General features: G+C 64.1%; 181 protein-coding genes and 1 tRNA gene (1 of these 182 only partly in view). 102 read left to right on the top strand and 80 right to left on the bottom strand.

What is annotated here, in order from left to right; all coding sequences use genetic code 11:
* Positions 1–237 precede the first annotated feature (237 nt).
* Entirely contained in the window at positions 238–1,176 is a 939-nt protein-coding gene (locus LB532_RS05040; protein ID WP_140643771.1) for an alpha/beta hydrolase, read from the top strand.
* A 129-nt stretch (positions 1,177–1,305) separates the two neighbouring features.
* Here LB532_RS05040 and LB532_RS05035 read toward each other — a convergent pair whose 3' ends face one another.
* From LB532_RS05035 to LB532_RS05015, 5 genes are all read right to left on the bottom strand, one after another.
* Entirely contained in the window at positions 1,306–2,964 is a 1,659-nt protein-coding gene (locus LB532_RS05035) for an FAD-binding dehydrogenase (protein ID WP_140643773.1), read from the bottom strand.
* A 59-nt stretch (positions 2,965–3,023) separates the two neighbouring features.
* Positions 3,024–4,010 carry a Gfo/Idh/MocA family protein gene (locus LB532_RS05030; RefSeq protein ID WP_224556408.1) on the bottom strand — a complete coding sequence of 329 codons (987 nt, stop codon included), beginning with the start codon at positions 4,008–4,010 and terminating at the stop codon, positions 3,024–3,026.
* Between the two features lie 131 nt (positions 4,011–4,141).
* Positions 4,142–4,717, bottom strand: coding sequence for a YceI family protein (locus LB532_RS05025; RefSeq protein ID WP_140643777.1), 576 nt, complete (start codon positions 4,715–4,717; stop codon positions 4,142–4,144).
* Positions 4,718–4,785: 68 nt separating this feature from the next.
* Complete coding sequence (locus LB532_RS05020; protein WP_140643779.1) at positions 4,786–5,358, bottom strand: cytochrome b; 573 nt, start codon at positions 5,356–5,358, stop codon at positions 4,786–4,788.
* A 59-nt stretch (positions 5,359–5,417) separates the two neighbouring features.
* A complete protein-coding gene (locus tag LB532_RS05015; protein ID WP_224556406.1) occupies positions 5,418–6,308 on the bottom strand; it encodes a LysR family transcriptional regulator in 891 nt (296 codons plus the stop codon).
* Positions 6,309–6,404: 96 nt separating this feature from the next.
* Between LB532_RS05015 and LB532_RS05010 the strand changes: the two genes are divergently transcribed.
* On the top strand, positions 6,405–7,400 hold the full coding sequence (locus LB532_RS05010) for an aldo/keto reductase (protein WP_140643783.1): 996 nt from the start codon (positions 6,405–6,407) through the stop codon (positions 7,398–7,400).
* A gap of 251 nt (positions 7,401–7,651) precedes the next feature.
* Here LB532_RS05010 and LB532_RS05005 read toward each other — a convergent pair whose 3' ends face one another.
* The 7 genes from LB532_RS05005 to infC form a co-directional block, all read right to left on the bottom strand.
* On the bottom strand, positions 7,652–8,254 hold the full coding sequence (locus LB532_RS05005; RefSeq protein WP_140643785.1) for a nucleotidyltransferase family protein: 603 nt from the start codon (positions 8,252–8,254) through the stop codon (positions 7,652–7,654).
* A 48-nt stretch (positions 8,255–8,302) separates the two neighbouring features.
* Positions 8,303–10,711 carry a phenylalanine--tRNA ligase subunit beta gene (pheT, locus tag LB532_RS05000; protein WP_140643786.1) on the bottom strand — a complete coding sequence of 803 codons (2,409 nt, stop codon included), beginning with the start codon at positions 10,709–10,711 and terminating at the stop codon, positions 8,303–8,305.
* A gap of 46 nt (positions 10,712–10,757) precedes the next feature.
* Positions 10,758–11,810, bottom strand: a complete 1,053-nt coding sequence (pheS, locus tag LB532_RS04995) for a phenylalanine--tRNA ligase subunit alpha (RefSeq protein ID WP_224556426.1) — start codon at positions 11,808–11,810, stop codon at positions 10,758–10,760.
* Positions 11,811–12,000: 190 nt separating this feature from the next.
* A complete protein-coding gene (gene rplT / locus LB532_RS04990; protein ID WP_006201247.1) occupies positions 12,001–12,402 on the bottom strand; it encodes a 50S ribosomal protein L20 in 402 nt (133 codons plus the stop codon).
* A gap of 91 nt (positions 12,403–12,493) precedes the next feature.
* Entirely contained in the window at positions 12,494–12,697 is a 204-nt protein-coding gene (rpmI, locus tag LB532_RS04985) for a 50S ribosomal protein L35 (RefSeq protein ID WP_006201248.1), read from the bottom strand.
* 189 nt (positions 12,698–12,886) lie between these two features.
* Positions 12,887–13,513 carry a methyltransferase family protein gene (locus LB532_RS04980; protein ID WP_140643790.1) on the bottom strand — a complete coding sequence of 209 codons (627 nt, stop codon included), beginning with the start codon at positions 13,511–13,513 and terminating at the stop codon, positions 12,887–12,889.
* Between the two features lie 142 nt (positions 13,514–13,655).
* Positions 13,656–14,192: a translation initiation factor IF-3 gene (gene infC, locus LB532_RS04975; protein ID WP_140491142.1), complete on the bottom strand. Its 537-nt coding sequence runs from the start codon at positions 14,190–14,192 to the stop codon at positions 13,656–13,658.
* Between the two features lie 218 nt (positions 14,193–14,410).
* Here infC and LB532_RS04970 point away from each other — a divergent pair, with 218 nt between their 5' ends.
* The 4 genes from LB532_RS04970 to LB532_RS04955 all read left to right on the top strand — a co-directional run bounded on the left by LB532_RS04970 (position 14,411) and on the right by LB532_RS04955 (position 17,875).
* A complete protein-coding gene (locus LB532_RS04970) occupies positions 14,411–15,175 on the top strand; it encodes an alpha/beta hydrolase (protein WP_140643792.1) in 765 nt (254 codons plus the stop codon).
* Positions 15,176–15,177: 2 nt separating this feature from the next.
* Complete coding sequence (locus LB532_RS04965) at positions 15,178–16,320, top strand: benzoate/H(+) symporter BenE family transporter (protein ID WP_140643794.1); 1,143 nt, start codon at positions 15,178–15,180, stop codon at positions 16,318–16,320.
* Between the two features lie 117 nt (positions 16,321–16,437).
* Positions 16,438–16,920, top strand: a complete 483-nt coding sequence (locus LB532_RS04960) for a DUF2852 domain-containing protein (protein WP_140550410.1) — start codon at positions 16,438–16,440, stop codon at positions 16,918–16,920.
* Positions 16,921–17,122: 202 nt separating this feature from the next.
* A complete protein-coding gene (locus LB532_RS04955; RefSeq protein ID WP_140643796.1) occupies positions 17,123–17,875 on the top strand; it encodes a M48 family metallopeptidase in 753 nt (250 codons plus the stop codon).
* Between the two features lie 104 nt (positions 17,876–17,979).
* Here LB532_RS04955 and LB532_RS04950 read toward each other — a convergent pair whose 3' ends face one another.
* Entirely contained in the window at positions 17,980–18,198 is a 219-nt protein-coding gene (locus LB532_RS04950; RefSeq protein ID WP_140643798.1) for a hypothetical protein, read from the bottom strand.
* 111 nt (positions 18,199–18,309) lie between these two features.
* Between LB532_RS04950 and LB532_RS04945 the strand changes: the two genes are divergently transcribed.
* The 5 genes from LB532_RS04945 (at position 18,310) to LB532_RS04925 (ending at position 23,705) form a co-directional block, all read left to right on the top strand.
* Positions 18,310–18,969: a phosphoribosylanthranilate isomerase gene (locus tag LB532_RS04945; protein WP_140643799.1), complete on the top strand. Its 660-nt coding sequence runs from the start codon at positions 18,310–18,312 to the stop codon at positions 18,967–18,969.
* A gap of 88 nt (positions 18,970–19,057) precedes the next feature.
* Positions 19,058–20,308: a tryptophan synthase subunit beta gene (gene trpB / locus LB532_RS04940; RefSeq protein ID WP_140643801.1), complete on the top strand. Its 1,251-nt coding sequence runs from the start codon at positions 19,058–19,060 to the stop codon at positions 20,306–20,308.
* Positions 20,309–20,369: 61 nt separating this feature from the next.
* Complete coding sequence (trpA, locus tag LB532_RS04935; RefSeq protein ID WP_140643803.1) at positions 20,370–21,209, top strand: tryptophan synthase subunit alpha; 840 nt, start codon at positions 20,370–20,372, stop codon at positions 21,207–21,209.
* A gap of 181 nt (positions 21,210–21,390) precedes the next feature.
* The gene (accD, locus tag LB532_RS04930; RefSeq protein WP_140643805.1) at positions 21,391–22,317 is read left to right on the top strand and encodes an acetyl-CoA carboxylase, carboxyltransferase subunit beta; all 927 of its coding nucleotides are present in this window, start codon (positions 21,391–21,393) and stop codon (positions 22,315–22,317) included.
* Between the two features lie 62 nt (positions 22,318–22,379).
* Positions 22,380–23,705, top strand: coding sequence for a bifunctional folylpolyglutamate synthase/dihydrofolate synthase (locus tag LB532_RS04925; RefSeq protein ID WP_140550417.1), 1,326 nt, complete (start codon positions 22,380–22,382; stop codon positions 23,703–23,705).
* Positions 23,706–23,736: 31 nt separating this feature from the next.
* Here the strand turns inward: LB532_RS04925 and LB532_RS04920 are convergent, their stop codons facing one another.
* From LB532_RS04920 to LB532_RS04860, 13 genes are all read right to left on the bottom strand, one after another.
* Positions 23,737–24,018, bottom strand: coding sequence for a cupin domain-containing protein (locus tag LB532_RS04920; protein WP_140643807.1), 282 nt, complete (start codon positions 24,016–24,018; stop codon positions 23,737–23,739).
* A gap of 134 nt (positions 24,019–24,152) precedes the next feature.
* Positions 24,153–24,512, bottom strand: a complete 360-nt coding sequence (trxA, locus tag LB532_RS04915) for a thioredoxin (RefSeq protein ID WP_411908871.1) — start codon at positions 24,510–24,512, stop codon at positions 24,153–24,155.
* Positions 24,513–24,550: 38 nt separating this feature from the next.
* Positions 24,551–28,069, bottom strand: coding sequence for a double-strand break repair helicase AddA (gene addA, locus LB532_RS04910; RefSeq protein WP_140643809.1), 3,519 nt, complete (start codon positions 28,067–28,069; stop codon positions 24,551–24,553).
* Entirely contained in the window at positions 28,066–31,200 is a 3,135-nt protein-coding gene (gene addB / locus LB532_RS04905) for a double-strand break repair protein AddB (protein WP_140643811.1), read from the bottom strand. Before addB ends, addA begins: the two co-directional genes overlap by 4 nt.
* Positions 31,197–31,931, bottom strand: coding sequence for a nucleotidyltransferase family protein (locus tag LB532_RS04900; RefSeq protein WP_281407147.1), 735 nt, complete (start codon positions 31,929–31,931; stop codon positions 31,197–31,199). Before LB532_RS04900 ends, addB begins: the two co-directional genes overlap by 4 nt.
* Entirely contained in the window at positions 31,928–33,439 is a 1,512-nt protein-coding gene (tsaE, locus tag LB532_RS04895) for a tRNA (adenosine(37)-N6)-threonylcarbamoyltransferase complex ATPase subunit type 1 TsaE (protein ID WP_140643813.1), read from the bottom strand. Before tsaE ends, LB532_RS04900 begins: the two co-directional genes overlap by 4 nt.
* 8 nt (positions 33,440–33,447) lie before the next feature.
* Entirely contained in the window at positions 33,448–36,003 is a 2,556-nt protein-coding gene (locus LB532_RS04890; RefSeq protein WP_140643815.1) for a sensor histidine kinase, read from the bottom strand.
* 187 nt (positions 36,004–36,190) lie between these two features.
* Positions 36,191–37,591 carry an adenosylhomocysteinase gene (ahcY, locus tag LB532_RS04885; protein ID WP_140643817.1) on the bottom strand — a complete coding sequence of 467 codons (1,401 nt, stop codon included), beginning with the start codon at positions 37,589–37,591 and terminating at the stop codon, positions 36,191–36,193.
* 173 nt (positions 37,592–37,764) lie between these two features.
* Complete coding sequence (locus LB532_RS04880; RefSeq protein WP_140643819.1) at positions 37,765–38,076, bottom strand: HPr family phosphocarrier protein; 312 nt, start codon at positions 38,074–38,076, stop codon at positions 37,765–37,767.
* Positions 38,073–38,474, bottom strand: coding sequence for a PTS sugar transporter subunit IIA (locus tag LB532_RS04875; protein ID WP_010912939.1), 402 nt, complete (start codon positions 38,472–38,474; stop codon positions 38,073–38,075). Before LB532_RS04875 ends, LB532_RS04880 begins: the two co-directional genes overlap by 4 nt.
* A gap of 164 nt (positions 38,475–38,638) precedes the next feature.
* The gene (locus LB532_RS04870; protein ID WP_140643822.1) at positions 38,639–39,085 is read right to left on the bottom strand and encodes an HPr kinase/phosphorylase; all 447 of its coding nucleotides are present in this window, start codon (positions 39,083–39,085) and stop codon (positions 38,639–38,641) included.
* Positions 39,086–39,282: 197 nt separating this feature from the next.
* Positions 39,283–41,067, bottom strand: a complete 1,785-nt coding sequence (locus LB532_RS04865) for a sensor histidine kinase (RefSeq protein ID WP_140643823.1) — start codon at positions 41,065–41,067, stop codon at positions 39,283–39,285.
* Positions 41,068–41,210: 143 nt separating this feature from the next.
* Positions 41,211–41,912, bottom strand: coding sequence for a response regulator transcription factor (locus tag LB532_RS04860; RefSeq protein WP_010912942.1), 702 nt, complete (start codon positions 41,910–41,912; stop codon positions 41,211–41,213).
* A gap of 343 nt (positions 41,913–42,255) precedes the next feature.
* Between LB532_RS04860 and LB532_RS04855 the strand changes: the two genes are divergently transcribed.
* The 5 genes from LB532_RS04855 (at position 42,256) to LB532_RS04835 (ending at position 46,968) form a co-directional block, all read left to right on the top strand.
* A complete protein-coding gene (locus LB532_RS04855; protein WP_140643825.1) occupies positions 42,256–43,866 on the top strand; it encodes a phosphoenolpyruvate carboxykinase in 1,611 nt (536 codons plus the stop codon).
* A gap of 84 nt (positions 43,867–43,950) precedes the next feature.
* On the top strand, positions 43,951–44,388 hold the full coding sequence (arfB, locus tag LB532_RS04850) for an alternative ribosome rescue aminoacyl-tRNA hydrolase ArfB (protein WP_140643827.1): 438 nt from the start codon (positions 43,951–43,953) through the stop codon (positions 44,386–44,388).
* Between the two features lie 89 nt (positions 44,389–44,477).
* Complete coding sequence (gene lysM, locus LB532_RS04845; protein WP_140550429.1) at positions 44,478–44,951, top strand: peptidoglycan-binding protein LysM; 474 nt, start codon at positions 44,478–44,480, stop codon at positions 44,949–44,951.
* Positions 44,952–45,055: 104 nt separating this feature from the next.
* Positions 45,056–45,694 (top strand): alpha-ketoglutarate-dependent dioxygenase AlkB family protein, encoded by a 639-nt coding sequence (locus LB532_RS04840; protein WP_140643829.1) that lies wholly within the window; start codon positions 45,056–45,058, stop codon positions 45,692–45,694.
* Positions 45,695–45,747: 53 nt separating this feature from the next.
* Positions 45,748–46,968 carry a glycosyltransferase family 87 protein gene (locus LB532_RS04835; protein ID WP_181169579.1) on the top strand — a complete coding sequence of 407 codons (1,221 nt, stop codon included), beginning with the start codon at positions 45,748–45,750 and terminating at the stop codon, positions 46,966–46,968.
* A 114-nt stretch (positions 46,969–47,082) separates the two neighbouring features.
* Here LB532_RS04835 and LB532_RS04830 read toward each other — a convergent pair whose 3' ends face one another.
* The 11 genes from LB532_RS04830 to hisB all read right to left on the bottom strand — a co-directional run bounded on the left by LB532_RS04830 (position 47,083) and on the right by hisB (position 53,845).
* A complete protein-coding gene (locus LB532_RS04830) occupies positions 47,083–47,769 on the bottom strand; it encodes a class I SAM-dependent methyltransferase (RefSeq protein ID WP_140643833.1) in 687 nt (228 codons plus the stop codon).
* On the bottom strand, positions 47,769–48,020 hold the full coding sequence (locus tag LB532_RS04825; RefSeq protein WP_140643834.1) for a hypothetical protein: 252 nt from the start codon (positions 48,018–48,020) through the stop codon (positions 47,769–47,771). Before LB532_RS04825 ends, LB532_RS04830 begins: the two co-directional genes overlap by 1 nt.
* Positions 48,021–48,094: 74 nt before the next feature.
* The gene (coaA, locus tag LB532_RS04820) at positions 48,095–49,054 is read right to left on the bottom strand and encodes a type I pantothenate kinase (protein WP_140643836.1); all 960 of its coding nucleotides are present in this window, start codon (positions 49,052–49,054) and stop codon (positions 48,095–48,097) included.
* A gap of 23 nt (positions 49,055–49,077) precedes the next feature.
* A complete protein-coding gene (locus LB532_RS04815; RefSeq protein ID WP_140643838.1) occupies positions 49,078–49,401 on the bottom strand; it encodes a phosphoribosyl-ATP diphosphatase in 324 nt (107 codons plus the stop codon).
* Between the two features lie 33 nt (positions 49,402–49,434).
* The gene (gene hisF, locus LB532_RS04810) at positions 49,435–50,226 is read right to left on the bottom strand and encodes an imidazole glycerol phosphate synthase subunit HisF (protein ID WP_140643840.1); all 792 of its coding nucleotides are present in this window, start codon (positions 50,224–50,226) and stop codon (positions 49,435–49,437) included.
* A 1-nt stretch (position 50,227) separates the two neighbouring features.
* Complete coding sequence (locus tag LB532_RS04805; protein ID WP_224556404.1) at positions 50,228–51,064, bottom strand: arginase family protein; 837 nt, start codon at positions 51,062–51,064, stop codon at positions 50,228–50,230.
* Positions 51,061–51,810: a 1-(5-phosphoribosyl)-5-[(5-phosphoribosylamino)methylideneamino]imidazole-4-carboxamide isomerase gene (gene hisA, locus LB532_RS04800; protein WP_140643844.1), complete on the bottom strand. Its 750-nt coding sequence runs from the start codon at positions 51,808–51,810 to the stop codon at positions 51,061–51,063. Before hisA ends, LB532_RS04805 begins: the two co-directional genes overlap by 4 nt.
* Before the next feature lie 5 nt (positions 51,811–51,815).
* A complete protein-coding gene (locus tag LB532_RS04795; protein WP_140643845.1) occupies positions 51,816–52,106 on the bottom strand; it encodes a DUF1330 domain-containing protein in 291 nt (96 codons plus the stop codon).
* A gap of 6 nt (positions 52,107–52,112) precedes the next feature.
* Positions 52,113–52,763: an imidazole glycerol phosphate synthase subunit HisH gene (gene hisH, locus LB532_RS04790; protein ID WP_140643846.1), complete on the bottom strand. Its 651-nt coding sequence runs from the start codon at positions 52,761–52,763 to the stop codon at positions 52,113–52,115.
* 1 nt (position 52,764) lies between these two features.
* On the bottom strand, positions 52,765–53,241 hold the full coding sequence (locus LB532_RS04785; protein ID WP_140643848.1) for a DUF2628 domain-containing protein: 477 nt from the start codon (positions 53,239–53,241) through the stop codon (positions 52,765–52,767).
* Between the two features lie 4 nt (positions 53,242–53,245).
* The gene (gene hisB, locus LB532_RS04780) at positions 53,246–53,845 is read right to left on the bottom strand and encodes an imidazoleglycerol-phosphate dehydratase HisB (RefSeq protein WP_140643850.1); all 600 of its coding nucleotides are present in this window, start codon (positions 53,843–53,845) and stop codon (positions 53,246–53,248) included.
* A 213-nt stretch (positions 53,846–54,058) separates the two neighbouring features.
* Here hisB and hslV point away from each other — a divergent pair, with 213 nt between their 5' ends.
* The 5 genes from hslV to LB532_RS04755 all read left to right on the top strand — a co-directional run bounded on the left by hslV (position 54,059) and on the right by LB532_RS04755 (position 58,254).
* On the top strand, positions 54,059–54,610 hold the full coding sequence (hslV, locus tag LB532_RS04775) for an ATP-dependent protease subunit HslV (RefSeq protein ID WP_140531019.1): 552 nt from the start codon (positions 54,059–54,061) through the stop codon (positions 54,608–54,610).
* 70 nt (positions 54,611–54,680) lie between these two features.
* Positions 54,681–55,211 carry a GNAT family N-acetyltransferase gene (locus LB532_RS04770; protein WP_181169581.1) on the top strand — a complete coding sequence of 177 codons (531 nt, stop codon included), beginning with the start codon at positions 54,681–54,683 and terminating at the stop codon, positions 55,209–55,211.
* 6 nt (positions 55,212–55,217) lie between these two features.
* Positions 55,218–55,817 (top strand): DUF2585 domain-containing protein, encoded by a 600-nt coding sequence (locus LB532_RS04765; protein WP_224556403.1) that lies wholly within the window; start codon positions 55,218–55,220, stop codon positions 55,815–55,817.
* A gap of 4 nt (positions 55,818–55,821) precedes the next feature.
* Positions 55,822–57,132: an ATP-dependent protease ATPase subunit HslU gene (gene hslU, locus LB532_RS04760; RefSeq protein WP_140550442.1), complete on the top strand. Its 1,311-nt coding sequence runs from the start codon at positions 55,822–55,824 to the stop codon at positions 57,130–57,132.
* 162 nt (positions 57,133–57,294) lie between these two features.
* Positions 57,295–58,254, top strand: a complete 960-nt coding sequence (locus tag LB532_RS04755; protein ID WP_140643854.1) for a DUF1402 family protein — start codon at positions 57,295–57,297, stop codon at positions 58,252–58,254.
* 60 nt (positions 58,255–58,314) lie between these two features.
* Here LB532_RS04755 and LB532_RS04750 read toward each other — a convergent pair whose 3' ends face one another.
* From LB532_RS04750 to LB532_RS04740, 3 genes are read right to left on the bottom strand one after another with little or no spacing between them, the layout of a single operon-like run.
* Positions 58,315–59,544: an NAD(P)/FAD-dependent oxidoreductase gene (locus LB532_RS04750; RefSeq protein ID WP_140643856.1), complete on the bottom strand. Its 1,230-nt coding sequence runs from the start codon at positions 59,542–59,544 to the stop codon at positions 58,315–58,317.
* A 5-nt stretch (positions 59,545–59,549) separates the two neighbouring features.
* Positions 59,550–59,864: a MocE family 2Fe-2S type ferredoxin gene (locus LB532_RS04745; RefSeq protein ID WP_140643858.1), complete on the bottom strand. Its 315-nt coding sequence runs from the start codon at positions 59,862–59,864 to the stop codon at positions 59,550–59,552.
* Positions 59,865–59,909: 45 nt separating this feature from the next.
* Complete coding sequence (locus tag LB532_RS04740; RefSeq protein WP_140643859.1) at positions 59,910–61,007, bottom strand: fatty acid desaturase family protein; 1,098 nt, start codon at positions 61,005–61,007, stop codon at positions 59,910–59,912.
* A 166-nt stretch (positions 61,008–61,173) separates the two neighbouring features.
* On the opposite strand from LB532_RS04740, the gene LB532_RS04735 reads away from it, so the two are divergent.
* The 10 genes from LB532_RS04735 to LB532_RS04695 all read left to right on the top strand — a co-directional run bounded on the left by LB532_RS04735 (position 61,174) and on the right by LB532_RS04695 (position 69,756).
* Complete coding sequence (locus LB532_RS04735; RefSeq protein WP_224556402.1) at positions 61,174–62,205, top strand: LacI family DNA-binding transcriptional regulator; 1,032 nt, start codon at positions 61,174–61,176, stop codon at positions 62,203–62,205.
* A gap of 391 nt (positions 62,206–62,596) precedes the next feature.
* Positions 62,597–63,538: a sugar ABC transporter substrate-binding protein gene (locus LB532_RS04730; RefSeq protein ID WP_140643862.1), complete on the top strand. Its 942-nt coding sequence runs from the start codon at positions 62,597–62,599 to the stop codon at positions 63,536–63,538.
* A gap of 105 nt (positions 63,539–63,643) precedes the next feature.
* A complete protein-coding gene (locus tag LB532_RS04725) occupies positions 63,644–64,720 on the top strand; it encodes an ABC transporter permease (RefSeq protein WP_140643864.1) in 1,077 nt (358 codons plus the stop codon).
* A 2-nt stretch (positions 64,721–64,722) separates the two neighbouring features.
* Positions 64,723–65,490, top strand: a complete 768-nt coding sequence (locus LB532_RS04720; RefSeq protein WP_140643865.1) for an ATP-binding cassette domain-containing protein — start codon at positions 64,723–64,725, stop codon at positions 65,488–65,490.
* A gap of 118 nt (positions 65,491–65,608) precedes the next feature.
* Positions 65,609–66,613, top strand: a complete 1,005-nt coding sequence (iolG, locus tag LB532_RS04715; RefSeq protein ID WP_140643867.1) for an inositol 2-dehydrogenase — start codon at positions 65,609–65,611, stop codon at positions 66,611–66,613.
* Between the two features lie 17 nt (positions 66,614–66,630).
* Entirely contained in the window at positions 66,631–67,425 is a 795-nt protein-coding gene (locus LB532_RS04710; RefSeq protein WP_140643869.1) for an SDR family oxidoreductase, read from the top strand.
* 55 nt (positions 67,426–67,480) lie between these two features.
* Positions 67,481–67,606 (top strand): hypothetical protein, encoded by a 126-nt coding sequence (locus LB532_RS30025; RefSeq protein ID WP_263492087.1) that lies wholly within the window; start codon positions 67,481–67,483, stop codon positions 67,604–67,606.
* A gap of 87 nt (positions 67,607–67,693) precedes the next feature.
* Positions 67,694–68,785 (top strand): 3-deoxy-7-phosphoheptulonate synthase, encoded by a 1,092-nt coding sequence (locus tag LB532_RS04705; RefSeq protein WP_140643871.1) that lies wholly within the window; start codon positions 67,694–67,696, stop codon positions 68,783–68,785.
* Between the two features lie 118 nt (positions 68,786–68,903).
* Positions 68,904–69,269, top strand: a complete 366-nt coding sequence (locus LB532_RS04700; protein ID WP_140643879.1) for an ArsR/SmtB family transcription factor — start codon at positions 68,904–68,906, stop codon at positions 69,267–69,269.
* A complete protein-coding gene (locus LB532_RS04695) occupies positions 69,247–69,756 on the top strand; it encodes an SRPBCC family protein (RefSeq protein WP_140643881.1) in 510 nt (169 codons plus the stop codon). The genes LB532_RS04700 and LB532_RS04695 overlap by 23 nt, the downstream gene beginning before the upstream one ends.
* Positions 69,757–69,799: 43 nt before the next feature.
* Here LB532_RS04695 and LB532_RS04690 read toward each other — a convergent pair whose 3' ends face one another.
* Entirely contained in the window at positions 69,800–70,435 is a 636-nt protein-coding gene (locus LB532_RS04690) for a LysE family translocator (protein ID WP_140643883.1), read from the bottom strand.
* Between the two features lie 129 nt (positions 70,436–70,564).
* Here LB532_RS04690 and LB532_RS04685 point away from each other — a divergent pair, with 129 nt between their 5' ends.
* On the top strand, positions 70,565–71,263 hold the full coding sequence (locus LB532_RS04685) for a helix-turn-helix transcriptional regulator (RefSeq protein WP_140643884.1): 699 nt from the start codon (positions 70,565–70,567) through the stop codon (positions 71,261–71,263).
* Between the two features lie 20 nt (positions 71,264–71,283).
* Here the strand turns inward: LB532_RS04685 and LB532_RS04680 are convergent, their stop codons facing one another.
* Positions 71,284–72,393 (bottom strand): Gfo/Idh/MocA family protein, encoded by a 1,110-nt coding sequence (locus LB532_RS04680; RefSeq protein WP_140643886.1) that lies wholly within the window; start codon positions 72,391–72,393, stop codon positions 71,284–71,286.
* Between the two features lie 154 nt (positions 72,394–72,547).
* Here LB532_RS04680 and LB532_RS04675 point away from each other — a divergent pair, with 154 nt between their 5' ends.
* The 9 genes from LB532_RS04675 (at position 72,548) to phnN (ending at position 82,465) form a co-directional block, all read left to right on the top strand.
* Positions 72,548–73,393 (top strand): MurR/RpiR family transcriptional regulator, encoded by an 846-nt coding sequence (locus LB532_RS04675; protein WP_181169592.1) that lies wholly within the window; start codon positions 72,548–72,550, stop codon positions 73,391–73,393.
* Positions 73,394–73,534: 141 nt separating this feature from the next.
* The gene (locus LB532_RS04670) at positions 73,535–75,469 is read left to right on the top strand and encodes a bifunctional 5-dehydro-2-deoxygluconokinase/5-dehydro-2-deoxyphosphogluconate aldolase (protein WP_140643889.1); all 1,935 of its coding nucleotides are present in this window, start codon (positions 73,535–73,537) and stop codon (positions 75,467–75,469) included.
* Positions 75,470–75,503: 34 nt separating this feature from the next.
* Positions 75,504–77,354: a 3D-(3,5/4)-trihydroxycyclohexane-1,2-dione acylhydrolase (decyclizing) gene (iolD, locus tag LB532_RS04665; protein ID WP_140643891.1), complete on the top strand. Its 1,851-nt coding sequence runs from the start codon at positions 75,504–75,506 to the stop codon at positions 77,352–77,354.
* Positions 77,355–77,521: 167 nt separating this feature from the next.
* Positions 77,522–78,439: a myo-inosose-2 dehydratase gene (gene iolE, locus LB532_RS04660; RefSeq protein WP_140643893.1), complete on the top strand. Its 918-nt coding sequence runs from the start codon at positions 77,522–77,524 to the stop codon at positions 78,437–78,439.
* A gap of 64 nt (positions 78,440–78,503) precedes the next feature.
* Entirely contained in the window at positions 78,504–78,752 is a 249-nt protein-coding gene (locus LB532_RS04655; RefSeq protein ID WP_140643895.1) for a DUF3329 domain-containing protein, read from the top strand.
* A gap of 229 nt (positions 78,753–78,981) precedes the next feature.
* Positions 78,982–79,794, top strand: coding sequence for a 5-deoxy-glucuronate isomerase (gene iolB, locus LB532_RS04650; protein ID WP_140643897.1), 813 nt, complete (start codon positions 78,982–78,984; stop codon positions 79,792–79,794).
* A 150-nt stretch (positions 79,795–79,944) separates the two neighbouring features.
* On the top strand, positions 79,945–80,652 hold the full coding sequence (locus tag LB532_RS04645; protein ID WP_140643899.1) for a DUF1045 domain-containing protein: 708 nt from the start codon (positions 79,945–79,947) through the stop codon (positions 80,650–80,652).
* A 44-nt stretch (positions 80,653–80,696) separates the two neighbouring features.
* The gene (locus LB532_RS04640; protein WP_140643901.1) at positions 80,697–81,836 is read left to right on the top strand and encodes an alpha-D-ribose 1-methylphosphonate 5-triphosphate diphosphatase; all 1,140 of its coding nucleotides are present in this window, start codon (positions 80,697–80,699) and stop codon (positions 81,834–81,836) included.
* A complete protein-coding gene (gene phnN, locus LB532_RS04635) occupies positions 81,833–82,465 on the top strand; it encodes a phosphonate metabolism protein/1,5-bisphosphokinase (PRPP-forming) PhnN (protein WP_181169583.1) in 633 nt (210 codons plus the stop codon). The genes LB532_RS04640 and phnN overlap by 4 nt, the downstream gene beginning before the upstream one ends.
* 36 nt (positions 82,466–82,501) lie before the next feature.
* Here phnN and LB532_RS04630 read toward each other — a convergent pair whose 3' ends face one another.
* The 4 genes from LB532_RS04630 to LB532_RS04615 all read right to left on the bottom strand — a co-directional run bounded on the left by LB532_RS04630 (position 82,502) and on the right by LB532_RS04615 (position 86,912).
* Positions 82,502–83,020 carry a DUF2231 domain-containing protein gene (locus tag LB532_RS04630; RefSeq protein ID WP_140643903.1) on the bottom strand — a complete coding sequence of 173 codons (519 nt, stop codon included), beginning with the start codon at positions 83,018–83,020 and terminating at the stop codon, positions 82,502–82,504.
* A gap of 228 nt (positions 83,021–83,248) precedes the next feature.
* Positions 83,249–84,244, bottom strand: a complete 996-nt coding sequence (locus LB532_RS04625; RefSeq protein WP_140517717.1) for an ABC transporter permease — start codon at positions 84,242–84,244, stop codon at positions 83,249–83,251.
* A 51-nt stretch (positions 84,245–84,295) separates the two neighbouring features.
* Positions 84,296–85,834: a sugar ABC transporter ATP-binding protein gene (locus LB532_RS04620; protein WP_140643931.1), complete on the bottom strand. Its 1,539-nt coding sequence runs from the start codon at positions 85,832–85,834 to the stop codon at positions 84,296–84,298.
* Between the two features lie 115 nt (positions 85,835–85,949).
* Positions 85,950–86,912 carry a sugar-binding protein gene (locus tag LB532_RS04615; protein ID WP_140643905.1) on the bottom strand — a complete coding sequence of 321 codons (963 nt, stop codon included), beginning with the start codon at positions 86,910–86,912 and terminating at the stop codon, positions 85,950–85,952.
* A gap of 549 nt (positions 86,913–87,461) precedes the next feature.
* Here LB532_RS04615 and LB532_RS04610 point away from each other — a divergent pair.
* The 5 genes from LB532_RS04610 (at position 87,462) to LB532_RS04590 (ending at position 92,673) form a co-directional block, all read left to right on the top strand.
* Positions 87,462–88,556, top strand: a complete 1,095-nt coding sequence (locus LB532_RS04610) for a LacI family DNA-binding transcriptional regulator (protein ID WP_181169585.1) — start codon at positions 87,462–87,464, stop codon at positions 88,554–88,556.
* 360 nt (positions 88,557–88,916) lie between these two features.
* Complete coding sequence (locus LB532_RS04605; RefSeq protein ID WP_224556401.1) at positions 88,917–90,518, top strand: flavin monoamine oxidase family protein; 1,602 nt, start codon at positions 88,917–88,919, stop codon at positions 90,516–90,518.
* Positions 90,519–90,567: 49 nt separating this feature from the next.
* Positions 90,568–90,981 carry a c-type cytochrome gene (locus tag LB532_RS04600; protein ID WP_181169587.1) on the top strand — a complete coding sequence of 138 codons (414 nt, stop codon included), beginning with the start codon at positions 90,568–90,570 and terminating at the stop codon, positions 90,979–90,981.
* 90 nt (positions 90,982–91,071) lie between these two features.
* Positions 91,072–91,584 (top strand): RidA family protein, encoded by a 513-nt coding sequence (locus LB532_RS04595; RefSeq protein WP_140643907.1) that lies wholly within the window; start codon positions 91,072–91,074, stop codon positions 91,582–91,584.
* Positions 91,585–91,872: 288 nt separating this feature from the next.
* Positions 91,873–92,673: a class I SAM-dependent methyltransferase gene (locus tag LB532_RS04590; RefSeq protein ID WP_224556400.1), complete on the top strand. Its 801-nt coding sequence runs from the start codon at positions 91,873–91,875 to the stop codon at positions 92,671–92,673.
* Positions 92,674–92,690: 17 nt separating this feature from the next.
* Here LB532_RS04590 and LB532_RS04585 read toward each other — a convergent pair whose 3' ends face one another.
* Entirely contained in the window at positions 92,691–94,229 is a 1,539-nt protein-coding gene (locus tag LB532_RS04585; RefSeq protein ID WP_140643910.1) for a winged helix-turn-helix domain-containing tetratricopeptide repeat protein, read from the bottom strand.
* A gap of 127 nt (positions 94,230–94,356) precedes the next feature.
* Here LB532_RS04585 and LB532_RS04580 point away from each other — a divergent pair, with 127 nt between their 5' ends.
* Positions 94,357–94,818 (top strand): cupin domain-containing protein, encoded by a 462-nt coding sequence (locus tag LB532_RS04580; RefSeq protein WP_140643912.1) that lies wholly within the window; start codon positions 94,357–94,359, stop codon positions 94,816–94,818.
* Between the two features lie 305 nt (positions 94,819–95,123).
* On the opposite strand, the gene LB532_RS04575 is transcribed toward LB532_RS04580, so the two are convergent.
* Positions 95,124–95,615, bottom strand: a complete 492-nt coding sequence (locus LB532_RS04575; protein WP_140643914.1) for a hypothetical protein — start codon at positions 95,613–95,615, stop codon at positions 95,124–95,126.
* Positions 95,616–95,952: 337 nt separating this feature from the next.
* On the opposite strand from LB532_RS04575, the gene LB532_RS30305 reads away from it, so the two are divergent.
* Positions 95,953–96,045, top strand: a complete 93-nt coding sequence (locus LB532_RS30305; RefSeq protein WP_224556424.1) for an excalibur calcium-binding domain-containing protein — start codon at positions 95,953–95,955, stop codon at positions 96,043–96,045.
* 12 nt (positions 96,046–96,057) lie between these two features.
* On the opposite strand, the gene LB532_RS04565 is transcribed toward LB532_RS30305, so the two are convergent.
* The gene (locus LB532_RS04565) at positions 96,058–96,558 is read right to left on the bottom strand and encodes a hypothetical protein (RefSeq protein ID WP_140643917.1); all 501 of its coding nucleotides are present in this window, start codon (positions 96,556–96,558) and stop codon (positions 96,058–96,060) included.
* Between LB532_RS04565 and LB532_RS04560 the strand changes: the two genes are divergently transcribed.
* Positions 96,552–97,688 carry a helix-turn-helix domain-containing protein gene (locus LB532_RS04560; RefSeq protein WP_140643919.1) on the top strand — a complete coding sequence of 379 codons (1,137 nt, stop codon included), beginning with the start codon at positions 96,552–96,554 and terminating at the stop codon, positions 97,686–97,688. The two genes, LB532_RS04565 and LB532_RS04560, sit on opposite strands and share 7 nt — an antisense overlap.
* Positions 97,689–97,691: 3 nt before the next feature.
* Entirely contained in the window at positions 97,692–98,135 is a 444-nt protein-coding gene (locus tag LB532_RS04555) for a hypothetical protein (RefSeq protein WP_140643921.1), read from the top strand.
* A 134-nt stretch (positions 98,136–98,269) separates the two neighbouring features.
* Here LB532_RS04555 and LB532_RS04550 read toward each other — a convergent pair.
* From LB532_RS04550 to LB532_RS04540, 3 genes are all read right to left on the bottom strand, one after another.
* Positions 98,270–98,346, bottom strand: a tRNA-Arg gene (locus LB532_RS04550).
* A 251-nt stretch (positions 98,347–98,597) separates the two neighbouring features.
* The gene (locus tag LB532_RS04545; protein WP_224556399.1) at positions 98,598–99,521 is read right to left on the bottom strand and encodes a DUF1003 domain-containing protein; all 924 of its coding nucleotides are present in this window, start codon (positions 99,519–99,521) and stop codon (positions 98,598–98,600) included.
* Between the two features lie 674 nt (positions 99,522–100,195).
* On the bottom strand, positions 100,196–101,089 hold the full coding sequence (locus LB532_RS04540; protein WP_140639243.1) for a D-alanyl-D-alanine carboxypeptidase family protein: 894 nt from the start codon (positions 101,087–101,089) through the stop codon (positions 100,196–100,198).
* 222 nt (positions 101,090–101,311) lie between these two features.
* Here LB532_RS04540 and LB532_RS04535 point away from each other — a divergent pair, with 222 nt between their 5' ends.
* The 3 genes from LB532_RS04535 (at position 101,312) to LB532_RS04525 (ending at position 103,561) form a co-directional block, all read left to right on the top strand.
* Positions 101,312–102,415, top strand: coding sequence for a hypothetical protein (locus LB532_RS04535; RefSeq protein WP_140639244.1), 1,104 nt, complete (start codon positions 101,312–101,314; stop codon positions 102,413–102,415).
* 127 nt (positions 102,416–102,542) lie between these two features.
* Positions 102,543–103,154, top strand: a complete 612-nt coding sequence (locus LB532_RS04530; protein ID WP_224556396.1) for a nucleoside triphosphate hydrolase — start codon at positions 102,543–102,545, stop codon at positions 103,152–103,154.
* A 95-nt stretch (positions 103,155–103,249) separates the two neighbouring features.
* Positions 103,250–103,561, top strand: coding sequence for a hypothetical protein (locus LB532_RS04525; RefSeq protein ID WP_140639246.1), 312 nt, complete (start codon positions 103,250–103,252; stop codon positions 103,559–103,561).
* A 42-nt stretch (positions 103,562–103,603) separates the two neighbouring features.
* On the opposite strand, the gene LB532_RS04520 is transcribed toward LB532_RS04525, so the two are convergent.
* From LB532_RS04520 to LB532_RS04510, 3 genes are all read right to left on the bottom strand, one after another.
* Entirely contained in the window at positions 103,604–104,308 is a 705-nt protein-coding gene (locus LB532_RS04520) for a glutathione S-transferase family protein (protein WP_140639247.1), read from the bottom strand.
* Between the two features lie 188 nt (positions 104,309–104,496).
* Positions 104,497–105,705: a beta-ketoacyl-[acyl-carrier-protein] synthase family protein gene (locus LB532_RS04515; protein WP_140639248.1), complete on the bottom strand. Its 1,209-nt coding sequence runs from the start codon at positions 105,703–105,705 to the stop codon at positions 104,497–104,499.
* Positions 105,706–105,709: 4 nt separating this feature from the next.
* A complete protein-coding gene (locus LB532_RS04510) occupies positions 105,710–105,964 on the bottom strand; it encodes an acyl carrier protein (RefSeq protein WP_140491308.1) in 255 nt (84 codons plus the stop codon).
* 202 nt (positions 105,965–106,166) lie between these two features.
* Between LB532_RS04510 and LB532_RS04505 the strand changes: the two genes are divergently transcribed.
* From LB532_RS04505 to LB532_RS04485, 5 genes are read left to right on the top strand one after another with little or no spacing between them, the layout of a single operon-like run.
* Positions 106,167–107,009, top strand: coding sequence for an urease accessory protein UreD (locus LB532_RS04505; protein ID WP_140639249.1), 843 nt, complete (start codon positions 106,167–106,169; stop codon positions 107,007–107,009).
* A gap of 28 nt (positions 107,010–107,037) precedes the next feature.
* Entirely contained in the window at positions 107,038–107,340 is a 303-nt protein-coding gene (locus LB532_RS04500; RefSeq protein ID WP_140639250.1) for an urease subunit gamma, read from the top strand.
* Positions 107,341–107,350: 10 nt separating this feature from the next.
* Positions 107,351–107,605, top strand: a complete 255-nt coding sequence (locus LB532_RS04495; protein ID WP_140639251.1) for a DUF1272 domain-containing protein — start codon at positions 107,351–107,353, stop codon at positions 107,603–107,605.
* A 31-nt stretch (positions 107,606–107,636) separates the two neighbouring features.
* A complete protein-coding gene (locus LB532_RS04490; protein ID WP_140639252.1) occupies positions 107,637–108,224 on the top strand; it encodes a HupE/UreJ family protein in 588 nt (195 codons plus the stop codon).
* A 5-nt stretch (positions 108,225–108,229) separates the two neighbouring features.
* The gene (locus tag LB532_RS04485; RefSeq protein WP_140639253.1) at positions 108,230–108,535 is read left to right on the top strand and encodes an urease subunit beta; all 306 of its coding nucleotides are present in this window, start codon (positions 108,230–108,232) and stop codon (positions 108,533–108,535) included.
* Between the two features lie 80 nt (positions 108,536–108,615).
* Here LB532_RS04485 and LB532_RS04480 read toward each other — a convergent pair whose 3' ends face one another.
* Together LB532_RS04480 and LB532_RS04475 are read right to left on the bottom strand one after the other, a co-directional pair.
* Entirely contained in the window at positions 108,616–109,104 is a 489-nt protein-coding gene (locus tag LB532_RS04480; RefSeq protein ID WP_140639254.1) for a hypothetical protein, read from the bottom strand.
* Between the two features lie 132 nt (positions 109,105–109,236).
* Positions 109,237–109,614 (bottom strand): hypothetical protein, encoded by a 378-nt coding sequence (locus LB532_RS04475; RefSeq protein WP_140639255.1) that lies wholly within the window; start codon positions 109,612–109,614, stop codon positions 109,237–109,239.
* Between the two features lie 167 nt (positions 109,615–109,781).
* On the opposite strand from LB532_RS04475, the gene ureC reads away from it, so the two are divergent.
* From ureC to LB532_RS04430, 9 genes are all read left to right on the top strand, one after another.
* Entirely contained in the window at positions 109,782–111,494 is a 1,713-nt protein-coding gene (ureC, locus tag LB532_RS04470; RefSeq protein WP_140639256.1) for an urease subunit alpha, read from the top strand.
* A 127-nt stretch (positions 111,495–111,621) separates the two neighbouring features.
* On the top strand, positions 111,622–112,110 hold the full coding sequence (locus LB532_RS04465; RefSeq protein WP_140639257.1) for a DUF29 domain-containing protein: 489 nt from the start codon (positions 111,622–111,624) through the stop codon (positions 112,108–112,110).
* A gap of 50 nt (positions 112,111–112,160) precedes the next feature.
* A complete protein-coding gene (locus tag LB532_RS04460) occupies positions 112,161–112,754 on the top strand; it encodes a hypothetical protein (RefSeq protein WP_140639258.1) in 594 nt (197 codons plus the stop codon).
* A gap of 44 nt (positions 112,755–112,798) precedes the next feature.
* Positions 112,799–113,404 (top strand): glutathione S-transferase family protein, encoded by a 606-nt coding sequence (locus LB532_RS04455; protein WP_140639259.1) that lies wholly within the window; start codon positions 112,799–112,801, stop codon positions 113,402–113,404.
* Positions 113,401–113,982: an urease accessory protein UreE gene (locus LB532_RS04450; RefSeq protein WP_140639260.1), complete on the top strand. Its 582-nt coding sequence runs from the start codon at positions 113,401–113,403 to the stop codon at positions 113,980–113,982. Before LB532_RS04455 ends, LB532_RS04450 begins: the two co-directional genes overlap by 4 nt.
* Complete coding sequence (locus LB532_RS04445; protein WP_140639261.1) at positions 113,975–114,646, top strand: urease accessory protein UreF; 672 nt, start codon at positions 113,975–113,977, stop codon at positions 114,644–114,646. The genes LB532_RS04450 and LB532_RS04445 overlap by 8 nt, the downstream gene beginning before the upstream one ends.
* On the top strand, positions 114,643–115,083 hold the full coding sequence (locus tag LB532_RS04440) for a DUF3995 domain-containing protein (protein WP_140639262.1): 441 nt from the start codon (positions 114,643–114,645) through the stop codon (positions 115,081–115,083). The genes LB532_RS04445 and LB532_RS04440 overlap by 4 nt, the downstream gene beginning before the upstream one ends.
* Positions 115,080–115,721, top strand: a complete 642-nt coding sequence (gene ureG, locus LB532_RS04435) for an urease accessory protein UreG (protein WP_140639263.1) — start codon at positions 115,080–115,082, stop codon at positions 115,719–115,721. The genes LB532_RS04440 and ureG overlap by 4 nt, the downstream gene beginning before the upstream one ends.
* Positions 115,722–115,798: 77 nt before the next feature.
* Complete coding sequence (locus LB532_RS04430; RefSeq protein ID WP_140639264.1) at positions 115,799–116,566, top strand: class II aldolase and adducin N-terminal domain-containing protein; 768 nt, start codon at positions 115,799–115,801, stop codon at positions 116,564–116,566.
* A 3-nt stretch (positions 116,567–116,569) separates the two neighbouring features.
* On the opposite strand, the gene LB532_RS04425 is transcribed toward LB532_RS04430, so the two are convergent.
* A complete protein-coding gene (locus LB532_RS04425; protein ID WP_140639265.1) occupies positions 116,570–117,202 on the bottom strand; it encodes an HAD family hydrolase in 633 nt (210 codons plus the stop codon).
* A gap of 256 nt (positions 117,203–117,458) precedes the next feature.
* On the opposite strand from LB532_RS04425, the gene LB532_RS04420 reads away from it, so the two are divergent.
* On the top strand, positions 117,459–118,418 hold the full coding sequence (locus LB532_RS04420) for a sugar-binding transcriptional regulator (RefSeq protein WP_140639266.1): 960 nt from the start codon (positions 117,459–117,461) through the stop codon (positions 118,416–118,418).
* Positions 118,419–118,470: 52 nt separating this feature from the next.
* Here LB532_RS04420 and LB532_RS04415 read toward each other — a convergent pair whose 3' ends face one another.
* Entirely contained in the window at positions 118,471–118,656 is a 186-nt protein-coding gene (locus LB532_RS04415) for a hypothetical protein (protein WP_140639567.1), read from the bottom strand.
* A 110-nt stretch (positions 118,657–118,766) separates the two neighbouring features.
* Between LB532_RS04415 and gcvA the strand changes: the two genes are divergently transcribed.
* The 9 genes from gcvA (at position 118,767) to LB532_RS04370 (ending at position 128,786) form a co-directional block, all read left to right on the top strand.
* Complete coding sequence (gcvA, locus tag LB532_RS04410) at positions 118,767–119,672, top strand: transcriptional regulator GcvA (RefSeq protein ID WP_140639267.1); 906 nt, start codon at positions 118,767–118,769, stop codon at positions 119,670–119,672.
* A 211-nt stretch (positions 119,673–119,883) separates the two neighbouring features.
* Positions 119,884–121,194: an ABC transporter substrate-binding protein gene (locus LB532_RS04405; protein ID WP_140491344.1), complete on the top strand. Its 1,311-nt coding sequence runs from the start codon at positions 119,884–119,886 to the stop codon at positions 121,192–121,194.
* A 124-nt stretch (positions 121,195–121,318) separates the two neighbouring features.
* Positions 121,319–122,191, top strand: coding sequence for a carbohydrate ABC transporter permease (locus LB532_RS04400; RefSeq protein WP_140491346.1), 873 nt, complete (start codon positions 121,319–121,321; stop codon positions 122,189–122,191).
* A gap of 10 nt (positions 122,192–122,201) precedes the next feature.
* Positions 122,202–123,026: a carbohydrate ABC transporter permease gene (locus tag LB532_RS04395; RefSeq protein ID WP_140491348.1), complete on the top strand. Its 825-nt coding sequence runs from the start codon at positions 122,202–122,204 to the stop codon at positions 123,024–123,026.
* Positions 123,027–123,090: 64 nt separating this feature from the next.
* Complete coding sequence (locus tag LB532_RS04390; protein WP_140639268.1) at positions 123,091–124,095, top strand: ABC transporter ATP-binding protein; 1,005 nt, start codon at positions 123,091–123,093, stop codon at positions 124,093–124,095.
* On the top strand, positions 124,092–124,862 hold the full coding sequence (locus LB532_RS04385) for an L-iditol 2-dehydrogenase (protein WP_140639269.1): 771 nt from the start codon (positions 124,092–124,094) through the stop codon (positions 124,860–124,862). Before LB532_RS04390 ends, LB532_RS04385 begins: the two co-directional genes overlap by 4 nt.
* A gap of 163 nt (positions 124,863–125,025) precedes the next feature.
* Positions 125,026–126,504 (top strand): mannitol dehydrogenase family protein, encoded by a 1,479-nt coding sequence (locus tag LB532_RS04380; RefSeq protein WP_140639270.1) that lies wholly within the window; start codon positions 125,026–125,028, stop codon positions 126,502–126,504.
* Positions 126,505–126,519: 15 nt separating this feature from the next.
* Positions 126,520–127,203 (top strand): HAD-IA family hydrolase, encoded by a 684-nt coding sequence (locus tag LB532_RS04375; RefSeq protein ID WP_140639271.1) that lies wholly within the window; start codon positions 126,520–126,522, stop codon positions 127,201–127,203.
* Entirely contained in the window at positions 127,200–128,786 is a 1,587-nt protein-coding gene (locus tag LB532_RS04370) for an FGGY-family carbohydrate kinase (RefSeq protein WP_140639272.1), read from the top strand. Before LB532_RS04375 ends, LB532_RS04370 begins: the two co-directional genes overlap by 4 nt.
* 15 nt (positions 128,787–128,801) lie before the next feature.
* On the opposite strand, the gene LB532_RS04365 is transcribed toward LB532_RS04370, so the two are convergent.
* The 6 genes from LB532_RS04365 to LB532_RS04340 all read right to left on the bottom strand — a co-directional run bounded on the left by LB532_RS04365 (position 128,802) and on the right by LB532_RS04340 (position 135,231).
* Complete coding sequence (locus tag LB532_RS04365; RefSeq protein ID WP_140639273.1) at positions 128,802–129,890, bottom strand: ABC transporter ATP-binding protein; 1,089 nt, start codon at positions 129,888–129,890, stop codon at positions 128,802–128,804.
* Between the two features lie 2 nt (positions 129,891–129,892).
* A complete protein-coding gene (locus LB532_RS04360; protein ID WP_224556393.1) occupies positions 129,893–130,939 on the bottom strand; it encodes an NAD(P)-dependent alcohol dehydrogenase in 1,047 nt (348 codons plus the stop codon).
* A gap of 15 nt (positions 130,940–130,954) precedes the next feature.
* Complete coding sequence (locus LB532_RS04355; protein ID WP_140639275.1) at positions 130,955–131,767, bottom strand: carbohydrate ABC transporter permease; 813 nt, start codon at positions 131,765–131,767, stop codon at positions 130,955–130,957.
* An 11-nt stretch (positions 131,768–131,778) separates the two neighbouring features.
* Positions 131,779–132,645 (bottom strand): carbohydrate ABC transporter permease, encoded by an 867-nt coding sequence (locus LB532_RS04350; protein WP_140639276.1) that lies wholly within the window; start codon positions 132,643–132,645, stop codon positions 131,779–131,781.
* Between the two features lie 154 nt (positions 132,646–132,799).
* Positions 132,800–134,071: an ABC transporter substrate-binding protein gene (locus tag LB532_RS04345; protein WP_140639277.1), complete on the bottom strand. Its 1,272-nt coding sequence runs from the start codon at positions 134,069–134,071 to the stop codon at positions 132,800–132,802.
* A gap of 242 nt (positions 134,072–134,313) precedes the next feature.
* On the bottom strand, positions 134,314–135,231 hold the full coding sequence (locus LB532_RS04340) for an AraC family transcriptional regulator (protein ID WP_140639278.1): 918 nt from the start codon (positions 135,229–135,231) through the stop codon (positions 134,314–134,316).
* Between the two features lie 243 nt (positions 135,232–135,474).
* Here LB532_RS04340 and LB532_RS04335 point away from each other — a divergent pair, with 243 nt between their 5' ends.
* Complete coding sequence (locus tag LB532_RS04335; protein WP_140639279.1) at positions 135,475–136,878, top strand: MATE family efflux transporter; 1,404 nt, start codon at positions 135,475–135,477, stop codon at positions 136,876–136,878.
* A gap of 47 nt (positions 136,879–136,925) precedes the next feature.
* Here the strand turns inward: LB532_RS04335 and speB are convergent, their stop codons facing one another.
* Positions 136,926–137,981 carry an agmatinase gene (speB, locus tag LB532_RS04330; protein ID WP_140639280.1) on the bottom strand — a complete coding sequence of 352 codons (1,056 nt, stop codon included), beginning with the start codon at positions 137,979–137,981 and terminating at the stop codon, positions 136,926–136,928.
* Positions 137,982–138,173: 192 nt separating this feature from the next.
* Here speB and pncB point away from each other — a divergent pair, with 192 nt between their 5' ends.
* From pncB to LB532_RS04295, 7 genes are all read left to right on the top strand, one after another.
* Positions 138,174–139,478, top strand: a complete 1,305-nt coding sequence (gene pncB, locus LB532_RS04325; RefSeq protein WP_140639281.1) for a nicotinate phosphoribosyltransferase — start codon at positions 138,174–138,176, stop codon at positions 139,476–139,478.
* A 185-nt stretch (positions 139,479–139,663) separates the two neighbouring features.
* Positions 139,664–141,100 (top strand): hypothetical protein, encoded by a 1,437-nt coding sequence (locus LB532_RS04320; RefSeq protein WP_140639282.1) that lies wholly within the window; start codon positions 139,664–139,666, stop codon positions 141,098–141,100.
* Between the two features lie 156 nt (positions 141,101–141,256).
* A complete protein-coding gene (locus LB532_RS04315) occupies positions 141,257–142,561 on the top strand; it encodes an ABC transporter substrate-binding protein (RefSeq protein ID WP_140639283.1) in 1,305 nt (434 codons plus the stop codon).
* 97 nt (positions 142,562–142,658) lie between these two features.
* Positions 142,659–143,540 carry a branched-chain amino acid ABC transporter permease gene (locus tag LB532_RS04310; protein WP_140639284.1) on the top strand — a complete coding sequence of 294 codons (882 nt, stop codon included), beginning with the start codon at positions 142,659–142,661 and terminating at the stop codon, positions 143,538–143,540.
* Positions 143,537–144,499 carry a branched-chain amino acid ABC transporter permease gene (locus LB532_RS04305; protein WP_140639285.1) on the top strand — a complete coding sequence of 321 codons (963 nt, stop codon included), beginning with the start codon at positions 143,537–143,539 and terminating at the stop codon, positions 144,497–144,499. The genes LB532_RS04310 and LB532_RS04305 overlap by 4 nt, the downstream gene beginning before the upstream one ends.
* The gene (locus LB532_RS04300) at positions 144,496–145,221 is read left to right on the top strand and encodes an ABC transporter ATP-binding protein (RefSeq protein WP_140639286.1); all 726 of its coding nucleotides are present in this window, start codon (positions 144,496–144,498) and stop codon (positions 145,219–145,221) included. The genes LB532_RS04305 and LB532_RS04300 overlap by 4 nt, the downstream gene beginning before the upstream one ends.
* Complete coding sequence (locus LB532_RS04295) at positions 145,218–145,940, top strand: ABC transporter ATP-binding protein (protein ID WP_140639287.1); 723 nt, start codon at positions 145,218–145,220, stop codon at positions 145,938–145,940. The genes LB532_RS04300 and LB532_RS04295 overlap by 4 nt, the downstream gene beginning before the upstream one ends.
* Before the next feature lie 48 nt (positions 145,941–145,988).
* Here the strand turns inward: LB532_RS04295 and LB532_RS04290 are convergent, their stop codons facing one another.
* Both LB532_RS04290 and pncA read right to left on the bottom strand, forming a co-directional pair.
* Positions 145,989–147,371, bottom strand: coding sequence for a sodium:proton antiporter (locus LB532_RS04290; RefSeq protein WP_140639568.1), 1,383 nt, complete (start codon positions 147,369–147,371; stop codon positions 145,989–145,991).
* Positions 147,372–147,450: 79 nt separating this feature from the next.
* The gene (gene pncA, locus LB532_RS04285; RefSeq protein WP_140639288.1) at positions 147,451–148,065 is read right to left on the bottom strand and encodes a bifunctional nicotinamidase/pyrazinamidase; all 615 of its coding nucleotides are present in this window, start codon (positions 148,063–148,065) and stop codon (positions 147,451–147,453) included.
* Positions 148,066–148,396: 331 nt separating this feature from the next.
* Here pncA and LB532_RS04280 point away from each other — a divergent pair, with 331 nt between their 5' ends.
* The 6 genes from LB532_RS04280 to LB532_RS04255 are packed head-to-tail and all read left to right on the top strand — an operon-like array spanning position 148,397 to position 155,695.
* The gene (locus tag LB532_RS04280; RefSeq protein ID WP_140639289.1) at positions 148,397–149,257 is read left to right on the top strand and encodes an FAD binding domain-containing protein; all 861 of its coding nucleotides are present in this window, start codon (positions 148,397–148,399) and stop codon (positions 149,255–149,257) included.
* Complete coding sequence (locus LB532_RS04275) at positions 149,254–152,238, top strand: molybdopterin-dependent oxidoreductase (RefSeq protein WP_224556391.1); 2,985 nt, start codon at positions 149,254–149,256, stop codon at positions 152,236–152,238. The genes LB532_RS04280 and LB532_RS04275 overlap by 4 nt, the downstream gene beginning before the upstream one ends.
* Entirely contained in the window at positions 152,235–153,776 is a 1,542-nt protein-coding gene (locus tag LB532_RS04270; protein WP_140639290.1) for a 6-hydroxynicotinate reductase, read from the top strand. The genes LB532_RS04275 and LB532_RS04270 overlap by 4 nt, the downstream gene beginning before the upstream one ends.
* Before the next feature lie 2 nt (positions 153,777–153,778).
* The gene (locus tag LB532_RS04265) at positions 153,779–154,660 is read left to right on the top strand and encodes a UPF0280 family protein (protein ID WP_140639291.1); all 882 of its coding nucleotides are present in this window, start codon (positions 153,779–153,781) and stop codon (positions 154,658–154,660) included.
* Positions 154,653–155,237 carry an amino acid synthesis family protein gene (locus LB532_RS04260; RefSeq protein ID WP_140639292.1) on the top strand — a complete coding sequence of 195 codons (585 nt, stop codon included), beginning with the start codon at positions 154,653–154,655 and terminating at the stop codon, positions 155,235–155,237. The genes LB532_RS04265 and LB532_RS04260 overlap by 8 nt, the downstream gene beginning before the upstream one ends.
* Positions 155,234–155,695 carry a MarR family winged helix-turn-helix transcriptional regulator gene (locus tag LB532_RS04255; protein WP_140639293.1) on the top strand — a complete coding sequence of 154 codons (462 nt, stop codon included), beginning with the start codon at positions 155,234–155,236 and terminating at the stop codon, positions 155,693–155,695. The genes LB532_RS04260 and LB532_RS04255 overlap by 4 nt, the downstream gene beginning before the upstream one ends.
* Positions 155,696–155,943: 248 nt before the next feature.
* Here LB532_RS04255 and LB532_RS04250 read toward each other — a convergent pair whose 3' ends face one another.
* Genes LB532_RS04250 through LB532_RS04240 form a run of 3 tightly spaced genes read right to left on the bottom strand, consistent with a single transcriptional unit; the run spans position 155,944 to position 159,802 of the window.
* Complete coding sequence (locus tag LB532_RS04250) at positions 155,944–156,912, bottom strand: substrate-binding domain-containing protein (RefSeq protein ID WP_140551609.1); 969 nt, start codon at positions 156,910–156,912, stop codon at positions 155,944–155,946.
* A complete protein-coding gene (locus LB532_RS04245; protein ID WP_140551610.1) occupies positions 156,909–158,219 on the bottom strand; it encodes an ABC transporter permease in 1,311 nt (436 codons plus the stop codon). Before LB532_RS04245 ends, LB532_RS04250 begins: the two co-directional genes overlap by 4 nt.
* The gene (locus LB532_RS04240) at positions 158,216–159,802 is read right to left on the bottom strand and encodes a sugar ABC transporter ATP-binding protein (RefSeq protein WP_140639570.1); all 1,587 of its coding nucleotides are present in this window, start codon (positions 159,800–159,802) and stop codon (positions 158,216–158,218) included. The genes LB532_RS04245 and LB532_RS04240 overlap by 4 nt, the downstream gene beginning before the upstream one ends.
* Before the next feature lie 219 nt (positions 159,803–160,021).
* Here LB532_RS04240 and LB532_RS04235 point away from each other — a divergent pair, with 219 nt between their 5' ends.
* A complete protein-coding gene (locus LB532_RS04235) occupies positions 160,022–161,041 on the top strand; it encodes a LacI family DNA-binding transcriptional regulator (RefSeq protein WP_140639294.1) in 1,020 nt (339 codons plus the stop codon).
* Positions 161,042–161,089: 48 nt separating this feature from the next.
* On the opposite strand, the gene LB532_RS04230 is transcribed toward LB532_RS04235, so the two are convergent.
* From LB532_RS04230 to LB532_RS04220, 3 genes are all read right to left on the bottom strand, one after another.
* Positions 161,090–162,091 (bottom strand): LLM class flavin-dependent oxidoreductase, encoded by a 1,002-nt coding sequence (locus LB532_RS04230; protein ID WP_140639295.1) that lies wholly within the window; start codon positions 162,089–162,091, stop codon positions 161,090–161,092.
* Position 162,092: 1 nt separating this feature from the next.
* Positions 162,093–162,239 (bottom strand): hypothetical protein, encoded by a 147-nt coding sequence (locus LB532_RS04225; protein ID WP_181169337.1) that lies wholly within the window; start codon positions 162,237–162,239, stop codon positions 162,093–162,095.
* A 122-nt stretch (positions 162,240–162,361) separates the two neighbouring features.
* Entirely contained in the window at positions 162,362–163,531 is a 1,170-nt protein-coding gene (locus LB532_RS04220; RefSeq protein WP_140639296.1) for an AI-2E family transporter, read from the bottom strand.
* 252 nt (positions 163,532–163,783) lie between these two features.
* Between LB532_RS04220 and LB532_RS04215 the strand changes: the two genes are divergently transcribed.
* Positions 163,784–164,350: a carboxymuconolactone decarboxylase family protein gene (locus tag LB532_RS04215; RefSeq protein WP_140639297.1), complete on the top strand. Its 567-nt coding sequence runs from the start codon at positions 163,784–163,786 to the stop codon at positions 164,348–164,350.
* A gap of 89 nt (positions 164,351–164,439) precedes the next feature.
* The gene (locus LB532_RS04210) at positions 164,440–165,300 is read left to right on the top strand and encodes a helix-turn-helix domain-containing protein (RefSeq protein ID WP_140639298.1); all 861 of its coding nucleotides are present in this window, start codon (positions 164,440–164,442) and stop codon (positions 165,298–165,300) included.
* A 46-nt stretch (positions 165,301–165,346) separates the two neighbouring features.
* Here the strand turns inward: LB532_RS04210 and LB532_RS04205 are convergent, their stop codons facing one another.
* The gene (locus LB532_RS04205) at positions 165,347–166,405 is read right to left on the bottom strand and encodes an LLM class flavin-dependent oxidoreductase (protein ID WP_140639299.1); all 1,059 of its coding nucleotides are present in this window, start codon (positions 166,403–166,405) and stop codon (positions 165,347–165,349) included.
* Between the two features lie 219 nt (positions 166,406–166,624).
* Between LB532_RS04205 and LB532_RS04200 the strand changes: the two genes are divergently transcribed.
* Positions 166,625–167,053 (top strand): DUF6481 family protein, encoded by a 429-nt coding sequence (locus LB532_RS04200; protein ID WP_140639300.1) that lies wholly within the window; start codon positions 166,625–166,627, stop codon positions 167,051–167,053.
* Between the two features lie 243 nt (positions 167,054–167,296).
* Here the strand turns inward: LB532_RS04200 and sugE are convergent, their stop codons facing one another.
* A complete protein-coding gene (sugE, locus tag LB532_RS04195; RefSeq protein WP_140491423.1) occupies positions 167,297–167,611 on the bottom strand; it encodes a quaternary ammonium compound efflux SMR transporter SugE in 315 nt (104 codons plus the stop codon).
* Positions 167,612–167,856: 245 nt separating this feature from the next.
* A complete protein-coding gene (locus LB532_RS30020) occupies positions 167,857–167,982 on the bottom strand; it encodes a hypothetical protein (RefSeq protein WP_140491427.1) in 126 nt (41 codons plus the stop codon).
* A 277-nt stretch (positions 167,983–168,259) separates the two neighbouring features.
* Between LB532_RS30020 and LB532_RS04190 the strand changes: the two genes are divergently transcribed.
* On the top strand, positions 168,260–169,213 hold the full coding sequence (locus tag LB532_RS04190; protein ID WP_140639301.1) for a cation diffusion facilitator family transporter: 954 nt from the start codon (positions 168,260–168,262) through the stop codon (positions 169,211–169,213).
* Between the two features lie 262 nt (positions 169,214–169,475).
* The gene (locus LB532_RS04185; protein ID WP_140639302.1) at positions 169,476–169,880 is read left to right on the top strand and encodes a GFA family protein; all 405 of its coding nucleotides are present in this window, start codon (positions 169,476–169,478) and stop codon (positions 169,878–169,880) included.
* A 20-nt stretch (positions 169,881–169,900) separates the two neighbouring features.
* Here the strand turns inward: LB532_RS04185 and LB532_RS04180 are convergent, their stop codons facing one another.
* The gene (locus LB532_RS04180; protein WP_140639303.1) at positions 169,901–171,187 is read right to left on the bottom strand and encodes a DNA recombination protein RmuC; all 1,287 of its coding nucleotides are present in this window, start codon (positions 171,185–171,187) and stop codon (positions 169,901–169,903) included.
* Positions 171,188–171,290: 103 nt separating this feature from the next.
* On the opposite strand from LB532_RS04180, the gene def reads away from it, so the two are divergent.
* Genes def through truA form a run of 4 tightly spaced genes read left to right on the top strand, consistent with a single transcriptional unit; the run spans position 171,291 to position 174,033 of the window.
* Positions 171,291–171,821 (top strand): peptide deformylase, encoded by a 531-nt coding sequence (gene def, locus LB532_RS04175; RefSeq protein WP_140639304.1) that lies wholly within the window; start codon positions 171,291–171,293, stop codon positions 171,819–171,821.
* A gap of 6 nt (positions 171,822–171,827) precedes the next feature.
* Complete coding sequence (gene fmt / locus LB532_RS04170) at positions 171,828–172,763, top strand: methionyl-tRNA formyltransferase (RefSeq protein ID WP_140639305.1); 936 nt, start codon at positions 171,828–171,830, stop codon at positions 172,761–172,763.
* Positions 172,760–173,266, top strand: coding sequence for a GNAT family N-acetyltransferase (locus LB532_RS04165; RefSeq protein ID WP_140639306.1), 507 nt, complete (start codon positions 172,760–172,762; stop codon positions 173,264–173,266). Before fmt ends, LB532_RS04165 begins: the two co-directional genes overlap by 4 nt.
* Positions 173,267–173,283: 17 nt before the next feature.
* Complete coding sequence (truA, locus tag LB532_RS04160; protein WP_140639307.1) at positions 173,284–174,033, top strand: tRNA pseudouridine(38-40) synthase TruA; 750 nt, start codon at positions 173,284–173,286, stop codon at positions 174,031–174,033.
* Here truA and LB532_RS04155 read toward each other — a convergent pair.
* Together LB532_RS04155 and dapE are read right to left on the bottom strand one after the other, a co-directional pair.
* Entirely contained in the window at positions 174,021–174,650 is a 630-nt protein-coding gene (locus LB532_RS04155; protein ID WP_140514320.1) for a transporter, read from the bottom strand. The genes truA and LB532_RS04155 overlap by 13 nt on opposite strands.
* Before the next feature lie 5 nt (positions 174,651–174,655).
* Positions 174,656–175,849 carry a succinyl-diaminopimelate desuccinylase gene (gene dapE / locus LB532_RS04150; protein WP_140639308.1) on the bottom strand — a complete coding sequence of 398 codons (1,194 nt, stop codon included), beginning with the start codon at positions 175,847–175,849 and terminating at the stop codon, positions 174,656–174,658.
* A 129-nt stretch (positions 175,850–175,978) separates the two neighbouring features.
* Between dapE and LB532_RS04145 the strand changes: the two genes are divergently transcribed.
* Positions 175,979–176,082: the 5' end (the start) of a 2-dehydropantoate 2-reductase gene (locus tag LB532_RS04145; RefSeq protein ID WP_140639309.1), read on the top strand. Its footprint extends 934 nt past the window's final position; only the first 104 of its 1,038 coding nucleotides appear in the window; its start codon is at positions 175,979–175,981; its stop codon lies off the right edge, out of view.

Below are 176,082 nucleotides of genomic sequence, written 5' to 3'. Positions count from 1 at the left end.
GAAAAGCCTCCAAAGCAACAAAAATGGCCGCCCTCAATCCTCACAACAAGCCGCCCGCAATATTGCGCAACAGGCCCTCAAGGGGGGAGATTGGCAGCTTCAGGCTCGGCGCTTTTCCGGCGACGTAGAAGATTGGCGAAAGCCTTCGCGACATCCGATCTCCCCCCTTGAGGGGGAGATGGCCGGCAGGCCAGAGAGGGGCGCCCAGACTCGACGTTGGCAATTGGCCCAGTCAAGATGACCGATTACAAAATCCTCATCGATGCCGAGACCCGGGCTTTCATCGAGCGGACCAATTCCTATTACCCGCCGGATACGATCGACTACACGATTGCCGAGCAGCGCGAGATCTATGGCCGCATGTGCCGGGAGTTCTTTGCCGGCTATCCCGAGGGAGTGACAGCGGAAACCACCGCTATTGCGGGGCAGGCGTGCAATATCCCGATCCGCATCTACAGAAGCACCCCGCAGGCAGCGGCGGCGGTGCTCTATTGCCACGGCGGTGGTTTCATCCTTGGCGGGCTCGACAGCCATGACGACGTCTGCGCCGAGCTTTGCGGCCGCACCGGTTACGAAGTGGTCTCGGTCGACTACCGGCTGGCGCCGGAGCATCTGCATCCGGCCGCTTTCGACGATGCGATGAACGCCTTCGAGTGGGCGGCAGCTTCCTATGCGCAACCCGTCCTGCTGTGCGGCGACAGCGCTGGCGGCAATCTGTGCGCTGCGGTCAGCCATGCGACGCGCGGTCACGCGAAGAGGCCGATCGGCCAGGTGCTGATCTATCCCGGGCTCGGCGGCGACCGTTCGCGCGGTTCCTATGTGAGGCACGCCGAAGCGCCGATGCTGACCACGCGCGACCTGGAATTCTACACGCACATCCGTACCGGCGGCGTGGACCAGACCGGCGACATCACCTTGTATCCGCTCGCCGACGCCGATTTCGCCAACCTGCCGCCAACGGTGCTGATCACCGCCGAGTGCGACCCGCTGTCGTCGGACGGCGAGGCCTATCGCGACCGGATCGTTGCGGCCGGCGGGCGGGCCACTTGGTTCGAGGAGAAAGGGCTGGTGCACGGCTATCTCAGGGCGAGGCACACGGTCGGCCGCGCCCGCGCCAGCTTTACCCGCATCGTCGAGGCGGTGTCGGCGCTCGGCAAAAGCGAGTGGATCTGGTGAGAGCTCCTCGCATGGGAATTGACAGAAGATGACCAAGCCAGCGAGTGCCGGAAATCCGTTTGGCCGGCCAGTCTGATCGCGCGGCTTGTCCACAACGCAATCCTGCCCCGAAATGCGGCTGTCCGGAGCTCAAGCCACCGAACGCGCCGCCGCCCGGCCGGCGCTGCGGCCGGAGAAGATGCAGCCTCCCAGGAACGTGCCTTCCAGCGCCGCGTAGCCATGCACGCCACCGCCGCCGAAACCGGCGGCTTCGCCGGCCGCATAGAGGCCCTGAACCGGCTCGGCATCGCTCCCCAGCACGCGGCTTTCGAGGTCGGTCTGCAGGCCGCCCAGCGTCTTGCGGGTCAGGATGTTGAGGCGGACCGCGATCAGCGGGCCGTTGGCGGGATCGAGCATCTTGTGCGGCCTGGCCGTGCGGATCAGCCGGTCGCCGAGATAGGCCCGCGCCCCGCGCAGCGCGGTGATCTGCATGTCCTTGGAGAAGGGATTGTCGAGCTGCCGGTCGCGGGCGCGGATCTCGCGCTCGACCATCGCGACGTCCAGCAGCGGTTCGCCGCCGGCCAGCTTGTTCATGCGCGCCACCAGATCGGGCAGTTCGGCCTCGATGATGAAATCCTCGCCCTTTTCCATGAACGCCTTGACCGGGCCCGGAATCCCTGATGTGGCGCGGCCTAGCACCTGGCGCCAGCTCTTGCCGGTCAGGTCGGGATTCTGCTCGGAGCCCGACAACGCGAATTCCTTCTGGATGATCTTTTTGGTCAGGATGAACCAGGAATAATCGAAGCCGGTGCTCATGATATGGCTGAGCGTGCCCAGCGTGTCGAATCCGGGGTAAAGCGGCACCGGCAGGCGCTTGCCGCGCGCATCGAGCCACAGTGAGGACGGACCGGGCAGGATACGGATGGCATGGTCGGTCCAGATCGGCGCCCAGTTCCTGATGCCCTCGACATAGTGCCACATGCGATCGCGGTTGATGACGCTGCCGCCGGCCTGTTCCGTGATCGCCAGCATGCGGCCGTCGACATGGTCGGGCACGCCTGTGATCATGCGCTTCGGTGCCGCACCCAGCCGTTTTGGCCAGTTTTCCCGGACCAGCTGATGGTTGCCGCCAATGCCGCCGGAAGCGACGACCACCGCCTGCGCTCGGAATTCGAAATCACCTGATATCTCACGCGAGCTTTTGTGGCCGCGTTCCACGGTGCTCGGCTCGAGGATGTCACCTCGCACCCCGGTCACGGCGTTGCCGGTCCGCGTCAGTTCGTTGACCCGATGACGGAATTTGAAGCAGATCAATCCGCGCTTCTCGGCCTCGCGCACGCGCAGCACGAAGGGCTCGAGCACGCCGGGACCGGTGCCCCAGGTGATGTGGAAGCGCGGCACGGAATTGCCATGGCCAATGGCATTGCCGCCGCCGCGCTCGGCCCAGCCAACCACGGGAAAGAATTTCATGCCGCGCTCCAACAGCCAGGAGCGCTTCTCGCCGGCAGCGAAGCCGACATAGGCTTCCGCCCATTGGCGCGGCCAGTGATCCTCCGGCCGGTCGAAAGCGGCGCTGCCCAGCCAGTCCTCGAGCGCCAGCTCGTGCGAATCGCGGATGCGCATGCGCCGCTGCTCGGGCGAATCGACGAGGAACAGGCCGCCGAACGACCAGAAGGCCTGGCCCCCAAGCGACTGTTCCGGCTCCTGGTCGACGATGACGACCTTCTTGCCGGCCTCGGCCAGCTCCGCGGCGGCAACCAGCCCGGCAAGGCCGGCGCCGACAATGATCACATCCGCCTCGTCAACCAATTCCCCTCCCCTTAGCTGGCTAATGTATGGATCCCGAACCGGATTTATATAAATGCTGGTCAGACCGCCTCCCAGCCGTCCTTGCCCCCGGCGCGGAAGATGGCGTCGATGACCTTCTGGTTGAGCACGGATTCCTCCAGCGTGAAGACCCGCTCCTTGCTGCCCTGGGCCGCGCGCGCGAAGGTCTCGACCTCCAGCCGGTACTGCTGCGTGCCGGGAAATCGGAACACCTGCGCCTCGGTGTGGTTCTGATTGTGCAGCTCGATGCGATGGTGATCGTAGAGCCCGGCATTGAAGGGCGAGAACACCTCGATGAACCCGTTCTCGCCATGGAACACCATCACCTGGCGCGCGGCCATCTGGGTCGAGAGATAGAAGGACAATTCAAAGTCGCCGAAATCGGCGCGGATCGAGGAATAGATGTCGGTGCCGAATTTTTTGTCGCGCTCGATCGTCGCCTGTACGCGCAACGGCTCCTTGCCGGTGGAAAAGCGCGTCGACACCGTCGGGTAGACGCCGATGTCGGGCAGCGCGCCGCCGCCGAGATCGAGCTGGTTTCGCATGTTGTTGGGATCGACATTGTAATAGGAAAACGCGCCCTGGACGTGGCGCAGCCGGCCGATGGCGCCGCTGGCGATGAGGTCGCGCACCTTGATCCATTGCGGGTGGTAAACGACCATGAAGGCTTCGCAGACCAGCACCTTCTTCTGGTCGCGCAGCTTGATTAGCGGCGGGATGTCCTTGGCGTCGAGCGCCAACGGCTTTTCGACCAGCACATGTTTTCCCGCCTGGATGGCCTTGGCAGTCCATTCGACATGCTGCGATGTCGGCAGCGGGATATAGACGCCGTCGATCTCGTTCGAGGCGAGCAACTCCTCATAGGAACCGAAAGCATGCGGCGCGCCGAAGCGGTCGGCGAGCGCACGAGCCTTCGAGTGATCGCGGCTGGCGATGGCCGACAGCACGCCATTCTCCGCCTCCACGATCGCCGGCAAAAGCTGCTCGCGGCCGATCTTGGCCGTCGACAATACACCCCATCGGAACATCAGGCTTCTCCATGTCGATTATGTCGATGGAGGTGTGCCCTAATTCGGGGAAAAAGCCAATCTGCGCCGTCATCGTCTGCGTTGCGTCGCTTCGTTTCTTGCTTCGCCCCGGCATAACCAACTTGCCAAGGCTAACTCCTCTTTCCCGTCAGCGTCATGTCGAAGTCGACAACATTGGAATAGAGGGGCGTGCCGACATCCATGCCATAGCGCGACCGCAGCACCTTGCCGGTGACGTGGAATTTGATGGTGCCGCCCTTGAGGCCGTCGAGCTCGGCGGTGAACTTTTCCGCAAACGTCTTGCCCCGCGCCGTCAGCCGGCCGGTGACAAGCGCCGTTGCATCGCCGGTGCGGGTCACGCTGGTCGAGCGGAACTGGATTTCGGGGCTGTTGGCCGCATCGAACACCGCGTCGGAGCGCAGGAAGGCGTCGATGCGGCGCTGGCCGGTGCCGACGCTTTCGGGAAAGATGGTGAGGTCGACCTTCGAGCGCCCGACATCGCTGTTGTCGATGCGGATCGTTCCCTTGAAGCGGGCGAAGGAGCCATCGAACCCGCCGCCGCCGGCCTTGCTGATGGTGAAGCGGATCGAGGAGGCAGCCTGGCTGATCGTATAGCTGCCGGCGGCATCGCCAAGGACAACTGCTGCCCAGGCGGGCACGGCAAGGCAAGTGGCAAGGACCGCCGATCCGAGGACGCGCGCATACATGAGACTATTTCCTTTTTTTGGAGGCAACGCTCTTCGCGCCTCCCTTACAAACGAGGCCACAACCCGTTCTATTCCCGGCCTGAGGAAGGCGTGACCATGCGCGCGAGCACATCGTCCTTCAGCCGGAAATGATGGCGCAATGCCGCTGCGACATGCAGCGCCACGAGTGCGGCGGCGGCATAGGCGAGATACCAGTGCGCAGCCGCCCAGAAATTTTCGGCGGCATCGGATTCGGCAAGCGGCAGGTTGGGCATCACGAACAGGTTGAACGGCATGCTGGGGATCTCCAGCGTCGAGACCGAGACCAGCGCCCAGCCGGACAGAGGCAGAGCAAGCTGGAAAGCGTAGAGCGCCAGATGAGCGAGCGGAGCCGCCCGGCGCTCCAAGGATCCGACCGAGGAGGGCAAGGCCGGCACCGCATTGCCAAGCCGCCAGGCGATGCGCAGGATGACAAGACCGAGCAGCAGGAAGCCCAGCGATTTGTGCAGCTGGATGAGCTCGAAAGCCGTGCGTTGGCTGCTGATGCGGACCATCACGAAACCAAGTGCAAACTGGCCGATGAAGACCAGGCCGATCAGCCAGTGAAGCAGGATTGCCGCCCAGCCGTAGCGGGTCGGGGTATTTATGATCGAAGCTCGCATGGAAGGCGAACGAATGCCGCGTCGGCTTTCTTCCACCCTCCTACAAGGGAGAGGGGAGCCTATCCGCTCACCTTGAAGAAATCGACAAAAGCCCTGAGCGCCGGCCGCATCTGGCGGCGGCTCGGATAGTAGACGAAGAAACCGTCGAAGGATGGACACCAATCCTCCAGCACGCGGATCAGCCTGCCGTCGGCGAGCGGCGCGCGCACATAATCCTCGAAGACGAAGGCAAGCCCGGCGCTGTCGACCGCTGCTTGCGCGATGAGATGGTCCTCGTCGAGGATCAACGGTCCCTCGACCGCCAACTCGATCTCCTCTCCACCCTTAGCGAATTTCCAGCGGTAGAGGATGCCGCTGGAGAAGCGGAAGCGGATGCAGCGATGGTCGGACAGGTCACGCGGATGGCGCGGCCTGGGCATGGTGTCGAAATAGGAGGGAGCGCCGACCACGGCGCTGCGGATATCGGGCCCGATGCGCACCGCGATCATGTCGCGTTGCAGGCTTTCGCCAAGCCGCACGCCGGCATCGAAACCGCCTTCCACCACGTCGGTGAAGCGGTCCTCGATGACGATCTCCAGCACGATATCGGGATAGGCTGATGCAAAGGCGCCGACCCGTGGCGTCAGCACCAGGTGTGCTGCCGTGCGCGGCACGCTGAGCCGCAGATTGCCGGCCGGCCGGTCGCGCGCCTCGACCGCCGTCTCCAGTGCCAGGTCGATCTCCGACAGCGCCGGCCGCAATCGTTCCAGCAACCGCGCGCCCTCTTCGGTCGGGGCAACGCTGCGGGTGCTGCGTGCCAACAGCCGCACGCCAAGCCGTGCCTCAAGGCTGGACACGGCATGGCTGACCGCCGACGGCGCGATCGCCAGTTCCCTGGCCGCGCCACGAAAGCTGCCGCATTGCGCAACAGTTGCCAGCACCGCAAGTTGTGAAAGATGTGCTCGGTTCATTGATCTATTTTCTAGAACGGCCCGTGCGCAGATGAGCCGATTATCGAACATCAGGCAAGGCGCTATCTCCTGAGCATCGCAACAAGGAGACGCGTGATGAAAACCCGCAAACTCGGTACTGAACTGGAAGTTTTCCCGGTCGGCCTCGGCTGCATGGGCATGAGCTTTGGCTATGGCGGCCAGCCGGAAGCCGAGGCGATCGCCACCTTGCACCGCGCCGTCGAGATCGGCGTCAATTTCTTCGACACGGCGGAGGTCTACGGGCCCTACGAAAACGAGATCCTGCTCGGCAAGGCGCTGAAGCCGGTGCGCGAGAAGGTGACGATCGCCACCAAATTCGGCTTCAAGATCCTGGAGGAAGGCACCGGCACCGATCGCATGGCGGGCGTCGACAGCCGCCCCGAACACGTCAAGGCCGTCGCAGAGGCGTCGCTGAAGCGGCTGGGCACCGACGTGATCGATCTCTATTACCAGCACCGGGTCGACCCGAACGTGCCGATCGAAGATACGGTCGGCACCATGGCCGAGCTGGTGCGCGAGGGCAAGGTGCGCGCGCTCGGCCTTTCGGAAGCGAGTGCCGCCACAATCCGCCGGGCGCATGCCGTGCATCCGATCGCGGCCGTCCAGAGCGAATATTCGCTGTGGAGCCGTGACCCGGAAGACGATGTGTTCGCCGTCTGCCGCGAACTCGGCATCGGCTTTGTTCCCTACAGCCCGCTCGGCCGTGGCCTTTTGACCGGCACGATCGCCAAGCCGGAAACGCTTGATGACGACGACTGGCGCCGTGGCCTGCCGCGCTTCCAGGCCGACGCCATGGAAGCCAATGCCAAGGTCATCGCCACGCTGGAGAAGATGGCGGCTGAAAAAGGCGTGACCTCGGCGCAGCTGGCGCTGGCCTGGGTGTTGCACCAGGGCGATTTCATCGTGCCGATCCCCGGCGCGCGAAAGATCCGTCATCTCGAGCAGAACACGGCGGCGGCAGGGATCGAGCTGAGTGCCGCCGAGGTACAGACCATCGGCGATGCGCTATCGCCCGACAAGGTTGTCGGCAAGCGCTACACCGAGGAGTTGCTGGCGCTGGTGAATGGGTGATTGGCAATCCCAAGAGAACCGAAAAGGGGTGCTCCGGCCCCCTTTTCAATGCGGCGCGGCACAAGAGATTGCCAGACGCCCGCATGAAACACCCCCTCTGGCCTGCCGGCCATCTCCCAGGGAGATCGGCTCTCATCCGCTTTCGCCAATTGCAGACGACGTAAGGTAGACAAGGCAGCGAAGCTGCCGATCTCTCCCCTTGCGGGGCAGATGGCCGGCAGGCCAGAGGGGGTGCCTCGCGCCGACATTTCCTACCATGGCACGACCGAAATCTCGGGCCAGTTCTCCCGCGCCCGCTGGCCCTTCGCCTCATGCGTTCGCCGATTGTCCATCACCCGGTTCGGCGTGATGCGGAACGAGAAGACGTCGTCGAGACCGAACGGCGCCACAAGTTCCAGTTGACCATCCGCGTCGTATCGCACCCCGACCGCATGCGTCTTCGACGCAAAGAACCGGACCGACTCGCTCGAACTCGTGTAGCGCGGACAGGGCCGCCCGAACTTCTGCGGGTACCACAAATGCACCCGCGCCTGGTTGCGCACCTCGACCGGCAGGGGCAGCCCCTGGAAATGCTTCGCCGCCCGGCGGATGACGGCGTCCTCGGCCTCGTAGGACAGGTCGCTGTCGTCGAAATAGAACAGGTCGACATCCTTGATGCCATAACCCGACGACTTCCCCGTCAGATGGTTCCAGACCGAGTTGTAGAGCACGCCGGAGACCACCAGCCAGTCCGGAAGGTCGAGCGTGCGGGCACATACCAGCGCCTGGCGCACGAGCGCATCCGACAGCAGGATGTCAAGAAACGCAGCGCGTTGTGCTTCGAACGGGAGCCCGGAATAGCGCAGATGGTCCATCGCCCTTTGGAGGGCGATTCGCCACTCTCCCGCAATCCCGGAAAGAGGCTATGCCCTGAGCACGCCTCCGGTCTGCTTGCCGACATTCTCGACGATGCGCTTGGCCAACGCCTCGAAATCCTCGTCGGTCAGCGTCTTCTCGACCGGCTGGATCGACACTTCGATGGCGATGGACTTCTTGCCCTCGCCCAGTGACGCACCGTCGAAAACATCAAAGACCGAGACGCCGGTGACCAGCTTCTTGTCCGCGGCGAGCGCCGCGCGTACCAGCGTGCCGGCCTCGACCGCCTTGTCGACGACGAAGGCGAAGTCGCGCTTCACCGCCTGGAAGGCGGAGAGATCCAGCCTGGGCTTGGTTTTCGTCGGCTTTGCCTTGGGTTCGGGCACGGCATCGACATACACTTCGAAGCCGCAGAGCGGGCCGGAGACGTCGAGGCCTTCCAGCGTTTTGGGATGAAATTCACCGAACGTGCCGAGCACCGTCTTCGGTCCGAGCTTGATCGTTCCGGAACGACCAGGATGGTACCAGGACGGGCCGCCGGCCTCAATCTGCAGCCGCTCGACCGGCGCGCCGCAGGCTTCCAGTGCGGCGATGGCATCAGCCTTGGCGTCGAACACGCCGACCGAACCGGAATTGCCAGCCCAGTTGCGGCCGGAACCGTCGAGCTTGGCGGTGCCGCGCCGCACGCCGGCGGCGACGCGCCGTTGCTGGTCGGCGCCGTCGCCCTCATAGGTGCCGGAGACCTCGAACAACGCCACCTCGCCAATGCCCTTGTCGGCATTGCGCTGGGCGGCTGCGATCAGGCCGGGCAGCAGCGAGGGCCGCATGTCGGACATGTCGGCCGCGATCGGGTTGGCGAGCTTGAGCGAAGCCTGCCCGCCGCCGAACAGTTCGGCGTGCCTGGCGGGGATGAACGACCAAGTGACCGCCTCCATCATGCCGCGCACGGCCAGCGCCCGCTTGGCCGCGCGGGTGCGGATCTGCAGCGTCGTCAGGATCTTGCCGTTGACCGCGTCATGCGCACCGAGTGGCTGCGAAGCGATGTTGTCGACGCCATGGATGCGCATTACCTCCTCGACCAGGTCGGCCTTGCCGTCGACATCGGGGCGCCAGGACGGCACGGCGATATTGACGACATCGCCCGAACCCTCAGGCTTGAAGCCGAGGCGCGTGAGAATATCGAGGCTTTCCGCCGTCGGCACTTCTATGCCGGTCAGCCGCTTCACTTCGGACAGCGGGAAGGAGACGATCTTGGGCTGATGGCCGACATAGCCGGCCACCTCGATTTCCGTCGGCGTGCCGCCGCAGAAATCGAGCACCAGCCGGGTCGCGAGCTCAACGCCCGGCACCATGAATTCGGGGTCGACCCCGCGCTCGAAACGATAGCGGGCATCGGTGATGATGCCGAGCGCGCGCCCGGTGCGGGCCGTGGTGATCGGGTCCCAGAGTGCGGATTCGATCAGCACGTCGGTCGTGTTCTCGTCGCAGCCGGAACGCTCGCCGCCCATGATGCCGGCGATCGATTCCACGCCATTGTCGTCGGCGATGACGCACATCTCCGGCGTCAACGTGTATTCGCGGCCGTCGAGCGCCAGTACCTTTTCGCCCTCCCTGGCGCGGCGCACGACGAGATTCCCGGCGACCTTGCCGGCATCGAAGACATGCAGCGGCCTGCCACGATCGAAGGTGACGTAGTTGGTGATATCGACCAGCGCGCTGATGGGCCTCAACCCAATGGCGATCAGCCGCTGCTGGAGCCATTTCGGCGAGGGACCGTTCTTGACGCCGCTGACCAGATTGAGCGCGAAGCCGGGGCAGAGTTCCGGCGCTTCGATCGTCACCTTGACCGGGCACAAGTCGTTGCCGACATGCGGCATGATAGCGCCGCCGACAAGGCGGCCGAGACCGCTCGCTGCCAGGTCCCTGGCGATGCCGTAAACGCTGGTGGCATCAGGTCGGTTGGGCGTCAGATTAATCTCGATGACCGGATCGTCGAGATGCGCGTAAGCGGCGAAGCTGGTGCCGACCGGCGCATCTTCGGGCAGGTCGATGATGCCGTCGTGCTCGTCGGAAAGTTCCAGCTCGCGCTCGGAACACATCATGCCGTGGCTTTCGACACCCCTGATCTTGCCGACCGTCAGCGTCACGTCGATGCCGGGCACATAGGTGCCGGGCGCGGCGAAGGCGCCGATCATGCCCGCGCGCGCATTGGGTGCGCCGCAGACGACCTGCACGGGCGGCTTGCCGTCGCCGGTATCGACGGTCAGCACCCGCAGCCGGTCGGCATCGGGATGCTGCACCGCCGTCAGCACCCTGGCGATGACGAAGGGCTTCAGGCTCGCCTTGTCGTCGACATGCTCGACTTCGAGGCCGATCGAGGTCAGCCGCTCGACGATCTCGCCGAGCGTGGCATCGGTCTCGAGATGGTCCTTGAGCCAGGAAAGTGTGAATTTCATGATGCTGTTCCGTAATGTATCGCAGCAGGAATCGTCGTCTTGGCCGTCACGCGCTCAGGCCCCCGAACAAAGTCGGCATGTCGAGCGGCCGGAAACCGTAATGCGACAGCCAGCGCACATCGGCATCGAAGAAGGCGCGCAGGTCCGGCATGCCGTATTTCAGCATGGCGATGCGGTCGATGCCCATGCCCCAGGCAAAGCCCTGATATTCATCGGGATCGAGCCCGCCAGCGCGCAGAACGTTGGGGTGCACCATGCCGCAGCCAAGGATCTCCATCCAGTCGGAGCCTTCGCCGAAGCGCACCTCGCCTGGCCGCGAGCGGTCGCACTGGATATCGACCTCGAGGCTTGGCTCGGTGAACGGGAAGAAGGACGGCCGGAAGCGCATCTTGACCGACGGCACTTCGAAGAAGGCCTTGCAGAACTCCTCCAGCACCCACTTCATGTTGGCGACGTTGGCCGATTTGTCGATCACCAGCCCTTCGACCTGATGGAACATCGGCGAGTGGGTGGCGTCGGAATCCTGCCGGTAGGTCTTGCCCGGAATGACGATGCGGATCGGCGGCTTCTGCTTCTCCATGGTGCGGATCTGCACCGGCGAGGTGTGGGTACGCAACAGCTTGCGCTCGCCCTTCTCGTCCGGCTGGAAGAAGAAGGTGTCGTGCATCTCGCGCGCCGGGTGGCCTTCCGGGAAATTCAGCGCGGTGAAGTTGTAATAGTCGGTCTCGATATCCGGCCCTTCGGCGATGGCGAAGCCGAGATCGCCGAAGATCGCCGCGATTTCGTCGATGACCTGGCTGATCGGATGAATGCGGCCGCGCTCGGCCGGCGACTGCCGCACCGGCAGCGTCACATCGACCTTCTCCGCGGCGAGGCGGGCAGTGATGGCAACATCCCTGAGTTCCGCCTTGCGCGCGGTGAGCGCATCGGTGACGCGGTTCTTGAGGCCGTTGATGGCGGGGCCTTTGACCTGGCGCTCCTCGGCGCTCATCGAGCCGAGCGTCTTCAGCATTTCCGAGATCGACCCCTTCTTGCCAAGGGCTGCCACGCGCACGGCTTCTATCGACGCTTCGTCAGACGCCGATGCGATGTCGGCCATCAGGGAATTTTCGAGCGTATCCAGGCCAGTAGTTGCGTCGTTCACGGTCAAACTCGCTACGTTGGAAGTCGGCTTTAAAGTGAAAGTCACTTTAAAAGTGAAATTTCAGGCAGAGACAAAAGAACCCGCGCCAGCCGTGCCAGCGCGGGTTCCCCAAATCAGAATTTCGAATGCTTGGGAAGCGCTGGTCTTAGGCGACAGCGCTTTCAAAAGCATTCGGGGTGGTGTTCTTGAGGTACTCAAGAGCAACCTTGGCCTTGGCAACGAGCGCGGCGAAAGCCTGCGGCTCGTGGATGGCCATATCCGACAGGATCTTGCGATCGATCTCGATGCCAGCCTTGTTGAGGCCGTCGATGAAGCGGCCATAGGTCAGGCCGTGCTCGTGCGTCGCGGCGTTGATGCGCTGGATCCACAGCGCGCGGAAGGAGCGCTTGCGGTTCTTGCGGTCGCGATAGGCGTATTGCAGCGACTTTTCCACCGCCTGCTTGGCGATGCGGATGGTGTTCTTGCGGCGGCCGTAGAAGCCTTTCGCGGCTTTCAGGACCTTCTTGTGCTTGGCGTGCGAGGTGACGCCTCTTTTTACGCGTGCCATGTCATGATCTCCTTAAAAGCAATTCCAGGAAAAGTGCCTTGCGGTTTTCCGTTCGGAATTGCGTAAAACAAATTCGTGTTCGGCCGAATGCTCAGAGGCCGTTCGGCAGAAAATTCTTGATGACCTTCTTGCCATCCGGTTCAGCCAGAACCATCGTGCCGCGGGCATTTCGAATGAACTTGTTGGAACGCTTGATCATGCCGTGACGCTTGCCGGCCGCAGCCGACAGGACTTTACCCGTACCGGTGATCTTGAACCGCTTCTTGGCGGCCGATTTGGTCTTCATCTTGGGCATTTTGCTACTCCGTATTGTGGCGCACCATCGCGCTTCTTGTTCGCTTCGGGCCGACCAAAGCCCGAAAAGCAAATGAAACCGCCACGGCATGCCCTGCCGGGCGGTTTTCTAGAACGGCGGTGCTATACGTCAAAGATGGCCGGCGCGCAACACCTCAGGCCGTGCGGGTCGTGCGACGCTCTGTCCCCCTCAGGGAAGCGTGAACCACACCGGCAGCAGGCCCGACTGCTGGGCGCCGTCGATCAGTTCGAAGGCCGGCAGCGCCACCAGGAACACCAGCCCGTCGAGCAGCGTGTTCAACAAAAGGCGCGGCTTGAAGCTGCCGGTCTCGCCTTCATCGTAAAGCGAGAGGTTGGGGAAGAAGCGTGGCACTTTCGCCAGATAGGCCTGGTAGGGCGCGCCGAGCGCTTGCCGCAGGAATTTCTCCTCGCGCAGGATGACGATGTGAAAGGCGCCGGCGCACAGGACCGCGAAAAGGACAATCCCGGTAAACGAGCCGATCTGCGCGCCGACGCCGGCGGCAGCCACGGTCGAGAACACATAGAGCGGGTTGCGGGTGATCGAATAGGGTCCGCCAGTCACCACTTTGGACGACTTGTGCCCGCCTATGTAAAGCGTCGCCCACAGGCGCCCGACGATGCCGAGGAAAATCAGCAGCACGCCGAACATCTCGATGGTTTCATGCACGGGCGTATCGGGCGGAAAGGTCGATTGACCGAACAGCAGCGCCGCAAACAACACGAGGACGAGCACGGCAAGCACCAGCCGGCGCGTGCGCTGGTAGCTACCCAGCCCGTATTTGAGTTTTTTGTCCAAGGGGAGGAATCCGATCGTCGAAGAGCTTAGCCGGCGACCGCAGCTATGGCCGAGAAATAGGCGTCCCGCCGATCGCCGGGACGCCCTGTAGCACAATTCAGGCGGAATTGGAGCGCGTCGGCCGCGCTAACCTTATCGTGATCTAGCGCGGCGCCAGCACCATCATCATCTGGCGGCCTTCGAGCTTCGGCTCCGCTTCGACCTTGGCGATGGTAGCCACTTCCTCACGCACCTTGTTCAGAAGCTGCATGCCGAGCTCCATATGCGCCATCTCGCGGCCACGGAAGCGCAATGTCAGCTTGACCTTGTCGCCTTCCTCGAAGAAGCGGCGCACCGCCTTCATCTTGGTCTCGTAGTCGTGGCTGTCGATGTTCGGGCGCATCTTGATCTCCTTGATCTCGATGACCTTCTGGTTCTTGCGCGCCTCGGCCGCCTTCTTCTGGTTGGCGTATTTCAACTTGCCGAGATCGAGGATTTTTACGACGGGCGGCTGCGCGTTGGGCGATATCTCGACGAGATCGAGCCCTGCCTCTTCGGCGAGCAGCAATGCGTCGTTGATGGAAACATCGCCACGGTTCTGGCCTTCGGCGTCGATAAGCTGGACCCGGGGAACCCGGATGTCACGATTGGAGCGCGGCCCATCCTTGGTCGGCGCCGCTGCTTTGAAAGGTCTGCGAATGGTCGTGGTCTCCTTGGCCGTTTCGTTCTGGATTTGCAGGTCTTGATATGTGGACGCGCCAATGTGGGGAGCGCGCGGGCGGAGTCAATAGCACAGCATTGACAGAAAATCACCTGATCGCTGCCTGCACCAAACAAAGAAAGATGGCGAGCACTTTTCGCCACGCCACTGGCTGTGTCACAAGACCCTGCGCCGAACGACGGCGCGAGGAAAAAGCCATGACTGCCCCTGTCTTTCTGGATATCGACGGATCGAGCATCGCGGTGCGCCATATTGCGGGCGCGACGCCTGGCGTCGTCTGGCTCGGCGGCTACAAGTCGGACATGCTGGGCACGAAGGCTGAAACGCTTTCGGACTGGGCGGCAAAAGAAGGCCGCGCCTTCCTGCGTCACGACTATTCCGGACACGGCGAATCCGGCGGCGCCTTTGCCGACGGCACGATCTCGAAATGGCTTTCGCAAAGCCTGGCCGTGTTCCGGCATTTCACCAGCGGCAGCCAGATCCTGGTCGGCTCGTCGATGGGCGCCTGGATCGCCCTGCGCATGGTGCAGGAATTGCGCAAGGCAGGCGACGCAAGCGTCGTCGGTCTGGTGCTTCTAGCACCGGCGCCGGATTTTACCGCAGAACTGGTCGAACCGGTGCTGACCAAAGCGCAGAAGCGCGACCTTGCCAAAAAAGGCTTCTTCGAGGAGCCGTCGGACTACTCCACCGAGCCCTACATCTACACGCGCGCGCTGATCGAGGATGGGCGCGACAACCTGGTCATGACAGGCCCGCTCGACACACACTGCCCCGTACACGTCTTGCAGGGCCTGGCCGACCGGGACGTGCCGTCGAGCCATGCGCTGAAGCTGGTCAGCCTGCTGCCGGCCGACGATGTCACGCTGTCGCTGATCCCCGACGGCGACCACCGGCTGTCGCGGCCGCAGGATCTCGACATGCTGGTGCGGGCGGTCGGCGACATGGCTGCGCAGGGCAAGTGACGATGCGCCTTTCCATCCCGATCTCGGCCTTCGTCGCGGCCATCGTCGGCTTCGGCGGCACGCTGGCCATCGTCATTGCCGCCGCCCACGCGGTCGAGGCGACGCAAATTCAGACCGCGAGCTGGGTGACCACGATCTGCCTGGCCATGGCGGTCGAAAGCCTCTGGCTGTCCTGGCGAACGAAAATGCCCGTCATCACCGCCTGGTCGACGCCGGGCCTGGCGCTGATGGCGGCGTCGAGCGGCTTTTCGATCGGCGAGGCCGTCGCCGCCTTCATCGTTACCGGCATTCTTTTGGTCGCCACCGGGCTGTTCCGGCCGCTGACGAAACTGATCTCGGGGATACCACCCTCGGTCGCTTCAGGAATGCTGGCCGGCATTGTCGTTACCTTCGCCCTTAATGCAGTCAAGACTGTTCCCATCGACCCTTGGCTGATCCTGCCGTTGATCGTCGCCTTCTTCGTCATCCGCCTGTTCAATCCGGCGCTGTCGGTGCTGGCAGTGCTGGTCGGCGGCGGTCTCGCCGCGTTTCTCACCGGCCGCGTCGGCGGCTTGCCCACTCCTGAACTGTCGACGCTCACTGTGATTGCGCCTGTGTTCACCGCCAAGGCGATAATCGGCCTGGCAGTGCCGCTCTACCTGGTCACCATGGCTTCGCAGAACCTGTCGGGCCTCGCCGTGCTGCGCGCCGCCGGCTACCATCCGGAACCCGGTCCGCTGATCGGCATCACCGGCCTGTTTTCGCTGCTTTCGGCGCCGTTCGGCGGCTCGACCACCAATCTGGCGGCGATTTCGGCGGCTATCTGCACCGGGCCCGACGTTCATCCAGACCCCACCGAGCGCTGGAAGACCGGGCCGTTCTATGCGTTTGCCTACCTGATCTTCGCGATTTTCGGCGCTTCTCTGGTGGCGATCTTCGCGGTCCTGCCGCAGAGCCTGATCGTGCTGGTGGCGGGCCTCGCGCTGATGGCCTCGCTGGCCAACGCGCTGGCGATCGCGCTCAAGGACGAAAGCGAGCGCATGGCCGCCACCGTCACTTTTGTCGTCACCGCCTCCGGGCTGACCTTGTTCGGCGTCGGCGCCGCATTCTGGGGACTGATTGCCGGGCTGGTCGTGCTTTTCCTCGATATGCTCAAAAAGCGATAATCATTTCAGCAGCTTGTCCGGTTTTAGCCGACATTGTCTTGAATCGCCGTTTTTGCCTTCCCATTTCGATTCCACGCAGCCGGTCCTGGCTGTCTCCAACCGAAGGAATGGGAGAAAATGAACACATCTGCATTGATCCGCCCGGCCTGGACGCCGGCAACCATCGCGTTGATGGTGATCGGCTTCATGGTGTTCTGGCCGCTCGGCTTCGCCATGCTCGCCTACATCATCTGGGGCGACCGGCTCGAGGGCTTCAAGCGTGACGTCAACCGCGCGACCGACGGCATCTTCGCCGGCTGCCGCCGCGGTTCCGACAAAGCCGCGCGCTGGGGCCACGGCTCCGCCCGCACCGGCAACGTCGCGTTCGACGACTGGCGCGAAAAGGAGCTTGAGCGCCTGGCGGAGGAACGCCGCAAGCTCGACGAGATGCTGACCGAGTTCGACGACTACGCCCGCGAATTGCGTCGCGCCAAGGATCAGGACGAGTTCGATCGCTTCATGGCCAACCGCAACAAGTCGACCGCGCCGGCGAAATCCGACCCAAGCACCGGCACGGCCCCCACCAAGCGCGGCAAGGGCTCGAACCTGCTTGACGACTAAAGCCCGGCGCATGCCTCCGAAAACCGGAACCGATTTTCGGCAAGGGTCACGCGCCACTTTTAAGTGCTACACTGTCGCTTGTGCGTCCCACAGGACGCGTGGCGCGGTCGGGCAGACCTGATTGTAAAAAAACGGCGCCGCGCGAGCGGCGCCGTTGCTTTTTTGTTCTATTCGTTTTTCTCGAATCGCGTATCGTCCGGCCATGACCCTCGGATTCTTCCGCAATCTGACGAAGCCCAAGCCTGTCGTGGAGCGCGAATATTGCGTCGCCGGCCGCACGCTGCCGCTCAAGATCGTCGAGAGCGACAGGGCTCGCCGTCTGACGCTGCGCATCGATTCCGGCGGCCAGGGTCTGCGTATCACTGTGCCGCCAGGCCTGCGCCGCGGCGAGGTGGAGCGGTTCCTCGACCGTCATCAGGACTGGCTGGAGCAGCGGCTGGCCAAGGTGCCGACGCGGCCGCAGGTACGGCCGGGCATCAAGATACCCATACGCGGCGTGCCGCACCGCATCGTGCATGAGCCGTCAAGGCGCGGCACCGTCACTGTGTCGCGCGACGAACGCGGCCCGCTGCTGATCGTGCACGGCGAGCGCATCCACCTGCCGCGCCGCATCGCCGATTTTTTGAAGCGCGAGGCCAAGAAGGAGATCGAGAAGCTGGTGGCCAGGCACACCGAAGCGCTTGGCAAGCGCGCCAAGGCGATCCGCTATAAGGATACGTCCAGCCGCTGGGGCTCGTGCACTTCCGAAGGCAATTTGTCCTTTTCCTGGCGCATCATGATGGCGCCGCCACCCGTCATCAACTACCTCGTCGCGCATGAAGTGGCGCATCTGAAAGAGATGAACCACGGACCGAAATTCTGGAAATTGTGCGAAAAGCTCTGTCCCGACACCGACCGCTGCAAGGACTGGCTGAAGCGCAATGGCGGCGCCCTGCAGGCGATCGTTTTCGAGTAGCGCAATCGCGAAGCGTCGCACGGTGCCTGAGGATAAGCTGTTGCGTAGTGATCCTTCACACCTCCTGTCGCGCCAGCGTTTACGTTCTTACTGGCCGCACGAACTCAATCGTCATTCGCAGCGTTCAGCTCGTCAGGCCGCAGCCCCTCTTCGCTATGATGCGGCCACGGTAAAAAATTCCGATCGAAGGCGTCGGTGTCGAAATAATCGAGCGCCCGATGCGCCTCGGCGCCGTTGAAGGCGGCCTTGTCCATCAGATGCGCGATCACTTCGCGCGCCTGCGCGATCTTCTGCCTGAGTTCGGCAACGGTTCTGTCAGTCATGATGTTCTCCCGCCTCGCATGCTTCCGATGAATAGGTAGCGTCTTTGGCCCCGCCGGCAAACAATATGCTTTTTCTCGACTCTGCCTCGATTTCATGCCAATTCCCGCGCCATGGCACTCGACATCAAGATCTGCGGCTTGAAGACCGACCAGGCAATGGCCGCGGCGCTGGCCGGCGGCGCCAGCCATGTCGGCTTCATTTTCTTTGCTAAGAGCCCGCGTTACGTCGAACCGGCTGAAGCCGGGCGGCTGCGCGAAGCCGCCCGCGGCAAGGCTTTGGCGGTTGCCGTTACCGTCGACGCCAATGATGCCTTCCTGGGCGAGATCATCGACCGCATGCGCCCGGACATGCTGCAGCTCCATGGTTCGGAAACGCCTGAGCGCGTGGCCGAATTGAAAGCCCGCTATGGCCTGCCGGTCATTAAGGCGCTGCCGCTCAGCGAAGCCGCCGATCTCGAGCGCATCAAACCGTTTGTCGGGGTCGCGGACCGGTTCCTGTTCGATGCCAAGCCGCCGAAGGGCTCCGAGCTGCCGGGCGGCAATGGCGTTGCGTTCGACTGGCGCATCCTGGCCGGCCTTGACGCCGGGCTCGATTACATGCTTTCCGGTGGGCTCAACGCCGCCAATATCGGCGATGCCCTTCGGCTTGCCAGCCCGCCCGGAATTGATATTTCCTCCGGCGTGGAAAGCGCACCGGGCGTCAAGGATCCGGCGCTGATCGAGCAGTTTTTCCGGGCCGTCAAGGCAGCGCGAGACGACCGCGCCGCCTGACCGGCTCAAACCCGAGCATGTCCCGAAAAGTGGAAAACGGTTTTCGACAGGACATGCTTAAGAAAATCGAGATGCCAGGAGATCGGCGATGAACAAGCCGGCGACACTCAATTCCTTCCGCACTGGACCCGACGAACAGGGCATGTTCGGCATTTTCGGCGGTCGGTTCGTCGCCGAAACGCTGATGCCGCTGATCCTCGACCTCGAACGGCACTGGAACGAGGTCAAGAACGATCCGGATTTCAGAGCCGAGCTCACCGATCTTTCGACCCATTATGCGGGGCGGCCCTCGAAACTCTATTTCGCCGAAGGCCTGACGAAACATCTTCGTGAAGTTTCCTCGGCGAAGGGCCTCGGGGGCGGCGCAAAGGTTTATTTCAAGCGCGAGGACCTGAACCACACCGGTTCGCACAAGATCAACAATTGCCTCGGCCAGATCCTGCTGGCCAAGCGCATGGGCAAGACGCGCATCATCGCCGAGACAGGCGCCGGCCAGCACGGCGTGGCGTCTGCCACCGTCGCTGCCCGTTTCGGCTTTCCCTGCGTCGTCTATATGGGCGCCACCGACGTTGCCCGCCAAAGCCCCAATGTGTTCCGCATGAAGCTGCTCGGCGCCGAAGTGCGGCCGGTGACCGCTGGCCACGGCACGCTGAAGGACGCCATGAACGAAGCCCTTCGTGATTGGGTGACCAATGTCGAGGATACTTATTACCTGATCGGTACTGCCGCCGGCCCGCACCCCTATCCGGAGCTGGTGCGCGACTTCCAGTCGGTGATCGGTTCGGAGGCGCGCGCGCAGATTCTCGAACAGGAAGGCCGGCTGCCCGACACCATCATCGCCGCCGTCGGCGGCGGCTCCAACGCCATCGGCCTGTTCCATCCGTTCCTCGACGACAAGGATGTCCGCATCATCGGCATCGAGGCTGGCGGGCGTGGCCTCGACGGCATCGAGCACTGCGCCTCGATGAACGCCGGCGCGCCGGGCGTGCTGCATGGCAACCGCACCTATCTCCTGCAAAATGCCGACGGCCAGATCATGGACGGCCATTCGATCTCGGCCGGCCTGGACTATCCCGGCGTCGGGCCGGAGCATTCCTGGCTGCGCGATTCTGGCCGCGTCGAATATGTGCCGATCCTCGACGACGAGGCGCTGGAAGCCTTCAAGCTGACGACGCGCGTCGAAGGCATCATCCCGGCGCTCGAATCGGCGCACGCCATCGCGCATGCGGTGAAGATCGTGCCCGCCATGGACAAGGACCAGATCGTCATCGTCAACCTGTCCGGCCGCGGCGACAAGGACGTGCATACGGTAGCCTCGATGCTGGGCATGGAGATCTAGGCCCTTTGGACAGTTCGATTTGGGAGTTGATTATGAGCAAAATTCGTCCAAAGGGCCAGACATGACCACCCGCATCGACCGCCGCATGGCGAAGCTGAAGACAGAAGGCCGCCCGGCGCTCGTCACCTACTTCATGGGCGGCGACCCGGACTATCAGACCTCGCTGTCGATCATGAAAGCGCTGCCAACGGCCGGCGCGGACATTATCGAACTCGGCATGCCGTTCTCCGATCCGATGGCCGATGGCCCGGCGATCCAGGCCGCGGGCTTGCGGGCGCTGAAAGGCGGCCAGACGCTGGTCAAGACGCTGAAGATGGCGGCTGACTTCCGCACCGGCGACAATGAGACGCCGATCGTTCTGATGGGCTATTACAACCCGATCTACATCTACGGCGTCGACCGCTTTCTCACGGACGCATTGGCCAGCGGCATCGACGGGCTGATCGTCGTCGACCTGCCGCCGGAGATGGACGAGGAGTTGTGCATCCCGGCGCTGAAAGCCGGCATCAACTTCATCCGGCTGGCAACGCCGACCACCGACGACAAGCGCCTGCCCAAGGTGCTGCAGAACACGTCCGGCTTCGTCTATTACGTGTCCATGACCGGTATCACCGGTTCCGCGCTGGCCGACACCGGCAAAGTGGCTGCGGCGGTCAAGCGCATCAAGGGCCATACCGATCTGCCGGTCTGCGTCGGCTTCGGCGTCAAGACCGCCGAACAGGCGCGCGTCATCGGCGCCAATGCCGACGGTGTCGTCGTCGGCACCGCGATCGTCAATGCGGTCGCCAATGTGCTGGGGCCGAAGGGTGAAAAGACCGCCGACCCGGCCGAGGCCGTCGCCACGCTTGTCAGCGGCCTCGCGCAGGGCGTGCGCTCGGCCCGCCTTGCTGCCGCCGAATAGTTTTCCTACCTCAGGTCTTGTGCACGTCGCCATCCCGGGCGGCATGCGCTGGATCGGTTTGCCTTTTCACGGAAACGCCGAGCCGCTCTATCTTTTTGTTTTACCGCAATTCCGGACGGAAAACCGGTTCACACTTTTCCTGGAATTGCTCTAACTCTTCGTCAGGACAGGAGCCGAAGCGATGAACTGGATCACCAACTACGTTCGCCCGAAGATCAATTCGATGCTCGGCCGGCGCACCGACATGCCCGAGAACCTGTGGATCAAGGATCCCGAGACCGGGGAGATGGTGTTCCACAAGGATCTGGAATCCAACCAGTTCGTCATCCCGTCTTCGGGCCATCACATGAAGATCTCGGCCAAGGAGCGGCTGAAATACTTCCTCGACGACGGCAAATACGAGCAGCTCGAAAATCCCAAGGTCATGCTGGACCCGCTGAAGTTCCGCGACGAGAAGCGCTACACCGACCGCTTGAAGGACGCCAAGGCCAAGACCGGCCTGGAAGATGCCATCGTCAACGCGCTGGGCACAGTAGAAGGCCTGCCGGTGGTGGTGACGGTGCAGGATTTCGCCTTCATGGGCGGTTCGCTCGGCATGGCCGCGGGCGACGCCATCGTTCATGCCTTCGAGGTGGCCGTGCAGCGCAAGCGGCCGCTGATCCTGTTTGCCGCTTCCGGCGGCGCGCGCATGCAGGAAGGCATCCTGTCGCTCATGCAATTGCCGCGCACCACGGTCGGCGTCGACCGGCTGAAGGAAGCCGGCCTTCCCTACATCGTCGTGCTGACCAATCCGACCACCGGCGGCGTCACTGCCTCCTACGCCATGCTGGGCGACGTGCACATCGCCGAACCAGGCGCGCTGATCGGCTTCGCCGGACCGCGCGTCATCGAGCAGACCATCCGGGAAAAACTGCCGGACGGCTTCCAGCGCTCCGAATATCTGATGGAGCACGGCATGGTCGACATGGTGGTGTCGCGACTGGAGATGCGCCAGACCATCGCGCGGCTCTTGAAGATGCTGCTCAAGATGCCGGAAGAGCACAAGCCCCTGGAACCGGAAATCCTGCCGCCGGCGGTGGTCGCGACGGAAGCACGGCCGCAGGCCTGACGCGACACTCTTTGCCGCGAACCGCGATTGCGCGCGATCCATCGCGCGCTTAGGACTCTTCCATGACCACGCTTGCCGCCGACCGTGAAATCGAAGCGCTGATGGCGCTTCACCCGAAAGGCTTCGACCTTTCGCTCGACCGCATTTCACGGCTGCTGGAGCGGCTGGGCAATCCTCAGGACTTGCTGCCGCCGGTGATCCATATCGCCGGCACCAACGGCAAGGGCTCCTGCGCCGCCTTCTCGCGGGCGCTTCTGGAAGCGTCCGGCCGGCTCGTGCACGTGCACACCTCGCCGCATCTGGTCAGTTGGCACGAGCGCTACCGGCTGGCGGCCGATGGCGGCGGCAGGCTGGTCGAGGACGATATCTTCGCCGAGGCTATCGCCCGCGTCGCCAAGGCCAATGGCGGCGAGAAGATCACCGTTTTCGAGATCCTCACCGCCGTCACCTTCATCCTGTTTTCGGAGCATCCGGCCGATGCCGCCATCATCGAGGTCGGTCTCGGCGGCCGCTTCGACGCCACCAATGTCATCGCCAGGCCGGCTGTCTCGGTGATCATGCCGGTGTCGATGGACCACGAAGCCTATCTCGGCGACCGCGTCGAACTGATCGCCGCCGAGAAGGCCGGCATAATCAAGCGCGGCTGCCCGGTGGTCATCGGGGCGCAGGAAACCGAGGCGGCGCAGCAGGTGCTGATCGAAACCGCCGAGCGGCTCGGCTGTCCGACCCTGGTTTATGGACAGGATTTCCTCGCCTTCGAGGAGAACGGCCGCATGGTCTATCAGGACGATGACGGCTTGATGGATCTGCCGCCGCCGCGGCTGCCCGGGCGCCACCAGTTCGCCAATGCGGCCGCCGCGATCGCCGCCGTCAAGGCAGCCGGCTTCGAGATCAGCCACCGTGCCGCCGAGAAGGCGATGACCACTGTCGCCTGGCCGGGGCGGATGCAGAAGCTGTCGCAAGGCAGGCTGACGGAACTGGCGCCCAAGGGCGCCGACATCTGGCTCGACGGCGGCCACAATCCGGGCGCCGGCGTGGTCGTCGCCGAGGCGCTCGCCGAACAGGAAGAGAAGAACCCCAGGCCGCTTTTTCTCATCTCCGGTATGATCAACACCAAGGACCAGAGCGGCTATTTCCGCGCCTTCAATGGCCTCGCCCGGCACGTCTATACGGTGCCGGTGAGCCTGAGCGACGCCAGCGTGCCGAACGACGAACTGGCGGCCCGCGCCACCGAGGCCGGGTTGACGGCCGAGCCGGTGAGTTCCGTCGCCAGCGCGCTGATGTTGCTGCGTGACACCTGGGACGGTCCGCCGCCGCGCATCCTGATCGGCGGCTCGCTCTATCTGGCCGGCGCGGTATTGGCGGAGAACGGCACGCCGCCGACGTGACGCATCCAGTACCTGCGCCCGGAAAGACCGATCATTTCAGCTCGATCTCAATGAAAGCATATTCGCCGTCATTGGCGCTGATGACGTCGTGCTCGACGCCTTCCCTGCGGAAATAGGGCGCGCCTTTCTTCATTTCGGCGAAGGATTCCCCGTCCTTGGTCAGAAGCTTCACCTTGCCGTCCATCAACGGCACGACCACATAGTCATGGCCATGGCGATGCCAGCCGGTGTTGTCGCCCGGCTGAAAGCGGTATTCCGTGACGATGACGCGCTCATTGTCGATGAAGACGGTGGCCTTGGCGGATCTGGTCATTTTTTCTCTCCCTGCTTCTGCTGCCAGCAGAAAACATGGAGGCTCCGCACGTCAGGGCCAGAGCGGGCGACCGATGACGCCAACAAAAAGCCCGGCGCGATTGGCCGGGCTTGATGTCAGGAATTTCGAATGGATCAGGCGAGATTGCCGTTGATCCAGTGCGACAGCGCGGTCTTGGGCGCGGCGCCAACCTTCACATCGGCTCTTTCGCCGCCCTTGAAGATCATCAGCGTCGGGATCGAGCGCACGCCGAATTCCGCTGCGAGTTCGGGATTCTCGTCGATGTTGAGCTTGGCGATCTTCACCTTGCTGCCGAGTTCATTGGCGATGTCTTCCAGCGCCGGCGCGATCATCTTGCAGGGACCGCACCATTCCGCCCAGAAATCCACCACGACCGGCTCCTTGGCGTCGAGCACAGCGGTCTGGAAATTGTTCTTGTCAACCTTGACGGTAGCCATGCGGAAGTCCTTTCGAAATTTTTCGTCCCACCAAATGTGGTGGTTGCCGCGCCCTTCTTCAAGCAGTTCTTGTGTCACGCTCGCGTGAGTCGGGCAAGTGCGTCATCCATGGCCCGAGCCGGCAGCTCGATCAGCCGTGGCGCCTCCGTGAACAGCAAGGCCGCTGTGACTTCGCGGCCGGGATAGAGCGGCCGCAGCAAGGCGCGATAGAGCGCGAGCTGCAGCAGATAGGCGGGCGGAACCTCGCCCAGCGAGGCGGGTGCCGGACGGTTGGTCTTGTAGTCGACGATGGATACGCGGTCCGGCGTCACCGCCAACCTGTCGATCTTGCCGGAAATCGAGCGTTTCGTGCCCTTGACGTCGAGGCTGCCCATGACCGCCACTTCGGCGCGCGAAGAAGGTGCGAAAAGCGGCGCGAAGCGCTGGTCGGCAAGGATCGCCATCACCGAGGCGACGGCCTTTTCGCGCTCTCCACCCGGCCATTGCGCGCCGGCGCGGGCGAGATAAATTTCGGCCGCGCCCTGGCGTTCGTCTTGCGCCACGCCGGGCAGCATCTGCAGCAGCTTGTGCAGCGCCAGGCCTCGCATGACGGCGAAGCCGGGTTCGGCGTTGCCATCCAGCACCGGCGAGCCGGTGTCGATGACGCTTTCCTTTCCCTCGTCGATCAGGGCCGAGGCTCCGGATGGCGACAGCGGGCGCGGCAGGTCCTCGTATGGCGGCAGCGGCCTGAACAAGATTTCGGGCGGCGGCCCGAAGTCCCGCGTCTGCCTGGCCTCGCTTTCGGCGACCGGCGCAAAGGGCGGCAGCCCGGTCACCTGGAAGCGATGCACTGAAACGCCGCCGGCCGGGTGCGGATACTCGGCGCTCTCCGGCGCCCCGACCAGGGCTCGGCTGACAAGCGAATGCCAGGTGCCGGCGTTCGGCGCGCGCTTGCCGTGATAGCCGCAGACGATCAGCCTGTCCTCGGCCCGGGTCATGCCGACATAGAGCAGCCGCCGGTACTCGTCATCGGCGAGATCGCGCGCCCTGGCCGCAGCAGTCTTCGAAATGCCATTGGCGACGTCGTTGGCCGAGCGCCAGAGAAAGCCCTTGCCGCTCCAGTTCAGCCCCGAACCCTCGAACGGCATCAGGCGCGGCAGATGCTGATCGCTGAACGGAGCCGAACCGCCATCGACCAGGAAGACGACAGGCGCTTCGAGCCCCTTGGCTGCATGCACGGTCATGACTCGGACCTCGTCGCGGGTCTGGTCCATCTCGCGCTTGATTTCTGGGCCGGCGCTCTCCAGCGTCGACAGGAAGGCTTCCAGCCCGGGCAAGCCGGTCCGCTCCTCGGCAAGGCAGAAACTCAGGAATTCGTCGAGAATGTCGCCGGCTTCCGGCCCGAGCCGCGCAACCATCTTGCGGCGCACGCCACCGCGTCCCAGCAGGCCGGCATAGAATTCGAACACCGGCTTGAAGACGGCCTCGTTGGCCCAGATGTCGAGTTGAGCGGCGACCGCCGCGAGCGCTTCGCTTTGGCTGGCATGCTGGCGCAGGGACGCGGCCAGCGACAGACCGGACGGTCTTTGCGCGGCCAGTGTCAAAAGCGTCTCTTCCGACAGATCGAAGATCGGACTCCGCAGCACGGCGGCGAGCGACAGATCGTCCTGCGGCTGGATCAGGAAATGGCCGAGCGCGATCAGGTCCTTGACCGCGATGTGGCCGGGCAGGCTCAAGCGGTCCGCGCCGGCGACCGGAATGTCGCGACGCTTCAAGGCACGCGTCAGCGCATGGACGAAGCGATCGCGCTTGCGCACCAGCACCAGCACGTCGCCCGGGCGCAGCCTCTTGCCGCGGCCTTCGATGACCTCGCCATTGCCGATCCAGCCGGCAATGGTGGCGGCGACGTTTTCGGCAACCCGAACCGCCGGCGCGCGGGCATGGTCGACTGCCTGCGTCCAGTCGTCCGGCTCGTCGACGACATCGGCGCCGATGGATGGCCAGACCTCGACATAGCCCGGCGCATCGGTGCGTATCGCCTTGTGGCTCAGCGGGTCGGGGTCATGGCTGATGCCTCGCCGCACGACCGGATCGGCGAAGACACGGTCGACGGCGGCCAGAACATCGTCGGTCGAGCGGAACGACCAGGTGAGCTTCAGATCGGCGAAGGGCGCATCGGCGTCGCGCACCTTGCTTGCAAACAGGAGCCTGCTGTCGGCGAAGGAATCCGGCGCCGCGCCCTGGAAGGAATAGATCGACTGTTTTTCGTCGCCGACAGCGAAGATCGTCCGATGTGCGGTGTCGCGGGCGCCGATGCCGGCGAAGAACTCCTCGGCCAGCCGCTTCACCACCTCCCATTGGTCGGGGCTGGTGTCCTGCGCCTCGTCGAGCAGGATGTGGTCGATGCCCTGGTCGAGCTTGTACTGCACCCACGGGCCGGCATCGGGCCTGGCCAGGAGACTGACGGTGCGGGTGATCAGGTCGTTGAAGTCGAGGAACCCGCGGCCACGCTTCAACTGCTCGTAGCGGGCGATCAGCCAGTCGGCCAGCGTCAGCGCGGCGCGCGTGCCCTCCAGCATCCGGAACAGGGCGAGCCGGTCGACCGTCTCGACGATTGCGGCGGTCGCCGAGAGATAGCGCTCTGCCAAGTCCGGCAGCCGGTCGAGCAGCGCCTTTTTGAAGGCCTTGGCTGGATCGTAGACGTCGCCGTCGGCCTTCAGGAAAGCCCGCGAAAGCAGTTGCAGGCGCCGCACGGGGTCGGTTTCCGCGAAAGCCAGGCGCGCCTGAGGCAAGATGTTGTTGAGCACCGTCCTGGCGTCGGCGGTTACCGCCGCCTGGGCGAAGCCGGCAAAATAATCCGGCAGGAAGCCGGGCAGAGGCCAGAGTGAGGCCGCTATGCCTTCGGCGGTCTGGCCGGGGCGGAATTGGAATTCGTCGAACAGCGTCTGGAAGTTCGGGCCGCCTTGATCGATTTCACCGATGAAGGCGCCCAGTTCGTCGCGCTTGCGGACGATCTCGGCGAGCAGGGCGTCGAGCCCTGCCTCGCCACCGCGCTCGAGCACGGCGGCGAAGGCATCGGCGAGGTCGGGCCGATCCGCCGCGCTACCCGAAATCATCTCACGGCGCGCGGCGGCGAACAACGAGGCCTCCATCTGCGGGTCGAGCATCTCGAAATGCGCGGGGATGTTGGCTTCCAGCGGGAACTGGTGCAGCACCGATTCGCAGAAGGCATGGATGGTCTGGATCTTCAGCCCGCCGGGCGTTTCCAGCGCCTCGGCAAACAGGCGGCGGGCGCGGCGCATGGTTTCGCGGTCGGGCCGGCGGCCATCGAGCGCCTCCACCCTCACCGCCAGTTCGGCATCGCCGAGCGCGGTCCATTCCGACAGGGTCGAGAACACCCGGTTCGACATGTTGGCGGCGGCGGCACGCGTATAGGTCAGGCACAGTATCTTCGACGGGTCGGTGCCGCGCAGCAGGAGCCGGATGACTCGCTGGGCCAGCACATGGGTCTTGCCGGACCCGGCATTGGCCGACACCCAGGCGGAATTCCTCGGATCGGAGGCGCTGGCCTGCCTGGAGGCGGTCTCGCCGGGGATGGGATAGGCCTTCTTCATGCCTCCCCTCCCTCCTCATCCGCATCGCCGCCCGCCGACCATTCGAGCACGCGGGCGAGATGGTCGTAGTCGCCGTCGGTCTCGCCTTCGCGGAACGGCAGTGCCCGCGACAGGTAGCCGGCCGCCGGATCGGCATAGTGGATGAGCAATTTCTCCAGCCGCGCCCAGGCCTCCTCGGCGAGGTCCGTGGCGGTGCGCGGCTGCCGGTTGTATTCGAGAATCGATTCCTCGAAAACCTCGCCATTCGGCTTCAGCCTGACGAAGGCCAATTGCGAGGGCTCGCGCGCGCCGAGTTCCTGGAAAGCGCCGCGCCTGAGCAACGCGCCCTCCAGCGCCAGTTGCGGCGACAGCAGCGTGTGCGCCTGCGCCTTGGAAGGCGAAGAGCCGGTCTTGTAGTCCAATATGTCGGCCATGCCGCCATGGAGAAGATCGACCCGGTCGGCATAGCCCGACAGGGTGATCCCGGATTGGCCGACCATGGTCTTGCCCGCTCGCGCTTCGGCGTGGCGCCGGGCCACGGCCTCAGCGCGACCGCGTTCCCATTCGATGATGCTGGCGGCGAGCTTTTCGAAACGCGGCCACCAGACCGCCTCTACATCAGCGGGAAGTGCTGCCTCGGCAAAGCAGGTCCGGCCGGCGGCGAGCAGGCCGGCCAGCGCATCGGGAGCACGCGGATCGGCCACGCTGCCCGAGAACAGATGCAGGATGGCGTGGAACAGCGTGCCGCGCTCGGCCGCACCCGGGTCGCGGATGACCGGGTCGAGCGGCAGCAGGCCGAGGATGCGCCTGGCATAGATGGCGTAGGGATCGCGACGCAGCGTCTCGATCTCGGTGACCGAGAAATGGGTTGGACGCAGCGCGACCGGCGGCTTCGGCTGCGGGCGCGGCGCGAAGTCCCGCCGCGGGCTGGTATCGAGCGCGCGCGCCCAGGCGATGAGTTCCTCGCCACGTTCGGCAAGCCTGGCTGCCTGGTCCTTCCCGATATAAGTGAGAATACGCTGCAGCCAGCGCGAGGGCACGGCGGGCGCGTCGCCGGCGCGTGCGGAGCGCGACAGCACCACCTTCGCCGCCCCCATGGCCATCTGGAAATCATGTGCGGCAAGCCCAATGCGCCGTTCGGGCGGCTCCAGGTCGATGCCGGTCTTCATCAGCCGCGACATGAAGCGGTCGCTTTCGGGTTTGCGCGGCCACACGCCTTCGTTCATGCCGCCGATGACCAGCGTGTCGACATTCTGCAACCGGGCTTCCAGCGCCCCCCAGATGGCAATGTTCCTGTCTGTGCCTTGCGCCGGCTTGACCGTCTCGGGCGCGATCAGCGCCGCCATGACGTCTGGCCATTCGTCGGCGGCAAACGACAGCGGCACCGACGCCGCGACCAGTCTACGCAACAGGTCGGCCAGTTTCTCGCCGGCATCGCCAGCATAGAGTGCGCCAAGCCCGCCATCGGCCGCACGGCCGAGATTTTCCAGCACCACGACGCTGGCCCCGACGAGCGCCACAAGACCGGCGTCGGCCCGACCGCGAAAGGCGGCAAGCGGCGCCACGGCTTCCACCAGCCGCCGCAGAAGATCGCGCGCGTCCTCGATAGCGCGCACGGTCAGCCGGGCAAACCAGAAAGGCCGCCTGCTGTCGCCGCCGAGGTCAACCAGGCGGGCTTCGAACAGGTCCGGCAGCGACGCGATGTCGGGGCGGCCGGTGCCGCCGCGCAGCGCCACCAGCTCGATCAGTTCCGCCGCATGGCGAACGCTCGTCCGGTCCAGGCCAAGGGCAAGCAGGGGATGCTTGAGCAGCGACAACAGGCCGACCGGGTCACCGGGACGGAACACCGCCTGCAACGCCAGCCCGAGCAGGCCGGCGGCGGGCGTGTTGGAAAGCGGCACACCGCCTGAATCGTCGGCGACGACGCCGAAGCGCCCGAGTTCGACCGAGACGCGGCGCGCCAGCGCACGGTCACCGGTAACGAGGGCCGCTCTTTGGCCGGGCTGCTCGACCGCGCGCTTGAGCGCGACGGCGATCGCCACGGCCTCATCGCGTTCGCTGGCCGCTTCCAGCAGGCTCACGCCGGCGAAGGCCTGCTCGATGTCGAAGACGGAAAAGCCGCTGCGCGTCTCGGCCCACAATTCGGTGGTCTCGGCCGGCCGCAGCGCTTCGCCGACGAGGGCGGCGCGAAGCGCGAGTTCATGTCCGGCCGCGCCGATCTCCTCGACATCGCCCCGCAGCACACCCATGGTGCCGATCAGCTTGGCGAGGCCGTATTGCGGATGGCCGAGCACGGCCGGACGTGCGCCCGGCGCCGTGATGGCCTGGAAGGACGGCTCATCCATCGTCCGGTCGAGGCCTGGCAGCACGATGGCGCCGCCCGCCAAACGGGCGATGGCGGCCAGCAGCTCTGCCGTGGCGGGGATGGAGCCGGTGGAACCGGCGGCGATAACCGGCCCGGCGGGCGGATTGCGCCGCAACCGCGCCGCTTCCAGCCGGATCAGGGCGCTGCGATGCGCGGCCGGGTTGGAGAGGTTCCGTTCCCCAAGGAATTTCGGCCAAGCGTCGGTGACGATGCCAAGGAAATCGAGCGTGACCTGCCACCATCCCGCGAGATTGCCGCTCACCAGATCGGCGAGCCGCGTCCAGTCCGTGCCTTCCGTCTCGATCTCATCCATAAGCCGGGCGAGGTCGCGCGCCAGCCAGATCGCATCGGCGGCGGAGGCCGGAATGACGATCTCCTCGTCGAAAAGCGCCGCCACATGCGCCGGCAGCCGGCGTTTCCAGGCACGCACCAGCGGCGCCAGCAGCAACAGGCGTTCGGTTGCCGCGATCGGCGGCGCGAGGTCGATGGCGGCCGACGCTTCCGTCTCGAACGCGGCCTCGTCCTCATCGAACTCGCCGAGCGGTCGGATGACCGGCAGAATCGCCGAACCGCCGCCGCCTCTCGCCGCAAGACTGTCGACGAAGACGCCACGCAAGGCGCGCGCGGCGCGGCGCGTCGGCACATAGATGATGACATCGGCCAATGCGAGCGGGTCGCCATCGAAGCGGAAGCCCGGAACAAGACGCCCGGCCAGCAGCGCCTCGGCAAGCGTCGGCAGAAACGGCGCACCGGTGGGAATGGAGAAAACGCGGCCCGGGCCGCTCATTGCGACTCGGCTAGCGCGTCGGCGACCGCCGCTTCCGCGCTCGCAATGGCGTCGGGGGTGCCGACGGTGATCCAATGGCCGTGCATTGGCATGCCGAACAGCCGGCCGGCGGCGATCGCCTTGTCGAAGTAGGCGTTAAGCGAATGAGGTTCCGGCAAGGCACCCTTGAAGATGCGCGGATGGGCGATCGCCGCGCCGGCATAGATCAGGCCCGCCGGATCGCCCTTGGAACGCCGCAGGGTGCCGTCCGGCGCCACCAGGAAGTCGGTGCTGCCGCAGTGTCCGGTCGCCTGATGGAGATCCGCCAGCATCAGCAGAATATCCATTTTCGCCGCGTCCCATGCAAGGGCGAGGCGATTGAGATTGAGCGTCCCGTGGTCGATCCAGAAAGTGTCGGCGTTGAGGATGAAGAACGGCTGTTCACCGAGCTCCGGCAGCGCCTTGACGATGCCGCCGGCGGAATCGAGCAACCGCTCGCTCTCGTCCGAAATGACGATCCGTGGCGCATGGCGCGCGCCGAGATGGGCGACGATCTGTTCGGGAAGATAGTGCACGTTGACGACCGCCCTATCGATGCCGGCCGCGACAAGGCTGTCGAGACCCCAGTCGAGCAGCGTCTTGCCAGCGATCCTGACCAGCGGCTTGGGGATCGTGTCGGTGATCGGCCGCATGCGCTTGCCGAGCCCTGCGGCAAGCACGATCGCAGTTTTGGGCTCGCCGTCCTGTATCACGGCGTTTGCTCCTCCAGCAGACCGTGGGCGGTATAGAACTCGCGAAGGCCGGCCAGGGCAGGATGAGACAGCGCCCGGCGCAGATAGTCGCGGATACGCGGCAGGTGCTTCAGATAATAGGGCTTGCCGTCGCGTTTTTCGAGCCGGACGAAAATGCCGAGGATCTTGGAATTGCGCTGCGCCGCCATGATCGCATAGGCCTCGAGGAACGCCGCCTCGTCAAATGGGCCGGCCGCGTGGCGGGCGGCGACATAGGCATCGAGCGTACGTTTCTCGATGCCTGGCGGGATGGTGACGCGCGCGTCCATGGCCAGAGAGGCGACGTCGTAAGCGGCGGGGCCGATCAGCGCGTCCTGGATATCGACGATGCCGAGCCGGTCATGGCCGGAGCGCTCAGCGCGCCAGATGATGTTCGGCGAATGAAAGTCACGCAGCATCAGCGTGTATTGGCTGTCAGCGAGCCGGTCGAGAACCGCGTTCCACTCCTTGTGGTAGCCGACGCGCAAGGCATCGCCCGCCGGAGCGCCCGTCAGCATCGGCACATACCAATCGACCAGCAGGTCCGCCTCGATCAGCATGGCGTCGCGATCGAAGGGCGGCACATCGTGAAACACGCCGGGCGCGGCCTCCATCCGGTGGGGCCAGGTCTTGCCATGCATCATGGCGAGCAGTTCGGCCGCCGCTTCATAACGCCCGGCGACCGGCCTGCCATGCCCGTCCAGAAACCCTTCGGAGCCCAGATGTTCGAGCAGCAGGAATCCCTGGTCGAGATCCTGCGCATGGATTTTGGGGACGCTGACCCCGGCGGCGAGCAGCGCGCGGTCGATGGCCGCGAAGGCGGACACCGACTGGGCGGTGTGGGCGATGACCCCATAGGGCTTGCCGTCGCGCACCGGCGGGCCCAGCACCAGCCGCGGCGAGTTCATCAGCACCCTCGGGGCATGGCCTGGAAGCGAGACAATTTCGTAGGAGCGGGCAGAGGCATCGCCGGTGAAATGGCGGCGGCTGGCCTCGCCCCATCCAGCGCTTTCGAGGAAATCGCGCATGGCGAGCGACCGAGCCACCCGATCGTAGGCAGCGCCCTGCCCGGACAGTCTCGCCAATCGGCCATCGCCATGCTGGACCAATTCGATCATCACGGCGGTCCCCGGCAAATAACCCTCAGCCCGTTCCGGCCATTCGACGAGGGCGGCGCCTTGCGCCAACGCCTCGTCGAAGCCCAGTTCATCGAGCTCCGCTGCCGAGGACAGGCGGTAGAGGTCGAAATGATGGACCGGGATGCGCGTGTCGTAGCTTTGCACCAGGGTAAAGGTCGGGCTCGGCACGTCGAGGCCGGCATCGTCGGCCAAGGCCCTGATCAGCGCCCGCGCCAGCGTCGATTTGCCGGCGCCGAGGTCGCCCTTCAGCGCCAGGACATCGCCAGCGCGCAACGCCAGCGCCAGATCCTCACCCAGCCGCGCCGTCTGTGTTTCGTCGGCGAGTAAACGCTCGAGCATCAATGCGGCCATCGAGTGCGCTACTCGGCCGCGGCGCGGATGCCCGGCATGTCGGGAAAGGTGCAGATGACGGTCGTGCCCTTGTCCTTGCCGGTTTCGATGCGGACGCTGCCGCCATGCAGCTCGACGAAGCTCTTGACGATCGAGAGGCCGAGCCCGGCGCCGCGCCGGCGGCCGCCATTGGCGCGCGGCTCGAAGCGGCGGAACACCGAATCAAGCACGTCGGGCGGCATGCCGGGTCCATCGTCGTGGACCGAGAATTCCACACCGTCCGCCAACTGACGGCAGGCGAGCCGTATGGCGCTGGCCTCCGGCGCGTAGTTGGCGGCATTGCTGAGCAGGTTATAGAGGATCTGGCGGATGCGGATTTCGTCGCCGTGGAAGGTCTTCGGCGCCGCCGCGGCATCGACCTCGAGCCTGATTGAATGCTCTTCCAGCCGGTCGGCAACCAGCTCGGCGGCGGCGGCGATGGTGCGGTCGACATGGACCTCGGAAATGTCGAGCTGCATGATGCCGGCATCGACCGTGGCTAAGTCGAGTATATCGTTGACGATGGTCAAAAGCACCGAAGACGACGAGCCGACATGCTCGACATATTCGCGCTGCTTCTGCGTCAGCGGACCGGTGGCCGGCAGCGACAGCAGTTCGGTGAATCCGATGATGTTGGTCAGCGGCGAGCGCAGTTCGTAGGACACGTGCTGGACGAATTCGTTCTTGAGCTGGTCGGATTTCTCCAGCGCCTCGTTCTTGTCCTTGAGCGCGCGTTCGACACGGACGCTGTCGGTGACGTCGACGAAGGTCATCATCACCTGCCCGTTGGGCAGGGGGATCACGGCGTAGCGCAGCACGGTGCCGCTGTTGAGCTCGGTCTGCCCGTGGCGGTCGCGGCGCTCGTCGTCGAAGCCGGTGATGGCTGCGACGAAGCCGCCCCACGGACTGTCGATCGCTTGCCGGTCGCAAAGCTCACGGATTGCGGAAACATGGACATTGGGCCTGGCGGTTTCGGCGTCCAGGCCCCACAAAGTAGCAAATGCCGGGTTCGACAGGCGCAGCCTGCCGTCGGGGCCGAACACCGCCACGCCTTCGGCGAGGTTGTCGAGTGTCTCGCCCTGGACCCGCACCGCGGTGCGGTAGCGGCTTTCGAGGTCCATCTTCTCGGTCAGGTTCTCGAACACCCAGGTGACGCCGCCCTTGGGCTGCGGGTTGGCGACGACGCGGATGGTCTTGCCGTCGGGCAGGTGCCACCAATGCTCCTGCGATTCCACCGCGCGGTAGGCGCCGAGCAGGCCTTCCTTCCAGCGGCGCCACTCGGGCTGCTCGGCGATCTTGCCCTCGCTGCGCAGCCGATCCAGCAGCAAAGCGTTATCGGGCGCGCTGTGCAGGAAGCCTGCATCGAGGCCCCAGAGCTTCTGGAAAGCCTGGTTGAAGAAGCGCAGCTTCTCGTCGGTGTCGAAGATCGCGACCGCCGTGTTGAGCTGGTCGAGGGTGTCGGCGTGGCTGCGCACGGTGCGCTCATATTCGCTGCGGATGGTTTCGATTGCGCTGGTGTCGCAGGCAAGTCCCGCCGAACCGTCGACGCCGGCGAAATCGGTCACCGCGAAAACGCGGCGGTCGCCTTCGATCACCGTGGAAAGCGTCTGTTCGAAGACAGGATGGGACTTGTGCTGGGCAGCGATCGCTTCGCGCGCCTGGCCGCCGAGGAATTCCTTGGCGTCGCGGACAGCCATCTCCGCGCTTTCGGCCTCGACCGCTTCGGCATAGGCCCGGTTCACCCATCTCAGGCGGCCGTCCTCGCCGCGCAGCCATGCCGGCATCTTCAGCGCCTCGAGCAGGCCGATCATCGTATCGTGGTCGGCGGCCAGCCGCTGGTTCTCGATCTTCAGCCGGGCCTGGCTGCGTTGCGTCTCGGAAAGGGAAACGAACCGCACAAGCACATGCGCCGCACTCTTGCGGCCATGCACTTCCAGCGGAGCGCCGGTCTGCGTTTCGATGACGAGGTCGAAGGACACGGCCTTTTCGCGCAGCCCCGCGACGGCGTGCTCGAGTGCCGCCGCCGAGCGCGGCATCAGCCAACGGCCGAAGGCAAGGAAGGCGGCCCGCTCCTCGGGCGCGCCGCTTTCGACCGGCAGCGTGCCGATGATCTCGGGTTTCTTGTTCTCCGAGGCCCAGACGACGACACGCTGGTCGCGCAGGTTGAGCAGCGCCTCCGAACGGCGCAGCGCCGCGTTGATGTCCGCGATGCGGCTCCTGAGCTCGACATTTTCGGCCGAGGTACGCGCTCTCTCCCGGATCAGAACGATGGCCGACAGGAATGCCGCTCCCATCACTCCGACAAAGACGGCAAGCTGCACGACCTCGACCGTGCTCACCGATAGGCTGGCGGCCTCCGCACCAGCAGCCCGGGCGTGGGCCACCGTGCCTGCCAAAGGCCAGCCAAGTGCGGAGCCGGCAAGGAACAGCCCGGCGCGCGCGCGCAATGAAAGGCGCTCGCCTCGCGTGGCGGTGCCGGTAATCCTCGAATCGTCATGGCCGCCGGAAACGGCCCGTCCCGCGTGAAGCGGGTTATCCCCCGGCATGTCTTGGTCCTCTTCGCCGCCTGAATGCAAGACCGCCCTGATGCGTACGCCGGTCCTCGTCCCCGGACCGCGAATCACAACAATAGCGCCTGCTGGAATCGGCGTGAAGAATCATTCGGCGCAAAAATAAAGCCGGGCGAAAAGTCAATCGCCCGGCGTCAATATCTGGTAGTAAATTCAGCTTTGGTTAATAGCGGTAGTGTTCCGGCTTGAACGGACCTTGCGGGGTCACGCCGATATAGGCTGCCTGTTCGCCCGACAGTTCGGTCAGGCGGGCGCCGAGCTTGTCGAGATGCAGGCGCGCGACCTTCTCGTCGAGATGCTTGGGCAGCACATAGACCTGGTTCTGGTACTGCTCGCCCTTGGTGAACAGCTCGATCTGCGCCAGCACCTGGTTGGTGAAGGACGCCGACATGACGAAGCTCGGATGGCCTGTGGCGTTGCCGAGGTTGAGCAGGCGGCCTTCCGACAGCAAGATCATGCGCTTGCCATCGGGGAAGGTGATCATGTCGACCTGAGGCTTGACGTTGGTCCATTTCAGGTTGCGCAGCGATGCCACCTGGATCTCGTTGTCGAAGTGACCGATGTTGCCGACGATCACCATGTCCTTCATCGAACGCATGTGGTCGAGGGTAACGACATCCTTGTTGCCGGTCGTGGTGATGACGATGTCGGCGGTGGGTGCCGCATCTTCGAGCGTGACGACCTCGAAGCCGTCCATCGCCGCCTGCAGGGCGCAGATCGGATCGACCTCGGTGACCTTGACGCGGGCGCCAGCGCCCTTCAGCGAGGCGGACGAGCCCTTGCCAACGTCGCCATAGCCGCAGACGACGGCGACCTTGCCGGCCATCATGGTGTCGGTGCCGCGGCGGATGCCGTCGACCAGCGATTCCTTGCAGCCATATTTATTGTCGAATTTCGACTTCGTGACCGAGTCGTTGACATTGATGGCCGGGAAAGGCAGCAAGCCCTTCTTCTGTAGCTGGTAGAGCCTGTTGACGCCGGTGGTCGTCTCTTCGGTGACGCCCCGGATCGCTTCCTTCTGCTTGGTGAAGAAGCCAGGCGAAGCCTTCATGCGCTTCTTGACCTGGGCATAGAAATATTCCTCCTCCTCGCTATGCGGATTGGACAGCACGTCCTCGCCGGCCTCGGCGCGCGCGCCGATCAGGATGTACATGGTGGCGTCGCCGCCATCATCGAGGATCATGTTGGAGGTGCCGCCATCGGCCCACTGGAAAATCCTGTTGGTGTAGTCCCAGTACTGCTCCAGCGTCTCGCCTTTGACGGCGAAGACCGGGATGCCGGCGTCGGCGATGGCCGCGGCCGCATGGTCCTGGGTCGAGAAGATGTTGCAGGAAGCCCAGCGTATATCGGCCCCGAGCGCCTTCAGCGTCTCGATCAGCACCGCGGTCTGGATGGTCATGTGCAGCGAGCCGGTGATACGCGCGCCCTTGAGCGGCTTCTTGGAGCCGAATTCCTCGCGGCAGGCCATCAGGCCCGGCATTTCGGTTTCGGCGATCTCGATTTCCTTGCGGCCCCAGCCGGCAAGTGAGATGTCGGCGACCACATAGTCCTTGCTACCCGTCATGGCAGTGCTCCGATGCGAATTGTTACGCTATTGAATTGGTTGCGGATGCGCCCGCGCCGGCAGGCGCGTCGAAGGGCGCGAATTGCCCGCCTGACTAGCAGATCGGCGTCAACACGACAATGGGATATAAAGAAATCTTTATCCCTGCATGTCTTTCGTATGGAGGTAAGGGATCAGCATTCCTCGCCGAAGCGGGATGCCACCAGCTGTTCCAGCGCATTCATGACCTCAAGCGCTTCGGGACCGCTGGCGGTGACACGAATCGAATAGCCCGGACTTGCCGCCAGCATCATCAGGCCCATGATCGAGGTGCCGCCGACCTTGACGCCGTCCTTCTCGACATGGACCGACGCGTTGTAGCCGCTGGCGAGCTGCACGAACTTGGCCGAGGCGCGCGCGTGCAGGCCGCGCTGGTTGACGATCGGAAATTCCCTAGTGATCGGATCTTCGGCGGTCTGGTCCTTTTCCGACGACATCGTGCTCATTTGCTGCTCAGGAGCTGGCTGGCGACATTGATGTATTTGCGCCCCGCCGCCTGCGCCTCGTCGAGGGCCGCCGCCATGTTGTCGCCCTTGCGGATCGAGGAGAGTTTGATCAGCATCGGCAAGTTCATGCCGGCGATGACTTCGGTGCGGCCGGACTCCATCACGGAAATGGCAAGGTTCGAAGGCGTGCCGCCGAACATGTCGGTCAGCACGATGACGCCCGCCCCGGTGTCGACACGGGCAACGGCGTCGACGATGTCGCGCCGGCGCTGCTCCATATCGTCGTCAGCCCCGATCGCCACGGTTTCGAAATTGTCTTGTGGCCCGACGACATGTTCCACGGCATGTCGGAACTCGGTGGCCAGTTGACCGTGCGTTACAAGCACGAGTCCGATCATTCTTTGGTGGCTCCCGTCATCGCCGCTTCACAGGCGTATTTTATGCTCGCCAGCCATTCCAGGCGGCGGGAGCGCTATCTTGTCGACGCGCGGCTCGTTGACAAGCCCAAAATTGCGCCGGCCCATGCCATTTTGACGCATTGCAGCAAAAAACCGCGGGCACATCATAGAAAAGGCGCGATCGACAGCCGCGCCATCACGGCGGGCAAGGCAGCGGCAATGTTGCGCTCCGCAAGGTCGATGCGCGGCACTGGGCAGCCCGCGACCGGCTCGCTGATTCCCTCTTGAAAGCGAGCCATTTCTGTCTTCGCCACCAGCCGCACATGCAGGTCGATCACGCCGCCCGACTCGAATGGCAGCGGGCGCGGCATGAACCCTGGCACCTCGGCGAGACCGGCGATGGTCGCTGGCACGCGGCAGACCAGCCGCCCGGCGTGGGCCGAGGCAAGCAGCCTGTCGTCGCCGATCAGCCGCGAGAACAGGCCGCGCGCCTGGCAATGGTCCAGGAGTGTCAGCGCAAGCGTCGTCTTGCCGGCGCCGGATGGCCCGGTGATAAGGACGCCGCGATCGCCGATCAGGATCGCGGTTCCGTGGATGTTTTCAGGCTGCATGACCGGACCGGGTCATGCCCCCGTTAGCCCCGGGCTTGTCCCGAGGATCTGCCGGCCTTTCGATTGTTTTCACACCACGGTCTCGTTGCGCGGCAGATCCTCGGGACAAGCCCGAGGATGACGACCGTAAAGCTGCGATATCCGGCATCATGCTTTTTAGCACGATTTGATCCGAAAATCGGTTCCCACTTTCGGGATCATGCTTCGGCCGGCAGCGTAACGACGAAGCGGGCGCCCTTGATCTCGCCTGGCTTGGTGCCGGGGATGTTCTCGGCGGTCAGCGTGCCGCCATGGGCCTCGACGATCTGCCTGGATATCGACAGGCCAAGACCCGAATTTTGGCCGAACGCCTCGCCGGCGGGCCGGTCGGTGTAGAAGCGCTCGAAGATGCGGTCGATGTTGTCGGCGCGGATGCCGGGACCATTGTCGTCGATGGTGAGGATGTTGAACTTGCCGGTGCGCGCCAGCGACAGGATGATGTGGCCGCGCTCCTCTGGCACGAAGGAGCGGGCGTTCTCGATCAGGTTGGTGATGACCTGGCCGATGCGCAGGTCGTGGCCGACGACGAAATAGCCCTTGACGCCCTGCGGCAGCTTGGCGATCCTGAGCTCGATCTCGACCGCCTTCTTGTTGCGCGTCGTTTCACGCGAGACGGCGACGAGATCGGTTATGAACTTCTTCAGGTCCACGGTCCCCGCGTCATCCCGCGCCAGCTCGGCGTCGAGACGGGAGGCGTCCGAAATGTCGGTGATGAGGCGGTCCAGCCGCCTGACGTCGTGCTGGATGATCTCCATCAGCCGGCTGCGCGAATTGTCGTTCTTGGCGAGCGGCAAGGTTTCCACCGCGCTGCGCAGCGAGGTCAGCGGGTTCTTCAATTCATGGGAAACATCGGCGGCGAAGCTCTCGATCGCCTCGATGCGGGCATAGAGCGCGTTGGTCATGTCGCGCACGGCGATCGACAGATTGCCGATCTCGTCCTGCCGGTCGGAGAAATCAGGGATTTCCTCGCGGCTCTTGACGCCGCGCCGTACCCGCACGGCCGCTGCAGACAGCCGGCGCAGCGGATTGGCGATGGTGGAGGCCAGAAGCATCGACAGGATGGCGGTGACGAGCGCCGCGATGCCGAAGACGCGCAGGATCGCCTTGCGTTCGGCGGCGACGATCTTGTCGATGTCGCCGCCTTCGGTCGACAGCATCAACACGCCGAGAACGGCGCGGAAGCGCTGGATCGGCACCGCGACGGAAACGATCTGCTCGCCCTGTTCGCTGATCCGGACGATGGTCGACGGGCTGCCGGTCAGCGCCTTGACCACTTCCGGGAAGGCGGCGCCATTGCCGCCCGGCTGCTCGTGATAGACCGGCAGATCGGTGTTGCGGAAGAAGTCGAAGATGAACTTCTGGATGCGTTCGACAAGGTCGGGCTCTTCCTCGTCGACCGGCGGCAGATCGTAGCGAAGGATCTGGCCGCGCGAATAGAGATGGCGCGAATCGAGCAGCAAATTGGCGTCGCGGTCGTAGATGCGGGCGCGGGTGCGGGTCGGCGAGATCAGCCGGCGCAGCACCGGAGCGACGCGTTCAGGATTGATCGGGAAATCCAGATTGTCGAGCTGGTCCGAGCCCGGCCCCAGGCTTTCGCCGGCCTGCAGCTCAAGCAGCTTTTCCGGATCGATGCTGATCGAATCCGTCTCGACCGTCGCCGAGGCGGCGATCGCGCCGGCGATGATCTCGCCCTGGGTCATCAGGCTTTCGACGCGGGCGTCGATCAGCCCGTCGCGGAAGGTGTTGAGATAGAGAATGCCGGTGACCAGGACTGCGAGGCCGGCGAGATTGAGGAAGAGGATACGCCGCGTCAGGCTGGAAAAGATGTGATGGCCGAGGAAGCGGCGCATGGGTACGGTGAGCTTCGACAGGAACGCGGGCATGATCCGCGCCGGCCGCCTTGCAACGCCCGCCGATCTGCTCCGCTGTGCTTCCACTGCCATCGAACAGCAGTTCCCTGCTTAGTAATTAGTGAGTAGCGGGTAGCGAATAGAGAAATGGTTGGCTGAGATCGCGGCGATGCACGGATGGCCGCTCGCACCATTCAAAACTGACTACCGACTGTTCTCTATTGTCTACTGCCTATTCACGCCTCGCGGAACCGGTATCCGACTCCGTAAAGGGTTTCGATCATCTCAAAGTCGTCGTCGACGGCCTTGAACTTCTTGCGCAGCCGCTTGATGTGGCTGTCGATGGTACGGTCGTCAACATAGACCTGCTCATCATAAGCCGAATCCATCAGCGCATCACGACTTTTTACGACGCCGGGGCGCTGCGCCAGCGAATGCAAGATCAGGAATTCGGTGACGGTGAGCGTCACCGGTTCGCCCTTCCAGGTGCAGGTGTGGCGTTCCTGGTCCATGACGAGCTGGCCGCGCTCGAGCGAGCGCGCCTGCTGGCTGGGCGCTTTTGCCGCGGCCTCACGGGCGCTGGCACGGCGCAACACCGCGCGCACCCGCTCGACCAGCAGACGCTGCGAGAAGGGTTTGCGGATGAAGTCGTCGGCGCCCATCTTGAGGCCGAACAACTCATCGATCTCATCGTCCTTGGAGGTCAGGAAGATGACCGGCAGGTCGGACTTCTGGCGCATCCGGCGCAAGAGTTCCATGCCGTCCATGCGCGGCATCTTGATGTCGAGGATGGCGAGATTCGGCGGGCGCGCCGCCAGGCCTTCCAGCGCCGACGCACCATCCGTGTAGGTTTCGACGCGATAGCCTTCCGATTCGAGGGCGATCGACACCGAGGTCAGAATGTTGCGGTCGTCATCGACAAGCGCGATTGTTGCCATTTCAAGCGGCTCCCTCATGAGCTGTCCCTTCTTTCGTAGAGAAGGGGCTTTTGCAGGACAAATTAGGTACAAAATGTGGCATAGGCCTTCACCGCTGTCACGCGCGGCATGCCGGCGGCCACGATCGCACCTCGACATGGATTGGACGAACGAGCATCGCCAATCCTTTGGGCAACCACGAAACTTTTTGCATATATAAACGATTTAAACAACTTTCAAAATATTTAAATCGATTAATGATTTGATATCATTCGGCTTTTCTGGTTCTGACCATCTAAGCTCGCGGAGTGGGCGTGCCGGAAACGCGCCGGCAAAGATGCGGCAAATCGGAGAAGGGTCACCCATGTCGGAAGTCGGCAAACGCAATCCTGCCTGCGCGATCGATCGTATCGGTCTCAGAACCTCTGGCCTGGTGCGCTACAATTTCGGTGCGGCCGCCCTCTACGAGGAATCGATCAGGCGGGGCGAAGCCCGGCTGACCGCGCACGGCGCGCTGGTCGCCGAAACAGGCCAGCACACCGGCCGTTCGCCCAAGGACAAGTTCGTCGTCCGCGACGGCGCCACCGAGCCTGAAGTCTGGTGGGACAACAACAAGGCGATCTCGCCGGAGCAGTTCGAGACGCTGCTCGAAGAGTTCCGGGCGCACGCCGCGGACAAGGATCTTTACGTGCAGGACCTGATCGGCGGCGCAGACCATGAGCTGAAGCTGCCCACCAGGGTCATCACCGAGTTTGCCTGGCATTCGCTGTTCATCCGCAACCTGCTGATCCGTCCGGAAGCCGCGGAGCTCGACCATTTCGCGCCCGAGATGACGATCATCGACCTGCCCTCCTTCCGCGCCGACCCCGCCCGCCACGGCACCCGCACCGAAACCGTGATCGCCGTCGACCTCACCCGCAAGATCGTGCTGATCGGCGGCACCTCCTATGCCGGCGAGATGAAGAAATCGGTGTTCACGATGCTGAACTACCTGCTGCCGGCCAAGGGCGTGATGCCGATGCACTGCTCGGCCAATGAGGGCCCTGGCGGCGACGCCGCGATTTTCTTCGGGCTGTCGGGCACCGGCAAGACGACGCTGTCGGCCGATCCGTCGCGCACGCTGATCGGCGACGACGAGCACGGCTGGGGGCCGCACGGCATCTTCAATTTCGAAGGCGGCTGCTATGCCAAGACCATCAAGCTGTCGGCGGAAGCGGAGCCCGAGATCTTCGCCACCACGCAGCGCTTCGGCACAGTGCTGGAGAATGTCGTTCTCGACACCCATGGCGTGCCGGATTTCGACGACGGCCGGCTCACCGAGAACACGCGTTGTGCCTACCCGCTCGACTTCATACCGAATGCCAGCAAGACGGGGCGCGCCGGCCACCCCCGGAACATCATCATGCTGACTGCCGACGCTTTCGGCGTGATGCCGCCGATCGCGCGGCTGACCCCGGCGCAGGCGATGTATCATTTCCTGTCCGGCTACACGGCCAAGGTGGCCGGAACCGAGAAGGGCGTGACCGAGCCCGAAGCGACGTTCTCGACCTGCTTCGGCGCGCCGTTCATGCCGCGCCATCCCTCGGAATACGGCAATCTGCTGCGCGAGCTGATCGCGCAGCACGGTGCCGATTGCTGGCTGGTCAACACCGGCTGGACCGGCGGCGCCTACGGCACAGGCAGGCGGATGCCGATCAAGGCGACGCGCGCGCTGCTTGCCGCGGCACTCGACGGCTCTCTGAAGACAACCGGTTTCCGTACCGACGCCAATTTCGGCTTCGAGGTGCCGGTGGCGGTGCCAGGCGTCGACGGCGCCATCCTCGACCCGCGATCGACCTGGGCCGACAAATCGGCCTATGACCGGCAAGCGGCAAGGCTGGTCGGCATGTTCGCGGTCAATTTCGAGAAGTTCGAAAGCCATGTCGACGCCTCCGTCCTCGGCGCGGCGCCGCACATGCAGGAAGCGGCGGAATAATCGCCCGCCACGCTCAGCCATCCTCGCAAGGCCCGGTCCCGATCGGGCCTTTTCTTTTTTCGTCCGCCGCGCCATGACTGCGGCATGACGAGCGACGATACAATCATCATTGCCGGCGATGCCGTGATCCATCCGGGCGACCTGCACGAGGATTTCATCCGCTCGTCCGGCCCCGGCGGGCAGAACGTCAACAAGGTGGCGACGGCGGTGCAGCTCCGCTTCGATGCACGCAACGCGCCCGGCCTGTCTGAACGCGTGCGCGAACGCACGATCAGGCTTGCCGGCCAGCGCGCCACCAAGGACGGCGTCATCGTCATCGAGGCCGGACGCTTCCGCACGCAGGAACAGAACCGGGCAGACGCACGGGCGCGGCTGGCGGCGCTTGTCGCCAAGGCGGCCGAGCCACCACCGCCGCCGCGCAAGAAGACGAGGCCGTCGAAAGGCGCGGTCGAACGGCGGCTGAAGAGCAAGGCCGGACGCGGCACCATCAAGAAACTGCGCGGCCGGGTAGAGAACGATTAAGCAACACACCAGGCGCGTGTATAAAACGGCTTCCCATTTCGGATCGTAGATGCAAGGGTCCGCCATTGCCACAGCAAGGGAGACCAAAGATGGGCATGTTCGATTTCGTCAAGAGCGTCGGCAAAAAGCTCGGCATAGGCGGTGACGAGGAAGCGGCGCCCAACGCCGATACGCTGAAGAAAGAGCTCGATTCGCACAAGCTCGGCACCGATGGCGTGCAGGTCGTCGTCCAGGGCGACACGGCGGTGCTGAAGGGCGTGGTCAAGGACCAGTCGGTTTTCGAAAAGGCGGTCATCGCCGTCGGCAACACGCTCGGCGTCTCCAAGGTGCAGGCGGACGAGTTGCAGGTGGCACCGGCTTCCGGTTCGGCGGCGGCCGCGGCCAAGGAACCGACCTTCTACACCGTCCAGAAGGGCGACAATCTCTGGAAGATCGCCGAAAAGAGCTATGGCAAGGGCAAGGGTGCCAAGAACACGGTCATCTTCGAGGCCAACAAGCCGATGCTGACCCATCCCGACAAGATCTATCCGGGACAGGTCCTTCGCATCCCAGACCTCACCTGATCAAGGGAAACGCGAATCTGTCGGGGACCGGCGGCTTTCGGGTCGCCGTTTTCGTTTTCAGATGGCATGCTCGAACCGACGAAACGGAGCTAGCGACCGACCTCATGCTCGTTCTGCCCAAGGGCGTCCGCCACATGCCGGCCTATCTGTCCCGCGACGTGCAGGAGGCGCTGGTGGAGGATGTGAGAGGCATCGTCCAGCAGGCGCCGCTATTCGTGCCGGCCATGCCGCGCACCGGCAAGGAAATGAGCGTGCGCATGACCAATTGCGGTCCGCTCGGCTGGGTCACCGACAAGGAACGCGGCTACCGCTACCAGCCGACGCACCCGGTGACAGGGACGCCGTGGCCGCCGATCCCGGATGTGCTGATGCGGCTGTGGCGAGAGGTCTCGGCCTACCCGCATCCGCCGCAGGCATGCCTGGTCAATTTCTACGCGCCGGATGCGAAGATGGGCCTGCATCAGGACCGCGACGAGGAGGATTTCTCAGCACCCGTCGTGTCGGTCTCGCTGGGCGACGACTGTCTGTTCAGGATCGGCCAGACGACGCGCGAGGGGGCGACCCGGTCGTTCAAGCTGAAGAGCGGCGACGTCGTCGTGCTCGGCGGCGAAGGACGCCTCTGCTTCCACGGCGTCGACCGCATCTATCCCTCGACCTCGGCGCTGCTGAAAAATGGCGGCAGGATCAATCTGACGCTGCGGCGGGTGACGAAGGCCGGAGAGCCAAGCATAAGCCGATCTTAACGCCCGGGCGCTATCAAGGCCGGCAAGATCGTGGGTCCGCAGAAATGATCGCAATGGCACCGGCCAATGAGACTGCCCACAGCCGATCCGATCTGCGTTTCGCCGCGCTTGTGGTGTGCACCGGAATCCTGATCGGGCTGCGCTACCATCTTGCCTTGTGGACGTTCGACGCCCACGGCTTTTCCGAGCTTAGCGATAGACTGCCCTATTGGGACTTTACCAATCTGTGGGCCGGCAGCCGCATGGCGCTCGACGGTCATGTGGCATTCCTGTTCGATGTCGATAGCTATCGCGCGGCCCTGCGGCGGATGTTCTCGCCCGATCTTCCCAACCAGGAATGGAGTTATCCGCCAAGCATCCTGGTATTCGGCGCACCGCTCGCCCTGCTGCCCATTTTCCCGGCGTATTTCGTCTGGACGTTCGGCACAATTGTTTGCCTGTGGTTGGCGGTGCGGCCATTGAAGCTGGGGGCGGCTGCCGAGTTGGCCATCCTTGTGTGCCCGGCCGTCTTCATCAACGCGATCTTCGGCCAGAACGGTGCCCTGACAACCGCCTTGCTCATCGGCGGACTGGTCGCGACGCCGAAACGGCCGATCCTGGCCGGATTTTTGTTCGGCCTGCTCACAGTCAAGCCGCATCTCGGCATACTGGTCCCGTTCTGCCTGCTGGCGAGCGGCAACTGGCGCGCCATTGCCGCTGCCGCCGTATCATCGGCCGCGCTGTTCGTTGTGACCGGCGCTTGGCTCGGCTTCGACATCTGGCGGTTGTTCTGGACCGAAACCCGCCCGCTGATGGCAGCGATCCTGGAGGCGCCCTATCCTCAGCCCTACCAGTCCAACGCTGCGACGATGTTCTTCCTGGCGCGCGCATGCGGTTCGGGACTCGCGGCGGCTTACGCAATGCAGGCCGTCGCGACAATCGCCGCCGTCGCCGCCGCCATCTGGATTTGGCTGCCCTGGCGCCGGATCGAGCATCGCGAACGGGTCGTGCTGACCCCCGTACTGGCGACGCTGGCGACGCCCTACGGCTACAGCTACGACACGATCGGCCTGGCGGTTGCCGTTGCCTATCTGTTCTCAACGCGCAGCACCATGCCGCGGATTTTTCTGGCTCTGGTCTGGCTCTACCCGGCCGTCGCCCATCTGATAAACAATGCGGGGCTGGGCATCGGCGTACTAGTGCCGCTGTGCTTGTCGGCATGGATGCTAGCCGACATAAGGCGCCACGAGCGCTATGCCCTTGGTTCGGGCGCGCCGGACAGTGACATACTGTAAAGCCGCGGCTTGCCTAATCGCGCGCGGCCATATCGGCGAGGATGAGGACGGTCACAGATCGGTTCCGATGCAGGAAGCGCGTTGGCCGTTGCCAGCCGCAGCCCTGCCCTGATGTCAAACACGGCCACTGCACACATATTGCGCTCCCAGCGGCAGCTGGGAAAGCCAGCCTTCAATCTTGCGCGCGACGGAATTCGCGAAAGGAAACATCAGAAAATGGCCGCCTTCGATATCTATGAGGCCGGCTGCCTGCAGCAGGCGCCCGGCCTTGCGCTGGCTGATCAGGACGGCGTCTTCGTCGAACGGACAGCGAAGCACGGCCAGTCGCGTTAGCGGATTATAGGGATTGTGCTCGATCACGCAGACGACGCCACCGCGCCGGACGACGCGTCGCATCTCGGCAAAGAAGCCCGGCCACTGTTCGGGAGGCACATGATGGGCAACGCAAACCGCGAAGGCGAGATCGAACGCGCCGTCCGCGTAAGGCAGGCTGGGGCCGGGGTAGGCTGCGTATGTGACCGAGGGGTTTTCCTCACGTGCCCGCGCAATGGATTCGGTCGAGATATCGCAGCCATGGAGCTCGGGAAAGAGCGGCTTCACATAGGGATGTAAAGCTCCGACGCCGCAGCCGACGTCGAGCGCCCGAACGGGGCCTTTGCCGATGCCACGCTCGGCGATCAGTCGGGCAAGCGGCGCCACTTTGGCCTGCAGGAAGAAATCGTGTTTCAGCCCTGAGAAGCTGATCGAGTCGTCGACCGTCCTGTTGTATGTGGCGCGATATTGGTCGAACAGTTCGGCCATCAGCCAAACCTTCGATCGCGCGTCATCTGCAAGGTCGCCTTGGTGTTTCGGCTCTCGGCTTCCGCTTTCAAGGCATCCTCGAAGCCGGTCAGGCGATCGACGACGTAGAGCGGCCTCCGCTTGATCTCCGAGTGGATGCCCCCAACGATGCGCGGGGCAAGCAGCGGAAGGACCGCTTCCTCATTGAAGATCGGAATAACAAGGGAATAAACCAGGGCCTCTCGACCCGCGGTAGTGCTCGCGTTGATCACCGGTTGCTCCCGACACCCGCTGGAATCGCCACGAAAGCTAGCTCGGATAGCCTAAAGCGCCGTTAACCGCGTCGTCACAGCTTCCTGAGCGCCACTTCCTCGACAAGGTGGTCGGCGCCTTTGCGCAGGATCAAGTCGGCGCGGGCGCGTGTCGGCAGGATGTTCTCGCGCAGGTTCTTCAGGTTGATGTTGGTCCACAACCCTTGCGCGATTGCGCGGGCAGAATCCTCTGAAAGCTGCGAATAGCGGTGGAAGAAGGAGTCCGGATTGCGGAAGGCGGTCTCGCGCAGCCGCATGAAGCGGGAAATGTACCAGTCGTGGATCAGCTTCTCGTCGGCATCGATATAGATGGCGAAGTCGAAGAAGTCGGACAGGAAGGGTACGATCTTGCCGTCCTGCGGCAGCTTGCCGGGCTGGAGCACATTGATGCCCTCGAAGATCAGGATGTCGGGCCGGTCGATGGTGACGAACTCGCCGGGGATGACGTCATAGGTCAGGTGCGAATAGACCGGAGCGCGGACATCGGGCAGCGCCGACTTGATGCCCGACAGGAAGCGCAGCAGCGCGCCGACGTCGTAGCTGTCGGGAAAGCCCTTGCGCTCCATCAGGTTTTCGCGGCGCAGCACCTCGTTGGGCAGCAAAAAGCCGTCGGTGGTGATAAGATCGACCTTGGGGCTCGACGGCCAGCGCGCGAGCAGCTCCTTCAGCACGCGCGCCGTGGTCGATTTGCCGACCGCGACCGAACCGGCGATGCCGATGATGAATGGCGTCTTGACCACATCCGAGGCGTTGAAGAAAGCCTGGCGCTGGCGGAACAGCAACTGGCTGGCCTCGACATGCGCCGACAGAAGCCGCGACAGCGACAGATAGATGCGCTTGACCTCTTCGAGATCGATTGGATCGTTCAGCGACCGCAGACGGCGGAATTCATCCTCGCTCAGCGTCAGTGGCGTGTCGGCGCGGAATTGCGACCATTGCTCGGCCGAGAAAAAGCGAAAGGGGGAATATTTCTCGGTCGGTGCGAGCTGATCCATCGAGATTCCTGCCCTCCTCGCGGTCAGCGCTTGGACCGTGACGCCTTCTCGGCGATGCCCGAACGCCCGGTGCGGCTTTCGAGCTCCCTAAGCACGTCGTTCAACGGCACACCCGAAATGCCGAGAACGACGAGCCAATGATATATAAGATCGGCACTTTCCGAAACGAGGGCCCGCTTGTCGCCCTTGACCGCGGCAATCACCGTCTCGACCGCCTCTTCGCCGAGCTTTTGCGCCGCCTTGTCGATGCCGCGCGCGTAAAGCTTGGCGGTCCACGAGTCCGGATCGCCGGAATGGGCGCGTTCGCTGATGATTGTCTCCAGGTCGGAGAGTGAAAACCCAGTCATGGCGCCTTGGCCCTATTTCTTAGCCGCAAGCCTCTAGGGCCGATCACCCGAGGAGTCCAGCCGCATCGGCAGGCCGGCTTGCGCCATATGGGCCTTGGCCTCGGCGATCGTATAGGTGCCGAAATGGAAGATGGAAGCCGCCAGCACCGCGCCCGCATGGCCGTCGCGAATGCCTTCCACCATGTGATCGAGCGTGCCGACGCCGCCCGAAGCGATCACCGGCGCGCGCACCGCGTCCGACACCGCGCGGGTCAGCGCGATGTCGTAACCGGCCTTGGTGCCGTCGCGGTCCATCGAGGTCAGCAGGATCTCCCCGGCACCGCGATCGACCATTTTGCGGGCGAATTCGACCGCATCCATGCCGGTCTTCTCCCGTCCGCCGTGGGTGAAGATCTCCCAGCGGTCGTCCTCGCCGGTGCCCGACACTTTCTTGGCGTCGATGGCGACGACGATGCACTGGTTGCCGAATTTGTCGGCGGCTTCCGCAACGAAATCCGGGTTCTTGACCGCTGCCGTGTTGATCGACACCTTGTCGGCGCCGGCCAGGAGCAACTTCCTGATGTCGGCGACCTGGCGCACGCCGCCGCCGACGGTGAGCGGCATGAAGCATTGCTCGGCGGTGCGGGCGATGACATCGAAGATGGTCTCGCGATTGTCCGATGACGCGGTGATGTCGAGGAAGCAAAGCTCGTCGGCGCCAGCCGCGTCATAGGCCTTGGCAGCCTCCACCGGATCGCCGGCATCGACGAGATCGACGAAGTTGACCCCCTTGACGACGCGGCCGCCCTTGACGTCGAGACAGGGGATGACGCGAGCCTTCAGCATGTCAACGGCCCTCGATCGTGGTCAGGAGATCGTTCAGCAATTCGCCGACCAGCGGCGGCACATTGGCCTGCGCATCGAAGGCCGGATCGTAAGCGGAAATGGTGATGCCCGATATGGGAACGGAAAGCGCCATCGCGCAGACCGCCTGGCGCAACTGTTCCGGGCCAGGGCCGCCCGGCGTGACATAGCGGTTGGCTTGCAGCGCCTCGGGATCGTGCACATCAAGATCAAGATGCATGTGCATCCGTTGAGCGCCCGCAGCCTTCAGTTTCTCGGTCGCCTCTGCCGCTCCGGGACATTCCGTGCGGATCACCGGCAATGTGTCGAGCAGCTGTTTTTCGGCCGGATCGAGATCGCGCGCGTTAATCAGCACGCAGCGCGACGGATCGATCGGCTGGAAACCGGGGACGGCCGCCGCCATCGGGCGCCAGCACAGGCCGAGGACAGTGGCCAGCGCCATGCCGTCGAGAAACCCGTATATGGATGTGTCGGGTGTGTTGAGATCGCCGTGCTGGTCGGCCCAGATGATCGCGTCGGCGCCTTCGCCGGCGACCGCGCCGGCTGATGTCAGGCAGTTTCCGGCCAGCACGATAGGAAAGCGTCCCCTGTCGCGGGCAATGCGGACCTCGCCCGAAACGGCATTGCAGACCGCGAAACCGGTGGCGATCTCACGCTCCTGGACATCGCCGACCTTGCCGATGTCCTCGACCGCGACATCGTGGCCGGCCATGGTCAGGGCTTCGACCAGTCCGCCCGCAATCAGCGCGTCCGGCCCCTGGCCCATGCCGCCATGATAATGGCCGCTGTCATAGGAGGCCAGAATTATCGAGACTTTCAAGATCGCATCTCCACCGGGGGCGCGCCTTTCAGGATCGCCAATGCCTCGGCCGGATCGATACGGCCGTCGTAAAGCGCACGGCCGGAGATCGCGCCTTCGAGCTTTTGTGCATCGGGCATGGTCATGCGCACGATGTCGGCGATCGAAGCCAGCCCGCCCGAGGCGATGACCGGGATCGAGACGGCATCCGCGAGGTTTATGGTGGCGTCCCAGTTGATACCGGTCAGCACGCCGTCGCGGTCGATGTCAGTGTAGATGATGGCGGCGACGCCGGCGCCCTCGAACTTTCTCGCCAGTTCGATGACGCCGAGGCTGGACGCCTCGGCCCAGCCCTCGACCGCCACCTTGCCGCCCTTGGCATCGATGCCGACCGCGATCTTTCCCGGAAAGGTCTTGCAGGCCTGCCTGACCAGGTCGGGGTCGCGCACGGCCACGGTGCCCAGGATGACACGGGCAAGCCCGCGGTCGAGCCAATCCTCGATCTGTTCGAGCGTGCGGATGCCGCCGCCGAGCTGCACCGGGTTCTTCGTCGCCTTGAGGATGGCGCCGACCGCGGCGCTGTTGACGCTCTGACCCTGGAAGGCGCCGTTGAGGTCGACGACATGCAGCCATTCGAAGCCCTGTTCTTCAAATGCCTTTGCCTGGGCGGCCGGGTCGTCGTTGTAGATGGTCGCGGTCGCCATGTCGCCGTGCTTGAGGCGCACGCACTGGCCGTCCTTGAGGTCGATTGCAGGAAACAGGATCATGTTTCTCAAGCGCCTTCGACAATGACGAAATGGCCTGATGAGGCGGCAAGCCGGAATTTCGAGGCCTGCTGATATTCCGGCGAATGATAGCATTCCACCGCCTTGGCGTAGGATTCGAACTCGACCAGGACGTGGCGGTTGCCGGTCGGCCCTTCAGGGCTCTCGTGGCGCCCGGCCCGCACGACGAATTTCGCGCCGTACTTGGCGAAGGCAACGGCATTCGCCTCGATATACCGCTTGTACAGATCGGGATCGCGAACATCGATCATCGCCATCCAATAGCCCTTCTTGCTCATGGCTCCTCAAGGCCTCCAGCGCAGGAAATTGGTGATCAGGGCGAGGCCCAGCGCCTGGCTCTTCTCTGGGTGGAACTGCGTGCCGACGAGATTGTCGCGGGCGACGGTCGCCGTCACCCGGCCGCCATAGTCGGCGACCGCCAGCACCTCGTCGGGCTTGCGCGCATCAAGATGATAGGAATGGACGAAATAGGCGTGCAGGCCGGTTGGCCCGGTTGGAACGCCGGAGAACAGCGGATGCTTGCGCATCAGCTCGATCGTGTTCCAGCCGATCTGCGGGATCTTCAGTGCCGGATCGGCCGGCGTGATCTCCTTTACGTCACCTGATATCCAGCCAAAGCCATCGGTGATTGTCTTTTCGAGGCCGCGCTGCGACATCAGCTGCATGCCGACGCAGATGCCGAGGAATGGACGTCCCTTACGAATAGCGACTTCCTCGACAGCTTCCCACATGCCGGGGACGGCACGCAGGCCGGCCGCGCAGTCGGCATAGGCGCCGACGCCAGGCAGCACGATACGGTCGGCCGTGCGCACCCGCTCGGCGTCGGCTGTCAGGTCGATGCCGGCGGCGATGCCCGCCTCGCGCGCCGCGCGCTCGAAGGCCTTGGTGGCCGAGCGCAGATTGCCCGAGCCATAGTCGATGATCGCAACGCGCATGTCAGGGCCTTCCCGGAATGTGGGTCAGCCCAAGCGCCATGCCGGGCTGCGACGGCCGCGCCAGGGCGGCGTCCGGCACCATGCGCGGCACGGGCTCGGCTTCATCCGCATGCCGCTCGGCCTCCAGGGCAAAGCGCGCATCGGCATCATCGAGCCAACCGGCTTCGACCACCCCCCATTCGCGCCAGCCGCGGCGGCGGAGCGCCGCGATGCGCAGCGCCTGCCCTTCCAGGCCGACATAGAACGAGACCAGCAGGGACAGCAGCGAGCCGGCCCACCCAAGACCGAGCCTTTCGCCAAGCACCGAAAGCACCGCCATGACAATGAAGGTGAGTGCCGCTTCGATCCACAGCCGATGCCAGGCGAACCACAGCGGCGGCACCAGCAGGCCGAGCCAAGTGAAGCCGTCGCGCATAAGGGCCGTCGCATCGGCCTTTTCGCCAAGGCCGGGCGGTTCCATCACGACATAGCTGGCCATGACGCTATCCCTTCAAAGATCCCTTGGTGGAGGGAACAGCGTCCGGCTGGCGCGGATCGCGTTCCAGCGCCGCCCGCAGCGCACGCGCCACCGCCTTGAAACAAGTTTCGGCGATGTGGTGGTTGTTGGCGCCATAGTGATTGGTGACATGCAGCGTGATGCCGGCGTTTTGCGCCAGCGCCTGGAAGAACTCGCGCACGAGTTCGGTGTCGAAGGTGCCGATCTTGGGCGAGGAAAACGAAACGTTCCACACCAGGAAGGGACGGCCGGAGACATCGATCGCCGCGCGCGTCAGCGTCTCGTCCATGGCAAGATCGATCGAGGCATAGCGCATGATGCCGCGCCGCTCGCCCAGCGCCTTGGCCAGCGCCTGGCCGAGCGCGATGCCGGTGTCCTCGACCGTGTGGTGGTCGTCTATGTGCAGGTCGCCCTTGGCCCGAACGGTCATGTCGATCAGCGAATGGCGCGAAAGCTGGTCGAGCATATGGTCGAAGAAGCCGACGCCGGTCACGATGTCCGATTTGCCGGAGCCGTCGACATGGACCGACACGGCAATGTCGGTTTCCCTGGTCTTGCGGCTGATTTCGGCGGAACGGGGCGGCATGACCTTGTCCTTGTCCGTGAGTTTAAGCGCTTCAGGCGTTCGCCTGCTTGAAAACGAAAGCCTTCTAGCAGCATGATCCGGCGATTGCCAGTTGCCATCCAGGCCGGTATCGAGCGTTTGCAATCACCGCCCCCATGCATACATATGGGCCGATCAAAGTCACTCGTACCGCGCCAATCGCCTTTTTAGGGATGACGCGAATCGGAGCAGCAAATGTCCAATGAACTGACCATGCACGCCACGACCATCGTGACGGTGCGCAAGGGCAACAAGGTGGTGATCGCCGGCGACGGCCAGGTCAGCCTTGGCCAGACCATCATGAAGGGCAACGCCAGGAAAGTGCGCCGCATCGGCAAGGGCGGCAACGTGATCGCCGGTTTCGCCGGTGCGACCGCCGACGCCTTCACGCTTCTGGAGCGGCTCGAAGCCAAGCTCGAACAATATCCCGACCAGTTGACGCGCGCCTGCGTGGAACTCGCCAAGGACTGGCGCACCGACCGCTATCTGCGCCGGCTGGAAGCGATGATGCTGGTGGCCGACAAGTCGGTCTCGCTGGCGCTGACCGGCACCGGCGACGTGCTCGAGCCCGAGCATGGCGTCATGGCCATCGGTTCAGGCGGCAACTATGCGCTGGCTGCGGCCCGCGCCCTGATGGACACAGACAAGGACGCCGAGGAGATCGCGCGAAAGGCGATGCAGATCGCCTCCGACATCTGCGTCTACACCAACAACAATTTCGTCGTCGAAACGCTCGATGCCGGCTGACCGGCCGGCCATGATCCCGAACCGAAGGGCCGCACAAGCGAAAAGCGGGAACCGGTCTTCGGAAGAAATCATGACCAAACAAGATGATAGCTATGATTTTCGGCCGGTGACCACGAAAGACCTGCCGATGATCGCCGGCTGGCTCGCCGAACCTCATGTCGCTGAGTGGTGGGACGATCCAGAGACGGAAATCGCCGAGATTCGCGATCACATCGATTCGATTTCGGTCGAACCGCTGATCGTGGAACTCGACGGCAAGCCGATCGCCTATCTGCAGAGTTACGATCCGCATCTGGAGGACGACCATCCCTATGCCGACCAGCCGTTCGGGACGCTCGGCATCGACCTGTCGATCGGCCGACCGGAGCTGGTCGGCATCGGCCATGGCTCGGCGATCGTGCGCCAGTTCGTCGAGCAGTTGTTCGAGGAGGGCGTGCCGCGTGTCATCATCGATCCCGACCCATCCAATGGCCGCGCCATCCGCGCCTATGAAAAGGCGGGATTTCGGGCAATCGATCGCCGGCAATCCAGATATGGCGATGTCGTGCTGATGGCTGTCGACGCAACCGACACGCAACATGGCGACGCGCAAGAGAGGTAATGGGGCATGGACGCATCGGGTCACGACAGGCTGGTCTCGGCCTATGAAGACAGCTGGCGCATGGGACTGCTGCTCGTCCTTGGCCTGCTCATCTTCCAGGCCGGAGCCCTCTACGGCATGGGGCACCCGCCGATCTGTACTTGTGGCTATGTGAAGCTCTGGCACGGCGTGGTGAACAGTTCCGAGAATTCCCAGCATATATCGGACTGGTACACGTTCTCGCACATCATCCACGGCTTCCTGTTCTATGCGCTGGCCAGGTTCCTGTTTCCGCGTTCGCCGGTCGGCTTGCGGCTGGCTTTCGCCGTCTTCATCGAGGGCGGCTGGGAGCTGATCGAGAACAGCCCGTTCATCATAGAGCGCTACCGCGCCGGCACCATCTCGCTCGACTATTACGGCGACAGCATCATCAATTCGGTGTCGGACACACTGGCCATGGTGCTGGGATTTGTGATGGCGCGAAGGCTACCTATATGGGTGATCGTCAGCCTCGCCATCCTCTTCGAACTGGGCACCGGCTACCTTATCCGGGACAATCTGACACTCAACGTGATCATGCTGCTGCATCCGTTCGAGGCCATCAAGCAGTGGCAAAGTGGAATTTAGTGATATGAGCACATTTTCTCCCCGCGAAATCGTTTCGGAACTCGACCGTTTCATCATCGGCCAGAAGGACGCCAAGCGCGCCGTGGCAATCGCCTTGCGCAACCGCTGGCGCCGCCAGCAGTTGGAAGGGCAGATGCGCGAAGAAGTGATGCCGAAGAACATCCTGATGATCGGGCCGACCGGCGTCGGCAAGACCGAAATCTCGCGCCGCCTGGCGCGGCTGGCCGGCGCGCCCTTCGTCAAGGTCGAGGCAACCAAATTTACCGAGGTCGGCTATGTCGGCCGCGATGTCGAGCAGATCGTGCGCGACCTCGTCGAGGTCGCCATCGGCCTGGTGCGCGAGAAGATGCGTGAGGACGTCAAGGCGCGCGCCCATGTCAACGCCGAGGAACGCGTGCTGGAGGCGCTGGTCGGCAAGACTGCCTCCCCTGCCACGCGCGATTCCTTCCGCAAGAAGCTGCGCGAGGGCGAACTCGACGACAAGGAGATCGAGATCGAAGTAGCCGATACCGGCAATGGCGGCATGCCCGGCTTCGAGATTCCCGGCATGCCGGGCGCCAATATCGGCGTGCTCAACATCAACGACATGCTGTCGAAGGCGATGGGCGGCAAGAAGACCAAATTGCGCAAGACGACGGTGAAGGAATCCTACGACCTGCTGGTCAACGACGAGTCCGACAAGCTGCTCGACCAGGACGAGGTGGTGCGCCGGGCGCTGGACGCTGCGGAAAATGACGGCATCGTCTTCCTCGACGAGATCGACAAGATCGCGGCCCGGTCGGATATTTCGGGCGGGCCTTCGCGTGAGGGCGTGCAGCGTGACCTGCTGCCGCTGGTCGAAGGCACGACGGTGGCGACCAAATATGGGCCGTTGAAGACGGATCACATCCTGTTCATCGCATCGGGTGCGTTCCACGTCTCGAAGCCGTCCGACCTGTTGCCGGAGCTGCAGGGCCGCCTGCCGATCCGCGTCGAATTGCGCGCCCTGGAAAAGGAGGACTTCGTCCGCATCCTGACCGAGACGGAAGCGAGCCTCATCAAGCAGTATATCGCGCTGATGAAGACCGAGGGCGTCGACCTGACCTTCACCGACGACGCCATCGATTCGCTCGCCGGCATCGCCGTCGATCTCAACGCCAGCGTCGAGAACATCGGCGCAAGGCGGTTGCAGACGGTAATGGAGCGCGTGCTGGACGATATCTCCTACGACGCGCCGGACCGCAACGGCACTGCGGTGACCATCGACGCCGCCTATGTGGAGAAACATGTCGGCGACCTGTCGAGGAACACCGATCTATCGCGCTTCATTCTTTGAGCGGGCGCGCGCCGGATCGTTCCGGCGCCTGTCGGGCGAATGGATCATGTGTGGCCGGATGGTATCATTCGGCCACCTTTCGTTCTGCCGAGCGCAGGGCCGCTCTCGACTCGACCAAGAGCTTTACCTAGTTTGCGCGGCAATTCTCTAGGCGGCGGGCGCATGAAAAAACTGATCCTGGTCATTCTCGGCTTGACGCTGGCGGCAACGATGTTCGGCGCCGACGCGGCGACCATCGTGCCGCCGGGAAACCGCAATGCCGAGCAACCCGGGATTCCGGGAGCCTCGAGCCGACGCACGCAGGCCACCAACACCACGTTCCAGGCGAAGTACCGCAAGGTCTATGCGCTGCTGCAGAACGACGCCGACCTGCGCGGCAAGATCAAGAAGGCGGCAAGCGTCTACGGCATCGATCCAATGCACATTGTCGGCGCCATCGTCGGCGAGCACACCTACAATGTCGACGCCTACGACCGGCTGCAGACCTACTACGTCAAGGCGATCTCCTATCTCTCCAGCAAGCTGTCCTTCGCCTATGATGGCGAGGACATCACGGATTTCGTGCAGCGGCCGGAATTCAGGAAATGCACTGGGCTGTCCGACAGTTACGATTTGTGGGAATGCCGCGAGCAGGTGTGGAACCGTTCATTTCGCGGCAAGACCGTCGGCGGCGAGGATTTCCCCAACGACCGCTTCGGCGCCACTTTCTTCCAGCCCTACTATGCCGGCCAGACCTTTGGTCTCGGCCAGCTCAATCCGCTGACCGCGCTCCAGATGAGCGACCTCGTGCACAAGGTTTCCGGCCTGCCGAAGCTCGACGTCGGCGATCCCAATGCGGTCTACAAGACCATCATGGATCCCGACCTCACGCTGCCCTACGTTGCCGCGACGATCCGGAAATCGATTGACGCCTACAAGAGCATCGCCGGCTTCGACATTTCGGGCAATCCGGGCCTGACCGCCACGCTCTACAATGTCGGCAATCCCGAGCAACGCGCCTATGCGCTGAAGGCGGAGAACGACAAGCGCAGCGCCGCCGGAGAGCCGGTGAAGCTGCCGGAAGAGAATTATTACGGCTGGCTGGTCAATGACAAACTGCCGGAGCTGAAGGCGCTTTTCTAGGGGCGGACCCGGCGCGCTGACGTTAATTTGCCAAAGCGGCGCCCCCGATAAAAGCGGAGCTCAGGCCGCCAGCAGCGACTTCAATTTGACGGCCTGCGAACCGAGCGCTTCCGGCGCCGGCCTCGCCCGTTTGCCGATCAGCATCTCCGCCAGCCTGATGTCGCGGGCGACGGCATTGCCGGGACCGATGCCGCTGGCGGCTACCAGCCTGCCGTCCTCGGCAAGGTGAAAGAGGATGAAGGCGTCCTCGCCGAGATCGCGGCGCACCGTGCTGCGGCCTTCATCGGAAAGCCCCGCGATCTGCAGGGACAGGCCATACTGATCCGACCAGAACCACGGCACCTCCGCATGTGCTTCGCCGGCGCCCAGCATGTTCTTTGCCGCCAGCGCGCCCTGCTCCTGCGCATTGCGCCAGGCCTCCAGCCGCACGCGACGGCCGCCATAGACGGCAAGCGGGAACGAACAGCAGTCGCCGGCAGCGAAGATGTCGGGGTCGGTGCTGCGCAGCTCGGCGTCGACTGATATGCCGTTGTCGATGGCCAGTCCCGCTTCGGCGGCCAGTCCGGTCACCGGCACGGCACCGATGCCGATGATGGCGAGATCGGCGACGATTTCGCGCCCTCCGGCAAGCGCGATGCGCACTTGCCTGCCGTCGTCGGCGATCGAGGCAATGCCTTCGCCGCACGTTATGTCGACGCCTTCGATGACGTGGGCATCATGGACGACCTTGGCGATCTCGGCCGGTACGCCGCGCATCAGGATACGCGGCTGCGCCTCGATGACGGTGACCGCAGCACCGAGCTTGCGGGCCGCCGCGGCGAGTTCGAGGCCGATGAAGCCGCCGCCGATGACGGCAATGCGGTTACCCGCCTTGAGGTGGGCGCGGATGGCCAGCGCATCGGCGAAGGTGCGGAGATAGACGCAGCGCCCGTCAAGGCCAGGCATCGACAGTTTGCGGGGCGTCGAGCCGGTCGCCAGCAGCAGCTTGTCGTAGGGCAGGACCGAACCGTCCGACAGGCGCACAGTATGCGCGGCGCGATCGATCGCTGAAGCCTGAATGGAGTGGATATGCCGGATCGACTTTTCGGCCAGGATCTCTTCGGTTGCGATCGCCCTGATCTCGGGCGCGCCGCCGGCCATTGCGTCCTTGGACAGAGGCGGCCGTTCATAGGGCAGATGCGGCTCGTCGCCGACCAGAGTCACCGCTCCCTCATAGCCGAGATCGCGCAATGCAAGCGCCGCGCGGCCGCCGCATTCGCCAGCGCCGATGATGACCATTCCGCGAGTCATGCCGGTTATCCGATCTGAACAAGGATGCTGCCGGCGTCGACCTTGACCGGATAGGTCCTGAGGTTGACGCAGGCCGGCGCGCCCTTGGCCTGGCCTGTCTTGTAGTTGAAGCGGCCATTGTGCTTGGGGCATTCGATGATGTCGTCCATGACAAGCCCGTCGGCGAGATGCACCTTTTCGTGCGTACACAGGCCGTCCGTGGCGAAATACTCGTTATCGGGGCTGCGATAGATGGCGTAGCTGCGGCCGCCGTGATCGAACCGCATCACATCTTCTTCGTCGATGTCTCCCACGGCACAGGCCTCGACCCAGTCGCTCATTCATTTCTCCCGCAAAATTTCCCGATGGCGCCTCACGGGCGGGTGTCACTCCGCCGCGGCGTTGAAGGCAGCATTGTCGTTGTGCAGATCCTCGCGATACGGCCTGGCCGTCGGCGGCAGCTCGCGCTTGAGGAAATAATCCTCGTTGCGCAACTGGCGCCAGAAGACAGGCAGCATCTCGCGATAGCCGGCCAGGATCGACGGCGTCGGCGCCGGCAAATCGTGCTTGATCAGTTCATGCAGCTTCGGCAGCGCATGGTAGGGCACCATCGGGAACATATGATGCTCGACGTGGTAGTTCATGTTCCAGTAGATGAAACGGCTGATCGGGTTCATGTAGACGGTGCGGCTGTTCAGCCGATGGTCGGTGACGTTGTCGGCAAGACCGCCATGCTGCAGCAGGCCGACCATGACGTGGTGCCAGGCGCCATAGAGCCTGGGCAGGCCGACCAGCATCAAGGGCAGGAACGAGCCGGTATAGAGCGCCAGCGCGATGGTTGCGGCATAGATCGCGGTCCAGATGCGGGCGATGCGGATCGCCTTTGCCTGTTCCTGCTCGGGAATAAAGGTCTTTTCGGCCGCGCTGATGTTGCCGGCGGCGTTGCGCAGCATGTCTGACATCGCATGCCAGGCGTCGCGCACGCCGACAAAGCCGAGGATGGCGCGCACCAGATCCGGCGGCCGCATGACCGAGATTTCCGGATCGCGGCCGACGATGATGGTGTCGGTGTGATGGCGCGTGTGGCTCCAGCGCCAGGTCACCGGGTTGCGCATGATCATGAAGCAGGCGATCTGATAGACCCAATCATTCATCCACTGCGTGCGGAAGGCCGTACCATGGCCGCATTCGTGCCAGCGGGAATCGGTCGACGAGCCGTAGAGCACGCCATAGGCGAAGAAGAACGGCACGCACCACCAGGTGCCCCAGAACCAGGCACCGCCGGCGCCGCTGACGATGAGCGCGGCGATCCAGATCGCCGTGTCGCGGAGCGCGGGCGTGTCGGAGCGCTGCATCAGCTCCTTCATCTGCTTGCGGGGAATGTCGGTGTGATACCATTCGGCCGCCGACAGGCCGGTCTCAACGGCCAGCCTGGCGTCGCGGCCGATCAGGCTGTAGTCACGCCGAGACGGCGCAGCATGCATGGTTGCCTCCCTCAGCAAGGGCGTCCGCCACGCGAATGCCCGACATTTCCTAGCTTGGAGGCTGAAAATAAGGCTAGCTCATGATAGACTCAACATCATAAAGATAGTTTCTATCATTTCCTATCATCAAGATGTAGGAAAGGTGCGCAGTCAAATGAGGACAGACATGGCGAAACGGCCGACCATATCAGATCTGGCGCGCATCTCCGGCGTCAGCGTCGCCACGGTGGACCGGGTGCTCAACAGCCGCCTGCCTGTGCGCGAGGAAACGGCACGCCGCGTCTATAACGCCGCGACCGAGATCGGCTATCACGCCGCAGGCCTGATCAAGCAGCGCATGCGCCAGGAATTGCCCGAGTATCGGCTGGCTTTCCTGCTGCTTCGGGGCAATGACGTTTTCTATGGCGATTTCGCGCGGGAACTCGAACTCGCGGTCGCACAATCGCAGCGCTTCCGCGGCGTCGCAGCCATCGATTTCGCCACTTCCCTGGCCCCCGATGAGATCGCCGCCCAGATGCGCAGGCTGGCGGCGAAATCGCGGGCGATCGCCGTGGTCGGCCCTGACCATCCGACGCTGACGGCGGTCGTGGAGGCGCTAAAGGCCAGGGGGCAGCCGGTCTTCTCCCTGCTGTCCGACTTCGCCGCCGGCATCCGCGAGGGCTATGTCGGCCTCGACAACCGCAAGGTCGGCCGCACCGCCGCCTGGATGATCTCGAAGGCCGCGAGGAAGCCCGGCAAGGTCGCCCTTTTTGTCGGCAGCCACCGCTTCCACGGCCATGAGCTGCGTGAGATCGGTTTCCGCTCCTTCTTTCGCGAGCATGCGCCGGACTTCAACGTGCTGGAGACGCTGGTCAATCTGGAGGCCAACCAGGTGACCCATGACGCGATGATCGATCTTCTGGCGCGATATCCGGATCTTGTCGGCTGCTACGTCGCCGGCGGCGGCATGGAAGGCGCCGTCTCGGCGCTGCGGACAGCGAAACCCGCAAGCATGCCGGTGGTCGTCTGCAACGAGATATCAGCCGAATCGCGCGCCGCGCTTGCCGACAACATCCTGACGATGGTGATCTCGACGCCCCTTGCCGCGCTCTGTCGCGAGCTCGTCGATCGGATGGCGCATGCCATCGAAACCGGTGCGGCCGATGCGCCGGGCCAGACATTCCTCCCCTTCGACATCTATTTGCCGGAAAACATCTGAAGCTTTCAGGAATGCGCGCAGCGGTTTTCCGTCCAGGTCGCGTCAGGACGGAAGGTGGGGCGTTTCCATGAAACGATAAAACCCTCGGCCAGCCCGGTCTGCCGCAAACCGGCCGCCTGAAATGATAGAATCCATCAGAGACAGCCGAAAATCACACGCCCGAATTCGGAATTTCCCTTGACGCCCCGATTCGAAATGGAATAAATATTTCACTGGCTGTGCATTTTGGTTCTTTCGTTCCGACAACGCCTGGTTCGAGCAGGCAGTTCGGCGTTCCAGCCAGTGGTGAACCGTGTTGGAACGAAATGATATCAGGGAGAGATTCCCCGGGGAGATCGGGGATTCCGGATAGATCGGTGCAACCGGACACCCAAAGTGGAGGAGAGATACAATGAAGAAAATGATTTTGGGCGTCGCCTTCGCGGCGCTGATGAGTTCGTCCGCCATGGCCGCCAAGATCGGCGTGTCGATGGCCAAGTTCGACGACAATTTCCTGACCGTGCTGCGCAACGGCATGATCGAGCAGGCCAAGGGCATGAGCGGCGTGGAGCTGCAGGTCGAGGACGCACAGAACGACGTCGCCAAACAGCTCGACCAGATCAAGAACTTCGCCGCATCGGGCGTCGACGCCATTATCGTCAACCCGGTCGACACCTCGGCCACGCAGGCGATGTCGGATGCCGCGGCCGCCGCCAAGATCCCGCTGGTCTATGTCAACCGCGAACCGGTCAATGTCGACACGTTGCCTGACAACCAGGCCTTCGTCGCTTCGAACGAGGCCGATTCCGGCACGCTCGAAACCAAGGAGGTCTGCCGCCTGTTCAAGGAAGCCGGCAAGACGGAAGCCAATGTCTATGTGATCATGGGCGAGCTTTCCAACCAGGCAGCCGTGCAGCGCACCAAGGACATCGAGGAGGTGATCGCGACGCCGGATTGCAGCTTCATCAAGATCATCGACAAGCAGACGTCGAACTGGAACCGCGACGAGGCCCAGAACCTGATGACCAACTGGCTGTCGACCGGCAAGCCGTTCGACGGCGTCATCGCCAACAACGACGAAAGCGCCATCGGCGCCATCCAGGCGATGAAGGCCGCCAATGTCGACATGAAGACGGTTGTCGTCGGCGGCGTCGACGCCACGCAGGACGCGCTTGCGGCCATGCAGGCAGGCGACCTCGACGCCACCGTGTTCCAGGACGCGGCCGGCCAGGGCGCCGGCGCGCTCGACGCGGCATTGAAACTGTCCAAGGGCGAGAAGGTCGAACACAAGGTCTACGTGCCCTTCCAACTGGTGACGCCGGCCAACATCGACAAGTTCCTGAAGAAGAACTGAGCGGCGGAACGGTTCACCCGGGCGGCGCTCAAAAGACCGGGCGCCGCTCGACCTCTCAGCGCTTTCAGGCGCCAGGAGCGACCGCGGCTGACGGAGGATAGACGATTGGCACAGACATCTCATGGCGTCGGCGGAGTCGGCTATGATGCTAAGAAGCGCACATGGCCGGCGGAATTCAACGTCTTCCTGGCGCTCGTGATCCTCGTCGTCATTTTCGAACTGATCGGCCGCATCTTTCTCGGCGACAGCTTCCTGTTCAACACACGCAGCAATGTCGGCGGCCTCTTCAACGAGGCGCGGCTACAGATCATCATCCTGCAAGTGTCGATCGTCGGCATCATCGCCATCGGGGTGACGCAGGTGATCATATCGGGCGGTATCGACCTGTCCTCGGGTTCGATCGTCGGCGCCACCGCCATGATCGCCATGAGCTTCGCCCAGGTGGCGACCGTCAACGGCAATCCCAATCCCAAGGCGATGTTCCTGGCGCAGGGCTGGACCGACTTACCGGTGATCGTGCCGCTGCTGGTCGCCATCGGCTGCGGCCTGCTCGCCGGCCTAGTCAACGGCGCCCTGATCGCCTACACGCGCATTCCGCCCTTCATCGCCACGCTCGGCATGATGGTGACCGCGCGCGGCATCGCCAAATGGTGGTCCAAGGGGCAGCCCATCTCCTTCCCGACCGAGAGCTTCGCCGCCATCGGCAAGGGCCTGATGCCCGTCATCATCTTTCTGTCGCTGGCCGTGCTGTTCCAGCTGATCATGACCTACACACGATATGGCAAGCATTGCTATGCGATCGGCTCCAACGAGGACGCCGCGCGCATGTCCGGCATCAAGATCGCCAACCACAAGATCCTGGTCTATGTCATCGCCGGCATACTCGCATCGCTCGCCGCAGTGGTGCTCTCTTCCAAGAACCTCACCGCCCAGGCCGGCATGGGCGTGATGTACGAACTCGACGCCATCGCCATGGCGGTCATCGGCGGCGTATCGCTGTCGGGCGGCCGCGGCTCGATCATCGGCACGGTGATCGGCGCGCTGATCTTCGGCGTCATCATCTCCGGCTTCACCTTCCTGCGCCTCGACGCCTACTACCAGGAGATGGTCAAGGGCGTGATCATCGTCGGCGCCGTCGTTCTCGACCAGTGGCGCCAGCGCCTGCGGGCATTGAGGGCTTGACCATGTCAGACATCGTGCTGAAGACCGAAAACCTGACCAAGCGCTATGGCGGCGTGCATGCGCTGGACGGCGCGAACTTCGAGCTGCGCAAGGGCGAACACGTCGCCATCATGGGCGACAACGGTGCGGGCAAGTCGACCTTCGTGCGCCAGATCACCGCCGTCGAGCAACCGACCAGCGGCCAGATCTGGTTCGACGGCAAGCAAGTCAATTTTTCGGGTCCTATCGAGGCCCGCGAGGCCGGCATCGAGACCGTGTTCCAGAACCTGGCGCTGGCCGACGACCTCGACGTCCCGTCGAACCTGTTCCTTGGCCGCGAAAAAGTGCTGGTCAATCTGGGACCGTTTTCGATCCTGGACCGCCGGGGGATGCGCAAGGCGACCGAAGCCGCGCTGGTGCGCACGGCGGTGAAAATCCCCAACCTGTCGAACACCATCCGCCACATGTCGGGCGGCCAGCGGCAGTGCGTGGCGATCGCCAGGACCGCGACCTTCGCCTCCAAGCTGATCATCATGGACGAGCCGACGGCAGCACTCGGCGTGCAGGAGACCGCGCAGGTCGAGAACATCATCCGCACGCTGAAGGACAATGGCGAGCCGCTGATCCTGATCAGCCACAATATGCGCCAGGTGTTCGACCTTTGCGACCGCATCGTCGTGTTCCGGCGCGGCCGCATCGTCGCCAATCTGCGCAAGGAGAACACCGACGGAAACGATATTGTTTCCTACATCACCGGCGCCAAGACCGGAGAGGCCGAACTCGCGGCCTAGGCCGGGCGCGGAGGCGGCGGTCATCGCCTCCCTGTCGATCTTGTCTTGACCGGAAAAACACCTGCGCGCATGACCGGCGCCCCGCCAACCTTCGAACCATTCCCCAGAGGAAACTTCCATGACTCTCCGCTTCGCCCTCCTCGGTGCCGGCCGCATCGGCAAGGTCCATGCCCGCGCCGTCGGCTCCAATCCGCAGGCCAAACTGGTGGCCGTTGCCGACGCATTCGAGAAGGCGGCGAGCGAGCTCGCCACGGCCTACGGTGCCGAGGTGCGGACAATCGATGCCATCGAGAAATCCGGGGATATCGACGCGGTCGTCATCTGCACGCCGACCGATACCCATGCCGACCTGATCGAGCGCTTCGCCAGGGCCGGCAAGGCGATCTTCTGCGAGAAACCGATCGACCTCGACGTCAAGCGCGTCGAGCAGTGCCTGGCCGTGGTCGAGAAGGCCAAGGCGACGCTGATGGTTGGCTTCAACAGGCGCTTCGACCCGCATTTCGCCGCGGTGCGCAAGGCAATCGATGACGGCGCCATCGGCGCGGTCGAGATGGTGACCATCACGTCTCGCGATCCGGGCGCACCGCCGATCGACTACATCGCGCGCTCCGGCGGCATTTTTCGCGACATGACCATCCACGACTTCGACATGGCGCGCTTCCTGCTCGGCGAAGAGCCGGTGGCGGTCAGCGCGCATGCCTCGGTGCTGGTCGACAAGAAGATCGGCGAGGCCGGCGATTTCGACTCGGTCAGCGTCATCCTCGAAACCGCGTCGGGCAAGCAGGCCGTCATCTCCAATTCCCGCCGCGCCACCTATGGCTACGACCAGCGCATCGAGGTGCATGGCTCGAAAGGCATGGTGGCGGCCGAGAACCAGCGGCCGGTGTCGATCGAACTCGCCAATGAGAAGGGCTATACGCGCCCGCCGCTGCACGACTTCTTCATGACCCGCTATCTCGATGCCTATGCCATCGAGATTGCTTCCTTCATCGCCGCCGCGACGTCGGGCAAGAAGGCAGCACCGAGCGGGACGGACGGGCTCATCGCACTTCGGCTGGCGGATGCGGCGCTGAAATCGGCGACATCAGGCCAGACCGTTCGCCTCGACAAAATAACGACTTAAAGCACAGGAGCAGAGCGATGAGCGCATCAGCCGGTCGCAATTCACAAACGCGCGCCATCGTCACCGGCGGCGCACAAGGCATAGGCTTCGCGGTCGCCGAAGCATTGGCGGAAGAAGGCTGCCGGGCGCTGGCGCTGATCGGCCGCTCGCAGGAAAAGGGCGACAAGGCAGTCGCCACCCTCAAGAAGTCGGGCGTCGACGCGATCTTCATCAGCGCCGATGTCTCCAAGGTGGCCGACTGCAAGCGCGCCGTCGCCACCGCGCTTTCGCATTTCGGCACCATCAATGCGCTGGTCAACGCCGCCGCCACCTCGGCGCGCGGCTCGCTGGTGGAGACCAGCGAGGAGCTCTTCGACACCATCTTCGACACCAATGTGCGAGGACCCTTCTTCCTGATGCAGGGCGTGGTGGCGCATCTGCTTGAGAAAAAGGCCCCCGGATCGATCGTCAACGTGCTGTCGATGTCGGCGCATACCGGCCAGTCGTTCCTGACGCCCTATTCGACCAGCAAGGGCGCTCTGATGACGCTGACCAAGAATGTCGCCAACGCCTACCGCTTCAACCGCATCCGCTGCAACGCCGTGCTGCCCGGCTGGATGGACACCGAGGGCGAGGACATCGTGCAGAAGAAGTGGCATGACGCACCCGACGACTGGCTTGAGAAGGCCGAGGCCGCACAGCCGATGGGGCAGCTGGTGAAGCCGGACCAGCTTGCCCGGCTGATCAGCTACATGGTCAGCCCGCAATCCGGCGTGATGACCGGCTCGCTGGTCGACTACGACCAGAGCATCGCTGGGGCGTCGCCGGAATAGCGGCATAACATCGCCGAAAGGCCCACCGCGTCGCGGGGGTTCGGCATATCCTGAAATGGCTCTCATCAGGGTACGTGACAAACGCCGCCGCTTCGACTATATGAGCCGCATGATCCACCTGACCGCCACCTATTGGTACTTTAGCAGCTCGCTGGCGGCGGGAGGATTGCGCTCGATCTGAAGATTGCAGCAAACAGTCCGACAAGCCGCCAGACCTGGCGGCTTTTTTGTTTTCAGCCGGCAGGTCTCCCAACCAGGAGCAGAAGCCGTGTTGACCACCACAGACGACCTTCGGGTCAAGGAACTGAGACTGCTGAGCACGCCGGAAGAGGTGATGCGCGAGATACCGCGCTCACTCACGGCGACGCGCACCGTTGCCGCCTCGCGCAACGCCATCCACTCCATCCTGACCGGGGCCGACGACCGACTTGTCGTCATCGTCGGCCCTTGTTCCATCCACGATCCGGTCGCGGCCGTTGACTATGCCAGCCGTCTGGCGGCGCTGCGCGAGGCTCTGTCCGACCGGCTCGAGATCGTGATGCGGGTCTATTTCGAAAAGCCGCGCACGACGGTCGGCTGGAAAGGCCTGATCAACGACCCCGACCTCGACGGCAGCTTCAACATCGACAAGGGGCTGCGTATGGCGCGCAACGTGCTTTCCGCCGTCAACAATCTCGGCCTGCCGGCGGCGACCGAATTCCTCGACATGACGACGCCGCAATACATCGCCGACCTCGTCGCCTGGGGCGCCATCGGCGCGCGGACCACCGAAAGCCAGATCCATCGCGAGTTGGCCTCGGGCCTGTCCTGCCCGGTCGGCTTCAAGAACGGCACCGACGGCAATCTCAGGATCGCTGCCGAGGCGGTGAAGTCGGCCGCGCAGCCGCATCATTTCATGGCGGTGACCAAGGGCGGACGCAGTGCGATCGCGGCAACGACCGGAAACGAGGATTGCCATGTCATCCTGCGCGGCGGCGTCCAGCCCAATTACGATGCGGCAAGCGTCGAAGCCGCATCGGTCGAACTCGCCCGCATCGGTATCGCGCCCCGCCTGATGATCGATGTCAGCCATGCCAACTCAGCCAAGAAGCCGGAGAACCAGCCCAAGGTCGCGGCTGACGTGGCAGGACAGGTCGCGGCGGGCGACGAGCGCATCATCGGCGTCATGATCGAGAGCAACCTCGTCGCCGGCCGGCAGGACGTCGTGCCGGGCAAGCCGCTCGTCTACGGCCAGAGCATCACCGACGGCTGCATCGACTGGGCGGCCACGGAGACGGTGCTGCACGGCCTTGCCGGCGCCGTGGAATGGCGCCGGTCGGCGCGCCGCGCCTCGATGGAGAGCCGGCAGGGCGCCGCCTGATCCGGTTGGACCATAGGGGCGGCGTTTCCGGTTTCAGCCCGGGACCACGCCGCTCTTAGACCCCGCAGCCCTCCACCTCCTTGCATGCCACCGATCCGCATGTTACATACTGAACCATATGGTTCAGTATTCTCCGGCCCGCCTGGACGCCTCGTTCGCCGCGCTTTCGGACGCCACCCGACGCGGGGTTCTGGAGCAACTCGGCCGTGCGGATGCTTCGATCACGGACCTGGCCCAGAAATTCCACATGACCCTCACGGGCATGAAGAAGCATGTCGGCGTCCTGGAGGAGGCGGGGCTCGTCACCACGCAGAAGGTCGGGCGCGTGCGGACCTGCAAGCTCGGCCTGCGCCGCCTGGAGGAAGAGGCGGCATGGATCGAGAGATACCGCCAGCTCTGGGCCGCACGCTTCGACGAGCTGGACAAGGTTATCGAGGAAATGAAACGAAAGGAGGAAGCCGATGGACGAAACAAGAGCGAATGAGCCCACCCCCATGCAGAACCGCACGACGGTGGAACGGACGTCGGACCGGGAGCTGGTCGTTACGCGAAGCTTCGACGCGCCGGCGCGCATCGTGTTCGAGGCGTGGACCAAGCCCGAGCTGTTCAAGCAGTGGTGGGTGCCGAAGTCGATGGGCATGTTCCTGCGTTCGTGCGAGATGAATGTTCGTGTGGGAGGCGGGTACCGTTTGGTGTTCGGGCATGATGACTCGCAGCCCGCCGAGTTCTTCGGCAGGTATCTCGAAGTGACACCGCCCTCGCGCCTCGTCTGGACCAATGACGAAGGGGGTGACGGCGGACCCGTCACCACGGTGACCTTCGAGGAAAAAGGCGGCAAGACGCTGCTGGTCATGCGCGAGCTCTATCCCTCGAAGGAAGCCCTCGACGCCGGCGCCGGGGCGGCGGATGCGATGTCCGAGCAATTCGAGCAGCTGGACGAGCTTCTCGCCACGCTGAAGGGCGCCGCCTGATCCGGCCGGCGCCAGAAGGGCGGCGGTTCGGTCTAGCCCGACATTACGCCGCCCTCAGTCCTTCCCATGCGGTGAACACGGAAATCGCGAAGAGCAGCAGCCCGGCCGCCCGGCCGGCAAGAATGGTCGCCCGTGGATTGGCGATCAGAAGCTTGCGGCTGCGACCGGCCGATATTGCGAGCCCGCCATAGATCGCGGCCTGCGTCAGCACGGTCAGCAGGCCCATCACCGTCGCCTGCATCCAGATCGGGCCGTAGTCCGGTTTCAGGAACTGCGGATAGACGGCGAGCACGAAGAGATAGGCCTTCGGGTTGATCAGGCAGGTCACAAGACCTTGGCGAAACGCCTTCCATGCCGAGCGGCTGCCGGCGGGCCCGTCGCGACCGACAGTGATGGAGCTGCGCATAAGCGTGATGCCGATGAAGGCCATGTAGGCGGCGCCTGCAATCAGCAGCGGCTTGAACAGGATCGGCAAGAAATGCATCAGCAGGCCGACGCCGATCGCGCCATTCAGCGTGTGCACCATGCCGCCAACCATGATGCCGCCGGTCGCGGCAAGGCCCCTGTCGCGCCCGCCGGTCAGCGCATTGGCCAGCACGAACAGCATGTCCATGCCTGGAACGGCGATGATGCCGAACAGCAGGATAAAGAACAGCCAGAGATTTTCAGCATAGCCCATGTCAGTTGCCTGTTGCCCCACTCGGCCCAGCCGCAGCGGAACCTGTTGATTTTCAATCCGATAGACGGTCCTATAGGCCGACCCAACTGACGATGATGTGTCAGTTGTGATCGGCACCGGGGTGAGAAAATGCGCAAGGCGTCGCGCCTGTTCGAGATCATCCAGATCCTGCGGCTGGCGCGGCAGCCGGTGACGGCGGCAATGATTGCCGCGCAGCTGGAGGTGACGATACGCTCGATCTATCGCGATATCGCAGCGCTTCAGGCCATGCGCGTGCCGATCGAGGGCGGGAGGGGCATCGGCTATATCCTGCGCCCCGGCTTCGACTTGCCACCGCTGATGTTTTCGATCGAGGAGATGGAGGCGATCGTGCTGTCACTGGCGCTGCTGGAGCGAACGGGCGACGATGAGCTCAAGCAGGCGGCCAAGCGCGTCGGCGCCAAGATCGCCGGCGCCGTACCGCCGCCTTTGCGCCAGACGCTCGACGCCAATGCGCTGCATGCGTGGGGATTCGCCGCGCCCTCTGCAGGTGCGATCGACCTGGCGCTGGTGCGCCGCGCCATACGCGACGAGGAGAAGCTCGACCTCTCCTATCGCGACGAGCTTGGCCGCGCTTCCGAGCGCCTCATCCGCCCGATCGCGCTGATCTATTATGCCGAGACCGCCAACATCGTCGCCTGGTGCGAGCTACGCCAGGCGATCCGCAATTTCCGCAGCGACCGCATCGAGGATTGCCTGCCGACCGGACTGCGCTTCAAGGGCGAAGGCGACCGGTTGCGGCAGATCTGGGTGAACGGGTGGGAGGTCAATGCAGCGGCCGCCGGCTAAACCGACCAGCGCAGCGAACTCTACCTTACCTCCACCCAGCGCTTTTCCTCGAACGATCGCGCCATCGCATGAACGGTGCGCTCGATCTCCAGACCTTCGTCGAATTCAATGAGCCGCGCCGGTCTGCCGGCGAGCCGGGTCAGCAGTTCATGGCATTCGATGATCTTGAGATCGTTGAAGCCGAGGCTATGCCCGGGCGCGGGCACGAACAGGTCGTAGGGCTTGTGCTGCGGCGCCACCAGGATGGTGCGATACCCCTGTTCGGTGGAGCGATCCGATGTGAGGTAGAGTTGGAACTCGTTCATCCGCTCCTGGTCGAACAGGATCGAGCCCTTCGAGCCGAAGATCTGGACGGCGATGCGGCCCTTGCGGCCCCAGGCCGAACGGTTGACCTGCAAAGTGCCGGCAACGCCGTTCTCCAGATGCATCAACACGCTCGCGATATCATAGGTCTCGACCGCGCGGCGGCCGCCGGCGGCCAGCTTGCGATCCGCATAGGGCTTGGCCATGTCGCAGATGACGCTGGCGACGCGGCCGAACAGGGCCGACACCAGCGACAGCGGATGCACGGCGAAATCATCGAGCGCGCCATAGCCGGAAGATGCCTCGTGCTTCCAGAAGAACAGCGCCTCGGGATCGGCCATGAAATCCTCGTCCATCTCGATGCGCAGATGGTTGACCTCGCCGATGATCTTCTCGTCGAGCAGCGCGCCGATATGGCGGATGGCCGGGCTCTGGATGTAATTGTAGCCGAGCGCCGCGACCTTGCCGGATCTCATCGCCGCGGCCGCCATTGCCTCGGCTTCGGCGAAGCTCGGCGCCATCGGCTTTTCGCACCACAAATGCTTGCCGGCCTCGAGGATGGCGATCGCCATTTCCGGATGGAACTGGTTGGGCGTGGTCAGCGAGACGACGTCCACTTCGGGGTCGTTGACTACGGCGCGCCAGTCGCCGGACGCCCTGGCGAAACCGAACTCACCGGCCTTGCGCCTGGCGAGATCCTCATTGACCTCGCCGAGATGGACAAGCCGTGGCTTGGTGACGTCCGGAAAGACGGCGCCGACGGCGCTCCACGCGATGGCGTGGCACTTGCCCATGAACCCCGTGCCGATGAGACCGACGCCGACCATTTCCGTTCCTCCACTGCCACAAGCGTTGCGTGGATGAATTAGTCCATTTTTGTTCGGAATGGAATGTCTGCCTCATTTTTTATGGTGTTCTTGCGCAGCCTCGCTATGATGGGGCAGAGAGGACGCTTCACCGATGAGCTTGGACGGGCCGACGATGGACGAACGGGTACCTCGCGACTTCGAGACGCTGCGCGCCACGATCCTCGATCGGCGCGATAGCCTGCCCAAGCGCATCGCCCAGATCGCCGCCTATGCGCTCGACAATCCCGACGACATCGCCTTCGGCACCGCCGCCAGCATCGCCGCCTCGGCCGGCGTGCAGCCTTCGACGCTGATCCGCTTTGCCCAGCAGCTCGGTTTCGACGGCTTCACCAGCCTGCAGCAAGTGTTTCGCGAACGGCTGCGCGAGCGCAACTCCTCCTATGACGAACGATTGCAGGCGCTGCGCGCCAAGGCCGAGGGCGGCGCCGGCCACCGGGCGATCTTCGACGGCTTCGTCGCCGCCGCCAGCACCTCGCTCAACGACATTTCGCGCACGCTCGACGACGCCCATCTGGAACAAGCGATTTCCCTGCTGGCCAAGGCGCAGACTATCTATGTGCTGGCCAAGCGGCGCTCCTATCCGGTGGCGTCCTACATCGCCTATGCGCTGGGCAAGCTGAAGATCCGCAACCAGCTGATCGAATCGGCCGCCGGCCTGAACGCCGAGATGGTCAGCTTTGCGACGCCCGCGGATGCCGTCGTCGCCATTTCCTTCTCGCCTTATGCGCCGGCCACGATCGAGGAGGCGCGCACGATTTCGGAACAGGGCGTGCCGATCATCGCCATCACCGACAGCTCGTTCTCACCGCTTGCGCAGTTCGCCAGCGTCTGGTTCGAGGTTGCCGAGGCGGATTTCGCCGGCTTCCGCTCGCTGTCGGCGACGATGGCGCTGGCCATGGCGCTGACGGTCGGCGTCGGCGAGAAGCGGCGCAACACCGGCAAAGTGCGCAAGGCCTGAGTGGAAGACAAAAAGGCAATTTTAGATCAGGGAATACTCATTCCATATTGACTATGGATTGGAATTATTATTTCATATTTTTGGCGCCACGCTGCCGCTCGCGCGTGTAACCCAACACAACAAGCCCGACGGGAGGTTCCAATGAGCGAAGCCGTGGACGCGAAATACGCTGCGCTCGACGTCATCACCATCGGTCGCGCTTCCGTCGATCTTTACGGCCAGCAAATCGGTTCGCGGCTGGAGGACATCACCTCCTTCGCCAAGTCGGTCGGCGGCTGCCCGGCCAATATCTCGGTCGGCACGGCGCGGCTCGGCCTGCGTTCGGCGCTGCTGACGCGGGTCGGTGACGAGCAGATGGGCCGCTTCATCCGTGAACAATTGAAGCGCGAAGGCGTCAACACCGACGGGCTGAAGACCGACAAGGAGCGGTTGACCGCGCTGGTGCTGCTTTCGGTCGAGAGCGAAGGCGTTTCGCCAATGATCTTCTACCGCTCGGATTGCGCCGACATGGCGCTGGCCGAGGAGGACATCGACGAGGCGTTTATTTCCTCGGCTCGCGCGGTCGTCGTCACCGGCACGCATTTTTCCCGCCCCAACAGCGATGCCGCCCAGCGCAAAGCGATCCGCATCATGAAGGCCAAGGGCGGCAAGGTCGTGTTCGACATCGACTACCGGCCGAACCTCTGGGGCCTGGCCGGCCACGCCGAGGGTTTTGAGCGCTACGTCAAGTCCGACCGCGTCTCGGCGCAGTTGAAGACGGTGCTGCCCGATTGCGACCTCGTCGTGGGTACCGAGGAAGAGATCATGATCGCCTCGGGCGCCGACGATTGCCTGAGCGCGCTGAAGACGATCCGTTCGCTCTCCCCGGCCACCATCGTCTTGAAGCGCGGCGCCATGGGCTGCATCGTCTATGACGGGCCTGTCAGCGACGATCTCGAGGACGGCGTCGTCGGCAAGGGTTTTCCGATCGAGATCTACAACGTGCTTGGCGCCGGCGATGCCTTCATGTCGGGCTTCCTGCGCGGCTGGCTCGGCGGCGAAGGCCTTGCCACGGCGGCGACCTGGGCCAATGCCTGCGGCGCCTTCGCCGTGTCGCGGCTGTTGTGCGCTCCGGAATATCCGACCTTCGAGGAATTGCAGTTCTTCCTCGAGCACGGCAGCAGGCATCTGGCCTTGCGCAAGGACGAGGCGATCAATCACATCCATTGGGCGACGACGCGCCGGCGCGACATCCCCTCCCTGATGGCGTTCGCCTGCGACCACCGGGTGCAGCTCGAGGACGTCGTGGCCAAGGCCGGCGCCGATGTCTCGCGCATCGAGGATTTCAAGGTGCTGGCGGTCAGGGCGGCGGCGAAGGTCGCCGCCGGCCGCGACGGCTACGGCATGCTGATCGATGAAAAGCATGGCCGCGAGGCGATGTTCGAATTCGCCAGGCATTCCTTTGCCTGGCTCGGGCGGCCGGTGGAGCTGCCGGGCTCGCGGCCGCTGCGTTTCGAGTTCTCGCAGGACATCGGCTCGCAGCTCACCGAATGGCCTGTCGACCACTGCATCAAATGCCTGTGCTTCTATCATCCCGACGATCCGCCGGACCTGAAGGAGGAACAGCAGCAGGAATTACGCGCTCTGTTCGAGGCCGCGCGGAAAGTGGGGAGGGAACTTCTCATCGAGATCATCGCCGGCAAGCACGGCAAGCTCGACGACACGACCATCCCGCGTGCGCTGGAAGAACTCTATGCGCTCGGTATCAAGCCGGATTGGTGGAAGCTCGAACCGCAGGCATCCGCAGGCGCCTGGACGAAGATTGAGGCCGTGATCCTGAAGAACGATCCCTGGTGCCGCGGCGTCGTGCTGCTCGGCCTGGAGGCCCCGCAGGACGAATTGGAGGCCGCCTTCGCAGCGACGGCCAAGGCGCCTATCGTCAAGGGTTTCGCGGTCGGCCGCACCATCTTCATCAACGCCGCCGAACAATGGCTTTCCGGCAGGATGTCGGACGACGAAGCGATTGCCGACATGGCATCGCGCTTCGAGCAGCTGACCGAGGCATGGCTTGCGGCGCGCGGCCGTAAAGCAGCATAAGAAGGCACGGGCACAGGGACTGCGGAGGAAACCAATGAGCAAGACAATCCGCCTGACGATGGCGCAGGCGCTGACCCGTTTCCTGAGCAAACAGATGACCGAAATCGATGGCGCAGAGGTACCGATCTTCGGCGGCGTCTGGGCGATCTTCGGCCACGGCAACGTCGCCGGCATCGGCGAGGCGCTCTACCAGGTGCGCGACGAACTGCCGACTTTCCGCGCCCACAACGAACAGGCGATGGCGCATGCGGCGATCGCCTATGGCAAGGCCAATTTCCGCCGCCGCTTCATGGCCGCCACCTCCTCGATCGGGCCTGGCGCACTCAACATGGTGACGGCGGCGGCACTTGCGCATGTAAACAGGTTGCCTGTCCTGTTTCTGCCGGGTGACGTCTTCGCCAACCGCGTTCCCGATCCGGTGCTGCAGCAGGCCGAGGATTTTTCCGACGGCACGGCGACGGTCAATGACTGCTTCCGTCCGGTGTCGCGCTATTTCGACCGCATCACGCGGCCGGAGCAGATCATCCCGGCGCTCAACCGCGCCTTGGCCGTGCTGACCGACCCGGCCGAATGCGGGCCTGTGACCTTGTCGCTCTGCCAGGACGTGCAGGCCGAGGCCTATGACTATCCCGAGAGCTTCTTTGCCGAACGGGTCTGGCGCCAGCGCCGGCCGCGCCCGGATCGGGCTGAATTGGCGGCCGCAGTCGCGGCGCTCAAGGGCGCCAGCAAGCCGCTGGTGATCGCCGGCGGCGGCGTGCTCTATTCGCAGGCCTCGGACAAACTGGCGAAATTCGTCGAAGGCGCCGGCATTCCGGTCTGCGAGACGCAAGGCGGAAAATCCTCGCTGCCGGACGATCATCCGCTCAACATGGCGGCGGTCGGCGTCACCGGCACATCGGCCGCCAACCGGCTGGCGGAAGAGGCCGATGTCGTGCTCGCCGTCGGCACGCGCCTGCAGGACTTCACCACCGGCTCCTGGGCGCTGTTCAAGAATTCGGGCAAGACCATCATCGGCTTGAATGTGCAGCCTTTCGATGCCGGCAAGCATCGGGCATCGCCGCTGGTCGCCGACGCGGCCGAAGGCTTGGCTGAACTCGGTGCCGCGCTGAAGGGCTGGAAAGCGCCATCCGCCTGGACCGACAATGCGGCAACCGGCAAGAAAGAATGGCAGGCCGAAGCCGCCAAGGTGACGGCGTCGACCAATGCCGCCTACCCTTCCGACGCGCAGGTGATCGGCGCCGTGCAACGCGCCATGGGCTCCGGCGTGACGCTGCTCAATGCCGCCGGCGGGCTGCCGGGCGAATTGCACAAGCTCTGGCAGGCCGGCGCGCCCGGCTCCTACCACGCCGAATACGGCTTCTCGACCATGGGCTACGAGATCGCCGGCGGGCTCGGCACCAAGATGGCCAAGCCCGGGGAAGAGGTCGTCGTCATGATCGGCGACGGCTCCTACCTGATGCTCAATTCCGAGATCGCTACCTCGGTGATGCTCGGCCTGAAGCTGACCATCGTGCTGCTCGACAACCGGGGGTTCGGCTGCATCAACCGGCTGCAGATGGCGACCGGCGGCGCCAACTTCAACAATCTCCTGAAGGATGCGCGCCACGAGGTGCTGCCCGACGTCGATTTTGCCGCGCACGCCGCGAGCATGGGGGCCATCGCCGAGAAAGTGCCGTCCATCGCGGGATTGGAGAATGCGCTGGAACGATCGAAAAAGAACGACCGCACCACCGTGCTGGTCATCGACACCGATCCGCTGGTTTCCACCGATGCCGGCGGCCATTGGTGGGACGTGGCGGTGCCGGAAGTCTCCGAGCGCAGCCAAGTGAACGCGGCGCGCAAGGTCTATGATGAAAAACGGCGGATGCAGAGCGTCGGCGATTGATCTCGGCGCTGCCCCTCACCCCAACGCTGTCCCCGTGAAGAACGGGAGAGGGGTCGCCAACGTCGCAGCTTCTCCCTTCTCCCCGTCTTACGGGCAGAAGGTGCCGGCAAGCGGATGAGGGGCGGCGCTGACGAAACAAAATGAACCGTTCTAACCGGAGTGACGACTTGAAAGCCAAACTGGGCATGTCCCCCATCGCGTGGTGGAACGACGATCTTGCGGAACTCAGCGACGACGTGTCGTTGGAGGAGTGCCTGCGCCAGTCGCGCTCGGCCGGCTTCACCGGCATGGAGATGGGCCGGCGCTTTCCCAACGACCCTAAGGTGATGCTGCCGATCCTGAAGGCGGCCGACGTCACGCTGTGCGGTGGCTGGTTCTCGGGCACGCTGGTCGATGAGGAGATGAGCAAGAACAAGGATCGCATCCAGCCGATGATCGATCTGTTCAAGGCGGTGAACGCGCCTTGCATCGTCTATGGCGAGGTCGGCCGCTCGATCCAGGGCGACCGCTCGAAGCCGCTCGCCACCAAGCCGAAACTCTCGGGCGACGAGATGAAGGCTTATGCCAGGCGCCTGACCGAATTCGGCGAATGGTGCGCCGAGCAAGGCATGCCGCTTTCCTATCATCACCACATGGCGGCGGTGGTTGAGACCGAGCCGGAGCTCGACGCCTTCATGCGCCATTCCGGAGCGGGCATTCCGCTGCTGCTCGATGCGGGCCATCTGGCGTTTGCCGGCGGCGATGTGCTGCGCGCCATCGACAATCACCACAAGCGCATCAGCCATGTGCATGTGAAGGACGTGCGCATGGGCGTGATCGAGAATCTCGACCGCACGAAGCAGTCCTTCCTCGATGCGGTGGCGCTTGGCGCCTTCACCGTGCCGGGCGACGGCTCGCTGGATTTCGGCGCCATCGTGCAGCGTTTCGCCGATCATGGCTATGAAGGCTGGTTCGTGGTCGAGGCCGAGCAGGACCCGAAGAAGAACCCGCCGCTCAAGATGGCGCAGGTTGGCTACAAGGAGCTGATGCGCGTAATGACGGCCGCCGGCTACACGGTCGAGACACAGGGCTTCCCGAATGCCTGAGGACTGGATTCACCGTCACGCGCGGTCTATCTGAAGACAGGTTTTGCTGAGCTTCGATGGCACGATGAAAGATTATGAACACCCGTTCTTCCGGCCGCTCTGGCGGCGCGTCGCCGTCGTCGCCGTCTGCCTGATCTGGTCGGTGATCGAATTCGCTTCCGGCACGCCGTTCTGGGGCGTCATTGCGCTCGGCTTCGCCGGCTATGCCGTCTGGCAGTTTTTCTATCTCTACAAGCCGGCCGAGGAGAGCAAGGCAACGCCTGACGGACCGAAGACTAGCGAACCCAAGGCCGGCCCTGAACCAAAGGAATGATTGGAGACGATCCTGTGGATCGGAGACTGCGTGCGTGGCGGATTGCATACGTTGGCTATTGGCCGAAACGCCTGGTCGAGGTCACGGAATGGATCCTAGGGTCTTCGCGACGGAGCTTTGCTCCTGCTTCGCCCTAGGATGACGAATTTGGGGGTGGCCGACCTTCGACATTCGCGATGGCCCCTTCATACGACCGGCTTGGCCAACCAATAGAATAGGAGAGCTCCCAATGTCGAAACTGCTCGTCAAGGCCGGGAAGGGCCACGGCCGCGTCGCGCATGTCACCCCGCAAAGCGCAGGCTGGACCTATGTCGGGTTCGACCTGCACCGGCTGGAATCAGGGCAAACGGCTTCGGGGACAACGGACGATCGCGAAATCTGCCTGGTGTTCGTCACCGGCAAGGGCACGGTCACGGCCGGCGGCAAAGATCTCGGCCTGCTCGGACAGCGCATGTCGCCCTTCGAAGGCAAGCCATGGTCGGTTTATGTGCCGCAGGGATCGGAGTGGTCGGTGACGGCTGATACCGGACTGGAACTCGCGGTGTGCTCGGCGCCCGGCCTCGGCGGCGGCCTGCCGGTTCGCGTCATCGGACCCGATGATCTCGGCCAGGAGGTACGCGGCAAGGGCACCAATACGCGCTACGTCACCAACATCCTGCCCGAGGGCAAACCGGCCGATTCGCTGCTGGTGGTCGAGGTCATCACGCCCGGCGGCCATACGTCGAGCTATCCGCCGCACAAGCACGACCAGGACAATCTGCCTAAGGAATCCTATCTCGAGGAAACCTATTATCACCGCCTCAACCCGACGCAGGGCTTTGCCTTCCAGCGGGTCTATACCGACGCCGAAAAGGACGGCTCCCGCAAGCTGGACGAGGCGATGGCGATCGAGGACGGCGACGTCGTGCTGGTGCCCAAGGGCTATCACCCCTGCGCGGCTTGCCACGGCTATGACCTCTACTACCTCAACGTCATGGCCGGCCCGAAGCGGACGTGGAAATTCCACAATGCGCCCGAGCACGAATGGCTGATGAAGGCCTGACCGTTCCGGGTCTCGGCTGAAATTGTTGGTCCAGCTTGGAAAAATCGTCGGCTAAGGACCCGCGGGGTCGATTTGCCTTCGAAAACCCTTCAAAGCTTCGTCAATCCGTCATGGAAATCACCTATGGCAACGGGCTGACGAGGATTTTCGATGCGCTACGCCATCTATTTCACCCCCCGGCAGGACGAGAAGCTGGCGCGGATCGCCGCCAATTGGCTGGGCCGTGACCCGTTCGGCGCCGCGACGCGACCGGTCGAGGCGGTGGGCGATTTGTCGGCGGCGGAAGTCGCCTTTCACACCGCATCGGCACGGCGCTATGGTTTTCATGCGACGCTGAAAGCCCCTTTCCGGTTAGCGGCCAATGAAACAGAAACCTCGTTGCGCGCAGCGCTCGACGCCTTTGCCGCGGCGATGCCGGTTGTGACGATCCCGCGTCTCGTCGTCAGCCAGATCGACGGTTTCTTCGCGCTGGTGCCGGAGGCGCCATTGCCTCCGCTCAATCGCTTCGCCGATGATGTGGTGCGCGATTTCGACCGCTTTCGCGCGCCGTTGACGGAGGCCGAGATCGAGCGGCGCAGCCCGGACTCGCTGAAGCCGGGCGAATTCCGCAATCTCTGCCAATGGGGCTATCCTTACGTTTTCGAGAGCTTCCGCTTCCATATGACGCTGTCCGGCAGGGCCGGGCCACAGGAAAGCCCTCGTCTTCGCCTGGCAATCGAGGGCCTGTTCGCCGAGGTGCTGCGCCAGCCGGTGCCTGTGGACGGGTTGACGTTGTTCATCGAGCCCGAACCCGGCGCCCCGTTCATGGTGCTTTCCCAGCACGCGCTCGGGCGCCGTCCGGCCAGAAAAACCGCCTGAAGCAACAAGCCGTAAAGGCCAGAAGAAACCAAGGACTGCCTGAAATGACCGCCGAGACCATTCTGAGCAACGCCCGCATCGTTCTTGCCGACGAGATCATCGACGGCTCGCTCCTGATGCGTGACGGTCTGATCGCCGACATATCCGCCGGCGCCGTCCGCGCCGGCGAGGACATGGCTGGCGATTTCATCATTCCGGGGCTGGTCGAGCTTCACACTGATCATCTCGAAGGCCATTATGCGCCGCGGCCGAAGGTGCGGTGGAACCCGATTGCCGCCGTGCTCGCCCATGACGCGCAAGTGGCGACCGCGGGCATCACCACCGTGCTGGATGCCTTGCGTGTCGGCATGGACGAGGATGCCGATCTCAACGCCGTCGACATCCGCAAGCTCGCCGATGCGATCGAAGACAGCGTGCGGATGGATCGATTGCGGGCCGATCATTTCATCCACCTGCGCTGCGAGGTCTCGGCGCCGGATTGCCTCAGGGCCTTCGCCAATTTCGAGACGGACGAACGGGTGAAGCTCGCTTCGCTGATGGACCATGCGCCGGGTCAGCGCCAGTTCGTGAACCTCGAAACCTACGCCTACTACTACCAACGCAAGCTGAAGCTGACCGATCACGATTTCCAGAAATTCTGCGAGAAGCGGATGGGCGAATCGGCACGGAATTCGGGACCGAACCGCGTCTTCATCGCCGCCGCCTGCCACGAGCGCGGCATCGTGCTTGCGAGCCATGACGATGCGACGACGGGCCATGTCGACGAAGCCATCGAGCAAGGCGTGCGCGTTGCCGAATTCCCAACCACCGAGGAGGCCGCCAGAGCCTCGAAGGATGCCGGGCTCGGCGTGCTGATGGGCGCACCCAACGTCATGCGCGGTGCCTCGCATTCTGGCAACGTCTCGGCGCGCATGCTGGCCAGCGACGGGCTGCTCGACATATTGTCGTCCGACTACATCCCCTTCAGCCTGATCCAGTCCGCCTTCTTTCTCGGCGACGTCGTCGATAGCATTTCCCTGCCGCAGGCGGTGGCGATGGTGTCCAAGAACCCGGCCGAGGCCGTCGGTCTTTCCGATCGCGGCGTCATCGAAGAAGGCCGCCGGGCCGACCTGGTGCGCGTGCGCCTCGACGACCACGTTCCGGTGGTGCGCACGGTCTGGCGGCAAGGGCGACGGGTCGCATGATGGTGTCGGCGTTGATCGAGCGTGAACTGTCGGCCGAGGCGTTTCCGATACGCGACGGCGTCTTTGTTGCCGTGGTGGGCCCGAGCGGCGCCGGCAAGGACACGATCATCGGCCATGCCAAGGCGCTCTTCGCCGAGGAGACGCGGCTGGAATTCGTGCGCCGCGTCATCACCAGACCGAGCGACACGGCAAGCGAGGATCACGACACGCTCGCCGATGCCGCCTTCATCGAGGCCGAAGCCGACGGCGCCTTCGCCGTTTCCTGGGAAGCGCACGGCCTGCGCTACGGCCTGCCGGCCGAGGTCGATTGGGCAGTGGCCAACGGCCATGTCGCCGTCGCCAATGTATCGCGCGCGACCATCCCTGCCTTGCGGGAACGCTATGCCAACCTTGCCATCGTCGAGATCACCGCTTCCCCCGATGTGCTGGCCGAGCGGCTGGCGATGCGTGGCCGCGAGTCGCGCGGCGAGGTGCTCGCACGCCTGGCGCGCAGCGCTACCGTGACCTTGTCAGGTCCCGATGTCACCACGATCGACAACAGCGGTTCGCGCGAGGCGGCAGGCGAGCGCTTCGCGCAGGTGCTGCGCAAGGCGATGGCATTCTCCGATATGTCGGGACTGATTGCCTGAGGTGTTGATCTTCAGATGGTGCCGGCCTGACCTGAATTATGCCGCGTGCCGGTCGTGATCGGCACGACGCGTGCTGGCCGACGACGTTGCCGACGGTTGTGTCGGCGCGTCCAGAACCGCGACGTGATGGCGGTACACCATCTCCCAGCCTTTCCAGCCGGTAAACAGCAGGATGCAGACAACGATCAATGAAAGCAGCACTCCCCATGGGCGAACTGCCGCTTCGGCGCCTTGGCTGTAGCGAAGATAGAAATTGACCAGCGCCAGAACGACGGCGGTCAAATTGCCGACCATGTGATACCAGGCGTCCGTCAGGGCGCGGATGCGCGGCTCGCTCAGGAAATCGATGAAGCCGGCAATCGCCGCCAGGAGAGCCATGACAATGGCCGCCCCAATCAGCCATATCGACGCGCGTGCCCAGAAGGCGTCGGCAGTGCCCCAGAACATCAAGTCGGTGACAAACGCGCCGACAAGGAACGCAACAGGAAAGGGAATGAGCATCGGATGGATGGGATGACCTCCCACCTTGGCGGTGCTTAGCGGATTCGCGGCCATGACAACGCCTCCGAATAGAAAAGCTTTAAACAACGCCCAAATACGGGTTTCGTTCCACTCCGGATGGAAGCTCGCAAGACCGCTTTCCGGGCGCCGCCCGGTTTTGCAGCCAAGTCACTTGGGGCCGCAGAGATGCGGCCGACAATAGTCGAGCGGAATTGCGGGTCGGGCGAAATGGCGCGGCGTTATCTTTCGACGGCCATGGCGGACGGCGGCTTTTTGCCCTGATTATTCCGCCGCTGCCCCGGCGATGCTCTTGCGGCTGGCGTCGACCATGCGCCGCCGCGCGCGGAACACGCCCCATTGCTGGTCGATCAGCACGCCGATGAGGATGACACCGCCCATCACCGCGAAATTGAGCGAGGACGGGATGCCGAGCAGATTGACGAGGTTCTGCAGCTCCTGCAGCAGCACGGTGCCGAGGATGACGCCGATCAGCGAGCCCTCGCCGCCGCGCAGCGAGAAGCCGCCGAGCACGGCCGCGGCAATGGCGTAGAGCTCGTAGAACTGGCCGTGGCTGGCCGGCGAGATGGAGCGCGTGTACATGGCGAAATAGATCGCCGACAGCGCAGTCAGCACGCCGCAAATGACATAGGCGGCCATGACGACGCGCCCGGTGCGGATGCCGGAATATTTCGCCGCTTCCTCGTTCTTGCCGATGGCGTAGAGATAGCGGCCGAACACCGAGCGGTGCAGCACCACCCACATGACGATGGCGATGACGATCAGCGCGAAGAAGGAATTCGGCACGCCCCAGGAGCGGCCGGCGGTCAAGAATTCGAGCTCCGGGAAATTCTGGCCGAAGGCGAAGCCGGCGGTGCCGTCGGCGGTGTAGAAGCGGGCGACGCCGCGATAGATCAAAAGGCCGCACAAGGTCACCACGAAGGGCTGCAATTTGAGCCGCGTGATCAGCCAGCCATGCGCCAGGCCGATGATGGCGCCGAGCACCAGGATGAGTACGAAAGCCAGCGGCCATTCCATGCCGCGCACGGCGATGAAGTCGATGAACAGCGTGCCCAAGAGCGCCACCAGCGAGCCGACCGACAATTCGATGCCGCCGGTGATGATGACGAAAGCCTGGCCGATCGACAGGATGCCGAACAGTCCGATCAGGTTCGAGGTGTTGGCGAGGTTGATCGGCAGCAGGAAGCGCGGGTTGATGATGGCAACGATGGCGCCGACCACCAGGATCAGGATCAGCAGGCCGAGATCTTTCTTGCTCATCGTCTTCTCCCCAATGCCGGCCCGAGCGGCCATCCCGCCGCAGCGGCAGAATTATTTCGGCTGCTTGCCCACCGCCAGCAGCAGCACGTTTTCCTGGCTGAACTGGTCCTTGTCGAGAATGCCCGAGATCTGGCCCTCATGCATGACGGCGATGCGGTCGGACACGCCGATCACCTCCTCCATGTCGCTGGAGATCATCAGCACGGCGACGCCGGCGTCGGCGAGCGCGCGCATCAGCGCGTAGATCTCCGCCTTGGCGCCGATGTCGATGCCGCGCGTCGGCTCGTCGAGGATCATCACCTTGGGGTTCATCGCCAGCCATTTGGCCAGCACGACCTTCTGCTGGTTGCCGCCCGACAGCGTGCCGGTGCGCGTCTGCACCGAAGGCGCCTTGATGCCGAGATCTTTTTTCTGCTTCTCGGCGGTAGCCGTTTCGGCGCTGGCCGACACCAAGGAGCGCTTGGCATGCGCCGGCAGGTTGGGCAGCGAAATGTTCTGGGCGATCGACAGGTCGAGCAGGATGCCGGTCAGCTTGCGGTCCTCCGGCACCAGGAAGATGCCGTGCGCGACGGCATCGGCCGCCGAGCCCAGGGCGAGCGGCTTGCCGGCGAGCTCGAGCGCGCCGCCAAGGCTGCTTTCGATGCCGAAGAATACCCGCGCCAGCTCGGTGCGGCCGGAACCGACGAGGCCGGCAAGGCCGAGGATTTCACCGCGCCTGACGTCGAGATCAACCGGCCGGCCGGGATAGGTCGGGGTGCGGATGGCCTTGGCCGACAGGGCGACGGCGCCGGGGGCGCGGGCCGCCTCGGAAGCCTTCTCGCGCTCCTTCAGCATGCGGCCGATCATCAGCTTGACCATCTGGTCGTGGTTGATGTCGCGCTTGGGCAAGGTGCCGGCCAGCATGCCGTCGCGCAGGACGACGACGCGGTCGGCGACGCGCTCGACCTCGTGCAGGCGATGCGAAATGAAGATGACGCTGATGCCGTCCGCCTTCAACGCCTTGATTACGTCGAGCAATTTGTCGGTCTCGGCGATCGGCAGGCTCGATGTCGGTTCGTCGAGGATGACCAGCCTTGCCTTGATCGACAGCGCCTTTGCGATCTCGACCATCTGTTGCTGGGCGAGCGACAGTTCGGCGACAGGCGTGTCGGCGGAGAAATTGGCGCCGACGCGCTTCAACAGCGGCGCCACCATGGCGCGCAGCCTGGCGCGGTCGACGAGCTTGAGCGGCCCGGCGCGCAGCGGTTCGCGGCCGAAGAAGATGTTGGCTGCGACATCGAGGTTCTCGAAGAGGTTGAGTTCCTGGTGGACGAAGGCGATGCCGGAGCCAAGGCTGCCCTCGACGCTCAGGCCGTCATGGGCGGTGCCGTCGACAGTGACGGTGCCGCTGTCGGGCCGCGTCACGCCGCCGAGGATCTTCATCAAGGTGGATTTGCCGGCGCCGTTTTCGCCGACGAGGCCGATGACCTCGCCCGGCCTGACCTCCATCGAGAAGCCGTCGAGCGCGACGACGCCCGGATAGGTCTTGCGCACGTTCTCGAGGCTGAGGAACGGGGTAGTCGCGGCGATGGATGTGTCGGAATAATTCATCATGCCTGACAGCGTTGGCGGCCGACCTCTTGGCAGACTGACTGGCCTCGAAGGCTTCGTCAATGCGAGAGCAGCCGGCCCAAGCGACGTTGAGCCGGCTGAACTGCCTTCGGTCTTAATTTCCAGCCATCGCCTTCAGATTGGCGGCGTAGGCGTCAACGTCATCCTTGCCGATGATCTTGGTCGGGATGATGATGAGGCCGTTGGCCGGGATGCCCGACTTGTCGCCCTTGAGATAGGACGCCATCAGCTTCATGCCCTGATAGGCCCATTCGAAGGGCTGCTGCACGACGGTGGCGGCAATGGTGCCTTCCTTGACGCCGCCCAGCGTAATCGGATCGTCGTCGAATCCGACGACGGTGATCGAGCCGAGCTTGCCGGCATCGCGCAGCGCTTCATAGATGCGCGGCGTGTTGTAGGAGTAGAAGCCGACCATGCAGGTGACGTCGGGGCTGGCGACCAGCGCGTCCTCGACGTTCTTCTTGGCGCGGGCCTGATCGATGTCGTCGCCGCGCACGTCGACGAGCTCGATCTTGGTGCCGGCGAGGCCATCCTTCATGCCCTGGATGCGCTCCTTGGCATTGTCGGCGCCGAGCAGGCCGACGAAGCCGAGGCACTTGCCGCCGTCCGGCATCGCCTTCTTGGCGATTTCGGCCGCCTGCTTGCCGGCATCGACATTGGACGAGCCGATATAGGCGACGCGCTTGGTCTGCGGAGCGTCACTGTCGGTGGTGAACAGCGCCGTTTCCGAGGCGATCTTGTTCAGCCCGTCGGTCGAGGTCTTGGGATCGACGGCCGAAACCATGATGCCCTTGACGCCGGCCGTCACCAGATCGTCCATCAGCCGCTGCTGGATGGCGACCGAGGACTGCTCGGGATATTTCAGCTCGAGATTGTAGTCGGGCAGTTCGCCCTGCGCCTTCTTGACGCCGGCTTCGGCCGCCTTCCAGAAATCGGAAGCGCCGTTGACCACGAAGGCCAGCGTCGGCTTGTCGTCGGCGCGCGCGATCGTGCTCGCCGTCAGGCCGAGCAGCAGCGCCGCGGTGGCCACGGATGCATTGCGTATCAAGGATTTCATGTTCAACCTCCCGTTTTGGCCGGTCGTCGGACCGGCCGATCCTGCACTTGTCTGATTTGCCGTTCGCGGCTTGGACGCCCTCCTCCTCAAGGGTTCCCGGCACTGAAGATGGCGTCGTTCCAGCCACGGCGACGGACTTTAGAGACTCATCCCCCGTTCGTAAATAGTCCGATTTGTCTGACATATCACATGTCCGCGACAAGGCTTCGCGGGGTACTATCCGCTTGCCATCGGGCCATTCGCATGCACCGCGCCCCAGGGAAATCGAACGCGACGGACCGACGTTACAGCGCATTTTCATATTAGTAAACGGTATTAGTTGCGGACGATGGCGACCGCGCCGGCGGCGCCGCCGTTGGGCTTGCCGAGAACGCAATGGCTTGGCGCAAAAGGGATAATCGGCTCATATGCTGTGATTTAGGCTACCTGAGCCGCCTAGCCAGTAGACCGGCCGCCCGCTAATAGATATAAGTCACGCGATATTTCTATAAACCGGCGCGGCCTTGATGGTTGCCGGGCAGGCCGGACAGGCCGGGGAACACGAACAGCATGAGCGAGACCACTGATATCGCAACGGCAAGGCGCCGCAAGGCGCCGGTGAAGCCCAAGGGCCGGGTCACCATGACCGACATTGCGCGCGCCGCCGGCTGCTCGCAGGCGACTGTTTCCTTCGTGCTCAACAATTCGCCTGGCATAAAACTGTCGCGGCAGACCCGCGAGCGGGTGATCGAGGCGGCGCGCGCGCTGGGCTACAGTGCGCCGGCCTTTTCGGCGCTGAAGGCACCGGCCAGCGCCTTCGACGGGCTGGACGGGGTGATCGGCTTCGCGGTCGACCAGCTCGCCACCAGCCCGGAAGCCGTCGTCGCCATCGAGGGCGCGCGCCAGGCCTCGTGGAACGCCGGCAACGTGCTTCTGGTGGCGCAGACCATGGGCGACGCCGTGATGGAGCCGCGCGCCATAGAGGCGCTGACCAGGCGGGGCATTTCGGCACTGATCTACATGACCATCTTCACCCGCGAGATAACGGCGCCCGACTTCCTCTACAGCCCCGACATCCCGGTGATCCTGCTCAACTGCTACACGTCGGATTATGCCTTCCCCGCCGTGGTGCCCTCCGAGATCGCCGGCGGCCAGAGCTCCACCCGGCACCTGATCAGCCACGGCCACCGCCGCATCGCCACCATCACCGGCGAGCCCTGGATGCAGGCGGCACAGGACCGCCTGAAAGGTTACCGCCGCGCGCTTGCCACCGCCGACATCCCCTTCGATCCCGAACTGGTGGTCGAGGGCGACTGGTCGGCAAGTGCCGGCTATGCCGCGACCGTCAAGCTCCTGGCGCTGAAGGACCGCCCGACCGCCATCTTCTGCCAGAACGACCGCACCGCGATCGGCTGCTACGAAGCGCTGAAGGAAGCCGGCCTGCACATCCCGCAGGACATCTCCGTCGTCGGCTACGACGACGAGGAGATCGCCCGCCATCTGTTCCCGCCGCTGACCACCTCGATCCTGCCGCATATGGCGATGGGCCAATGGGCGATCGAACAGCTCGAAGCGCCAGCGACGGTGGGACGGGGGCGCTATCCCATCACCAAGCTGGAATGTCCGCTGGTGGAGAGGGAGAGTGTAAGGGCCGTGGCAGGCTGACCGACAGGCCGACAAGGCAAGCATTTGGGCGATGAAAACCGGCGCCGCGAGCGCCGCCTGGCCACGGACTTTCCCGCCGGACTTTCCCGCTGCCGGGGCCAGCCAGGCATGCCCTTTCAATTGGCACAGCAAGCGGTCGGGCCGCCGGCCCCGAGGCCGCGAAGGCGTGAAAAATGCCGGCCAGCGACGCCGCGAGAGCCCTATTGCGCCAAGGTTCGAGGACATTTGTTCCAAGCGCGGCGTGTTGGTTGAACGGACTGGATTGCAGGCATAGCCTTGCGTCGTCCACCGGGGCTCGCCTCGAGCTTGCGGGGGCAACAGGCGGCGGATCGCGGCGTGCCGCTGATCGAGGAGACGAACATGCAGCTCGAACAATCCCTTGCCGGCATGCGCCGGCGCGACCTTCTCAAAATGATCGGCATCACGGCGGGCAGCGCCGCAATGTACCAGGCCATGACCAGCATGGGGCTGGCGGCAGAGTCCGATTACAAGGGACCGATCAAGCTCGAAGGCGACCCGAAGGGCGCTTCGGTGCTCGTCCTGGGCGCCGGCCTGGCCGGCATGCTGGCGGCGCTGGAACTGCGCCAGGCCGGCTACAAGGTGAAGATCCTTGAATACAATGCCCGCGCCGGCGGCCGCAACTGGACGATACGCGGCGGCGACACCGTTACCGAACTCGGCGGCTACACGCAGAAATGCGAGTTCGACGAGGGGCTCTACCTCAATCCCGGCCCTTGGCGCATCCCCTACCATCACAACGGGCTGCTGGCCTATTGCCGGAGGCTCGGGGTGACGCTGGAGCCGTTCCAGCAGACCAACCACAACGCCCTGCTGCACTCGACGGAGGCCTTCGGCGGCAAGCCCAAGCGTGTGCGCGAGATCGAGACGGACTTCAAGGGCCACACTTCGGAGCTGCTGGCCAAGGTGGCCAGGAAGGGCCAGCTGGAAGGGCTCGTCTCCAAGGAGGACCAGGAGGTGCTGCTCGAGGCGCTGCAGTCCTGGGGGGCGCTGGACAAGGACTACAGCTACAAATCCAGCCTCACGACCGCCGAATTCCGCGGCTACGAGAAGGAGCCGGGCGGCGGCATCGGCGCCGAGCCGGCGGCGGGTCAGGTCATCGGCGCGTCCGACGTGCTGAATTCGCGCCTGTGGGGCAGCCTCGCCAACTTCTCGCTCTACGAATTCCAGACCACCATGTTCCAGCCGGTCGGCGGCATGGGCAGGATTGGCGAAGCCTTTGCCAAGCAGGTCGGCGACCTCATCACCTACAATGCCAAGGTCACCAAGATCGCCCAGAACGACAAGGGCGTGACGGTGACCTATGAAGACGCGAGAAACCCCGGCACCGCTCAGGAAGCCAGCGCCGACTGGTGCGTGTGCACCATTCCGCTCACCATCCTCAGCCAGATCGAAATCCAGGTCGGCGGCGCCATGCAGGCGGCGATCGGGGCGGTGCCCTATGCGTCCTCGGTCAAGGTCGGCCTGCAGATGAAGCGCCGTTTCTGGGAGGAGGACGAATCGATCTTCGGCGGAGTCAGCTATACCAACCTGCCGATCTCGCAGATCTCCTACCCCAGCACCGGCTTCAACGCCGGCGGCAAGGGCGTGCTGCTCGGCTGCTACACATGGAACGGACCGAACTCCTACGAATTCACCGCCATGACCCCGCAGGAGCGCGTGCAGAAGGCGGTGGAATACGGCGCGCAGCTCCACCCGCAATACAAGCAGGAGTTCGAGACCGGCGTTTCCTGGGCATGGCACCGCTCGCCCTTCACGCTTGGCTGCGCGGGCGACTGGACTGAAGAGGCGCGCAAGGAGCACTACGACAATCTGTGCCAGATCGACGGCCGCATCGTGCTGGCCGGCGAGCATGCCTCCTACATTCCCGCCTGGCAGGAGGGCGCGATCCTGTCCTCGCTCAACGCCATCACCCGCCTGCACCAGCGCGTCATGCAGGGATGAGGCCATGCCGATCCCTTCGTTCACCCCGTATCCCGCGAGGCATCCCATCATGAGCAGCTCCTTCAAAAGATCCAGCGGTCTCATCGCCGCCATGGCCGTCGCCATGGCGTTCGCGGCCCCCGGCGCGTTCGCCGATTCGGCCGGCGTCACATTCAGCCAGGGCGATAATTTCACCGAAAAGGATGGCGCGGCGCTCTATGCCAATGTCTGCGCCGCCTGCCACCTGGACAGGGGGCAAGGCGCGGTCGGCGCCGGCCACTATCCGGCGCTGGCCAAGAACAAGAACCTGGAGACCGGCGGCTATCCCGTAAGCCTCGTCCTGCACGGGCAAAACGGCATGCCGCCGGTGGGGCAGATGATGAGCGACGACCAGGTCGCGGCCGTGGTCAACTATGTCAGGACGCATTTCGGCAACGACTACAAGGATGCCGTGACGGCGCAGGACGTGAAGGATGTCCGCTGATTGGCGGATGTCGACCGCACATGCGGCAACGCAAACCGCGCGGCGGGCATTCCGGCGCTCGCCGCCCTCCCGAACAGAAGGAAACGGGTCATGAAACCATCGATCGGGAAATCATGGATCGGGGCCACCGTGCTGGCGGCGGGAATGCTGGCCGCCGGCGCGGCCTTGGCCGACGACGTCGTTCGCCACAAGGTTCCGAATTCGGATTTTCCGATCCTGCGCGCCGTCGAGGTGCCGGCCGGCAAGACCACGGTCTATCTCAGCGGCGCCGTGCCGTCGGTCATCGACGAGAAGGCCGACAAGGCGACGGTCGCGGCCTATGGCGACACCGAGGCCCAGACCGGCTCGGTGCTGAAGTCGATCGACAAGACGCTGGCCGATCTCGGCCTGAAGATGGGCGACGTCGTCAAGATGCAAGTCTTCCTGGTCGGCGATCCCGCCAAGGGCGGCAAGATGGATTTTGCCGGCTTCATGAAAGGCTACACCAAGTTTTTCGGCACCAAGGACCAGCCGAACCTGCCGACGCGTTCGGTGGTGCAGGTCGCGGGCCTTGCCGGCCCCGGCTTCCTGGTCGAAATCGAAGTGACCGCCGTGCGGCCCTGAAGCCGGGCGTTCGGCCACCCCGTTGCGCCAGGACGCTAAATGGGCTGGCGAGGCGCGGATCTGGCGGGCCGGGAACCGGCGCGGTCGAAGCGACCTCGCCCGCCCAGGCACCCACCGAAAGGCGGAGCTGGGCGATGTTGACCCGCCAGTGAGGGCTAAACCGCGTGGAGCCCACGCCCAAGCACTAGCCATTCGTCGAAGGCAGGTTGCGCGACCGCGGACGGAAAACCGCCTCACACTTTTCCGGGAATTAGCCTAGCCTCGCCCCTTCGGCGCAGGGAGAGCGAGATGACCTCAAGTTTCACCGTTCATGACGCATCCGGATATGAGCAGCTCATGGGTCGCTGGAGCCGCAAGCTCGCGCCCAAATTCATCGACTTCGCCGGGCTCGGCACCGGCGAAAAGATCCTCGATGTCGGCTGCGGCACCGGCAGCCTGACCTTCGAGCTGGCGAAATCCGCCGACCTCTCGGCGATCGCGGCGATCGATTTTTCGCCTGTCTTCGTCGAGGCGGCGAAGGCGCGCAACAGCGATCCGCGCATCGAGATCCAGCAGGGCGACGCCACCGCTCTGCCGTTCGCCGACAATGCGTTCGACCGCGCGCTGGCGCTGCTCGTGCTCCACTTCGTGCCGGAGGCCGGCAAGGCAGTGGCCGAAATGCGCCGCGTGGTGCGGCCGGGCGGCGTGGTCGCGGCCGTCGTGTGGGACCATCTCGGCGGCATGCCCGGCATGCGCATGATGATCGACACGGCGGCCGCGCTCAGCGAAGGCGGACGCCAGATGCGCAGCCGCTATTGCTTCCAGCCGATGATGCAGCCCGGCGAAATGAAGCGGACTTTTATCGAGCAGGACCTGGCCGAAGTCACCGAAACCGAGCTGATGATCCGCATGGACTACCGGGATTTCGACGACTACTGGGCGCCGATCGGCGCCGGCGAAGGGCCGCTCGGTAAATACATGATGACGCTCGACCCAGCCGAGCGGACGCGCATCGAGGGTGCCGTCCGCGATGCCTACGAGGCCGGCCGGCCGGATGGAGCGCGGTCGTTCGCGAGTGTGGCCTGGGCTTGCAGGGGCGTGGTGCGGTAAAGGGGCCGAGAGCCGCGCTATTGCGGCAGACCGGCGGCCTGCAGCGCATCGCCGAGGCAGTGCGCGAGCGCCGGGGCGCAGTTCACGGCCGCGAACTGCCGACCGTAGCGAAACGTCGGGTGCAGCTCACGCACCCGCGCCGCTGCCGCCGCCGCCTCATCCAGCCGGCCGAGCTTGGCCAAAGCGGCGGCCAACTGCACATAGGTGATGCTGTGGGCGGGGTTGGCCTGAACGGACCTGTATGCGGCACGGCAGGCCTCGTCATAGCGGCCGCGCAGCAGATGGCTCATCGCCTGGGCATCGAAGGCGGCGAAAGCCCATGGATCGAAGGGGCTGAGCCGCATCCCGCGCTCGCTCCACTCGATGGCCTGCTCCGCTTCGCCGCTCCAGCCGAGGATGACGCTCCCCAGAATATAGGTCAGGGCGGATGACGGGCTGACGGCAAGCGCGGCTTCCAGGGCGGTGAAGGCGGCCTTGCGGTCATGTCCATCCATGCCGATCGAAAACCCCGCAAGGGTTAGCGCCGACGCGTCGTCCTGTCCGTGCAGGATGGCCAGGCGGGCGTGGCGTATCGAAGCCTCGCGATTGGCTTCCTGCAGGCCGGCGCGAAGGAAGAAGCAATGGTGGCACATGGCGGCGTTGCCGTGGGCAAGCGCATAGGTCGGCTCGAGTTCGATGGCGCGTTCGAGCAGCACAAGCGCCTGCGTCACCCGCTCGGGCATGCCGGAATCCACGTCCGGCTGGGCGCGCAGCACGAGGTCGTAGGCATCGAGACTGTCGGGGCGCTTGCGTCTCACCCTCTCGATTTCGACACGCCGCAGGCTGGGCGCGATCGCGCCGACAGCCGCCAGCGCGATCTCATCCTGGAGCGCGAAAATATCGGCGGAGGCGCGGTCGAAGCGCTCGGCCCATATGTGGGCGCCGGTCGAGGTGTCGATCATCTGGCCGGTCACGCGCACGCTGCCGCCGGCCCTGCGCACGCTGCCTTCGAGCACATAGCGGACGCCGAGCTCGCGGCCGACCTGCTTCACGTCCACCGCGCGCCCCTTATAGGTGAAGGAGGAGTTGCGCGCGATGACGAACAGCCAGTTGATGCGCGCCAGGCCGGTGATGATGTCGTCGACGATGCCGTCGGCGAAATAGTCCTGCTCCGGATCACCGCTGAGGTTCGAGAACGGCAGAACCGCGATCGAAGGCTTGCCGGGCCATGTCAGCGTTGCCGCCTCGGGGCCCAGACCACCGATCGCGACTTCGGGCCCGACATAACGATAGCCGTGCCGCGGCAGCGTCTCGATCCAGCTTCCGCCGCCGGCCGTGCTCTCCAGCATGCGCCTGGCCGCCGCGATCTGCACCGTCAGGTTGCTGTCCTCGATCGCTTGGCCCGGCCATGCGGCGTCGATCAGCGCCTGCTTGGGAACCGGCTTGCCCGTGCGTTCCACAAGCAGCGCCAGCAGCGCGACGGCCCGTTGGCCGAGCGGCGTCGGCTGGTCGCCGTGGAACAGGATCCCGGCTTCGCCGTCGATGCGAAAGGGGCCAAAGGCGAGGCTTGTTGCCATTCCCGAAGGAGATACCGTTTGCAATCTTTTCGCAATGATTTCGCAACGGCTTCACGACTGGCCGGCCGGGTAGAGGCATTCTGCGCCGGTGGCTGCGGGAAAACGCAGCGAACCGATGGAGGATCAAATGAGCGCCGCCCCTGTCATCCGCATGCCCGACGAGAACAAAGGGGTCATGCTGCGTGGCCAGCCGATGGCGTTCCTCGTCACCGGCGAGGATACCAGGCACACGAGCATGTTCGACTGGACCATACCGGCCGGCTTCGCCACCGGCCTGCATGTCCATCGCGTGCAGGAAGAAACCTTCTATGTGCTTGACGGCGAATGTGTCTGGCACGTCGGCGCGCAGGTGATCCGGGCGACGCCTGGCACCTTCCTGTTCATTCCGCCCGGCGTGCAGCACAACATCACCAATGTCGGCGAAAAACCGGCCCGCGTGCTGATGACCGTCTCGCCGCCCGGCCATGAGCACTATTTCGAAGAGCTTGCGAGGCTCGCCGCAAAGGGCTCCCCGGATCCAAAGGCGCTCGCCGAGCTCCGGAACCGCTACGACACCGACCAGATTTCTACCCTGACGGCAAGTGCTTAGGCGTAGGTGGTAGAGCGTAATTGGTCTGCTTTGCGGCGCGAGCGCGACCTCCTCAACACTTAATCCCGACAGAGACCAAGCAGCGAAGATCAACTTCACCAAAGTCATTGCTTTCGATTAGGGCACGCCGTTAAAGATGGCGGATGAACCGGGAGCATCAGATATCGTATTGAAAGACGGTGCGTTGAACGGCCTTCTTGCTCCATAAAATAAGCCGAAAAGCTCCGACGGCAACGCCGAAGCATTCAAACATGCGTACTATGCGAACATGAAAGACCTTGGCGCACGGCCCAACGCCCCAACGGCTAGTAAGCTGAAGGGTTTTCACCAACAGCGAAATGGACCATTTGGTTCGGTCCGTCCCAACGCAGGTCGCAAAACTGAAGGAATCTTCTTCCCAAAATTATGTGGTATGGGTAGCCCAAACCTCTCAAATCTCGGCCTATTACCCACATATCGAGCGCTCGTCCCGTCTCGATTATGAAAATCGAACCACGGTGCGCCTTGGACCCGGCTTCATTGTTGACGGTCATCGCCTCTCCGCCTTGGGCGATGGGACAAGAATATTTTTCAATCAGGCTTTGGTCGACGTAGACGCCGTCCGCACCGGTATCGATCAAAGCCCACACGCGGTCCAGATCAACGTTCTTGGTCTCGCCGTTAGAAACGCGACTATCAAAGAAGAAGCCAACCAAAACACAAGGGTGGCTATAGATGAACTCAAAGGCCGGTGTTGTTTTCCCGTTCCTCACAGCGGTGTCGACGTTCACTAGATGTCGAACCCGCAGATCAATCACTATCTCCTCCCACTAACCCGTCGACATCAAAGCACCGCGTCTGAAGCGAGTCGAGTCCCTGGCCGGCAACGGTCGACGCAATTGCCCAGGTTGGTCGGTAGGGTCGCGATGGTGCTTGCGTAGCCGGGTGGATGGTCGAGCCCGGCCAGGCACTCGAATGGCCCTGCTGCAGCCATGGCGCCTACGCAGGACGGCAGCCGAATGATGCGCCAAGGCCGGTCTGTAGACAGCGCACGGCGGGATGCCATCGAGCAAGCCGCTCGGCCTCATCAGCTGACGGCTAGTCGCTCAGAGCGGCTACTCGTACGAACCCGTCGGACATGTTCGCTAATTGGTCGTGCGACAAGGCGCGCTGTATCTCGAAAACTGCCCATGGGGCGGCAAGCTCGACCGCGACGGTGACGGGATGGCGTGCGAGACGCTTTGCTAGAGCAGCCAAGAGTTATGCGAGTGCATCTTGTTTAAGCAAGTTGATCTTTTCCCAGACGTCTTTATAGACAAAATGGGCTCTGGCGTACAGGATCAGAATAGCCAACGGGAGGGGAATGAAATGCACAATAGTCGTAAAGAGAGCAAGCGGCTCGCCCATGCAAGATTGGTCTACTGCAGCGTAGAACGACCAAAATAGGGCCGCAACCCCGAACAAGAATGTGACCGCCGCACAACATGCTACCCAAGTGGCCAGGCTGTCATCATTGATGACGATCTCTCGCTTTGCCGATTCTAAGCGTGCCCGAAGGCTGCTGGCTGATGAGGGGTCTCTCACCTTTCTTGATCCGATTAACGTTTCGATTGCCGCGATCTGGCGTGCAAGCGGTCCTCGGGGGACTATAGCTAGCTCCTTAAAAATCGACAGTGCCAAATTTAGTCCGAACGCTAGTTGAAGCAGTCCGGAAAACTCATTGAGACGAAAACACTCTGCTGCGAGCGACTGAGATGCCATTGAAACTTACTCCCCGACCTTCGGCAGTGAAAAGCATCCGCCGAGCGCGACAACTGTCAATTGAAGCGGTGGCGATTGAGGCGAATATCCGATCTGATTTGTTGACTGAAATAGAAACGACTCCGACGGATGTAAGCAAGCGGGTGGCGTTCTCACTTGCCTCCGCTCTGGCGGTGCCAGTCCAGTTCTTGTTTGCCAAAGACGTAGAAATCGACGCGAACATGCCCGATTTCCGCACGGTCAATAATAGGCCAGCGGTTCTGACAACGGCAGGACTAGCGCGAATCGCGCGTGCTCGTTCAATCGCCGCTTACTTGGCGGACGGAGCGTTCGAAGACTGCACCAGGTTTGCCAACACACATAGCATCACCATCAATCAGCAGTCGACCGCGCAAAAACTATTAAAGTCGGTCTATGTCCCTGTCCAGCGTCCCGACGGATCGGTGGATCCGACACTAACGTTCAGAGAGACGCGCGTAGCGCTTGAGCGGAAAGGCATCATCGTGCTCTGCGATAGAGTAGCAGACCCGTTCCGTGGGTTTTGTTATTCCCCCATCGGTGACTTTCCTATCGTCTTCGTGAACACAACTGGACAGCGCCCCGCTACCAAGCTGTTCACACTGATGCATGAAGTCGTACATGTGCTCCTTGGCAAAACGGGAGTTTCAGACCCCGCCATTCTCAACAACCAGGTTGAAAGATTCTGCAACTCGGTGACTGCGTCGGTCATGATGCCCGCGGAGGAATTTTCACAAGCCTACAAAGGCATCGCGGGAAGGGGTGCCAGGGCGATTGTCGATATTCTTTCCAGACGATTTGGCGCCAGTAAGCAGGCGAGCGCCTTACGCGTCTCTGATCTGGAATTGAGCAAAGGCTTTTACGCGACATGGTCTGCGACGCTGCCGTCCAAAATCCCCATGATCGAAGAAGAAGACGAAGGTGAGGAGTCCAGCGGGGGCGGTGGGATCAGCTCGCAGATTGCTAGATTCGGATATCTTTTGCCTAACATGCTCACTGCCGCCGTCGACAGGAAGGCAATTTCTCAATTCGACGCGTACCGGCTCACCAATTTAAAGCCAAGCACGATCAAGCAGATCGCCGCCATCGGTGTTAACCGGCTGGGGCCATAACGGATGGTCTACAGCGGCATCAATTTTGTGATGGATCTAGAGGCATGCCTTTATTTTGTCGAAGCTGGCGGAAATCTGAAAGCCGCTCTGTTCGAACGAGCCAAGGTCGAACGCATTGCAGTGCCCAAGGAGGTTTTCGATCAGGTTCGCATTTTCGACAGAAGCTTGGCCGACGAGATATTGGAGTCCGACATCGAAATTGTCGAACTCGATTCCGATGTCTACGTTGCCGCTGGCGCGCTCAATGAAATCTTTATGACCTCAGGGCATCGATTGGACGCGGCCGCCAACGAAAAGGTCCCCGTCATAGCCCTCGTCCATTGTGCGCAAAATGGCGCTAAGCCGCCATGCCATTTGGTATCTGGCGACAACGGAATCCACTCCTCGTCAATGAGAAGCCTTTGTGCCGCCCTGAAGGTCCCCTTCATGGAAGTCACTAGCTTCTAGCGGCTTTGGCGTTGTTGTGTGGGAAATCGGGACCAAGTGGCAGGTCCGCTTGAGAATCCTTCGGGCCGAAAGTGTTACCCATGTGTCCGGTATAAACCGTAAACTATGTGTCCGGAACGGACCCCCGATTTCATTGGCGCACCCGACAGGATTCGAACCTGTGACCTCTGCCTTCGGAGGGCAGCGCTCTATCCAGCTGAGCTACGGGTGCTTCCCGGGATCCGGAAAACGAACCGGGTGAACCGGCAAGTCACGGCTTCTTAGCGGAAGCGGGCGCGGGCTTCAACGGGCAATTGGCGATTGGGCGGCGTCGCGTGGTGGGGGTGGGTTGGTCCTTTCACGGGTGCGGGGCTTGTCGGATATGGCGCGCTCCTCTCCGTCTCGGCTTCGTCGAGCCTTGCCGGGGCGAGCCACGGGTCTCGCCCATGCTTCGGACCCCACTTTGTGGGGCGAGGAAGCCCCTCACCCGCCCACCTCACTCTTCACCGCCCGCCTCCTCACCCCTCTTGCCGCGCGCTTGGCCTTCTTCGCCCCCGTCAACTCGTGCATGGCGTCGAGCTGCATCTGCTGCATCTCGGCCAGGCGCGTCCATTGGCGCGAGATGAGGTAGTCGAGCTTTTCGTGCAAATGGCGCACTTCGAGCTCGGCCTTGAGGTTGACGCGGTAGTCGTTGAAGGAGCGCAGGCGGTCTTTCACCTCCTGGCGCTTCTGGCTCATCATGATGATGGGCGCCTGGATGGCGGCAATGCAGGAGAGCAGCAGGTTGAGCAGGATGAAGGGGTAGGGATCGAAGGCGCGGTTCAAGCCCTCGAACAGGTTGATGGCGATCCACACCAGGAGCACGCCGGCGAACGAGATCAGGAACCACCAGCTGCCGCCGAAGGCCGCCATGTTGTCGGAGACGCGGTCGGCAAACGAGCGGTGCTCCTCGAACTCCTCTTCCGAGTTTTCCGAAATCGTGTCCTGCCTGGCGATCGATTCCACCACCTGGCGGTCGAGCTCGGAAAATTCGCCGTGCTCCTGCTGGAGCAGCTCCTCCATGTAGCGCATGCGGTAGCGGCCGAGCTCCTCGCGGCTGATGCGGGCGCCATGCGGCAGGTCCGGATGGTCGGAGCGGATGCGGTCGGCCAGGCTCGGGCGCAAATCGTCGATGCGCACCAGGTCGCGCTTGCGGAATTTGCGGCCGGAGATCGCCGACGGTATTTTCTTGGGCTTGGCCCGCGAGGCGCCGGGCAAGGCCGGCTCGGAGTCGGGCACCTCGGGCGTGTCGAAATGCTCGTCCGAAACGCCGTGCAGGTCCTCCCCGGTGGTCGGCGCCTCAAAATATTCGCCGCCGCTGTCATTGTCCGCCGCCTGCTGCTCGGATGCCTTGGGAACGGTGCTCATGATGCGGGCTCCTGCCGTGGTGGAAGACGATAGACCGATGCGGCGATGCTTAGCCAGCATCGCGGCGGATTTGAGCAGCCCTATGCCATGCCTTGCGGACGATTGCGTGACAGGAAGGGGCAGCGGGCTGCCTTTCGGGGCTCGCCTGGTAGAGAGATATTCGAGGTTCGCGGCGGGTCTATGAAAGTGCCATCAAGGCCTGAGCAAACCATAACGGGCGCGAAGCTCCGTCGCGGACCCTCCATCCCATGACGTTGGACGCAGTGGAGCAGAATTGCGAACCGTTGCGGCGCCTGCCAGTCGCGGCATGGATCCCTTGGGCTGCGGAGCAGCTCCAGGGGTCTGCGCCGCGTCGCTACGCTCCTTGCTCCGCCCGTGGATGACGAAGTGATTGGCTGGCGCCTGGGCGACGGCAACAAAAACCCGCCTTGCGGCGGGCGGCTGGCGCAAATCAGCACCATAGCGAGAACAGTAGCATAGTGGCCCTCACCCTGTCAAGAAAAAATTCCTATCGAATAGACGGGGCAGCTTGCGGGCAATCGTTTCGCGTTCCGGCGCTGACGCCCGCCTTCGAGCGCTGGCCGTATAGTGACGGGGAGAAAGGAGCGCCGCGACGCCGACGCCATCCTCGCAACGCTGGTGATTGGCGAAAGCGGCGACGACAGCTCGCCCGCTCACTGCTGTTCGGCGTACATCACCCTGGTCGGGGCGTCGGCTATCGCCGGCGACAGGCTGCGCTGGATCAGCGCCTCGACATGGTCGTTGCGCTGGCGGGCGCTGTCGGCGCCCATCACCACCACGATCAGCTGGCGGCCGTCGGCTTCGTAGGAGGTGACGATGTTGAAGCCGGAAGCCCTGATATAGCCGGTCTTGATCCCGTTCACGCCGCGCACGCGGCCGAGCATGTCGTTGTGGCCGCGCACCAGCCGGCCGCGGAACATGAAGTCGCTCTCGGAAAAATAGTGGAAATGCTGGGGGAAGCGCTGGTGCAGCGCCATGCCGAGCACCGCCATGTCGCGCGCGCTGGTGACCTGGCCGCCGTCGGGCAGGCCCGAGGCGTTGCGGAAAACGGTGCTGGTCATGCCGAGCTGGCGCGCCTTCGACGTCATCATGGCGGCGAACCGCTCCTCCGAGCCGCCGAGATATTCGCCCACCGCCACCGCCACGTCATTGGCCGACTTGACGACGATGGCGCGGATGGCCGAATCGACGTCGATCGTTTCCCCGCGCCGGAAGCGCAGCTTGGTCGGCGGCTGCGAGGCGGCATGATCGGAGACCGGGATCTGCGTTTCCTTGGAGACGCGGCCGCTCTCCATCGCCTCGAACAGGAGGTAGAGCGTCATCATCTTGGTCAGCGAGGCCGGATAGCGCGGCGCCCTCGAATTGACCTCGAACAGCTGCTTGCCGCTTCCGGCGTCGACGACGATGGCCGCGTATTTCTGCGGCGGCGCCGGCACGGCCAGCACAGAGTCCGGCGGTGTCGTGGTCGAGCAGCCCGCAGCCATCAGCAACAGGCCAAGGGCGACGAAAAGTCTCTGGACGAGCGGAAGGCGACGCTGGTGGGACAAGGGCAAGTCTGTTCGGGTCAGGCTGTTGCTGAGATGCGGCGAAGCTAACGTAACCCGCCAGCCGCGTCCATTTGGTTAATGGCGGTAGCCCCAGCTTTGTCACGCGCCGCAAGACCTGGATTCCACGCCGGGAGGCGACACTGATGCAAAATGCCGGACGCGGTGCTTGCGCATCCGGTGGCGAACGTTTCTTGTTGCGCTTTCGGATTCGATGAGAACGCCATGGATACGGTCACCCTCAAGGCACGCGGCATTTCGGTTTCGCTCGACACCACGGTCGGCCATATCGCCGACATGGTGGTCGAGGATGGCGGGCGCCGGCTGCGGCCGCTGCACCGCGCACCGTGGGTCGGCGCGCCACGCGAGACGCTGCCGGCCGACTTGCCCGAGGGCACGGTGCGGCTGTCCGGCGATTTCCTGTGCGCGCCGTTTTCGCGCAGCGACGTCGAGGAAGCGCCGCTGCATGGCTGGCCGGCCAACAGCGCCTGGGACGTCACCCGGAGCAGCGCCATTGACGGCGGCTGGCGAGCCGTTTTCCGGCTGCGCCGCAAGGTCATGGGCGCGACCGTCGACAAGATCCTGACGCTGCGCGACGGCCATGCCTTCCTCTATCAGGAACATGTGTTTTCCGGCGGCCACGGCGCGATCTCCGTTGCCCATCATCCGATGACGGCGATGACGGATGGCGGCCGGCTGGCCTTTTCGCCAAAACGCTTCGCGGCCTCGCCCGCCGATCCGCTGGAGCCCGATCACACGCGCGGCCGCTTCCTGCTCGCCTATCCCGGACGCACCAGCGATCTCGGCCATTTTCCCGCCGCCGGCGGCGGCACGCTCGACCTGACGGATTACCGCATGGACGACCGGCGCGAGGATTTCGTCACGCTGGTCGAGGCCGATCATGGCGGGCCAGGCTGGACGGCCCTGGCGCGCCGGGCCGAGGACGATTTGGTCCTGGTGCTGAAGAATCCGGCGGAACTGCCGGTCACCATGCTGTGGTTCAGCAATGGCGGCCGCGACTACGCGCCGTGGAGCGGCCGGCATCTGGGCGTGCTCGGCATAGAGGACGGGCGCACCGCGATAGGCCACGCCGCCTCGATCGGCGACAACTGGCTGACGCGCGAAGGCGTGGCGACGGCGTTCGCGCTCGGCGAAGGCCGCAGCGTCTCCTTCCGCCATGTCATCGGCGCCCTGCCGCTGGCGGGCGGCGAGCCGCCGCAAGAGGTCACCACGGCGGACGGCCGCATGCGGCTCTTGGGCGGAAGCTCGGCGCGGGAGGTGCTCTTCGACAGCGATTTCCTGCGCATCGGGCAGGCTGCGGCTGGCTGAGTGGATGCTTCGAACGCCCCGCTTTGACATTCGACCGCCGTTCCTTACCCAAAATGCCGGTTTGAAATTTCCGCCGAGTGCCGCCAGAATAGCGGTCGCGCCAACCATCAGGGCACGCGAGGCTGCCATGTCCGAAATCGCCCATCTCGCCGCCACCATCTTCAAGCGCGCCGGCAAGGCAAAGCGCTTCATCGTCGCCATTGCCGGACCGCCGGGGGCCGGCAAGTCGACATTGTCGGCGAGCCTGCACGATCTCTTGCCGGAAGGCGCCGTTGAGGTCGTGCCGATGGACGGCTTCCACTATGACGACATCGTTCTCAACCAGCGCGGGCTACGCGCGCGAAAGGGGGCGCCGGAGACGTTCGACTTCGGCGGCTTCGAGACGCTTCTGAAGCGCATCCGGGCGGGAGAGCCCGACATCGCCATCCCGGTGTTCGACCGCACCATGGAACTGTCGCGCGCCGCGGCGGCGATCATCGGCGCGGGGACCAAATTCATTCTGGTCGAGGGCAATTATCTGCTGCTTGACGAGGAGCCGTGGTCGCGGCTGGCGCCGCTGTTCGATTTCTCGATCTTCGTCGAGGTGCCGCGCAACGAACTCGAGCGCCGGCTGATGGAGCGCTGGCACGAACATGGCCGCTCCGAGGAGGATGCGCGCGCCTGGATCGCCTCCAACGACATGCCCAACATCGAACGCGTGCTGGCGCGGCGCCGGGCGGCCGACCTGGTGATTGGTTAACCTGCTTAATTGTCGATATTTGTAGGCGGGAACCTTAAGGGGTTTCGCACCGTTATGACCGGGAACCCGATTGTCCGGCGTAAGGGGATTTTGCAATGGCAACCAAGGCAAGAAAACCGGCGGCCGCCAAGACCAGGGCGGCGAAGACGACGCAGGCGAAAGCCGGCGCTGGTCCGGCGATCGCCGAACGTTCGAAGGACGCCAAGCCCAGCTTCGGCAAGGCCGCACCTCGGAAGGTCGCGGCCGCAAAGCCGGCCAGCGCGCGGAAGCCGGCGCCAGACAAATCCGGCGCCGTTCGCACGGCGGCGAGCGTTGCAGCCGGCGCGGTGGTGGCGACAGCGCGCGGCGCCGCGTCGCTGGCGGCTTCCGTGATGGGCAAAGGCGGCTCGAAAGCCAAGGCGAAATAGCCGAGCCTACGACATTTCCGCCGCCCAGGGCGGCTGGCAGCTTCAGGTCTTTGCCGGAATGGTCAGGCCCTTCTGCACTGCCGGCCGCGTCAGGCTGCGCTCCAGCCATGCCGCCAGGCTGACGAAATCATCGAAGCCAACGAGGTCGCGCGCTTCATAGAAGCCGATCAGGTTGCGCACCCAGCCGATGAGCGAGATGTCGGCGATGGTGTAGTCATTGTCCATGATCCATTTGCGGCCCTTCAGCCTGCCGTCGAGAACGCCGAGCAGGCGGCGCGATTCATCGCGGTAGCGCTCCAGCGGCCGCTTGTCGGCGATCTCACGGCCGGCGAATTTGTGGAAAAAGCCGACCTGGCCGAAGATCGGGCCGACGGCCGCCATCTGGAAGAACACCCACTGGATCGTCTCGTAGCGCCGCGCCGCGTCCGCCGGGACGAGCAGGCCGGTCTTGTCGGCGAGGTAGAGCAGGATGGCGCCGGACTCGAACAGGCCGATCGGCTTGCCGTCGGGACCGTTCGGATCGATGATCGCCGGTATCTTGCCGTTGGGATTGAGCGACAGGAATTCCGGCGTCCAGCTTTCGTTCTTGCCGATGTCCACATAATGCGGCTCGTAGGCCAGGCCGATCTCTTCCAGCGCGATCGATATCTTCACCCCGTTCGGGGTCGTCGCCGAATAGAGCTGGATCCGGTCCGGATGCCTGGCCGGCCAGCGGGCGGTGATTGGAAAGGCGGACAGGTCGGCCATCGAGAACTCCTGGGATTCGCACCGAGCGGCGCGGGCTTGGCGGGTCTGCAAGGAATTAGGCGCACGCCCCGGCATGATCAATGCGGCGTCAGGCGTTTGGCCGTGCACGCACAGTCAACAAATCGAATGATGCCGGCAATCGGGAGCCGGCGGATCGAGGCCTGCCGGGCGGAGCATGATCGCCGGGATCAGATCGCCTTGAAGGCCAGCACCGCATTGGTGCCGCCGAAGGCGAAGCCGTTGCTGATGGCGGCGCGCACCTTGCGCTCGCGCGCGACGTTCGGCGTCACGTCGAGATCGCAATCGGGGTCGGCCTCGCGGAAATTCGCCGTCGGCGGCACCACGCCCTCGCGGATCGCCATGACGCAGGCGATCATCTCCAGCCCACCCGAGGCGCCAAGGCAATGGGCATGCATCGACTTGGTCGAGGAGACGGAAAGCGCGCGCGCGTGCTCGCCGAAGACGCGCTTGATCGCGGCGGTCTCGATCTGGTCATTGGCCTTGGTGCCGGTGCCGTGCGCATTGAGGTAGTCGATGTCCTCGGGATTGAGCCCGGCGTCCGCCAGGCAGAAACGCATCGCCGCTTCCGGCCCCTCTATGGTCGGCGCAACGATATCGGAGGCATCGGCCGAGAGGCCGGCGCCGACGATTTCGGCGAGGATGTTTGCGCCGCGCGCCACCGCATGGTCGTGGCTTTCCAGAACCGCCATGCCGGCGCCTTCGCCGAGCACCAGGCCCTGGCGATCGGCCGAAAACGGCCGGCAGGTGTCGGGCGACAGCACGCGCAGCGCTTCCCAGCCCTTCAGCACGCCCCAGACCAGCGGCGCCTCGGTGCCGCCGGCGATCATGACGTCGGCGCGGCCGAGCCGGATCTGGTCGACCGCCGATGCGATGGCGTGGTTGGCCGACGAGCAGGCCGAAGTGACGCCGAACACCGGTCCACGCAGGCCGAGATGCATGCTGACCTGGCCGGCGGCGGCACCCGGCATGACCTTCGGCACCGTGAAGATGCCGGCGCGATTCTTGCCCTCGATCAGGATGGCGCGGTAGTTCTCCTCGACCGTCTCGAAGCCGCAGACGCCGATGCCGATAACGGCGCCCATGCGGTAAGTATTGTCCGCATGGGGGGCCAAGCCGGACTGCTGTAAGGCTTCGCGGGCGGCAATCACCGCCAACAGGCTAAAACGGTCCATCGACACCAGCTGCTTGCGCTCGATGCCATGGTCGGGCAGCGCCTTGATCTCGCAGCCGATCTTGACCTTCAAATCGTGCAGGAACGGGTTGTCGATGGGACCGATCGCCGAGCGCCCGGCCCGCATCTCGGTCCATATGGCCCGCACATCGGTGCCCAGACCACACAGCCCGCCGATGCCGGTAATGACGACGCGCTTGTGCATCCGGTCAGGCTTTTTTCGCGATCAGCGCGCGAACGGCCTCGACCATATCGCCAACATTCTTCAGGTTGCTCCAGGCATCGACCGTGTTCATCTCGATCTCGATGCCATACTGCTCCTCGAGATCGAAGATGATCTCGGTCAGTTCCAGCGAATGGATGCCGAGCGCCGTCAATTCGGTGCTGGTGGTGATCTCCTCGCCGCCCGGCTCGGCATGAGCCTTGATCTTTTCGATGATTTCGGTCGCCAGTTGGTCAGCCATTCGGTCTCTTCCCCACTTTGTCGTTTCCCGACGCCAACTGAACAGCGCCTTTTTGTCCTCGATATCAGGCCGCGACCGTCGCCTTAGACCCCCGCCAGGCGTCGCATGAGCGTACCAAGGTGGCTCCCTCTATAGAAACGGAAACGTCATCAAGCAACAAGCTATATATCGACAAAACCGCCGCGGTGCTTAACCTGACGGCGTGGATACGATCGTACATACCGGATTTTCGGCCCCGCCGGCGCAGCGGGCGGCCGGACTTGCGCAGCTCGTCTGCGCCAGTCAGGACGGCCGCACACGGCTGCGCCGCCTCTATCAGGACGGTTCCGCCAAGATAAGGATGCCGGCCGTTTCCGGCGGCCCGCTGGAAGCCGTGCTGATCAACACCGCGGGCGGGCTGACCGGAGGCGACCGCCTCGGCTGGGAGATCGACGTCGGCGCGCATGCCAGCGCCACGATAACGACCCAGGCCTGCGAAAAAATCTATCGCGCCGCGTCCGACCGGGCCGAAGTCAGCGTCCGGCTAAGGGTCGGCGAAAACGGCCGCATCGCCTGGCTGCCGCAGGAAACCATCGTTTTCGACCGATCGGCCTTTGCCCGCACGCTCGACCTCGACCTTGCCGCCGGCGCCGAGGCGCTGGTGCTGGAAGCGACGGTCTTCGGCCGGACGGCAATGGGCGAACGCGCGGTCCAGGGCTGCTTTCATGACCGCTGGCGCGTCCGCCAGGGCGGGGCTCTCATCCATGCCGAGGATTTCCGCATCGGGCCCGACATCGCCGCGACCCTGGCGCGCCCGCCGATCGCCGGCGGCGCCGGCGCGATGGCGACGGTGCTGCTGATCTCGCCGCGGGCGGAAGCGCTTCTCGATCCGGTTCGGGAGATCATCGGCGGCCAGGGCGGCGCCAGCGCCTGGAGCGTGCAGGAATCTGGCAAGCTTCTTGCGAGGCTTTATGCCGGCGACGGTTACCGGCTGCGCCAGCATCTGGTTCCGCTCGTCGGCTTGCTCAACGGAAAGGCGGGACTGCCCAAAATATGGTCACTGTGATCGTGTCCGCATCATTTCAGGGAAACGCATGAACCTGACGCCGAGGGAAAAGGACAAACTGCTGATCGCCATGGCTGCGATCGTGGCGCGGAGGCGGCTGGAGCGCGGGGTCAAGCTCAATCATCCGGAGGCGATCGCGCTGATCACCGACTTCGTCGTCGAAGGCGCCCGCGACGGCCGTCCGGTTGCCGAGCTGATGGAAGCCGGCGCCCACGTCGTCAGCCGCGCCCAGGTGATGGAAGGCATCGCCGAGATGATCCATGACGTGCAGGTGGAGGCGACGTTCCCGGACGGCACCAAGCTGGTGACCGTGCATGAGCCGATACGGTGAGGAGACAAACATGCTTGAGCTGCGCCCGAACTGCGAATGCTGCGACAAGGACCTGCCGCCGGAGGCGACGGATGCGCTGATCTGCACCTTCGAATGCACCTTCTGCGCCGATTGCGTGGAAGACGTGCTCGGCGGCACCTGCCCCAATTGCGGCGGCAATTTTTCGGCGCGGCCGATCCGTCCGCCGGCAATGCTGAAGAAATATCCTGCGTCGACCAAGCGCGTCCTCAAAGCCGAGGGCTGCGGTCCGGCCAAGGCCGCGTGATCTTTGCGCTCACAAACGAAAGGCAAGTAGAATGATCCCCGCCAAACGCCTGTGCCTCTCTGCGATCCTGCTCATGGCTGCCGCCAAGCCCGCCTATGCCCATGTCGGGGCCGGCACGACCTCCTCCTTCGCGGCCGGCTTCATGCATCCGCTCTCCGGCCTCGATCATATGACGGTGATGGTCGCGGTCGGCCTGTGGGCGGCACAGAAAGGCGGCAAGGCCATGTGGGCCTGGCCGGCCGCGTTCGTGGGGGTCATGCTGGCCGGCGGCGCGCTCGGCATGCTGCATGTGCCGCTGCCCTTCGTCGAGCCGGGCATACTGGCGTCGGTGGTGGCGCTCGGATTGTTCGTGGCGCTGGCCGTCGATCTTCCCGTCATGGCCGGCGTCGCCATCATCGGCACGTTCGCGCTGGTTCATGGCCACGCCCATGGCACCGAAGTGCCGGAAAATGCCGCAGGGCTTGAATACATGGCCGGCTTTGCCGTCGCCACGGCGCTGCTGCACGCCGCCGGCATCGCCGCAAGGCCTGGCCTCGGCAGGCGATTTCGCGGGCTCGTGCGGACCGCGGGTGCCGCCTGCACGGCGATCGGGCTCGGCCTCGTTTTCGGCGCCGTGTGACGACGATGATACCCGGTGAAATCATTCCCGCCGACGGCGACATCGACCTGAACAAAGGCTTGCCGACGGCTACGCTCAAAGTGGCCAATAGCGGCGACCGGCCAATCCAGGTCGGCAGCCACTATCATTTCTTCGAGACCAATGAGGGTTTGAAATTCGACCGCGAACGGGCGCGCGGCATGCGCCTCGACATCGCCGCCGGCACCGCCATGCGCTTCGAGCCCGGACAGGAGCGCGACGTCACGCTGGTGCCGCTGGGCGGCAAGCGCGAGGTCTATGGCTTTCAGCAGAAGGTGATGGGCAGGCTGTGAGGCCGCTGGCGTCTCATGCGCGGCGTGCAAAGACCGCAAAGGGCTTTCGGGCGAGCATGAAAGCGAGCTGTCCCCTCGGCTCAATCGGACGGCTTGGCCGCCGCATAGATAACGATCTTTCCGGGGTCGTCGAATTCCACGGCGAGAACGTCCTGCGCAAGCACGCGTCGCGAGTCGATGGCGTTGAACAGCAGCGCGTTGGCCTCGATCTCCTTGCGCAGCTCCGCAATGTCGTCCTGATGCTGCTTGACCTTGGTCTCGATTGCCGGCGGCGGACCGCCTTCGGTGCGCGCGGCATCGGTCAGGAAGACGATATCGACCTTGTCGAGCTTGGATGTCTTGCGCACCGTGCCGATGTTTTCCCGCGTCCGGTCGATCGCCCTGGCGACTTTACCCGCTTCGGCATCGCTCCTGGTTTCTTCCTGCTTGACGTCCGAGCCGATGATCCGGTTGACGGTCTCGGGGCTTTCGAGCCCTTGTGCGTGAAGGGAGGCTCCGGGGCTGCCTGCCACCAGCAATGCCATGGAGGCGAAGGCATGGAGCCGTCTCTTGCCGGGGTTGATCGCCATCGCTCGCTCCTGGACGGGTTCATTTCGCGGCGCCGTTCAGCGCCGGTGAAACGAAACGGCTCCTGCCCGGCCAAAGTTCCCTTCCAGATAGCGCGGGCGGACCGGACGACGGCCCGCCGCGCAGGCGCGCCGTCAGCTCGCCTTCTTGGTGATCAGGGTCAGGGCGCCGTTGGGCTCCATACTGGCCGCGACCACTTGCGCCGAGGTCATACCCTTGGCCTGAAGGGCGGATTTGACCTTTGGCGTGGCATCGATCGAGCTGCGCAGCTTCTGCAGGCCAGCATCGCCGCGCTGGGCGATCACCTGGTTGACCTGCGTCTGGGTGTCCTTCGGCAGTTCGGTGATGTCGACGATGTTGACGCTCTGGATCGTCGGCGCGGCCTGCTGCCCGCCGGGGGCGGGCGCGGCCGGCGCTGCTGGAGCGGGCTGTTGCGCGGGCTGCTGCTGGGCACTGGCGGCACCCGCCAGCATCAGGGTGGCGGCAGCGGCGAGAACTATCGTTTTGCGCATGGATTTTCCTTCCATCGATTTGGCAAACGGTCGTTTTGGGGTGACCTGCCAACCTCATCCGCCAAATGGGATCAGAAGGTGTCGGCCAGCGGGTCATTGCGTGACCATTGGATGGCGGCAATGTGCAGCCCGGTTTCACCAGCACCGCAATTCGGGAGCAATCACTGATGGCCAGAATAACCCGCGCCGCCTATGCGCAGATGTACGGCCCGACAGTCGGCGACAGGGTGCGGCTTGCCGACACCGAACTCTTCGTCGAGGTCGAGAGGGATTTCACCATTCATGGCGAGGAGGTGAAATTCGGCGGCGGCAAGGTCATCCGCGACGGCATGGGCCAGAGCCAGGTCTCCCGCGCTGGAGGTGCGGTCGACACCGTCATCACCAATGCGCTGGTGATCGACGCCAACGCCGGCATCTTCAAGGCCGATATCGGCCTCAGGGGCGGCCGCATCGCTGCAATCGGCAAGGCCGGCAACCCGGACACGCAGGATGGCGTCACCATCATCATCGGTCCCGGCACCGAGATCATCGCCGGCGAAGGCAAGATCCTTACCGCGGGCGGCTTCGACGCGCATATCCATTTCATCTGCCCGCAGCAGATCGAGGAAGCGCTGATGTCGGGCATCACCACGATGCTCGGCGGCGGCACCGGCCCGGCACATGGCACGCTCGCCACCACCTGCACGCCCGGGCCATGGCACATGGCGCGCATGATCCAGTCCTTCGACGCGTTCCCGATGAATATCGGCCTGTCGGGCAAGGGCAACGCCTCCCTGCCCGCGGCGCTCGAGGAGATGGTGCTGGGCGGCGCCTGCTCGCTGAAGCTGCACGAGGACTGGGGCACCACGCCGGCCGCGATCGACTGCTGCCTGTCGGTCGCCGACGACCATGACGTCCAGGTGATGATCCACACCGATACGCTCAATGAATCCGGCTTCGTCGAGAACACGGTGGCGGCGATCAAGGGCCGCACCATCCACGCCTTCCACACCGAAGGGGCCGGCGGCGGCCATGCGCCCGATATCATCAAGGTCTGCGGCCTGCCCAACGTCATCCCGTCCTCGACCAACCCGACGCGGCCCTACACGGTCAACACGCTGGCCGAGCATCTCGACATGCTGATGGTCTGCCATCATCTGTCGCCGTCGATCCCGGAAGACATCGCCTTCGCCGAAAGCCGCATCCGCAAGGAGACCATCGCGGCGGAAGACATTTTGCACGACATCGGCGCCTTCTCGATCATCTCCTCGGACTCACAAGCGATGGGCCGCGTCGGCGAGGTGGCGATCCGGACCTGGCAGACCGCCGACAAGATGAAGCGCCAGCGCGGTTCGCTGCCGCAGGAAACCGGCGACAACGACAATTTCCGCGTCCGCCGCTACATCGCGAAATACACGATCAACCCGGCCATCGCGCACGGACTGTCGAAGGAGATCGGTTCGGTCGCCGTCGGCAAACGCGCCGACCTGGTGCTGTGGAACCCGGCCTTCTTCGGCGTCAAGCCTGATATGGTGCTGATCGGGGGCATGATCGCGGCGGCGCCGATGGGCGACCCCAACGCCTCGATCCCGACGCCGCAGCCGATGCACTACCGGCCGATGTTCGGCGCCTATGGCAAGGCGCGGACCAACTCGTCGGTAACCTTCGTCTCGAAGGCGGCACTGGAGTCCGGTCTGCACGGCCGGCTCGGCGTCGACAAGCAGTTCGTCGCCGTCGAAAACACGCGCGGCGGCATCGGCAAGCACTCCATGGTGCTCAACGACGCCACGCCGCATGTCGAGGTCGACCCCGAGACCTACGAGGTGCGTGCCGATGGCGAATTGCTGACCTGCAAGCCGGCGACGGTGCTGCCGATGGCGCAGCGGTATTTTCTGTTTTGACAAGATCGCCGCGAGCCATTGCCCTCGTTAAATGCGGCGGTGAGTGGGTTGTGCCGGGCTGCCCGAATGGGCCCACTCGTTCTCCGCGGACTTGGAAATTGTGCACTTTGGGAGCAATATCTCCTCAATGAACAAGATATTTCGCAAACAGCAATTGACGCCCTACGAGGCCGACTATGCTCAGTGGTGCGCCGAGCAGGGCGCGTTGCTGCGCGAAGGTCGTCTTTCCGACCTCGATCGAGAGAATGTTGCCGAGGAGATCGAGAGCTTGGGGCGGAGCGACAAAAGGGAAATTGCGAGCAGGCTTGGCACTTTGGTCCTTCACTTGCTGAAATGGGAGTTTCAGCCCGAGCAGCGCAAAACGGGCTGGTTGCTGACAATTCGGGAGCAACGGCTTCGGATTGGGGGCCTGCTTGATGAAAGTCCGAGCCTCAAAAAATATCCTGCGCAGGTGCTCGATCGAGAGTTCAAGATAGCAAGATTAAAGGCATTGGACGAAACAGGCCTGAGAGACCGGGATTTCCCTGTCCATTGCCCCTATGGGATCAAGGAAATCTTGGACGATGACTATTTCCCAGGATCACCGTGGTCTTCAGACAACCTTATGCGCGAATAGACTGATAGTGGTGTGTTGACGGACGTTCCATCACCTGGCGAGCATTCCGCATGGCCACCGAAATAGCTTCGCCCCACGACATCTTCCCGCATATCCGCATTGTCATGGGCATGGTGATCGGGCTCGGCGTCGCGCGCCTGCTGTCGGGGGTGGCGCGCATCGTCCAGCATCCCGGTCAATACCGGCTCTATGCGGTGCATCTGGCCTGGGTCGCTTCGGTGCTGTTGATGCTGGTGCATTTCTGGTGGTGGGAGTTCGGCCTCTACGCCATCGAAACATGGACGTTCGGCAAGTACCTGTTCATCATCTTCTACGCCATCACCCTGTTCCTGCTCTGCGCGCTGCTGTTTCCGGATTCGATGCTCGACTACACCAGCTATGAGGATTTCTTCTATTCGCGCCGCGCCTGGTTCTTCGGCCTGCTGGCCGCGACCTACCTGCTCGACGTGATCGACACGCTGCTGAAGGGGCCGGAGCATTTCGCCCGCTTCGGCAGCGAGTATCTGTTCCGCACGCCAGTCTTCGTCGCGTTGTGCATCGTCGCGATCCTGGTGCGCGACCGCCGGTTCCACATCGCCTTCGTCGCGGCGGCGCTGATCTATCAGATATCGTTCATCCTGCGGCTCTTCGACACGATCGTATGACGGCCGCGGATGCTCTAGGCTGACCGGGAAAGGCAGGGTCAACCATGTACAAGGCCGTCGGATCGCGTGGATCCCGGGTCAGCCGTGTTCTGTGGATGCTCGAAGAACTCGGGCAGGCCTATGAATTCGTCGAAATTCCCCTGCGCTCGCCCGAAGCCTATGCGCTCAATCCCTCGGGCAAGGTGCCGATCCTGATCGACGGCGAGCTGACGCTGACGGATTCGGCGGCGATCTGCGTCTATCTGGCCGATAAGCACGCGGATAAGGGCATGGGCGCCAGTCCCGGCCTCGCCGGCCGCGCCGAAATGGATTCCTGGATGCATTTCGCCCAGTCCGAGCTGGAAGCGCCATTGTGGAACAAATTGCGCCACCGTTTCCTGGTGCCCAGGGAGGTCCGGGTCGATGTCGGCCCCGCGGCCGCTTACGATTTCGCCTCCGAGGTCAAGGCGCTGGACCGCCGGCTGGGCGACAAGCCGTTCGCGCTCGGCGACCGGTTCTCGGCTGTCGACGTGCTGCTCGGCGACATGGGCGGCTGGGCCAGAGCCGGCCGCTTTCCAATAGAATCCGAACGCGTCAACGCCTATTTCGACCGCGTGCTTTCACGCCCTGCCCGTGCCCGGGCGCAAGCCAATGGCGGAGCCATGAAATGAAGCTCAACCTGAACACCGACTTCACCAAGTTCCCGCGCTCCACCTCGGTGCTGACCTCCGGCAATGCCGGCGCCACGGCGCCATCCGGTCGTGCCGTTCTTGCCCATGACGAGCGGCATCTGCGCCGCCGGGCGATCGAATTGTCCGACGGCAGCAAGGTGCTGGTCGACCTGCCGGAGCCCGTCGCGCTCAATGACGGCGACCGGCTGGTGCTGGAAGACGGCCGCCACGTCGAGATCATCGCGGCGCCGGAGGAGGTCTATGATATCCGCGCCCGCGACGCCGTGCATCTGGCCGAGCTTGCCTGGCATATCGGCAACCGCCATCTCGCGGCGGCGATAGAGGCGGAGCGCATCCTCATCCTGCGCGATCATGTCATCAAGGCGATGCTGGAGGGGCTCGGGGCCACGGTGAGCGAGATTTCCGAACCGTTCAAACCGGTGCGCGGCGCCTATTCCGGCGGGCATGACCACGGCCATGCGCACGGCCGCAGCCACGCCGAAGCGCATTCGCACAGCCATTCGCATTCGCACGACCACCACGATCATCACGATCATCACGATGATCATCATGACTGACCAGCCATCCGGCATCGCCCTGCTGCGGCTGATGGCGTGGCTGTCGCCGGCCTTCCCGGTCGGCGGCTTTTCCTACAGCCATGGGCTTGAGCGCGCCGTGCACGATGGGCTGGTGACCGATGCGGCGAGCCTCGCCGCATGGCTTGAAACGCTGGTCGAGATGGGCTCCGCCTGGAACGACGCCGTACTGTTCGCGGAGAGCTGGCGCAACGCCCGCGACAGCGGCGATCTGGCCGAAGTCGCCGCACTGGCCGAGGCGTTGGCCGGGTCGCGCGAACGCCATGCCGAGACAATTTTGCAAGGTGCGGCTTTCCTCAAAGCGGCCGCCGCCTGGCCCACTCCCGCGCTGGAGCGCGTGCCGGCGGAGTGTGCCTATTGCGTCGCCGTCGGCGCTGTTGCCGGCGGCAATGGTATCGCGCTTCAGGACGCGCTGTGCGCCTTCCTGCATGCCTTCTTCTCCAACCTCGTCCAGGCCGCGATCCGGCTGGGTGTCGTCGGACAAAGCGGCGCGACCAGTTTGCTCGCCGGATTCGAGCCGCTGGCCCTGGCGACCGCCGCCCGCGCATCCCGCTCGACGCTGGACGATCTCGGCGGCTGTGCCTTCGTCTCCGATGTCATGGCGATGACGCACGAAACCCAGTATTCGCGATTGTTCCGCTCATGATCGTCCTTGCCTTCGTCCTCTCATTCGTCCTGCTGGTGATCACCGCGTTGCACGTCTATTGGGGCATTGGCGGGATATGGCCGGGCAAGGATGCGGCGTCCTGCGCGCATGCAGTCGTCGGCTTTCGCGGCGTCGACGAGATGCCGGCGCCGTTCGCCTGCCTTGCCGTCGCCGCCTGCCTGGCGCTGGCGACGCTCTGGCCGATGGCTCTGGAGGGCGTGTTTGCCTCGCCCTTTCCCAGAGAAGGCCTCGCCGCCACCGCGCTGCTGATCGGGCTGGTGTTTCTCGGACGCGGCATTGCCGGCTTCACGCCCTGGTGGCGCCGGCTGGCACCGGAACAGCCTTTCGCCCGGCTCGACATCAGCCTTTATTCGCCGCTGTGCCTGCTGATCGGGCTCGGCTTCGCAGTCCTCGCCATCACGGAGTTCCCGACATGACACAGGCCAACGGTCCCCTTCGCATCGGCATTGGCGGCCCCGTCGGTTCGGGCAAGACCACGCTAACCGAAAAGCTCTGCAAGGCGCTGCGCGAGGAATTCTCCATCGCCGTCGTCACCAACGACATCTATACAAGGGAAGACGCCATGATGCTGGCGCGGCTGCAGGCGCTGCCGGAGGAGCGCATCGTGGGTGTCGAGACGGGCGGCTGCCCGCACACCGCCATCCGCGAGGACGCCTCGATCAATCTGCAGGCGATCGCGGAGCTCAACCGCAAATTCCCCGATCTCGACATCATCTTCATCGAATCCGGCGGCGACAATCTTGCCGCCACCTTTTCGCCGGATCTCGCCGACCTCACGCTCTATGTCATCTCCGTCTGCCAGGGCGAGGAGATCCCGCGGAAAGGCGGTCCGGCGATCACCCGTTCCGATTTCCTGATCATCAACAAGAGCGACCTGGCGCCCTATGTGAACGTCAATCTCGACGTGATGGAGAGCGACGCCGCCCGCATGCGCGGCAAGCGGCCGTTCGGCTTCACCGACCTGTCGCGCGGCAAGGGGTTGCGGGAGGTGATCGATTTCATCGTCGAGCATGGCGGCTTGAGGCTCGGGACCGCCGCAAGCACAGCGGCGTGAGCCGGCTGCACCAACCGAAACCGGTTGCGGGCACAAGCAGGGCACGGCATTGTTCCTAAAACCCGGAGGATTTTTCGATGAGCATCGCCCGCCTGCAAAAGGAACACCTGACCAACCTGCCCTTCTACGAAGAGCGCGTCGATCTTGCCTGCGCTTTCCGCTGGACGGCGCGGCTCAACATGCATGAGGCGGTGGCCAACCATTTTTCGCTGGCGGTCAACGAGGACGGCACAAAATTCCTGATGAACCCCAATCAGGTGCATTTCTCGCGTATCAAGGCGAGCGACCTTTTGATGATCGACGCCAACGATCCCGAGACGCTGTCCGGCCCGAATGCGCCCGACCCGACCGCGTGGGGCCTGCACGGCGCCATCCACCGCAACGTCCGCCACGCGCGCTGCGTCATGCATGTGCATTCCATCCACGCCACCGTGCTGGCCTCGCTTGCCGATTCGAGGCTGCCGCCGGTCGACCAGAATTCGGCGATGTTCTTCAACCGCCACGTGGTCGACGCCCACTATGGCGGGCTGGCCTTCGAGGAAGAGGGCGAGCGCTGCTCGCAGCTTCTGACCGACCCCAAGGTCAAGGTAATGGTGATGGGCAATCACGGCGTGCTGGTCATCGGCGACACGGTGGCCGATGCCTTCAATCGCATGTTCTATTTCGAACGCGCCGCCGAGACCTACATCAAGGCGCTGTGGACAGGGCGGCCGCTGCGCACGCTGTCCGACGCCATCGCCGAGAAGACGGCGAGCGAGATGGACGACTATCCCGGCCAGGCCGAGCGGCATCTGAGCGAGTTGAAGGCGATCCTCGACGAGCAGGAGCCGGTCTATCGGAATTGAGTTTTAGAGCCCCAGTTCCGCCCGCAATTCCCCGGCGCTGTTGATGACCCGCGCTCCGGGCGGTCCTTCCATCGGTTTTTCCGGCCAGAAGATCGTCTTCATGCCAGCCGCCAGCCCTGCCATGGCGCCCGGCCAGCTGTCGTCGATCGCCACCGCGTTCGCGGGATCGACATCGGCCAGATAGGCGGCGCGCAGGAACGGCTCGGCGTTCGGCTTGCCTTCGCGCACGTCGTTGCGGCTGATCGTCTTCATGCCGGGATAGGTCAGGCCGACCATGCCCAGATTGGCGTCGACGATCATGCGGTCGGAATTCGAGACCACGGCCTGCTGCACGCCAAGCGTGCGCAATTCGTTGAAGATCTCTATCGCACCGGGGCGTGGCTTCAATGTTGTGACAAGCGGCAGATAATGCTCGTACTTGTGAACGATCCACTCGTCGAAGGGCAGGTCAAGGCCGAACTCGTCGCGCATCATCAGGTAGACCGGCCAGGCAGCGACCCCGAGAACGCGCTCATGCAGGTCGGCCGGGGGCGTGAGGCCGACATTGCGCATCGCCGCCACCAGGGCTGCCTCGTGCAGCGGTTCGCTGTCGACCAGCGTGCCGTCCATGTCCCAGAAAACCGCTTTCGGTGTCATGCAACGCTCCTTTTGGCGTTCCCTTAAAGGGTTTACCCCGCGAGATAAACCATCCGGACGGCAGAACGTGCCACCTGTCGGAACGGAAATCCTCCTTTTGCCTGCCGTGGAATCCCAAGGCCGACGATGATCCGGCCGATCCCCCCGCCCGCAAGCGCAAGCAATTGCCCTGGCGATTGACAATTGCGCAGCGCGCGGTTCCCTGCGAAAGTAGGCGCGGACCGCTTCCATGACCAGCGGTTTCGGGAGGCAGGACGTGAACAACCGGCAGGAGGGCGGCAGCAACAGGTTGGACGATGCCGCCCGCGCGGGCTGGCTTTATTACGTTGCCGGCAACACGCAGGACCAGATCGCCGCCACGCTCGGCATCTCGCGGCAGACTGCGCAGCGGCTGGTGTCGCTGGCAGTGTCGGAAGGCCTGATCAAGGTGCGCGTCGACCATCCGATCGCCAACTGCCTCGACCTCGCCGCCCGCCTGAAGTCGCGCTTCGCGCTCGATCTGGTGGAGGTGGTGCCGAGCGACCCGACCTCCTCGTCGACGACGATCGGCATCGCCGAAGCCGCCGCTGCGGAAATCGAGAGGCGGCTGAGATCGCCGGCCCCGATCGTGCTGGCGATCGGCACCGGCCGTACGCTGAAGGCTGCGATCGAGCAATTGCCGCCGATGGAGTGCCCACAGCACAAGGTGGTGTCGCTGACCGGCAATATCTCGCCCGACGGTTCGGCCGCTTTCTACAACGTCATCTTCACCATGGCCGACAGGGTCAAGGCACGGTCCTTCCCGATGCCGTTGCCGGTCATCGCGTCCTCGCCGCAGGAACGCGAGATGCTGCTCAGCCAGCCGATGATCCAGCCGACGCTGGCGCTGGCCGCGGAGGCCGACGTCACCTTCGTCGGCATCGGCGACCTCGGCCCGAAGGCGCCGCTCTATGAGGACGGCTTCATTTCCGACACCGAGCTGAAGGCATTGCAGAAAGCGGGCGGCGTCGCCGAAATCGTCGGCTGGGTGTTCGATCGCGACGGCCGCATGGTCGAGGGCATCACCAACGACCGGGTGTCGTCGGCGGCCCTGCCGTCACGGGAGAAGTCGCTGGTCATCGCGCTCGCCATGGGTGAACGCAAGCTGCCGGGCATCCTGGCGGCCGTGAACCGCCGGCTGGTCAACGGCCTCATCACCGACGAACGAACCGCCGCCGCCCTGCTGGCCGGCATCTGACCGGCTTGCGGCATGTGGCCGTGCCGACCGCGTTGCGATAAAGCCAACAAGGCTATCCGTGCCGGCCCAACGGATCGTTGCCGTCGAGGAAACCGAGGTCGCGCTGCAGATGCGGCGACAGATCCCTAATGTCGAGATGCGCGCGTTTTCTGGTCGCGAACCAGCCGAATCCGTCCGCAAGCCATGAAATCCAGCGGTGATCCGGAGCGGGAGTGCATTTCTGCTGCGTCATGGTCATGATCGTCAACCTTCGCTATCCTGAACCCGCATGACGGGTTGAGGATGAATGTCGGTCTTGCCGGCCACCTTTGCCAATCGAACGTCGATAACGACCCATAAGGAGGCTTTATGCCGGATCTCGGCTCGCGACAGGTTGCGCAGCTCCCGCCGCTGCAGGCGATCCGGGTGTTCGAAGCGGTGGCGCGGCATCTTTCCTTCACAAAGGCGGCCGAGGAACTGGCGATGACGCAAGCAGCGGTCAGCTATCAGATCAAGGTGCTGGAGGAGCGGGTCGGCGCGCCGCTTTTCCTGCGCCGGCCGCGACAGATCGAACTCACCGAAGCTGGGCAGCGCCTGGCGCCGGCCGTCAGCGAGGCCTTTGCCATTCTCGGCCAGGCCTATGCGGCGGCGCGCGGCGGGGCCGACGGTCTGCTGTGCGTCACCACGGTGCTGACCTTTGCCTCCAACTGGCTGGCACATCATCTGGGTTCGTTCCAGATCGCGCATCCCTCGCTTGCCGTGCGGCTCGATACGTCGAGCCGCCTGACGGATTTCGCCCGCGAGGATGTCGACCTTGCAATCCGTTCGGGCGGCGGCAAATGGCCGGGGCTGGAAGCCTACAAGCTGCTCGACGCCGATTTCACGCCGATGCTCAGCCCCAAGCTCGCCGCGAGCATCGGCGGCGTCAAGGAACCGGCCGACTTGTTGCGGCTGCCGATCCTCGATCCCGGAGACATCTGGTGGACGCAATGGTTCGAGGCCGCAGGCGTGCAAAGTCACGACCTTGCCAAGCGCCCCGGCAGCAGCATGGGCGCGCAGGCTTATGAGGCCAATGCGGCAATCGCAGGTCATGGCGTGGCGATCCTGACCAGGGCCCTGTTCAAGGCGGAACTCGCCGACGGCCGGCTGATCCAGCCCTTCGACCTGGTCGGCGACGATGGCCACGCCTATTGGTTGGTCTATCCGGAGGCGCGCCGCAACGTGCCGAAGATCCGCGCTTTCCGCGACTGGATCCTGGCCGAGATCGCCTGCTGACCGGCTAACTCCAGGATCAAAACCGCGCTCTATCCAGATCGCCGGTGTCGCCCGGTCCGCGCCTGAGGGGCGGCCCTTTGCACGTGCCATGTCGGCGCTCCTCCATCGAGTGTGCACTGCACCATCGAATCTGGCTTGACATAATTCATTCTTAATGAGTAATTGCTCACAGCCAAGGCAAATGCTCATCTTGGTCCATGGGAGGAATTTGATGAAACTTCGTACGCTCATCCTGGGCTTGTGCTCGGCCAGCGCGCTCGCGTTCGCGGCACATGCCGAATCCATCACCATCGCCACCGTCAACAATGGCGATATGGTCCGCATGCAGAAGCTGACCGACGACTTCACCAAGGCGAACCCCGACATCCAGCTCAACTGGGTGACGCTGGAAGAGAACGTGCTGCGCGAGCGCGTCACCACCGACATCGCCACCAAGGGCGGCCAGTATGACGTGATGACCATCGGCACCTACGAGGTCCCGATCTGGGCCAAGCAGAGCTGGTTGTTGCCGCTCGACAAGCTCGGCGACGACTACGACGCCAAGGATATCATTCCGGCGATCGCCGGCGGCCTCTCGGTCGACGGCAAGCTCTATGCCGCGCCTTTCTACGGCGAAAGCTCCTTCGTCATGTACCGCAAGGACCTGATGGAGAAGGCGGGGCTGAAGATGCCCGACGCGCCGACCTGGGACTTCATCAAGCAGGCCGCCGACAAGATGACCGACCGCGCCAACGGCGTGAACGGCGTGTGCCTGCGCGGCAAAGCCGGCTGGGGCGAGAACATGGCCTTCCTGACCGCCATGTCGAACTCCTTCGGCGCGCGCTGGTTCGACGAGAACTGGAAGCCGCAGTTCGACCAGCCCGAATGGAAAAACACGCTGCAATTCTATGTCGACCTGATGAAGGCCGACGGGCCGGAGGGCGCGTCCTCCAACGGCTTCAACGAGAATTTGGCGCTGTTCCAGCAGGGCAAGTGCGGCATGTGGATCGACGCTACCGTCGCCGCCTCCTTCGTCTCCGATCCCAAGGCCTCGCAGGTCGCCGACAAGGTCGGTTACGCGCTGGCGCCTGACAATGGGCTGGGCAAGCGCGGCAACTGGCTGTGGGCGTGGTCGCTGGCCATTCCTGCCGGCACGCAGAAGGCCGATGCCGCCGAGAAGTTCGTGTCATGGGCAACCAGCAAGCACTACGCCGAGCTGGTCGCCTCGAAGGAAGGCTGGGCCAACGTTCCGCCGGGAACGCGCTCCTCGCTCTACGCCAATCCAGAGTACCAGAAGGCGGCTCCGTTCGCCAAGATGACGCTGGACTCCATCAATGCCGCAGACCCGACGCACCCGACCGTCAAGCCGGTGCCCTATGTCGGCGTGCAGTTCGTCGCCATCCCCGAATTCCAGGGCCTCGGCACCACCGTCGGCCAGCTGTTCTCGGCAGCCCTTGCCGGCCAGTCGAGCGTCGACGACGCGCTGAAGCAGGCCCAGGACGCCGCAACCGCGGCGATGACCGAGGGCGGCTACATCCAGTAAGGCTCCTCCCGGTGCCTAAGGCCGGTCGCCGACCATGGCCGGCAACGGCCGCCCGAAACCCAGTTCGGGCGGCCAGTTCCGACAGCTCGAGAAAATTCCGTCCGATCCTTGAAGGGTGACCGTCATGGCTACTCAGCAGACCCGTTCGCTTGCCCGTTTCATGATGGCGCCATCCGTCGTCCTGCTGCTCGTCTGGATGGTCGTTCCGCTGGCGCTCACGCTCTGGTTCTCCTTCCAGCAGTACAATCCGCTCAATCCGATCCGCGACGGCTTCGTCGGCTTCTCCAATTACGCGCTGTTCTATTCCAACCCGGCCTTCCTGCAATCGATCCTCAACACGCTGCTGATCGTCGTCAGCGTGCTTGTGATCACCGTGGTCGGCGGCATCCTGCTGGCGCTTTTGATCGACCAGCCGATGTGGGGCCAGGGCATCGTGCGCATCCTCGTCATCTCGCCGTTCTTCGTCATGCCGCCGGTGGCGGCACTGGTCTGGAAGAACATGATCATGCATCCGCAATACGGCGTCTTCGCCGACATAGCGCGGTTCTTCGGCCTCCAGCCCATAGACTGGTTCGGACAATATCCGCTGACCGCCATCATCATCATCGTCGCCTGGCAGTGGCTGCCTTTCGCGACGCTCATTCTTTTGACTTCGCTTCAGTCGCTGGACGGCGAGCAGAAGGAAGCCGCCGAGATGGACGGCGCCGGCTTCATCAGCCGCTTCATCTACCTGACGCTGCCGCACATGTCGCGGGCGATTACCGTCGTCATCCTGATCCAGACGATCTTCCTGCTTTCGGTCTATGCCGAGATCCTCGTCACCACCAATGGCGGTCCGGGATACGCCTCCACCAACCTGCCCTTCCTGGTCTACCAGAAGGCGCTGCTCGAATTCAAAATCGGCCAGGCCTCGGCCGGCGGCATCATCGCCGTCATTCTCGCCAACATCGTCGCCTTCTTCGCCATGCGCGCCGTCGGCAAGAACCTTGACAGATAAGGAGGAAAAGATGGCACGCGCAGTCACAACCCGGCACAAGACGATCGCGACGGCTGCCGCCTGGATCGTCGCCTTGCTGATCTTCTTCCCGATCCTCTACACCATCATCACCTCGTTCAAGTCGGAACAGGAGGCGATCCAGGGCTTCAACCTGATCCCGTCCGGGACCTTCGAGAGCTATTCCGAGGTCCAGGCGCAGAACGGCTATTTCAAGTTCTTCCTGAACTCGGTGCTGCTCTCGGTCGGCTCGACCATCCTGGCCCTGCTGGTCGCCATTCCGGCGGCCTGGTCGATGGCGTTCTCGCCGACCAAGCGGACCAAGGACATTTTGATGTGGATGCTATCCACCAAGATGATGCCGGCCGTGGCCGTGCTGTTTCCGATCTACCTGATCTTCCGCGACACCGGCCTGCTCGACAGCCGCATCGGCCTGATGGTGATGCTGATGCTGATCAACCTGCCGATCGTGGTGTGGATGCTCTACACCTATTTCCGCGAAATCCCCGGCGAGATCCTGGAAGCGGCGCGCATGGACGGCGCCTCGCTGTGGAACGAGATCATCTATGTGCTCACACCCATGGCGGTGCCGGGCATTGCCTCGACCATGCTGCTCAACATCATCCTGGCCTGGAACGAAGCGTTCTGGACGATCCGGCTGACCACGACGGAAGCAGCACCCTTGACCGCCTTCATCAGCTCCTTCTCCAGCCCGCAAGGCCTGTTCTGGGCGAAGCTCTCGGCCGCCTCGACGCTGGCGATCGCGCCGATCCTGATCATGGGCTGGTTCAGCCAGAAGCAACTGGTGCGCGGCCTGACCTTCGGTGCGGTGAAGTAGGGGCGGCGCCCGTGAAGTAGCAGCGTGCGCCAGGCGGCGGACGGAAATCCACCGGGAGGAAAGCATGGGAAATATCACGCTCAAGAACGTCTCCAAGTCCTTCGGCTCGACTTCGATCATTCCTAACATCGATCTCGTCATCGAGGACGGCGAGTTCGTCGTCTTCGTCGGCCCGTCGGGTTGCGGCAAGTCCACGCTGCTCAGACTGATCGCCGGCCTGGAGGACACCAGCGGCGGCACCATCAACATTGACGGCCGCGACGTCACCGGCGAGGCGCCGGCCAAGCGCAAGCTCGCCATGGTGTTCCAGTCTTACGCGCTCTACCCGCACATGACGGTGGCCAAGAACATCGCCTTCCCGCTGAAGATGGCGGGCGAGGACCAGGCGACCATCGACAAGAAGGTGAAGGACGCCGCGCGCGTGCTTAACCTCACCAACTATCTCGAGCGCCGCCCCGGCCAGCTTTCCGGTGGCCAGCGCCAGCGCGTCGCCATCGGCCGCGCCATCGTGCGCCAGCCTTCAGCCTTCCTGTTCGATGAACCCTTATCCAACCTCGACGCGGCACTGCGCGGCACGATGCGGCTGGAGATCAGCGAACTGCACCACCAGCTCAAGACGACGATGATCTACGTCACCCACGACCAGGTCGAGGCGATGACCATGGCCGATAAGATCGTCGTGCTGAATGCTGGGAATGTCGAGCAGGTCGGCTCGCCGATGGAGCTTTACAAGACGCCGAAAAACCTGTTCGTCGCCGGCTTCATCGGCTCCCCGAAAATGAACCTGATCGAAGGCGCGCCGGCGGCGAAGTACGGCGCCAGGACCATCGGCATCCGGCCCGAGCACATGGCGATCTCGACCACGGCGGGCGACTGGAAGGCGACGGTCGGCGTCGCCGAACACCTGGGATCCGACACCTTCCTGCATGTCCAGGCCGACGGTGTCGGCCCGCTGACGGTGCGCGCCGACGGCGAACTCAGCGTCCACCATGGCGACAGCATTTACCTCACGCCCGACAAGGCCAAGCTGCATCGCTTCGGCCCCGACGGCAAGGCATTGGCGCCGTGAGGCTGAAAGGCAAATCGGCGCTGATCACCGGGTCGGCGCGCGGCATCGGCAAGGCCTTCGCCGAAGCCTATGCCCGTGAAGGCGCCGTGGTGGCGATTGCCGACATCGATCTCGAAGCCGCCGAGAAGACGGCCGCGGGGATCGGCGGCACGGCCTATGCCGTGAAGCTCGACGTCACGGACCAGGCCTCCATCGACGCCGCGGTGAAGGCGGTGGAAACCAGGACCGGCGGCCTGGACATACTGATCAACAACGCCGCGATCTTCGACCTGGCGCCGATCGTGGAGATATCGAGAGCCAGCTACGAGAAACTGTTCTCCGTCAACGTCGCCGGCACGCTGTTCATGCTGCAGGCAGCCGCCCGCTCGATGGTCGCGCGGGGAAAGGGCGGCAGGATCATCAACATGGCGAGCCAGGCCGGGCGGCGCGGCGAGCCGCTGGTCGCGGTCTACTGCGCCAGCAAGGCGGCGGTCATCTCGCTGACCCAGTCGGCCGGGCTCGACCTGATCAAGCACGGCATCAACGTCAATGGCATCGCGCCCGGCGTCGTCGACAGCGACATGTGGGACCAGGTCGACGCGCTGTTCGCCAAATACGAGAACCGGCCGAAGGGCGAAAAGAAGAGGCTGGTCGGCGAAGGCGTGCCCTATGGCCGCATGGGCAGACCGGAAGACCTCGCCGGCATGGCCGTGTTCCTGGCCAGCGATGAAGCCGAATACATCGTCGCCCAGACCTACAATGTCGATGGCGGCCAGTGGATGAGTTGACGTGGATGAGTTGAGGGGGGAGGCGCTTTTCTCTTTTCCTCCGGAGAAGACGCCGCGGGGCGGGTGAGGGGCAGCATACTGAACGCCAGGTGTTGCCCCTCATCCCCGCTCTTCCGAAGGAGGCGAAACAGTCGGGCCGCAGATCGGCCGAAGGGTAATGCAGATGACAGTGAAACTCTCTTCCTCGAACCTCGCCAGGCTTCCGCCGAAGGTCGCCGTTCCGAACTATGACCGGTCGGCGCTGAAGGCCGGCATCGTGCATTTCGGAGTCGGTAATTTCCACCGCTCGCACCAGGCCGTCTATCTCGACGAGCTGTTCAATTCGGGCGTCGGCCACGACTGGGCGCTGGTCGGCGCCGGCGTATTCGAGGGCGAGAAGATCGGCCGCGGCAAATTGGAAGAGCAGGACTGGCTGACGACGGTGGTCGAGCAGGATGAGGGGCATATGAGCGCCCGCGTCACCGGCGCCATGATCGACTTCCTGACGCCGGGCGATGCCGCCGCCATCATCGAACGGCTGGCCGATCCGGCGATCAAGATCGTGTCGCTGACCATCACCGAAGGCGGCTATTTCATCGATCCTGCCTCCGGCGTGTTCAACCCCACGCATCCCGACATCGTCGCGGATGCGCAAGCCGGTGCCGTGCCGAAGACCGTGTTCGGCATCATCCTCGCCGGGCTGGTGCGGCGGCGTGCCGACGGCATCGTGCCGTTCACGGTCATGTCCTGCGACAACATCCCCCATAACGGCCATGTCACCTCCGACGGCGTCATCGGGCTTGCCCGGCTGATCGACGAGGACCTGGCGAACTGGGTCAGCGACAAGGTCGCCTTTCCCAACGCCATGGTCGACCGCATCACGCCGGCCACCTCCGATCGCGAGCGCACGATCCTGGCCAAGGAGTTCGGCGTGGAGGACAATTGGCCGGTGTTCTGCGAACCGTTCCGGCAATGGGTGCTGGAAGACCATTTCACCGCCGGCCGCCCGCCGCTGGAGAATGTCGGCGTGCAGTTCGTCAGCGATGTTGCCCCTTACGAGCTGATGAAGATCCGCATCCTCAATGGCGGCCATGCAGCCATCGCCTATCCGGCCGGGCTGATGGACATCCATTTCGTCCACGAGGCGATGCAGGAGCCGCTGGTGCGCGGCTTCCTCGACAAGCTCGAGCACGACGAGATCATCCCCACCGTGCCGCCGGTGCCGGACACGGTGCTGGAGGAATATTACCAACTCATCGAGCACCGCTTCTCCAACCCCAAGATCGGCGACACGGTGCGCCGGCTTTGCCTCGACGGCTCCAACCGCCAGCCGAAATTCATCATCCCGACCATCGCCGACCGCTTGAAGGCGGGAAAGGGTGTCGCCGGCCTGGCGCTGGAATCGGCGCTGTGGTGCCGCTACTGCTTCGGCACGACGGATAGCGGCGCCGTCATCGAGCCGAATGATCCGAGCTGGGAACGTTTGCAGGCGACCGCGAAGGCGGCCAAGGATGCGCCCGCGGCGTGGCTTGCCATGGAGGATATCTATGGCGATGTCGGCCGTGCCGCACCGTTCGTCGAGGCCTTCGCGCACGCATTGAACGTGCTGTGGACGGATGGCGCGCGCGCCACGCTGACACGCTATCTCGCAGGCAGGCTCTGAGAGCCGTTCGATACCATGGCGCCTGACCTGGTCATCTTCGACTGCGACGGCGTGCTGGTGGACAGCGAGGCGCTGTCGGTCTCAGCGCTGCTGGGCATGATCGCGCTTGCCGGCGGCAGCATCGGCGAGGACAAGGCCTACGAGCATTTCCTCGGCAAGAGCATGAAAAGCGTGCGCGAGATCCTCGACCGCGACTTTGGCCTTGATATCACCGATCAGCACCTGACCACGATGCGTGTCGAATTGATGCGCAAGTTTCGCGAAGAGCTGAAGCCGATCCCCGGCGTCAAGGACATGCTGCTGAAGCTCGGGCTGCCGTTCTGTGTCGCGTCCTCGGGCACGCTCGACCGTATCCGCTATGCGCTCGACGTCACGGGATTGCTTGGGCTGATGGAGCCGCATCTGTTCAGCGCCGGCATGGTGGCAAGGGGAAAGCCGGCGCCGGACCTGTTCCTTCATGCCGCCGCCTCGATGCGGGCGCATCCGCGCAAATGCCTTGTGATCGAGGACAGCCCCGCCGGCGTCGCGGCGGCGCGCGCCGCGGGCATGCGCGTCTTTGCTTTCACCGGCGGCTCGCATGCCGGCAACCCGGCGCTGAAAGCGCGGCTTGCGTCGAGTGAGCCGGACTTTATATTCGCTGACATGCTGCAATTGCCCGATCTGATTGCAGGCCTGGGAGCGAGAGACAGAGCATCTTGACGAAACAGTTCGTTTGCGCGGTCGATGTCGGCACCGGGAGCGCCCGCGCGGGTATTCTCGACACCAGTGGCACCTTGCTCGGCCGCGCCGAGCACCCGATCGCCATGCACCAGCCGAAGGCCGATCACGCCGAGCATGATTCGCGTGATATCTGGTCAGCCGTGTGCGCCGCGGTGCGTGCGGCCCGCGAAAAATCCGGTGTTGCCGCCGAGGACATTGCCGGCATTTCCTTCGATGCCACCTGCTCGCTGGTCGTGCGCGACAGGCAAGGCGGCCAGCTCAGCGTTTCGGTGACCGGAGAGGAGCGCTGGGACACCATCGTCTGGCTCGATCACCGCGCCATCGCCGAGGCCGACGAATGCACGGCAAGCGGCCATGAGGTGCTCAACTATATCGGCGGCGTCATGTCGCCGGAAATGGCAACGCCGAAGCTGATGTGGCTGAAGCGAAACCTGCCGAAGACCTGGAATGAAGCCGGCTATCTATTCGACCTCACCGACTTCCTGACCTGGCAGGCGACGGGGTCGCTGGCCCGCTCGCAGTGCACGCTGACCGCCAAATGGACCTATCTGGCACACCGGGAACCCGCATGGCAGCGCGATTTCTTCGAACTCGTCGGCCTCGATGACCTCTTCGAGCACGGCAATCTGCCCGAAAGGGCAAGTCCGGTCGGCGCTTGCATCGGCTCTTTGAGCGCGCAAGCAGCGGCGGGCCTTGGCCTGACGGAGACATGCCGGGTCGGCGCCGGGGTGATCGACGCCTATGCCGGCGCGCTTGGCGTGCTCGGCGGCTTTGCCGGCGACGAGCGGAATATCGGCCGTCACCTGGCGCTGATCGCCGGCACGTCCTCCTGCGTCATGGCGATGTCGCCCGATCCGCAGCCTTTCGCCGGCGTCTGGGGCCCCTATTACGGCGCCGCACTTCCGAAGCTGTGGCTGTCGGAAGGCGGCCAGTCTGCCACCGGCGCCCTGCTCGACCACATTATCCGCTGGCACGGCGCCGGCGGCGAGCCGAACGCCGCCATGCATGCCAGGATTGCAAGCCGCGTTGCCGAGCTGCGCGCCGCGGAGGGCGATGCGCTTGCCGGCCGGCTGCACGTGCTGCCGGATTTCCACGGCAACCGCTCGCCGCTCGCCGACCCGCACGCGGTCGGCGTCATCAGCGGTCTGACGCTGGATTCCTCCTTCGACAGCCTGTGCCGACTTTACTGGCGCGCCGCCGTCGGCATCGCGCTCGGCGTGCGCCATGTGCTGGAAGCGCTGAACGAGAATGGCTATCTGATCGACACGCTGCATGTCACCGGCGGCCACACCAAAAACCCGCTCTTGATGGAACTCTATGCCGACGCCACCGGCTGCACGGTGGTCGAGCCGCTGGCGGACGAGGCGGTGCTGCTTGGCACCGGCATGGTGGCGGCGACCGCGGCCGGGCTTTTCCCCGACCTCAACGCAGCCTGTCTTGCCATGCAGCAGGGCGGCAGGACGCGCGCCGCCAACCCGGCCGCCGGCGCCCGCTTCGATCGCGACTACCGGATCTTCCTGGAGATGCACCGGCAGCGCCAAGCGCTCGACGCGATACGGTAGAACTGGGAATGCGCTTTACCGTGTCAACAAGGATAGGCCGGACTTGGCATCGAACAGGTGCATATCCGATTCGTCGAACGTATAGCGGACATCGCTGCGGATAGTAGGGCAGGCGCGGCTGGGAACGAGTGCGCTGATCTCCTTGCCGCCAAGAGCGAATGTCACCAGTGCATCGTTGCCATGAAACTCGATGAGATCGGCCGTTCCTGCCAGGAGGTTTCCGGCGCTGTCGGGGTTCGCGGGCTTGAGATCCGGAGGCCTGATCCCAAGCACCGCCTGCTCGCCATGTTGGAGCTTGAAGCGCGAGCCGTTGACGGTGAAGACAGTTCCGCCATTGGTCAGCGTCCAGCCATTTCCTTTCCGGGCCACCGTCACGTCGATGAAATTCATGTTCGGCGTGCCAATAAAACCGGCCACGAACATGTTGCCGGGCCGCCGGTAGATTTCCGCCGGCGAGCCGACCTGCTCGATGACGCCATCCTTGAGCAGCACGATGCGGTCGGCGAGCGTCATCGCTTCGAGCTGGTCATGGGTGACGTAGACGGTGGTGGTCTTCAGCGACTGGTGCAGCCGCGCGATCTCGACGCGCATGTGGTTGCGCAGCTTGGCGTCAAGATTGGACAGCGGCTCATCGAACAGGAACACTTTCGGCGTCTTGATCATGGCGCGCGCGATCGCCACGCGCTGCTGCTGGCCGCCGGAAAGCTCGGCTGGCTTGCGGCCGAGATAGGGTTCCAGCCCGAGCGTCCTTGACACCGCTTCGACCCGCTTCTGGATCTCGGCCGCAGGCACTTTCTGGCGCCGCAGCCCGAAGGCGATGTTGTCGAAGATCGTCATATGCGGGTAAAGGGCATAGTTCTGGAACACCATGGCGATGCCGCGATCGCCCGGATCGAGATCGTTGACCACCTTGCCGCCGATCGAGACCTCGCCGCCGCTGATTTCCTCCAGCCCCGCCAGCATGCGCAGCAAGGTCGACTTGCCACAGCCGGACGGGCCGAGGAACACGACGAACTCGTGCTCCTCGATCGAGAGGTTGAGGTCGCGGATGACCGTCGTGGCGCCATAGGCCTTGTCGACATGGAAACAGGTGATCGCGGACATGGTCAGCCCTTTTCGCCGCTGAGCAGGATCTGCAGCTTGACGTCCTGCGGGTGCGCTGCCGCCGCCCGCTCGAAAGCCTCGATGCTGTCGGAGAAATCATAGGTGCCAGTGATCAGCGGCTTGAGATCGACCTTGCCGGAGGCGATCAACTGCAGGGCGCGGTCGAAAATGTTGGCATAGCGGAACACGGTTTCGATGCGCACTTCCTTCGATATGGCCGCTGGCACGTTGAGCGCCACAGGCTCCACCGTCAGCCCGACGAGGACCACCGCGCCGCCGGGGCGCACGACGTCGAACAGATCAGCGAAGGCCTTGGGGCTGCCGCTGGCCTCGAAGACGATGTCCGCCCCCCAGCCGTCGGTGGCCGCGCGCACGGCATCGACCAGCGGCTGCTCGCCGATGTTGACCGGAACGACGCCGGGATAGCGCCCGGCAATTTCGAGCTTGGGCGCGGAGAAGTCGGAAATCAGCACTTTCGAGCAACCACCGGCCAGCGCGGCCAGCGCGATCATGATGCCGATCGGGCCACAGCCGACGACACCCGCCACGTCACCCGGAACGATTCGCGCGCGCGCCGCCGCCTGCATGCCGATGGCGAAAGGTTCGACCATCGCGCCTTCGGCGAAGGAGACATTGTCGGGCAGCCTGTAGGTGAACGCCGCCGGATGCACGGCTTGCGGCGCCAGAATGCCATGCACCGGCGGCGTCGCCCAGAAGGTGACGTCCGGGTCGACATTGTAGATGCCGAGCTTGGTCGCCCGCGACGACAGGTTCGGCACGCCCGGTTCCATGCAGACGCGATCGCCGACCTTCAGCGTCCGGACATTGGCGCCGATCTCGACGATCGTTCCGGACGCTTCGTGGCCGAGCACCATCGGCGCGCGCACGACATAGCTGCCGATGGCGCCATGGGTGTAATAATGCACGTCGCTGCCGCAGACGCCGACCGTATGGATGGCGATCCTGACGTCGTCCGGGCCGACGTCGAGCGGCAACGCGATCTCGCGCAGGGCCAGCTCGCCCTTTTTCTCAAGCACCAGTGCCCGCATCGTGTCGTCCTCGCTTCAAGTCTTTTTTTGCCGGAAAACGGAATTCAGGAAGCCGCTGAGCACGCCGAGAAACAACAGCGGCGGCAGCGACAGAAGCACGACCGAGGCGTTCAGGATTCCCCACGGCACGTTCATGCCTTGCTGGGAGAGTTCCGAGGCGACGATCGGCAAGGTCTTGGCGTTGGAGCTCGACAGCATCAGCGCTATCAGGAACTCGTTCCAGACCAGCACGAAACTGAAAGCCACCGCGCCGATCAGCGAGCGCGCCGCGACCGGCAGCGCGATCCGCCAGAACACCGAATAGGCGCCGTAGCCGTCGACGAAGGCGGCTTCCTCGACCTCCTTCGGCACGGCCTGGAAGGCCGGGATGGCGAGCCACATGATCACCGAGATGGTGAGCAGGCAATAGGTGACGATCAGCGCGGCAAGCGTGTCGTAAAGCCCGAGCTGCAGCCAGATCACCATCAGCGGAATGGCGACCGCCACCGGCGGCAGGAAGCGCAGCGACAAAACGAAGAACTGGATGTCGCCCGCCCAGCGGTTCGGGTAACGCGCCACGGCGTAAGCCGCCGGCAGGCCGAGCACCACGCCGATCAGCACCGCGCAGCCGCAGGCGACGACCGAATTGTAGAGGCCGGTCATGACGCTGTCGCGGCCGACGATATAGCTGATGTTGGCCAGCGTCGGCGTGAACACCAGGCGCGGGACGCAGGTGATGATGTCGACATTGTTCTTCAGCGAGTTGAGCGCCGTCCACAGCAACGGAAACACGGCCATGAAGCCTGCAAACGCCAGCACGGTCTTGCCGATCAGGCGGCCGGGTCTCATGCGATATGGCCTCATGCCTGCACCCGCTTCCACAGCATGGTGAAGGTGATGACCGTGGCGATCATCATCAGCACAGCCATCGCCGAGGCGTAGGAGACCTTGCCGGACTCGATGAAGCCTTGCGAGAAGGCGTACATGTCGAGCGTCTCGGTCGCCACGCCCGGCCCGCCGCGGGTCATCACATAGATCAGGTCGAAGGAGCGCAGCGATTCGATCATCTTGACGAACATCAGGCTGACCAGCGGCGCCTTCAGCATCGGCAAGGTCACATAGGCGTGGATCTGCCAGCGTTTGGCATGGTCGAGCCGTGCGGCCTCGATCGGCTGCGGCGGCAGCGTTTCCAGGAGCTTCAACACGATGACGGCGAAGAACAGGCCCCACTGCCAGACATCGACCGATGCGACGGCGAACAACGCCGTCGCCGGCTTCGACAGCGGATCGAAGATCAGCCCGCCGGTGAGCAGCCGGTAAGGATAGGTGGCGATGCCGTAGAGCGGATGATAGGCGAACTTCCAGACGAAGGCCGCCGACACGCGTGGCAGCAGGACCGGGATGATGAACAGCAGGCAGTAGATGTTGCGCAGGCGCGGCGACGCGACCTCGAACATCAGGACGCCCAGTCCGATGGCGACCGCCATTGTCGCGATGACCGTGACGAATTCCCATTTCACCGACACCCAGACGGCGTTGAGAAAGCGGCGGTCGACGAACAGGTCGGCGAAATTCGAGAACCAGACATAGGAATAGGCTGTCGAGCTGAGTTCACGGTTCTGCAGGGCGATGACGACCGCGTAGAGCGTCGGCACCATCGACAGCACCAGAAGGATGGCGAGTGTCGGCACGACGAAGGTGACCGGCAGGGATGAGCGTCGCGGCATCTGTCTAACCTCTGCTGCGTCTCGGACGATTGGGCATGACTGGCCTTTCGGGCGAAGACTGGCTCAAACCGAAATGATGAACCAAGACCTGCGGCGCACAGGTTCCGGCGCTCCACCGAATGCCGTGGACCGCGCGCCGCAGGGGGAGGATGGCTTATTTCTTCACCAGCTCGTTGGCATAGGCCTCGAGTTCGTTGAGGCCGCCCTTGATGTCGGTGCGGGTGCCGGTGACCAGTTCCTCGAGGATGATGCCCCAGCGGTCGCCGAGATCGGGCCAGCGCGGGTCCTGCCAGAAATTGACCGCCGTGACCTTGCCGGTTTCGGCCAGTGCCTGGCCGAGATCGGCGCCGTAAATATCGGCGAATTCCTTGCTGGCCAGGATGCTGGTGCGGTTCAGCTCGCCGAACTGGTGGGCGTCGAGCCGGCGCTTCTCGTTTTCCTTCGATGTTGCCCAGGCGATGAACAGGCCGGCGCATTTCTTCGACGCGTCGTCGGCATTGGCCTTCGCCGCGATGGCGAGGCCATGGCCGTAACCGCCGCCGGGCAGTGGCGACGGCGGCGGCAGGAAGCCGATGTTGCCGACGACCTGCGAGGTCTTCGGGTCGACCGCCATGCCCGACAGCGGCGTGGATTCAACCAGGATCGCGACCTGGCCCGACAGGAAGGCGCCGGTCGATTCATCCCAGCTGCCGGTCTGCGTGCCGGGCGCCGAATCCTTGAACAGTTTCAGGTAGGTCTCGGTCGCCTTGACCGCGGCATCCGAATTGAAGACCGGCTTGTCGCCGTCGAACCACTGGCCGCCATAGGCCTTGAAGAACGGCATCCAGCGCCAGACATTGGCGCCCGAACCGCGCGCGCCACGCAGCGCGATGCCATACATGCCCTTGTCCGGGTTGGTCAGCTTCGGCACGTCGGCGATCAGCTCGTCGAGCGTCTTCGGCGGCTGGATGCCGGCGGCCTCCAGCACGTCCTTGCGATAGACCATCAGGTCGCCGCCGCCGGTCAGCGGCGCGAACCAGACCTTGCCGTCATAGGTGGCGACCTTCTGGCGGCCGGGGTCGAAGTCGGCATAGTCGTAGTCGGCCGGATAATAGTCGGCCAGCGGCACGATCCATTTCGAGGAAGCGAACAGCGCGACATTGGCTTCGTCGACATAGTAGACGTTGTAGTTGCCGACCGTGGACGCGTCGGCGCGCGATTTTGCCCGGCGGTCGTTCTCGTTGAGGTAATCGATCTGGAAGCCGGCGCCGGCAAGCTTCTCGAACTCGGCCTTGGAGTCCTCCAGAAGCGTCAGGCCGTCACGTGGCTGCGCCAGCACCTTGACCGGCGCCGAGCAGACCGGCGCCTGCGCCAAAGCGGTGGTGGAAACGGTAGCGGAAAGCATGAAAGCTGCACCAAGGCTGGCAGCGAGCCGAATTGGTTTCATTATTTTCTCCTCCAGGAACACGTCGCAGGAAGCGGACGTCCTCGGGTTGCGCGATCCTCACCATCGCCCGAGCGACTTGCCACCCATCGCCAAAATGCGGAGTTGCGGCGGCTCGCGCTAGAAGCCCCGTTGCAGAAGACCTGTACTTTTATGCATTGTGCGGCGCAAAAACCGGCATCCGGTTGCGGCCAATCTCACATGAGTATCGATCGGACTCGGGGACGGTGGTTTTTAGGGCGTGCTTACGCGCGCATCGCCAGCCGCTGCCGCGACAGCTTGCGATAGGATGACGGCGTCATCTTGTGCTTGCGCATGAAGGCGCGGTTGAAATTGGAGATGTTCATGTAGCCGACCTGGAAACAGATGTCGGTGATCGGAATATCGGTATCGGCCAGCAGCTTGCAGGCCTGCCACAGCCTCAGCTTGGCAAGGTGGTCACTGAAGGAATTGCCGGTGTTCTTCTGGAAGAAGCGCGAGAATGTGCTCTCGGTCATTCCCGCGAGCGCCGCCACATCAGGCAGCTTCAGATCTTCGGCGAAATGCTGAAACAGATAGGTCAGCGTACGCTGGATGATGTCGAGCGAGGCGGCATCCAGAACAGGAGAGAAATCCGGCGAAGACAACAGCTCGTATTCGTCGGTCCTGGCGAGGAGATCGACGAGGTTCAGGAACAGGCAGAACCTGGTTAGCCCGCTGACCTCCCCCATCCGTTCCATCAGCTCGGCGCCTTCCAATGCCGTGCGGCCATGAAAAACCATGCCGCGCAGCGACCGCTCCAGGAACGGTTCCAATTCGCGCAGTTCGGGCAACAGGCCAGCCGACCCGCGCAGCCTCTCGGCATCGAACTGGAGGACGATGTCGCGGCCTTCGATCAGCTCGCCCGGCTGCACCGCCGTCACCCAATCATGCGGCAGCCCGCCGCCGACGATGGTGAGATAACCCGGTCCGAATTCGCCGATGTGGTCGCCGACCAGCACGACGCCGGAGGATTTTCGCAAGAGGTGGATTTCGTACTCCGGATGGAAATTCCAGACATTGCGCTCCCAGGGATAGTCGTCCAGCCGCCACAGGAAACTGTCGCTCGCCTCGGTGACGATATGTTCGAAGGCCGGCGCTGTGCGCGGGATAGCGGCCGTGTTCTTCCTGCGCCTGAACGGCATCCGATCCTCCCGGCAATGCGCCGGCATTCCAATCTCACCGCATTCCTAGCAGCAGCCGATAGCCAAGTGAACGCGAGCCGGCGATTGCGGTTTGCCTCTGGCTCAATCGCTCGCCATCCCTCCTCCCTTGCCATCATGTCGCATTTCGTTCAAAAGGCGACGCAAACGACGCCATTTTGCGCCGTTTGCCGTGCGGCTTCCGGGCCTGGTCCCGACGCGCCGTGTTCTGAAAGAGCGGAAACAATGTCTGCGATCGAAGCCGGCGCTCGCGCGCCGGAAAATCTTTGGCGTCAGGAAATCAGGGCGACGCTGGCGCTCGCCTGGCCGATGGTGCTGACCAATCTCGGCCAGACCGCCATGACGGCCACCGACGTCATGATGATGGGCAGACTGGGGGCGGACACGCTGGCCAGCGGCGCGCTTGGCGCCAATCTCTATTTCATGCCGCTGATCTTCGGCCTCGGCCTGATGCTGGCGACCTCGCCGATGATGGCGACCGAGCTCGGCCGCCGCCGTCATTCGGTGCGCGACCTGCGCCGCACCGTGCGCCAGGGCCTGTGGCTGGCGATCCTCATCTGCATCCCGATCTGGATCTTTCTCTGGCACGGCGAGAGCGTGCTGCTCGCCATGGGCCAGGAGCCCGCTCTGGCGCACAGCGCCGGCATCTACCTGCGCTGGCTGGAATGGGCGGTGCTGCCCTTCTACGGCTATATCGTGCTGCGTTCCTTCATATCGGCGCTGGAGCGGCCGGGCTGGGCATTGATAATCGTCTTTGTCGCCGTCGCCTGCAACGCGCTCTTCAACTGGGTGTTCATGTTCGGCAATCTCGGCGTCCCGGCCATGGGCATATCAGGCTCGGGCCTTGCCACCTCGCTGTCCTCAACGCTGATGTTCGTCGGCATGGCCGCCGTGGTGATGTGGGAGAAGAAATTCAGGCGCTATCATCTGTTCGGCCGCTTCTGGCGGTCCGACTGGCCGCGCTTCAAGGGCCTGCTACGGCTTGGCCTGCCGATCGCCGGCATCCTTGCTTTCGAGGTGACGATCTTCAATGCCGCGGCGCTGCTGATGGGGCTGATCGACGCGGATTCGCTTGCCGCGCACGCCATCGCCATCCAGATCGCCTCGATCTCCTTCATGGTGCCGCTCGGCCTCAACCAGGCGGTGACGGTGCGCGTCGGACTTGCGCATGGCGCCGGCAATCGCGAAGGCGTCTCGCGCGCCGGCTGGACCGCCTTCGTCATCGGCGTCTCGTTCATGGCCCTGATGGGCCTGGTAATGATCCTGTGGCCGCATCTCTTGATCAGCGCCTTCATCGATCTGACCAATCCGGCCAATGCCAGAGTGATCACGCTTGCCGTATCGTTCCTGGTCTTCGCGGCCCTGTTCCAGGTCTTCGACGGCGCGCAAGCGGTTGCCGCCGGCATGCTGCGCGGCCTGCACGACACCAAGGTGCCGATGATCTATGCCGCCATCGGCTATTGGGGCGTCGGCCTGCCGCTCGGCGTGCTGCTCGCCTTCCCGTTCGGCTTCCACGGCATCGGCATCTGGATCGGGCTGTCCAGCGGACTGGCGGTGGTGGCGGCACTGCTTCTGGCGCGCTGGCTGCGGCGCGACCGCCTGGCGCCGCCTTTGGTGTTCGGGCATTGATGAGAGGGCCGCCGGGGTGTCCGGCGGCCTTTCCGTCATTGTCGGCGTCAGCTGCTTTCGAGCGCCGGGCTGAACACCATCAGGCTCAGGATCTCGAACAGTACCTGCGCGCCGGCATGCGCGGTGTTGGTGGTGGCGTCATATTGCGGCGCCACCTCGACAACGTCGCCGCCGACGATATTGAGGCCTTTGAGGCCGCGCAGGAGTTCGAGAACTTCCCGCGTGGTCAGCCCGCCGACTTCGGGCGTGCCGGTGCCCGGCGCGAAGGCCGGATCGATGCTGTCGATGTCGAACGAGACATAGGTCGGCCCGTCGCCAACAATCTTGCGCGCCTTCTCGATGATCGCCGGGATACCGAGACCGGTGATCTCCTCTGCATGAACCACCGTCATGCCGGACTCGTAAGTGAACTCCCACAGATATTCGGCTGAGCCGCGTATGCCGATCTGGATGGTGCGCGTCGGATCGAGCACGCCGTCCAGCACCGCGTTGCGGAACGGGCCGCCGTGGTGGAACTTGGTCATGTCGAACAGGCCGCTGGTGTCGCAATGGGCGTCGATGTGAATAAGGCCGACCGGCGCCTTCTTGCCGACCGCCTTGAGAATCGGGTGCGTGATCGAATGGTCGCCGCCGACCGAGAGCGGCATGACGCCGGCGTCGACGATCTGGTTGATGCGCCGCTCGATATCCTCATGGCTGGTCTCCAGCCGGTAGCGGCTCCGGAACGGCACGTCGCCAATGTCGGCGACCCTCAGCTCATGCGTCGGGGCGCATTCCAGCACGTGATTGTAGGGGCCGATGCGCTCAATTGCCCGCAATGCTCGCGGCCCAAAGCGCGAGCCCGGCCGGTTGGTGACGCCGAGATCCATCGGCACGCCTGTCATCGCCACCTGCAAATCGCCGAAATCCGGGTTGTCGGCCGATATTTCACGATAGGGCGCGGCGAGGAAGGTGGGGATACCGGAATAGGGCGCAAGCCGCGTGCCCGACTTGGAGAAGATCTTGTCGGCGACCTTGCGGAACTTCGGGTCGAACATCTCGCCGCCATGGCTCTCGCCATATTTGCGGCGCAACGCGTCGAGCTTGCCGCTGTCATAACCCATGTCGGTTCCTCCTATCTGTCTCTCCGGAGTGTCCGGTAGCGCCTTGGAAAAATCAATTGCGTTCGGATGGGTTGGCTGCCGCAGGCCTTTCTTTTTGTCGGGCCAGCCTGAAAGCGGCAGCGCTTTTGCCAATTCGATGCTATGAGGCCTGTCGCGATCATGGGCGGCAGGCAGCGAAGGCGGTAACGAGACATGGCCAGGACCGATATTGCGCGGCGCGTCTACAACCATACCTGGAAGCTCGACCCGATCGTGCGCAGCCTGCTCGACACGGATTTCTACAAGCTTCTGATGCTGCAGATGATCTGGGGCATGTATCCCAAGGTCGACGCCACCTTTTCGCTGATCAACCGCACCACTTCGGTGCGGCTGGCCGAGGAGATCGACGAAGGCGAGTTGCGCGAACAGCTCGACCACGCCCGCACCTTGCGCTTCTCCAAGAAGGAGATGATCTGGCTGGGCGGCAACAATTTCTATGGCCGCAAGCAGATATTCGAGCCGGAATTCCTGGCCTGGCTGGAGAATTTCCGGCTGCCCGACTACGAGCTTTCCAGGCGCGGCGGGCAGTATGAACTCTCCTTCAGCGGCCCGTGGATGTACACCACGCTTTGGGAGATTCCCGCACTCGCCATCATCAACGAATTGCGCTCGCGCGCCGCCTTGCGGTCGTTCGGGCCTTTCACGCTCGACGTGCTCTACGCCCGCGCCAAAGCCAAGATGTGGGCCAAGACCGAACGGCTGAAGGCGCTGCCCGGCATCCGTATTTCCGACTTCGGCACGCGCCGGCGCCATTCCTTCCTGTGGCAGCGCTGGTGCGTGGAAGCGCTGAAGGAAGGCATCGGCGAGGCTTTCACCGGCACCTCCAACGTGCTGCTGGCCATGGACAACGACCTCGAGGCGCTGGGCACCAACGCGCATGAACTGCCGATGGTCTTCGGAGCGCTGGCCAATTCGGAAAAGGAATTGAAACAGGCGCCCTACAAGGTGCTGCAGGATTGGCAGCGCTACTATGGCGGCAATTTGCTGATCGTGCTGCCCGACGCCTTCGGCACGGCTTCCTTCCTGCGCGACGCGCCGGACTGGGTGGCCGACTGGACCGGCTTTCGCCCCGACAGCGCGCCACCGATCGAGGGCGGCGAGAAGATCCTGTCCTGGTGGCGCGAGAAGGGCAAGGACCCCAGGCAGAAGCTGCTGATCTTCTCCGACGGGCTCGAGGTCGAAACCATCGAGGAGACCTACCGCCACTTCAAGGGCAAGGTGCGCATGTCCTTCGGCTGGGGCACAAACCTCACCAATGATTTCGAAGGCTGCGCGCCGACGCAAACCGACAGCCTCGACGCCATATCGCTGGTCTGCAAGGTCACCGAGGCCAACGGAAAGCCGGCGGTCAAGCTGTCCGACAATCCGGCCAAGGCGACGGGCGACCCCAGAGAAATCGAGCGCTATTTGCGCATCTTCGGCGAAAAGGACCGGGTGGAGCAGTTGGTCAAGGTGTGAGGTTGAGGGCTCGCAGCGGAGTGGAAAACCTGGATAGGTTGAGTTCCGTCGCGCCCCCCTCTGTCCTGCCGGACATCTCCCCCACGAGGGGGGAGATTGGCTGTTATCCAAACCTTCGCCGATCTCAAACATCGAATGAAAAGCGCCGATCGAGCGAACTGCCGATCTCCCCCCAAGTGGGGGAGATGTCCGGCAGGACAGAGGAGGGCGCCGTAGAGTGCTTCCGTCTGTCGGTACTCATCCTGTTTGCCGCATTGTGGTTCCTCTCACCCAATCCCGCCTTCGCCCACGCCTCCGACCGCGGGCATGTCCTGCTTCTGCCCACCGGCTATTATTTCGTCGGCGGCGCCTTCGCCGTCGCCATCAGTTTCCTCATCCTTGCATTGCTGCCGCCCGAAGTGCCGGACCGCTTCTGGCGCCGCCGCCTGCCGTTTTTCAGCTTCACCGACAGCGCCCGCGTCGCCGTCAGCCTGATATCGTTTGCCGGCTTTGCAATCGTACTCACCGCCGGCTTTCTCGGCAGCCGCGATCCGCTCTCCAACCCGCTGCCTCTGGTGATCTGGACACTGCTGTGGGCCGGCGGCACGCTGCTGCAAGGCCTGTTTGGCGATCTCTGGTCGTGGCTCAATCCGTGGTATGGGCCATGGCGCCTCGTCTCGCGCCTAACCACTCGAGGCGACGAAGAGGTGCGCCTTCCCCGCTGGCTCGGCTGCTGGCCGGCAGTCATCCTGTTCCTGGCCTTTGCCTGGTTCGAACTCATCGATCCGGCGCCCGACGACCCCGCACGGCTTGCCTTCGCCGCCGGCCTTTATTGGCTATTCACCTTCATCGCGATGTTGCTGTTCGGCTACCGGAACTGGAGCCGGAGTGGCGAATTCTTGACTATCTTCTTCTCCATGGTGGCGCGCTTCGCGCCGGTCGAGCGTGATGAGAAAGGCAGGCTCGGCCTGTGCTGGCCGGGCGCCAAGCTGCTGAGCGCCGCGCCTTTGCCGGCAAGCGGCGTGGCCTTCCTGCTGCTCGCCCTGTCCTCCGTTTCCTATGACGGCCTGTCGAAGACCTTCTTCTGGCTGGGCCTGTTCGGTATCAATCCGCTGGAATTCCCCGGCCGCACGGCGGTGACCGGGAGCGGCAGTTTCGGCCTCGTCCTGACATTCGTGCTGCTTGCGACGGTCTTCCTGCTTGCCGTGGTCGTCGGCCAGAAGCTCGCCGGCGGCGGCCATAGGCTTGGCGAGACGGCGGGACTGTTGGTCTGGTCGATCGTGCCGATCGCGCTTGCCTACCATGTCGCGCATTACCTGACGGCGCTGCTGGTCGACGGCCAATATGCGCTTGCAGCGCTGTCCGATCCATTCGCGCTCGGCTGGAACCTTTTCGGCACCGCCGACATGCAGATCGAGGCCGGCATCGTCGCCGGCGCGGGCTCGGCATGGTGGCTGTGGAACGTCCAGGCCGGCGCCATCATAACAGGTCACCTGCTTGCCGTGCTCGTCGCCCACGGCTTCGCCGCGCGGCTGCACCCGGTTGCCTTCCGCGCCGCGCTCAGCCAGTTTCCGCTCACCTTGCTGATGATCGCCTACACCGTCTTCGGCCTCTGGCTGCTCGCCACACCGACCGTTGGCTAGTCGCGGCGGAAATAAACCGGGATCCGCCCGGGGAAACGGCATTGCCGTGTCCGGGCTTTGGTGATTTAGTTTGTACACATGCAATTTCGGCCATCCGCAGGGGGCGGCCTGCTACGTTCCAGCCATTGGTCAAAACTCAAAAACAGGGGAACTGCCGTGACTGACAAGAATGGGTTTTTCGATCTTTCCAAGGCCGGCCTCACCCGCCGCACCGCGCTGAAGGGTCTCGCCGCCGGCGCCGGCCTGGCGGTCGCGCCCGGTTTCGTCCGCTACTCCCAGGCGCAAAGCTCCGCCCCGGTCAAGATCGGCTTCCAGTCGCACCGAACCGGCATCGGCGCCGCCTATGGCCGCTGGTACGAGAAGACCACGGCCGCAGCGGTCAAGGCGATCAACGCGGCCGGCGGCATCAATGGCCGGCCGGTAGAGGTCATCATCGAGGATGACGGCACCGATCCCGGCCGCGGCGCCGAGGTGGTCGGCAAGTTCGCCACCCAGCACAAGACCGACATCGTCTTCGGCACCTTGTTCTCGCATGTCGTCATCGGCTCGGCACCCGCCGCCGGTGAAGCCAAGATGCCCTATTTCGTCGTCAGCGAAGGCCACCATGTCGCCTCGACCAAGCTCAACCGTTATGTCTTCCAGCCCGGCATCACCGACGTGAAGAGCCAGATCCAGTCGATGGCACCGTGGATCGCGGCCAATGCCGGCAAGAGGGTGACGCAGATCTTCCCCGATTTCGCTTTCGGCTACGACCACCGCGACTACCTCCCGCCGGCGCTGAAGGCGCAAGGCGCAGAGGTCATCGCGCAAATCGCCATTCCACCGACGGAGAGCTCCTTCACCAAATACTTCCCGCAGATTCCGGCCGAGACCGAGGTGATCTACCACGTCATGGTCGGCCCGGCTGTGCTCACCTTCGTCAAGGAGCTCGGCGAGTTCTACGGCTCCAACCGGCCGCAGCTGTTCGGCTTCATCGATTCGCTCGAAGCAGTCGACATCAACAGCCCCGGGCTCGAATTCCTGGACGGCAGTCATTTCTGGGAAGGCTCGCCGCGTTATGCCCAGGCGGACGATTCCGAGGCGCAGAAGGCCTATCGCGCCGCCGTCGGCATCGACGACAATGGCGCGGCCGTCGGCGACCCCAAGGATGTCTCCACCGCCGCGCACATGTTCGGCTGCTGGGAGACGCTCTACGTCGTCAAGAAGGCGATGGAAGACGCCGGCTACAAGGGCCCGGAAGACCGCGTCAAGCTGGTCGAGGCGACCGAGGCGCTCACCGAATTCGCCGAAGGCCCGGAGCATCCGCAGGGGCCAAAAACCTTCAACGGCAAGATCCACCAGTGCTTCGGCATCCAGAACATCTCCAAGGTCGAAGGCGGCAAGCTCAAGGTGGTGCACAAGACCAAGATCGAGGACGGGCTTTACGAGGCCGAGGGGGATTATACGACGCAGGCGCTCTAGGTTGGCTTCTCCAGCGAGCGTGAGTGCGATGCGTACCCCCCTCTGCCCGGTAGGGCAGAGGGGGGTACGCCTCGCGCCTACCTTGGGTATTTAGCCCATGCACTTCGGCCCCCACCTCCTGCTTGCCGCCCTAGAAGGCCTCGTTACATCAGCCGTGCTGGCGCTGACCGCGCTCGGCCTGTCGCTGGTGTTCGGCGTCATGCGCGTCGTCAATGTCGCGCATGGCGAATTCTTCATGCTTGGAGCCGTGCTCGCCTGGGCGATCACCACGGCGATATCGGGCCATCCGGCGCTCGGGTTCCTGGCGGCGCTGGTGATCGCGCCGCTGATCGTCGGCGCCATTGCGCTGGTGGCCGAGCGGCTGGTGCTACGCCGGCTGAACTACAATCCGGAAGCCACCATCGTCGCCACCATCGGCATGCTCTACATCATCCAGCAGCTGGCGCTGACCTTCTATGGTCCGGAAGCGCGCCCGGTGGAGCCGCCCTTCAGCTACCGCATCCTTTTGCCGTGGTTCGGCTATTCAGGTTACAAGCTATCGATCATCGCGGCATCCGCCCTTCTGCTCGTCGTGACATGGCTGGTGCTGACGCGCACCAGGATCGGCCTCGTCATGCGTGCCACGCAGTATGACAGCGAGACGGCGCAGGCTTTCGGCATTCCGGTCGATCGCGTCTATGGCGGCGTCTTCGCGCTCGGCGCCGTGCTCGCGGCCATTGCGGCGGTGCTGATCGTGCCGATCAGCCAGGCGCATTACCTGATGGGGCAGGATCCGCTGCTGCTTTCCTTCATCGTCGTCATCATCGGCGGTCTCGGCTCGCTGCGCGGAACCGTCATCGCCGCCGTGCTGATCGGGCTGTCGGACGGCATCATCTCGGTGTTCTTCTCGCCGACGCTGGCCAAGATCATCGCCACGCTGCTGGTCGCCATGGTGCTAGTGTTCCGGCCGCAGGGCCTGTTCGGGACGGCGACGCGATGAGCGAGACCTCGCCGGCAAAAGCCTACGGCCTCCATTTCGGCGCCATCGCGCTGCTTTTTGTCCTGAGCTTCGTGCTGCCGGATTATCATCACGGCCTCGTCGCCCGCATCATGGTGCTGGCGGTTTTCGCCATGGGCTACAACTTGCTGTTCGGCTATGTCGGACTGCTCAGTCTCGGTCATGCCATGTTCTTTGCCGCCGGCCTCTACGGCGCCGGCCTTGCCGTCATCCAGCTCGGCTGGAGCGTACCGGCGGCTTTGTTGAGCGGCATCGCCTGCGGCGCGGTGCTGGCGCTGGTGATCGGGCTGCTGGCGCTGCGCACCACGGGTGTCGCCTTCATGATCGTCACCATGATGTTCGCGCAGGTCTTTTACCTCCTCATCCTCTATTTTGCCGCGTGGACCGGCGGCGACCAGGGCATGGTGGTGCCGCAGCCGGCACGCGTCCTGAATTTCGGCGCGATGTCGCTCGATCTCACCCATCCGACGGTGCGCTACATGAGCGCGCTGGCGCTGTTCTCGCTCGTGCTTCTGGTCACACTGGCCGTCGTCCGCTCCCGATACGGCCGCGTGCTGGTCGCCATCCGCGAAAACGAGGAACGGACCAAAATGCTGGGTTACGATACATTCTCCAACAAGCTCGCCGCCGTGGTCGTCTCAGGCACGATCTGCGCGGCGTCGGGCGCGGCCTATGCGCTGCTGTTCGGCTATGTCGGCTCGAGCTTCGCCTCGGTACAGTACTCGATCCTGCCGCTGCTTTGGGTGCTGCTCGGCGGCGCCGCCACCACGCTCGGACCGCTGATCGGCACGCTGTTCATGTACTATGTCATCGACATCACCAGCGGCTTCACCTCCGCCTACCTGTTGATCGTCGGGGTCGCGTTGATCCTGCTGGTGCTGTTCTTCCCGAAAGGCATTCTGGGCAGCATCCGGCAGCGCTGGCTTGGATGGCTGCCATGACGCCGCTTCTGACCACCAAAGGCCTGTCGCGCAATTTCGGCGGCCTGCGCGCCGTCGACAGCGTCGATTTCACCTTGGTGCCGGGCGAAATCCGCGCTGTCATCGGCCCCAACGGTGCCGGAAAGACCACTTTCGTCAGCCTGATCAGCGGCCGTATCCCGCCCTCGTCCGGATCGATCGTTTTCGACGGCTCCGACATCACCGGCCTGCCGGCCTATGTCAGGGTCCGCCAGGGCATTGCCTACACGTTCCAGATCACCAGCATCTATGCCAACCTGTCCGTTTACGCCAACATCGCGCTGCCCGTGCAACTGACGCTGCGGCATGGCCATTCCAAGAGCGCGATACGGGCCGCTGTCATGTCGGCGCTCGCACGCACCGGGCTGGCCGACCGTGCCCATATGCCGGCCGGTCAATTGTCCTATGGCCACCAGCGCCTGCTGGAGGTGGCGATGGGCCTGGCGCTGAAGCCGCGCCTGCTGATCCTCGACGAGCCGACGCAGGGGCTCGCCGACAGCGAGATCGACAATTTTATCGCCCTGGTGCGCGAGATCGCCAGGGACGCCACCGTGCTCCTGATCGAGCACAACATGCCTGTCGTCATGCAGCTTGCCGACCGCATCACCGTTTTCAACGCCGGCAAGATCCTGGCAGAGGGCACGCCGGAGGCGATCCGCGAAAATGCGGCGGTGCAGGAAGCCTATCTGGGGACCGCCCCATGACCGAGACGAGCAAGACGCAAGCGTTGCGGATCGCGGGACTGGACTGCTTCTATGGCGAGGTCCAGGTGCTCTATGGCCTCGACCTGGTGCTGAACACGGGCGAGGTGTTGTGCTTGTTCGGCCGCAACGGCGCCGGCAAGACGACGACGCTGAAAGCCATCATGGGACTGGTCCGGGCCAATGCCGGTTCGATCAGCCTCGCTGGCCACGAATTGACCGGCCTGGCTGCCCACGAGGTGCCGAAAGCCGGCATCGCCTATGTGCCGCAAGGCAGGCGGCTGTTCGCCGAAATGACGGTGGCGGAGAACATCGAGATCGGGCTGATGGCGCGCGGCAAGGCGAAGGCCGTTCGCGAAAACGTGCTCGACCTGTTCCCGCTGCTGCGCCAGCGGCTCAGGCAGCGCTCGGGCACCTTGTCGGGCGGCGAGCAGCAGATGCTGGCCATGGCACGCGCGCTCTGCCTGGAACCACAGGTGCTGCTGCTCGACGAGCCGACCGAAGGGCTGATGCCGTCGATGATCGCAAAAATCCGCGAGACGGTGGCCAAGCTGCGCGAACGGGGCGTTTCCACCATCCTGGTGGAGCAGCGGGTCGACGCCGTGCTGTCGGTCGCCGACCGCGTCGCCTTCATCGAGAACGGCCGCAACCGCGAGACGGTCGACGTCGAGGCGTTGCGCGCCGACCCGTCGGCGGTCAGGCGCTATGTCGGCGTAGGCTGAGCATTATTCTCTCCTTCTGGAAGGCAAGGGCCTGGCGTCCTCGCCGGCTCACCCGAAGAACAGAAACCCTGCGACCAAAAAAGTCGGGATCAGCACCGCGCCCGACCATGCCATGTAGCCGAAAAAACCCGGCATGTTCACGCCGCGGTGCCGGGCAATGGCGTAGACCATGAAGTTCGGCGCATTGCCGATATAGGTGTTGGCGCCCATGAACACCGCGCCCGCCGAGATCGCCGCCAAGGTCGAAGCGAGCTCCGTCATCAGATGCCGAGGGGCGCCGCCGGCAAGCTCGAAAAACACCAGATAGGTCGGCGCATTGTCGAGGAAGGACGACAGCGCCCCGGTCAGCCAGAAATAGGCGAGATCGTTGGGCATGCCCTGCCCGGAGGTGACGAGCGCGACCAGAGGCGCCAGCGCGCCTTCATGGCCGGCCCTCAGGATGGCGACCACGGGCACGATGCAGATGAAGATGCCGGCGAACAGTTTCGCCACTTCCGCGATCGGCCCCCAGTTGAAGCCGTTCGCCTCGCGATACTCCTTGCGCGAGACGGCGAGCGAAACGAAGGCAAGCGCCAGGATGACGGCGTCGCGCACGAGGTTCTGCAGCTCGAGGTCCACCCCCTGGATGGAAAGACCGATGCCGGGCTTCCATGTGGCCGAAAGCAGGATCGCGCCGATCACGCCGGCCAGCAGCGGCAGGTTGGGCAGGCCGCGGATGCGCACCTTCGTGTCCGGCGTTGGGTCCTTGATCTTTGGCGCGCCCATTTCGCGGCGATGCAGCGTGATGTCGATCGCCAGGAAGACTGCGAGCACGACGACGCCGACGAACAGGGTCTCGCGCCAGAGGTTGGCGGTGGTCCAGAAGAAATCGACGCCGCGCAGGAAGCCGACGAATAGCGGCGGGTCGCCGAGCGGCGTCAGCGAACCGCCGATGTTGGACACCAGGAAGATGAAGAAGATGATGACATGGGCGTTGAACGCCCGGTTGTCATTGGCGCGGATGAGCGGCCGGATCAGGATCATCGAGGCGCCGGTAGTGCCGATGACGGAAGCGAGCAGGGCGCCGATGAGCAACAGCCCGGCATTGACCAATGGCGTGCCGTGGATGTTGCCGGCCACGAGAATGCCGCCCGAAATGGTGAACAGCGCGAACAGGAGAATGATGAACGACATGTATTCGGTGAGCAGCGCATGCAGCACCGCTTCCGTTGCCAGCGTCGTGCCGAAGGCCGATGCGAGCGGCACCACCACCAGAGCCGCCCAGAGCGCTGCGATCTTGCCGTAGTGATGCTCCCATAGATGGTTGAAAAGCAGCGGTCCCGTGGCGATCGACAGCAACAGCCCGGCAAAGGGCAGTGCCCACCACAGCGACATCGTCCGGCCTGGCAGGCCGTGTTCCTCCGCGGCGAAGACCGTTCCCGGAAACAGCATCGCGACAGCGACCACGGCGGCGCCTGCTGTCAAAGCTGTCGCTGTCGGTATGGACCCCCTCTTTGCCCCCACGATGCGATTAGTCCGCCGCGTGGTCTTCGAGCGTCACGCCTGCTTGGCGCATCCTTGCCAGCATCGTCTCGACGGAACCGTTGAGGTCGATCCCGCGGCAGGCATCGAGCCTGACAGTGGTTGTGAACCCCTGTTTGACCGCGTCGAGCGCCGAGAAGGCAACGCAGAAATCGGTCGCCAGGCCGACCAGGGTCAGCGTGTCGATGCCGCGCTCCCTGAGATAGCCGGCAAGGCCGGTCGGCGTTGTGTGGTCGTTCTCGAAGAAGGCCGAATAGCTGTCGATATCAGGCCGAAATCCCTTGCGGATGACGAGCTCGGCCTTGGTCCAGGCAAGACCCGAGTGAAAATCCGACCCGAGGCTGCCCTGGATGCAATGGTCCGGCCACAATGTCTGCTGGCCGTAGGGCATCTCAATGGTTTCGAAAGGCTGGGCGCCTGGATGGCTTGAGGCAAAGCTCGAATGGCCGGCTGGATGCCAGTCCTGCGTCAGCACCACATGGTCGGTTCGCCGGATCAGGTCGTTGACCAGCGGCACGATCTCGTCGCCGCCGGCCACTGCCAGCGCGCCGCCAGGGCAAAAATCGTTCTGCAGGTCGATGACGACAAGCGCTTCCTCGGCCATGGGGTTCCTTCCTGGCGGTATCGGGCTCGGGCCCCCAGGGGGATCCCGGCGAAAGAAAGCCGCTGGCGCGACCGAGAAAGAAACTTGACCAGATGGCGAGCCGCGTCAACCATTACAGCGTCGCACGTGCCCCCTGGACGCGCGAAGAGCGCTGCTGCACCTGGATTTACGCAAGACAAATGCGTGGCGGCGGTGGTCGTGCGGGTGCCTTGCAAACTCCGGCTTTGACAATTTCTGCCGACTTGATATCATTTGCATGCGAATGAATTTGAGCCGGGCCCAGACGCCGGCAAGTTCCCTCGGAAAGGCCCTTTTTCTGGGAAGGCAAAGCGTGATCCGTTACGCGAAACCCACCACGGTCGACGAGGCGCTCGCCCTGCTTGGCGAAGCTTCGTGGCGCATCCTTGCCGGCGGCACCGACTTCTACCCGGCGCAAGGCAGCAAGCCTTTCCGCGACAATGTGCTCGACATCAACGGGCTGGCGGCCCTGCGCGGCATTGCGGAGACCGAAACGCACTGGCGGATCGGCGCGCGCACCAGTTGGACCGATATCGTTCGCCATCCCTTGCCGCCAGCCTTCGATGCGCTGAAAGCGGCGGCGCGGGAGGTCGGGTCCGTTCAGATCCAGAATGTCGCCTCGATCGCCGGCAACCTCTGCAACGCTTCGCCGGCCGCGGATGGCGTGCCGGCGCTGCTGGTGCTCAATGCCGAGGTCGAACTGCGCTCGGCGCAAGCGATGCGCCACCTGCCGCTCGGGGAATTCGTCCTCGGCAATCGCCGCACGGACCTGCGGCCCGGCGAGATGGTTACCGCCATCCGCGTGCCGAAAACGGCCGGCACAGGTATGTCGGCTTTCGTCAAGCTCGGCGCGCGGCGCTATCTCGTCATCTCCATCGCCATGGCGGCGGCACGCCTGGTCGTGCAGGACGGCATCGTCGCGCAAGCGGCGGTCGCCGTCGGTTCCTGCTCGGCTGTCGCAAAGCGGCTCGGCGGGGTCGAGGCGGCCCTGCGCGGACTGGCGGCGGATCATGGACTGGCCGCAGCGGTTCTCGCCGCGCCGATGGAAGAGCTGTCGCCGATCGGCGACGTGCGCAGCAGCGCCGAATACCGGCAGGACGCGGCGCGCGAAATCGTTGTCCGCGCCGTGCTGGCGGCTGCGGGGCCGGTGAATGGTGACAGGGCGGCGGCATGAACAAAGCACAGCCTGACATCAGCCAAGGTCGACCCGGCGGAGCCCTTTCCGACAGTGACGCAGGTCAGCCCCGCCTCGCACGCGCCGAGATCACCTTCGCGGTCAATGGCGCCGCCGTCTCGGTCAACGTGCCACCGCTGCGCCGGCTGTCCTCGGTGCTGCGCGACGAATTGCTGCTGACGGGGACCAAGGTCGGCTGCGACGCCGGCGACTGCGGCGCCTGCACGGTGCTGGTCGATGGCGAACCGGTCTGCGCCTGCCTGATGCCGGCCGCGTCGGCCGCCGGGGCCTCGGTGACGACGGTCGAAGGGCTCGCCCATGGCCGGCTGTCGGCGCTGCAGGCCTCCTTCCTGGCACATGGCGCGGCGCAGTGCGGCATCTGCACGCCCGGCCTGCTGGTGGCGGCGACCGCCCTGCTGGACAAGAAAGCCAGGCCGAGCGAAATCGAGGTGCAGGATGCGCTGGGCGGCGTCCTCTGCCGTTGCACCGGGTACCGGAAGATCGTCGCTGCGGTGATGGAGGCAGGGCGGGAAGAACCATCAAACGACGGCGCCGCCCCTCATCCGTCTGCCGGCACCTTCTCCCCGTATAGTGACGGAGAGAAGGGAAGCGCTCCAGCGTCGGGTATCCCCTCTCCCCGTTCTTTACGGGGAGAGGGTGCGGGTGAGGGGCAGCGCCAGCTTCACCAATTGGATCGCGATCTTGACCGAAGAATGCCAGCCTCGGGCAACGCGGTCGGCTCCTCCCCGATCCGGCTCGATGGCGTGCCGAAGGTGACCGGCGGTGAAAAATTCGGCGGCGATTCCTTCCCGGCCGATGCGCTGGCGGTGCTGGTGATCCGCTCGCCGCACTACCATGCCAGCTTCGCCTTCGGCGACCTCGACGGCTGGACAAAAGCTCGTCCCGGCATCGCCGGTGTCTTTACGGCCGCCGATATCCCGGGAAAGAACTGTTTCGGCGTCATCGGTCCGTTCGCCGACCAGCCGGCTCTCGCCGAAGGCTTGGCGCGGTTTCGCGGCGAGGCGGTGGCGCTGGTGGCCGGCGAGCGTGAGGCGATGCTCGATCTCGACCTGTCGGATTTCCCGATTCGCTGGACCGAACTGCCACATCTGTTGCAGCCTTGCGAGGCACAGGCCGAAGGTGCGGCGCTGATCCATGCGAACCGCCCGGCCAACCTTCTGACCAAGGGTTTCGTCGAACGCGGCGATCCCGAGGCGGCGCTTGCCGATGCCGCCGTCATCGTGACCGGTGCGATCGAGACGTCCTATGTCGAGCATGCCTATATCGAGCCGGAAGCCGGCCATGCCTATATGGATGGCGACACGCTGGTCGTCGTCGCCTGCACGCAGGCGCCCTATATGGATCGCGACGAGACGGCGAAGGTGCTGGGCCTGCCCGTCGACAAGGTGCGCATCGTGCCGACCGCGACCGGCGGCGGTTTTGGTTCCAAACTCGACGTGTCCCTGCAACCGCTGATTGGCCTGGTGGCGATGAAGACCGGGCGACCGGCTTCGCTTGCCTACACACGCAATGAATCGATGATGTCGACCACCAAGCGTCATCCAGCCGAGATGAAAGCGACCATTGGAGCCGACGCCGAGGGTCATGTCACCGGCATGATTTTCTCAGGCGATTTCAACACCGGCGCCTATGCCAGCTGGGGACCGACGGTAGCCAACCGCGTGCCGGTGCATGCCTCCGGTCCCTATGCGACACCGCACTACCGCGCCGAAGGCCGCGCCATCCATACAAATGGGCCGATTTCCGGCGCCTTTCGCGGCTTCGGCGTGCCGCAGGCGACAATCATGCAGGAGACGCTGTATGACGAGCTGGCCGATAAGCTCGGGATTGACCGACTCGATTTTCGCTTGAAGAACTGCCTTCGGAACGGCTCCGAAACGGTTACCGGGCAAAGGCTGGAGTCCGGCGTCGGCATTGCCGAATGCCTCGATGTCCTGCGGCCGCATTGGTCGCGTGCAACGGCTGACGCGGATGCCTTCAACAGTGCCAACGTGGATAAAAAGCGCGGCGTCGGCATCGCGTCCTGCTGGTATGGCTGCGGCAACACCTCGCTACCCAATCCGTCGACCATCCGGGTCGGAATTGCGGCGTCAGGCGAGATCATCCTGCACCAGGGCGCCGTCGACATCGGCCAGGGCTCCAACACCGTCGTCACGCAAATCTGCGCCGACGCGCTCGGTCTGCCCCTGGAAAGGTTCCGGCTGAAAAACGCCGACACCGCGATCACTCCCGATGCCGGCAAGACCTCGGCCTCGCGCCAGACCTTCGTCACCGGCAAGGCGGCCGAGAAGGCGGGCCGTGCCTTGCGCGATGAGATCCTGCGTTTTGCCAATGTCTCGCAAAAGGCGTCGCTTCAACTCGACGGCCCGACGATTATCATCTGCGAGGGCGAAGCGATCCGCCGCGTCGATCTTGGCGCCCTCGAAGCGGATGCCGACGGCTTCGTCTTCCGCGCTGAGGAGACTTACGACCCGCCGACCTTGCCGCTCGACGCCAAGGGCCAGGGCAAGCCCTATGCGGTCTATGGTTACGGCGCGCAGATCGCCGAGCTCGAGGTCGACCTCAAGCTCGGCACGGTCAAGCTGGTCAAGATCACCGCCGCGCACGATGTCGGCAAGGCAATCAACCCGCTGCTGGTCGAGGGCCAGATCGAGGGCGGCATCGCGCAAGGCATCGGCATGGCGCTGATGGAAGAGTATATTCCCGGCCGCACCGAGAACCTGCACGATTATCTCATTCCAACCATCGGCGACGTGCCGCCGATCGAGACGGTATTGATCGAGGTGCCAGACCCGGAAGGGCCGTTCGGCGCCAAGGGCCTGGGTGAACATGTGCTGATCCCGACGGCGCCGGCGATCCTCAACGCCATCCGCCATGCGACCGGTATTGCGATCACCAAAGTTCCGGCGACGCCGACTCGCATCCGCGCCGCCATTCGCGAGAAGGAGGCATGCCGATGAGCGAGCTTGCCGAACGCTTCGAAACCCATGATCCCGGCGAGAAGCTGGTGGCGGAGAAGATCCGCTGCGATGCCTGCCCCGTGATGTGCTACATCGCAGATGGCCGCACCGGGGCTTGCGACCGCTACGGCAATGCCGGCGGCCGGATCGTGCGCATGGACCCGCTGACCATTCTCGATCATACCGCCGAGATCGACGGCGCTGTCGTGCCCTTCGTCGCAGAGGGCGAGGCCTGGGACGGCGAACTGGTCAACACCGGCCGCCGCTTCGTCACGGCGATCGGCGCCGGAACCACCTATCCCGACTACAAGCCGGCGCCCTTCATCGTCAGCCAGCAGGTCGAGGGCGTCGATCTCGTCACCGTCGTCACGGAGGGCATCTTCTCCTATTGCGGCGTCAAGGTGAAGATCGATACCGACCGTCATATCGGACCCGAAACGGCTGTCGTACGCTCGCAAGGCGAGGCGATCGGCCATGTCACGACGGGCGAATATGGCTCGCAGATGCTGTCGCTGGGCGGCGTGCATCATCTGACCGGCGGCTCCAAGGCTGAAGGCCGCGCCACCTGCGATGCGCTGCTCGATCTGTGCAACCGCAAGCCGGTGGAACTGACCATCGACGGCGGCGCCACTATAATAGTCGAAGCCGGCAAACCGCCTGTCATCGACGGCAAGCAGGAGCATCGCATGCGGGTCGGCTGCGGGTCGGCGACCATCGGCATGTTCGCCAGGCAATGGCGCGGGCTGGTCGACGAGGTGGTGGTGGTCGACGACCACATAACCGGCGTCGTCTCCGAGCATCAGGCCGGCAAGGTGCTGGGCTGGCAGGACACGGGGATAAAGATCATCGGCCGCCGCTCGACGCCTGGGCGCTATTTCAAGGTCTCCGAGCCCGGCCTCGGCTGGGGCGGCACCAGCATATCCGACCCGCTGTCGATCCTGGGCGAATGGAACGCCAGGAGGGGCGCGCGGCCCGGCCTGTCGCTGCTGATGGTTTCGACCACCGGCGAGCAGTTCGCCTATTACGAGCTCGACGACGATCTGAAGCCGGTCGAAAAACCGTTTCCCGAGCGACTGCGAAAATCCGTAGGGCTGATCGAGGACAATTGCGAGCCGGCGCTGTGCACCGTGCTGTTCGTCGGCGGCGCCGGCGGCTCGCTGCGCGCCGGCGTCACCGAAAATCCGGTCAACCTGACCCGTTCCGTGCAGGGCCTGACCACCTATGTGACGGTCGGCGGCGCGCCGGTCTATGTCTGGCCGGGCGGCGGCATCACCCTGATGGTGGATGTGATGCGTGTGCCGGAAGGCGCCTTCGGCTATGTGCCGACGCCGGCGCTGGTGGCGCCGATCGAATTCACGCTGCGCCGCGACGATTATATCAGGCTCGGTGGCTACGAAGCCGAGATCCGCAGCGTCGAGGATGTCGTCGCCAAGGGCGGCGAGTACCTGAACGCGCGCCAGGGCGGCGGTGCGCCGGCCGGCAATCCGTGGCCGCCGCTGGCGCAGTTGCGGCGCGCGCCCGCGAACGGGGCCTCGTGACGATGAACGGTCCGCAAGCGCATTGGCTCGGGGACGGCAGGCGGCTGCACCTCAACCACGGGCCGATCGACCTGATCGTCGAGGTCTTTGGGACGCCAGGCGAATGCCGGCGAGCTTATGAGCAGGCCGTGGCGCGGTTCCAGACCATCCTGCCAGAACTGGTGGAGGAATTGCCCGAGTTGCGCCGGCCGGCCACGTTGCGCCCGCGCGCCTTCGCCGGCCCGACGGCGCGGCGCATGGAAGCGGCAGTTACCCCGTTGGCGGACGACTTCATCACGCCGATGGCCGCCGTCGCCGGTTCGGTAGCCGACGAAATACTTGCCGCGCTGAGTGCCGGACGAAAACTCGATCGTGCTTACGTCAACAATGGCGGCGACAGCGCGCTGCATCTCGATGCCGGCCAATCGATCACCCTTGCCATTGCCGGCACCGGCCATGGCCTTGCCGACCGCATCGTCATCCGCGCCGAGGACGAGGTAGGCGGCGTTGCCACCAGCGGCTGGCGCGGGCGCTCGTTTTCGCTCGGCATCGCCGACGCCGTCACCGTGCTGGCGAGGACCGGCGCCGAGGCCGATGCCGCGGCGACGCTGATCGCCAATGCCGTCGACTTGGCCAACCATCCCGCTATTCGGCGTGTGCCCGCGCATGATCTGGCGCCGGACAACGACCTTGGCGACAGGCTGGTGACGCAAGAGGTCGGGCCTCTTTCTGCCGAAGAGATTGCCACGGCGCTGGACAGCGGACTTGCCGTCGCCGAAGATTTCCGCCGCAGGGGACTGATCGCCGCATCGGCGCTGTTCCTCGCCGGCCAGACCCGCATCGAGGGCTCAATAGCGCTTGCCGCGCCCGACAAAAGTCCAGGGAAGGAAGTTGCCCATGCCTGAGTTTCCGATCCGCAAGATCGTGGTGCTGACCGAAGAGATCTTTCATGAGGGCGGGCCGGAGGCCAAGGTGCCGCGCCGCCGTGCCGCCGCCATGGCACTGGTGAAGAACCCGTTCGCCGGGCGCTATGTCGAGGAGTTGCAGAGCGCCATGGACGATCTGAAGCCGCTTGGCCTGCTGCTCGCCGACCGGCTGATCGCGGCATTGGGTGGCGACGTGAAGCAGATCGACGGCTATGGCAAAGGCGCCATCGTCGGCATATCGGGCGAACTCGAGCATGGCGCGCTTTGGCATGTGCCGGGCGGCTACGCCATGCGCGAGCGGCTCGGCGGCGCCAAGGCGATCGTGCCGTCGGCCAAGAAGGTCGGCGCCTTCGGCTCGCGGCTGGATGTGCCTCTCGGCCACATCAACGCCGCCTATGTGCGCAGCCATTTCGATGCGATGGAAGTCGGCGTCGGCGACGGACCGCGCCCCGATGAGATCCTGTTCTGCCTCGCCATGACCTGCGGTCCGCGCGTGCACAATCGCATGGGCGGCCTGGCCGCCGACGACATCAAGGCCTGGGACGGGCTGCGGTGAGCGGCGAGGACAATCTGCTGAAGCTGGTCGAGGTCGAGGAGGCCGACGATCAGGACTACCACCTGCAGGAACAGGTCGGCTTCATCCTGCGCAAGGCGCACCAGCGCCATGTCTCGATCTTCGCGGCGCGTATCGGCGACCTGACGCCGCCGCAATTCGCGGCACTGGCCAAGCTGCGCGATGTCGGCGAGACTTCGCAGAACCAGCTCGGTACGCTGATCGCCATGGATGCGGCGACGGTCAAGGGCGTCATCGACCGGCTGAAGGCGCGCGGCCTCGTCGAGCTCTCCAAGCACGAGGGCGACAAGAGGCGGCTGCTGGTCAATTTGACCGCCGAGGGGCGACAGGCGATCGAACGCCTGATCCCGCTGGCGCGCGAGATTACGGAGGAAACCTTGGCACCGCTCACGGCCAAGGAGATCGCCACCTTCATGAAGCTGCTGGCGAAATTGGCGTAGGGGCCGGCGACGAGGTCCTTCCTCTCCCTCCGGAGGGGAATAGGCGACGCTGCGAAGCGGCAACGGAGTGGGAAGCCACCTGGCCACCGCCGCCGACGGATATTGAAAGGGGAACAGGGCGCGCGCCAAGTGTCGACCCCCACTCCGTCGAGCTGCGCTCGACACCTCTCCCCCGATCGACGGGGGAGAGGAAGGTCCCTGGGACGAAGAACCTGGACCTTGGGCCGGCAATTATCTCCGGCGAAAACTCAGAGGCCGTTGTCCTTCAGCACCTGGGCGGCGTTTTCCTTGGTGATCTTTTGCGTCGGCAAGGTGATGGTCTTTTCGACCTTCTCGCCGTTGAGGAACTTGATCGCCTGGCGCAAGCCTTCCGCGCCCGGGGTCACATAGGTGAAGGTCGCCGTCAGCTCACCCTTGTTCACCATTTGCACGCCTTCGTTCGGCAGGCCGTCGATGCCGATGAACTTGATGTCCTTCTCGCGGCCGACATCCTTGGCGGCGAGGTAGGCGCCGTAGGCCATGGGGTCGTTGTGGCCGTAGACGAGATCGATCTTCTCGTTGCTCTTCAGCGCGTTGGCCATCAGATTGTAGGCCTGGTCTTGCTTCCAGTCACCCGACTGCTGGTCGAGCAGGTACTTGATGCCCGGCTCCTTGTCGGTGAACTCATGGAAGCCGTCGTGGCGGTCATGCGCCGGCTGGGTGCCCATGCCGCCCCAGATCTCGACGACGTTGCCCGATGCCTTGCCCTTGCCGCCGAGCAGCTCGACGGCATATTCGCCGGCCGCGCGGCCGATCAGCTTGTTGTCGCCGCCGACGAACTGGGTGTAGTCCTTGGTGTCGACATTGCGGTCGAGCACGAAGACCGGGATCTTGGCGTCGATCGCCTGCTGCACGACGCCGGTCAGCCCGGCCGATTCCTTCGGCGACACCAAAAGCGCATCGACCTCCTGGCGGATCAGGTTCTCTACGTCGGCGACCTGCTTCTCGGTCTTGTCCTCGCCGTCGGTGATAATCAGCTCGACCTCGGGATGCTTTGCGGCCTCGGCCAGTATGTCCTTGTTGAACTGCGCGCGCCAAGGCTCGATGGTCGTCACCTGCGAGAAGCCGATCTTCCACTTCTTGTCCTGGGCCAAGGCGTGGCCGGTGGAGAGCAGCGCGGTGGTGGTCAGCAATGCCGCGCCAAGGGCGGCAAGCTTCAGCGTGTCACGTCGTTTCATTTCTTGTTTCCTCCGAGATTGAGAGACCGGGTCTCTTGCGACGGCCGTTTTGCCGCGGCCGTTTCCTTGTGCGCCGCTCCGGGCAGGCGCAGATAGGCTAGGAGATCACCGGCGTTGCGCTCCTGCACGAGCACTGTGCCGATGATGATCATCCCCTTCAGCACCAGCTGAAGGTTCGAATTGATGTTGTGGAGCTGCAATATGTTGGACAGCAGCCCGAAGATCAGCACGCCGCAGAAGGTCCCGGTGAGGCTGCCTCGCCCACCCATCAGGCTGGTGCCGCCGATGACCACGGCGGCGATGGCGTCGAGCTCCAGGCCGGCGCCGGCATCGGGCTTGCCCTGCCGGTACTGAGCGACATAGAGCACCGCGGCAATGCCGGCGAGCAGGCCCGAAACGGCGTAGGTGACGATCTTGACCCGGCCGGCGGCGATGCCGGAAAGCCTGGCCGCCTCCTCGTTGCCTCCGATGGCGTAGACATAGCGGCCGAACGGCGTGAAGCGCAGCACCGCGCCATAGATCAGGATGGCGCCGAGGAAGAACAGGCCGGGCATCGGCACGACTCCGAACACCATGGAGCGCAGCAGCTCGAAATCCTCGGTGGCGTTCGAGCCGGTATAGACCGGCAGCACGGCATTGTTCTGGCCGGCGGTCAGCCGGGCGATGCCCAACGCCGTCACCATCATCGCCAGGGTGACGATGAAGGGCTGCAGACGCCCGGCGACGATGATGAAGCCGTTGAGCGCACCGAACAGCAGGCCCACGCATGGCGCGACCAGCAGCACGCCGAGCACGCCGAATTTGGGCTCGACCTGCGGCAGCAGGTACCACAGGGAAAGACAGCACAGGACCACGCCGACGATTGCCGGCGTGACCAGGCCGCGGGCGCGGTCCAGCCTTGCGTCGCGCGAGGCATCGGCGCCGGCGCGCGACTTTTCGAGATTGAGGAAGACGAAGCGGGTGACGATGAAGCCGAGACAGAGTGCCACCAAGGCGACGGTGGGCACGCCAAGCACCACTCCCGGCGTCACGCCCGGAACCGTCAGCAGCATGGCACAGACCACCGAACAGATTGCCATCAGCGAACCGACGGAAAGGTCGATGCCGCCGGTGATGATCACCGCCGTCATGCCGGTGGCGATCAGGCCGGTGGTCGACACCTGGCGCAGCACGTCGAGCAGATTGCCGTAGGACAGGAAGATGTTGTTGCCCTTGGAACTGACCGGCGAGCCCAGCACGCCGATCAGGAAGATGGCGATCAGGCCCCAATAGAGCTTGGTGCGGGACAGGAGTTTCAAGGCGGTCATGCGGCTGGTCTCGAAATCGTGCGGCGCGGCGCGGCGAGACGCATGATGGCCTCCTCGCTCGCCGCATCGCGGGAAAGGATGCCGGTCTGGCGGCCATCGGCCATCACGAGGATGCGGTCCGAGAGGTGCAGCAGTTCGGGCAATTCGGAGCTGATGACGGCAATGGCCAGCCCGTCGCGCGCAAGCTTGAAGATGAGATCGTAGATCTCGCGCTTGGCGCCCACGTCGATGCCGCGCGTCGGCTCGTCGAGAAGAAGCACGCGCGGCCGTGTCGCCAGCCATTTGCCGATGACGACCTTCTGCTGGTTGCCGCCCGACAGCGTGCCGGCTGGCTGGTCGATGTCCTCGCACCGTATGCCGAGCGCCCGGACCGCCTGGCGCGCCAGCCCCTGTTCGCCGGCCAGCGAACGGATGCCGAAGCGCGCCAGCGATCCGACCAGCGGCAACGCGACGTTGTCTGTAATGGAAGCCTGGAGATGCAGGCCTTGCGTCTTGCGGTCCTCGGTCACCAGCGCAATGCCGAGGCGCCTGGCATCGCGCGGCGAGCGGATCTCGACCGACGCGCCGTCGAGCCGGATCTCGCCGCCGGTGCGGCCATCGCTCGAGCCGAAGATCGCCTCCAGGATTTCGGTGCGCCCTGAACCCAGCAACCCGCCAATACCAAGGATCTCGCCTTCGGCGAGTTCGAAGTTGACGCCGTCGATCACGGTGCGCCAGCCATGGGCGTCGGGTTTCGTCAGCGACAGGTTCTCGACGGAAAGCACGACTTCGCCGCCGTAACGGCGCTCCTCTTCCGAGGAGGCCAGCAGGTCGCGCCCGACCATCGCCGAAATGATGGCGTTCTCGTCGAGCTCGCCCATCGGCCGCGTCAGCACGTGACGTCCGTCGCGAAACACCGTGACCCTGCCCGCCAGGTGCATGACCTCGTCGATGCGGTGCGAGATGTAGACGATGGCGACGCCGCTGTCGGCAAGCTGGCGGATGATGCGGAACAGCCTCTGGCATTCGGCTGGAGAGAGCGCCGAGGTCGGCTCGTCCATGATCAGGATGCGCGCCGACATCGACAGCGCCTTGGCGATCTCGACCAGTTGCTGTTCGCCGACGCGCAAGGTGCCGACACGGGCTTCCGGGTCGAGCTCGATGCCCAGCCGCTGCAGAAGGGCGCTGGCGGCGCGGCTGCTCGCCTTGCGGTCGACGATCAGCCCGGCGATCAGCTTCTCGCGTCCGAGAAAGATGTTGTCGGCGACGTTGAGTTCGGGAACCAGGTTGAGCTCCTGGTGGATGATGGCAATGCCGGCGGCCTCGGCGTCGCGCACGCCGGCGAAATTCGCGGCTACGCCGTCGACGCGAACCGTGCCTTCATAACCCGTGTAGACACCGGAAAGGATTTTCATCAGCGTCGACTTGCCGGCGCCGTTCTCACCCATCAAGGCGTGGACTTCGCCGCGCCGCAGCTCGAAACCGACGTCGACCAAGGCGGCAATGCCGCCGAAGCTCTTGGATATGTGCTCGGCGCTCAGGACGACATCCGAACGGTCCGCCGCCGCAACATCCCCCCGAGCGATGGAATTTCCGTGCTCCATGACAAAGGCGGCCTCCCTTCCGTCGTCGTCTGACGTCATAAACGCTATTCTAAACGTTTCGATCCTGTCAAGCTTCTATCTGGTCACGCGAGATCGCCTCATTTCAATTCTTGCGAAAAACCGCGATATTCCGTAGGTATGAGGCATAGTGAGGCGGCGAAACGTTTCGAAATGGCAGGGCCAAGCAAGACAAGGCAGCGAAGATCGACGGCGCCGACCATGCTTCACGTGGCCGAGGCGGCGCGCGTGTCGGTCGCCACGGTTTCGGCGCTGATCAACGGCACGGCGACCGTCAGCCCGGAGCTCAGCCAGCGCATCGAGCAGGCGATCCGCGATATCGGCTACAAGCGCAATGCGATCGCCCGAAGCCTGAAAATGGGCACCACGCGCACCATTGGATTGACTGTCCCGCACATCACCAATCCGTTCTTCACCGATGTCGTGTCAGTCATCCAGCAGGCCTTCGACCGCGCCGGCTATGCGGTCATGCTGTGCTGCACGGACGAGGACCTCAACACCCAGGACGACCAGATCAGGCTGCTGCTCGACCGCATGGTCGACGGGCTGATCGTGGCGCGCGTCGGCGATGGGACGATCCTCAAGCGCATCGTCGACGACGCCAACGTGCCGGTCGTCCTGCTTGACCGCATCTGTGACGGTGTCGACACGGATGCCGTGGTGCTCGACAACCAGCGCGCCGTGTTCGACGCCATCACCTACCTGATCCATCTCGGGCACCGGCGCATCGGCTACATCACCGGAACGTCGGATATCTCACCGATGCATGATCGCATGGCGGGATATCGCGAAGCGCTTCAGGCAGCCGGTCTGCCGGTGGCCGAAGACCTGATACGTTCCGGCAATTTTCACGAGATCGACGGCTATAACGCGGCCATGCAGTTGTTGTCGCTGCACGACAGGCCGAGCGCGATCTTCTCCGCCAACAATCCGATGGTGATCGGCACCATGAAGGCGATCCGCGATATCGGCCTGTCCTGCCCGGAAGATGTTTCGATCGCCTGTTTCGACGATTTTCCGTGGTCGGACGTGTTTGTCCCGCAACTGACCACGGTGGCGCAGCCGGTGCAGGCGATCGGCGAACAGGCGGCCAATTTGCTGCTCGACCGCCTTGCCGGAAATCGCGACGCGCCGCCGCGCAAGCTGGTGCTCAAGGGCCGGCTGATGATCCGCAATTCATGCCGACCGCTGGCAGCGGTGGCGCAGAGCGTGAGTGCGTAGAGCGGTTCATTGATTGAATCGCTATCGGCAAGCGCCGAGCTGGAAATCTCACGCCGCTTGCGACAGCGATTTGTGGGCGTCAGCCAGGATTTCGAAGGATCTCACCCGAGCCGCATGATCGAATATCTGCGCGGTGACCATCAATTCGTCGGCGCCGGTGCGGCGAACGAAGGCGTCGATGCCTTGCCGCACCGTTTCCGGCGAGCCGACGACGGCGCAGGACAGCGCCTGGCCGAGCATGGACATGGCCATCGGATCGAGATCGCGGTCATAGTTCTCGACCGGTGGCGGCAGTTTTCCGGGGCGGCCGGTGCGCAGATTGACGAAAGCCTGCTGCAGCGAGGTGAACAGCAGCCGCGCCTCAGTGTCGGTGGGCGCCGCAAAGACGTTGAGGCCGAGCATGACATAGGGTTTGTCGAGCTGTTCCGACGGCTGGAAGCGCGAGCGGTAGATGTCCAGCGCATGGTCTAGCTCGGCCGGCGCGAAATGCGAAGCGAAGGCGTAGGGCAGGCCGAGCATGGCGGCAAGCTGGGCGCCATACAGGCTGGAGCCGAGGATCCAGACCGGCACGGTCTGGCCTTCGCCCGGCACGGCGCGCAGCCGCTGGCCCTCTTCCGCCGGCAGGAAATAGCCCATCAGCTCGACGACGTCCTGCGGGAAATTGTCGGCACCGGCCTCGAGATTGCGGCGCAAAGCACGCGCCGTGTTCATGTCCGTACCGGGCGCCCTGCCGAGGCCGAGATCGATGCGGCCGGGGAACAAGGCGGCCAGCGTGCCGAACTGCTCGGCGATGACCAGCGGCGAGTGATTGGGCAGCATGATGCCGCCGGCGCCGACGCGAATGGTTTTAGTGCCGCCGGCGACATGGGCGATGACGACTGACGTGGCGGCACTGGCGATGCCGGGCATGTTGTGATGCTCGGCCAGCCAATAGCGCCTGTAGCCCAGCCGCTCGGCATGGCGGGCAAGATCGAGCGAATTGGCGAGCGAACGCGAGGCATCGCTGCCTTCGACGATCGGCGACAGGTCGAGGACGGAAAGGGCTGCCATGTCAGGTCTCCACGATTTTTGTCTCAAGCACCCTGGCCCCGAAGGCCGTGCGGTGGGGAATAACGATGCCAAGCTGGGCCTCGAGCGCGGCGGCAAGTTCGCTGGCCGTGGCCATATGCTTCAGCGTCGCATCCCGCGAACCCGGCATCGCCGATGCAAGCGAAATAGGCGTCGAGGTCGAAGAAAGCGGCGCTCATGGGAAAGGTACCGGGCATTGACCGACCGGATATAGGCATTCGGGCCAGGGGCCGCAAACCCGACGCACCGGCTTTATACGGAGGCCTTGCTGCCTTCCTCGGCGGCTTCGTCCTCGACCGCCGCGAGATGCTGCGCCGCCAGGAAGTTGCCGACATGGCTGAGACCATCAAAGTGATCGCAGAACACCTTGACGACGACCAGCAGCGGCACCGCCATCAGGGCGCCGACAAAGCCCCACAGCCATGACCAGAAGGCGATGGCGATGAAGATCGCCACGGCGTTGATCTCGAGCCGCCGGCCGACAACCATCGGCGTGACGAACTGGCCTTCAACGATGTCGCACAAAAGCAGGAAGGCAGGCGCCAACAATGCATAAGAGATCGTGTCGAAGCTGATCAGCGCGATGATCGTGACCACAACGAGAGTGATCATGGCGCCGACATAGGGCAGGAAATTGAGCAGAGCGGCCGCGGCGCCCCAGACGAACGGGTTGGGCATGCCGAGCGCCCACAGGCCAAGGCCGATGATCGTGCCGAGACCGATATTGATGATGGTGACGGTGAGCAGATAGTGCGAGATTTCCTGTTCCACGTCATAGACGACGCGCAGCGCCCGCTTCTTCTCGGTGAGACTGGCAAAGGACTGGATGATCTTTTCATAAAACATCGTGCCCGAAGCGAGCAGGAAAAGCGACAGCACGAAAATGATGGTCAGGCTTGTTCCCGCCGACAGGATGTTTGAGGCGGCCGACGACAGGAAGCCGGACTGGGCTACCGCAACCCTTTGTACACCCGGCTCCTGAGATGTCTCGGTCAGGCCTTCAATCTGGTGCGCAATTTCCATTCCCCTCTCCAGCGGACGCCGTAGTTGCGCCAGCCGCTCGGTCAGCCGCTGGCCGATCGACGAGGTGTTGTTGATGAGGTCGATCACCGGGCCGCTCAGCAAATAGCCGGCGCTGGCGAAGAGGCAGAGGGACAGAAGCACCAGAAGCGTCGCCGAAACCGCTTCGGGAATGCCGCGCTTGCGCAGAAGCCTGACGATCGGCGTCAGCGTCAGTGCCAGCAGAAAAGCGAGTATGACCGGCATGAAGAAAGCGCGGGCGAAATAGAGCGCATAGACGGCCATGAAAATGAAGATGCCGACGAGCAGCGAGCGTATCAGATGGGTGTCGGCGCGGGCGACGATGCGCGCCTCTTCTGCTTCGGAAACGCCCGCGACCGAAGCGGTGGGGTCAACTTTCATCACGGTCCCTCGGCGTTGGCGCAACCGCTGACGAAAACGCCCCTGCCGCTCCAAGGTTCCGTTAGCCGGCGTTGACGGCGAGCTCCCAGGCGTGCGGCTCACGATAGACGCAGCCCTGCTATTACATGCCATGTAATTGAGGCCGCGCACTGGGCGGGCGTAGTACGAACAGGCTTTCGCGATGAACGGGAAAGCCGGCGGGCCGGACAAGCCAGCCGCGCAATCACATCCGAACTGGAAGAGGACAACACAATGCAGAGGTTCCACCTTCAAACCGTCGAGTCCGCGCCGGAGCAATCCAAACCCGCGCTGAAGGCGCTCGAAGAGAGGTTCGGCTTCCTGCCGAATGTCATGGCGACGATGGCGAACAATCCGGTCCTTCTCAATGGATTCGTCAACAGCTTCGGCAGCTTTCACGGCGGCAGCTTCGACGAGATCGAGAAGCAGGTCCTGCTGCTTACCAATGCCGTCACGATCAAATGCCCCTGGACCGTTGCCGCGCACTCGACATTCGCTATCGAAGACGGGATTGCCGAGAGCGAAGTCAGGGCGATCCGTGAAGGCCGGTTGCCACAGGATCCGAAATACGCCGCACTTTCGGCGCTGACAAAGGCGCTGATCGAAAACAAGGGAAACGTGACCGACGCGGACATCGACAGGTTCACCTCGGCAGGTTATTCGAAACTCCAGATCCTTGAAGTCGTAACCGGCGTGGGCGTCTCCACGATGGCGGCAACGACGACGAATATGGCCGGTACCCCGATCGAGGACCGCTTCCAGCCGCAGGCATGGTCACCTCCCTCGGCGATCGCGGCTTGAGCCGAATGACGGCGCATGGATCGCCATGCGCCGTCGAACGATAAGCGGGTGGACGCCTATCGTTGGACGGGTTGCGAGGATAGTGCATCATGAAACCGTCGAACCTCAGGACGAGCACGAGGCCTGAGCTGGGCGTGCTCCTGCGTCACTGGCGCGATGCGCGCGGCAGAAGCCAGCTCGACCTGTCCCTTGATACCGGCGTTTCGCAAAGACAGATCAGTTTCATCGAAAGCGGACGCAGCGTTCCCAACCGCGAGACCTTGATGGCGATCGCCCGGGCACTCGATGTCCCTTTGCGCGATCGCAACACATTGCTGCTGGCGGCAGGCTACGCGCCGATGTTTTCCGAGGCCGCTTGGGATTCGGTGGAAATGAAGAGCGTGACCGATGCCTTGACGCGCATCCTGCGGCAGCATGAACCGTTTCCGGCGCTGGTCATGGACCGGTACTGGAACGTGCTGATGACCAATGAGGCCGCGCCACTCTTCTTCGGCTGCTTCATCGACATGGCCGTTCGCAAGGGGCCGCGCAACATGCTGCACCTGATATTCGATCCCGACGGCATGCGCCCGTTCGTCGCCAATTGGCAGGACGTGGCGCGGAGCTTGTTCGAACGTGTCTATCGCGAATCCATCGGCCGCGTCGTCGACGAAAAGACAAAGGATTTGCTGGCGGCACTGCTGGCCTACCCGGATGTGAAAAACGAATGCAAGAACCCGGTGGCGATCGGCTTCATGCCCGTCATCCCGCTTGGGTTCATCAGGGAAGACCGTGTCCTGAACTATTTTTCGATGGTCACCACGGTCGGCACCCCCCAGACCGTCGCCGCCCAGGAGCTTCGCATCGAGTGCCTGTTCCCGGCCGATGAGGCGACCGAGATCCATCATGCCATGATGATGGATGCGGCTCGTGCTCGTGCTTCGCAACGGCCAGGCGAGCACGTCGATTGACGGGCGGGCTCTGAGCGAAGCCCGCATCTGCGGGCCCCATTCGAGATCATACGGCAGGCGACGGGGCGGGGACGGCGACGGCCGTTTCCTTGCGCACGATCGACGCCACCCTGGTGCCGTAGAGTTCAATCGCCTTCATGACCTTGGCATGCGGCATGATGCCGATCGCCATCTGCAGCAGGAAACGGTCGTTGCCGAAGATCTTGTGCTGGGCGACGATCTTTTCGGCCACCTGCTCGGGATTGCCGACGAACAAGGCGCCGCCCGGGCCGCGTGACTGGTCGAAATGCGCCCGCGAGGTCGGACCCCAGCCGCGCTCGCGGCCGATGCGGTTCATCACCTCGGCCTGCGGGCCATAGAAATCGTCGGCCGCCTTCTCGGTCGTGTCGGCGATGAAGCCGTGGACGTTGATGCTGGTGGCAAGACCCTTCGGATCGGCGCCCGCGCGCATGGCGGCCTCGCGGTATAGGTCGAACAGCGGCGCGAACCGCGCTGGCTCGCCGCCGATGATGGCGAGCGCCAGCGGCAGGCCGAGCGCGCCCGCGCGGGCGGCGGACTGCGGCGTGCCGCCGATGGCGATCCAGATCGGCAGTTTTTCCTGCAAGGGGCGTGGGTAGACGCCGCGATCGTTGATCGGCGCGCGCAGATTGCCCGACCAGGTGATCTTCACCTGATCGCGGATGGCGAGCAGCAGGTCGAGCTTTTCGGCGAACAGCTCGTCATAATCCTCAAGATTGTAGCCGAACAGCGGAAAGGACTCGATGAACGAGCCGCGTCCGGCCATGATCTCGGCCCGGCCGCCGGAAAGAAGGTCGAGCGTGGCGAATTGCTGGAAGACGCGGACCGGATCGTCCGAGGACAGGACAGTGACAGCGCTGGTCAGTTTTATGCGCTTGGTGTGCTCGGCCGCCGCGGCCAGCGCCACGACAGGTGCGGACGCGGCATAGTCCGGCCGGTGGTGCTCGCCGAGGCCGAAAACGTCGAGGCCGACCTGATCGGCCAGTTCGATCTCCTCGATCAGGTTGCGCAGCCGCTCGTGCGGGCCGATTGCGCCGGGGCCCGGCTGCGGGCTGACGTCGGCGAAAGTGTAGAGACCGAGTTCCATGTGGTGTCATCCTGGCGTTTGATTTCGCGCTAGAGTTAGCGATCGGCCCGTATCGCCACCAGAGGGTCCGACTGCGAACAGTGCGTGTCCGTTTCGGCCGCGAAGGCGTCTCCCGGCTGCAACAGCACGGAATTTCATGGCTGGCATACCGTTTTGGCGCTTGAACTCCCGGTTTTCGCGCGTATGTAAGCGTCGCGAATTGACTTCAGGGAAGTGGACTTGGCTATCTACAGGGAAAAAGACATTTTCGAGCGGCGCAACGCCGCGAACGAGGCAAAGAAGGCGCTTCTGGAGCGCTTCAAGGCAAAGCCGGCGGCGGACGATCCCGCTGTGCTGGCGCGACAGGCCGAACGCAAGGCTATCCTTGCGGCGCGTGAGATACGCGAGGCCGAGAAGGCGAGGCTGAAGCAGGAAAGGCTGGCACGCGAGGCAATCGAGAAGGCCGAGCGCGAGGCCGCAGCCGAAGCCGCACGGATCGCGGCCGAAGAGGCGGCGCAGGCGGAAGCCAGGATTCGTGAAGCCGAAGAGGCCGAGCGTATCGCGCGTCTTTTGGCCGACGAGGCCGAGCGCAAGGCCAAGCGCGATGCGCGCTATGCGGCGCGCAAGGCGCGCACCGGCAGGACACCGCCAGGCTTTACCGGCCGCTAGCCTCACCGCCGGAGCAATCTGCTTCGAGGATCAGGGTCGCTGCGAAGCGGCCCTGCATGCGTTTGTCCGCGCGCCAATTCATGCGATTGTGGACGCCGGTCGCGATGCGACTTTCGCGGAATTGCTCTGTTTGCTTCGACGCAATTCCGGACGGAAAATCGCTTCGCACTTTCCCAGGATTGCCCTGTTTGCTTCGGCGCAATTCCGGGCGGAAAACCGCTTCGCACTTTTCGTGGAATTGCTTTACGCCGCGAATTTCAGCCCCATAATGCCGCAGACGATGAGCGCGATGCAGGCGAGCCTGATCACGGTCGCCGGCTCGCCGAGCAGCCAGATACCGAGCAGCGCCGTGCCGACCGTGCCGATGCCGGTCCACACCGCATAGGCGGTGCCGACGGGCAGCGCTTTCAGCGCCAGTCCAAGCAGCGTGAGACTCACGATCATCGAGGCGACCGTGAGCACGGTCGGGACGAGCCGGGTGAATCCGTCGGTGTATTTGAGGCCGATTGCCCAGCCGATCTCGAACAGGCCGGCGAAAAACAGAAAAATCCATGACATGGGGAACGCTCCATCCAAGCATCGCAACGACGTCCGTTTCGGGACGATGCAAAGCGCGATCGACCGAGCACCGCGGAAGCCGTCCGGCTGCCGATGCCCTATCAAACAGTGGGCGGGTCGTCCCGACCGGATTTCAGGAGATGTGGGGTCGTCCCCGCACCAGATATAGGGTGTCCTAACGCCCGATCAACAAAGTGCCGGCGGTGTTTCGAACGCCGCCGGCGAACTCCATCCGAGGCACGCGACTATTTTTCCTTGAGCCTCGTTGCCTTGACCGGCGGCGCCTTGAGCGTGGGAGCAGCGGCCGGCTTCTTGGCGTCCTTCTTTGGCTTGCGGGCCTCTTTGCCTGCCTTCATCGCACCTTTTGCCATGATTCGTTCCTCCAGTTGCGGGAAGCGAAGTGAAACAAGAGAAATGCCTCTAGGCAAGGGGCTGTTCGCGGCCCTGGCCCCGAAAACCCGGCAACCTGTTTCGACGGCCTTTATGAATTCCAACCGGCGCACAGCGACTTGAACGGATGGGGTGTTGATGAGTGGTGGATCGCCGCGGAATTTCGGCAGGCCCGCAGCATGATCTCGAGGAAATCGGCTCCCACTTTTCCTGCAATTGCTCTAGACTTCGCGTGTCGGACAGGACGACAGGGAAGCAATGGCGGGGCATGGCGGCTCTCGAACGGTCATCTACGCGGCGCTCGCCGGCAATCTCGCGATCGCGCTGACCAAATTCGCCGCGGCCTTCTTCACCGGCAGTTCGGCGATGCTTTCGGAGGGCGTGCATTCGCTGGTCGATACCGGCAATGGCGGTCTGCTGCTTTATGGCATGCATCGCGCCGCACGCCCGGCCACCCGCGCGCATCCGCTCGGCCATGGCCGCGAGCTCTACTTCTGGAGCTTCATCGTGGCGCTTCTCGTCTTCGCGCTCGGCGCCGGCGTATCCTTCTACGAAGGCGTGACGCACATCATTGCGCCCGAACCGGCCGCCAATGTCAGGGTCAACTACATCGTGCTCGGCCTGTCGTTTCTGTTCGAGGGCAGTTCATGGCTGGTGGCGCTGAGGGAATTCCGCCGGCAGAAGGGCCAGCAGGGCTGGCTGCAGGCCGTGCAATCGAGCAAAGATCCAAGCGTCTACACAGTGCTGTTCGAGGACAGTGCCGCGCTTCTCGGCCTGATCGTCGCCTTTGCCGGCATATCGGCGGCGGAGATTTTCGAGATGCCGGAACTGGACGGCGCCGCCTCGATCGGCATTGCTCTGATCCTGGGTGCGACCGCGGCCTTCCTGGCGCGCGAGAGCAAGGGGCTGCTCATCGGCGAGCCTGCTTCGCCCGCGGTACAGAAAGAAGTGCTGGCGATCGCCCAGCAGGATCCGGCGGTGCAGCGGGCAAACGGCGTGCTCACGGTCCACCTGGGGCCGGAAGAGATCGTTGCCGGCCTGAGCATCGAATTCGAGGACCATCTGTCGGCGCCGGAAATCGAAGCCTGCGTGGAGCGCCTCGAAGCGCGGCTGAGGAAGGAAATGCCCGAGATCACCCGGCTGTTCGTCAAGCCGCAGACGTCAGGCACCTGGGAACAGCGACGCAAGCTGATCGAATCAGCATCCGAGTAGACTTTGAGCATAGGCTCGAAACCCGCGTCCCACGCCTCGGGATCATGCCTCTGGATCAGCGTCGCGTCGTTGCCTTGCGCCGCTGCGCCGCTGCGCCGCTGCCCCGCCAGAGCAGTTCACCGTTTCACGGAGACGGCGAACCGCTCTATGTCTTTGTTTTTGCGCATTCCATAGGAAAGCGCTACGCGCTTTCCTGGGAAAACCGTACACACTTTTCCTGGAATTGCTCTAGGATCAGCCGATCGAATTTTGGAGGACGATTATGAAGATCGACGGCGGCTGCCATTGTGGCGCCATCACCTATGAGGCGGAGGTCGAGCCGGAAAAGACGTCGATCTGCCATTGTACCGATTGCCAACAGCTGACCGGTACGGCCTTTCGTGTCACCGTTCCGGCGCCTGAAGATCACTACCGGATCACAAAGGGTACACCGAAAGTCTACATCAAGACCGTGGCAAGCGGCGCCAGGCGCGTCCAGGCCTTTTGCGCCGACTGCGGCTCGCACCTTTACGCCACGTCGGTCGGAGATGGCCCAAAGGTCTACGGCATTCGCGTGGGAACCGCGCGGCAACGCCAGGATTTGATTCCGACACTGCAAAAATGGCACCGCTCGGCGCTTCATTGGCTACCCGAATTTCACGGCATGACCACAGTGGAGGAGCAGTAGCGCCGGTCCGGTGCGGCGCCTCAGTCGTCGCCTTCGACCACCCTCAGCCTGAGCTGGCCGGTCTTTGAATCGGCAACGCGCGGGGAATCGACAACGCGAGGGCCGGGTTCCGGCTTCGCAGGGGCTGGTGACGCGATGTCCGGGCCGACATCGCCACCGGGCTGCGCGCCGAATTCCAGCGCTTCGATCTTCTGGCCGCGCTTGGTCACCTTCGACGTCGAGACGAGGATGTCGTCTATATCCTTGGCCGACTGGGCAAAATGGCCCTGCAATTTACGCACCCGCTCGTCGACACGCGAAACGTCCTCCATCAGCCGGATCACCTCGCCCTGGATCAGGTGTGCCTGCTCGCGCATGCGGGCATCCTTCAGGATCGCCTGGATGACCTGGATCGACAGCATCAGGAGCGACGGCGAGACGATGACGACGCGGGCGCGGTGCGCCTTCTGCACCACCGCCTCGAAATTTTCGTGGATCTCGGCAAACACCGATTCCGACGGCACGAACATGAAGGCGGTATCCTGCGTCTCGCCCTGGATCAGGTATTTTTCCGCGATATCGCGGATATGCACCTCGATGTCGCGGCGGAAGGCCTGCGCCGCGACCTTCTGCTGTTCGGCGCCTTCGGCGGCGCGGATGGCGTTCCAGGCTTCCAGCGGAAACTTGGCGTCGACGGCAAGCGCCGGCGCGCCGTTGGGCATGCGCACCAGGCAATCGGGCCGGCTGCCGTTGGACAAGGTCGCCTGGAATTCGTAGGCGCCGTGCGGCAGGCCGTCGGCGACGATCGCTTCCATGCGCGACTGGCCGAAGGCGCCGCGCGTCTGCTTGTTGGAGAGGATCGCCTGCAATTGCACGACCTGGCCGGCGAGCGACTGGATATTGCCTTGCGCGGTGTCGATGACGGCCAGCCGTTCCTGCAACTTGGCCAGGCTCTCATGCGTGGATCTGGTCTGCTCGGTCATGGTCTGGCCGAGGCGGCCAGTCATGGCGTCGAGGCGCTGGCCGATCGACTGCGTCAGTTCCGCCTGCCGCGCGCCGAAGACTTCCGCGATGGCGCCCATGCGGCCCTGCATCTCAGCTTGGCTTTGCAATATGCCGGCCATCCGCGCCTCGGCGTCGCGGGCATGGTCGGCGGCTTCGGCAGCGGCAGCGGCGCGCGCCTTGGCCGAGCGCCACAGCGCGACGACAAGCGCCACGAACAGGCCAAGAAACAAAATGGTGCCGAAAGCCAGCGCATGGCCGAGCGTGATCGTGGTCGCGCCAAGCCGGGCGACAGGCTCTGAAAGGATGGACGTCAGGTCGTTCATGCGCACAGCATAGACGATTCGGTCGGCCAGCACAGATCAAAACGTGAACAATCCCCCCGCGCACCGGTTGACGCCCTTTATTCAAGGTCTTAGGTGAGACGCCATGCCGATCAAGCCGCTCATCATCCTTCCCGACCCCATCCTGCGCCAGGTTTCCAAGCCGGTGGAGCGCGTCGATGCGCCCTTGCGCAAACTGGCCGACGACATGCTGGCGACCATGTATGACGCGCCGGGGATCGGGCTAGCGGCGATCCAGATCGGCGAGCCGCTGCGCATGCTTGTGATCGACCTCGCCAAGGAGGACGAGACGCCGGCGCCGCATGTCTTCATCAACCCAGAAATCCTGGAAAGCGCCGACCAGCGCTCCGTCTACGAGGAAGGCTGCCTGTCCATCCCCGACTATTACGCCGAGGTCGAACGCCCGGCTTCCGTGCGGGTCAAGTATCTCGACCGCGACGGCAAGCTGCAGGAGATGGAGGCCGAGGGGCTGATGGCAACCTGCCTGCAGCATGAGATCGACCATCTCAACGGCGTGCTGTTCATCGACCACATTTCGAAGCTGAAGCGCGACATGGTGGTGAAGAAGTTCAAGAAGCTGGCCAAGGACAAGGCTCCGGGCAGGCTGGTGGGATAGGGGACAATGCCCCTTCGCGTCATCTTCATGGGCACGCCGGAGTTTTCGGTGCCGACGTTGCGCGCGATTGCCGAGGCCGGACATGAGATTGCGGCCGTCTACACGCAGCCGCCGCGGGCCGCCGGACGGCGCGGCCTGGAGCTGACGCCGTCGCCGATACAGCGCGAGGCGGAACGGCTGGGCATCGAGACGCGCACGCCGACGTCGCTCAAGGGCGAGGCCGAACAGGCAGCTTTTCGCGCGCTGCAAGCCGATATTGGGGTGGTCGTGGCTTACGGCCTGCTTTTGCCCAGGGCGGTTCTCGAGGCGGCGCGACTGGGCTGCATCAACGGCCATGCGTCGCTGTTGCCGCGGTGGCGCGGTGCGGCGCCTATCCAACGGGCGATCATGGCGGGCGACAGCGAAACCGGCATGATGGTCATGCGCATGGAAGAAGGCCTCGACACCGGCCCAGTGGGGCTGGTTGAAAAATGCGTCATCGAACCCGATATGACCGCCGGCGATCTGCATGATCGATTGATGAGCGTCAGCGCCGCACTGATAGTGGAATCGCTGGCGCGGCTGGAAAGGAATAGCCTGGCCTTCACCGCCCAAGCGGTTGAGGGGGTGACCTATGCCAAAAAGATCGATAAATCCGAGACGCACGTGGATTGGACGCGACCCGCGGCCGAAGTCCACAATAACATTCGCGGCCTGTCGCCCTTCCCCGGCGCCTGGTGCGAGGTTGAAATCGGTGGCCGGGTGGAACGGCTGAAACTGCTTCGCTCGACGCTTGCGCAAGGCGTGGGCGAACCGGGAGGAATTCTCGACGACCGCCTGACGGTCGCCTGCGGAGCGGGCGCGATCCGGCTGGTCGAAGTTCAACGGGCGGGCGGAAGGCCCGCCGCCGCGCAAGAATTCCTGCGTGGGACCAAGATCGAAAAAGGAATGAAACTGTCATGAGCATGATGTCGATACGCACGGCGACGCCGCGGGATCGCGAGGCCATCCGCCTCGTCGAGGAACACGCTTTCGGCCAGCAGGCGGAAGCCGGGCTGGTTGACGCGCTGGTTTCCGGCGGCGACGCCGTTGTCGAACTGGTGGCGGAAGAAGACGGGCAAGCGGTTGGCCACATCCTGTTTTCGCGTCTTTTCGTCCGCGCCGGCGGCAAGGATTTCCCGGCGGTGGCACTGGCGCCGCTGGCGGTGGAGCCGTCGTTTCACGGCACCGGCATTGGCGGCGCGCTGATCCGCGAGGCTCACATCCGCCTGCGCGACGCCGGCGAGACGCTGGCCGTGGTGCTGGGCGACCCCACCTACTACAGCCGTTTCGGCTACAGCCATGCGCGTGCCGAAGGCTTCGAGAGCGACTACCAGGGCGAGGCGCTGCAGGCGCTGGCCTGGGGCGACGCTCCTGAAGCCGGCCGGCTGGTCTACGCCTCGGCCTTCACCGCACTCGCCGCCTAGGCGTATAGCCGCCCGGCATGCCGCGTTTTCGCCTCGACATCGAATATGACGGCAGCCTGTTTGCCGGCTGGCAGCACCAGGCGGACCAGCCTTCGGTGCAGCAGGCGATCGAGCTGGCGATCGAAAAATTCTGCGGCCAACAGGTCCGCTTGCGCGCTGCCGGCCGTACCGATGCGGGCGTGCATGCGACGGCCCAAGTGGCGCATGTCGATCTCGCCAAGGCCTGGCCGGACGACAAGGTGCGCGATGCCGTCAACGCGCATCTGCAGGCCGCCGGCAATCGCATCGCGATCTTGAAAGCCACGACCGTCGTCGACGGCTTCGATGCCCGCTTCTCGGCCATCGGCCGCCACTATCTCTACCGCATCCTCAACCGGCGCGCGCCCTCGGCCCTGGAAAAGGGCAAGGTCTGGTGGGTGCCGAAGCAGCTCGACGCCGCTGCCATGCACGAAGCCGCCAAAGTGCTGCTCGGACGGCACGATTTCACCACCTTCCGTTCCACGCAATGCCAGGCCGAGAGCCCGGTGCGCACGCTCGACCGTCTTGACGTCAGCCGTTCGGGCGACATGATCGAAGTCAGAGCCTCGGCGCGTTCCTTCCTGCACAACCAGGTGCGCTCGATGGTCGGCTCGCTCAAGCGCGTCGGCGAAGGCGCATGGACGGCCGGCGACCTCAAGGCGGCGCTCGAGGCGCACGACCGCGCCGCCTGCGGCCAGGTGGCGCCGCCCGACGGGCTTTTTCTGGTCGGCGTCGATTATCCCGGATAGAGTCCCGAAAGGCTCTGAGCTCCGGTGTCCGGAACCGTGATTCCAAGCAGCGCCTGCAGCCCGAACAGGACGATCAGCGAAGCGATGAACATGCCGACGAAGACAGCGGTCCCGATTGCGGCACCCCTGCCGATGGTCGCGTTGGTCATGCGCCAGGTCAACACCATCGAGAGCGCGAACAACAGCAGCGACACAAGGCTGGAGATCTGGCTCGCCGAGGTCAGGAAAAGCCTGATCAGCGCGGACGGCAGCATCAGCCAGGCGGTGATGGCCGAAGCCCAGTTCGAGGCCACGACATAGTGCACGAAGCGGCCGCCGATGCCGGCGCGCGGCGCGACCAGAGCGAGTGCGACCAGAGGCAGCACCCAGGAACCGATATCGACTGTCGCCAGCCGCAACAGCATGCTGAAGCGGCCCGCGAAGGCATCGGGATCGCCGATCTCGTTGGCGATGCCGACCCAGCCGACGATCAATGCCGGCGCCGCGACGACGATGGCGAAAAAGGAATTCCAGAAACCATCGGCAGACAGGTCGAGCAGACGCAGGCCATCGGCCCTGCCGAGCATCAGTCGCCAGGCGCCGGTCAGCGAAACTTGGGTCTCGTCCGCCGAAAGCATGCTGCTCAGTCCTGTCCGAACCAGTCTTCGATGAAGCGCTGATAGATTTGCGTCAGCGTCTCGAGATCGGCAAGGGCGACGCGCTCGTCGACCATGTGCATGGTCTTGCCGACCAGGCCAAATTCGACCACCGGGCAATAGTCCTTGATGAAGCGCGCATCCGACGTGCCGCCGGAGGTGGACAGCGCCGGCGCTCTGCCGACTACCGTCTTGACCGAGCCGCTCAATGTCTCGATCAGCCTGTCGTCGCGGGTCAGGAAGACATGGCTCGGCCTGTCGCGCCAGACGAGTTCGTAGTCGACCGGCATCTCCTTGCCGGGCCGGTATTTCTTGCGGCCCGCCGCCTGGTCGAGACGGTTGTGGATTTCGGCCTGTATGGTCTCGGCGGTCCAGCTGTCATTGAAGCGGATGTTGAAGGTGGCGGTTGCCTTGGCTGGAATGACGTTTGTGGCCGGGTTGCCTACGTCGATGGATGTCACCTCCAGATTGGTCGGCTGGAAATCCTTCGTGCCCTCATCGAAGACGGGATGCAGCAAAGCGTCGACCAAGCTCATCAGCCCGCGTACCGGGTTGTCGGCAAGCAAGGGATAGGCGACATGGCCCTGGCGGCCGTTGACGGTGACGCCGCCCGACAGCGAGCCGCGCCGGCCGATTTTTATCATGTCGCCGAGCGCAGCCGGGTTGGTCGGCTCGCCGACGATCGATGCATCCCATTTCTCGCCTCTGGAAGCCGCCCATTCGAGCAGCTTCGTGGTGCCGTTGATGGCCGGGCCTTCCTCGTCGCCGGTGATCAGCAGCGAGACCGAGCCCTTCGGACCGCCATTCGTCTCGACATGGCGCGCTATCGCGGCGATGAAACAGGCGATGCCGCCCTTCATGTCGACCGCACCCCGGCCATACATCTCGCCATTGGCGATCTCGGCGCCGAAGGGCGGATGCGTCCAGGCGGCTTCGTCACCGACCGGCACCACGTCGGTGTGTCCGGCGAACATCAGATGCGGGCCATTGCCGGAGCGCCTGGCATAAAGGTTCTCGATATCGGGCGTGCCGTCTTCCGAAAACACCGGGCGATCGACGAGGAAGCCGAGCGGTTCCAGCATCGTCTGCAACGCGGTCAGCGCACCGCCTTCGGCCGGCGTCACGGAGGCGCAACGGATGAGGGCGGCGAGGTTTGCGGCGGGATCGGTCGGCAGCGTCATGGCAAAAGCGATAGTCGAAAGCTGAAGGCCTGTCACGGCCAGACGTAGGGGCCAGGCCTATGACCGGCGATACCGCCGACATTATGGTTTTCATGTCGTATAGTCGCGGGCCCGGTGCGGAGCGACAGGATGGCAAATGGGGACAAGAGAATCGTCATTGCCGGCGCCGGCAACATCGGCTGCTATGCCGGCGGCTGCCTGGCGCTCGCCGGGCGCAAGGTGATTCTGCTGGC

Origin of the sequence: Mesorhizobium sp. ESP-6-2 (genome assembly GCF_020164675.1) — a bacterium.
GTDB lineage: Bacteria > Pseudomonadota > Alphaproteobacteria > Rhizobiales > Rhizobiaceae > Mesorhizobium.
This window is presented reverse-complemented; position numbering and strand designations above follow the sequence as displayed.

Coding starts and splice junctions, on each gene's coding strand:
- LB532_RS05040 (WP_140643771.1), top strand. CDS start 238: ATGACCGATTACAAAATCCTCATCGATGCCGAGACCCGGGCTTTCATC.
- LB532_RS05030 (WP_224556408.1), bottom strand. CDS start 4,010: ATGTTCCGATGGGGTGTATTGTCGACGGCCAAGATCGGCCGCGAGCAG.
- LB532_RS05025 (WP_140643777.1), bottom strand. CDS start 4,717: ATGTATGCGCGCGTCCTCGGATCGGCGGTCCTTGCCACTTGCCTTGCC.
- LB532_RS05020 (WP_140643779.1), bottom strand. CDS start 5,358: ATGCGAGCTTCGATCATAAATACCCCGACCCGCTACGGCTGGGCGGCA.
- LB532_RS05015 (WP_224556406.1), bottom strand. CDS start 6,308: ATGAACCGAGCACATCTTTCACAACTTGCGGTGCTGGCAACTGTTGCG.
- LB532_RS05010 (WP_140643783.1), top strand. CDS start 6,405: ATGAAAACCCGCAAACTCGGTACTGAACTGGAAGTTTTCCCGGTCGGC.
- LB532_RS05005 (WP_140643785.1), bottom strand. CDS start 8,254: ATGGACCATCTGCGCTATTCCGGGCTCCCGTTCGAAGCACAACGCGCT.
- pheT (WP_140643786.1), bottom strand. CDS start 10,711: ATGAAATTCACACTTTCCTGGCTCAAGGACCATCTCGAGACCGATGCC.
- pheS (WP_224556426.1), bottom strand. CDS start 11,810: ATGGCCGACATCGCATCGGCGTCTGACGAAGCGTCGATAGAAGCCGTG.
- rplT (WP_006201247.1), bottom strand. CDS start 12,402: ATGGCACGCGTAAAAAGAGGCGTCACCTCGCACGCCAAGCACAAGAAG.
- rpmI (WP_006201248.1), bottom strand. CDS start 12,697: ATGCCCAAGATGAAGACCAAATCGGCCGCCAAGAAGCGGTTCAAGATC.
- LB532_RS04970 (WP_140643792.1), top strand. CDS start 14,411: ATGACTGCCCCTGTCTTTCTGGATATCGACGGATCGAGCATCGCGGTG.
- LB532_RS04965 (WP_140643794.1), top strand. CDS start 15,178: ATGCGCCTTTCCATCCCGATCTCGGCCTTCGTCGCGGCCATCGTCGGC.
- LB532_RS04960 (WP_140550410.1), top strand. CDS start 16,438: ATGAACACATCTGCATTGATCCGCCCGGCCTGGACGCCGGCAACCATC.
- LB532_RS04955 (WP_140643796.1), top strand. CDS start 17,123: ATGACCCTCGGATTCTTCCGCAATCTGACGAAGCCCAAGCCTGTCGTG.
- LB532_RS04950 (WP_140643798.1), bottom strand. CDS start 18,198: ATGACTGACAGAACCGTTGCCGAACTCAGGCAGAAGATCGCGCAGGCG.
- LB532_RS04945 (WP_140643799.1), top strand. CDS start 18,310: ATGGCACTCGACATCAAGATCTGCGGCTTGAAGACCGACCAGGCAATG.
- trpB (WP_140643801.1), top strand. CDS start 19,058: ATGAACAAGCCGGCGACACTCAATTCCTTCCGCACTGGACCCGACGAA.
- trpA (WP_140643803.1), top strand. CDS start 20,370: ATGACCACCCGCATCGACCGCCGCATGGCGAAGCTGAAGACAGAAGGC.
- accD (WP_140643805.1), top strand. CDS start 21,391: ATGAACTGGATCACCAACTACGTTCGCCCGAAGATCAATTCGATGCTC.
- LB532_RS04925 (WP_140550417.1), top strand. CDS start 22,380: ATGACCACGCTTGCCGCCGACCGTGAAATCGAAGCGCTGATGGCGCTT.
- LB532_RS04920 (WP_140643807.1), bottom strand. CDS start 24,018: ATGACCAGATCCGCCAAGGCCACCGTCTTCATCGACAATGAGCGCGTC.
- addA (WP_140643809.1), bottom strand. CDS start 28,069: ATGAAGAAGGCCTATCCCATCCCCGGCGAGACCGCCTCCAGGCAGGCC.
- addB (WP_140643811.1), bottom strand. CDS start 31,200: ATGAGCGGCCCGGGCCGCGTTTTCTCCATTCCCACCGGTGCGCCGTTT.
- tsaE (WP_140643813.1), bottom strand. CDS start 33,439: ATGGCCGCATTGATGCTCGAGCGTTTACTCGCCGACGAAACACAGACG.
- LB532_RS04890 (WP_140643815.1), bottom strand. CDS start 36,003: ATGCCGGGGGATAACCCGCTTCACGCGGGACGGGCCGTTTCCGGCGGC.
- ahcY (WP_140643817.1), bottom strand. CDS start 37,591: ATGACGGGTAGCAAGGACTATGTGGTCGCCGACATCTCACTTGCCGGC.
- LB532_RS04880 (WP_140643819.1), bottom strand. CDS start 38,076: ATGAGCACGATGTCGTCGGAAAAGGACCAGACCGCCGAAGATCCGATC.
- LB532_RS04875 (WP_010912939.1), bottom strand. CDS start 38,474: ATGATCGGACTCGTGCTTGTAACGCACGGTCAACTGGCCACCGAGTTC.
- LB532_RS04870 (WP_140643822.1), bottom strand. CDS start 39,085: ATGCAGCCTGAAAACATCCACGGAACCGCGATCCTGATCGGCGATCGC.
- LB532_RS04865 (WP_140643823.1), bottom strand. CDS start 41,067: ATGGCAGTGGAAGCACAGCGGAGCAGATCGGCGGGCGTTGCAAGGCGG.
- LB532_RS04860 (WP_010912942.1), bottom strand. CDS start 41,912: ATGGCAACAATCGCGCTTGTCGATGACGACCGCAACATTCTGACCTCG.
- LB532_RS04855 (WP_140643825.1), top strand. CDS start 42,256: ATGTCGGAAGTCGGCAAACGCAATCCTGCCTGCGCGATCGATCGTATC.
- arfB (WP_140643827.1), top strand. CDS start 43,951: ATGACGAGCGACGATACAATCATCATTGCCGGCGATGCCGTGATCCAT.
- lysM (WP_140550429.1), top strand. CDS start 44,478: ATGGGCATGTTCGATTTCGTCAAGAGCGTCGGCAAAAAGCTCGGCATA.
- LB532_RS04840 (WP_140643829.1), top strand. CDS start 45,056: ATGCTCGTTCTGCCCAAGGGCGTCCGCCACATGCCGGCCTATCTGTCC.
- LB532_RS04835 (WP_181169579.1), top strand. CDS start 45,748: ATGGCACCGGCCAATGAGACTGCCCACAGCCGATCCGATCTGCGTTTC.
- LB532_RS04830 (WP_140643833.1), bottom strand. CDS start 47,769: ATGGCCGAACTGTTCGACCAATATCGCGCCACATACAACAGGACGGTC.
- coaA (WP_140643836.1), bottom strand. CDS start 49,054: ATGGATCAGCTCGCACCGACCGAGAAATATTCCCCCTTTCGCTTTTTC.
- LB532_RS04815 (WP_140643838.1), bottom strand. CDS start 49,401: ATGACTGGGTTTTCACTCTCCGACCTGGAGACAATCATCAGCGAACGC.
- hisF (WP_140643840.1), bottom strand. CDS start 50,226: ATGCTGAAGGCTCGCGTCATCCCCTGTCTCGACGTCAAGGGCGGCCGC.
- hisA (WP_140643844.1), bottom strand. CDS start 51,810: ATGATCCTGTTTCCTGCAATCGACCTCAAGGACGGCCAGTGCGTGCGC.
- LB532_RS04795 (WP_140643845.1), bottom strand. CDS start 52,106: ATGAGCAAGAAGGGCTATTGGATGGCGATGATCGATGTTCGCGATCCC.
- hisH (WP_140643846.1), bottom strand. CDS start 52,763: ATGCGCGTTGCGATCATCGACTATGGCTCGGGCAATCTGCGCTCGGCC.
- LB532_RS04785 (WP_140643848.1), bottom strand. CDS start 53,241: ATGGCCAGCTATGTCGTGATGGAACCGCCCGGCCTTGGCGAAAAGGCC.
- hisB (WP_140643850.1), bottom strand. CDS start 53,845: ATGCCGCCCCGTTCCGCCGAAATCAGCCGCAAGACCAGGGAAACCGAC.
- hslV (WP_140531019.1), top strand. CDS start 54,059: ATGTCCAATGAACTGACCATGCACGCCACGACCATCGTGACGGTGCGC.
- LB532_RS04770 (WP_181169581.1), top strand. CDS start 54,681: ATGACCAAACAAGATGATAGCTATGATTTTCGGCCGGTGACCACGAAA.
- LB532_RS04765 (WP_224556403.1), top strand. CDS start 55,218: ATGGACGCATCGGGTCACGACAGGCTGGTCTCGGCCTATGAAGACAGC.
- hslU (WP_140550442.1), top strand. CDS start 55,822: ATGAGCACATTTTCTCCCCGCGAAATCGTTTCGGAACTCGACCGTTTC.
- LB532_RS04755 (WP_140643854.1), top strand. CDS start 57,295: ATGAAAAAACTGATCCTGGTCATTCTCGGCTTGACGCTGGCGGCAACG.
- LB532_RS04750 (WP_140643856.1), bottom strand. CDS start 59,544: ATGACTCGCGGAATGGTCATCATCGGCGCTGGCGAATGCGGCGGCCGC.
- LB532_RS04745 (WP_140643858.1), bottom strand. CDS start 59,864: ATGAGCGACTGGGTCGAGGCCTGTGCCGTGGGAGACATCGACGAAGAA.
- LB532_RS04740 (WP_140643859.1), bottom strand. CDS start 61,007: ATGCATGCTGCGCCGTCTCGGCGTGACTACAGCCTGATCGGCCGCGAC.
- LB532_RS04735 (WP_224556402.1), top strand. CDS start 61,174: ATGGCGAAACGGCCGACCATATCAGATCTGGCGCGCATCTCCGGCGTC.
- LB532_RS04730 (WP_140643862.1), top strand. CDS start 62,597: ATGAAGAAAATGATTTTGGGCGTCGCCTTCGCGGCGCTGATGAGTTCG.
- LB532_RS04720 (WP_140643865.1), top strand. CDS start 64,723: ATGTCAGACATCGTGCTGAAGACCGAAAACCTGACCAAGCGCTATGGC.
- iolG (WP_140643867.1), top strand. CDS start 65,609: ATGACTCTCCGCTTCGCCCTCCTCGGTGCCGGCCGCATCGGCAAGGTC.
- LB532_RS04710 (WP_140643869.1), top strand. CDS start 66,631: ATGAGCGCATCAGCCGGTCGCAATTCACAAACGCGCGCCATCGTCACC.
- LB532_RS30025 (WP_263492087.1), top strand. CDS start 67,481: ATGGCTCTCATCAGGGTACGTGACAAACGCCGCCGCTTCGACTATATG.
- LB532_RS04700 (WP_140643879.1), top strand. CDS start 68,904: ATGGTTCAGTATTCTCCGGCCCGCCTGGACGCCTCGTTCGCCGCGCTT.
- LB532_RS04695 (WP_140643881.1), top strand. CDS start 69,247: ATGGACGAAACAAGAGCGAATGAGCCCACCCCCATGCAGAACCGCACG.
- LB532_RS04690 (WP_140643883.1), bottom strand. CDS start 70,435: ATGGGCTATGCTGAAAATCTCTGGCTGTTCTTTATCCTGCTGTTCGGC.
- LB532_RS04685 (WP_140643884.1), top strand. CDS start 70,565: ATGCGCAAGGCGTCGCGCCTGTTCGAGATCATCCAGATCCTGCGGCTG.
- LB532_RS04680 (WP_140643886.1), bottom strand. CDS start 72,393: ATGGTCGGCGTCGGTCTCATCGGCACGGGGTTCATGGGCAAGTGCCAC.
- LB532_RS04675 (WP_181169592.1), top strand. CDS start 72,548: ATGGACGAACGGGTACCTCGCGACTTCGAGACGCTGCGCGCCACGATC.
- LB532_RS04670 (WP_140643889.1), top strand. CDS start 73,535: ATGAGCGAAGCCGTGGACGCGAAATACGCTGCGCTCGACGTCATCACC.
- iolD (WP_140643891.1), top strand. CDS start 75,504: ATGAGCAAGACAATCCGCCTGACGATGGCGCAGGCGCTGACCCGTTTC.
- LB532_RS04655 (WP_140643895.1), top strand. CDS start 78,504: ATGAAAGATTATGAACACCCGTTCTTCCGGCCGCTCTGGCGGCGCGTC.
- iolB (WP_140643897.1), top strand. CDS start 78,982: ATGTCGAAACTGCTCGTCAAGGCCGGGAAGGGCCACGGCCGCGTCGCG.
- LB532_RS04645 (WP_140643899.1), top strand. CDS start 79,945: ATGCGCTACGCCATCTATTTCACCCCCCGGCAGGACGAGAAGCTGGCG.
- LB532_RS04640 (WP_140643901.1), top strand. CDS start 80,697: ATGACCGCCGAGACCATTCTGAGCAACGCCCGCATCGTTCTTGCCGAC.
- phnN (WP_181169583.1), top strand. CDS start 81,833: ATGATGGTGTCGGCGTTGATCGAGCGTGAACTGTCGGCCGAGGCGTTT.
- LB532_RS04630 (WP_140643903.1), bottom strand. CDS start 83,020: ATGGCCGCGAATCCGCTAAGCACCGCCAAGGTGGGAGGTCATCCCATC.
- LB532_RS04625 (WP_140517717.1), bottom strand. CDS start 84,244: ATGAGCAAGAAAGATCTCGGCCTGCTGATCCTGATCCTGGTGGTCGGC.
- LB532_RS04620 (WP_140643931.1), bottom strand. CDS start 85,834: ATGAATTATTCCGACACATCCATCGCCGCGACTACCCCGTTCCTCAGC.
- LB532_RS04615 (WP_140643905.1), bottom strand. CDS start 86,912: ATGAAATCCTTGATACGCAATGCATCCGTGGCCACCGCGGCGCTGCTG.
- LB532_RS04610 (WP_181169585.1), top strand. CDS start 87,462: ATGAGCGAGACCACTGATATCGCAACGGCAAGGCGCCGCAAGGCGCCG.
- LB532_RS04605 (WP_224556401.1), top strand. CDS start 88,917: ATGCAGCTCGAACAATCCCTTGCCGGCATGCGCCGGCGCGACCTTCTC.
- LB532_RS04600 (WP_181169587.1), top strand. CDS start 90,568: ATGAGCAGCTCCTTCAAAAGATCCAGCGGTCTCATCGCCGCCATGGCC.
- LB532_RS04595 (WP_140643907.1), top strand. CDS start 91,072: ATGAAACCATCGATCGGGAAATCATGGATCGGGGCCACCGTGCTGGCG.
- LB532_RS04590 (WP_224556400.1), top strand. CDS start 91,873: ATGACCTCAAGTTTCACCGTTCATGACGCATCCGGATATGAGCAGCTC.
- LB532_RS04585 (WP_140643910.1), bottom strand. CDS start 94,229: ATGGCAACAAGCCTCGCCTTTGGCCCCTTTCGCATCGACGGCGAAGCC.
- LB532_RS04580 (WP_140643912.1), top strand. CDS start 94,357: ATGAGCGCCGCCCCTGTCATCCGCATGCCCGACGAGAACAAAGGGGTC.
- LB532_RS04560 (WP_140643919.1), top strand. CDS start 96,552: ATGCCATTGAAACTTACTCCCCGACCTTCGGCAGTGAAAAGCATCCGC.
- LB532_RS04565 (WP_140643917.1), bottom strand. CDS start 96,558: ATGGCATCTCAGTCGCTCGCAGCAGAGTGTTTTCGTCTCAATGAGTTT.
- LB532_RS04555 (WP_140643921.1), top strand. CDS start 97,692: ATGGTCTACAGCGGCATCAATTTTGTGATGGATCTAGAGGCATGCCTT.
- LB532_RS04545 (WP_224556399.1), bottom strand. CDS start 99,521: ATGAGCACCGTTCCCAAGGCATCCGAGCAGCAGGCGGCGGACAATGAC.
- LB532_RS04535 (WP_140639244.1), top strand. CDS start 101,312: ATGGATACGGTCACCCTCAAGGCACGCGGCATTTCGGTTTCGCTCGAC.
- LB532_RS04530 (WP_224556396.1), top strand. CDS start 102,543: ATGTCCGAAATCGCCCATCTCGCCGCCACCATCTTCAAGCGCGCCGGC.
- LB532_RS04525 (WP_140639246.1), top strand. CDS start 103,250: ATGGCAACCAAGGCAAGAAAACCGGCGGCCGCCAAGACCAGGGCGGCG.
- LB532_RS04520 (WP_140639247.1), bottom strand. CDS start 104,308: ATGGCCGACCTGTCCGCCTTTCCAATCACCGCCCGCTGGCCGGCCAGG.
- LB532_RS04515 (WP_140639248.1), bottom strand. CDS start 105,705: ATGCACAAGCGCGTCGTCATTACCGGCATCGGCGGGCTGTGTGGTCTG.
- LB532_RS04510 (WP_140491308.1), bottom strand. CDS start 105,964: ATGGCTGACCAACTGGCGACCGAAATCATCGAAAAGATCAAGGCTCAT.
- LB532_RS04500 (WP_140639250.1), top strand. CDS start 107,038: ATGAACCTGACGCCGAGGGAAAAGGACAAACTGCTGATCGCCATGGCT.
- LB532_RS04495 (WP_140639251.1), top strand. CDS start 107,351: ATGCTTGAGCTGCGCCCGAACTGCGAATGCTGCGACAAGGACCTGCCG.
- LB532_RS04490 (WP_140639252.1), top strand. CDS start 107,637: ATGATCCCCGCCAAACGCCTGTGCCTCTCTGCGATCCTGCTCATGGCT.
- LB532_RS04485 (WP_140639253.1), top strand. CDS start 108,230: ATGATACCCGGTGAAATCATTCCCGCCGACGGCGACATCGACCTGAAC.
- LB532_RS04480 (WP_140639254.1), bottom strand. CDS start 109,104: ATGGCGATCAACCCCGGCAAGAGACGGCTCCATGCCTTCGCCTCCATG.
- LB532_RS04475 (WP_140639255.1), bottom strand. CDS start 109,614: ATGCGCAAAACGATAGTTCTCGCCGCTGCCGCCACCCTGATGCTGGCG.
- ureC (WP_140639256.1), top strand. CDS start 109,782: ATGGCCAGAATAACCCGCGCCGCCTATGCGCAGATGTACGGCCCGACA.
- LB532_RS04465 (WP_140639257.1), top strand. CDS start 111,622: ATGAACAAGATATTTCGCAAACAGCAATTGACGCCCTACGAGGCCGAC.
- LB532_RS04460 (WP_140639258.1), top strand. CDS start 112,161: ATGGCCACCGAAATAGCTTCGCCCCACGACATCTTCCCGCATATCCGC.
- LB532_RS04455 (WP_140639259.1), top strand. CDS start 112,799: ATGTACAAGGCCGTCGGATCGCGTGGATCCCGGGTCAGCCGTGTTCTG.
- LB532_RS04450 (WP_140639260.1), top strand. CDS start 113,401: ATGAAGCTCAACCTGAACACCGACTTCACCAAGTTCCCGCGCTCCACC.
- LB532_RS04445 (WP_140639261.1), top strand. CDS start 113,975: ATGACTGACCAGCCATCCGGCATCGCCCTGCTGCGGCTGATGGCGTGG.
- LB532_RS04440 (WP_140639262.1), top strand. CDS start 114,643: ATGATCGTCCTTGCCTTCGTCCTCTCATTCGTCCTGCTGGTGATCACC.
- ureG (WP_140639263.1), top strand. CDS start 115,080: ATGACACAGGCCAACGGTCCCCTTCGCATCGGCATTGGCGGCCCCGTC.
- LB532_RS04430 (WP_140639264.1), top strand. CDS start 115,799: ATGAGCATCGCCCGCCTGCAAAAGGAACACCTGACCAACCTGCCCTTC.
- LB532_RS04425 (WP_140639265.1), bottom strand. CDS start 117,202: ATGACACCGAAAGCGGTTTTCTGGGACATGGACGGCACGCTGGTCGAC.
- LB532_RS04415 (WP_140639567.1), bottom strand. CDS start 118,656: ATGACCATGACGCAGCAGAAATGCACTCCCGCTCCGGATCACCGCTGG.
- gcvA (WP_140639267.1), top strand. CDS start 118,767: ATGCCGGATCTCGGCTCGCGACAGGTTGCGCAGCTCCCGCCGCTGCAG.
- LB532_RS04405 (WP_140491344.1), top strand. CDS start 119,884: ATGAAACTTCGTACGCTCATCCTGGGCTTGTGCTCGGCCAGCGCGCTC.
- LB532_RS04400 (WP_140491346.1), top strand. CDS start 121,319: ATGGCTACTCAGCAGACCCGTTCGCTTGCCCGTTTCATGATGGCGCCA.
- LB532_RS04395 (WP_140491348.1), top strand. CDS start 122,202: ATGGCACGCGCAGTCACAACCCGGCACAAGACGATCGCGACGGCTGCC.
- LB532_RS04390 (WP_140639268.1), top strand. CDS start 123,091: ATGGGAAATATCACGCTCAAGAACGTCTCCAAGTCCTTCGGCTCGACT.
- LB532_RS04380 (WP_140639270.1), top strand. CDS start 125,026: ATGACAGTGAAACTCTCTTCCTCGAACCTCGCCAGGCTTCCGCCGAAG.
- LB532_RS04375 (WP_140639271.1), top strand. CDS start 126,520: ATGGCGCCTGACCTGGTCATCTTCGACTGCGACGGCGTGCTGGTGGAC.
- LB532_RS04365 (WP_140639273.1), bottom strand. CDS start 129,890: ATGTCCGCGATCACCTGTTTCCATGTCGACAAGGCCTATGGCGCCACG.
- LB532_RS04360 (WP_224556393.1), bottom strand. CDS start 130,939: ATGCGGGCACTGGTGCTTGAGAAAAAGGGCGAGCTGGCCCTGCGCGAG.
- LB532_RS04355 (WP_140639275.1), bottom strand. CDS start 131,767: ATGAGACCCGGCCGCCTGATCGGCAAGACCGTGCTGGCGTTTGCAGGC.
- LB532_RS04350 (WP_140639276.1), bottom strand. CDS start 132,645: ATGCCGCGACGCTCATCCCTGCCGGTCACCTTCGTCGTGCCGACACTC.
- LB532_RS04345 (WP_140639277.1), bottom strand. CDS start 134,071: ATGAAACCAATTCGGCTCGCTGCCAGCCTTGGTGCAGCTTTCATGCTT.
- LB532_RS04340 (WP_140639278.1), bottom strand. CDS start 135,231: ATGCCGTTCAGGCGCAGGAAGAACACGGCCGCTATCCCGCGCACAGCG.
- LB532_RS04335 (WP_140639279.1), top strand. CDS start 135,475: ATGTCTGCGATCGAAGCCGGCGCTCGCGCGCCGGAAAATCTTTGGCGT.
- speB (WP_140639280.1), bottom strand. CDS start 137,981: ATGGGTTATGACAGCGGCAAGCTCGACGCGTTGCGCCGCAAATATGGC.
- pncB (WP_140639281.1), top strand. CDS start 138,174: ATGGCCAGGACCGATATTGCGCGGCGCGTCTACAACCATACCTGGAAG.
- LB532_RS04320 (WP_140639282.1), top strand. CDS start 139,664: ATGTCCGGCAGGACAGAGGAGGGCGCCGTAGAGTGCTTCCGTCTGTCG.
- LB532_RS04310 (WP_140639284.1), top strand. CDS start 142,659: ATGCACTTCGGCCCCCACCTCCTGCTTGCCGCCCTAGAAGGCCTCGTT.
- LB532_RS04305 (WP_140639285.1), top strand. CDS start 143,537: ATGAGCGAGACCTCGCCGGCAAAAGCCTACGGCCTCCATTTCGGCGCC.
- LB532_RS04300 (WP_140639286.1), top strand. CDS start 144,496: ATGACGCCGCTTCTGACCACCAAAGGCCTGTCGCGCAATTTCGGCGGC.
- LB532_RS04295 (WP_140639287.1), top strand. CDS start 145,218: ATGACCGAGACGAGCAAGACGCAAGCGTTGCGGATCGCGGGACTGGAC.
- LB532_RS04290 (WP_140639568.1), bottom strand. CDS start 147,371: ATGCTGTTTCCGGGAACGGTCTTCGCCGCGGAGGAACACGGCCTGCCA.
- pncA (WP_140639288.1), bottom strand. CDS start 148,065: ATGGCCGAGGAAGCGCTTGTCGTCATCGACCTGCAGAACGATTTTTGC.
- LB532_RS04275 (WP_224556391.1), top strand. CDS start 149,254: ATGAACAAAGCACAGCCTGACATCAGCCAAGGTCGACCCGGCGGAGCC.
- LB532_RS04270 (WP_140639290.1), top strand. CDS start 152,235: ATGAGCGAGCTTGCCGAACGCTTCGAAACCCATGATCCCGGCGAGAAG.
- LB532_RS04265 (WP_140639291.1), top strand. CDS start 153,779: ATGAACGGTCCGCAAGCGCATTGGCTCGGGGACGGCAGGCGGCTGCAC.
- LB532_RS04260 (WP_140639292.1), top strand. CDS start 154,653: ATGCCTGAGTTTCCGATCCGCAAGATCGTGGTGCTGACCGAAGAGATC.
- LB532_RS04250 (WP_140551609.1), bottom strand. CDS start 156,912: ATGAAACGACGTGACACGCTGAAGCTTGCCGCCCTTGGCGCGGCATTG.
- LB532_RS04245 (WP_140551610.1), bottom strand. CDS start 158,219: ATGACCGCCTTGAAACTCCTGTCCCGCACCAAGCTCTATTGGGGCCTG.
- LB532_RS04240 (WP_140639570.1), bottom strand. CDS start 159,802: ATGGAGCACGGAAATTCCATCGCTCGGGGGGATGTTGCGGCGGCGGAC.
- LB532_RS04235 (WP_140639294.1), top strand. CDS start 160,022: ATGCTTCACGTGGCCGAGGCGGCGCGCGTGTCGGTCGCCACGGTTTCG.
- LB532_RS04230 (WP_140639295.1), bottom strand. CDS start 162,091: ATGGCAGCCCTTTCCGTCCTCGACCTGTCGCCGATCGTCGAAGGCAGC.
- LB532_RS04225 (WP_181169337.1), bottom strand. CDS start 162,239: ATGCCGGGTTCGCGGGATGCGACGCTGAAGCATATGGCCACGGCCAGC.
- LB532_RS04220 (WP_140639296.1), bottom strand. CDS start 163,531: ATGAAAGTTGACCCCACCGCTTCGGTCGCGGGCGTTTCCGAAGCAGAA.
- LB532_RS04215 (WP_140639297.1), top strand. CDS start 163,784: ATGCAGAGGTTCCACCTTCAAACCGTCGAGTCCGCGCCGGAGCAATCC.
- LB532_RS04210 (WP_140639298.1), top strand. CDS start 164,440: ATGAAACCGTCGAACCTCAGGACGAGCACGAGGCCTGAGCTGGGCGTG.
- LB532_RS04205 (WP_140639299.1), bottom strand. CDS start 166,405: ATGGAACTCGGTCTCTACACTTTCGCCGACGTCAGCCCGCAGCCGGGC.
- sugE (WP_140491423.1), bottom strand. CDS start 167,611: ATGTCATGGATTTTTCTGTTTTTCGCCGGCCTGTTCGAGATCGGCTGG.
- LB532_RS30020 (WP_140491427.1), bottom strand. CDS start 167,982: ATGGCAAAAGGTGCGATGAAGGCAGGCAAAGAGGCCCGCAAGCCAAAG.
- LB532_RS04190 (WP_140639301.1), top strand. CDS start 168,260: ATGGCGGGGCATGGCGGCTCTCGAACGGTCATCTACGCGGCGCTCGCC.
- LB532_RS04185 (WP_140639302.1), top strand. CDS start 169,476: ATGAAGATCGACGGCGGCTGCCATTGTGGCGCCATCACCTATGAGGCG.
- LB532_RS04180 (WP_140639303.1), bottom strand. CDS start 171,187: ATGAACGACCTGACGTCCATCCTTTCAGAGCCTGTCGCCCGGCTTGGC.
- def (WP_140639304.1), top strand. CDS start 171,291: ATGCCGATCAAGCCGCTCATCATCCTTCCCGACCCCATCCTGCGCCAG.
- fmt (WP_140639305.1), top strand. CDS start 171,828: ATGCCCCTTCGCGTCATCTTCATGGGCACGCCGGAGTTTTCGGTGCCG.
- LB532_RS04165 (WP_140639306.1), top strand. CDS start 172,760: ATGAGCATGATGTCGATACGCACGGCGACGCCGCGGGATCGCGAGGCC.
- truA (WP_140639307.1), top strand. CDS start 173,284: ATGCCGCGTTTTCGCCTCGACATCGAATATGACGGCAGCCTGTTTGCC.
- LB532_RS04155 (WP_140514320.1), bottom strand. CDS start 174,650: ATGCTTTCGGCGGACGAGACCCAAGTTTCGCTGACCGGCGCCTGGCGA.
- dapE (WP_140639308.1), bottom strand. CDS start 175,849: ATGACGCTGCCGACCGATCCCGCCGCAAACCTCGCCGCCCTCATCCGT.